Genomic DNA, 226,781 nt, shown 5'->3' on the forward strand with positions numbered 1-226,781 from the left:
CCGCAACAAATATGTGTGGCTCGGCACGCCGCGGGTGTTCGAGGCCTTCACCTTCGGCCTCGTGCCGACGCAGGCCGGCTGGATCTGGTTCCATGCCTATGGCTACAGCAAGGACATGAGCACCTTCATCGTCGAGTGCTCGCCGGAAACATGGAAGGGCCTGGGCTTCGACCGGCGGAACTCCGCCCAGAGCCTCACGCTCCTCGAGAATCTCTTCGAGGACCATCTCAACGGCCATCGTCTGCTCAGCCATTCCGACAGCCAGGAAAGCCTGCCCTGGCTCAATTTCCGCAACATGACGAACGAGAAGTGGCACGCGGACAACATCGCGCTCCTGGGCGATGCGGCGCACACCACGCACTTCTCCATCGGGTCGGGTACACGGCTGGCGATTCAGGATGCGATTGCGCTGGCCGCTAACCTGCATGGACACGAGGACGTGCAGACCGCCCTCGCCGCCTACGAACAGGAACGGCAGCTCGCCATGCTGCGCCCGCAGCGGGAGGCACGCCTCAGCGCGGCATGGTTCGAGAACATCCCGCGCTATGCCCATCTCGCGCCGCCGCAGTTGTTCGCGCTGCTGCTGGACCGCCGGTCCCGTCTGGTCTCGCACATTCCCCCGAAGCTGTATTACCGCCTCCATTGGGCGAAGCGCATCCCGCCCGTCCGAATGCTCTATCGCTGGGCGGCGTTGGGGGTCGAACAGCTCGCAGGGCTGCACCGCCGGCTGTCGCATTCGTAAGCTGCCGACAGGCGCTAGGCGGCAGGAGCATCGATGGTGCAGATCAATCCGGTGGGAGCGAAATCGACCTGCACCCTGCCGCCGAGAGCCTGTGCCAGGCTTCGCTCGATCAGCCGGGTCCCGAATCCTCGCGTCTTCGGCGGCTCCACCGCCGGACCGCCCTTCTCCTCCCAGCGCAGCGACAGGCGGGGCGGTTCCACGTCGTGAGCGACCGACCAGGTCAGGAAGATGCGGCCCGTATCGTTTGACAGCGCGCCGTATTTCACCGCATTTGTCGCCAGCTCGTGCAGCGCCATCGCCAGATCGAGGGCCACGCGAGGCGACAACCTCACATCCGGCCCCTGAATGTGGAACCGCCCCTCTCCAGGCACCTGGAAGGGTTCGATTGCATTCGCGACGATCTCGCGCAGGGACGCCCCATCCCAGCTCTGACGGGTCAGCACGTCATGGGCCCGCGACAGCGCGATCATGCGCTGCTCGATGGCGGCGCGCGCCTCGGGCGGCGTCGGTGCGGTGCGGAGCGTCTGGGACACGATCGACTGGACGGTGGCGAGCGTGTTCTTCACCCGATGGTTCAGCTCGTGCAGCAGAAGCTGCTGGTGTTCGGCCGCACGCACCCGATCCGTCACGTCGCTGCCCTCGATGAAGATGCCCGTGACGTTTCCATCGGCGCCGATGATGGGCTGGTAAACGAAATCGACGAAGACATCCTCCGCAGGCGCATCGGGACGCCTCTGGATCTTCATGGCCACTTCCCGGCCCACAAAGGGCATCCCCGTCGCGTAGACCTGATCGAGCAGCTCGAAGAAACCCTGCCCTGCCAGTTCGGGCTTCGCCTCGCGCACGGGCTTTCCGATGAGATCGCGGTTGCCGGAGAACTGGAGGAAGGCCGCATTGGCGAGTTCGAACACGTGGTCGGGCCCGCGCATGACGGCCATGAAGCCCGGCGCCTGCCGGAAGAGATCGGCAAGGCGCTCCTTCTCCTGCCGGAGAGTGGCCTTGGTGATGGTTTTGTCCATGCTGTTCATGAGGTCCAGCCGCCCGGGTCATGCGTCTCTTCGGCCACGAGACTTTAGGCATGCTCCACCGGACAGACGCTGCCGGACTCAGTGTAACTGATCCAATTGATGTCAGAAACGGACCGAAAAGGATGATGGCCGAACCGGCCTCATCCAGCCCCGATCAAGGGCTGCGCCGTCTCAGCACGGGGCCGGGGCTGTAGACGGGGTGCCGGATGCTCCTGCGCAGATCGACCACGGCATCCTGCAGAATGTCGATCGCAGCGATGGCCTGCGCCCTTGCCTTGGCGATCGTCGCAAGATTGCGCTCGGCGAAGCGGTCGGCCACCTGTGCCAGGCGCAAGCATCGCGCTTCGATGGCGGCCCTCGCCTCCTCCAGGCGGGGATTGAGGTCGTCCCAAGCGATGACGGCATCGCACACGCTCAGAACGTCCTCGGTCAGATTCTCGTCGGGATAGAGCCCCGTGTAGCGGCGAACCCGGGCGCGCGCGTCATCCAGCATGATTCGGATTTCTTCGCGCAACACCCTGTCGTCGCCCATGGTACGATCCTCCAGATAGCAAAGCGGCATCCTCGCCGGAGACGACGAGAATCGGACAGGGCCCTTCGAGCCCGGACGCTCACGCATTGCCGTGCGTTCCGAAACGGTTCCGTGACAGAACCGCGCTGTACAGCCCCTCGCCGGAACGTGCGATCCGGCACGGGAGGAGCATGACGCATACGACGGCGCAACCACTCTAGATCAGCCGGCTCTGCGTCGGCAACTCCGGATGAAGTTGCGGTTGCTCTTGTCATCGCCGCCGCCGCCCTATTCTATCTCGTCACGCCCGGCAGCCGGTGCCGGCCCTCGAGACTATGTGAGCACCGCTTGTCCCATCCAACGTCGTCGCGCCCCCAACCTACGCCCCCGTCGCTCAAGTCCCTGAGGCTGATGGCCGTTGCGGCGGTCCTGGTTCCGCTCGCGCTGTTCCTCGTCGCCGCCTGGGAGAGCCGGAGCCAGCGCTTTCAGGAGGCGGAGCAGCTGGTCCACCGCACGGTCGACGTTCTGCGCGAACACGCCGGAAGAGTCTTCGAGACCCAATCCCTGGTCCTGGACCGGGTGGACGAGCGAATCCGCGGAATGAGCTGGTCCGAAATCGCCGCCTCGGAAGAGCTCCACCGGGACCTGCGCGCCATCGACGGAAAGCTCGATCAGGTGGACAATGTCTGGTTGATCGATCCCGAAGCGCGGGGACGGGCCAGCAGCAACTTCTTTCCGGCTCCGGCCAGCTCCTATGTTCCCGACCGCGACTACTTCGTCGCCCTCAAGCAAAAGGACGAGGGCATCTATATCGGCCAGTCGTATCCCGGGCGCTCGAATCCCGGCAGCGTGTTCTTCAACATTGCGCGGCGCCGCTCGACCCCCGACGGCTCGTTCGACGGAATCATCGTCACGTCGCTTCAGCCGAGCTATTTCGCGGCTTTCTACCGTCCTCTCATCTCCGCGCCCAAGGACACGACATCCCTGATCCGCGGCGACGGGACGGTGCTGGCCAGGGGGCCCGAGTCCCTTTCGCATTCTTCCGTCCTGAGTCAGGACAGCGCATTCATGCGCGCCATCCGGAACGGCAGCCACGGCCTCTACCGCACCGTCTCCCAGGTGGACGGAGTGGAGCGGATCTACGCGTTCCGCAAGCTCGATCCGTACCCGCTTTACGTAACATTCGGACATCCCGTGAGCGCCATTCTCGCGAAGTGGCACAAGGACCTGATGCTCTACGGCGGGGTGACAGCCGCCGCGCTGTTCGCGCTCCTCGGCGTCACCGCCGTCGCCATGCGCCGCGCGCGGCACGAGCGTCAGGTCTTCGTCCGCTGGCGCGAGAGCGAGGCGCGTTACGAGGCCCTGTTTCAGCAATCGCCCACGGGCCTGCTGCTTTCCACGGTCAGGGATGACGGCTCCTTCGCCTTCGAGGAGATCAACCCGGCCCTGTGCCGCACATTGGGCGTCGCCCCCGAGGCCATCGTCGGCCGGGCACCGCGCGACGCATTCCCGGGGGAACTCGGCAGCACCATTCAGGATGCCTATGCGCGCTGCGTCTCGCGCAGGGAGCCCGTCGAATACGAGGCGAGCGGCGAAGGCTTCGATGGCCCGTTCACGCGGCGCGTGATCGTGATCCCGATCATGGATGCGCAGGGGCGGGTGCGAAAGCTGCTCGGCACCTCGATGGACATCACCCAGACCCGCCAGCTCGAGGAGCAGGTACGCCAGATGCAGAAGATCGAAGCGGTGGGCCAGCTCACGGGCGGCGTGGCGCACGACTTCAACAACCTTCTGATGGCCGTGATCGGCAATCTCGACCTGCTGCGCAAACGCATTCCGGAGGATCCTCGCGCCCAGCGATATCTGGACGGGGCCCTTCAGGGCGCGCAGCGCGGCGCCGCCCTCACACAGCGTCTGCTCGCCTTCGCCCGACGGCAGGATCTGCAGGCACGTGCGGTCGATGTGGCGACACTCGTGGAGGGCATCAAGGATCTGCTGGAGCGTTCGCTCGGTCCGCGCGTGAAGGTCCGCTATTCCCTCCCGACGGGTCTTTCCCCCGCGAAGATCGACCCGAACCAGCTCGAGCTGGCGCTGCTCAATCTCGCCGTCAATGCCCGCGATGCAATGCCCATGGGCGGCTCGCTGTCGGTGGAACTCGACGAGGTCGCGGTTGCGGATGCCCGGATCGAGGGCCTGCAGTCCGGCCGCTATCTCTGCCTGCGGGTCACCGATACCGGGACGGGCATGGACGAGGAAACGCTCAGGCGGGCCGTCGAGCCCTTCTTCTCGACCAAGGGCGTCGGCAAGGGCACCGGCCTCGGCCTCTCCATGGTCTACGGCCTTGCCGCGCAATCGGGCGGCGCCTTGCGCCTGTCGAGCGCTCTTGGGAAAGGCACGACCGCGGAGTTGTGGCTGCCGGTGACGGAGGCGGCCATGGAGGCGCCACGACGCACCGCCTCCGCCGTTCCGGCCGCCGCTCCTTCGACGATTCTCCTCGTCGACGACGACGCTCTCATCCTGATGAGCACGGCCAGCATGCTCGAGGATCTGGGGCATACCGTGATCGAGACCGAGTCGGGAACCAAGGCATTGGAGATGCTCAGGGCGGGTCCGCCTGTCGATCTTCTGCTGACCGACTATGCCATGCCGGGAATGACCGGGCTCGAACTCGCCCGTGCCGCGCGGGTGCTTCGGCCAGACCTCAAGATCCTTCTCGCGACCGGGTATGCCGACCTGCCGGAGGGTGCAACCCTCGATCTTCCCCGGCTGCCCAAGCCCTACACCCAGGACCAGCTCGCCGCACAGATCGGAGCCCTGGTCGGGCCGCAGGATTCCTCCTCGAAGGTCGTTTCCCTTCAAGAGTGGCGCAGCGCCGAATAGCGCGGATCATCCGCGCCAGAAATGCGGGAAGAACAGGATCAGCACCGTGAAGAGTTCGAGCCGGCCCAGCAGCATCGCGAAGGACAGGATCCATTTCGCGGAATCCGGAACGGTGGCGAAATTGCCCGCCGGGCCGATGATGGGGCCAAGCCCGGGCCCCACATTCGCCAGTGCGGTCACCGCCGCGCTGGCACTGGTGAGGAAATCGAGGTCGAGCGCCATCAGCATGATCGTGACGGCGCTGTAGCAGATGAAGAAGAAAGCGAAGAAGACGACGACCGAGGCCACCACGTCGTCGGGCAGCACGCGCCCGGCATAGACGCGCTGGAAGACGCCTCGCGGGTAGATGAGATGCCGCACATGCGAGCGCAGGAGCGTCGCCATCACCTCGAAACGGAAGATCTTGATGCCGCCGGCCGTCGAGCCCGTGCAGCCGCCCACGAAGGTGAGGCCGAAGAAGATCCCCACCGCCACGTTGCCCCACAGGCTGTAATCCGTCGTCGCGAACCCGGTCGTGGTGACCACCGAAACCACGTTGAAGGCCGCCTGACGGAAGGCCTCCTCGATTCCGTAGCGGCCGTTCGCGATCAGCCAGATCGCAAGACCGAAGATCACGATGCCGAGGAGAGCGAGCAGGCTGCGGACCTGGCTGTCGCGCAAGCTGTCGCGCTCGCCCTGCAGCATCCGGACATAGAGCACGAACGGAATGCCGCCGCAGAGCATGAACACCGTGCAGATCCACTGGGCCGCGGGACCGAACTTGCCCATGGAGCTGTCCGAGGTGGAATAGCCGCCGGTCGACAGCGTCGTGAGCCCGTGCACGAGCGCCTCGAACGGCGTCATTCCGGCAAGCCAGTAGAGGAAGCCGCAGGTGACGGTGAGACCGACATAGACGAGGCCGATGGCGGTCGCGATCTCGCGCACGCGGGGCATGACCTTTTCGGAACGATCCGACGATTCCGTGCGGAAAAGCTGCATGCCGCCGACCCCGAGCGCCGGGAGGATGGCGATGGCCGTCGCGACGATGCCGATGCCGCCCATCCATTGCAGCAGCGCGCGCCACAGGAGAATGCCGGGAGGGGCGGCGTCGAGCCCCACGATCACTGTGGAGCCCGTGGTGGTGAGGCCCGACATGGACTCGAAGAACGCGTTCGTGAAACTGTCCTTCAGCTGCGCATAATCCGAGAAATAGAGCGGCATGGCTCCGAACAGCGCAATGGTGGACCATGCGAGCGGCGTGAGAACGAAGGACTGGCGCAGGGTAAGCCCGCCAGAGAGGCGGCAGCGGGCGCCGTAGAGGAGACCGGCACCGCAGACGAAGGTCAGTCCGCTCGACACGAAGAAGGCCAGCCAATCCGGATTGCGCGCGATCAGGTCGGCGATCATCGGCGGCAGCATGGCGGTCGAGAGCGCGACCAGCATCCCGCCGATCAGATAGAGCACCGGACGCAGCTTCGGCGGCGACCAGGTTCGGAAGACGGGATTCACGGGAAGCGGGCGTGGCATACGGGCCTCAACCTTCGGCCCGCGTGGTGCCGAGCATCGCCTCGGCCCGGCGAAGAACCCGGTAGGTCACCATGGCGATGACCCGGTCGCCGGGAAGGACCCGCGACTCGCCGGTCGGAATGATCACTTCGTTGCTGCGCACGATGGCGCCGATCAGCATTCCTTCCGGCAACCCGATCTCGCGCAGCGTTCCCTGCACGAGTGGCGCGCCGGGCTGCGCCACGGCCTCGATCACCTCGCCGAAATCCTCGCGCAGGGTGTAGAGCGCCGCAACCGAGCGATGCCGCACATGGCGCAGGATGCTGGAGATGGTGATGGCGTTGGGGCTGACCACCGCGTCGATCCCGAGCGCCGGCAGGACAGGCTCGTAGGAAGTCTTGTTGACCAGCGTCACGGCGCGCGGGCAGCCCTCGTGCTTGGCCAGGACTGACGTGAAGATGTTGGTCTCGTCGTCGTTGGTCACGGCGACGACCGTCTCGGCGGCGCTCACATTCGCCTCGGCGAGCACCTCCTTGTCGAGCGCGTCCCCGTGCAGGACGACCGCCATGTCCCCGAGTTCCCGGGCCAGGAACTCCGCCCTCTCGCGGGAATGCTCGACCACCTTCAGGGACAGGCCCGGCGCCTTGGCCGCGAGGCGCTTGGCGAGGTTGAGGCCCACATTGCCGCCGCCGATGATCACGATGCGGCGGGCCACCTGCTCCGTATGCCCGAACAGCCGCATCACGTCCTCGACCCGGCGGGGCTCGCTCACCACGTAGACGTCGTCGCCACGCTCGATCCGGTCGTGTCCCCGCGGCACGAAGCCCTGCCCGCCGCGCACCACCGCCACCACCACGAAGCCCGGCTCCGCCCCCATGGCGGGAAGGTCGCTCAGGCGGCGCCCCGCCATGGCGCAATTGCCCGAATTGCAGTGGATGCCGAGGAGCTGCACCCGCCCGTCCGCCAGCGAGACGGTATCGAACGCCCCGGGGGTCCTGAGACGCCGCACGATGCCGTTCGCCACCTCCACCTCGGGGGAGATGATGACGTCGATGGGCATCTGGTCGCTGGCATAGAGCCCCTGCCAGATCGGCTCCAGATAGCCGTGATAGCGCACCCGGGCGATGCGGCGGCGGACCTTGAACAGGGAATAGGCGACCTGGCAGGCCACCATGTTGACCTCGTCCGAGCGGGTCACCGCGATCAGCATGTCGGCATCGCGGGCGCCTGCGCGCTCGAGCACCTCGGGATGCGAGGCGTGCCCCACCATACCGCGCACATCGTAGGACTCGTCGACGCGCCGTGCCTGTTCCGGAGAGATGTCGAGCACGGTGACGTCGATGCCTTCGGTGGCGAGATGGCGTGCAATGGTCGAGCCGACCTGGCCGGCACCGCACACGATCACCCTCATGCTGCCTCCCCTCGCTGGATTCCGGTCGGAGCGCCCATCGCGACGATCTCCCGGCACGTCCGGAATGTATCTCGATACGAAGATGCACGGGAAAGGATCATGTTCCCTTTTCCCGTCCGTGCCCGCGAAGGTCAAGCTTGGAAGCCGGAGCGTAGAGCCTCCGGCGCCTCGTCAGGCTGGCTTCGTCCCTGTGGAAAGCGTCCGTTCCACGTCCTTCGAGATGACCGCGAGCCGGGTCATGAGGCCGACGAGCTCGGCCTGCCGCTTCGTTCCGGTCTTGGCGAAGACCGCCTTGATCTGTGCGCGGATCGTGCCGACGCTCACGCCCGCCTCCTTCGCAATCTCCTGAACCGTAAGGCCGCACATGAGCCGGGTGGCCACCCGGGCCTCTTTCCTGGTCAGGCCGAAGAGCTGCTGGAGAAGGACAGGCGACGGCTCGGGGCACGTCTCGGGGTCGACAAGGACGGCGACCAGCGCGGCTCCCTCGAAGACCGGCCGCATGTCGCCAGCGATGTCGACGATCCGCAGGATCAGGGGTCTTCTGTCGATTCGGCCCAGGCCGAGGGCACTCCTTGCCTCGGAGGCGCCGTCCCGGTGCTCCCTGAGGATGTTCTGCAGCACCTTGTCGGATGCGGGATCGCTCGCCGCCAAGCCACCTGCCTTGATGTGCAACCCTGCCCCGAAATGCTGCTTCGCCAAGCGGTTGAAGTGGAGGATCTGCAGATCGGGGCCGATCACGAGAGTGCCGAAGCCCAGCGCATCGAAGATGCGACCGAAGCAATCCAAGGTCGATGCCGCGACCGGGGCAGAGCGCGTATGTGCCATGTGACGGGCCAAGCTTGGCCGACAACTGCCGGTTTGTAAACAAACAACGCCGACAACCTTCTTTTTATCCCAAACGGGGGATGAAACTTAGGCGTAACCCAGCGGAAGCTGAGACGTAGCACTTTCGAATCGGCCATGCCCATCACGAGGGTTTCAGCGTCACAACGATCCGAGGGGTATCATGCGAGCAGAAGACCAGCCGGCAAGGGCGGCTGCAGGACGAAGCGGACTCGAGATCGATTTCCAGGTCTCCCGCAGCACCGAGACGCTTTGGACGATCGAGCCCGTCTCCCAGAAGGCGAAGCTCATTGCAGCGGCGGAATTCGGGCTGGCGGAAACGTCCCCCCAGAAGCCGGGCCTCGTGGCCGGACATGTCAGGTCCAACGCGCTTCTCCACGCATTGCGGTCGCGGGGATTCTCCATTCTCTACAACGGACCGGCGGGGCCCATCACGCTGTAGCATCCGTGCCTCGTTACTTCTTCAATCTTCGATACGGACATCTCCATGTCCTCGATTCGCGGGGCGAGACCTGCTCGGACCCGGGAGAAGCGCTGGAGCACGCCGTCGTCGCCGTGCTCGACCTGATCACCAAGGAAGGACGCTTCCGCAACTGGGCGCGCTGGTCCATCGAGATCGAGGACGAGAACCGCAGGCGCGTCGCCACCCTGCCCTTCACCCTCGTCCTGAAATCGCACCGCCAGCCCGGCGAATGACGCTGCGGAACACCCGTCGAACGCAGCGGCCGGGGCCTCAGGCCACCTGCCCCGCGCACCAGCCCGACGACCAGGCCCATTGAAAATTGTAGCCGCCGAGCCAGCCGGTCACGTCCACCACCTCGCCGATGAAATAGAGCCCCGGCACGGCCTTGGCCTCCATGGTGCGGGAGTCGAGCTCGCGCGTGTCCACGCCGCCCAGCGTCACTTCCGCCGTGCGGTACCCTTCCGACCCGGCCGGTTTGAAGCGCCACTGGTTCACGGCGCCCTCGATCCGCCGCAGATGCTTGTCGGAATAATCCGCGAGATTGGCGGGGCCCGGCTCGCCCTCGGCGATAAGCTGTGCCAGGCGCTTGGGAAGGAAGGCGGAGAGCGCGGTCTGCAGGGCCTGACGCCCGTTGCGGGAGCGGGCGGCCCGCAGCTCCTCGAACAGGTCGACCTGCGGCAGCATGGAAACCGTGATTTCCCCGCCCTCGCGCCAATAGGACGAGATCTGCAGGATCGCCGGACCGCTCAGGCCCCGGTGCGTGAACAGCATCGCCTCCGCGAAGCGGGTCTTGCCGCAGGCCACCACCGCGTCCACCGCCACACCCGCCAGGGGCTTGAGCCGCTCCAGCATGGTGGGCTCCAGGGTCAGGGGGACGAGGGCCGGCCGTGTCTCCGTGACCTTCAGGCCGAACTGCGCCGCGAGATCGTATCCGAAGCCGGTCGCGCCCATCTTCGGAATGGACTTGCCCCCGGTGGCGACCACGAGGGACCGGCACCCGATCATTCCGTGCGAAAGGCCGAGACGGAATCCCTCCGCCGTCTTCTCGACCGTCTCCACGTGCGTGGAAAGGCGCAGCTCCGCCCCGTGGAGCTTCATCTCCGACAGCAGCAGATTGACGATCTGCGTCGAGGGGCCGTCGCAGAAGAGCTGGCCCAGGGCCTTCTCGTGATAGGCGATGCCGTGGCTCTCCACCAGGGCGATGAAATCGCGCTGGGTGTACCGGCGCAGGGCCGAAATGGCGAAGCTCGGGTTCTGCGACAGGAAGTTCTGCGGAGCGGCATGGAGGTTTGTGAAGTTGCACCGCCCCCCGCCGGAGATGCGGATCTTCTCGCCCGGCTTGGCGGCATGGTCGACGACCAGCACCGAACGGCCGCGCTTTCCGGCCTCGATGGCGCACATCATGCCGGCCGCGCCGGCCCCGATCACCACCACATCGAACACATCCACCAGAGAGCTTCCTTCAATGACGTCCCACAGGCCCCGGACGGGAGAGTTCCGTAATGCAGGGAAAGACGACCTTGCAAGTTTGCGCATCCGGCCTGCGCCAATGCGTCCGCCGCAGCACCGGCCGAACGAGCGTCTTCCCCCGCAGAATATAGGTTTTCCGAAACGGGCCGATCCGCCGTCTTCCTTCGGGCTGAAAGCAAAAATGCAAGAAAAAATGATTCGGAACGACTCAAATAGAGTCGCGTTTGATTCGAACCTGCGGCGGATTGAATCAGCGATGAGTCGAAACGACTCTCGTGTCCAAGTATAGTTCGGAGTATTACTATGGCGGCACGGGCAATCTGGAAAGGCTACTTGAAGCTATCGCTGGTTTCCTGCGCGGTGGCCATCTATCCGTCGACCAATTCATCGAGCCGGATCCGTTTCAACACCCTCAACCGCAAGACCGGCAATCGCGTCCAGCGGCAATATATCGATTCCGAGACCGGGGAGCCGGTCGAGCCGGAAGATCAGGTGAAGGGCTACAAGGTCGGCAAGGGCAGCTACATCCTCGTGGAGGACGAGGAGCTCGACGCGCTCAAGCTCGAGAGCACGCATACCATCGATATCGAGGCCTTCATTCCGCGCGACGAGGTGGACGAGCGCTATCTCGACACCTCCTACTACATCGCCCCCGACGACCGGGTGGCGCAGGAGGCCTTCGCGGTCATCCGCGACGCCATCCGCGACAAGGGCATGGCGGGCCTGGGCCGCCTCGTGATGGCGCGGCGCGAAAGGCTGCTTCTGCTGGAACCCCTCGACCAGGGACTGATGGGAACCACGCTGCATTCCGCGGCAGAGGTCCGGGACGAGAGCAGCATCTTCGACGAGATCCCGGAGATCAAATACCCGAAGGAGATGCGCGACCTCGCGGCCCACATCATCGAAGGCAAGACCGCCCATTTCGACCCGAAGATGTTCGAGGACCGCTACGAGAACGCGCTGATCGAGCTCGTGCGCTCCAAGCAGGACGGTCATGGGACGAAAGCCGTCTCCGCGCCCAAGCCGTCGAACGTGGTCAACCTGATGGACGCCCTGCGCAAGAGCATCGAGGCCGAGAAGCCTGCGGCGAAGAAGGCAAAGCCCTCGGAACGCAAGAAGGCGGCACCCGGCGGGCGCAGTTCCGCCAAGGCGCGTTCGGGCGCAGGTCGCTCCAAGAGCATGAAGCGCGCGAGCTGACCTCATGGCGAAAGGCAACTCCGCAAAGCGGCCGCGCGCGGTGTCTAAGCGCGCGCATGAGCCGGGCTCGCTCAAGACCTATGACGCCAAGCGCGACTTCTCCGTCACCACCGAGCCGCGAGCGAAGCGAACGAAGGTGAAGGGCAACCGCTTCGCGGTGCAGAAACACGCGGCACGACGCCTGCATTTCGATCTCCGCCTCGAACTCGACGGCGTCCTGAAGAGCTGGGCCGTCACCCGTGGCCCGAGTCTCGTTCCGGGCGAGAAGCGCCTGTCGATCCATACCGAGGACCATCCCCTCGAATACCTCACCTTCGAGGGCGTCATTCCCGCCGGTCAGTATGGCGGCGGCACCATGATTGTCTGGGACGAAGGCCGCTGGCTGCCCGAGGGCGACCCACACAAGGCCTACGCCGAGGGCCGCCTGACCTTCACCCTCGAAGGCCGGCGCCTGAAAGGTCGCTGGCATCTCGTTCGCACGCGCCCGAAACCGCGCGAGACGAAGGAGCAATGGCTGCTGCTGAAATCCGAGGACGAACACGCCCGCGCGCCGGGCGCGCCCGAGATCGTGGAGGAGGAAGCGGCCTCGATCCGTTCCGGGCGCACCATCGAGGAGCTGGCGCGCGAGGGCGAATTGCGGATCGATCACCGCAACCGCATCGAGGTGGAGGCATCCCGGCCGGACGCCAGGAGGAAGACGGCGAAGATCGCCGGCGCCAGAAAGGCGATCCTGCCGCCCTTCGTCGAACCGAGCCTCGCCAAGCTGGTGGCGAGCGCGCCCACGGGTCCGCACTGGCTGCACGAGATCAAGTTCGACGGCTACCGCATCCAGGCGCGCATCGACGGCGGCAAGGTCCGCCTGCTCACGCGGAAAGGACTGGACTGGACGAGGAAGTTCTCGTCCATCGCCGAAGCCCTGAAGGAGCTGCGCCTGCCCTCCGCGCTGATCGACGGCGAGATCGTGGTGGAGGACGAGAGCGGCGTCTCCGACTTCTCGGCCCTGCAGCAGGACCTGTCGACCGGCCGCACGGATCGCATGATCTTCTACGCTTTCGACCTGCTCTATCTCGACGGGCAGGACCTGCGTCAGGTCCCGCTGCAGGACCGCAAGGCGCTTCTGCAGCTCGCGCTTGACGATCTGCCGGAAGGGGGCACGATCCGGTTCAGCGAACACATCGCCGAGGACGGCGCTTCTCTCATCCGCCACGCCTGCCGCATGGGACTGGAGGGCATCGTCTCCAAGCGGGCGGACCAGCCCTACAAATCCGGGCGCGGCGAGCATTGGCTCAAGAGCAAGTGCACCCAGCGGCAGGAATTCGTCGTTGCAGGCTACGTCCCCTCCTCCACCAGCCGCAAGGCCGTGGGCTCCCTGGTCCTGGGCTACTACGACGGCAAGGACCTCGTGCATGTCGGCCGCACCGGAACCGGCTTCACGGCCGCGACCGCGCGTTCGCTCTGGGCGCAGATCAGCGCCCTCGAAATGCAGGCGTCGCCATTCCACGCACGACTCTCCGCGGAGGCGCGGCGCAACGTGCGGTGGATGCGGCCCGAACTCGTGGCGGAGGTCGAGTATCGCGGCTGGACCCATGACGGGCATCTGCGTCATGCGGCCTTCAAGGGCCTGCGGGAGGACAAGGACCCGCGCGAGGTGGTGCGCGAGGACGGGACCGTAAGCGCGCCTCCCGCGACCTCATCGCCAGCGCTCGCATCGGCGCGGCTCACCCATCCCGATCGCGTATTGTGGGAGGACGAGGGCCTGACCAAGCTGGGGCTGGCGGAATTCTACACCGAAATTGCGGACTGGATCCTGCCGCACATCGTCGACAGGCCGCTCTCGCTCCTGCGCTGCCCATCGGGCTCCCACAAGGAATGTTTCTTCCAAAAGCACGCCTGGGCCGGGCTGGACGAAAGCCTCGTGCAGCGGGTGAGCATCGGCGACGACGAGGTGCTTGCCATTCGCGACCTGCGCGGCTTTCTCGCCCTGGTGCAGGCCGGCGTGCTTGAAATCCACCCTTGGGGGTCGAAGCTGAAAGCCGCCGAAAAGCCCGACCGGATCGTTTTCGATCTCGATCCGGGGGAGAACGTCGCGTGGCCGGCGGTGGTGGAGGGAGCACAGGAGGTGCGCCAGCGCCTGAAGGATCTGGGCCTCGAAAGCTTCGTGAAGACGACCGGCGGCAAGGGGCTGCACGTGGTGGTCCCCGTCAAGCCGAGGGCCGGCTGGGACGCGACGAAGGCCTTCGCCGAACGCGTCGCCCTGGCCATGGCGAAGGATGCGCCGGATCGCTACACCGCGAGCCTGGCGAAGCGCGCCCGTGAGGGCCGCATCTTCATCGACTATCTCCGCAACGGTCGCGGGGCGACGGCGGTGGCGCCCTATTCCACGCGGGCGCGCTCAGGCGCACCCGTGTCGACGCCCCTGTCCTGGAGCGAGCTTCCGAGCCTGCAGAACGGATCGCACTACCGCGTCGCCAACCTGGCCGGGCGCCTGCAGCACATGGGCGAAGACCCGTGGCACGAGTTGACGGCCGTTTCGCAGTCCCTGACGGAACGCCTCATCCGGCGTCTGTAGGGCTCTCTGCGGCTTGGTTTCGGTCGGGTGAAGCGGGCTTCTCGGCAATGCGCGCATTGCGCCAGCCCAGAACCTCCGCCTCGATCGCGTCGCCGGTTCGCCCGTTGATCCATTTCCCGTCGGCGCGCTCGCATGGAAAGGGAATGAGATAGGTTCCCACATGGTCCTCGCACAGCAGCTCGACGAAGCATCCCGAGGGCGGGTCGCGATCCGTCACGAATTCGTTCAGTCGCTCGCTGCGCGTCGCCATCGCTCAGCGGACGCGCTTGATGCTGGCGATGGCGCCCGCGGGAATGAGCCCCTGATCCTGCTGCTCCTTCGCGATGAGGTTCACGCGCAGATCGTCGACCCCCTTGCTGTGCCCTTCCGACCAGAGATAGGCCGTGCGTCCGTCCGTGTAGGTGACGAGGAACATGACCGACTTCGCGGGAGCGGATTTGTGGAACGTGTACATCACACCCTCAATCGTGGGTGACATGAAGCGGGTTTCACCGGCCTCATGCCAAGCAAAAAGCCGCCCCTGACGGGGCGGCTCCAGAAGATGGCGCAGATCACCTACGCCGGTTCGTGCTCAGGCCGTCTGGATGTTGTTGACGGCGACCTTGCCGCTGCGACGATCCTCGGCGGTGTCGAAGGACACCTTCTGGCCTTCGCGAAGGCCGCGGATGCCGGCGCGCTCGAGAGCGGTGGCGTGGACGAACACGTCCTTGTCGCCGTTGTCCGGCTGGATGAAGCCGAAGCCCTTTTGGTCGTTGTAGAATTTCACGGTGCCCGTGTTCATGGGATATTCCTCAGTCATGTGTCAGTGCACGTGGGCGCAAGGGCGTGGCAACGCACGGCCTCGAACCCGGTTCGTCGATGTTTGGAAGAGTGTCTGAACGTGCGCCTGGCATGCCAAGGCGTAACAGCCCGATTGTCCGGCCAAATGTCGATAAATGTTACATAGGCGTAACGGCGGCGGAATACAAGGGAAGCCTGCGTATTCCACCGCCATTGCGCCGCATCAGGGCCAGCGCGCCTCTACGGTTTCGCCTGTCGGCGCCGCGACGCGGGACCGTCTCGCCCGATGCACGGCTCGCTCCACGGCCTCGATCACCAGATCCGGCGCCGATTGGTGGCCCATATGGCCGATGCCCGGCATTTCCACGAATTCGCTGCCCGGGACATCGTGATGCAAGCGCTCGGAATGGCGTTCTATATCCACGATCCGGTCACCCGCGCCCGCGACGATCACGAGCGGAGCCGTGATCTCGTGGTAGCGGTGCTGGAGCTTGGCGGCCGACGGGATCATCAGCGCGACGTCCTCCGAGGCCGCGCGCAGGTGCGACGGCCTGAGGACCAGCTCCCGGGGGAAGTGCCGTGCGAAATGCTCCGGAACGGGTGCGGGATCGAAGATCTTGTCGAAGATCTGCGGAAGCATGAGGCTCGAGGTCACGGGCGCGATGGTATGGCGTATCACGTCGCCGACCACGGGAACGGCAGGCGGCGAGACGAGCAGCACATCCGCCCGCGGGGTCGGGTAGAAGTAGCCGGATTCCAGAACGAGGCTCTCCACGAAAGTGGGGAAATCCACGGCAAGCGCCGCTGCGACCATGGCGCCCCAGGAATGGCCGAGCACGTGGGCCCGCTCGACCCCGAGGCGTTGAAGCGCATCATGCATCAGCTTCGCCTGCGCCTGCGGGGTCCAGAGGCGGCGCGGGCGCGAGCTGTAGCCGAAGCCCGGGCGCTCGATCACGATCACCCGGTAGCGCTTGGCGAGTTCGTCCACCATGCCGCAGATCAGGAAATCCTGCATGAGCGAGCCGTTGCCGTGAATGAGCGCAAGCGGTTCGCCCTGCCCGCGCTCGATGTAGTGCAGGCGGACGCCGTTGACGTCGATGAAGCGGCCGATGGGCGGGTGCAGCCGCTCCGCCTCCTTGGAACGTCGATGCACGTAGAGCGCCGTGGCGCTCAGGGCCGCCGCCACTCCGCCGATCAGGGCCGGCGCAAGCCATGATCCGGAGGCCGGACGCGAACGCCCTGCGCGGTCGTGCTCTCGCGAGCCCCGCATCCCATGCGCGGTTTTAGCCCTCGTCCTGTTCATGTCCTGCACGACGTCTCTCCTTGGCCATCAAGGATAGACAACGCGGAACACCGGCGGCAGTTGCTCACTTTTGCGGGAGGTGCTGGACATGGCACCCCGATGTGAGGATCTTGCCGTGTCGCTTCGCCGATGAATGACCGCCACGATCATCCTCCCCGCCCGCTCGACACGAGCACGATTTTGCCGGCAACAGAGATTCCGCCTTCATGCCCTCCTTTGCCGAATACGGCGCCCTCTTCACCGCTGCCTTTCTTTCGGCCACCCTGTTCCCGTTCCAGTCGGAAGCGGTGCTCTTCGCCATGCTTCTCTCGGAGCGCTACTCGGAATGGCTGTTGATCGCGGTGGCGAGCGTCGGCAACACGCTGGGATCGGTGGCGAACTGGTTCCTCGGGCGGTTCCTCGCCCATTTCGAGGGGCGGCGCTGGTTTCCGGTCAAGCGCGAGCAGATGAAGAAGGCGGAGGGCTGGTATCATCGCTACGGCCGCTGGACGCTGCTCCTGAGCTGGATGCCCGTCATCGGCGACCCGCTCACGCTGGTGGCGGGGGTCCTGCGGGAGCCCCTGCCCGTCTTCATCCTTCTCGTTGCGGTGGCCAAGACGGCCCGATACCTGACGGTCGGGGCGCTGAGCCTCGGCTGGATGTGAGCCGGGGGCTCAAGGCCCCTGAACGCTCGCCCAGATCTCCTCCAAATGCTCCGGTTCGAGCACGTGCCCCGAAGCCGCGCGGATCACCGCGTGCTTGCCGGCCGGAGCCTCCTCGTTCATGGCCCAATGCACCGCTTCGCGCAGGGACGGGAACTCCCGGGCATCGCCCCAGTCGCGCTGCCTGTCGCCCTTGGATGCGCCGACGGTCTCGTAATGCAGCTGGGCCGGGGCATTCAAATCCGATTCTGTGAGCATGAAAGTCTCGCCTCCGGCTGTTCACGATCCGCCATGCCAACGGAATGCATGGCGCTGTCGTTCCGAGGCGACTGCCGCTGGGGAAGGGATCAGGTCTTCACGGCCTCGATCAGGATGCTCACCAGCCGCTCCTCCATCATGTTGCGCACGAAGTTCTGGCGCCGCTCGATGAAGTCGTTGCCGAGGACGACCTGATTGGCCACCTGCTGCGCCATCGGGGGCGGCGTGGGTTCGGCCGTGCCGTTCTGCTGGGCCGGCGCGATGAACCTCTCGGTCTCGTCGATGAAATCGACGATGTGGAAACGCGCCTTGGTGAAGGTCTGCTGCAGAACCTGCGGCGGCACGAGGAAGCTGGCCGATGGGAAGCGCGCCCACGGCACCGGAAACCGGACGGGGCCGACGGGGCCGAGCGCGGCCTCGCTCCATACCAGATGCCCTCCCGGCTTCAGCACGCGGCGGATCTCGCGGCACAGATGCGCCTTGTCGACCACGTTCATGCCCACATAGAGGCAGAGGGCAGCGTCGAAGGTGTTATCCTCGAAGGGCATGGAGAGCGCGTCCGCCTCCTCGAACGAGACGCGGCGGTCCAGGCCGCAGCGTCGGGTCAGCTCGTTGGCCGTGGCCACGAATTCGGGCGTGATGTCGATCCCCGTCACCGCCACGTCGTAGGTCTGCGCCACGTAGCGCGCCGGCCCCCCGATGCCCGATCCGACATCGAGCACATGCATGCCCGGCGTCAACCGCAGACGGCCCACATGCTCCCGCGTGGCAACGATTTCGCGCCCATGAAGCTGGTCGAACGGGTAGAGCATTTCGGCAGCGAGCTGATCGGTCCTGTGGCCCGCCTCGGCCACCGCTGCGAGCACCCGGTCAATGATGTCCGGACTGCCGTAGTTATCACGGACATCATCCCCGCGCTGCACCATCCAGGCCTCCCGAGCCCTCCACTCGGGCTCACACTTTGTTGATTCAGCCTAGCATTGAGCCCCCTGCCGGAAAGGCACTCTTTCGCGGTCATCCTTCGGGGGTGCAGGAATTATTGCACCGCCAAACAGGCGCGACATTTTGGACATTATAAAGACAAATTAGGAGTTTAAATGCGATACAATATGACATAACGTGTCGTTGCTGGCGGGTTGAACGAGCCGGGCAAACGGCTCTCCGCGACAGATGCAACGGGGGCCGAAACATGCCGACAGGCGAGAAGATTTTCACATGGGAGGGCATCAGCCTGCCTTCCTACTGGGGCGGGAACTGGGGCACGACAACCGCGGATGCGGCCTTCAACCAGATCAGGGAAACCGGCGCCAGCTCCGTGGCGATCATCCCGTCGTTCTACATGCCGAGCTACACGTCCAATACGATGGGGCTGGTTCACCAGTCGACCGACTTCAACAGCGAGTCCATGGCGCAGACCCGGGCTGCCATGCTCGACGTGACGTCGCGCGGCATGAACGTGATGCTCAAGCCGCATGTGGAGACGATGGACCGCAAGTGGCGCGCGACCATCGACCCGTCCGATGTGAACCTGTGGTTCGAAAACTATACGTCGATGATGGTGCAATACGCCCAGCTCGCTCAGGAAACCGGCGCCCCGATGCTCTGCATCGGCACCGAGCTCGTGAGCATGAGCGGCGGCGGCATCATCCCCACCGATCGCGGCGGCAACGGCGTGACCACCTACCGCGACAAGTGGGTCGAACTCATCGCCGAAGTGCGCAGCGTCTATAGCGGCCTCGTCACCTATGCGGCCACCTATGAGGAAGTGAGCCATGTGAGCTTCTGGGATCAGGTCGATTACATCGGCATCGACGCCTATGTTCCGCTCACGAACACGACGACGCCGACGGTAGACCAGTTGGTGCGCGGATGGACGGAACCGTCCACCAACGGCTGGGTCAACGAGATCTACGGCGGCAAGCCGGTCATCGAGTACTACAAGGCGCTGTCCGAGCAATACGGCAAAAAGGTGATCTTCACCGAGGTCGGCTATCGCAGCCGCGACGGGAACAACATGGATCCCGGCCTTTGGCAGGATGGCGGCACCGTGGATCACCAGGAGCAGAAGGACGCCTACGAGGCTCTGTTCAAGGTGATGACCACCCATGGCGGGCAGTGGCTCGACGGCGCGTTCCTGTGGAGCTACCACCCGTTCGAGAACCCGGAAGCGCACGATGTCCAGGCGACCGACTTCACCACCCAGGGCAAGCCTGCCAACACGGTGGTGTCCTCGTATTACAGCAGTCCCGCCCATGTGGCAGGCCTCAACCGCACCGGTACGGCTGGAGCGGACAAGCTCGACGGCGGCTATCACAACGACACCCTGAGCGGCAGCGCCGGCAACGACATTCTCTGGGGCGGCGCGGGTCACGACGCGCTGAACGGCGGCGACGGAGCCGACACCCTGAACGGCGGCTCGGGCAACGACACCATGGATGGCGGCGCGGGCGAGAACATCGCAGTCTTCTCCGGCTCGAGCGCCAGCTACTCCATCGCAACCAACAGCGACGGCAGCTTCACCATCACCGACGCGCGCTCCGATGGAACCGGTTCGGACGTGCTCAGGAACGTGCAGTTCGCCAGATTCAGCGACCAGACGGTCGCCCTGGGAACCACACCTCCTCCGCCCCCGCCCGTGAACGAGGCACCGAGCGACATCACGCTCTCGAACGCCTCGGTACCCGAGAACAGCGGCGGCGGAACGCCCGTGGGGTTCTTGAGCGCCACGGACCCGAATGCGGGCGACGCCTTCACCTATTCCCTCGTGAGCGATCCTGGCGCCAAGTTCCAGATCGTCAACGACCAGCTTCAGGTCCGGCCCGGTGCGGTTCTAGACTACGAGACCCAATCCTCGCATCAGGTCACGATCCGGGTGACGGATCAGAGCGGCCTGTCCTACGACGAGGTTTTCACCATCGCGGTCGGCGACGTGCAGGAAGGATCGCCGAACCAGGCGCCCACGAACCTTGCGCTGTCGGGAACGGCCGTGAAGGAAAACAGCGCCGGTGGCCAGTATATCGGCATGCTGAGCGCCACGGACCCGAATGCGGGCGACACCTTCACTTATTCGATCGTGAGCGACCCGGACTCCAAGTTCCAGGTCGCCGGCAGTCAGCTCCAGGTGCGCCAGGGTGCGATCCTCGACTTCGAGACCAAGACCTCGCATCAGCTCACCCTGCGCGTGACGGACCAGAGCGGCCTGTCCTACGACAAGAGCTTCACGATCTCGGTCGTCGACATCAAGAACGAGAAGATCAGAGGCCGCAGCACCAGCGAGGTCCTGACGGGAAGCGCCCAGAGCGAAGAGATCGACGGCAGCGCCGGCAACGACAAGATCTCGGGCGGGCTGGGCAAGGATGTGCTCGTCGGCGGCAAGGGTCGGGACACCTTCGTGTTCGATACGCGCCTGAGCAGGGCCAATGTGGACCGGATCGACGATTACAGCGTCAAGCACGACACGATTTATCTGGCCAAGAAGGTCTTTTCCAAGATCGGCAAGAAGGGCGTGCTGAAGAAAGACGCGTTCTGGATCGGCTCCAAGGCCCACGATGCCTCCGACCGCATCATCTACAACAAGAAGACCGGCGCGGTGTTCTACGATTCCGACGGCACCGGAGCCGCGAAGGCCATCAAATTCGCGATTCTGGACAAGAACCTTAAGCTGACCCAGTTCGACTTCTTCTCGATCTAAGAGGCTCGAACCATCCGGTCTCCCGCCCCCCCCTGCAGGGCTCGGGAACGAGCAAGATGAGAACGCCCGCTCCTCCCGTATGGAGGGCGGGCGTTCTCATGACCTTCGCCGCAGCGGCAAACCTCAGAACCGAATGCTCAGGCTGCCGCGCAGGGTGTGCTCCTGGTTCTTCGCGCCGATGGCGCCGGTATAGGCGACGCCGAGCGTGACCTTCTCGCTCACCGCCCAGTTCAGCCCCGCTTCGGCCACGAGGCTATCCGTGTCGATAGGCGCGCCCGAGATGAGGAAGGGCGTGCTGCCGGACACGTAGGAGAAGGTTGCTTCCGGCACCGTGTCGCCGAAGGCATGGCGCCACCCGAGCATGCCCTTGAACGTGAGCAGGCCGGCGCTGGTCGGCAGGGTGGCGGTCAGGCGCGCTCCGAGGGTGGAGTAGGTGGTGTCGAAGGAATGGGCCTCGCCCATCACCGCGACGGCGGAGCCCTCCTCCATGATCGCGCGGCTGTCGATATGCACGTGCGCCAGGCCTGCGAAGGGCTCGATGACGAGGCGTTCGCTCAGCGGGATCGCGTAGCCGACCTCTCCGAAGGCCTGGACGGAATCCGTCGAGCTGCCGGAGAGCGTGGTGCCGGAAAAGCCCGTGAAGGCGATGGCCCGGTGCACGTCGACCTCGTGGTGGGCATAGGCCACGCCGCCCCGCAGGTTGAAGGCCCCGAGAGAGGCGGAACCGTAGGCGCCGATATGAAGGCTTTCGACCGTTCCGGAGGACGAGAGTCCCGCCACGTCGAAGCCGGTCGAGAAGTAGCCGGCCGCGAGCCCGAAGCGATAGGGCGTGCCGAGACCGCCATCGACGCCGAACACGACGCCGCCGGTAGTGCGCTCCACCGCCGCCGTGGTGGCCGTCGCATCCGTCGTGCCCCAGGAGCCGATGGCCTTGCCCCAGACGGCCCAATCCGTGTTCCGGGCAGGCGCAACGGCCACCGGCGCCGCGACGGCCTGCCTGCGCGCGGGCATGTCGGCCATGTAATCGACCTGCACGCCGTCGAGCGCCGCGAAGGTGGGCAGCCCGCCCATGGAGCACCGCAGGCGGCAGAGGATGGCGGCGCGGAAGAGATCGTCGTGGCTCAAGATCACGCCCGTGGCGCTCACCAGCGCCTCGCCCGAGGTGAGGTCGAGAACCCGGGGCAGCTCGTCCTCCGTCACCGGCAGATAGGGATCGATGATCGGCCGGTCGGCGGGCATCGTGGAGGGCCGGATCTGCGGCAGCATGAGATAGATGTTGTTGCCGTCCTTCGTCAGGATCGGCCTGAAGAAGGCGAGGTTCGTGGTCACGCTGGAGAACTGCCCCGTCACGCCGCCCTGCGCCGTGAGGATCGTCCACCGGCTGCCCGGCCTGTAATCGCCCGGCAGGGCATTGACCTGGACGCGCCCCCCTTGAACCTCCGCCGTGCCGTTGGCCACGATTCTGTCGCTCTGCAGGCCCGCATCGAGGTCGACCCGGTAGATCGTGCCGTTGGCGATCAGCACGTTACCCGTGACGTTCAGGATGCCGATTCCGCCCACGCCCGGCGTCAACGTGCTGCCGGACCGGGCGCTGATGCTGCCGACCGTTCCGGAGCCGCCGAGGGTCGCTCCCGAGAACACGGTCATGTCCGAGCCGCCCATGGACCCGACCACCATGAGCGTTCCCTCCCGGACGGCCCAGGGCATGGCGGCATCGTTGGTGCCGACCGTCGTCCAGGTCGAGGCTCCGACCTTCTCGTAATTCTCGAAGTGGCGGTACTGCGCCGCGGGGCCGATCTTGCTCACGTCGAAGGTGGCGTCTGTGTCGCCGCCGAGCGCAAAGGTATCCGTTCCGCTCTCGGCGTCGATGTAGCCGTCGATCTGCGACGAGGAGCCGATCAGGAAGTAATCGTCCCCGCTTCCCAGCTGCCCGGCGACGCCGCTGCGGGCGACGATGCGGCCGAAATTCTCGAACCGCTCGCTGCCACCCTCGAAGTGCAGGGCATCGCTCTGCCGGGTCTCGATGACGCCCGAGGCCTCGTTGACGAGACGCGTGCTCTGGCCGGAGGTCGTGCTGACCCAGATGCCGTAGGAAGATGCGGCCCCGCTGGTGTGAACCGAGCCGCTGTTGACGACGGCGTTGCCGGTGCCCTGGTCGACCTTGATCCCCTGGGCGTTGCCGCCCGACGTTCTGATCGTGCCGCTGTTGGAGATCGCGTTGCGACTTCCGGTCGCCCTCACGCCGTTGCTGAAGTCGCCGGACGTGGAGATCTGGTTCTCGTTCACGAGCGTGTTGTCGTCGCCCTTGGCTCTCATGCCTTCGGCGCCTCGCCCCGTGGTGACGATGCTGCCCCGGTTGGTGAGGGTGTTGGCGTCCCCCTCCCCGTACATGGCGCGGCCGGAGGATCCGGTCGTCCGCACGGTGCCTGCATTGGTCACGGCGTTCCGGTCCCCGACGGCGCGCAGCGCATCGGCGGACGTGCCTTCCGACGATACGGTTCCACGGTTGAGGATGACGCCCTGATGACCGACGATCTCCATCACGTCCGCCGCGTTTCCGTTCGTCGACAGGGTGCCGTCGTTGGTCAGCGAGGTGCGGTCGCCGGACCCCAGGATCGCGCTGAACGTATCGCCGTTGACCGTCGCCTGTCCCTCGACCGTGACGGCTCCGTCGCTGTTGACCACGGCGAGCGGAGCATTGGTGGAGACGGACGTGCCGGAGCAGGCGACCGAATTGCCGTTCCGCACGCAATCCGCCCAGGCGGGCCGACCCAGAACCAGGAGGGCGAGGACGCCGGCAGAGGCGCCTGCCATCAGACGGAATGTCAGATACTTCGCGGCTGTTCCGATACGCTGCCCTGGGGCATCACCACGCCTGTCGATCTTGATCATGAACTCCCTCCGAACTGCTTCGCAAGCTTCGCGGAGTTAGGTCTCGATCCGGACGGGAAACCTCTTCGTTCATATAGCTAACCTTAGGTAATCGTTGATAATTTTTGACCTCGCCTTGAGAAAATGCACAAATGACTGCGCCGCATCGTCGCCTTTCATACCCGCGAGGGTTGACGAGACGGCGCCCTCTGGAGTCCAGTCATCCGATGAGGAAATCCTGCAGGACGAATCGATGATGAGAGCCGTGCTCTCCGCCGCAATTTTCGCCTCCCTGACCGGGGCGGCCCTGGCCCAGGAGGCGTCGAAGCCCCTGCAACTGGTGGTGCGTCCCTCCGGCTACGACGCCGTTCAGAACGAGGCCAAGGAGCGGCAGGAGCGCCTGCTCAGGCGTCTGGAGCAGAGCAATCACATGATGCGTTCCATCTGCACTCATTGCGGCGACGAGTGGAAGCATCAGATCTATGCTCCGTTCCACCCCCTCGCGACCCTCGGCGGGACGCGGACGGCAGAGGAGCAGGGAAACTGAGCAAGCCGGCCCCTTCCGCCCCAGTCTCGGCCGCGCGCTCCGCCGGCGCATGGGTGCCGGCGCTCGCCGCAAGACGGAACTTAAGCAAAGTCGGCTTTGCAAGTCGCGAGCCTCGCAACAGATTGAGGCGGCAAAATCTTTCCTCTATACCTTTCGGAGTACGAGGACGACCTCGTGCTTTCCCGGCGATCGGTGGGGACGGCCCTGCCTGTGACGGAGCCCTGTCATGGCATGGACTTATCTCGTTCTCGCGGGCCTCTTCGAAATCGGCTGGGCTATCGGCTTGAAGTACACGGACGGATTCACCCGCATTCTTCCCTCCGTTCTCACGGCGGCCAGCATGATCGTCAGCGTCCTGCTGCTCGGCCTGGCGCTGAAATCCCTGCCCGTCGGCACCGGCTATGCCGTCTGGACCGGGATCGGAACGGTCGGAACCGCAATTCTGGGCATCATTCTCCTGGGGGAACCTGCGACGGCGGCGCGCCTCGCCTGCATCGGACTGATCGTGGCCGGCATTCTCGGCCTCAAGCTGGCCTCGGGCTAGCCCGGACGATCCGTCGGAGGGCACCATGGCGGCAGCACGTTCCATCAAGGCTTTGTCCTCGGCCCTGTGGCTGAAGGCATTCGTCGCCGTTGTCTGCCTGGCCATCGTGACCCTCGAAGGCTGGCGCGACTGGAACGAGCGCCAGGAGGAGTTCACGGCCATCGAGGCGTCGGTGACCAACCTCGCCAAATCCCTCACCCAGCACGTCGAGGACACCTTCGAACTGGCCGACGCCATTCTGGTCGACATCGTCGACCGCATCGAAAGGGGCGGCGCCTCCCCGGATGCGATCACGCAGATGGACGAGTTCCTGGCCGAGCGGATCCAAACCCTGCGCCGCTTCAAGACCCTGACCATCTACGGTGCGGACGGTGTGCTTCTCGGCAGCTCCCTGCCGGGCCACCGCTACAAGGTCGATGTCCGGGATCAGGCGTTTTTCCAGCATCACAGCACGACGCCCGCCGGGAGATGGTTCTTCGGCCCCCTCATCCGGGATCCGGTCGGCAGCGACTGGGTTCTGACGCTCTCGCGCCGCATCGACAAACCGGACGGCAGCTTCGGCGGCGTCGCCGTAGCAACCATTCCCCATCTCTACTTCGCGACCTTTTTCAGCCGTTTCGACGTGGGCATGCAGGGAACGATCACCCTGTTTCACACGGACGGCACCCTGCTCGTGCGCTTTCCCTCCCGGGAGAACGCCATCGGGCGCAACGTATCCTACGAGCCCTGGTTCAAGGACGGCGTCACCTGGGGATCCTTCGAGTACAAGTCCCCCATCGACGGGGTGGAGCGCATCAGCGGCTATCAGCGCAACCACATCTTTCCCATTGGCGTCCTCGCGTCGGTCGGCAGGGTCGAGGCCCTGGCGGATTGGAACCGGGAATTCGTGTACCGGGCCGTCGCCGTCCTGATCCTGGTCGGCCTCCTGGCCTATCTCGGATGGAGCCTCTCGCGGCAGCTGACCCGGCGCGAAAGGGCGGAAGCGGAGTTGTCCATCCTGGCGGCCACCGACGGCCTGACCGGTCTCGCCAACCGCCGGACCTTCGACAAGGCTCTCGAAACCGAATGGTCCCGGGCGGCACGCCAGGGCACGCCGCTGGCGCTCCTGCTCATCGATATCGACCGCTTCAAATGCTTCAACGACTATTACGGGCACCAGGCGGGCGACGAGAGCCTGCAGACGGTGGCACGGATGCTGTCGACGGCGGTGAAGCGCCCGGGCGATCTCGTGGCACGCTATGGCGGCGAGGAAATCGTCATTCTCCTGCCGGCGACCGATGCGGCCGGCGCCGCGGCGGTCGCGGAGGAGGCTCGGGCTCGGATCGAGGCGCTTGCCATTCCCCACAATGCCAATACGCCGTCCTGCGTGCTCACGATCAGCATCGGCACCGCGGCGGTAATGCCCGCTTTCGAGCAGCTCGACAGCGATCCCAAGATGCTGGTGGCTCTGGCCGATCAGGCGCTCTACCAGGCGAAGCTAGAGGGCCGCAACAGGGTGTCCATGGCGGAGGCTGCGTGATCCTCTTTGCGCAGCCTCGGGCGGCGCTTAGAAAACGCATTCCTCGAAGGCCGGCATGACGGAGCCGCCCCAGGCTCCGTGATAGCGCTCCAGCAGACGCTCGGCCTGAGTGCGGCCCGATGCCACGATCTCCTCCACGAAGTCGAGGTGGCGCGTCTCGTCCCGCCCTTGGTCGTCCAGGAAGCCCCTGCGCGCGAGGCCCGCCCGCGCGAGAGCCAGCGCGTCGCCGGCAACGTCGCGAACCGGACGGCCCGCGATGGAGGCGTTGAGGGCGAATTTCGGAACGTCGGCGCGCAGACGCTCCCGCTCCTCGGCGCTCCAGCCCTTCACCAGTTCCCAGGCCCCGTCGAGGGCGGCCTCGTCGTAGAGCAGTCCGGTCCAGAAGGCGGAGAGCGCCGCGATATGCTCGGGCCCACCGACATCCGCGCCGCGCATCTCGAGATAGCGCTTGAGCCGCACCTCCGGAAAAAGGGTGGAGACGTGGTTCGCCCAGTCGGAGCGGGTGGCGCGCTCGCCCGGCAGTTGCGGCAGCTTGCCCGCGAAGAGATCGCGGAACGAAGCGCCCGCGACGTCGTGATAGGTGGAGTCCCGCTTCACGAAATACATGGGCACGTCGAGGGCCCAGTCCACGTAGGCCTCGTAGCCGAAACCGTCCTCGAACGCGAAGGCCATCATGCCCGTGCGGTCGGCGTCCGTATCGCGCCAGATGTGCGAGCGCATGGACAGGAAGCCGTTGGGCTTGCCGTCCGTGAAGGGCGAATTGGCGAAGATGGCGGTGGCGATGGGCTGAAGCGCGAGCGAGACCCGCAGCTTCTTCACCATGTCGGCCTCGGACGCATAGTCCATGTTCACCTGCACGGTGGACGTGCGGTACATCATGTCGAGGCCGAGTTTGCCGACCTTCGGCATGTAGTTCGTCATGATGCGATAGCGCGCCTTCGGCATGACCGGCGTCTGGTCCCGCGTCCAGAGCGGGCTCATCCCGAGCGTCAGGAAGCCGATTCCGAGGCGCTCGCCCACGGCCTTCACGTCCTCCAGGTGCTGCGCCGTCTCGGCAGCCGTCTCATGGAGCGTCTTCAGAGGTGCGCCCGACAGCTCGAACTGCCCGCCCGGCTCGAGAGAAATGGCCCCGCCCCCGCCCTCGTCGAAGAGGCCGATGGGATGGTCGTCCTCCATGATGGGCTGCCAGCCCGTGCGGCTCTCCATGCCCTCCAGCAAGGCGCGTATCCCCCGCTCGCCGTCATAGGGAACGGGAGAGGCATCGGCCGTGTAGAAGGGCACCTTCTCGTGCTCCGTGCCGAGTCGCCATGAACCGCGGGGCTTCTCGCCGGACGCGATCCATTCCACGAGCTCCGACCGCGCGCCGATGGGGGTCGCATCGGATACGTCGCGCGCCATGCATCACCTCATGAAGAAAAGCGCGGTCGAGATACCGCGCTGAATCAGGTCGAGTGTAGATAGGCGCCTTAATGCCAAGCTGCAACGTGAGACAAAGATACAAAGACGCAGGATCGGGCACTTGTTCCCGGGTGTCGGAACGCGGCGGCCCGTGCGAGAGCCGCCGCTTCATCCTCCCCCTCCGGGACCGGCCTTCAGTGCCGGACCATCGGCTCGCCGACGGTCTCCGCGGAGAGCCAGTCGACGACGCCGGACAGCGCATCCCGGCTCGACAGGCCGCGCCCCAGGGCTTCGGTATAGAGGGTCAGCTGCTGGTCCGCGCTGGTGCCGCGGGCGACGATCCAGCGCGCGAGGTCCAGTTCGCGCTCGCAGCCGAGGGCCTTGGCGTCCTCGGCCACCAGGTCCAGGGTCTCCTCCAGGATCTGCCGCACGGGCTTGGCGCTCCGGGACGCCTCGTCGACGAAGCTGCCGTGGATGCCGTAGCGCTGGGCGCGCCAGCTGTTCTCGTCGTTGATCGCGCGCGACGCTCCCGTCTGGCCCGCATTGAGCTTCGGGTCGCGGTCGAGGTGCCGCACCAGGCAGCGGTAGAGGGCCGCGATGGCGAGGGTGTCGTCGACGCGGGTGCAGCTGTCGGCCACGCGCAGCTCCAGGGTGGGGTGCTTCAGAGACGGGCGGATGACCCACCAGACATAGCTCGAATTCTCGATGGCGCGCGCCTCGACGAGCGTGTCGATGTAGCGCTGGTAGTCCTTGGCGCCGTCGAACAGGTCCGGCAGGCCCGTGCGCGGCAGCTCGCGGTAGGCGGCCAGGCGATAGCCGAGCAGGCCCGTGCGCTGCGACTGCCAGAACGGCGAGGACGTGGAGAGCGCGAGCAGAAGCGGCAGGTAGGGCTGGATCCGGTTCATGATGTCCACGCGGGCCGCGAGGTCCGGCACCTCCACGTGGACGTGCATCCCGCAGAGGATCATGCGGCTGCCGATCATCTGCAGGTCGTGCATGACCTTGCCGTAGCGGGGCTGGAGATTGGCGCGGACCCGCGACCAGATGGCGACCGGGTGCGTGCCCGACGCCATGACGGACAGGTTGAAGTCGCGGGCGATGGCCCCGACGGAGGAGCGCAGGGTCGTGAGCTGCGAGCGCGCATCGGCGAAATCGAGCGCCGGCTTGGTCGCGATCTCGATCTGAGGCTCGAGCATCTCAGGCTGAATGTCTTCCGAAAGCTTTTCCCGGCAGGCTTCGAAGAATTCCTTGATCCTGCCCCGTGCGATGTCTCGCTTGGACGCATCGTTGACGAAGTATTCCTCTTCGATGCCGAACTTGTAGTCCCCGCTCATTTCCTGAGCTCCTCTGAATTATTATTTTGGCGTTCGTTCATTTAGGTGATGTTCTTGTGACCATGCGCTCCAACCTCCCCTGCAATGAGGCGAGATTGGGGCCATTGGGCGTGAAACTGCTAAGCTGCTGCAGCTAGAGGCAGATCGGCACGAGCCATCGTCGGATGGTCGGATCAGCCCCAGTCTCCAAGCACGGACTGAACGACCGCCAGGGCCGCCACGGCGGCGGTGTCGGCGCGCAAGATTCGCGGTCCCAACGATACGCGGACACTACTTTCGTGGGCGGCAACAAGCGCTCTCTCCGAATCGGTAAAGCCCCCTTCGGGACCCACAACAACGGCAAGACCGGGCTTCTTGTTCCCGAAGCTTGACAGGGCCTCGACCGGATTGGCGACGGGGGCGTCCTCGTCGCAGAAAACCAGCAGCCGCTCCTGCTCCAAGTTCTTGACGAAGCTCTCCAAATCCGTCTCCTCCCGAACCTCCGGAAGGGTGATGATCCCGCACTGCTCCGCTGCCTCGACGGCGTTACTCCGCATGCGCTCGAGGTTGACCCGCGTGCTCTGGGTGCGCCGCGTGATCACCGGCTGGAGAACCCCCGCTCCCATCTCCACGGCCTTCTGCACCATGTAGTCGAGCCGGGCGTGCTTGAGCGGCGCGAAGGCATAGACGAGATCGGGGCGCGGGGTCTGCGCGCGCGTCTGCTCGGCGCAGACGAGGTCCGCCGCCTTCCGGCCCTCCACGGAGATCTCGGCGCGCCACTCGCCGTCTTCGCCATTGAAGATCAGGACCGGGCTGCCGGCCTGAAGGCGCAGGACGTTGAGGAGGTAGTTGGCCTGCCCCCTGTCGAGGGAGATGCGGGCGCCCGCCCGGAGCGGGACGTCGACGAACAGGCGGGGAGCGTTGAAATCGTAAGCAGCCATGGAATCTCTGGAAGCGCCCGGCAGGCGACGGAGAAGGTTTCGAGGCGAAGCGGCTTCTGCTGCAAGGAGCCCTGCATTGCTGCGGAGATGCCGCTTCGGTTAAGACAGTTCTTAACAATTTAACCTACCGTGGGGGAGAGGACGGGCGGCGCGGTCACACGGAATTTAGGTGCGCCGGAACACGCCATGTCCTATGCGGGGCCATTCGCCGCTTGGCCTGGGGGGCCTTAACCTGTTAACAGAACACCGGCCCGCGAGACGTCGCGCGCTTGTTTGTAAGGACTTTGCCAATGACGCATCTCCGTTCGCACCTCACGGCTGCGTTTGCCCTTGCGGGCATTTTCATGGCTGCTCCCGCCGTCGCACAGTCGAGCTCGTGCCAGGACGCACAGAAGTTTCTGACCGAGCGCCAGAGCCTGATTCAGCAGATCAACAAGCTCGGCGGCGAAGGCAAGAAGAAACAGATCGACCCCCGCGCCGCCTGCGGCATCTTCACGAAGCTCGTCTCGAACGGTGACAAGGGCGTGAAGTGGATCACGGCCAACAAGGACTGGTGCCAGGTTCCCGACCAGTTCGCGCAGAGCTTCACGGAAGATCACAAGCGCGCCCAGAACATGAAGACGCAGGCCTGCCAGGCGGCCGCCAAGGTGGCCGAGATGGAGAAGCGGGCGAAGCAGGCGCAGCAGCAGGGCAACGGCCTGCTCGGCGGCGGCGGCCTCACCGGCTCCTACAGCATCCCGAAGGGCGCTCTCTAAGGAGGGCGCACCCGCATGGACCGCCCGGTCGCCTCGTCCCTTCCCGACGCCGTCCGGGGCCATTGGGCCGACCGCTGGGCGCCTGTCCGGCTCAGACCCTATCTCCGCCTCGCGCGCATCGAGCGGCCCATCGGCTGGTGGCTTCTGCTGCTGCCCTGCTGGTGGTCGGCCGCCCTCGCGGCCATCGCCGCCGGCCAGCCCTGGCCGAATCCCGTTCACTGCGTCCTGTTCCTGATCGGCGCCGTCGCCATGCGCGGCGCGGGCTGCACCTACAACGACATCGTCGACCGCGACCTGGACACCCGGGTGGAGCGGACCCGGGACCGCCCCCTCCCCTCGGGACAGGTCAGCCTCAAGGGGGCGCTTGCCTTTCTGGCCCTGCAGGGCCTGGTCGGTCTTGCGGTGCTTCTTCAGTTCAATGCCTTCGCCATCGCGACGGGGTTCGCCTCCTTAGGCGTCGTGGCCCTCTATCCCTTCATGAAGCGCTTCTTCTGGATGCCGCAGATCGTGCTGGGGCTGGCTTTCGCCTGGGGCGCCCTGATGGGCTGGGCCGCGGCCTTCGGCTCCCTGAGCCCGGCGGCGGTCGCGCTCTATCTCGGCAGCATCGCCTGGGTGGTGGGCTACGACACCATCTATGCGCTGCAGGATATCGAGGACGACGAGATCGCCGGCATCAAGTCCTCCGCCCGCTTCTTCGGCGAGCGGGTACGGCTGGGCGTCGCCGCCTGCTACGTGCTGACCGTCCTGTTCATGGCGGCGGCCTTCATCCTGGCGGATGCGGGGCCGGTCGCCTTCGCGGGGCTGGCCCTCTTCGCCCTTCATCTCGCCTGGCAGGTCGCCCGGATCGACCGCACCGACGGCGCGGGCGCCCTGCGCCTGTTCCGGTCGAACAGGGATGCCGGCCTGATCCTGTTCGCGGCCATGGCGCTCGAAAGCTTCGTGAGGGCTCTTTAGAAACCTCAGATCCCCTGTCTCGGGACGATCTCCGCCTCCCGGAAGATCCGCGGACGCTGCGGGAAGCAGCCCGTCTTGCGCCGGGTCAGGAAGCGCGGGCGGCGGGAGGTGAGCAGCTTGTGCCGGCTGCGCGGCCAGAGCGGCCCCACCTGCAGGCGCCCGACCTGGCGGCACAGGGCCATGACCGAGCCGTTCGAGAACCTGACCGTCAAAGGCAGCCCCGCTGCCGCGCCGAGCGCGCGCCACTCCGCCACCACGTCCTCCTCCGCGTAGGGGCCGAGGGTCAGGAGCGCCTTCGTGCCGTCGAGGAGGACGAGGTGGAAGCCGCTCCCCTCGGGATCCGCCTGGAGGGCGAGAGCCGTCGCGGCCGCTCCGAGCCTGCCGATGATCCCGACCGGAAATGGTGCCTTAACCGTCCGGCCGGAGCCACCGGCCAGGGAAAAAATGCCGGTCTTGTGTGTCGCCTGTCCCATGCGTGACGCCCTGTTCGAGTTCACCGACGGCCTCTGACGGACCGCTCATCATGGGGGCAATCTGGACCCCGCCCCGTAGGAAAGAGCTTAAAAGCTTCGGTTAAGGGAGGGTTGCCGCCCGCCTTTCGGAGGCGATGCTCAACAAAACCTTGCATCTCGCCGGAAAAGAGCGGCTGTGGTAATCGGCCCCGGTGGCATCTTCCGCCGCCCCTCCCCATCTTGCATCCGATGCTTGCTCCTTCATCCGAAATCATTTCCTCCCTCGGTCAGGCCGTGCGGGACGCCGCGCGCCAGGCCGGCGCCATAGCCCTGCCCTTCTACCGCTCCGGCGCCCAGACGGCGGCGCGCCTCTGGTACAAGGACAAGTCCTCGCCGGTCACCGAAGCGGACATCGCCCTCGACACCTTCCTGAAGGAGCACCTGTCCGGCCTGCTGCCGGAGGCGGCGTGGCTGTCGGAGGAGACGGCCGACAATCCCGAGCGTCTCGACCAGCGCTGCGTCTGGATCGTCGATCCGATCGACGGCACCCGGGCCTTCTCGACCGGCCATCCGGACTGGTCGATCTCCATTGCCCTCGTCCTGGAGGGGCGGCCCGTGCTGGGCGTGATCTATGCCCCCATCCACGACCACCTCTACGAGGCCGTTCTCGGCGGCGGGGCCTGGTGCAACGGCCGAAGGCTCAAGGTTTCCGAAGCCGAACGGCTGGACCGCGCCCGCGTGGCCGGCCCCAAACCGCTCATGGACAGATTCGCGCGCAGCGCGGGAGCGATCCAGCCCCTGCCCAAGGTGCCCTCCCTGGCCCTGCGCCTCGCCCGGGTCGCGGACGGGTCCATCGATGTCGGTTTGGTTTCGTCGAACGCCCACGACTGGGATATCGCCGCCGCGGACCTGATTCTCCACGAAGCCGGCGCCCTTCTGACCGACTTCGGCGGACAGGCTCCCATCTACAACAGGCCTCAACCGCGCCACAACGAGATGGTTGCCGTTGCGTCACGGTTGCATCCGCGTGCTATTGGAGCCATGAGGACCTGAAAAGGCCAGCCTCAGCAGCAACCCTTATGCCTTCCGTTAGGAGACCCTAATCCCCATGACCGACCTGCCTGGCAAGCAACTCCTTCACCTGGTTTTCGGCGGCGAGCTCACCAGCCTCGATTCCGTCGACTTCAGGGATCTCTCGCAGCTGGACATCGTCGGGATCTTCCCGAACTACGCCAGCGCCCACGCGGCGTGGAAAGCCAAGGCGCAGGCGAGCGTCGACAACGCCCATATGCGCTACTTCATCGTTCATCTTCACCGCCTGCTGGACCCGCAGCAGGGCTGACCTCCCAAAGCCGCGATGGGTCTCGTCAAACGCATCACGCGCGCCCGTCCTGTCCAGGAAGCCCTGGGCGGGATCGTCGCGGGCTATCTCAAGCTCGTGCAGCGCACCAACCGGTTCGTGATGGAGCCGGCGGATGCCTATGACCGGATCGGCCCCCTGATGCCCGTGATCGCAGCCATGTGGCACGGGCAGCATTTCATGATCCATTTCGCGAAGCGGCCCGGGGACCGGGCGGCGAGCCTGGTCTCCCGCTCCGGCGACGGCGAGTTCAACGCCATCGCGCTGCGCCATCTCGGGATCCGGGCGATCCGGGGCTCCGGCGCCCGCGGTCGCGACATCCGCAAGAAGGGCGGCGTCGCGGCCATGCGCGCCATGATGCGCGCTCTCGGCGATGGCGAGATGGTGGTGATGACGGCCGATATTCCGAAGACCTCGCGGGTTTGCGGCGAGGGCATCGTGACCCTGGCCCAGCTCTCGGGACGGCCCATCGTGCCCGTCGCCGTGGTCACGAGCCGGCGCATCGATTTCGCGAGCTGGGACCGGGCGAGCATCGGCCTTCCCTTCGGGCGCGGCGCCATGGTGCTCGGCGAGCCGATCCATGTCCCCCGCGACGCGGATGCGGCGACCCTCGAGGCCCTGCGGCAGGACGTGGAGCGTGAGCTCGATGCGGTTCACGAACGCGCCTATGCCCTGATCGGCTCGCAGGATCCCGGCGCCCGGAACCGGAACGCCAAGCCCCCCGCCGCTCTTGCCGAAGGCTCGCGCGCATGAGCCTGCCCTTCCTCGTCAGAACCTACCGCACCGCGACCGCCGCCCTGGAGCCGGCGGTGATCGGCCTGCTCTACTGGCGCCAGCGCAAGGGGCGCGAGGATCGCACGCGCCTCGGCGAGCGGCAGGGCTATCCCAGCCGCGCCCGGCCCAAGGGCCATCTGGTCTGGGTCCATGGGGCGAGCAACGGCGAGACCCTGTCCCTGCTTCCGGTGGTGGAGCGGCTGACGCAGCGCGGCATCTCCGTGCTGGTCACGTCGGGCACCCGCACCTCCGCCTCGCTCATCGCGCGGCGTCTGCCTCCGGGCGCGGTGCACCAGTTCGTTCCCGTCGACGTTCCGCGTTACATCCGCCGCTTCCTCGACCATTGGCAGCCGGATCTCGTCCTGGTGGCCGAATCCGAGATCTGGCCCAACACCATCGTCGCCCTCGACCAGCGCCGCATCCCCCTCGTTCTGGTGAACGGGCGCATGTCGGACAGGTCGTTCCAGCGCTGGCAGAAGCTGCCGCGCATCATCGGCGCCCTGCTGGAACGCTTCGCCCTGTGCCTGGCGCAGACTCCGGAGGATGCGGAGCGGCTGGCGCGTCTCGGGGCGCCGCGGGTGCTGGTCTCCGGCAACCTGAAGTTCGATTCCGCCCCTCCGCCGGCCGATCCGCGCATGGTCGCGCATTTGTCCGGCCTCGTGGCGGGCCGCCCCGTCTGGCTCGCCGCCAGCACCCATCCGGGCGAGGAGACCGCCATCGTCGCGGTGCATCGCGCCCTGGCCCAGCGCCATCCGCACCTTCTAACGATCATCGTGCCCCGCCACCCGCACCGGGGCGAGGAGGTCGCCGCCATCGCCGAGCGCGCCGGCCAGCGCGCCGGACGGCGCTCGCAGGGCATCCATCCGGACCGGGCGACGGACATCTATGTGGTGGATACGGTGGGCGAGATGGGCCTGTTCTACCGTCTCTCCCCCATCGTGCTCATGGGCGGCACCCTGGTGCCCATCGGCGGCCACAACCCCATCGAGCCGGCCAAGCTCGGCGCCGCGATCCTGCACGGACCCCACGTTCACAGCGCGGCCGAGATCTATGCCGCCCTCGACGAAGCGCGGGGCGCCCTGACGGTCAAGGACAGCGCCGCCCTCGCGCGGGCCGCGAGCCAGCTTCTCGCCAATCCGGCCCTGACGCGGGACATGGCCCGCGCCGCCGCGGACGCGGTGCAGGCGCTCGGCGGCGCCGTGGATCGCACCATGCAGTCCATCGAGCCCTTCATCGTCCAGGCGAAGCTCGGAGCGCGCCGCTGATGCGCGCGCCCGCCTTCTGGTGGCAGGCGGCGCCTTCTCCTCTCGCCCACCTGCTCCGGCCCGCCAGCCTGATCTACGGCGCGGTCGCGGCCCGGCGCATGGGGAGGCCGGGCACGCAGGCAGGTCTGCCGGTCGTCTGCATCGGCAATTTCACGGCCGGGGGCGCCGGCAAGACCCCGACGGCTCTGGCGGTGGCGGAGCTGCTGGAGGCCGCCGGCGAGAGCCCGGCCTTCCTGTCGCGCGGCTATGGCGGACGTCTCGCGGGCCCCGTGGAGGTCACGGACCACCACACGGCCGCCGATGTGGGCGACGAACCGCTGCTGCTCGCCCGCAGGGCGCCGACCATTGTCTCCCGCGACCGTCCGGCAGGCGCGCAATTGGCGCTGGAGATCGGTGCAACCGTCGTGATCATGGACGACGGGCTTCAGAACCCGTCCCTGCGAAAGGACTGCGCCATCGCGGTGGTGGACGGGGCCACGGGGATCGGCAACGGCCTGCCCCTGCCCTCCGGCCCCCTGCGCGCGCCCATGGCGGTGCAGTGGCCCGCCATCGACGCGATCCTCGTCATCGGCGAGGGAGAGGCCGGCGATGCGGTGGCCGGGGAGGCGGAAGAAATGGGCAAGCGTGCCTTCCGGGCGCGGCTGGTTCCCTATCCCGCCGCCGCCGAGGCGCTGCGGGACCGCCGCGTCCTGGCCTTCGCCGGCATCGGCCGGCCGGAGAAGTTCTTCGATACCCTTCGGGAATGCGGGGCAAGGGTCGAGCAGACCCGGACCTTTCCGGATCATCACCCCTACAGCCCCGCCGACCTGGACGGCCTCAGGGGCGAAGCCGCACGCGCGGGTCTTCAGGCGGTCACGACGGAAAAGGACCTCGCCCGGATCGCGGGCATGGACCTCGCAGAACCCTGGGCGGATCTGATGACGCTGCCGGTGCGGCTCGGGCTGGAGGACGAGGCGGGGTTCCGCAACTTCCTCCTCCGTCATGTGGAGGAACGGCGCCTCAGCGCCATGTCATTGTGACGGTGCCTGCCCCGTCAGGCGCATCATCACGGCCTCCGGCGAGGCATAGGCCTCCTGCAATTCGACGCTCCAGTATTTCAGCTCGTCGAGGGGAATGGGCTGACCCGTGACGCCGCAGCGCACGAAGGCCCCGGGCTTCACGACCCGGAGGTTGCTGTCGAGATATTGCACGACGGCCTCGCCGCCGCTGCGCTCAAGCTTGTTCATGGGCGTCACTGGTGTCTGGAAGGACCGGCCTCTCACATAGGAGCGACCGGCGGGTGTTTTCAATGCCGCCTCAGAACAGGGCCCCCTGCTCTTCCGCGACCGCAACCTTGGGCTTGATGGACTTGGGCCTCACCGCCATGCCCCGTCCGCCGGTGGCGTCGGTCTTGCCGTCCGCGAATTCCAGCACGAGAGCCTGACCGTCGAACACCGCTTCGGCGGAGCGCAGGGGCTGGCCATCCGCATCGCGCACCAGGGCGAAGCCGCGCTTGAGCACGGATTTGTAGTTCAGGCTGTCGAAGAGCTGGGCCACCGCATGGAGACGATCGGCCTTGCGGGCGATCTGCCCCTGGAGGGCGGGAGCCAAGCGCTCGGACGCCCGCTGCATCAGGTCGCCGGCCTGGGCGAGCCGGGTCCGCTCGGCGCGCAGCAGCGCCTCGCGCGACACCACGAGCCGCCGGCTGATCTGCTTCAGGCTCTCGCTGCGCAGGACGATGGAGCGGCACAGGGCGTTGTAGGGGCGCGGCCCCACCGCATCGAGCCGGGCGCGCATGCGGGCGACATTCGCCACCGGCGACAGGTGGGAGAGCTGGCGGGAGAGCTTGAGCAGCCGCTCCTCGTGCCCGCGGGCGTTGCGCGACAGGGCCGGGTAGAGCTTGGTCGAGGCGAGATCGAGCCGCTGGCGCTTGGGCGAGAACAGGGCTTCCGGCGTCGGCAGGGCGCGGGCGGTCGAGCGCAGGTCGGATCGGCGGCGGTCGATGACCCGCAGGACGGATTCCATGTGGCGCCGGGCGAGATCGTTCACGCCCGCCATCAGCTCGACCCGCACCGGCACCACCATCTCGGCGGCGCCCGTAGGCGTCGGCGCGCGGACATCGGCCGCATGGTCGATCAGGGTCCAGTCGGTCTCGTGCCCCACCGCCGAGACGAGCGGAATCGCGCTCTCGGCGGCGGCCCGGACCACGATCTCCTCGTTGAAGCCCCACAGATCCTCGATGGAGCCGCCGCCGCGGGCGACGATGAGCACGTCCGGACGCGGCACCCTGCCGCCGGGTTCGAGGGCATTGAAGCCGCGGATCGCCGCCGCCACCTCGGCTGCGCAGGTATCGCCCTGCACGCGCACGGGCCAGACCAGGACCTGACGCGGGAAACGGTCCTCCAGCCGGTGGAGGATGTCGCGGATCACGGCACCGGTGGGCGAGGTCACGACGCCGATGACCCGCGGCAGATAGGGCAGCCGCCGCTTGCGCTCGGCCGCGAAGAGGCCCTCGGCCGTGAGCTTGCGCCGCCGCTCCTCCAGCACCGCCATGAGTGCGCCGATGCCGGCGGGCTCCAGGGTCTCGACCACGATCTGGTACTTGGACGAGCCCGGGAAGGTGGTGATGCGCCCGGTGGCGATGACCTCCATCCCCTCCTCCGGCCGGATCTTCAGCCGGGAGAAGGACCCCTTCCAGATCACCGCATCGATGCGGGCGTTCTGGTCCTTGAGGCAGAAATAGACGTGCCCCGAGGAATGGGGCCCGCGATAGCCCGACACCTCGCCGCGCAGGCGCACATGGCCGAACGCGTCCTCGAGGGTGCGCTTGAGGGCGCCCGCGAGATCGGACACCGACCATTCGGGGGCATTGGAGGGGGCTTTGTCTGCGAACATGAGGGGAACAGTAGTGGGTCGGACGGGGGTCTGCCAAGGGTGGGCTTCGGAGGGTGTGGATGGAGGATAATCCTATCCTTCCGCAGCGGAGACGGGCGAGGAAGCGGGCGCTTCAGGTTCTGCAAGGGTATTGCAATGAAGTCTTATGTAAATTTATAACGTGTCCAGTGCTCTCCCGCAGGCCGGTTCACCCGCCTCCTATCAGAAAAGCGATTCCATGACCGAATTTCATTCGAACTCTCTGCCCTCGGCCGCCAACACCGTTCAGATCCTGAATTTCGACGGGATTGTGAGCACCGAAGCTGGACCGGTGCTGCTCGACAGCGACGCGGAAATTTCGGGTGCCAGCGATGAGACGGTTTTCTTGTCTTTGACTGTTTCGCTGACCGACTTCGTAGGCACGGCCAGCTACGACTTTCTAAGTATCGCGGCAGAGAACGGCCTAGCTCTGACCCCAGGGGATGAATCCACCGAAATTTCGTATAACGGAACTGCCATAGCCCAGTTTGATTCTTCAGAGCAGGGCGTGTTGACGATCAGCTTCGACGGCTACCCAGCCACTATGGAAGCCGTGCAGGCCGTCCTTCGCGCCCTGAGCTACGCGAATACCTCATCGGCGACGCCGAAAACCGAAGAGAGAAGCATCAAGGTCGAGCTTACGTACCGAGAAGCAAATACAACGACAGCGGCAACGGTCCAGACCAAGGTGCTGGTCAGGCCCGACAATGCCGTCGTCCTGACTGCCGACATGACGGATGTCTCGGGTACGAGCGGAGACGACATTTTCGTCCTCAGCTCGTCGACAACCCTTCAAGGGGCCACCCTTTCCGGCGGCAGCGGAAACGATGCGCTGCACTTGGTCGGCGGCGGATCCCTGGTCCTGTCGAACTTCTCGAAGATCCAGGGTGTCGAAGCCCTACGCGGTTCGGCGGAAAAGGACTCTTTCTCCCTTCAGAGCAAACACCTGCTCGGGCTTTCGGAGATCGACGGCGGCCTCGGCGATGGAACGGAAGCGACTCTCGACACCCTCTTCCTCAACGGGAATTACTTCGATTTCCGCGGGAAAACGCTGGCGGGTCTCGATAGCATCTCCCTCATGGGAGGAACCAGCCCGATCTTCGTTTTCGATCAAAACAACATTTCCGCTGTGTTCGACACGTCGAACGAAAATTGCCTGATCCAACTCGGAACCAACGGAAGCAACGCGACCTTCAGACTCGCGGAAGCCACCCTCACCCAGACGCAGAAGAACCTGCTGATTGCCGCGGGTTTCGACCACATCTACGACAGCAGCAACACTCCGACGACAGGCGGGCCGGTTGCAGCAGGTCTCGACGCGGACACGACAGGTGTCGCCCCCGGGGCCACGATCCTGTTGGACCGCGACCAGAACTTCACCCTCGACCATGACGAAACCACCACCATTCGTAAGGTGCGGGTCGCGCTGGCTCAAAGCCAGCCGGGCGATCTCCTTGGAATTCAGACCAGCGACGAGATCATTCTCGGACCCGATGGTCTTCAAAAAGGCAGCACGATCCAGATCGGCGTCACCGAAGGAATCCTGACCGCCGTCGAGAACGGCCGGATCGAGGTTACCTTCCTCGGCGGCGGAAGTGCTGCAAGCGTGCAAGACTTGGTTCGCGCCCTCACATACACACGCCCGGAAGGAGACACGTTCGCCGGCAGGCAGATTCAGGTCGATGTGGTCGACGATTTCGACCGGACGGCGACCTCCACGCTGACCGTCGTCGACAGCGTTCCGAGGGATGTAAGGATGGGCACGGGCGTCACGGAAATCACCGTGGACGAGGGGCCGGCTTTCGAAATCGCGCTGAGCGCCACGGACGAGGACACGCCTGCTGCCAACCTCACCTATGAATTCGCGGAGTTCGGCGATGCCGGCGGCAAGTTCGTCATCGAATGCAATCAGCTGAAGCTCGCCCCGAACCAATCGCTGAACCACGAGGATCAGGTCGGCGGTCAGGGCGGCTACAAGGTTTACGTGAAGGCCTTCGACGGCACCACCTACAGCGCCGTGCAGGAACTGACCATCAAGGCCGCCGACGTGAACGAGGCTCCGCTCTTCGTGACCTTCGGCCAGCCCCAGGGCACGATCCGCGCAGGCGTGACGGGAGCGGGTGTGGACGTTGTTCAGGCGTCCTGGGAAGACCCGGACATGGCCGACGGTTTCCGAAAGAACAAGTTCGCGTTCCTGGTGGGCGAGGAACTGCTCCAGACGAACGGCGGTTTCTTGATCGACGAGAATACCGGCCAGATCACGACCACCAGCGAAATCTTCGACGAGGAGGCCGGCACCAAGACGCTCGTCGTGGTCGCCTTCGATGAGAGCGACGAATCTCTCCGCGCCCAGGCGACCTACAACTTCGAGATCATCCCGCAGGATGCGCCGCCCATCGTGCAGTTCGCTGCCGCTTCCACCACGGTGACTCACGCTGAGGGCACGGGAGACGATACGACGACCTTCACCTTCAAGGTGGTTCGCGACGTCGCTAACAACAGCACGTCCAAAGTGAACTGGACGCTGGATTACGGCACCGCCACCGCAGAGGATTTCTCGAGCCCGACCTCCGGGACCGTGGAGTTCACCGGCAATCAGCTGGAAGCCTTTGTGACGGTCTCGGTCAAGAAGGACAGCCTCGACGAGCCGGATGAGGAGACCTTCACGATCCTTCTGTCGGAACTCGACGACGGCGCCGGCAACGCGGTCGTCGGCAACACGGGACACACTGCCACCGGCAAGATCCAGGACGACGACGACGCTCCTCCGGTGAACAACGCTCCGTCGGGCGTTTCGCTGAGCAGCGCCACGGCGGCGGAATATGCGGCGGCCGGTTCCCTGGTCGGCACGCTCTCGGCAGCGGATGAGGCTCCCGGCGCGCTCACCTATCAGCTCCTCGACAATGCCGGCGGGCGCTTCACCCTCCAGGGCAATCAGATCCTGGTGGGGAACGGCTTCAAGCTCGACTTCGAGCAGGCGCCTTCTCACACGATCAAGGTGCGGGTCAGCGACGGCACCCACATGGTCGACCAGGATCTCGTGATCAACGTCACCGACGTGAACCCGGAGATCACCGCCGGTACTCCCGGTAACGACGTGTTCTTCGGCGGCGCTCGCAACGACCGGCTCTCCGGCGGCGGCGGCCACGACACCATCGGCGGCGGTGCGGGCAAGGACAAGCTCTACGGCGGCAAGGGCAAGCTGAGCAAGGATGCCTTCGTATTCGACACCAAGCTCACCAGCAAGAGCGTGGCCAATCGGAACAAGGACAAGATCTACGACTTCGGCTCCAAGTACGACAGCCTGTTCTTCGACGATGCGGCCTTCACCAACAAGACCATCGCCAAGTACCTGAAGAAAAAGAACGCCTCGCTCGACAAGCCGGCCAAGCTCAAGGCGAGCTACTTCAAGAAGGGCAGCAAGGCCACGGACAAGGACGACTTCTTCATCCTCAAGGGCAAGAAGCTGTACTGGGACGTGGACGGCTCGGGCCGCAAGGCCATGGTGGAGATCGCCAGCTTCAAGTTCCAGAAGAAGGAGGGCGAGACCCTCACTCACAAGGACTTCTTCTTCATCTGAGGCCGAACACGATCCTCTCAAGGGATCCTCAGAACGGGCCGCGTCTCTTCCCGGAGGCGCGGCCCCTGCTTTTTCGGGTAGTCGAAAGCCCTACGAGCCGCTAAGAGCCCAAGCGTCACAGGGAGGGCTCAGGCATGAACATTCTTCTCATCGGTTCCGGCGGGCGGGAACATGCGTTGGCCCGGAGCCTGTCCGCCAGCGCCCTGTGCGACAAGCTCTTCATCGCGCCCGGCAATCCCGGCACGGCGCAGCACGGCACCAACGTGGTCATCGACGTGGCGGATCATGGGGCCGTGATCGCCTTCTGCCGCACCATGGGGGTGGAATTCGTCGTCGTGGGGCCGGAGGCGCCGCTCGTGGCCGGTCTGGTGGACGATCTCACCGCTGCCGGCATCAAGGCCTTCGGGCCGAGCAAGGCCGCCGCGCAGCTCGAAGGGTCGAAGGCCTTCACCAAGGATCTGTGCGCCGAGTTCGGCATTCCCACCGCCGCCTATCGCCGCTTCACCGATGCGGAGGCCGCCAAGACCTATGTGCGCAGTTACGGCGTGCCCACGGTCGTGAAGGCGGACGGGCTCGCGGCCGGCAAGGGCGTGGTGGTCGCCGCCTCCTTCGAGGAGGCGGAAGCCGCCATCGACATGATGATCGGCGGCGGCCTCGGCGCCGCCGGCGCCGAAGTGGTGATCGAGGCCTTCCTCGAAGGCGAGGAGGCGAGCTTCTTCGCCCTCTGCGACGGCAGGACGGCGATTCCGCTGGGCACCGCGCAGGACCACAAGCGCGTGTTCGACGGCGACAAGGGGCCGAATACCGGCGGCATGGGCGCCTATTCCCCCGCCGCCGTGCTGACGCCGGAGCTGCAGGCCCGCGTCATGCGCGAGATCATCGAGCCGACGCTCGCGGGGATGCGCGCCAGGGGAATGCCCTATACGGGCGTGCTCTATGCGGGCCTGATGCTCACGGACAAGGGCCCGCAGCTCATCGAGTACAATGCCCGTCTCGGCGACCCCGAGACCCAGGTGCTGCTGCCGCGCCTGAAATCGGACCTGGTGACGGCCTTCCTCGCCGCCTGCGACGGCGTTCTCGACAGCATCTCCCTGCAATGGTCCGACAAGGCGGCGCTCACCGTTGTGATGGCCGCGCAGGGCTATCCTGGCGCCGTCGAGAAAGGCTCGGAGATCCGTGGGCTCGACAGGGCCTCCGCCATGGACGACGTCATCGTCTTCCAGGCGGGCACGAAGCAGAGCGGCGACAAGATTCTCGCCAATGGCGGCCGCGTGCTCAACGTCACGGCGCTGGGCTCCACGATCACCGAGGCCAGCGCCAGGGCCTATGAGGCGGTCTCGCGGATCGACTGGCCGGAGGGCTTCTGCCGCCGCGACATCGGCTGGCGGGCGGTGGAGCGCGAGAGCAAGGGCTGACGAACGCGCCTCGTCCCCTAGATTGAGGATCGACCTCTCACACTTCCAAGGGCGGCCTCATGAGCGACGATCTCTTCCCCGGTTTCGAATCCCACTGGATCGACACGGAGGTCGGTCGCATCTTCGCGCGCTCCAAGGGGGACGGCCCTCCCCTCGTGCTGCTGCACGGCTTCCCGCAGACCCATGTCATGTGGCACCGCCTCGCGCCGGCCCTGGCCGAGACGCACCGGGTCGTGTGCATGGACCTGCGCGGCTACGGCTGGTCCACGGCGCCCCGCAGCGACGAGGCGCACCAGATCTATTCCAAGCGCGCCATGGGGCGGGACGTGGTCGCCGTCATGGAGGAGCTGGGCCATATCCGCTTCGCGGTGGCCGGGCACGATCGCGGGGCGCGGGTCGGCTACCGGCTCGCCCTCGACCATCCCGGTCGGGTCGAGCGCCTCGCCCTCCTCGATATCCTGCCCACGTTCCACGTCTGGGCGCAGATGAGGGCCGGGAAGATCCCCGAGGCCCATTGGGGCTTCCTGTCCCAGCCCTACCCTCAGCCCGAGGAGGAGATCGGCCGCGATCCCCTGGCCTATTTCGAGGGCCTTCTCGCCAAATGGTCCGCCCCGGGCGACCTGTCTCCCTTCGACCGCAAGGCGCTCAAATCCTACCGCGACAGCTGCAACGAGCCCTCCCGGATCCATGCCTTCTGCGAGGATTACCGGGCGGGCGCCACCCGGGACGTGGAGGCGGACGAGGCCGACCTCGCGGCGGGCAAGACGATCAACTGCCCGGCCTACCTGATCTGGAGCGACTTCTATCTCGTGAGCGGCCCGGTCGGCGAGGAACAGCACCCCCTCGACGTGTGGCGGCAATCCTTCGCCCCCAAAATCGGCGGCATGGGCGTGACCTCGGGGCATTTCGTGGCGGAGGAGAATCCGGGCGCGACGCTGGCGGCGCTGCAGGCGTTCCTGACAAGCTGAAGCGCGAGGTGAGAGGGCTCACCGCCGCCCCTCGAAGAACCCCCTGAGCAGGGTCGCGGCCTCGCTTTCCCGGATGCCGCCATAGACCTCGGGCGCGTGGTGGCAGGTGGACTGGTGGAAGAAGCGCACGCCGTTCTCCACCGCCCCGCCCTTCGGGTCGTAGGCGGCGAAATAGACCCGCCTGATGCGCGCGAAGGAGATGGCGGCGGCGCACATGGTGCAGGGCTCCAGCGTCACGTAGAGGTCGCAACCGGTCAGGCGCTCGTCGTCCAGAACCTCGCAGGCGCGGCGGATCGCCAGCATCTCCGCATGGGCCGAAGGGTCGCGCAGCTGGCGCGGGCGATTGCCGTCCGAGGCGACGAGGCGGCCGTCCCGGACGATCACGGCCCCGACCGGGACCTCGCCGCGCGTGGCGGCGGCGCGGGCCTCGTCGAAGGCGGCGCTCATGGGATCGAACTTGTTGCAGCCGGCGTTGTCCATGGCCCTCGCTTCTCTTTGTTTCCTCTGCTATCAGGCCGCCATGACCGACAGCAATGACAATAATCGGAAGGGCCGTCCAGGCGGACGCTCCGACCGAGGCCGCCCTTCCGGCGACCGGCCCTTCCGCAAGACCCGCGACGGCGGCGAGCGCCCCTTCCGGGCGCGCGGCGACGACGAGCGCCCGCGCAAGCCCCGCCCCGGCGGCGACAAGCCGTTCCGCCCGCGCCGCGACGAGGGCGACAAGCCGTTCCGTGGCCGCGGCACCGAAGACCGCCCGCGCCGGTTCGACCGCTCCGCCGAGGACCGCCCGCGCCGCGTCCGCGAGGACCGCGTCGAGGCGAAAGCGGAAACCCAGCCGCAGGAGCCCTCCGAGGAGCGCATCGCCAAGGTGATCGCCCGGGCCGGCATCGCCTCCCGCCGCGACGCGGAGGCGATGATCGCGGAAGGCCGCGTGACCCTGAACGGCAAGGTGCTCGACAGCCCTGCCATGAACGTCACGGCCGAGGACAAGATCACCGTGGACGGGGAGCCGCTTCCCCTGCGGGAGCGCACGCGCCTGTGGCTCTTCCACAAGCCGCGCGGCCTCGTGACCACCGCCCGCGATCCCGAGGGGCGCCCGACCGTGTTCGAGAACCTGCCCGAGGAGCTGCCCCGGGTGGTGGCCGTCGGCCGGCTCGACATCAACACCGAAGGGCTCCTGCTCCTCACCAACGACGGCGGACTCGCCCGCGTCATCGCCCATCCGGATACCGGCTGGCTGCGCCGCTACAAGGTGCGCGCCCACGGCGAGGTGACCCAGGCCGATCTGGACCCCTTGCGCAACGGCATCACCATCGACGGCATCGAGTACGGCCCCGTGGAGGCCCGCCTCGACCGGGTGCAGGGCGACAATGCGTGGATCACGCTCGGCCTGCGCGAGGGCATGAACCGCGAGGTCAAGCGGATCCTCGAGCATCTCGGCCTGCAGGTGAACCGCCTGATCCGCCTCTCCTTCGGCCCGTTCCAGCTCGGCGACATCGAGCCCGGCATGGTCGAAGAGGTCCGCACCAAGGTCCTGAAGGACCAGCTCGGCACCGCCCTCGCCGTCGAGGCGGGTGTCGATTTCGAAAGCTCCGTGCGCGAGCCCGTCGCGCCCTTCGGTTCGCCGAAGAAGGAGCGCGAAGAGCGTCAGGACCGCACTCCCCGCCAAGGGCGCGAGGAGCGGCCGAGCCGCTTCGGCCGCGACCGGGACGAAGAGCGCCCGCGCCGCCGCCGCGACGATGACGAGCGGCCCTTCCGCGCCCGCGACGAGCGCCGCGGCAGGGACGAGGAAGAGCCGAAGAAGCGCCCCTCCCGCCTCGACGTGAAGACGAGCGTCTGGCGCGCCGGCGAGACGGAGGATGCCCCGAGCAGGAAGCAGCCGCGCCGCGGCACCGACCCGAAGGAGGCGCGTGCCGCCAGCGGGGAGCGCCAGCGCCAGCGCGTGGGCGCCATCTCGTCGGGCGAAGGCCGCAAGGTGGTGGTCGAGCGGCTGGTGAGCGAGCCGAAGGAAGAGGCTCCCGCCCGCAAGCCGCGCCGGGAGGCTGACCGCTTCGCGCCGCGCGCCGACGACCGTCCGCGCCGCAGTGCTGCGGACCGGGAGGACCGTGCTCCGCGCGGCAGCCGCGAAGGCGGCTTCGGCCGCCCGCGCCGGGACGATGACCGTCCGCGCCGTCCGGCGGGGGACAAGCCGTTCCGCGCCCGCGCGTCCGAAGGCGAAGAGCGTCCGCGCCGCCCCCGTCCCGAGGGAGATCGCCCGTTCCGCAGCCGGGACGGCGACAAGCCCTTCCGTGCGGGCGGAGACGACCGTCCGCGCCGCGGCCCTCCGCGTGGCGAAGGCCCGGCCCGTGGCGGTCCGCGCAGTGGAGGCGGCTTCAAGGGCGGCCCCAGGGGCGGCTCCGGCGGCGGCTTCAAGGGAGGACCGAAGGGCGGCTCGAAAGGCGGCCCGCGCGGTCGCCGTCCGTGAGGGCTGAGCCGTGAGAATCGTGGGCGGGCGCTGGCGCGGCCGCTCGCTGGCAGGACCGAAGTCGGACAGCATCCGTCCGACATCGGATCGCCTGCGCGAGACGATCTTCAACATCCTCCAGCATTCCTACGACGACCCGGTCGAGGGCGCCCGCGTGCTCGACCTCTTCGCCGGCACCGGCGCCATGGGCCTGGAGGCCCTGTCGCGCGGGGCGGCTTTCGCCCTGTTCGTGGACGACGGCGCGCAGGCGCGCGGCCTGATCCGCGAGAATGTGGAGAGCGTCGGCGTCGGCGGCGCCACCCGGCTGTTCCGCCGCGACGCCACGCGCATGGGCGCGGCGGCGCCGAACGCCCCCTTCTCCCTCGTCTTCTGCGACCCGCCCTACGGCAAGGATCTGGCGCCCAGGGCGCTCCGTTCCTGTGCCGAAGGCGGCTGGCTGACGCCGGACGCCCTCGTGGTGGTGGAGGAGGCGCAAGGGGTCGAGGTCACCCTGCCCGACGGCTTCGAGGAGATCGAGCGCCGGGATTACGGGGAGACCAAGGTGGTGTTCGGACGGTTTACGGCGGCGAGCTAGGCCCGCCGCCCCCGCCACCCCTGACATTCGCCGTGAATGTCCGGCGGAGGGTGACTATTGCTGCCGCGGCAGTGCATAGGCGATGACGTAATCGCCCACCTTGGTGCCGAGCGAGCCATGCCCGCCGGCGACCACCAGCAGGTACTGCCGGCCATCCTCCCCGAGATAGGTCATGGGCGTCGACTGGCCGCCTGCAGGCAGGCGGCTTTCCCAGAGCTGCTCGCCGTTCGTGACGTCATAGGCGCGCACATAATAGTCGATCGTCCCCGACAGGAAGGCGACGCCGCTTGCCGTCATCATCGGCCCGCCCAGGCTCGGGACGCCCATCTTGAAGGGCAGAGGCACGGGCGCCTGGTCGCGCACGGTGCCGTTCTTGTGCATCCAGATGATCTGTCCGGTGGTCAGGTCGGCCGCGGCCACATAGCCCCAGGGCGGCTCCTGGCACGGCAGGCCCAGCGCCGACGTGAACGGATAGAGCTGCACGGCGAAGGGCGCGCCGAAATTCTCGTTCAGGGCCGGCAGGCTGCCCTCCGGCCGGTTCTCGCCCTGCACGTAGAGCGTCGTGTCGTCCTCGCGCGGCACCAGCCGCGACACGAAGGCCAAATAAGCCGGTGTCGTGAAGGCGATCTGGCGCTCGGGATCGACCGCGATGCTGCCCCAGTTGAACACGCCGAAATTGCCCGGATGGACCAGCGTCCCCTGCGTCGAGGGAGGCGTGTAGCGGCCCTCGTAGCGCAGGCGGTGGAACTGGATGCGGCAGGCGAGCTGATCGAACAGCGTCGCTCCCCACATGTCGCGCCCGGTGAGAGGCGGCGGATCGAAGCTCAGGGCGGAAACCGGCTGCGTCGGCGCCGTCCGGTCGCCCTCGGCGGCGCCCTGAGGAACCGGAACCTCCGTAATCGGGAGAATGGGCCGGCCGTTGCGCCGGTCGAGCACGTAGATCTCGCCCTGCTTGGTCGGCTGCACGAGAGCGGGCACGGTCTCGCCGTTGACCGTCAGGTCGATCAGGCTCGGCTGCGAGGGCACGTCGTAGTCCCACAGGTCGTGATGGACGGTCTGGAAGTGCCAGCGCACCTGTCCTGTGGCGAGATCGAGAGCGACGACCGAGGACGAGAAGCGGTCGACATTCTCGCTGCGGTTGCCGCCCCACTGGTCCGGCGGCTGGTTGCCGAGGGGCACGTAGACCATGCCGAGTTCCTGGTCGACGCTGGAGATCGACCAGCTGTTCGGGGAGTTCGGCACATAACTCTCGCCCGGCGCGATCGGCGCCGTCTGATCGGGATTGCCGGAATCCCAGTTCCAGACGAGTTCGCCCGTATCGACGTTGAAGGCGCGGATGACGCCCGACTGCTCGTTGGTCGAGACATTGTCCAGAACCGTGCCGCCGACGATGATGAGGTCACGCGTGACCACGACGGGAGATGTCGAGTAATAGGCGCCCGGCTTCACGTTGGGCATGTTGGCCCAGAGATTGATCTGGCCCTTGCCGCCGCCGAAATTCGAGCAGACGGCCCCGTTGTCCGGGTTGAGGGCGATCACGCGGCCATCCGCCGTGGGCATGAAGAGCTTCGTCGTACAGGTCTCGGCCGTCCGGCCCTCCGCCGCTGCCACGGGCAGGTCCGGCACGGTGGGGTCCCGGGCCGCCGGCGGCGTGATGGCGGGCGCCGGCGGGGGCGCATCGCCACGTCCCGGATGATAGGACAGGCCGCGGCAGGTCAGGTGCTGAAGCGCGAGTTCGCCCTGGACCTTCGGATCGTAGCGCCAGATCTCGACTCCGGTCGTGGCGTCGATGGCGATGACCTGCTGGTGCGGCGTGCACAGGAAGAGCCTGTTGCCGATCTTCAGCGGCGTCACCTGAAAGGTCGTCTCCTGGGGGTCGCCCGGCTGAGAGAGCGGGACGTCCCCGGTGCGGTAGGTCCAGGCGACCTCGAGATTGGCCACATTCGCCGGAGTGATCTGGTCGAGCGGCGAATACCGCTGGCCGTAATCCGTCCGTCCGTACGAGCGCCACTCGCCGGGTGGAACACCCAGCGCATCCGGTGGAACCTGCGCGCGGGGAGCAGGCGCCGCTCCCTCGATCCGGTTGGGGTCGGTGAACCATGAGACTGCCGCGACGGCGAGGGCGATGCCGAGGGCCGCAGTCAGCGGCAGGCCGGCGCCCCGGAAAGCCGACACCCGCGCGGGAGATGCCGGAGTGGCAGGATCGGCGGGCCTGCGGCGGAGGGCGCGCGTCACCCAAGGGGTCAGCAGGAGGAGGCCCAGGACGAAGATGACGCCCCCGCGCGCCGCGAGCGGCCACCAGTCGAGTCCTGCCTCCCACAGCGCCCAGACGAGGGTGCCGACGACGACGGCGGCGAAGACCCAGAGAGCCGCAGGGCTGTGCCGAAAGAGCAGGAAAGCCGTCAAAAGGAAGCCGATGCCGGCGATGAGGTAGTACCAGGAGCCCCCGAGCATGATCAGCCAGATCCCGCCGCCGCCGAGACCCAGGCCCATCAACGCCATGAGAATTCCCGTTCCGATAAGAACGGGGCTCCGCCTCACCTCACTCATGATTTTTCCCCAATGTCGCCACTGTGCACTTGGGTAACGCCGCGCGCCCGGGATTGTTCGTTGCTCCGTGCGACAACGTGGCGCGGAGCACATCCGAAGAAGCGCGCAATGATCTGCGTCAATTTCTGAAAATTTTCCTGCCGAAAAGATCAAATCTTATACTATTGATCCAAAATAGTTCATCTATGAACTTCCCTAAATGGATGCTTCTTTGAACTTACATTTACTTGGCCATTGCATTGTTTAGCCGCCTGATATCCATGACGCGTCCGGGGGCGCGCGCTTCCCGCGGCCATGCGGGCAGGTCACCGAAAGAAAATGCAATTCCTCAACAACTTGAAACTCATCACGAAGCTGGCCATTCCGGTCACGATCTTTGTCGCCGTTGCCATCGGGCTGATCGCTTTTGCTAAGGTCGGTCTCGACACAATGTCCGCGGATACGCAGGAGCTCGTCGAGGACGACGCGGCCCGCCTCACGCGCATCCTTCAGATCAACGCCGAGGTGAACGAGGCGACGATCCAGGAGAAGAACCTGATCCTGCTCTCCGCGAGCCAGCCGGATCGCATCGAGCGGACCGTCGGCGTGTACCAGCAGTACCGGAAGGCGACGATGCAGCACCTCGACGAGCTCGTTGCCCTGGCGAGGTCTCCTCAGATGCGCGCGATCAACGAGAACATCAAGGCGACCGCCACCAAGTACTTCGAGTTGATGGACAAGAGCGTCGCCTTCGCGGCGAAGGACAACGACGCGGCGGCTCTCGAGATTTCCAACGGAGAAGGTCGCGACTACCGCATGAAGGTCCGCGACATCCTGCAGGAGCGGATCGACGGCAACACCAAGGCACTGGAGCAGGCGAAGCAGGAGGCAAGGGAGCTGGCGTCCAACACGTCCACCGCCCTGATCCTGGCAGGCACGCTCGGCATTCTGGTCGCCGCAGGCCTGGTCGGAGCGATCACGGTCTTCGGCATCACGCGTCCGCTCGGAACTATGACGAGCGCTATGGCCCGTCTCGCGAATGGGGATCTCACGGTCAACGTCGCCGGCGCCGAGCGCAAGGACGAAGTCGGCCAGCTCGCCCGCGCGCTCCAGGTCTTCAAGGACAACGCCATCGAGGCCAAGCGTCTTGCCGCCGAGCAGGAGGCCGAGAACGACGCCAAGATGCGCCGTGCCCAGCTTCTCGACCAGCTGACCAAGGCCTTCGAGGCCAATGTCTCGGCCCTGACCCAAGGGCTCGCCTCCGCCGCCACCGAGATGGAGGCCACGGCCCAGTCCATGACGTCCATCGCCGACCAGACCAACAGCCAGTCGGTCAACGTCGCCACCGCCGCCGAGCAGACCTCGGCCAACGTGCAGACGGTCGCCGCCGCCACCGAGGAGCTGTCCATCTCGATCCGCGAAATCGCCGGTCAGGTGAACCAGTCATCGCAGATCGCCGAGCGGGCGGTGCACGATGCCCGGCGCACGGACAACATCGTTCAGCAGCTGGCGGGGACCGCCGAGAAGATCGGCAACGTGATCGCGCTGATCAACAATATCGCGTCCCAGACCAACCTGCTCGCCCTCAACGCCACCATCGAGGCGGCCCGGGCGGGAGAAGCCGGCAAGGGCTTCGCCGTCGTCGCCACCGAGGTCAAGGAGCTGGCGGGCCAGACCGCCAAGGCCACCGAGGAGATCTCCAACCAGATCAGCTCGGTCCAGCAGGCCACCCGCGAGGCCGTCGGAGCGATCCAGGAAATCGCCAAGACCATCGGCGAGATGTCCCAGATCTCCGTGAGCATTGCGGCGGCGATGGAGGAGCAAGGCGCCGCCACCGCCGAAATCGCCCGCAACGTGCAGGAGGCCGCCCGCGGCACCGAGCAGGTGACCGGCAATATCGGCGACGTGCGCCAGGGCGCCGGCGAGACCGGGGCGGCCGCCTCTCAGGTGCTCTCCGCCGCCCGGGAGCTGGCCCGGCACTCGGCCAGCCTCGGCCAGGAGGTCGACGGCTTCCTCTCGGGCGTGAAGGCCGCCTGACGCAACGATAACCACGACCTGCGCCCCTCAGGAGTCGCTCTCCTGGGGGCGCAGGTCCTCGAACCCGGCCGAGAGGCCCGGGCAGGCCCTTGGTCCCTGCCCACCCGATGCACTACAAATCCGGCATGGTCCGGATCGCGCTCATTCCTTCGCAGCCCATGACGCCGCCATAGCCCCTCCGCCATCGCACGGGCGCGCGGGCATTCGGCCTCGCTCCCGACCATCCCGCGTCGGATCGTATTCCCCTCTACATCCGGCGCGACTGTTTCGGGCGGAGCCGTCAGGGAGGACGATCAATGAACACGAAAAGCCAATCGGATCGGGAGCGTGCGGAGAAATACCGGACGCGGCTCGAGGCGGAACTGGCCGAGACCGAGGCGCTGGTCGCGGCCAATGCCGGCAACAGCGCACCGGTCCAGCTCGATCAGCAGAGCGTGGGTCGCCTCGCCCGCATGGATGCCATGCAGGTCCAGGCCATGGCGCAGGAGGCCGAGCGGCGCCGCAAGGACCGCGTGCTGCGCATCAGGGGCGCCCTGCAGCGAATCGAGGAAGGCGAGTTCGGCTACTGCGCCGAATGCGGCGAGGAGATCGCCGAGGGCCGTCTCGACATCGACCCGACCTTCCACCTCTGCGTGAAATGCGCCCGCTGAGAGCGCCAGGAGGCTCTAGAAGAGCCAGGTGACGGCACCGGCAACGCCTGCCGCCAGAACGAGCAGCCCGGTTCCCGCCGCAAGGGACCAGACGGACAGCGAGCGCACCTCTTCGTTGTTGATGCGCCTGGATGTCCTGCGATAGCGCCCGTAGGCGACGAAGAGAATCACGAACGCCAGGGCAATGAGAAGCGTGGCGCCGCCGCGGATGACCCATTGCGGCTGTACGTCGCCGAAGAGACGCACGAATCCCACGGCTCCGGCTAGGGCCGCCATGGCCGTGCGCCACCAGGCGGCCAGGGTCCGCTCGGCTGCCAGCATGGTGCGGTCGTGCGCAAGGTCGACGCTGTCGACTTCTGTTGCGGGGTCGCTTTGGGGCATCTTCGCATAAGCCGGGCCACGATCGGCCCCACCCTCCAGGGGGCAGGCATGAGGCGGCGCGCCGTAACTGCGCCGCCTGCAGGGTCAGTCCAGGGCCAGGTGCTCTGACCTCAGGAGGCCTTCGGCTCTGCGGCCTGAGGACGCGCTCCGGGAGCGGGAGCCGCCGAGGGGCGACGGGCGCCGGCAAAGCGGGGCTTGGGCTTGGGAGCCGCGATCAGACCCTCGCGAATCGCCTGCTTGCGGGCGGCCTTGCGATTGCGCCGGACGGCCTCGGCCTTCTCCCGGGTCTTCCGCTCGGAGGGCTTCTCGTAGGCCTTCCGCTGCTTCATTTCACGGAAGATTCCTTCACGCTGCATCTTCTTCTTGAGAACCCTGAGGGCCTGATCGACATTGTTGTCGCGTACCAAAACCTGCAAAACTTCGTCCAATCTCATGTGTAAACGCGCCGGTCGACGTGATGTGTCACGATCGCTGATACCGGCAGGAAGGGGGCTTCCACCTCCTTGGCGAGGGCGGACCATAGCACAGTTTCGCCGTCTGGCACGCTCCGGGCGCTCCCGAGACCCGAAAAGTCGCAATTTCGCCATCTGGACCCCGCCTCCTGGGCACGGGCGGACCGCAAGATGGCACGAAATCGGACCGATCTTCTTTTGGGCATGGCAATCTTCTTGCTCTTCCGCGTCGAGAGCGCTACGCCTACTGGCAGCAAACCTTTATGACAGACTTTAGAAGGCAGTACCTATGGGCCGGGGTAACGAGCACCGCAGCCGCCAGCGTCAGTTCGGCGATCAACCCGCTGATCCTTGGGGCGATTACGCTCCGTCGCCATCATTCGAGCGTCCGGCGCGGCCACAGGCTCCGCGGGCGACATCCGGCCGCGAGGCCGAGGCACGGGTGAAGTGGTTCAATCCCGAGAAGGGATTCGGTTTCGTCGAGCTGACGGACGGCTCGGGCGAGGCTTTCCTGCACGTCAGGCAGGTCGAGGCTGCGGGCCACAGCGCCCTGCCCTCCGGCACCACCCTGGTGATCCAGGTCGGCACGGGACAGAAAGGTCCCCAGGTCAACGAGATCGTCAGCGTCGACACCAGCACGGCCGAACCGGAGCCGCCGCGCCGCGGCCCGCGCCCGCCGATGGCTCCGAGAGGCGCTCCCGCCGGTCGTCCGCCCCGCCAAGGCGGCTTCCAGGCCCCGACCGCGGCTCCCGACACCCTGGGAACCGTGAAGTGGTACAATGAGGTGAAGGGATTCGGCTTCATCGCCGTCGACGGCGAGAGCAAGGATCTGTTCGTGCACGTCTCGGCGCTGGAGCGCGCCGGCCTCAGCCGGCTCGACCAGGGTCAGGCCGTTCGCGTCGCCATCGTCGAAGGACGCAAGGGCCGCGAAGTCGGAGCCATCGAGCTCGCCTGAGCCTCAGACGATCGCAGAATTTCAATCCGGCGGCGTCCGAAAGGATGCCGCCGGATTTATTTTGAAGGCACCTTTTCTAGAGCATCGTTCGGAAAACCGGGTCCACTTTTCCGCACGATGCGCTAGGCGGATCGTCCGTCAGCGGCGGCCGAACAGGCGCTCGATGTCGGAGAGCTTGAGCTCCACGTAGGTGGGACGTCCGTGGTTGCACTGGCCCGACAGGGGCGTTGCCTCCATCTCGCGCAGGAGCGCGTTCATCTCCTCCGGCTTCATGCGCCGCCCGGCCCGCACGGAGCCGTGGCAGGACATGCGGGAGAGCACCGCGTCCAGGCGCTCCTCCACAGGGCTCGATGCGCCCTGCCCCCATTCGGCAAGCGCATCCGCCACATCCTGCACCAGGGCCTTGATGCGCCCGCCCGCCAGGGCCGCCGGCACCTCGCGCACGAGCAGAGCGCCGGGCCCGAACGGCTCCAGCACCAGGCCCAGGCTTTCCAGCGTTTCGGCCTCGGCCATGACCCGGTCCGCATCGACCGGATCGAGGTCCACCACCTCCGGAATGAGCAGCAATTGCCGCGCGATGCCGGACGAGGCGCGCTCGCGCTTGAGGCGCTCGTAGACGAGCCGTTCGTGCGCCGCGTGCTGATCGACGATGACGATGCCGTCCTGGGTCTGCGCCACGATATAGGTGCCGTGGATCTGCGCCCGCGCGGCGCCGAGAGGCGAATCGTCCTGACCCGGATCGTAATCGGGCAGGCTCGCGCGGCTGTCGGCGGACGGCGCCGCGAGGTCGGGGAGAGCCGTCTGGGCTTCGGCCAGTCCGGACGAGCGATAGCCGGCATCGAGGGGGGCCTGCCAGCCGGCAAAGGCGCTGGAATGGCGGATCGAGGGCGCGCGCTGGGCCACGGAGACCGGCCGCGGCGGCGCGCCCTGCGGCCGCAGGCTTTCGAGCGTGCGGGTGCCGACGGTCGAGGCGGAACGGAAGCCGAAGCGGGTGATCGCCTCCTTCAGGGCCGCCACCACGAAGCCGCGCACGAAGGCGGGATCGCGAAAGCGCACCTCGGTTTTCGCCGGGTGGACGTTCACGTCCACATTGCGCGGGTCGAGATCGATCATCAGCGCCAGCACCGGGTGCCGGTCGGACGCCATCACGTCCGCATAGGCGCCGCGCACCGCGCCGAGCAGCAGCTTGTCGCGCACCGGCCTGCCGTTGACGGTGAAGTGGATGCCGGCTCCCGTGCCGCGATGGTAGGTCGGAAGGCTGGCGAAGCCCGACAGCCGCACGCCCTCGCGCTCGACGCCGATCGCCATGGCGTTCTCGTTGAAATCGCTGCCGAGCACGCGGGAGAGGCGCCGCAGGAAACCATGCTCGCCCGCCGGTTCCGGCGGGTAGGTGAAGGGCGTGATGTGCTCGCCCGCGAGGGTGAAGCGGATGGTCGGATGCGCGATGGCGAGACGCTTGACCACCTCCGCCACGGCTTGCGCCTCGGAGCGGTCGCTCTTCAGGAACTTCAGGCGGGCGGGCGTGGCGGCGAAGAGGTCGGTCACCTCGATCCGCGTGCCCTTGGGCGCGGACGCGGGACGCACCGGCCCCTTCACGCCGGCCTCGACCACGATGGACGAGCCGGTTTCGGCGTCGGCCGTGCGCGTGGTGATGGCAAGGCGGGCCACCGCACCGATGGAGGGCAGCGCCTCGCCGCGAAAGCCCAGCGTGTCGATGGAGGAAAGATCGCCGTCGGGCAGCTTCGAGGTCGCGTGACGCTCGACCGCGAGCTCCAGATCTCCCGGAGTCATGCCGTGCCCGTCGTCGACGATGCGGATGAGCCGCCGGCCGCCGGCCTCCACGGCAACCTCGATGGAGGTGGCGCCCGCGTCGATGGCGTTCTCGACGAGCTCCTTCACGGCCGCGGCCGGGCGCTCGACGACCTCGCCCGCGGCGATGCGGTCGACGAGGATGGGATCGAGGCGGCGAACGGGCATGGGGCGCTTTTCGTGACGGAAATCTCACCCGTTAAGATAGAGGTGAAGGGACGAGTCGGCCAGACGGCGCGACATTCTCCCCCTCCCCCGGCAAGCCATCACGGCAAAAAGACGTGGACAGCCGGCCGGGGCTGGCGCCAATGAGCGAGCGGGTCCGGCGCTACTTCGCCTGCGCCAGATACTGCTTAGCGAGGATCTTGCCCTCTTCCACCGCGGGCTGGTCGAAGGGATCGACGCCCATCGCGTAGCCGGTGAGGATCGTCTCGAGCATGAAGTGCATCAGCAACTCGCCGAGAGACCGCTCGTCGAGTTTCTCGATGTGGAGCTGGCGCGTGGGGCGTCCGTTCTTCGCGAGGGTCTCGGCGGTCGCCCGGCCTTGCGCCGCAACCAGATCGCCGATGCGCTTGCCGGCGAAACCGGGCTCGCCCGCCCGCTGCGCCAGCTTCTCGTCCATGACGGGGCCCTGCCCGGCCACCCCGGTGGTCATGACGGTGAAGAGCTTGTCGTTCGGGCCGCCGAGATAGAGCTGCAGCTGGCTGTGCTGGTCCACGGGACCGATGGCGGCGACGGGCTGGGTGCCCTTGCCGTTCTTGCCGATGCTCTCCGCCCAGAGCTGGACCCACCAGCGGGTGAAGCGCTCCAGCCGGTCCGCATAGGCCATGGTGACGGCGATGCCCTTGCCTTCGAGCGCCGTCGCGACATTGACCGCGGCGCCCAGGGCCGCCGGGGTGTACTTCGCTTCCGTACCGTTGCGGAAGGGCTCATAGGCCTCCGCCGCGCCCGCCCGGATGGCGTCGATATCGAGGCCCATCACGGCCGCGGGCAGAAGGCCCACATTGGTGAGCACGGAGTAGCGCCCGCCGATGCCGGTATGATGATCGAGGAAGCGCACGCCTTCGGGCTCGAGCAGATCGCGCAGGGCGTTCTTGCCGCCGTTCCTGCGCGGCTCCGAGAGACCGAGGACGACCTCCTTCGGGTGCGCCTTGAGGCCGGCCTTCTCCAGGCAGGAGAGGACGGCGATCGTCTGCATCAGGGTCTCGCCCGTGCCGCCGGACTTGGAGATCGACACGAAGCGGGTCGACGACAGGGGCAGCTTGTGCAGGATGTGGTCGAAGGTGATCGGATCGAGATTGTCGAGGAAATGGATGCGCGGGCTCTCGGTGAACCGCCCTGCCCCGGGCACCGCATAATCCCTGAGCTGCGCAAGGGTCTGGCCGCCGAGGCTCGACCCGCCGGTGCCGAGAAAGACCACGTCGGTCGCGTCCCGGCGCAGCCACGCCGCCGCCTCGCGCACCGCGTCGAGATCGTCCGTGGTGCGGGGCATGTGCAGCAGCGGCAGCCGCCCGGTCTCGTCGTCCTCGGCCAGCCGCTTCATGGCCTTGCCCACGACGGAGAGCGCCGCCTCCACCGCCTGCCGCGGCAGACCGCCTCCACCGATGTTGGATGCAAGGGTGAGATCGATCGTTTGCTGCAGGGCCATGGGGAATGCTCCGACTCGTTACAGGAGAGCGGAACACTAGGGCAGAGGATGGGCGGCGGCTAGGGTGTGCCTCTTCGGGGCGGCGACAGGTCTGTCCCGGTTCGAGGTGTGACAAAACGCACGCTATAACATATCGACTACTCTACGATATGCCCTAGCTACCGCATCGGCAATGTCAAAGCCGCGAGAAAGCGGAGTCGTTGCCGCCAGTCATGTCCCACCGCGAGCCAGCCATGCCCTTCACTCCTGTCCTGCAATCCTTCAGCCGCCCCGGCATCTCCGACATCATCACCCGCGTCTCGACCATGGCCGACGGCAGCCAAGGGAATGAGCGCAGCCAGAACGCCACGTTCAGCGCCGACGGCCGGTATGTGCTGTTCGACAGCTATGCGAAGCTCGTCCCGGGCGATACCACCGCTTGGCGCGACGTCTACATCAAGGACCTCCTGACCGGCACGGTCCGTCAGGTATCGACCGCCGCAAACGGCGCTCCGGCCACGGGCGGCGACAGCGACAATGCCCGCTTCAGCGCCGACGGGCGCTACGTAGTCTTCGAGAGTTCCGCCAGGGATCTCGTGCCCGGAGACACCAACGGCGAACGCGACATCTTCCGGAAAGATCTCGTGACCGGAGCCGTCGTGCGGGTTTCCACGGCCGCGGGAGGCGTCGAGAACGACGGCAGCAGCCAAGCGCAGATCAGCGAGGAGGGACGCTACATTCTGTTCCAAAGCCTCGCGGCGCTTCTCCCGGACGACACAAACGGCAAGAACGACATCTACATCAAGGACGTTCAGGACAACATCCTCAGGCGCGTTTCGCTCGCCAACGGATGGACCGAGGAATCCAACGGCTGGAGCGAGAGACCTCAACTCAGCCCCGATGGAAATTCGGCGCTGTTCGAGAGCATCGCCAACAACTTCGTGCCGAACGACACCAACGATAAAGCCGACATCTTCATCAAGAATTTCGTGACCGGGGCCGTCACCCACGTGTCGTCGGCCGCCGACGGCACGGGCGGCAACGGCACCTCGCGCGACGCTCATTTCAGCCGCGATGGACGCTACGTGGTGTTCGAGAGCGATTCCACGAACCTGGTGACCGGCGACACCAACGGCGACTACGACATCTTCCGCAAGGACCTCCTGACCGGTGCGATCACGCGCGTCTCCACCGCCGCCGACGGCGCCGAGGGCAACGGCACGAGCCAAAGGGCGGAGTTCAGTGCCGACGGCCGCTACGTGACGTTTCAAAGCACCTCAAGCAACCTTGTGGCCGGCGACACGAACGGTTCATGGGATGTGTTCCGCAAGGATCTCGTGACCGGCGAGATCATCCGGCTCTCGACGGATGCGGCCGGAGCGGAGGGGAACGACAGCAGCTATCGCCTGCGGCTGAGCGAGGACGGACGCTACGGAGTCTTCGAAAGCCTCGCCGACAATCTCGTGCCGGGCGATACCAACGGCTGGACGGACATCTTCCGCGTCGACATGGCCATGATGGTCAACCGAGCGGCTATCTCCGAAGGCCGCTTCGTGGATATTCGTCTCGGCGTCGGCGCCGCCACAAGCGTCCGGATTGCGTAGGGCGACGGCACGGTCGAGACGGTCACGCCGAAGGGAGGCACCGCTGCCCTCAGCCATGCCTATGCGACCGGCGGCACCAAGTCCGCGACGGTGACCTTGTACCAGGGCGCCCATAAGTGGGAAGGAACCTACAGTATCGATCTGGCTTCGGGCCAGATGGCGCTCGCATCCGTGCAATCCGACACGTTCCCGGGCGGAACGGGCAACGACGTCATCAAGGGCACAAGCGGCAACGACCATCTGTTCGGCGGCGCGGGCAACGACACGCTCAAGGGCGATGCCGGTCACGACACCATCGGCGGCGGTGCGGGCAAGGACAAGCTCTACGGCGGCAAGGGCAAGACCAGCAAGGATGCCTTCGTGTTCGACACCAAGCTCACCAGCAAGAGCGTGGCCAACCGGAACAAGGACAAGATCTACGACTTCGGGGCCAAGTACGACAGCCTGTTCTTCGACGATGCGGCGTTCACCAACAAGACCATTGCCAAGTACCTGAAGAAGAAGAACGCCTCGCTCGACAAGCCGGCCAAGCTCAAGGCGAGCTACTTCAAGAAGGGCAGCAAGGCCACCGACAAGGACGACTTCTTCATCCTCAAGGGCAAGAAGCTGTACTGGGACGTAGACGGCTCGGGCCGCAAAGCCATGGTGGAGATCACCAGCTTCAAGCTGCAGAAGGGCGAAGGCACCACCCTCTCCCATCACGACTTCTTCTTCATCTGACGCCCTGAACGAGAGGGTGCACGCACGAACAACAAAAAAGGGAGCCTTGCGGCTCCCTTTTCCTTTTCGGCTTCAGAACCTCAAAGTCCCGTCGGCCGCCCTGCGATCACCGTCAGCATCTGGCCGTCGCCGAAGATGCGCTCGGCGGCGATGTGGATGTCTTCCCTCGTGACGGCCGCCACAAGGGCGTTGCGGCGGGCGATGTAGTCGACGCCGAGGCCCTCGAAGGCGATCTGCACCATGGTATGGGCGATCTTCGTCGAGGTGTCGAAGCCCAGGGCATAGGAGCCGACGAGATAGTCCTTCGCCTTCTGCAGTTCCTCGTCGGTCGGACCTTGCGTCTTCAGGCGCAGGATCTCTTCCTGGATCACCTGCAGGGCCTCGCCGACGCGCTCGTTCTTGGTGGCGGTGTAGCCCCAGGTCATGGCGGCGGAGCGGTAGCTCACGAGGGACGTGCCGACGCTGTAGGCGAGGCCGCGCTTCTCGCGCACCTCCTGGAACAGGCGCGAGGTGAAGGCGCCGCCGCCCAGGATGTGGTTGAGCACATAGGCCGGGATGAAGCCCGGGTCGCGCCAGGCCACGCCCTGCGTGCCGAAGCGGATCACCGATTGCGGCACGTCGAGGTCCACCACGAAACGGGACCCGAGCTGCTTGAGCGAGGTCGCCTCGATCATGCCGAGAGGCTTGGCCTCGGGAAGAGAACCGAAGGCCTTGTCGAGCAGCACCGAGAGGCGCTCCGCATCGATGGCCCCGACGACGGCGATCTTGATGCGCCCGCGGGTGATGATCGCCTGGTGCATGTCGACCAGATCGTCCCGGGTGATCGCCGCCACGCTCTCCGGCGTGCCGGAAGTCGGACGGCCGTAGGGATGCCCCGCGAAGCCTTCCTCGAAGAAGCGACGCGTGGCCATCACGCCCGGATCGTTCTGCTGGTAGCGCAGGCCGGCGATGGTCTGCGCGCGCACGCGCTCGATGGCGTCCTGATCGAAGCGCGGCTCCGTCAGAGCCAGGCGCAGAAGCTCGAACGCTTCGTCCGCGTGCTTGACCAGGGTCTTCAGCGAACCGCCGATGGCATCGTTACCGGCGTTGAAGGACAGCTCGATCGCCCGTCCCGCGAGACGCTCCTGGAACGCATCGGAATCGTATTCGCCCGCCCCCTCGTCGAGGAGGCGCGCCAGCATCTGCGCCACGCCGGGCCGGTTCTCCGGGTCGTGGGCGGAGCCGCCCTCGAAGATGAAGGCGACGGCAATCAGCGGCACCACGCTCGATTCGACGTGCCAGGCTTCGATGCCGCCGGGAGACACCAGCGTCTTCACCGTTGTGGGGGACGCGGAAAGAGTTTCGACGGAAGCTGTCATGGTCATCTCGGTTCTCGCGGCCTCAGGCGGCCGACTTCTTCAGATAGCCCGTCACGGAGCGGCGAAGGATGAGGTAGCGCTCGGCCGCGGAAGCGAGATCGTCCTTCAGGACCGCCTCGATCTCGACCGGCCAGCGCTGAACGTCCTCGATGGTCTCGCCGATGGCGAGCGCCGAGCCGTAGATGCGGGCGAGTGCCGACTGGCTGTCGGTGGAATAGATCGTCTCGGCCACGAGCCGGGTCTTGGCGCGCTCGATGGCCTCGGAATCGAGGGCTTCGGGAATGGTCTTCAGCACCTCGTCGACGGCCCGCTCGAGATCTTCGAGCGACACGCCTTCGGCCGGCACCGCGTAGATGCAGAAGCGCGTGTCCTCCATGGCCGAGGACATGTACCAGGCACCCGCATTCACCGCGACGCCCCGCTCCAGCACGAGCTTGCGATAGAGGTAGGAGGTCGGCCCGCCGCCGATCACCTCGGCCAGAAGCTCGAGCGCATAGCAATCCCGGGTCTGCGCCGTGCGGCAGGACGGCACGAGATAGAGCCGCTGCAGGGTCGGCTGCTCGACCTTGGGATCGGCCACCGTGATGTGGCGGGCCGCCACCGGCTCCGGATCGCGCGGGCGGAACCGGACCGGACGCTCGCCGCGCGGCTCGATGCGGCCGTAGGTCTCCTCGGCGAGCTTGCGCACCTCTTCGGGCGTCACGTCGCCGGCCACCACGAGAATGGCGTTCTCGGGCGTGTAGAAACGGCGGTAGTAGTCGAGCGCGTTCTCGCGGTTGAGGGTCTCGATCTCGTGCATCCAGCCGATGATCGGAATGCCGTAGGGGTGATGCACGAAGAGGGCCGCCGCCATGGCCTCGGAGAGCTGGGCCGAGGGGTCGGTCTCGACCCGCATCCGCCGCTCCTCCAGCACCACGTCCCGCTCCGGCGCGACGACCGCCTCTTCGAGCAGGAGGTTCGTCATGCGGTCGGACTCGAACTCCATCATGGTCTTGAGGTGTTCGCGCGCGACGCGCTGGAAATAGGCCGTGTAATCGAAGGAGGTGAACGCGTTCTCCTGGCCGCCGAGAGAGGAGACGACCTTCGAGAACTCGCCCGCCGGGTGCTTCTCGGTGCCCTTGAACATCAGGTGCTCGAGGAAGTGAGCGATGCCGGACTGGCCCTGCGGATCATCCGCCGAACCGTTGCGGTACCAGATCATGTGCGTCACGACGGGCACGCGGTTGTCGGGGATCACCACCACGTCGAGGCCGTTGTCGAGGGAGAAGCTCGACACTTCCGGTCCGCCACCTTCCGTCCGCCCGAAGGAGGCGGCATCGGTACGCAGGAAAAGTGTGGAGGGGGTGTCCATGATTGTTCAACCTTAGCGGAATCAAGTCGGTTCGTAGGATCGCCTACGGGAATAGTCCAATCCGGCGAGCACGCAAGCGGAGCAGCACAACTTCAAGGTGCGACACGGTTTGCGCTCGGGGGAGGCAGGCTTGGCCTTTCGGCCTTCTTAAAACATTTCAGGCGAAACGAGGGGTCCCGTTCGCCTGAAAGAAGCGGAAGTGCGGCAGAACTCAGCGCCTGCTCTGCTCGCGGATGAAGGACTGGGGGCTGTCCGGATCGCCGATGATCTCCACCCGATCCTGTGAAGCCTTGAGCGGGGCTCCGTTAGCAGCCTTCAGGAGGCTTCCCGGAGGATCGCTGAGATAACGGCGCTCGAGCCCGTCGCCTTCGAGCTCGGCTTCCTTCTGCGTGCTGAAGGAGCGGAGCTCTTCGGGCGTCATGACGCTCTTGTCGGCCTGACCGCCGACCGGACCGGTCGGGCCCGAGACGTAGTTGTTGGGATTGCGGCCTGCGCGGATCTCCTCGATGGAGAGGCGCTTGCCTTCGCTGTTCTTGTACAGCTCGGTGCTGGTGTAGGGCGTCCGCGCCTCGGCGGCGGCCTTGCGGGCGGCGGCCACGTCGGGATCCTTCGGCCAGTTGCCGTTCCGGGCCTCGACGCCGCCCGGCACCGGGGGACGCAGTTCCATCTTGGGCGGGAGCACGAGCGGCGCGCGCTCGTTGTAGACGATCGGCGGCTTCTCCTTGGGAATGATGCCGATGCTGCCGAGGATGCTCTTCACGACCTCGCCCTCCTGCGCCGAAGCTCCGGAGGCGGCGAACAGAAGCGCCATAGCGCCCACGCAGCCAAAGACTTTCATTCCCTTCATGGCACCCACCGTCTGGTTTCCAATTCTTGCCGGAACGCCTGATTGCTCATTCAGGCAAACATAAGGCGGCTCGGCATTCTCGCGTTGCAGATTTACCGCACTCGGCGCTTTTCCAGCACAAAGGAGTCATAAAGCAATCCGACGACCCCCGCAACGATGGCCGCGTCGGCCACGTTGAAGACGTACCAGGACCATGTGCCCCAGTGGAGCAGGAGGAAGTCGAACACCGCTCCGTAAGCGAGGCGGTCGACGACGTTGCCGATGGCGCCGCCCACGATCAGACCCAGGGACGCGGCCAGGAGCCGGCCCTTGGTGTTGCGGATCCAGAAGGACAGGCCGATCGACGCCAGGATCGAGACCACGATCAGGATCCAGCGGCCGAGATCGGTGCTCTGCTGGAACATTCCGTAGGAGATGCCCCGGTTCCAGACCACGATCAGGCTGAGGAACGGCGTCAGGCTCACCGGCTCGCGCACCGGCAGATCGTAGATGAACAGGGTGTAGAGCTTCGTCGCCTGGTCGAGGAACAGGGTGATCAGGGCAACGGTGAAGCCGATGCGGGCGGCGGCGGACAGCCCGTCCTTCCGGGTCTTGCGCTTCCCCCCTCCCCGCGGAGACGGGGAACGGTTCGAAGGCCCATGACGCTTCGAGCCGTCCTCGTCGGAAGCATTGAGCCCGGGAAGCGACGTTCCCGAATTGTCTGCCTTTGTCATTCCGCGGCCGCTCTCAGCTGGTCCCATTCACGCAGGGCGGCGGCGTCGCGGGGGGTCACGTCGGGATAGTCGGGATCGGTGCCCACGTCCGGCGTCACCTTCCAGGACCGGGCACATTTGCGGCCCTCTGCCAGACGCGGAACGACCGCGACGCCCTTCACGTCCTCGAGGCGGAAGGCTTCGGCCGGGCCTTCGCCCTGCGCCACCTCGATGCCGGAGGTGATGCAGATCTCGGCGAGGTCCAGCCCCTGCACCGCGTTCCACAGGCTCTCGTCCGCGATGAAGACGGCGGGCGCCGCCTCGAGGCTCGCGCCGATGCGCTTCTGCGCGCGCTCGATCTCCAGCGCGCCGGTGACGACGCGGCGGACGCGGCGAACCTTCGACCAGCGCTCGGCCAGAGCCTCGTCGCGCCAATCCGCCGGCACGTCGGGGAAGGTTTCGAGGTGGACCGATTCCGCGTTCGGGTAGCGCGCGAGCCACGCCTCCTCGGCGGTGAAGGCGAGGATCGGCGCGATCCAGGTCGCCACGCAGCGGAAGGTCTGGTCGATCACCGTGAGCGCGCTCCTGCGGACCTTGCTCGAGATCGGGTCGCAATAGAGCGAGTCCTTGCGGATGTCGAAATAGAACGCCGACAGGTCCGTGGTCATGAACGAGTTGAGGAGCGCGATCACCCGCTTGTAGTCGAAGGTGCGATAGGCCTCGCGCATCTCGCCGTCGAGTTCGGCGAGGCGATGGAGCACGAAGCGCTCCAGCTCCGGCATCTCCGCCACGGCGACCTTGTCGGCCTCGCGGAAGTGATGCAGCGAGCCCAGCATCCAGCGGATCGTGTTGCGCAGCTTGCGATAGGTCTCGACGAAGGTCTTGAGGATCTCCGGACCGATGCGCAGGTCGTCCGAATAATCGGACGCGGCCACCCACAGGCGCAGGATGTCGGCGCCGGAATCCTGGATGACCTTCTGAGGCGCCACCACGTTGCCGAGCGACTTCGACATCTTCTGGCCCTTCTCGTCGAGAACGAAGCCGTGGGTCAGGACGATGTCGTAAGGCGCGCGGCCGCGCGTGCCGCAGCTTTCCAGCAGCGAGGAATGGAACCAGCCGCGATGCTGGTCCGAGCCTTCGAGATACATGACCTGGTCCGGCCCGCCATCGACCTTGCGCCTGACCTTGAGGTCGTCGCGCTTTTCCAGCGCGAAGGCGTGGGTGCAGCCGGAATCGAACCACACGTCGAGAATGTCGGTCACCTTCTCGAAATCGGCCACGTCATGGCCGCCGGCCTTCAGGAAACGGGCGCCGTCGTCCACGTACCACGCATCCGCGCCCTCCTTCTCGAAGGCCTCGGCGATGGCGGCGTTGACGCGTTCGTCCTTGAGGATCTCGTTCGTGCCCTTGCGGACGAAGACGGTGATCGGCACGCCCCAGGCGCGCTGGCGCGACACGACCCAGTCGGGCCGGTTCTCGATCATGCCGGTGATGCGGTTCTCGCCCGTCTCCGGCACCCACTCGACGGTCTTGATCGCATGGAGCGCGCGCTGACGGAGGGTATCGCCCCTGTCGTCGAGCGGCTTGTCCATGGCGATGAACCATTGCGGCGTGTTGCGGAAGATCAGCGGACCCTTCGAGCGCCAGGAATGGGGATACTGGTGCTTGAGGCGGCCGCGCGCGATGAGCGCACCGACCTCGACGAGCTTCTTGATCACCGCCTCGTTGGCGCCCGCATCCTTGCCCTTGTCGTCGTAGATGCGCTCGCCCGCGAAGAACGGTACGTCGGGGAAATAGGACGAGTCCGGCGACACCGTGTGCGGCACCTCCCGGGTGCCGCAGGCTTCGAACACGGCCTTGTGCTTCACGTAGGTGTTGTAGTCGTCCGCGCCGTGGCCGGGAGCCGTGTGCACGAAGCCCGTGCCCGCATCGTCGGTCACGTAGTCGGCCGGCAGCACCGGCACCGCGAAGTCCCAGTAGCCGCTGGCGCCCTCGAGGCCGCGGAACGGATGGGCGCAGCGCTCGATCATCACCGGCAGCACGTCCTTGACGCGCTCGTAGCCGGCCACGCGGGCGGCGGCGAACACCTCGGCCGCGAGCTTGTCGGCGATGACGAGCTCGTCGCCCACCTTGGCCCAGTTGTCGTCGGCGGCTTCCGTGACCCTGAACAGGCCGTAGGAGATCTCGGCCCCATAGGAGATGGCGCGGTTGGCCGGGATCGTCCAGGGCGTGGTCGTCCAGATGACGACGGAGGCGCCGTCGAGATCGCCGTCGAGGGTGTTGGTGATCTTGAACTTCACCCAGATCGTGGTCGAGGTCTTCTCGTGGTACTCCACCTCGGCCTCGGCGAGCGCGGTCTTCTCCACGGAGGACCACATGACGGGCTTCGAGCCGCGATAGAGCTGGTCCGAGACCGCGAAGCTCATGATCTCGCGGGCGATCTGCGCCTCCGCGTCGTAGGACATGGTGGCGTAGGGATGGGACCAGTCGCCCTCGACGCCGAGGCGCTTGAACTCCTCGCGCTGCACGTCGATCCACTTTTCGGCGAAGGCCCGGCACTCGCGGCGGAACTCGACGACGTCCACGTCGTCCTTGTTCTTGCCCTTGGCGCGATACTCCTCTTCGATCTTCCACTCGATCGGAAGGCCGTGGCAGTCCCAGCCGGGCACGTAATTGGAGTCGAAGCCCAGCATTCCCTGCGAGCGCACCACCAGATCCTTCAGGATCTTGTTGAGGGCGTGCCCGATATGGATGTTGCCGTTGGCATAGGGAGGGCCGTCGTGGAGCACGAAGCGCGGACGGCCCTTCTGGACCTCGCGCAGGCGCTCGTAGAGCCTGTTCTCGTTCCAGCGCTGCAGGAGCTGCGGCTCGCGCTGCGGCAGGCCGGCGCGCATGGGGAATTCGGTCTGCGGCAGGAAGAGCGTTTCTGAATAGTCGCGCGCAGGGGCTTCGGTCTTGTCGGACATGACGGTCAATCGATCTTGAGGATGGTCCGCGGGCGGCGGAGCGCATCAGGCTTCTGTGTCAAAGGCGAAACGGCACAATCCCGGACCCTCGCGGCTCACGCGAAGGCCGGGCCTGTAATTCGCAGGGCGCGGATGCGGTCCGCGCGGAAAGCCTGAGAAACCATGGGCATGGCAAGCCTTTTAGCAGCGACGGGCCGGATAATAAAGCGTGACGGCGGCAAGAATGCCGGAACTGCCCGGCTGCCTGTCCGGTTTGGCAACGGCGCCCTGGAATGGCTGTCCCCCGATCCTGGAGAACCTGCCGATGAGCACCCCGACGACCGCCCCTGCCTCGCCCCTGCCCTACGACCCGTCCGTCGAGACGCCGGGGAAGGACGAGGCGGAGATCGAGGCGAGCATCCTCGAATCCATGCGCAGGATCCGCGAGCGGACCTTCCGGGACTACGGCCACGCGGTCCGCAGCGTCCACGCCAAGAGCCATGGGCTGCTCCAGGGCGAGATGCGCGTCCTCGACGGCCTGCCCGAGGTGCTGGCGCAGGGCATCTTCGCCAGGCCGGAGGCCTATCCGGTGGCCCTGCGCCTCTCCACCACTCCCGGCGACCTGCTGGACGACAGCGTATCGACGCCGCGGGGCATGGCCATCAAGGTGGTGGGCGTGGAGGGGGACCGACTGCCCGGATCCGAGGGCGACAGAACGCAGGATTTCGTGCTCGTGAACGGCCCGGCCTTTCAGGCGGATGCGAAGACCTTTGCCCAGAACCTCAAGCTTCTGGAGAAGACCACGGACCGGCTCGACCGCACCAAGAAGGCCGTTTCGGCCGTCTCGCGGGGCCTGGAGACCCTGATCGAGGCCTTCGGCGGGGAGAGCGCCAAGCTCAAGTCCCTGGGCGGACATCCCAAGACGCACATTCTGGGGGAAACGTTCTTCTCTCAGGTCCCGCTTCGCTACGGCGACTACATCGCCAAGGTTTCGGTCGCCCCGGTCTCGCCCGAGCTCATGGCCCTGAAGGACGCGCCGCTCGACCTGAAGGGCAATCCGGACGGCTTGCGCGCGGCGGTCGTCGAGTTCTTCCGCCAGCATGGCGGCGTGTGGGAGGTCCGGGTCCAGCTCTGCACCGATCTGCAGACCATGCCGGTGGAGGACGCCACCGTTCCCTGGCCGGAGGACGAGAGCCCCTACATCCCCGTGGCCCGGATCTCGGTGCCGCCGCAGGAGGCCTGGAGCGAGGGCAAGGCCGCGGCCATCGACGAGGGCCTCTCCTTCAGTCCCTGGCACGGGGTGGAAGCCCACCGCCCGCTGGGGATCATCATGCGCCTTCGTCGCAGGGCCTACGAATTGTCGGCCCGGGACAGGGCAACGCACAACGGGCACCCTATATCGGTGCCGAAGGCGCTGGACCGCACGCTTGCGTGAGGGCTAGAAAAGCCGAGAGATGGAAGGACGAGACATGGACCATTCGACCACCATGACCGAACAGCGCTCCAAGGCCGGCTTCGATCTGACGCCCCCGACCGAAGAGCAGTTCCGCAGGCTCGTGGACGACCTCGACGACGAGGAGCGCCGGGTGCTCCTGGAGCACGGCACCGAGCGCCCCTTCTGCGGGATCTTCAACGAGGCCAAGGAACAGGGCACCTATGCCTGCCGCCTGTGCGGCCTGCCCCTGTTCAAATCCGGCGCCAAGTTCGAATCCGGCACCGGCTGGCCGAGCTTCTTCGATCCCATCGACCGGTCGCACATCGCCTTCGTGCGCGACACGAGCTACGGCATGGTCCGCACCGAGATCCGCTGCGCCCGCTGCCAGGGCCATCTGGGCCACGTGTTCAACGACGGTCCCCCGCCTACGGGCGAACGCTATTGCATGAACTCGGTCTCCATGCGCTTCGTGGCCGAGGGCGACCCTCTGCCGGACCTGCTCGACAGGGGCGCCCCGGAAGGCGAAACGGTGGCGTAGCACCGCTCCGATGGCGGGCGGATCGGGAGCGGAGCAACGGGACGGCGCCGGCTTCTATGCCGGACTGCCCGTCTTCGACCGCTTCTCCCGGCTGACCGATCCCGCTATCTACACGCCCCTGCCCGACGATTGGGTGCTCGGTCTGAGCGATATCGTGCGCTCCACCGCCGCCATCGAGGCCGGGCGCTACAAGGAAGTGAACGCCGCCGCCGCATCCGTCATCGCGGCCGTCGCCAATGCCTTGGGCAATCACGATTTCCCCTTCATCTTCAGCGGCGACGGCGCAAGCTTCGCCCTGCCGTCCTCCCAGGCCGATCTGGCGCGCGAAGCCCTCGCCGCCGTGGCCGCCTGGGTGCGGGACGTGTTCGGTCTGTCGCTGCGCGTCGCGCTGGTTCCGGTCCACGAGGTCCGGGAGCAAGGGCACGATGTCCGCATCGCCCGCTTCGCGGCTTCGCCGGACGTGACCTACGCCATGTTCTCCGGAGGCGGGCTCGCCTATGCGGAGCAGGCCATGAAGGCCGGTTCCTACGCCCTCGAACCGGCGGGGCCCGGAACGCTGCCGAACCTGACCGGCCTCTCCTGCCGCTTCGACGAGATCCGCTCGGAGCGCGGCGTGATCCTTTCCCTGATCGTCGTTCCCGGCGCCGATGCGGATGCGGCATCGTTCAACGACCTCATCGGCCGGCTCCTTTCCCTGGCCGAGAGCAAATCGGGCGCCGGCAGGCCCGTTCCCGAGACCGGTCCGAGGCTCGCCGCCCCGTTTACGGGCTTCGGCCTGGAGGCCAGGGCCCTGGGGACGCAAGGGAGCTCCCGTCTCGCCACCTATGCCAGGCTGGCGGCCCAGCGGTTGACCGCCTTCGCAATCTTCCGGCTCGGGCGGCCGGTCGGCAGCTTCGATCCGGTGCGCTACACGCGCCAGCTCGTGGACAACACGGATTTTCGCAAGTTCGACGACGGGCTGCGCATGACCCTCGATTGCACGCCCGCTCTCGCGGACCGCCTGGAAGCTCTTCTCGCCGAGGCCCAGAACCAGGGGATCGCCCGCTACGGCCTGCACCGGCAGGATGCGGCGCTGATGACCTGCTTCGTTCCCTCTCCGACCCGCAGCGACCACATCCACTTCGTCGACGGGGCCATGGGCGGCTACGCCATGGCGGCGCGGGCGCTCAAGCCTCAGGCGGAACCCTGACGCTCAGGATTTTCCCGCATCCAGGATCAGCACCTTGATGTTCTGCCTCGGGACGAAATCTGTCTTCGTCATCTCGAACTGCGTGGGCCCGACCTTCTTCACGCCCTCGCCGCAGAAGCTGACGAGGTTGTCGGGATGCTTCTTGTCCACGGTCAGCTTGAAGCTGCCGATCGGACCGGCCCAGTTGCCGCCCGTCACGAGAACATAATCGATGTAGCGCGCCAGCGGCGCGACGGGAGCCTTGCGCTGGCGCTCGGCCCAGCGCCGTGCACCGCGGACGAAGTCCCTGTCGGCGCAAGCGCCCTCGGCATAGGAGGCGATCCCCTCGCCGCTTCTGGCCAGGGAGTCCAGATCGACCACGGCTCCGCCGACGCTCGGCTTGTAGCGATGGCCGATCAGCACGTCCTGCCCGGCCGGGAAGGTCTGCTGCCAGTGATAGGTAGCCCTGAGCACCCAGCGCGGGATCAGTTCGGTGTCTGGGCCGCTTCCCCCGGCATTGTCCAGAACCTCGACGGCCCCGGCATCTTCAAGCCGCTTCAGCGCGGGCGGGGCGAGACGCCTGAGAGCCTCGTCCACCTCGGGCGCATAGGGCTCGAGCGGAACTTTCAGCTCCCGAAGGGCAGCGGTCACGTTCTCCTCGCCCACCATGGCCTTCTTCTCGAGGCTGAACGGGATGCTTTTCCCGTTCACCGTCACCGAGAAGCGCATGGGGTTCTCGGGCGGCCCGTCGGGATAATCCGCATCGGAGAAATAGTGATCCTCGATATCGGGCATCGGAAAGGCGACGGTGCCCGACACGTCCCGGTCGGTGCGATTGCGGAACCGGTAGTTCACCCGGACTTCGTCCATGGAGAGGAAGAGATCCTCCGAGACCATGCCGACGGCGTCCGTCCGGCTGAAGGTCAGCCCTCCGGCCGCGAAGTTCGCCATCGTGTCGTTGGCTGTCGCCGCTTCAAGGGGCAACGCCAGGAGCGCGAGGGACAGAAGGGCCTTGAGACGGTTCACGCCAATTCTCCCGCGCGGACGTTGTGACGGCTTTTTTCCTATTCGATCATCGAGCGGGTGTCATCCTCGGCCAGCATCCGCCTGGCCTCGGCGGAATCCCGGTCCATCTGCGCGATCAGGGCCTCGATCCCGTCGAAACGCAGCTCACCCCGGATCCAGCCGACGAACTCCACGTCGAGGGTTCGCCCGTAGAGGTCGCCCGCGAAATCGAAGAGATGCACCTCGAGAAGAGGCGCGCCGTTGTCGAAGGTCGGGCGGCGGCCGAAGCTGGCGACGCCGTCCACGGTCCTGCCGCCGACATTCGCCCGCACGGCGTAGATCCCGTGGTGCAGGCGGCAATCGTCGGAAAGGCGCATATTGGCGGTGGGATAGCCGAGATCGCGCCCGCGCTTGTCGCCGTGGCGCACCTCCGCCTGAAGAAACCAGCGATATCCCAGAAGCCGGTTGGCGAGGGCCACGTCGCCCGCTTCCAGCGCCGTGCGGATGGAGCTGGAGGAAACGGGTTCCGTGCCCTGGGTCACGGCAGGCGCGATCAGGCAGTCCATGCCCCGCGCGGCGCAGAGCTCCTGCATCCTGGCGGGATTGCCCTCGCGCCCGCGGCCGAAATGGAAGTCGTGGCCGATCACGACGCCCGACACGTGCAGGTCCCGGTGCAGGACGTCCACGAATTCCTCGGCGCTCAGGGCGGCGAGATCTTTGCCGAAGCGCCTGAGGAAGACGCCGGCAAGGCCGAGCCGGGCCATGACGGCGAGCTTGATCGGCTCCGGCGTGATGCGGAAAAGCGGCTTGTCCGGCTGGAAGAAAGCCCGCGGATGCGGCTCGAAGGTGACGACGGCTCCGGGGCGGCCGGACTTCACCGCCATCCCGATCAGGTGCTGGTGCCCGCGATGGACGCCGTCGAAATTGCCGATGGCCGCCATGGCGCCCCGCAGGCTCGCGGGCACGGCTTCGCCGTCGCGGCACACCACGAAGGAGGACGGCACCTTTCGGGAAGCGTGTTCGGAGAACATGGGATCAGGCGGGCTTGTGCGGGAACCGGACCCTGTCGAAATCCGGCCGGTGGGTCAAGGCGTTCAGGCGGCCCAGGACAGGGCGTCCGTGATCGCCTGCGGCCGCACGGGCTGGAGATCGACCCAGTCCTGCACATGCTGCGAGACGAGCGGTCCCATATGGGCGTTCAGCTCCTCCGCATGAATGCCGCGGGCGATCAGAAGGGAGTCGATCCCGTAGCCTGCGGCCCCCGCAATGTCGGTGCGGATGGCGTCGCCGATGGCGAGCACCCGATCCTTGGGAATCTCGCGGCCGTTGAGCTCGGCGGCCATGGCGATGGCCCGCTCGTAGACCGGAGCGTGCGGCTTGCCGGCATAGAAGACCTCGCCGCCCATCTCCTCGTAGAGCTGCGCGATGGCGCCGGCACAGGGCACCATCACGTGGCCCCGCTCCACCACGAGGTCCGGATTGGCGCAGACCATCCAGAGATTGCGCTCGAGCATGGCCTCGAGGCGGGGACGGTAATCCTCCGCCGTCTCCGTCTCGTCGTCCTCCAGCCCCGAGCAGACCACGTAATCGGCCTCCCCGATGGAGCCGAAGCGCACATCGAGCCCCGTATAGATCGGCCGGTCCCGGGGCGGGCCGATATGGTGGACGACCTTGTCGAGCCGCTCCTCGATGGCAAGGCGGGTGAGGTCTCCCGAAGTGACGATGGCGTCATAGGCCGAGCGGGGAACGCCGAACCCATCGAGCTGCGTGCCCACGGCGCTTCCGGGACGGGGCGCGTTGGAGACGAGAACGACGCGTCCTCCCCCCTCGCGGAACCGGGTCAGCGCTTCGCTGGCGGGCTCGAAGGCTTTGACGCCGTTGTGCAGAACGCCCCACACATCGCAGAGAACGAGATCGTAGCGGTCGGCAAGGGGTTTCAGTCCCTCGACAAGAGCGGGGCGAAGAGAGGCGGTCATGGGAGCTCGCTGGCTGTGAACCCGGGCGGGTAGGCTGTCCCGCCCCCGAAGTCAACCGGCGTGGCGCAGCACCGGTTCGCGGGCATCAGCAGAAAAGGCGGTTTTCGCGGAGGACGGCCCCAGCACATCCCCCCGGATCGCCCGAGGCGCGGCGAAGACGAAGCCCTGGGCCAGCGGCACGCCGAGCTCGGCGAGAGCCGGCACCGCCTCCTCGCGCTCGACCCGCTCGGCCACGAGCTTGATGCCCTCGCGCCGCAGGACGGAGGCGAAGTCGCGCACCCCGATGTCGTGGCCGAACCCGCGGCTCTCTTCCTTCTCGGCGGTCGCGATCATCAGCTCGGCCGGAAGCTTCAGGAAACGCACCCCGAGATCGGCCATGGCCGGCGCGTCGAAGGCCAGATCGGCGGCCCGGTCGATCGAGAAGGGCACGCCCCGGTCGCGAAGGGCGGCGAGCGCCTCCTTCTGGTCCCTATCGAGGCTGCGCCAGGCTGCCTGAGGAATTTCCAGCACGACCTTGCCGGCGATTTCGGGAGCGTCGTCCATCACCCGGGCGAGGGAGTACAGGAAACCGGGCTCCCTGATCGACCGGGGCGAGAGATTGACGGCGACGATGGCCTCGCTCCCGCGGGCCACCAGATGGCGCGCCACGGCAACAGCCCGCACCACCATCCGCCGGTCGAATTCCGGCGCACGGCCGAGGCGCTCCAGGACGGGCAGGAACTCGATGGGACCGAGGAGCGTGCCGTCCACCAGCCGCAGGCGGGCGAGAGCCTCGTAGAAGCGGATCTTGCGCTGAGGCAGGGCCACGACCGGCTGCAGGTGGAGCTCGATCCGGTCGGCCTCGAAAGCCTGCGTCGCCAGCCGCATGCGTCCGATCTCGTCCTCCGTGGGCTGGGGACGGGCGGGAAGCAGGGACGGCTCGGGCTGAATATCCGGCAGGGAGGCGAGCGCCTCCACCACGTGCCGGTCCGGGGCGGGCCTGGATGAGAGCCTCTCGCCCCCGTCCGACCTCGCGCCGCCGTTCAGGGTGTCCTTCAGGTCGGCCACGTCCCGGTTCTGCGCGGCCACGCTCCGGGCGAGCTCGCGCACGACTCCGCCCAGAAGGCCGACGGTGCCGGTCACTTCCGCCACGGTGGAGCGCAGGGCGGGATTGGCCTCGGGCGCGCGAACGTGCTTCTCGAGCTTGACCAGCCGATTGGCCAGGAAGGCGACATCCGAGGAGGCCTTCTCGGCGGCCTTCGTCGCGGCATCCGTCCGCAGCCACAGGATGGCGATGCCCGTCAGCGCGGCCACATGGAGAAGCGCCATGCCCGTGACGGCGGCCCCGATCCCCATGGAAATCGCCACGACGATCACCGCCGCAGCCGATGCCAGGCCGAGGGCGAACGGCGTCGCCTCTCTTCCTTTGAAGAAAAACAGCCTTTTGGCCGTTGTTACCATGGGTGCCCCCGCTCCCCGTGGTTTCGCGTCAAAACCAGCGAATCAATTGTGCAACGATGTTGTCCGAGAGGCACCTGAACCGCAAGTGCAGCATTATTTCAAGTGCCGCATGTCGAGGATTTGATTAACAGGTCGATCTTGCCTGGACCTGTCCCCAGGCGGCGATCGACAGGACGAGCGAAAGGATGAGACCGATGGAAGAGCCCCGGAAGGATTTGCTGATGCAGGTGGAGGGAATGACCTGCCAGGGTTGCGTGAGCGCCGTGACGAAGGCCGTCCAGCGCCTCGATCCCAGCGCCAAGGTCGATGTGGATCTGGACCACGGCCGGGTTCACATCACCACCTGCGCGCAGAGCCTGGAGGTGGCGCAGGCGCTGAACGCCGCCGGCTACGAGGCGCGCGCCATGACGCTGTGACGGGAGGCCGATGAGGCTCTTGCAACCCTTGTCCCCGCAAAAGTCCTTTTGCGCCCCTGGGAAGCACTGATAGGCTGACCTCGAGAGTTCATTTCCGGGGACCGCCATGACCGCACAGACATCCAGAGCCGCCAACGATCTGTCCGCACCGAACGATCTGGAAGCGTGGTGGCTTCCGTTCACGGCGAACCGCTCCTTCAAGGCGCGCCCCCGGATGATCGCCCGCGCCAAGGACATGCACTACTACACGCCGGAAGGACGCGCCGTGATCGACGGCGCGGCCGGTCTGTGGTGCTGCAACGCGGGGCATAACCGCGACGAGATCACCGCCGCGATCCAGAAGCAGGCGGCAGAGCTCGACTATTCCCCCGCCTTCCAGTTCGGCCACGCGGCCGGCTTCGCGACCGCGGCGCGGATCGCCCAGCTCGCCCCCGGCGACCTCGACCACGTGTTCTTCTGCAATTCCGGCTCGGAGGCGGTCGACACCGCCCTCAAGATCGCGCTGGCCTATTGGAACGTTCAGGGCCAGGGCAGCCGCACGCGCCTGATCGGCCGCGAGCGCGGCTATCACGGCGTCGGCTTCGGCGGCATTTCGGTCGGCGGCATCGTCAAGAACCGCCAGTTCTTCGGCTCGCTGCTGGCCGGCGTCGATCACCTGCCCCACACCTATAACCGGGCCGAGCAGGCCTTCTCCCGCGGCGAGCCGGAATGGGGCGCGCATCTGGCGGACGATCTGGAGCGCATCGTGGCGCTGCACGACGCCTCCACCATCGCGGCCGTGATCGTCGAGCCGATGGCGGGCTCCACCGGCGTGCTGCCGCCGCCGAAGGGATACCTGCAGCGCCTGCGCCAGATCTGCGACAAGTACGGCATCCTGCTGATCTTCGACGAGGTCATCTCCGGCTTCGGCCGCCTCGGCACCGCCTTCGCGGCCGAGCGCTACGGCGTGATCCCGGACATGATCACCTTCGCCAAGGGCGTGAATTCCGGCACCGTGCCCATGGGCGGCGTGATCGTGCGCAAGGGCATCCACGACGCCTTCATGAAGGGGCCCGACAACATGATCGAGCTCTTCCACGGCTACACCTATTCCGGCCATCCGCTGGCCTGCGCGGCGGCTCTCGCCACCCAGGACATCTACCGCGACGAGAAGCTGTTCGAACGCGCCAAGGCCCTGGAGCCGGTCTGGGCCGACGCGATCCATTCGCTCAAGGGCCTGCCGAACGTGCTCGACATCCGCACCATCGGCCTCGTGGGCGCCATCGACCTCGCCTCGCGTCCCGACGCCGTCGGCGCCCGCGCCTTCGAGGCCATGGACCGCGGCTTCCACGAGCATGACGTGATGATGCGCATCACCGGCGACACCATCGCCCTCTCCCCGCCCCTCATCGTCTCCGAGGACCAGATCGGCGAAATCGCCGACAAGGTCGGACAGGTGATCAAGGCGGTGGCGTAAGCTCCCTCGCCGTCATTCCGGGACGGCCCTTTGGGCCGGGCCCGGAATGACACGTTTGGCGCCGCCTCACAGCAACAACCCTTGCCCCTCCCGCCGTCGCGGGTTAGGACGCGCCCACGCTTTCTCTTGAAAAACTGGCTGTCCTGAAAACCATGTCCAAGGCCGACAAACTCAAGGCCCGCGCGCCGCGCGGCTTTGCCGATCGCGGTCCCGCCGATCTCGCGGCGACCGAGCGGATGCTCGCGGCCATCCGCGAAACCTACGAACTCTACGGATTCGAGGGCGTCGAGACGCCCTTCGTCGAGTATACGGACGCGCTCGGCAAGTTCCTGCCCGACCAGGACCGGCCCAACGAGGGCGTGTTCTCCTTCCAGGACGACGATGAGCAGTGGCTGTCCCTGCGCTACGACCTGACGGCGCCGCTCGCCCGCTATGTGGCCGAGAATTTCGACGCCCTGCCCAAGCCCTATCGCAGCTACCGGGCGGGCTGGGTGTTTCGCAACGAGAAGCCAGGTCCCGGCCGCTTCCGCCAGTTCATGCAGTTCGACGCCGACACGGTCGGCGCGGCTTCCGTGGCCGCCGATGCGGAAATCTGCATGATGGCGGCCGACACGCTGGAAAAGGTCGGCATCAAGCGCGGCGACTACCTGATCAAGGTGAACAACCGCAAGGTGCTCGACGGCGTGCTCGAGGCCATCGGCCTCGGCGGCGAGGATCAGGCCGGCCAGCGCCTCACGGTCCTGCGCGCCATCGACAAGCTCGACCGCCTCGGTCCCGACGGGGTGCGCCAGCTCCTGGGCGCCGGCCGCAAGGACGAAAGCGGCGACTTCACCAAGGGTGCGGGACTGGAGCCGGACGCCATCGAGCGCGTGCTGGCCTTCACCAGCGCCAGGGCCGAGACGAATGCCGCGACGGTCGAAAACCTGCGAGGCGTCGTCGGCTCCTCGACCCGAGGCGCCGAAGGCGCGAACGAGCTGGCGGAGATCGCGGCGCTCGTCGCGGGCTCGGATTACGAGGACCGGATCGTGATCGATCCGTCCGTGGTGCGCGGCCTCGAATATTACACCGGCCCCGTCTACGAGGCGGAGCTGACCTTCCAGGTGCAGGACGAGGACGGGCGCCCCGTCCGCTTCGGCTCCGTCGGCGGCGGAGGGCGGTATGACGGCCTCGTCGGCCGCTTCCGGCCGGAGCCGGTTCCGGCGACCGGCTTCTCCATCGGCGTGTCGCGCCTGTTCTCCGCCCTCAAGACCGTGAAGAGCCCCATCGTCTCCGGCCAGGAACAGCCCGGCCCCGTGGTGGTGCTGGTCATGGACCGGGACCAGATCGCCGCCTATCAGCGCATGGTCTCGACCCTGCGCCAGGCCGGCATCCGGGCCGAGCTCTATCTCGGCTCGTCGGGAATGAAGGCCCAGATGAAATATGCCGACAAGCGCCAGAGCCCCTGCGTGATCATCCAGGGCTCCAACGAGCGCGAGCGCGGCGAGGTCGAGATCAAGGACCTCATCGAGGGCGCCAAGGCGGCGGAGGCGATTGCCTCCAACGAGGAATGGAAGGCGGCCCGGCCGGCCCAGTTCTCGGTGTCCGAGGACCGGATCGTCGAGGCCGTGCGCGAGGTGCTGGGGCGGCATTTCGGTTAAGGGCTGGACCTGGGAACTCCGCCCCCGCGCTGCGGGTTGTTCTCAAGCTTGACCATCAGGAGACCGTCATGGCGAAGGCCAAAGCGAAGAAGAGTTCCGACAAGGCCGACAAGTCGAAGAAGAAGAAGAGCACGACCGCGAAGCTCTCGAAGTCCGTGAAGAAATCCGGCCTCATGGACATGTTCAACACGAGCCTGGGCCGCGAGATCCTGGCCGATGCGCTCATCGCGGCCGCAGGGGCCGCCGCAGCGGCCCTCACCCGCACCCGCACCGCCCAGAAGGCCGGGGCTGCCGCCGTGGACGCGGGATCGAAGGCGGCCGATGCCACCACCGACACCGTCAACACCGCCAGCAGCGCCGTTGCCCATGTGGTGACCGAAGCCGCGCGCCAGTTCCTACCTCCCTCGCTCCTGGGAGAGGACGAAGCCGACGAGAAGCCCAAGCGCAAGAAGGTGCAGTACGCCCATCTCTCCAGCGACCACAGCAAGCGCAAGACGTCGCGCAAGACCAAGGACGACAAGGCGGAAAAGCACTGAGCTCCTGCCCCGCAGCCCTCATGCCGAGGAGGGCCGCAGGCCCGTCCCGAAGCACGAGGGCGTCTCCGACGCGCACTGGATCATCCTTCGAGACGCAGCCTTCCGGCTGCTCCTCGGGATGAGGTCGTCGGGTTTCAGGATTTCGTCTCCCTCTCGCCGTTCACCCTGCCTGCCGAAAACGGTCGCCTTCCCTGCCAAGCATTGCTAGAGAGCGTGCGGATCAAGGGATTGCGACGCCAGTGACGGAGACGGATGCCATTCTTGCGCTGATCGCGCTTTTCGAGCGCGAGGGCTATGCGCGCATCGAGCCGCCGGTGCTTCAGCCGGCGGACGTGTTCATCGACCTGTCGGGAGAGGACATCCGGCGCCGGATGTTCGTGACCCAGGACGCGGCGGGCACCGAACTGTGCCTGCGGCCCGAATACACCATTCCCGTCTGCCTTCAGCATCTGGAGCATCGCGGCGCGAGGCCGTCGGGCTATTGCTATGGCGGTCCCGTCTTCCGCATGCGCCCCAACGAGAGCGGCGAGTTCCTCCAGGCGGGCCTCGAATCCGTCGGCCGCACCGACGTGGCGGCGGCCGACGCCGAGATCCTCGGCCTCGCTCTCGAAGGCCTTGCGGGCATCAGCGACCGGCGCCACCGGGTCAGGCTCGGCGACATGGGGCTTCTCAACGCCCTCATCGACGCCCTAGGCATCGCCCCGGCCGCCAAGCGCCGGGTGATGCGCGCCATCGTGTCGGGCCAGGGTCTCGCGAGCCTGAGCGAGCCGGAGGGCCCCGGCCAGCCGGAACATGCGGGCCTTCTCGCCGCCATCGAGGGACAGGCCCCTCAAGCCGCCAAGGCCTTCGTGGAGGACATCCTCTCCATCGCCGGCATCGCCCGCGTCGGCGGGCGCAGCGCGGGCGAGATCGCCGAGCGCTTCCTGGCCCGCGCCGCCAACCGCTCCGGCCTGCCGGACGAGGCCCGGCAGGTGCTGGAGCGCTATCTCGCCATTTCCGGCGACCCCGACCAGGTGGCCGGCGCCGTCCGGGCCCTGGCGAGGGATGCCGGGCTCGATCTGTCCGAGGCGCTCGGCGCCTTCGAGGAGCGCACGGGCTTCATGGCGGCGCGAGGGCTGGACGTGAGCGCCTTCTCGTTCGCCGCCACCTTCGCCCGCAACCTGGATTACTATACCGGCTTCATCTTCGAGGTGCAGGACGCGGACCGCAGCGACGCCAAGCCCGTGGTGGGCGGCGGACGCTACGACCGGCTGCTCCAGCATCTCGGCGCCGAGGAGCCGATCCCGGCGGTCGGCTGCTCCTTCTGGCTCGACCGCATCCTGGGAGCCGCCCAATGACCGATTCACCCCTCATCCTGGCCGTTCCCTCCAAGGGGCGCCTGCAGGAAAACGCGGCCGCCTTCTTCGCCCGCGCCGGACTGGTCTTCACCCAATCCCGCGGGGCGCGCGACTACCGCGGGACGCTTGCGGGCGTTCCCGACGTGGAAGTGGCCTTCCTGTCCGCCTCCGAGATCGTGAACCAGCTCGCGACCGGAGCCGCCCATCTCGGCATCACGGGGGAAGACCTCGTGCGCGAGCAGGTGCCGGACGCGGACGAGGCGATCGAGCTCCTGACCCCGCTCGGCTTCGGCCACGCCAACGTGGTCGTGGCCGTGCCGCAGGCCTGGATCGACGTCCGCACCATGGCCGATCTGGACGAGGTGGCGGCGGATCTGCGCGCCCGCCACGGCTACAAGATGCGGGTGGCCACGAAATACGTGAACCTCACCCGGCGCTTCTTCGCCGAGAAGGGCATCGCGGATTACCGGATCGTCGAGAGCCTGGGCGCCACCGAAGGCGCTCCCGGCGCGGGCTCGGCTGAGCTGATCGTGGACATCACCACGACGGGCGCCACCCTGACCGCCAATGCCCTCAAGGTGCTGGACGACGGGGTGATGCTGCGCTCCGAGGCCAATCTCGTCGCCTCCACCCGCGCGCCCTGGACCAACAAGGCCCGGGCGGCGGCCACGGCCGTCCTCACCCGCATCGCGGCCGAGGAGGACGCGCGCACGAGCCGCGAGGTCCGCGCGGCGCTCGATCCGTCGCGGGCATCCGACCTCGCCGCCCTGGTGCAGACCTTCGGCGCCTCGCTTCCCTACGGCGCTCCCCAGGCCCGGGAGGTCGTCCTCCATTGCCGCACGTCGGTGGTGTTCGAAATCGTGGCCGCGCTGCAGTCTCTGGGAGCCCAGGACGTCACGGTCAGAGCCTTCGACTACCTGTTCCGCCCCACCAACGGACTGACGGAGCGGCTTTTGCGCCGGCTCGGCTGATGCCGGGACCGGCTATTCCGCTTCATCTCCGCTTCAGCTTGACCGTGCTGTAACGGAAAGCGGGACAAAACACCCCGGGGCGTTGCCTCTCAGGCCAAGGCCCCTTATGGTCCCGGCGTTTTATGTTGACGAGGTTTCCGATGAATGCGCTTCGATTGGCGGCGATCCTTGCCACCTTCGCCACTGTGTCGGCAGCCCATGCCCAGTCCGCCTCGGTTCTCGGACGGCCGGTGGGTCCGACACGACAGGTTGACACCAAGGTCCCGCAGCCCCTCCAGGGCGACAAGGTCTTCCCCCTGGGATCGTCCTGGGTGGCGGTGAGCCTGAACGGCAAGCCCTTCACCGGCGACCGCCCGAGCTTCCGTCTGGACGACCAGCTCCGGGCCAGCGGCTTCGGCGGCTGCAACACCTATTCGGCCACGGCCTATCCCCTGCGCGAGCAGGGACTGGCGGTCGGCCCCTTCGCCCTGACCAAGCGCTCCTGCGACAAGTCCGCCATGGCGATCGAGCAGGCCTTCCTGGTGGCGCTCCGCACCTCCGCCAAGTGGGACATCCAGGGCCGCAACCTGATCATCCGCACGCAGAACGGCGAATTGCGGTTCGAGCGGGCGATCTAGGCATCGCCTCCGACACCGTCAGCCTTTCGGAATGGCCGGCCCTGCGCCGGCCATTTCCTTGTTGGAGAGCGACCGTAGCCTTACTCGGCCGGCTCGGGCTGGCGCCTTTCGACCGGCGCGAAGAGGCCATCGTCCTGCCTGTGCATGTCGATGCGCCTGTCGTGGAACGCGCCCAGCGTCGAGCGGTGGCCGATGGACACGACGGTCGAATTCGGCAGCTTCTCCTTGATGACCTTGTAGATCTCCTCCTCCGTCGGCTCGTCGAGCGCCGCGGTGGCCTCGTCCAGGAAGAGCCAGTCGGGCTTGGCCAGGAGGGCGCGGGCGATGGCGAGGCGCTGCTGCTCGCCGAGGGACAGGGTCTGGGCCCAGACGCGCTCCTCGTCGAGGCGGTCCGCCAGGGCGGGCAGCTTGGCGGCGCGCAGGGCCTCCGCGATGTCGGCATCGCTGTAGACCCCGAAGGTGCCGGGATAAGTCACAGCCTCGCGCAAGGAGCCCATGGGGATGTAGGGCCGCTGGGGCAGGAGCATCATCGTCTGTCCCGCCGGAACCCTGATCTGGCCCGAGCCGAAGGGCCAGATGCCGGAAATGGCCCGGAAGAGGGTCGATTTGCCGGAGCCCGAGGGACCGGCCAGCAGGGTCGTCGAGCCGTGGCGGAAGGCGACGCCGTCCGCCTTCATGAGCACCCGCCCATCGGGCAGCGCCACCTGAAGGTTCGACACGTTGAGGTTCCTGTCCGGGGAGGATGCGAGCGACACGTGCTCCCCGGCATCCGGATCGCGGACCTTCGCCACCGCGGCCTCGAAGGTGGTCAGGCGGTCGACGACGGCCTTGTAGTTGGCCAGGGTCGAGTAGGACGTGATGAAGAAGTCCAGGGCGCCCTGCACGCTCGAGAAGGCGCCGACGGTCTGCTGCATCTGGCCGAGGGTGATCCGGTCGATGAAGTAGTAGGGCGCGGTGAGGATGTAGGGCACCACCACGTTGGCCTGGAAATAGGTGGACTGGAACACCTGCAGGCGCATGACGCGGCGCACGATCTGCATGAAGTTCTGCACGATCCGCCCGAAGCGCGCCTTCAGGGCCTCCTCCTCCGCCGCCTCGCCGCCCAGGAGGGCGATCTGCTCGGTATATTCGCGCAGGCGCGCCAGGGAGAAGCGGTAATCGGCCTCGACCCGCTCCTGCTGGAAGTACAGGGCGATGAGCGGCCGGCCGATGAGGTGGGTGAGCCAGGTGCCGAGAAGCGCGTAGGCGATACAGACCCAGACCAGAAGGCCCGGAACGGGAATGTCCGTGCCCGGCAGCGTGAAGCCGGCCGATAGGGACCACAGGATCGCGATGAACGAGACCAGGGTCGCCGACTGGTTCATGAGGCCTATGGACAGGTTATAGGTCTGGTCGATGTAGCTGCGCAGATCCTCGGCGATGCGCTGGTCGGGGTTGTCCGCCTCGCGCCCGACGAGCTGCATACGGTAATGGGTGCCGCCGCTCAGCCATTCATGGACGTAGAGATCGTTGAGGAAGGCGCGCCAGCGGATGCGCATCACGTATTGCGAGACGATCTCCACCATGGCCACGCTGACGAAGACGGTCGCCAGCGGCACGAAGATCCAGAAGAGCTGGTACCAGAAGGCGCTGGCGTCCTTCTCCTGCAGGGCGTTGAACATGTCGCGCCCGAAGAAGTTGAGGCGCACGTTGAGGGCGACCTGTCCCAGATTGATGGCGATGAGGAAGACCAGGAGCGCCGTGCCGATGGCGCCTTCCGTGGCGCGAATGGTGCCGATGAAGGGAATGGTGATCTGGCTCGGCGTGCTCGACGTGAAGTAGCGGTCCGCGATGCGGGTGATGGTCCGGATCACCGGAATGCGGGAGATGCCGTAGATCACGAAGGCGAAGATTGTCGCGCCCACCGTCATGGAGGCCGGCGGCACGTAGTCGGCGAGCGTCTCCGGAACCGAGCCGAATGCGCCGGCGAGGCTCAGGGCGACGAGGATGCCCTCCACGCCCGCCAGGACCCAGATGAACACCTTGAGGAATTTCGAGATGTCCCTGGAGAGGTACAGGGCAAGGCCCAGGCCCAGAACCGCGAGCGGCAGCAGGACCGAGACGGTGGTTTCGCTCAGGTACAGCGCGAGAAGGGCAAGACCTGCAAGTCCCACCCCGATGCTGGCCTTGACCATGGGTTTCTTCCTTAAAACTCGACTTGGCTTGTTTAGTCGGATGCCGAGGGGGCGATCAACCGCACCTGTGGCGAAAGAAAGGAGAAAGTTCCGCCATAACGCGGGTGTGATCACGTGAAGCAGCCGGCCGGGGCGAGGAGCCCAACCCGAGCATTTCGTTCTTCACAACAGAAAATTCTTTTTAAAGAACGGAAAGGTTGACATGGAGAACAGGATACCCCATGTGTTCGCAACTGCGAAACGAGAGTGACCTCAGAGCAAACGTATGAACGCTCCCCTCGGATATCTCGGCGATCAGCCGCTTCACCGCCTCGTTCCGGCGGAGCCGATCGTCCGCCTGGAGAAGATCTCGAAGGTGTTCGCCGGGCGCGACGGCTCTCCCGTCACGGCCTTAAGTGAGATCGACCTCGTCGTTCCGCAAGGCTCCGTTCTCGGCATCATCGGACGATCCGGCGCAGGCAAGTCGACCCTGATCCGCCTCGTGAACGGCCTGGAAAAGCCGAGCTCGGGCCGCGTGATCGTGGACGGCGCCGACGTTTCGGCCCTGCCGGAACGCGCGTTGCGCCACGCCCGCCGCTCCATCGGCATGATCTTCCAGCACTTCAACCTGCTGTCCTCGCGCACCGCCGCCGAGAACGTGGCCCTGCCGCTCGAGGTGGCCGGCTACGACAAGGCGGCGATCAAGGCGCGCGTCGAGGAGCTGCTGGCGCTGGTGGGCCTGGCGGACAAGCGCAACCGGTATCCGTCCGAGCTGTCCGGCGGCCAGAAGCAACGCGTCGGCATCGCCCGCGCCCTTGCCACCAATCCGAAGGTTCTCCTCTCCGACGAGGCGACCTCGGCGCTCGATCCGGAAACCACCCGCTCGATCCTCGATCTGCTCGCCCGCATCAATGCGGAGCTCGGCCTCACCATCATCCTCATCACCCACGAGATGGCGGTGATCCGCTCCATCGCCCGCGACGTGGCGGTGATCGAGGGCGGGCGCATCGTCGAACAGGGCGATGTGTTCGACGTCTTCACCCGGCCGCGGCACGAGGTGACGCGCTCCTTCCTGGCGGACGAAACCGGCCGCGCCCTGCCCCCCTACGTGGCGAACCGCCTGCAACCGGACGCAACGCCCGGCAGCCAGGCGGTGATCCGCATCGGCTTCCGCGGCCCTCACGCCACGGACCCCGTCCTGGCGCGGCTGGCGCGCGACCTCGGCATCGAGGCCAACATCCTCGCGGGATCGGTGGACGAGATCGCCGGCCGCCCCTGCGGCACCCTCGTCGTCGGCGTGCCGGAGCAGTCGCTGGCGACCACCCTCGACTTCCTCAAGCAACACGGACTCGATACGGAGGTTCTCGGCCATGTCGCCTGAGATGATCCGCCTCATCGCCAGCGCTACCGGCGAAACCCTCTACATGGTCGCGGTCTCGGCCGGGATCGCCACCCTGCTCGGTATGCCGCTCGGCATCTTCCTCGCCACCAGCGGCAAGGGCGAGCTGTTCGCGGCCCCTTGGGTGAACCGCGTGCTCGGCGTCGTCGTGAACGCGACCCGCTCCACGCCCTTCATCATCCTGGTGGTGGCGATCATTCCCTTCACCCGCCTGATCGCCGGAACCTCGATCGGCACCAACGCGGCCATCGTGCCGCTGACGATCGCCGCGATCCCCTTCATCGCCCGCCTCATCGAAGGCGCGATCCGCGAGGTGGATCAGGGCCTCATCGAGGCCGCCCGCGCCTTCGGCGCAAGCCCGCTGCAGATCGTGTTCAAGGTGCTGGTTCCCGAGGCCCTGCCGGGCATCGTGCTCGGCCTGACCCTTGCCGTCGTCTCGCTCCTCGGCTTCTCGGCCATGGTGGGCGCGGTCGGCGGCGGCGGCCTGGGCGATCTCGGCATCCGCTACGGCTATCAGCGCTTCATGCCTGAGATGATGCTGGCCGTGGTCGTCGTCCTGATCGTGCTGGTCCAGGCCGTTCAGAGCGTCGGCGACCGGCTGGCCCGCCGCCTCAACAAGCGCGTGCGCCAAGCCTGATCCTCATTCCCGCTTCCTTTCGAGACCATCGCACACGGAGAAAACGATGTCGTTCGAGAAACTGGGCCTTGCCGCCCTCCTGTCCCTCGCGGCCCTTCCCGCGGCCGCGCAGACGCAGACGATCCGCGTCGGCGCGACCCCCGGCCCTCACGCCCAGATCCTCGAGGCGGTGAAGCCCATCGCGGCGCAGAAGGGTCTCGACATCAAGATCGTCGAGTTCTCGGACTATGTGGTGCCGAACGAGGCCCTCTCGTCCGGCGAACTGGAAGCCAACTCGTTCCAGCACCAGCCCTATCTGGACAACCAGAAGGAAAACCGCGGCTACAAGATCGAGAGCGTGGCCCAGACGGTGAACTTCCCGATCGGCGTCTATTCGAAGAAGCACAAGGCCTTCGACGCCCTGCCGAACGGCGCGACGATCGCGTTCCCGAACGATCCGACCAATGGCGGCCGCGCGCTCCTGCTCCTGCAGGACAAGGGCCTGATCAAGCTGAAGGACGGCGTGGGCTTCAAGCCGACGATCCTCGACATCACCGAGAACAAGAAGAACCTGAAATTCGTCGAGATCGACGCCGCCCAGGCTCCGCGCGTGCTCGACGACGTCGATGCCGCCGTCATCAACACCAACTACGCCACGCAGGCCGGCCTCGACCCGGTGAAGGATGCGCTCACCCGTGAAGACCCGAAGGGGCCTTACGTGAACGTCATCGCCGTGCGCGCCGAGGACAAGGACAAGCCGTGGGTGAAGACCTTCGTCGAAGCCTACCGCACGCCCGAGGTGAAGAAGTTCGTGGAAGAGAAGTTCAAGGGCGCGGTTCTCACGAGTTGGTAAGCCTCTCGAAGGGTTGACCTCACTCGGCCGGGCCTCGTGCCCGGCCTTTTTCATGGTCTATTTCTGCCGGGGTTCGGGCAGCCCCTCTCCCGCCTGGATCAGGCCCCCTGCCCTCTGGGCCCTGGCCGCCTCGAGCAGGGTGCGCGCCGCATTGCGCACCTCGTCCTGCACCGCATGGTCGTGGTCGAGCTCGTCATGGCTCGTGGCATAGGGCTTCCAGTAGCCGATGTAGCGGTCCAGCTCCGCCGCCGCCCCGGCGGGGTGGAGCCCCATGGAGCGCAGCCAATCCGCCAGGCTGCGGCGCACGCCTTCCGCGCCCTCCGCATCCCCATGGACGATCACGGAAAACACGCGGCCCGCCAGGTGCCTGGGATAGTCCCAGCCTTCCAGCTCCATGGCCTTTGCGCCCTCGGCGTCCTTCCCGTGGGTGGAGGTCGGATCCGGATTGCCGCCATCGGCGCAGACCAGCCTGTCCATCATCAGCTTCATGGGCGACGAGACCTGATACCAGTTCACGGGCGTGAGCAGCATCACCCCGTGCGCCTCGACCCATTTCGGGTAGATCTCGTTCATCCAGTCCTGCGTCTGCCCGAGCGAGTAGTTGGGATAGCAGGAGCATGGCCAGTGGCAGAGCGCGGCGGCGGTCGAGAAGCACGTCTTGCAGGGGTGGATGTGGCGGCCGTATTCCGAGCTCAGGCGGCTGAGGTCGAGGTGCTCGACCTCGACGCCGGGTGTGAACGCGAAAACCTCGCGCGCGACCTGCGAGAGGCGGTAGGTCTTGGACATCTCGCCCGGACAGGTGTGTTCGCTGCGCGAGGCGCCGCTGACGATGAGGATGCGCAGCGGCCCGCTCGGATCCTCATGGCGCCGCTCGGCCTCCCTGATCGCCTCCTGCGCCGCGAGCCAGTCCACCGATAGAACGTAGTCCGGATCGGCGAAGCCGGGGCCCGCCTTGCGCGTCCTCGGGCTCTTGCGGTGGTGGCTGTAGGCGTCCCAGGCCGCGGCGGCGATCCTGTCGAGTTCGTCCCTGAGATCGTCGAATGCCGGGTCCTCGAACTGGCCGAGGAAGCGCTTGCGGTACTCCTCCTCGCTCAGAGTCGGATCCGGCGTTCCTTGGCGCGGCGCGAGGGAGGGCACGGCATGTTCCTTCGGGGATGGTGGAAGCTCCGCTCGATGCAACGCGGGGAAAGCTGGACTGTTCCTCCCGCTGCAGCCCTCGCATAAACGAGGGCCTGCCCTGCATGGGGCTGGGGTTTGCACATGCAGCGGCATGCCCTAGCTCTTGGCGGGCATCCCGACACATCGACGATCCACCAGACAAGGAATGTACATGTCCCATCCATCCCTTCCGCTCAACGACGGCAGGCAGATGCCGCAGCTCGGCTTCGGCGTGTGGCAGGTCGAGAACGGGGTCGCGACGAGCATCGTCAAGCAGGCCATCGATGCCGGGTACCGCTCCATCGACACGGCCATGATCTACCGCAACGAGGAAGGAGTCGGCGAGGCCGTCCGTCAGGCGGGCGTGCCGCGCGAGGAGCTGTTCATCACGACCAAGCTCTGGAACGACGACCAGGGCTACGACACCACGCTGAAGGCCTTCGACGCGAGCATGAAGCGTCTGGGGCTCGATTACGTGGATCTCTACCTCATCCACTGGCCGACCTGGAAGCGCGACGCCTATCCGGACACCTGGCGCGCCTTCATCAAGCTCAAGGAGGAGGGCCGCACCAAGTCCATCGGCGTGTCCAACTTCAACATTCCGCATCTGCAGCGGCTTTTCGACGAGACGGGCGTGGTGCCGGCGGTGAACCAGATCGAGCTGCATCCCCGCTTCCAGCAGCGGGAGCTGCGCGCCTTCCACGCCGAGCACGGCATCGTCACCGAAGCCTGGAGCCCGCTCGGGCAAGGCACCCTGCTCGAGGACGAGCAGCTCGCGGCCATCGCCCGCAAGCACAACAAGACCTCGGCGCAGGTGATCCTTCGCTGGCACCTGGACAACGGCATCGTCGCCATTCCGAAATCGGCGACGCCGTCGCGCATCCGCGAGAACTTCGACGTGTTCGATTTCACGCTCGACGCGGAGGACATGCGGGCCATCGAGAAGCTCGACGACAAGGGCGGGCGCGTCGGTCCCGACCCCGAGCTGTTCACCTGATCGGGGCTTTTACCCGCTTCAACGCCCCATGGCGTTGAAGCTCGCGCCGAGGGGCTCCCGGAGCTCGATCCGGTGGCGCCCGTTGTCGCGGATCTGCGCTATCCGGAAATCGCCCTCGAGCTCGTCCTGGGGCTCCTCGAGGATGTCGACGCCCTCGGCCCGCAGCCGTGAGACCTCCCTGTCCACATCCTGCACCAGCACGCTGACGACGGGAGCGCGGGTGGCTCCCGTGGCGTCGAGGTTCGGTCCCGGTCCCGGCGGCATCGGATGATCGGCCTCGGCGATCTCGAGCAGGAAGCCGCTTCGTTCCATCAGGGCCACCCGCTCGCGCAGGAGACTGCGGGTCGAGAGCAGCCGGAAGCCGAGCCTGTCGCGATACCATGCGACCGTCTCGTCGAAATCGGGCGTGCGGATGGAGGCGGAGCTCGGCCTGGAGACGGGAGCGCTCGCGGCGGGACCGGGAGCCGTCATCGGGACGGCCAGGGCCAGAAGCGGAAGAAGGGCGAGCATGCGAAAGCCTCGACGCCACCTGCCCAGGATAGTCCCGTTCGCGCTCACGCCCTGACCTTTCGTTAGCCGTGCACAGATGAACGCGACTACACCCGTATCGTTCGGCAATCCAGGGGCGGCGGGATCACGTCTCGTTGCTCACGAGCTTCTGGAGCAGGCGGGCGAGCTCCGCGGCCTCCCCTTCCGCGAGACGGCAGCCGACATAGCGGCTGATCGCCGGGCCGTAGACGGCCCACATCCGGCGCTGGAGCGCCCTACCCTCATCGGTGATCTCGATGAGCTGACGGCGCCTGTCGCCGGGATAGGGAATGCGCCGGACCAGGCCCTCGGCCTCCATCCGGTCGAGGAGCCGCGAGAGATTGTACTGCTCGAACAGGACCTCGCGCTCGATTTCCCGCGGCGTGCGGCGGCCCTCCGCCGCCTTCTTGAGCGACAGCAGCACGTCGTACCAGGCGAGCGGCGGAAAGCCGGCCTGCTTCAGATCGGCCTCGATCCGGCCCGCCACCTCCCGTCCGCCCCGGATCAGGCGGACCCAGGCATCGGTCACGGCCTCGGACGGGTTCTGCGGTTCTTGCATTCCGGCAAAGCTCCCTCTCGATTCATGCAATTGCATCATGTTTGACTTATACATGCAAGTGCATACAAATATCTATGCATCTGCATGGAGGTTCCAATGACCCGCACGAATACAACTCCCGAAGCCTACGGCGTTCTTCTGCTCCGCGTCTCCCTCGGCGTCATGTTCATCGCCCACAGCGTCGTCCTGAAGTGGATGACCTTCACCCTCGCGGGCACGGCCCAGTACTTCGAATCGCTTGGCCTGCCCGCCTTCCTCGCCTATGCCACCTTCTGGGCCGAGTTCATCGGCGGCGTTCTGCTGGTGCTGGGCGTCCAGAGCCGCTGGGTGTCGCTGGCCCTCGTGCCGGTGCTCGCCGGGGCGACCTGGGTCCATCTCGGCAACGGCTGGGTCTTCTCCGCGCCGGGCGGCGGCTGGGAATACCCGCTCTACCTGATCGTCCTCTCCGTCGCTCAGGCCCTTCTCGGGGATGGCGCCCATGCGCTCAGCCCCTCGCGTTCCCTGCCATTCGGCCGTCCGGCTCCGTCCCTGGGCCGCGCCGCCGCCTGATCCACCCACCCTCGCCTTTCGGAGACCTGATATGAAGCTCTACTACACCCCCGGCGCCTGCTCGCTCGCCGTCCACATCGCCGCTCGCGAGGCGGGCCTGCCGCTGACCCTGGAGAAGGTCGACCTCGCCACCCGCAAGACCGAGACCGGCGCGGATTTCGCCGCGATCAACCCGAAGGGCTACGTGCCGGCGGTCGCCCTGCCGGAGGGCGAAGTCCTGACCGAGGCGGCCGCCCTCCTGCTCTTCGTGGCCGACCGCCAGCCGGAAGCGGGGCTCGCCCCGGCCCCAGCCACGATGGAGCGCCACCGCCTGCACGAGTGGCTCGCCTTCATCACGTCCGAGATCCACAAGGGTTTCGGCCCGCTGTGGAACCCCTCGACGCCCGACTCGGTCAAGCAGGCCACGAAGGACAAGCTGGCGCAGCGCTTCACCTATCTCGACAAGGTGCTGGCCCAGCAGCCCTTCCTGACCGGCGAGCGCTTCACGGTGGCCGATGCCTACCTGTTCACGGTGACGAACTGGGCGAACTACCACGCCGTCGACCTGACGCCTTACGCCAACCTGCGCGCCTTCCTCGACCGGGTCGCCGCGCGCCCGAAGGTGCAGGAAGCTCTGGCCGCCGAAGGCCTGCTGAAGCAGGCGGCCTGACGCGCCCGATGAACGACAAAAGCCCCGGATCGCTCCGGGGCCTTTTCTTGGCGCGGCTGATTCAGCTCCTGCCGACGCTGCGGCGAGCATCGTCAGAGAACGAGAAAGTCGTCCGCTTTCAGAGCCGTCCTCGCCTTCACCTGCGCGAACTTCACCGCCGCATGGTCCGTGCCCGAACCGTCAGCGTCGTAATACAGCGCGCCGGTCTTGGCGTTGAAGACGATCCGGTCGTCCTCGTCGAGCGCCTTCCGGCCGATGCGGAACGCATCCTTGTCGAGCACGCCCTTCTCCAGCTTGAACACCTTCTTCGACAGCTGGATCGTGTCGTCCGGGCGCGAGAAGTCGAGCACCCGGTCAACGTTCTTCTTCAGCCTGGTGCTGAACACGAACACGTCCGCTCCCTCGCCGCCGGCGAGCTTGTCGTTCCCGAGCCCGCCATTGAGCCGGTCGTTTCCATCCCCGCCTATGAGCCGGTCGGCCTTCTTGCCGCCCTTGAGGGTGAGAGGGGTTGCTGCGGTCGCGAGGGGTGTGGGGGCCACGAGGGGAGCCTTTACAGTTGTCTCGCCGCCCGAGTCGCGAACTAGAGCCGACAAATCGATAATAAGGTCATCGAACTGTGCAAACTCGACCTCCGTAAGCCGATCAGTACCTGTGCCGATTCCTGCACGGTTGTCTCTGATCGTCACCGCTCCATCATCACCAAGAGTGATGGTGTAGTCGGTTGCGCGGCTGACAAATACCGCATAGTCCGTTCCAGCACCGCCCGAAAGAACGTCGTCGCCGAAGCTGCCGGTTAGAGTATCGCTCCCGCCATTGCCTTCGAGCGTGTCATTCCCAAACCCGCCATGCAGTCCATTGGCAACATCGTTGCCAATGAAGTAGTCGGACCACTGACTGCCAACGACATTCTCGATGTTGCGGATCGTATCCCAGCTATAGGCAGAGGTCTGCTGCTCTTCAGTAATCCTTAGGTCAACGACAACGTCTGGGATATTGAAGAATACGGTATCGGCACCGCCACCGCCATCGACATAATTGCGGCCTGTTCCCATACCGAATGTTTCTCCGCTGATACCACCGAAGGCAGTATCGTCACCGTCTCCAAAGTAAATATCTCCTGTGATGGTCCCGCTTGTTCCGTAATAGGTGTCGCTTTCTCTTCCCAGCAAAACTCGGCCTTCAATCGCTCCGCTGTTGTTGATGGTGTTAGAACTGCCGTGAGATCCGCGAATGGCCCACTCGAAGCCACTGATCAGGCCCGTATTCTTAATGATATGGCCGCCGGTTTCGAAAGGGTCCTCATAGATGAAGATGCCGGCTTCGCCGCTGATCGTTCCGGAGTTGACGATCACACTTTGAGGGCTGCATACGTAAACACCTGCCACTCCCCCAAGGGCCGTGCCTTCATTGGTCAAGATATTCGTAGCGGTCCCGTCATAAGATAGCTGGATGCCGTACTTGGTACCGAGCACCACTCCCGACATGCCGATACTGACATTCCCTTGGGTTACTATCGCGGATGACAATTGGCTAAATACCCTACCTTCGATCAGCAGAGTATTATTTGAACCGCCATCTATACCGTTCGCTTCCCGACCGAATGCCTCGATTTCAGCCCCTGCAGCAACAAAGACTCTGTCTCCCCTCAACAGATCCAGAGCATGGTCGTTGTCAGCATAAGTAGGAGGCAGCGGATTTGCCGGAGTGATCGTGTAGACGGCCATGAAGGTACCTCGACACTGGCGAGCGACGATCCCCCTTATACTTTGTTACTCAGTTACGCAACCTATCCTTGGGTAAAGTACCCCGGTTCTCCTGCCAAGGTCACCTGGGCAGCAAGAGGCCCCGGAGTTTCCTCCGGGGCTTCTTTATTCTTACCGGCTTGGATCCCGGATCGGTGCCGCGTCACTGGCGTGGCGCGGCTTGTCCGGGACGACCCGTTGGGTCGCTTAGAAGTCCATGCCGCCCATGCCGCCGCCGCCCGGCATGGCCGGAGCGGATTCCTTGCGGGGCAGCTCGGCGACCATGGCTTCGGTCGTGACGAGCAGGCCGGCCACGGAAGCGGCGTCCTGGAGAGCCGTGCGGACGACCTTCGCCGGATCGACGATACCGGCCTTCAGCATGTCCACGAACTCTTCGGTCTGGGCGTTGAAGCCGAAGGTGTCCGACTTGTTGTCGTTGATCTTGCCGATCACGATCGAGCCTTCCACGCCGGCATTCGCGGCGATCTGGCGGATCGGGGCCTCAAGAGCGCGCAGGACGATGTTGATGCCGGCCTTCACGTCCGCATTGTCGGTCGTGAGGTTCGCAATCGCACCCTTGGCGCGCAGCAGAGCCGTGCCGCCGCCGGGAACGATGCCTTCCTCGACCGCCGCGCGGGTGGCGTTCAGGGCGTCGTCAACGCGGTCCTTCTTCTCCTTGACCTCGACCTCGGTGGCGCCGCCGACGCGGATGACGGCCACGCCGCCCGCCAGCTTGGCGAGACGCTCCTGGAGCTTCTCACGGTCGTAGTCCGAGGTGGTCTCCTCGATCTGCGCCTTGATCTGGCCCACGCGAGCCTCGATGTCGGCCTTCTTGCCGGCGCCGTCGATGATCGTGGTGTTTTCCTTCTCGATGCGGACGCGCTTGGCGCGGCCCAGCATGTTGAGGGTCACGTTCTCGAGCTTGATGCCGAGGTCTTCGGAGATCGTCTGACCGGCGGTCAGGACGGCGATGTCCTCGAGCATGGCCTTGCGGCGGTCGCCGAAGCCCGGAGCCTTGACGGCGGCGATCTTCAGGCCACCACGCAGCTTGTTCACCACGAGGGTGGCGAGAGCCTCGCCTTCCACGTCCTCGGCGATGATGAGGAGCGGCTTGCCGGTCTGAACGACGGCCTCGAGGATCGGCAGCATGGCCTGGAGCGAGGAGAGCTTCTTCTCGTGGATGAGGATGTAGGGATCCTCGAGCTCGGCCACCATCTTCTCGGCGTTGGTGATGAAGTACGGCGAGAGGTAGCCGCGGTCGAACTGCATGCCCTCGACCACGTCGAGCTCGGTCTCGGCGGTCTTGGCTTCCTCGACGGTGATCACGCCCTCGTTGCCGACCTTCTGCATGGCATGGGCGATCATCTCGCCGATGTCCTTGTCGCCGTTGGCGGAAATGGTGCCGACCTGGGCGACCTCATCGGAGGAAGCCACCTTCTTGGCGCGGGCCTGGATGTCCTTGATGGCCTCGGTGACGGCGAGATCGATGCCGCGCTTGAGGTCCATCGGGTTCATGCCGGCGGCCACAGCCTTGGCACCCTCGCGGACGATGGCCTGGGCCAGAACGGTCGCGGTGGTGGTACCGTCGCCGGCGATGTCGTTGGTCTTCGAGGCGACCTCGCGCACCATCTGGGCGCCCATGTTCTCGAACTTGTCGGAAAGCTCGATCTCCTTGGCGACGGTGACGCCGTCCTTGGTGATGCGCGGGGCGCCGAAGGACTTCTCGATCACCACGTTGCGGCCCTTGGGGCCGAGCGTGACCTTCACCGCGTCGGCGAGGATGTCGACGCCGCGCAGCATCTTATCGCGGGCATCGGAGGAAAACTTAACGTCTTTGGCAGCCATGGGCTATGCCTCCAGTTGACTTGGACTCGTTGGGTTCGACTAGCTCGGGAAAGCGCGTCCGCGTGTTACGCGACCACGCCCATGATGTCGGATTCCTTCATGATCAGGAGGTCCTGACCGTCGATACGAACCTCGGTGCCGGACCACTTGCCGAAGAGCACGCGATCGCCGGCCTTCACGTCGAGGGCAACAACCTTGCCGTTCTCGTCGCGGGCACCGGGGCCGACGGCGACGACTTCACCCTCTTGCGGCTTTTCCTTCGCGGTGTCCGGGATGATGATGCCGCCCTTGGTCTTCTCTTCGGCATCGATGCGGCGGACGACGACGCGGTCGTGCAGCGGACGGAACTTCATGGAACTTCCTCTTTGACTGTTAGCGCAGCCCCCAGTGGCCGCGTCCTTGTCTGCTGTTAGCACTGTCCGAGATCGAGTGCCAACGCTGGCCGCGAGATAAGCTTGTCGCGGAGGCGAGTCAAGACATCCCACCCAATCTGATTAACGATCGTTAACGTATGGGCATGGCGGCGGGCGGCCACCTCCCCCGCTAGCGCCGGGACGTCACCATCGCGGCGGCGACGATCAGGACGCCGCCGCCGAGGGTTGCCCAGGTCGGGATCTCATGGAACACCCCGTAGCCGATGGCCGCGGCCCAGATCAACGCGGTGTATTCCAGCGGAGCGAGCCGCGCCGCTTCCGCCTTGGCGTATGCGGTCGCCATCAGGACGTGGCCGATGACCCCGAGGACGCCCATGGACATGAACCAGGCGAGATGGGTCAGGTCGAGGGGCTGCCAGAACAGAAGGCCGAAAGGCATGACAAGGGTCGCCGGGCCGATGTTCTGGAAGAACACGATGTGCATGAACTTGTCGCGCTGCGCCCGCTGGCGCAGGAGCACGAGGCTCAGGGCATAGGTGACGGCGGACAGAAGCGCCGCCGCGACACCGGACCAGGAGCGGGCCGCCTCCGCCTCGCCCGACTGCCCCAGGACGACCACGAGGGTTCCGGCGAACCCGACGACGATGGCACCGATGATCCTGGCGTCGACCCGCTCCTTCAGCATGAGCAGGCCGAACAGGGCGATGAACATCGGCGACAGGAACGACAGCACAAGGGTCTCGGCCAGGGGCAACTCGCCCAGGGCGTAGAAGAAGCTGACGGCCGTCACGACGCCGGCGACGGAGCGCAGCAGGTTCGCCGTCACGGTCTCACGGCTGGGCCATCCCGGCCGCACGGCCAGCACCACGCCGGTCGCGATGAGGGAGCCGCAGGCGAAACGCAGAAAGGCGATCTGGAACGTGGGATAGTACGCGGACATCCCCTTGATGACCGCGTCCATGACGGACAGGACCGCGATGCCCGCGGCAGCCCGCAAGGCGGGACCGAAATTCATGATGATCTCGACGATCTGGAAGGTAGCCTCCGGAATGGAGGCTTCTCCGGCCTTTCGAGCGCTCTTACAGCACTTCCCCGGGTGCCGCACCATCCGTTTTCATGCCTGTCGACAGGAAAGGAATTTCATCGGCCTGCAGTAGTAATTTCTGCAACCTTGACGGAAACAATCGCCAGGCTTTCCGTTAAATCCGAAACTCACCAACGACAGGATGCTTCGATGCGTGCTTGGCTTCCCTGCTCCCTCTTCCTTCTCGCCGCCTCGATCCCGGCCACCAGCTTCGCCCAGCCGATGGGCTACCGCTACGTGACGCCGGCCTACGATTATCCCTATGCCGTGACGAGGGACGGGTACGATCCTGGCTATCCGCTGGTCACCCGGCCGTCCTCCCGCGCCCGCTCCGCCTATCAGGGCGTCCCGGTCGATCCCATGACCGGCTATCCCTACGAGACGCGCACCTACCGGCGCTCCGGCACGGCGGTCGCCGCCCTGCCGCAGGATTACGAGAGCGACTACGGCTACGACAACAGCATCGATTATGCGATCGCGCCGCAGTTCCAGCGCCAGATCGTGTCCTATCGCGGCCGGGAGAAGCCGGGCACGATCATCGTCGATACGCCCAACAGGTTCCTCTATCTCGTCCAGGAAGGCGGCCGCGCCATCCGCTACGGCATCGGCGTCGGCCGTCCGGGCTTCGAATGGGCCGGGCGCAAGAAGGTCACGATGAAGCGCGAATGGCCGAGCTGGCGTCCGCCGGCCGAGATGCTGAGGCGCCGCCCCGACCTGCCGAAATTCATGGAAGGCGGCCCCGACAATCCGCTGGGCGCCCGCGCGCTCTATCTCGGCTCGTCGCTCTATCGCATCCACGGCACCAACGAGCCGCACACGATCGGCCAGGCGGTGTCGTCCGGCTGCATCCGCATGCTCAACAGCGATGTGGTCGATCTCTACAAACGGGTCCGGGTCGGCGCTCAGGTGGTGGTGATCTAAGCCCTGCCTTCCTGTTCCAGGGAGCACGTCGCCGCCCGTCGCAGTTGCGACCGGGCGGCGTTTCCTTGTGTGGCGCCGCGCCTGCGAATGTTCCTGAAAAGTTCTGACGGAACGGGGTTTTCCGGATATTATTACAGAATTCGAGGATCAGATCTGGAACAAAAGCAAGATAATCCAGAAACAAAAACGCCGTTTTCAATAATATATCGTCAGATACTACTTGTTCATATAGGTATAATGCCGAGCACCGGGAAACGCAATATCTTATCGCAACTACCTATATGAATATATAGGATCCGCTATTACTGTCGGCGACGTATTCATCGGAGGCCGGTTCCGCCTGGAGCGGCGGGGACATGCCGCTCGACGTCGGCGCGGCCAGTGCCAGGAGCGTCCGTCAGCCCCATGAACTACGTCTATCTGTTCGCGGCCATCATCTGTGAAGTGATCGCCACCTCGGCGCTCAAGGCGGCGGAGGGCTTCACGCGCCTCGGCCCCTCGGTGATCGTCATCCTCGGCTACGGCCTGGCGTTCTACTGCCTGTCCCTGACCCTGCGGACGATCCCGGTCGGCATCGCCTACGCGCTCTGGTCCGGCATCGGGATCGTTCTGATCGCCCTGGCCGGCTGGGTTTTCTACCGTCAGCCCCTGGACGGGCCGGCTATCCTGGGCATGGCTCTCATCGTGGCGGGCGTTCTGGTGATCAACCTGTTCTCCCGGACCGCCGGGCATTGAGGGCAGCAGGAAAGGACAAGCCTTCCCACAACAGGAACGCCCGCCTTCCGGCGGGCGCTCGGGGCAGATCGAACAGGGATCAGGCCCAGTCGCCCCCATCCCCGCCGTCGCCGCCGAAATCGGCGTAGTCGTCATGCCCGCCCTGCGGATTCTCGTAGAGCGAGTCCGTGATCCCGGCGTTGCCGGCATCCGCGCCCTGACCACCTGCAAGGTCGGCCGCACCGGCATCCGCCGCAGCCGTGCTGGTTCCGGCGGCATCGTTCCCGCCGAAGGCATGGGACAGGGCATTGGCGATCATCATGCCGCCCGCCACACCGGCAGCCGTCGACAGGGCGCCTTGGAGGAAGCCGCCGCCGCTGCGCTGCTGCATCATGCCGCCGCCCCAGGGACCGGGCCTGCCGCTGCTCATCATGCCGCCCTGCGGACCACCATAGGGCTGCTGCATGTGCTGCGGCTGGGGAGCGCCCCAGGGCGAAGCCTGGCCCGGAGGATGGCGATAGGTGGGCTCCTGCGGACGCGAGCCGCCGCCGAAGAGACCGGACAGGAAACCGCCCTGCTGCGGCTGGCGCCGGGCCTGGTCGAGTTCCGCGCGCAGTTGCTCGTTCTCCGCCTGGAGATTGCCGAGGGCCTGCTCCTGAACGAAGATCGTCTGGGCCATGGCATAGGGCGCATAGGGCTGCTGACGCAGCTTGTCGGCGATCAGGCGCTCGGCCTCCGGATCGCGCGGCTGGTTCGCCACCTGCTCGAGGCGTCGGAAAATATCGGAAATGACCTCGCGTTCCTGGTCGTTCATGGCGAGCCTCCTTCAAACCTGCGGGTGATCGAGATGTAAGCACCGCCGAACGGTTTGTTAGAGGCCGGATGTCGAAATGAAGCCAAGCTTGCGCATGTTTCCCAGGGCCTGCGGCATGATCGTCCCGAGGTCCGACACGCAGCGCCACTCGGCCTGCTCGACCTCCGCGAGATCGGGGCGCATCTCGTGCCCCTCCTCCGCCCTCACGACATAGCGGATATCGTGGTGCCAGTGCTCCGGCTCGTCGCGCTCGGGGCGGGCCGGGATGCGGCGGCTGTCGATGTCGACGGGCAGGCCCGTTTCCCGATGCCAAGGATCGAGGCGCAGGTTGCGCAAACCCGTTTCCTCGACCGCCTCCCGCAGAGCCGAGTCCGCCAGGCTGTCCGGCGGCTCGTAATGCCCGCCCGGCTGCAGCCAGCGCCCGAGGGAGCGGTGCCGGATGAGCAGCGTGCGCCTGCCCCTCCCGTCGAGGACGATGGCCGAGGTGGTGACATGGCCCGGAAAGGTGCGGCGGGAATGGATTTCGTCTTCGCGGGCGATCTGGCCTCGCAATATCTCATGCCGCTCCTCCGGCACGCCGAACGCGGCGGCGTGGCCGTCCAGCACCGCCAGGACATGTCGGCGAAAGGAAGCGGGATCGAAGCTCATGGAAAAACCTGCTCAACCGGGGCCTTTACCGTTAAGGCCGTCCGGCGCCCGCCTCAAGCAGAAGCCCCGCCGAAGCGGGGCCTGAGGTTCCTTATTCCGCGTCGGGCGACTTGAGCGGCCTGACATTGGTCTCGACCATCTCCTCGTCGTCGAAGAGGGTAGGATCCTCCTCGGCCGTGTCGAGGCGGGTCTTCTTTCGCAGGGAGATGTATTTCTTCTGGATCTTGATGCGGCTCTCGCGGGCGATTTCGAGGGCGCCCTGCATGAGGGAGCGCTCGGCCTTCTCGTTCTGCAGCTCCTCGGTGAGGCGGCGGTTGGCGGCCTCCAGGGTGTTGCGCTCCTGCTCGAACCGCTTGGTGAGCTGATCGATGCGCTCGGTCAGGCTCGCCACCTTGTTGTCGGAGCTCTCGATCTGGAAGTCCTTGGCGGCGATGGCCTTGCCCAGCATCTCGACGCGCTCCTGCAGCTCGATGCGCGAGCGCTGCAGCTCGTTGACCATGGCGACCTGGCGCTCGACCTCCTGCTGGGTCGCCTCCAGGCGGCGCTCCAGGGTGTTCTTCTCGATGGTGGTCTCTTTAAGGTGGCGCTCGACGCCGCGCAGCGCCTCGTTCTTGTCGCGGAGCTGGTCGCGGGTATGGGCCAGGATCTTGTCCGTGGCGCCGAGGCGGGAATTGAGCCCCTCGATCTTCATGTCGAGGGCCGACAGGTCGGTCTGATGCGCCGAGCGCTCGGAATCGAGCTGCGTCTCCAGGCGCTGGCGCAGAACCTGTTCGGCCATGAGCTTGGTCTCGAGCTCCGACGCCCGCTGGCGGGTGGCCTCGAGCTGGGTCTCGAGCTCTCCATAACGGTTCGTCAGGCTGGAGAGGCGATAGTTCTGCTCCTCGGCCACCTTCTGAAGCCGCTTCACCTCGTGGTCGAGCAGGCCGTTCCGCTCGCGGGTCTCGATCAGCTCCCGCTCGGCACGGGCGACGGTCTGGTCCGCCTCCTGGGCTTCGAGGCGCAGGGCCTGGTTCTCTTCCGTGATGTTGCGGGCGCGCTCGGTCTCGATGGAGAGCTGGTTCTCCAGGTCGGCGACGATGGCCTCCTTGTCCTTCACGTTGAGGCGTAGGTCCTCGATGAAGGAATCCTGCTCGCGCACCTTGGCCTTGGCCTTGCGCAACTGGGACACCGTGGCGGACAGGTCGTCCGATATGCGGGCCTGGGCGGCGGAGAGATCGGCCAGCTCCCGGCGCAGGGCACCCGTGGTCTCCGTCTCCTGCCGGAGCACCGCCTCCGTTTCGAGAAGGCGCGACTGGAGCTGCGGATAGCTGCGGATCAGGTCGTAGACCGGCTCGCTGAGCAGGGTGAAGTCGTCCTTGAGGCTGCGGATTTCCTCCAGCCGGTCGATCAGGTTGGCGAAGCGGACCCGGATCAGCTCGTTCTTCTGGCCGACGGAGTCGAGCGCCCCGTCCGGGCGCACCACGATGGCCTCGCTCTTGGGCTGGGCGGGCTGCGGAGCCGGAAGCGCCTGTGTGACGATGACCTGCTCGGCCGGGGAATCCTCGATTTCCCCTTGCGACCTCTTGCCGAAGCGGTTCTTGAAAGACGACCAACCCGATGCCATGACGCCGTCCCCTTCCGGTACGAAATACATACTTCAGGGATCTTTTAGCCGAGACTGCGCAGGAGTGGAAATAGAATTTCGTTGCGCAGCAATGTCACAGGGTCATTCGGCAGCGATCGGCGCCGGGCGGGACAGCCGGTCCTTGAAGCCCGCGCTCTCCAAAGCTTCCGGTATCGGCCCGCCCGTCGCCCAGTCGAGAAGCTCGACCGTATGGACGATGGGAATGGCGGTGCCTTTGCCGATCTGGGTCATGCAGCCGATATTGCCGGTGGCGATGAGGTCGGGCTTGGTGCGCTCGATATTGGCCACCTTCCGGGCCCTGAGCTGACCCGCGATCTCCGGCTGCAGCAGGTTGTAGGTTCCGGCCGAACCGCAGCAGATATGGCCTTCCGGCACGTCCTTGACGGTGAAGCCCGCCTGCTTGAGGAGCGCCTTGGGCTCGGTCCGGATCTGCTGGCCGTGCTGCATCGAGCAGGCGGAGTGGTAGGCGACGACGAGATCCTGCCTCACCACGGGCTCCATGAGCTTCAGGCCTGCCATGTATTCCGTGACGTCCCTGGCGAGCGCGGAGACCCGGGCGGCCTTGTCGGCATAGTCCGGGTCGTCCCGGAACATGAAGCCGTAATCCTTGATGGTGGTGCCGCAGCCCGAGGCCGTGATGATGATGGCATCGAGCCCCTCGCCGTCCATCTCGGCGATCCAGACGTCGATGTTGCGCTTGGCGAAGCGGTGGCTTTCCTCGTCCCGCCCCATGTGATGGACCAGGGCGCCGCAGCAGCCCTCGCCCTTCGGCTGGACCACCTCGATGCCGTGGCGGTTGAGAAGGCGGATTGCCGCCTCGTTGAACCCGGGCTTGAGAACCGGCTGGGCGCAACCGGAGAGCATGGCGACCCGGCCGCGACGCGAACCTTCGGGCTTGAATGCTCCGGGATTGTCGAAGGGCGAGCGGGCGGGAACCCGGGCCGGCGCCAGATCGAGCATCGCCTTGAGCCGCGAGCCCACATACGGGATCGCCCCGACGAGCCCCTTGAAGGGCTTGGCCACCATGGCGGCCCCCATCGCGAAGCGGAAACGGCCGGGATAGGGCAGCACGTTCGCCAGGAGCGAGCGCAGGAGCCGGTCGTGCCACGGCCGCGTGTAGGTCGCCTCGATATAGGCGCGGGCATGGTCGATGAGGTGCATGTAGTGCACGCCCGACGGACAGGTGGTCATGCAGGAGAGGCACGACAGGCAGCGGTCGATGTGCTTCACCACCTCCGGCGTGGCGGGCTTCCCGCCCTCCAGCATGTCCTTCATGAGGTAGATGCGCCCGCGGGGCGAGTCGAGCTCGTCTCCCAGCAGCAGATAGGTGGGACAGGTGGCGGTGCAGAAGCCGCAATGAACGCAGGTCCGGAGGATCTTCTCCGAACTCGCCATTGCCGGATCCTTGAGCTGATCGGGAGTGAAGTTCGTCTGCATTGTCCTAGCTCCCCGCCTGCCACGGGTTGGCGGCCTTCACCGGGTTGATGACAGGCGTGCCGCCGGTGTCGAGAGCGATATTCGTCGCACGATACCGCCGGGTCGCGCTTCCTGCCATCCTAGAGACCCGCATACATCCGGCCCGGATTCAGAATTCCCGACGGATCGAGGGAGGCCTTGATGCCGCGCGTGAGCGCCATCACCGGCCCGGTCTGCGGCTCGAACACGTCGACCTGGGCCCTGACCTCCGCCGGGGCCCGCACCAGCGTCGCGTGTCCGCCGAAGATTCCTGTCGCCTCCCGGATGGCGGCCGCGCCCGCATCCCCGGCGGGCGGCGTCGCGATCCAGACGAGACCGCCGCCCCAATCGTAGAACCACTGGGCATCCACGGACCGGGCCACACGGGCGGCGAGGTCCGGCCCGCGCGTGGGCGCCGTCGAGACGCGCCAGACGGCCCGCTCGCCCTGCTCCGTCAGAACGGTCGCATCGCGCACCGACTGCCAGAGGGCATTCGCCCCCTTCCCTTCCAGAATGTCGGCGGCCTCGAATCCCTTAAGGAGGCGGCGCAGCTCGTTGAGGCGGTAGTCGACGGAGAGCGAGAAGCCCTCGAGCCGGATCAAGGTGCGGGCGCCCTGGCGGTCGCGGCCGGGCAGATGCGCCGCGCCGGTGACGTCGAAGGGCGATCCGAGCGCCTGCGACAGGGCCTGGATCGCGGCCCGGTCGTCGAGGCCGCGCATGAGCAGGGTCGACATCCGCTCGGGCTTGGGAAGCACCTTGAACGTCACCTCGGTGAGGAAGCCCAGCGTGCCCCAGGAGCCGGACATGAGCTTGACCAGATCGAGCCCGGTGACGTTCTTCATCACCCGGCCGCCCGATTTGATGACCTCGCCGCGTCCGTTGACGAAGCGCACGCCGATGAGGCTGTCGCGGGCCGCGCCCGCCATGATCCGGCGGGGGCCCGAAATGTTCATGGCTGCGACCGCGCCGATGGTCGGCTCGCCCCGCGAACCCAGGAGCGGCCGGTAGTCGACCGGCTCGAAGGGCAGCTCCTGCCCTTTCTCCGCCAGCGTCCGCACCACCTCCGACACAGGCGTCCCGCTGCGGGCCGAGATCACCAGCTCGGCGGGTTCGTAGAGGGTGACGCCCGACAGGGCAGAGGACGAGACCGAGGCATCCGTCTGGTTCGGGCGCCCCATCGCGGCCTTGGTGTTCTGACCCGAGAGGCTCAGCAGGGTGCCCTTGGCAGCCGCTTCGCCGATGATCGTGGATGCGTCCTGCTCGTCGCGAGGAAGAAGAAGCGTCACGCGGCGAGTCTCCCGTCGAGGGGGAAGACCTTGGCGGGGTTGAGCAGCCAGAGCGGGTCGAACACCCCGCGGACCCGCATCTGCTGGGCGAGATCGGCCGCGTTGAACTGATGGGTCATGAGATCGCGCTTCTCGATGCCGACCCCGTGCTCGCCGGTGAGGCAGCCGCCGACCTCGACGCACAGGCGCAGGATGTCCTCGCCCGCCTTCTCGGCCTTCTCCATCTCGCCCGGCTCGTTGGTGTTGAACATGACGAGCGGATGCAGGTTGCCGTCGCCCGCATGGAACACGTTGGCGACGCCGAGTCCGTAGGATTTCGCGATCTCGTCGATGCGCTTGAGCACGTAAGGCAGCTGACCGGTCGGAATGGTGCCGTCCATGCAGATATAGTCGGCGACGCGGCCCGTGGCCCCGAAGGCCGATTTGCGCCCCTTCCAGATCGCGGCGCTCTCGGCCTCCGACTGCGAGACCTTGATGGTCTTGGGCCGGAACGGCTCGGCGATGGCGACGATGCGCCGGAGCATGTCGTCGATCTCCTGGTCGGAGCCCTCGACCTCGACGATCAGCATCGCCTCCACGTCGAGCGGGTAGCCCGCATGGGCGAAGGCCTCGCAGATCTGGATGGCGGGCTTGTCCATGTATTCGAGGGCGACCGGAATGATGCCCGCCGCGATGACGGCGGCCACGCAGGCGCCCGCGTCCTCCACCCGCTCGAAACCGAAGAGCGCCGGCCGCGCCCCTTCGGCGGCGCGCAGGATGCGCACCACCGCCTCGGTGACGATGCCGAGCTGCCCCTCGGAGCCGCAGACCAGGCCGAGCAGGTCGTATCCGGCGCTGTCGAGATGATCGCCCCCGAGCTTCACCACCGTGCCGTCGAGCAGGACCAGGGTCACGCCGAGCAGGTTGTTGGTGGTCACACCGTATTTCAGGCAGTGGGCTCCGCCGGAATTCATGGCGATGTTGCCGGCGATGGTGCAGGCGAGCTGGCTCGACGGGTCGGGGGCGTAGAAGAAGCCCTCATGGGCGACGGCCTGGCTGATCGCCAGATTGGTGATGCCGGCCTCCACATGAGCGGTGCGGTTCTCGAAGTCGATGTCGAGGACCCGGTTCATCTTGGAGACGCCGAGCACGATGGCGTCCTCCTGCGGGATGGCGCCGCCGCAGAGGGACGTCCCCGCGCCGCGCGGCACCACCTTCACGCCGTTCTGCTGACAGAAGCGCATGATGGCCGAGACCTCCTCCGTGGAGGACGGAAGCAGCACGGCCAGGGGCATCTGCCGATAGGCGGTCAGCCCGTCGGTCTCGAAGGCCCGGCGCTCGTCCTCGGTCGTGATGAGTGCCTCCGGGGCGACAAGCCGCTGCAGGCCGGCGATGATCTGCGCCCTGCGGGACAGGATGGCCTCGTCCGGCTTTGGAAATGCAATCGACACGGCACCACTCCCTGACTGAACGCGCGGCAGCTTCCGACGCATGGCCGTCCTCGCAAGAAGGTAGCTGCTCTTGGGGGATTTTTCCAATAATGTAGAATCTCTCTAGGATGGCTCGGCCATGCAAGCAAAGGAGTTTTTTGGATGCGCTCACTCGCTCTCTCCGCCGCCCTCGTTCTCGCCGGGCTCGGCTCCGCCCAAGCCCAGGACGCAGCAGCCGGCGAGAAGGTGTTCGCCCAATGCCGGGCCTGCCACCAGGTCGGTCCCACCGCCAAGAACGCGGTCGGTCCGCACCTGAACGGGCTCTTCGGCCGCACCGCCGGTTCGGTCGAGGGCTACAACTACTCCCCGGCCAACAAGAATTCGGGCATCACCTGGGACGAGGCCACCTTCCGGGAGTACATCCAGAACCCCAGGGCCAAGATCCCTGGCACCAAGATGATCTATGCCGGACTGAAGGACGAGAAGCGCATCAACGATCTGGTCGCCTACCTCAAGCAGTTCGACGCCCAGGGAGCGAAGGCGACCCAATGAGCGCTCCCGCCTCCGCAAGCGGCGAGCGCCGGATGAAACCCCGTATCGGCCTTTTCGTCACCTGCCTGGTCGACCTGATGCGCCCCTCCGTGGGCTTCGCGGCCGTGAAGCTCCTGGAGGATGCCGGCTGCACGGTGGATGTCCCCGTGCAAACCTGCTGCGGCCAGCCGGCCTACAATTCGGGCGACAGGGGGACGACCCGCGATCTCGCCGAACAGGTGATCGAGGCGTTCCGGGGGTACGACTACGTCGTCGCTCCCTCGGGGTCCTGTGCGGGCATGATCAAGACCCATTATCCGGAGCTCTTCGCCGACGACCCGAACTGGCTGCCGCGGGCGAATGCCCTGGCGGCCAGGACCTGGGAGCTGACGAGCTTCCTGGTCGACGTGCTCGGGGTGACGAAGGTCGACTCCGCGTTCGAGGGCACCGTCACCTACCACGATTCCTGCTCGGGCCTGCGCGAGCTCGGCGTCAGGGCCCAGCCGCGGCGGCTTCTCGCCAGCATGGAGGGCGTGACTCTCGTGGAGCTGAACGAGAGCGACGTCTGCTGCGGCTTCGGCGGCACCTTCGCGGTCAAGTACAGCGACATCTCGGGCGCCATCGTGGACGCGAAGACCAAGCACGTCTCCGAGACCGGCGCCTCCACCCTCCTGGCGGGAGATCTCGGCTGCCTCATGAACATGGCGGGCAAGCTCAGCCGGGAAGGCAAACCCGTCGAGGTGCGCCACGTGGCGGAGGTTCTCGCCGGTATGACGGACGATCCGCCCATCGCCGCCGCGAAGGATCCCCGCCGCCCATGACCGATCACGGCCATATCGCGGCTCGCCTCTTCTGCATGGACGAGAGCACCTGGGAGCGGCATGCCAGCCCCTGGAGCGTCTGGACGCGGGTCCTCTCCCTGCCGGTCCTGCTGCTGGCGGTCTGGAGCCATGCGTGGCTGGGGGCCTGGGCTCTCGTGCCGGTCGCCGTCACGATCCTCTGGCTGTGGCTCAATCCGCGCCTGTTTCCGGCCCCCGGCCGCACGGATACGTGGAGCGCGAAGGCCACGTTCGGGGAGCGGGTCTGGCTGAACAGGAAGGCCGTGCCGATCCCGACCGATCACGCGCGCATGGCCCGGATCCTGTCGGGACTATCTGCCGCAGGCTTCGCCGTTGCCCTTGCCGGCGCGGTCCTGAATGACCTTCTCATGACCGTTTCCGGCGGCATCGCGACGTGGCTTTCGAAGATGTGGTTCTGCGACCGCATGGTCTGGCTCTATGACGACATGAAAGACAAGCATCAGCCGTATGCCGCCTGGCTCCGCCCGGCTCAGAAAGAGGCCCGATGACCGTTCACACCACCTCTCCTCAGTTCAAGAAGAACGCCGCACAGGCGCTCGGCGACGCCCAGCTCCAGAAGGCGCTCGGCAACGTGAAGCAGGGCTTCATCGACAAGCGGGTCAAGGCCGCCGAGAAGCTGCCCGAATTCGAGGCCCTGCGGGACTCCGCGAGGGACATCAAGGACCACACGCTCCGGCACCTCGACCTCTACCTCGAAACCTACGAGGACAAGGTGAAGGCGTCGGGCGGGCACGTGCATTTCGCCCGCAACGCCGAGGAGGCGCGCAGCATCATTCTCGGCATCTGCCGCGAGGCCGGCGCCCGGACGGTGACGAAGGGCAAGTCGATGATCTCCGAGGAGATCGGCATCAATCACCATCTCGAGGCACACGGCATCGTGCCGGTCGAGACGGATCTCGGCGAGTACATCATTCAGCTCCGCAACGAGCTGCCGAGCCACATCATCGCACCCGCGGTGCATCTCAACGCCACCCAGGTCGAGCAGGACTTCCGCCGCGTCCATACCCATCTCGACGCCAAGCGCGATCTCTCCGAGCCGGTGCAGCTGCTGACCGAGGCCCGCGCCGTGCTGCGCGAGCGCTTCCTCGCGGCGGATGTGGGCATCACGGGCGCGAACTTCCTCGTGGCGGAAACCGGCACCTCGGTCATCGTCACCAACGAGGGCAACGGCGACCTGACCCAGATCCTGCCGAAGACGCACATCGTGCTCGCCTCCATCGAGAAGCTCGTTCCGACGCTCGAGGACGTGAGCCAGATCCTGCGCGTCCTCGCCCGCTCGGCGACCGGCCAGGAGCTGTCGGTCTACACCACCTTCTCGACCGGTCCGCGCCGCCCCGGCGATGCGGACGGGCCGGAGAACTATCACGTGGTCATCCTCGACAACGGCCGCTCGTCGATGCTGGGCACCAGCTTCGAGGAGATGCTGCGCTGCATCCGCTGCGGCGCCTGCATGAATCACTGCCCCGTCTATCACGCGGTGGGCGGGCACGCTTACGGCTGGGTCTATCCCGGCCCCATGGGGGCGGTCCTGACCCCGACCCTGATCGGCGTCGACAAGGCCGGGCATCTGCCCAACGCCTCCACCTTCTGCGGACGCTGCGAGAGCGTCTGTCCTGTGCGCATTCCCCTGCCCAAGCTGATGCGTCACTGGCGCGAACGGGAATTCGAGCGGCACCTGAGCCCGGCGACCGTGCGCTCCGGCATCAAGACCTGGGGCTTCTTCGCCAAGCGCCCCGCCCTTTACCGGCTGGCGACCCGGGCGGCCATGGGCGCGCTCGGCCTCGCCGGACGCGGGAAGGGGCGCTTCGCCTGGCTTCCCCTGGCGAAGGGCTGGACGAAATACCGGGATTTCCCCGCACCGCAGGGCGAGACCTTCCAGGCCCGCTGGCGGCGCGAGCGCAAGGGACGAGCCGCATGAGCGCCCGCGACGACATCTTCGCCAATATCCGCCGGTCCCTCGGGGTCAAAGGCTCCGACACGATCCGGCGGCAAATGGTCACCGAGAGGCTGGAGCGCGCGCCGAAAGGCGTCATTCCCGAGCGCGGGCAGGTATCCGGCGACGAGCGGATCGCCCTGTTCAAGACCATGGTCGAAACCTCCCTCGCCACGGTGACGGAGGTCGCCTCGCCGGCGGAAGTGCCGCAATCCATCGCGCTCTTCCTGCGCAATCACAATCTGCCTGCGACCCTGCGCATGGGCGACGACCCGCGTCTCAGGGCCATGCCGTGGTCCGAGACCGCTCTCGAGATTGCCCACGGGCCGAGCGAAGGAAACGACCTCAACGCCGTCAGCCACGCTTTCGGCGGCATCGCCGAATCCGGCACCCTGGCGATGGTGTCGGGCCCCGAGAATCCCTCGACCCTCAACTTCCTGCCCGACAACCACATCATCGTGGTCTCCGCGAAGGACATCGCCCGGGACTACGAGTCGGTCTGGAACCGGGTGCGCTTCGCCTACGGCAAGGGCGGAATGCCGCGCACGGTGAACTGGATCACCGGCCCCTCCCGCTCCGGCGACATCGAGCAGACCCTGCTCCTCGGCGCCCACGGCCCGCGCCGTCTGCATGTGGTCGTGGTGAGGGACTGACATGGCCTTCGGCCCTCCCACAGCACGCACCATTCGCTGGTCGTCCTGGGAGGGGCTCGAAGATGGGCTCGAGCATGTGGACATCCGCCCCGAGGGGAGCGGGACCGTCGCCGCCGGCGTGATCGTCGGCGCGGAGGAGAGCGCCTGTTACGGTCTGACATATCGTCTCGTCATGGACGAGGCGTGGCGTATCCACGAGGCCCGTCTGGAGGCGACGACCGGCCCAAGTCTGCATCTGCAATCGGACGGCCAGGGCTCATGGCGCGCCGACGGACAGCCGCGCCCGGATCTTCACGGCTGCATCGACATCGACATCCAGGCCACGCCCCTGACCAACACGCTCCCGATCCGGCGGCTGAATCTTGACAAGGGTCAAAGCGCCATCGTGCGCGTGGCTTATATCTGGGTGCCGTCCCTGTCCGTCGAGGCGCAAGAACAGCGCTACACGGCTCTCGATCCGGGTGCTCAATACCGGTTCGAGAGCCTGGAGAGCGGCTTCCGAGCCGACCTCCCGGTGGATGGGGACGGCTTCGTGATGAACTACCCCCGCCTCTTCCGGCGTCTGAGCTGAGACACGCGGCCAACCGTGACAACTCGGCGCGGTTCACGGACTTGGCAAGCGACCCAATATCTGCGTTAAGTCATTGAAAGGAAACGTAGTTTTTAACTCTTCTAAACTAGCGCGCCATGATCGTCTGCTCCTGCAATGTGTTCTCCGACGGTGACGTGAAAGCCTGCCTCAAGCCGGGGCCGGATTGCCCGCGCACGCCCGCCCAGGTCTATCGCTGTCTGGGTTGCAGCCCCAATTGCGGTCGCTGCGTGCGGACGATCCGCTCGATCATGGACAAGGCCCTCGCCGATGCGGGAGCCGAGCCCATCGCGGCTTGCCAGCGCGGCTGCTGCCCCACGAGCCTGGAAAAAGCCGCCGCAGAGCCGACCCTTTGAAGAATGGATCTTCCTCCCTAGTTCATAAATCCTCTAAATAGCACGGCGCTCCCACAGGGGAGCCGCTTCGACGAGAGGATAGGATGAAGGGCGATCCGAAGGTTATCGACTATCTCAATCGTGGCCTGCGCAGTGAGCTGACGGCGGTCAATCAGTACTGGCTCCATTACCGGCTGCTGGACGATTGGGGCTATAAGGAGCTCGCCAAGACCTGGCGCAAGGAATCCATCGAAGAGATGCATCATGCGGATCGCTTCATCGAGCGCATCATCTTCCTGGAAGGCTTTGCCAATCTGCAGGTCCTCGATCCGCTGCGGATCGGCCAGAACATTCAGGAAATCCTGGAATGCGATCTCGCGGCCGAGCACGAAGCCCGCAACCTCTACGGTGAGGCGGCAGCCTACTGCGACAGCGTCGGCGACCGGGTGTCCAAGAACCTGTTCGAGGAGCTGATGGCGGACGAGGAAGGCCATATCGACTTCCTGGAAACCCAGCTCAACCTCGTCGAGCAGATCGGCGTCGAGCTTTATGCCCAGAAGCATATCGGCGGCCTCGACGACTAAGACCATTTTGCTATTCGCCGGGGATGCCGGAGTGTAACAGCGCTCCCGCCGCCCTGGCGTGAAGGCCTGTGTCGCGAAGCCGGCCGCCTCCGGCCCATGCCTTTGCATTCCACGCCGGCCCGGAGCGGCACGAAAGACGGATTTCCGCTCGATCCTATCCGCTCCTCTCCGATCTCTGCCGGCGTCGGGTCAGGCGGTCTGCGCCCATTTGGCCGGCTCGTCCATGGTCGCGATCGGCAGCGTCACGATACGCAGCTCCAAATCGTCCGGGTCCGTGCGGATCGAGAAGCCGAGGCTGCGGCACATGTCGAGCATGGTCGAGTTCTCGCGCAGCACCTGCCCCTCGATCTCGCGCAAGCCCTCCACCTTCGCCCATTCGATCATGAGCTTCATCAGCTCCCAGCCGAGGCCGAGTCCCTTCAGGTCGGAGCGTAGGAGAATGCCGTATTCCCCGGTCTCGTGATTGGCATCCGCATGGACGCGGACGGCGCCCATCATCTCGCCGCTGTCGCGGTCGAAGGCCACGAAGGCGATGGCGCGGGCGTAGTCGAGCTGGGTGAGGCGGGCCAGGAAGGTGTGGCTGAAGTCGCGCACGGGCGCGAAGAAGCGCAGGCGCAGGTCCTCGGGCGTGATGCGCTCGAAAAAGCGGCGGAACTCCTCCTCGTCCTCCGGCCGGACCGGGCGCACGAAAGCCTCGCGGCCGTTGCGCAGGGCGATGACGCGCTCCCACTCCTTCGGGTAAGGCCGCACGGCGAACCGGGGATGCCCCCTGCCCTTGCGGGCTTCGGCCGAGACCGGCGCCACCGCCACGCGGGCATCGACCGCGATGACCCCCGTATGGTCCGCCAGGAGAGGGTTGATGTCGAGCTCGCGCACCTCCGGCAGATCGGCGGCGAGCTGCGCCAGCTTCACCAGGACCAGGGCGATGGCCCGCTCGTCGGCGGCGGGTACGTCCCGATAGGCCTTCAGGATGCGGGAGACGCGGGTGCGGTGAATGAGATCGTCCGCCAGCTTGAGGTCGAGGGGCGGAAGGGCGAGCGCCTTGTCGTTGATGACCTCCACCGCCGTGCCGCCGCGCCCGAACAGGATGACGGGCCCGAAGGACGGATCGTCGGCGATGCCCATGATCAGCTCGCGCGCCTTGGTGCGCCGGATCATGGGCTGGATGGTCACGCCGGTGATGGCGGCGTCCGGCTTCAGCCGCGCCGCCCGCTCGAAGATGTCCGCGGCAGCCTTCCGGACCGCCTCCTCCGTCGTCAGGTCGAGCTTCACGCCCCCAATGTCGGATTTGTGCACGATGTCCGGGGACAGGATCTTGACCGCCACGGTCCCGCCCTCGGCCAGGATGGGCTGCGCCGCCCTGGCGGCCTCTTCCGGCGTCTTGGCCAGGATCACGGGCGCCGTGGGGATGTCGTAGGCCCGCAGGAGCGCATTGACCTCGAGGGGATCGAGCCAGCGCCGGTTCTGCGCCAGGACGCCCTCGACGATCCGCTGGGCGCCGGCCGCATCCGGCGCGAAGTCGTGCGGGAGACTGTCGGGCGTCTCCATCAACTCGTTCTGCGCCTCGCGATAGCGCACGAGCTGCAGGAACCCGCGAACCGCATCGGCCTCGGTGGAGAAATGCGGAATGCGAACCTCCTCGAAGACGCGGGCGGAATCCGGGTCCTCGCCGATCCAGGCGGCGAAGACGGGCTTCTGGCGAAACCCTTTCGCGCGATCCCGCCGGACCACATCCGCCACGGCCTTGGCCGCTTCCGCCGCGCCGGTGACCGCCGTCGGGACGTTCAGGATGAGGACGGCATCGTTCTCCTGATCGGCAAGAAGTGCCTCCAAGGCCCCCGAATAGCGGGCGGGATCGGCATCGCCGATGATGTCGACCGGGTTCGCATGGGACCAGGTGGGCGGCAGAATGGCATCGAGACGAGCGAGGGTCTCGTCCGAGATGGTCGCGAGGGTACCGCCGAGATCGATGAGCCGGTCGACGGCGAGAACCCCGACGCCGCCGCCATTGGTGAGGATGGCGAGGCGCTTGCCCGGAAAAGGCTTCTGCCGGCCGAGGGTCTCGGCCGCCGCGAAGAGCTGGTCGAGGTCGAGCACGCGCAGCAGGCCGGCGCGGCGGAACGCGGCATCGTAGACCGCGTCCGATCCGGCAAGCGCGCCGGTATGGGTCGCGGCGGCCTTGGCGCCCTGCGCGTGGCGCCCGGCCTTGATCACCACCACCGGCTTGGTGCGGGCCGCGGCACGGGCCGCCGACATGAACTTGCGCGCATTGTCGATGGACTCGATGTAGAGGAGGATCGCCCTCGTTCCGCCGTCCGAGGAGAAGAAGTCCAGGCAGTCGCTGAAGTCCACATCGACCTTGTCGCCGAGGGACACGATGGCCGAGAACCCCACCTGGCGATGGGCGGCCCATTCCACGAGACCGGCCGCCACCGCCCCCGACTGCGAGACGAGCGCCAGATCGCCGGGCTTCGCACCGCGAACCGCGAAACTGGCGTTCAACTTGGCTCGCGGCGCGATCACGCCGATGCAGTTGGGGCCCACGATGCGCAGGCCGTGACGCCGCGCCGCAAGACGGGCCTTGTCGGCCAGCGATCCCTCTCCGTATCCGAGCCCGGCCGTCGCGATGATCGCCGCAGCGACGCCCGCCCGCCCCGCATCCTCGATCACGTCCAGCACGTTGCGCGGCGGCACGGAGACGATGACGAGGTCCGGGACCTCCGGCAGGTCGTCCAGCGAAGCGTAGCAACGCCTGCCCTCGATCTCGCGGTGATGCGGATTGACCGGGTAGAGCGCCCCTTCGAAACCGCCCTCCACCAGGTTGTGCAGGAAAGTCAGGCCGAGGGAGCCGTGCCGGGGGCTGACTCCGACCACGGCGACGGAACGCGGCGCGAAGAGCTTGTCGAGGCGATAGGTGGACATGACGATCCTTCGTCTCGGGAGGGTGAGAGCGGTTGAAGCAACCTAACGCCAAACCGGCAGGGATCAATCGTCGACCCACCGATAGCGGGCGTCCGGCACCCGCTCCTCGTTCGCCGAGCCGTCCGTCAGTTCCGCGAGCCTGAACCCGCGTCGCTCGTAGAACCGGCGCGCCTGTCCGTTGGCCTGGAAGGTCCAGAGATCGAGCTGCCGACGGCCCTCCTTGGCCCGGACCAGAAGCGCGGAGCCGATGCCGCGGCCGTGCCGAGACGGCGACACGTAGAGGTGGTCGAGCCAGCCCTCTCTCACGGCCGCGAAGCCGGCCAGTTCCGCCTCGCTCTCCGCCAGCCACACCTCGGCGGCCGGAAAGACCCGGTTCCGGAAGAACGCCAGGTCCTCCTCGGGCGTATGCAGGTCCGGCAGATAGGGAAGGCTCGTCCTGCGCACGTGGCGGTGCAGCCTTGCGACGCTCTCCATGTCGGAGAGGCTTCCTCGGCGCAGCCGGACGTCCGGGGTCACTCCGCCAGCACCCGCGTCGGCGGGAAGATGACCTCGACGAGGGTGCCCTCGTTGGGTTGGCTCGAAATCTGCAGCGAGCCGCGGTTCGCCTCGACCAGGGCCTTGGTGAGCGGCAGGCCCAGACCCGTGCCGCCGCGCTTGCGCGCCGTGGCGAGCTGACGGAACGGCTCCAGCGCGGCCTCCACCTCGGTCTCGCTCATGCCGATCCCCGTATCGCGCACCCGGAAGGCAACCTCGCCCCGGTCGGTCACCGCCGTCGAGACGATCACCTGCCCGCCCGCATCGGTGAACTTGATGGCGTTCGAGACGAGGTTCAGCACGATCTGGCGCACGGAGCGCTCGTCGGCGACGACCGGCGGCAGCTTCGTGGCGAAGCTCGTGCGCATGACGATCCGGTCACGGGAAGCCTGGGGCTGGAGCAGGGTGAAGCAGGCGGAAACGAGATCGTTCAGGTTGACGCTCGTGAAGGACAGCTCCAGCCGCCCGGCCTCCACCTTCGCGAGATCGAGCAGGTCGTTGACCAGGCTGATGACGTGGGCGCCGGAGGCGTGGACGTCCTTCAGGTATTCCTTGTAGCGCTCGTTGCCGATGGGGCCGAAGCGCTCCTCCAGCATCACCTCGGCAAAGCCGATGATGGCGTTGAGCGGCGTGCGGATCTCGTGGCTGATCTTGGCCAGAAGGTCCGATTTCTGGGCGCTCGCCTCCTCCGCCGCGCGCTTGGCGTTGACGAGTTCGCCTTCCGCCTTCTTGAAGGCGGTGATGTCGCGCAGGACGGCGCAGAACTTGCGGTTCGGGCCTTCGCTCACGTGTCCCATCGTCATGAAGAGCGGGATCGTGCCGCCCTGGCGCACGCGCCCCAGAACCTCGCGCCCGTCGTTGAGCAGGCTCGCGACGCCGGGCGAGCGCAGCCCCTCGAGATAGTCGAGGGCGACGATGTGGCTTTCCGGCGAGAGCAGGACGGTGACGGCGTCCCCCACCACCTCGCGCTGATCGTAGCCGAAGAGCGCCTCGGCCGAGCGGTTGAGGGAGAGGATGCGGCCGGTCTCGTCGAGCACGATGACCCCGTCCGTTGCCGTGTCGAGGATCGATTCCAGCTCGTGCATGCGGCTTTCACGCTGCTGCAGGTCGAGCTCGACCAGGCGCAGGCGCTGGCCCGCATCGGCATCGGGAACCTTGCGGACGACCATGAGCTGCGCCGCCTCGCCGTTCCATTCCGCGGAGGAGAGACGCACGTCGACGGCAACGGTCTCGCCGTCCCGCTTCGACAGCGCCAGCGGAGCCTCGGGCTCCTCCTGCTCAAGAATATCGGGAGCACCGCGGAACAGACGCTCCAGACCTCCTGCCGCCACGATCTGCGCGGCATCCTCGTAGCCCGTCAGATCGAGCAGGAAGCGGTTGGCGAAAAGAATGCGCTCTTCCCCGTGCACCAGGATCCCGATCGGCAGCCGGTCGAGCAGGCGGTCGCCTGGAACGGGAGGAGCGGACGACGGAGCCGGGGCCTCGACAGCAGCCTCTGCCGGCTCGTCCTTCTGGGAAGGCGCAGGAGGCGCGTCGTCCTCGAAGCGTGCGCCCAGGGCGCGAGCGATCTCCCGGAAGGCATTCCGCTCGGCATGGGACAGACTGGACTGGGCAAGGCTCGGCTGCTGCGAAACGGCGGGAGCCGCCTCTTCACCGGCGACCTCCGCCTGGGGCTCGGCCTCCGGCTTTCCGTTGGACAGCGCCTCGGCGACCCGGTCGCGCAGATGGGCGAACCAGCCTTCCTCCTCCTCGGCAGGCGCCTCGGCGACAGGTGCCTCCTGCGCCCCCTCTGACGCCTCGGGGGCGGACCGTTCGGGCTCGCGGGCCTGCTCCTCCCCGGCCTGTCCGGTCGGCAGGCTGCGTGCCGCCTCGCGAACGGAATCCATGCGCAGGAGACCAAAACCCCTGAACCCGACGAGTTCGCGCCCCTCCCCGAAGATCGGCATTCCGGCCCAGTCCACGGGAACCTGACCGGACGAATTGTCCATGGTCCACAGGATGGTGCGGCCGCTCCAGGTCTCGCGCCGGGCGAACAGGGACGCCACGATCCCGTCCGGATCCTCGACGACCGACCGGGAGACCTCGTCCCAGCTTCGGCCCACGATGTCTGCCGCCATCGGTCCTACGGCCTCGCCCAGCTGCGGCGAAACAAGGGTAAAGCGGGTCTGCGGATCGGCCTGCCACACGAAGCGGATCGTCCCCTGCGGCGTCGGCGGAGGAGCGGAGGGTTCCGCAGGCGCTTCGCTCCGAACCTCGGCACTCTCCGGAACCGCAGCCGGAATGTGCGGGCGGGGCGGCTCGACGCCTTTGGGAACGGGCCCGAGAATGAGGGTGACGAGAACGGGCTCGCCCGGCCCGGCCTCGGCGAGACGGCAGGCGCATTGGACCGGAAGCCAGGGACGGGCCGGGTCGAACCGCAGACGCTCCAGACGCGCACCCTCGCGGGGAGCAAGGCCGCCCGCAAGCGCCTTCAGGCGCTCCTTCGCCCGCATATGGGGCAATATGTTGCCGGCCTCGTCGGCAAAGGCCCATCGCAGGCCCTCGGCGGCCCGGGATGCCCAGAGGAGCCTGTCCGCGGACGGATTCCACACGAGCACGCCGGCTCCGGGCTCGGACAATTTCGTCAGAGCCGGGTCCGCGGCGAGCCGCGCGATCATCGCTTCATATTGGTTCTGAGCATCCGTCATGAACGGTCTCGACCTAATCTTTCCTGCAGGGCACCCACTACACGGGTTCTAGACCAATATCGCCAAAGAGATTCCTCTGGCGGAACTCCTAAACGCTTTTACTTCGTGGTAACCTTAATTGGTAGGCGTTGAGTTGGTAGGCCTTGAGTTGATTTTGCAGTGCACAATGTGATATTGCACTGCACAAGACCCCAAACAGGAGTGATCAATGGCGACGAACCAGACCCCGGGCTATGAAATTCCGGCCGAGATGCGCGACTTCGCGGAAAAGAGCGTCGAGCAGGCCCGCAAGGCGATCGACGGTTTCATGGGCGCGGCCCAGAAGACGGTAGACACGTTCGAAGGCTCGGCGAACACGGTTCAGAGCAGTGCCAAGGATGTCACCCGCAAGACCTTCTCCTACGCGGAGCAGAACATCGCGGCCGCCTTCGACCTCGCCCAGAAGATGGTGCGTGCCAAGGACGTGCAGGAGGCCATGCAGTACCAGGCCGAGTACGTGCGCTCCCAGTTCGAGGCCATGCAGGCCCAGATGAAGGAGTTCGGCTCGATGGCGCAATCGACCATGAAGCAGCCCACCTCGAAGAAGTGACGTCCGATCCGAAACCTTCCTGAGGAGGCCCAGGATGGCCGAAGTTAAGAAGGCGCGTACCAAAGAGACCAGGGCGAGCAGCAAGCGCGTTCAAAAGGCTGCCCCCACCCTCGCGGCGGATGTGATGGCCGAAGAGCCGGTGACTGCGGAGCTCCCTCTGCAGCCGGTCGCCCCGGCAATCGTGGAAACCCCGAAGCTGCAGCCCCTGCCGGGGCCGCGGCCCGATGCCCTGCGCCTGGTGATGAGCGAAGCGGTGAACGCCACGGCGCGCGGCGCCCTGGAAGTGCACGACAAGATCATCGATGCCCTGCAGGCGCAGAGCAACGCCGCCTTCGAGGTGTGGAAGACCTCCCTCGAGGCTCCTCATCTGTCGGAGGCGATCCGCGTTCAGACGAACGGGGCTCGCCGGGCCTACGAGACCGCTTCCGCACAATGGAGCGACATCGCCGCGACCACGGCCAACTGGTTCCACAAGAGCCTGGAGCCCTTTCACGCGGCCCTGCATCGCCGGGACCGCTGACGCCTGCCTACCGAAAGCAGGCATTCTGCGATAAGGCTTGGCCATGACAGGCCAAGCCCCCTCCCCCGTTCCCGCCGTCATCGCCGTCGTCGTCCATGAGGGACAAACGCTCCTGGTGCGGCGCGCCAATCCGCCCGATGCCGGATTGTGGGGCTTTCCCGGCGGCCGGATCGAGTATGGCGAGACCGTCCACGCTGCGGCGTTGCGGGAACTCGAAGAGGAAACCTCCGTCAAGGGCGAGGTGCAGGGTGTCATCACCACCCTGGACATCCTGGACCGGTCGGACGACGGGTCCCTACGCCATCACTTCATTCTCATCGCCGTCCAGTGCCGGTGGCTTTCGGGCCTTCCGACCGCCGGCGACGACGCCCTGGAGGCTCGCTGGTTCCGCATTGCGGATCTTCACCCGGACAGGATCGACATGAGCGCGGATGTCGATGCGATCGCTCGCCGTGCGGAAAGCCTCGTCCAACCGGCGGCGTCCTGAAGAGCGACACGAAATCGGCACTTCTCGTCGATGAGGAGACGAAGGGGCCCGCCTCAGCGGCAGGCCCAAGTTTTCTCTGTCTCTTGCGTTGGTCTGGAGGCCAGCCGCTGACGATCATCTGCACATGCGGATGCGCTGGCCGTCAACCTCGCCGCCATGGGCGTGGTTGATGAAGCGTAAACTTCACAAAGCATCAATCATAATCCGGCGAAGCAATCGCAACGATATTGCATTATACTTCGAAGTGCCTTTTATGGTCCGTACAGGCACTTGACGCCTCAAGACATTGAGTCCTCAACCACGGAAGACTAGTGATGCGTACCTCTCGTTTCGGACTGCTTGCCGCAACCGCCGCTCTCGCCATGGCCGCGACGGCCGCTCAGGCCGCGGACCTGCCGTCCCGCTACAGCCCCGCCCCCGCCTACAATGCCATGCCGGTCTTCACCTGGACCGGCTTCTATGTCGGCGCCAATGTCGGCTACGGCTGGAACACGGGCACCAGCCGCTACTACGATCCCGCCTTCGGATATGTGGGCAGCGGAAGGAGCGGCGGCTTCGTGGGTGGCGGCCAGGCCGGCTACAATTACCAGCTCGGCATGTTCGTCCTCGGCGCCGAGACCGACATCCAGTATGCCGCGGTCGGCAACAAGGGCGCCTCTTACGGCACCGTCTATTACAGCGGCAACTCGGACGGCTTCTTCGGCACCATCCGGGCCCGCATCGGCGTCGCCTTCGACCGCGCCCTGGTCTACGGAACCGGCGGCTTCGCTTACGGCGATGTCGGCGGGAATAGGGCTCACGACCCGGTGCTGGGTTATCACCGCGGCAACAGCACCAATGGCGGCTGGACCCTCGGTGGCGGCGTCGAATACGCCGTATCCAACAACATCTCGGCCAAGGTCGAAGGCCTGTACGTGAACCTCGATACGAAGAGCAACTACGCTTTGGGCGACCAGCACCACGACCGGCGCGACACGGAATTCGGCGTTCTTCGTGCAGGACTGAACTACAAGTTCAACTGATTAAACCGTCCGCTCGCATGTGCAGGGGCCCGGCGAAATGCCGGGCTCTTGTCTTTGCAACACCATTTCAGCTTGACCTTAAGGAAGTTTCAATATTTCAGCCATTCTAAGCCGATCTATATTTCAGCAAAAGCTACAATTTCACATCGCAAGATTTGTTCCTCGTTTGTTAGTCATCTAGCCTATAAATTTATTCTGCAATTATACAGTCTTATGGGGAACCAAAGCCCTCCCTTAAGAATTTCTGCCTCACCGAGCCTGCCTGTAGCCGGCTCTCTGCAGTAAAAGTATATTTCGAGGGCTCCCATGAAGTATTCACACACTATTGCTGCTGCCATTCTTGCAGCTGCGTCCGCCCCTACTTTCGCCAACGCACAGGTTTACAGGCCGGGGCAGCAGTGCCAACCGGCAGTTGCCGATGCTCACCTCTACCACAACTGCCGAATTCGGATCGTTCGCGGCAACGAGGTTTGCCGCTGCGCTCTTCTTCCCCAGGCTCTCCGCAACTCGAACCGCGCGGCCGACCGCGCCGTAACGGGTTCGGTCAATTCGCCGGGTCAGGTTCCGGGCGCTCCGGTCTCCCCGGTGCCCGGCCGCGGGATTGCCCCCGGAACGCCCACTGCGGGCGGCGCCCTCGGCGGCGGCGCGATTGGCGGCGGCTCCGTTCGGGGTCCGACAGGCGGCACCGTTTCCAACGGCTCCACCGGCGGACAGCCCTCGCGCAGCGCCGGAGGCGGTACGGTCGGAACCGGAACGGGCGGGACAGGATCGAACACCGACACGACGGGCAGCATCGGCGGCGGGACGACCGGCGGCGGGACGACCGGCGGCGGCGGGACCGGCACGGGCAGCGACACCGGCACGGGCAGCGACACCGGCACGGGTAACGGCGGCACCGGCGGGACTGGCGGGACTGGCGGGACTGGCGGCGGAACCGGTGGCACGGGCGGCGGCACCGGCGGTGCGGGCAATCCCGGCAACGACAAGGGCGTCGGCAATGCCGGCGAGAGCCCGAACGGCGGCGACTTCGGCGGCGGCTCCCGCGGCCGCAGCGATGCGGGCGACCGTGGCGGCAACGGACGAGGCGGCGGCCAGGGCAACCAGGGCGGCGGCCAAGGCAATCCCGGCGGCAGCCAGGGCAACAACGGCTTCGGCAATGGCGGCGGCGATGGCAGCCCCAACGGCAAGGACGATACCAACCGCTGACGCTCCTTAGCCACCTGATCGACGAGCCCCCGGCTGCTCCAGCCGGGGGTTTTCACATGGAAGAGGCGGCCGCCGCGGCCTCGTCGAAGGCACCCGATGAGCTACAGTTACAAGCCGGCCTCACCTCCGAAGAAAACCGTCGCGACCTATTAGCCATTTCCCGCGGTCTTCATTGAATGGTGACGAGATTTCTTTAAAAGAACGCCTGCATTGACCAAGCGATGAACTCCATGTTCCTCTGGGGCATAGTCGTTTAAAGCAGAGATATATATTACATATTCGAATGGATTGATGATCCACACCATCGGACATCGTTCGGGCGAAATATGTATTCTGGTATTGGTGAGAGCAGCGTGCATATTTCCGGCCGGACTTGGTTGTCCAAGCAACTTCGGCGTTCCCATAAGAAAAGCTCCGTTCGAGAGAGGAACTCCCTTCGGCCAGCCAATCCCCTCCACGGTCCCCGTACATCGAACCTCGGTGCTGCGGGGCGCCCGCGGCAGGGCCTGGACCTGCTCAAGGGACAGGGCGCCGACGAGTTGCTTCGCCACCTCTGGGCCGTCATGGAAGGAACGACCGACTGCGTCTTCTTTCTCGATCGCCAGTGGCGGTTCGTCTTCCTGAACGGGCGCGCCGCAGCGGAGCTTCGCGGCGGCAACGACCTCATCGGAGTCAACCTCTGGGATGCCTTTCCCGAAACCGCCGCAACGGTGTTCGGCGAGTTCTATCGAAAGGCGATGGCGGAGCGGTCCACCCAGGTCTTCGAAGCCTATTATCCGCCGCTCGAAACGTGGTTCGAGGTCCATGCGGTTCCCATCGACGACGGACTGACCGTCTTCTTCCGCAACATCAACGAGCGCGTCGCCGCGACCGAAGCGCTGCGGGAGCGGGAGCTCCAGCTCGAAACCGTCTTCGGCCAGACGATGGTGGGCATCATTCACCGACGCCTCGACGGGCGCGTCCTGATGGTCAATCAGCGCTGGTGCGATCTCGTCGGACGCACGAGGGAAGAGCTCGACAGCCTGCCGATCTTCGCCCCGACCTATCACGAGGACGCCTTGTGGAACGTCCCGCTCTTCGATCAGCATCTTCGAACGGGAGAGCCGTTCCAGGTCGAGAAGCGCTTCGTCCACCCCGACGGTTCGCTGGTCTGGGTCGCGGTCAACGTCTCCTTCGTCAAGAACGAGGCCGGCGAAGTGGTCTCGATGATCGCCGTGGCCGAAGACATCGGCGCGCGCAAGGCCGCGGAGGAAGAGATCCGCGAGAGCCGCAACCTGTTCCAGGTCGTCATCGACAGCGTGCAGGACCTGATCTTCGTCAAGGATCGCGAGGGGCGCTTCGTTCTCACGAACCGCCAGATGAGGGAAGCCTGCGGCCCCCTGGAGGGACAGCGGGTCGGCGATTGTTTCCCCCAGGAGCTCGCTGACGATTCCGACAGGACCGATCATCAGGTCCTGACATCCGGCAGCATCTCCATCGTCGAGGAGAAGGTGCCGATCCGCGGAGAGCTTCGCGCTTTCCAGACCGTGAAGGTGCCGTGGCGCCAGGATGGCGAGGTCATCGGGGTCATCGGCGTCTCGCGCGACCTGACCGAGCGGCTCGACGCGGAGCAGGAACTGCAGGAAAGCCGACGGCAGCTGACGACGCTGATCGACAACCTGCCCGGCCTCGTCTACCGCTCCGCTCTCGCGCCTCCCTGGCCGTTCAGCTTCATGAGCGAGGGCGCGGAAGCACTCACCGGCTACACGACGGCCGAGCTCATGCAGCGGGAATTCAGCTGGGCCGACGTCGTTCATGGCGACGATTGCAAGAGGCTGCAGAAGTCCATCGAGCAGGCGATCAGGGAGCGGCGCCCGTTCAACGAGGTCTATCGCATCATCACCCGCACGGGCGGCACCCGGTGGGTGATGGAGCGTGGGCAGTGCATCTACAATGCGGACGGCTCCCCCGCCTTCCTCGAAGGCTTCATCAGCGATGTCACGCAGCAGCGGCAGACCGAGGAGCGGCTGCGCTGGGTCGCCCATCACGATTCCCTCACGGGCGTGCCGAACAGGGCCCTGTTCCAGGAGCGCCTGGACGTCACCTTGAAGGAAGCCAAGCGGACCGGCCGAAAGGTCGGCCTGCTGCTCCTCGACCTCGACCATCTCAAGGAGGTCAACGACACCCTGGGCCACGATGCGGGCGATACCCTCCTGCAGGTGGCCGCCGAGCGTCTCAGCTCCTCGATCCGCAGCATCGACACCGTGGCCCGCAACGGCGGAGACGAGTTCGCAATCATCCTGCCGGAGATCGACTCCGAGCAGGATATCTGGACTCTCGTGAGGCCTGTCCTCGAGCGCCTGCAGGAGCCGTTCTCCTATGCCGGGCGAACCCTCGATTGCCGGGCCAGCATCGGTGCCAGCCTTTGCCCCGATCACGGGGACGATGCGACCGAGCTCCTGAAGCGGGCCGATGTGGCGCTTTACACGGCCAAGGCCGCAGGGCGCGGCAGGATCATGATCTTCAGGCCCGCCATGCAGAGCAAGGCCGAACTCCGGATGCAGATGCGGATCAACGCCCGAGAGGCCGTGAGAGAACGGCGCATCGAACCGTTCTACCAGCCGAAGGTGCTGCTGCGGTCCGGCGAGATCGCGGGCTTCGAAGCCCTCCTTCGCTGGCACAACCCGCTGACGGGGATCGAGACGCCGGCCTCGATCAAGGCCGCTTTCGACGACCCGCGACTCGCGGTGGCCATGGGCCAGCACATGCATGAGCTCGTGTTCGACGACATGCGCCGCTGGCTGGATGCCGGCATGGAGATCGGCCACGTGGCGATCAATGCCTCGGCTGCCGAATTCCGCGGGAACGACTTCGCCGAGGAGATCCTCGAGCGCCTGCGCGCGACGGGCATTCCCACCCGGTACCTGGAGCTGGAGGTGACGGAGACGGTCTTTCTCGGCCGCGGCGCCGAGCATGTGGGACAGGCCCTCCGGACGCTGAGCCTGGAAGGGGTGAGGATTGCCCTGGACGATTTCGGCACCGGGTATGCCTCCCTGTCCCACCTGAAGCAGTTCCCCGTCGACATCATCAAGATCGACAGATCCTTCGTCCAGGATCTGGCCGACAACCTCGACGACACCGCCATCCTGCAGGCGGTGCTCAACCTGGGCAGGGGGCTCGGCATCACGACGGTCGCCGAGGGCGTCGAAACCGAGCTTCAGGCCACCTATCTCCGCGCCCAAGGCTGCGACATCGGCCAAGGTTATCTTTTCGGGAAGGCCGTTCCCAGATCCGAAATCCCCAAGCTTTATTCGTCCTGGGAACCGCATCGGTGCTGCCGCTGAGAGAACAGCCTCAAGCAAGCCTGAAGGCTTAACTTCCTTTTCCCGGGGCTGGCGTCGCCGTTTTCTTTGCAGGCGGCGTCCAGCCAAGATTTACATTCGGGAAGCCTGCCGGCAGGCAGAGGATAAATTTTGATGCTTCTCCTGTTTGAAGAACAACTTCTTGACACAATGCGAGGAGAATGAAGCCAACCAAGAATCGGGGCAGAAAATCAGTATATAAAAGCAACAACCGAGACACATAGACTCGGACTATACTGATATAAAGTTTCACATAACAGTATATAAACGTTTCCGCTCCCAAATTCTGCGAAGGCGACACTGGAATACCGACCCCCCAGGGGCACGGCCCTCCCGCGTCTGGACAATACGAAGAACAATTCAGGATCGGACGGATCTATGCCTGCTGTTGTGACTTATAGCCCGACTGGCAACGCCTATATCGATGGTGTCCTGGGGGACCGGAAATGGGCGGTAAACAGCTTCACCTTCAGTTTTCCGACCAACGCGTCGTTCTATGGGAGCCCCTATAGCAGCAGCGGCGAGCCTACGAGCGGATTCGAGGCGTTCAATCCCACGCAGCAGGCGGCGACGCGCGAAGCCCTGAAGCTCTATGCCTCGGTCGCCAACCTGTCCTTCACGGAGATCGCCGAGACGGCAACCCAGCACGCGGATCTTCGCTTCGCCATGTCGGACAAGCCCGGCACGGCCTGGGCCTATTTTCCGTCGACGCACGCCACGGGAGGCGATGCCTGGTTCAACAATTCGAGCGGCCAGTACGACAACCCGCGGCTCGGCAACTACGCATACCTGACGGTGGTGCACGAGATCGGGCATGCGCTGGGTCTCGAACACGCCCACGAAGAATTCGTCATGCCGCAGGAACGTGACTCGATGGAGTACACGGTCATGAGCTATCGTTCCTATGTCGGCGCCTCGACGACGTCGGGATACGTCAACGAAGGCTGGGGCTATGCGCAGTCGCTGATGATGTACGACATCGCGGCCCTGCAGCACATGTACGGCGCGAACTATTCCACCAACAGCGGCAACACCACCTATTCCTGGAGCCCGACCACGGGCGAGATGTCCGTCAACGGGACCGGCCAGGGAGCGCCGGGCGGCAACCGCATCTTCCAGACGGTGTGGGACGGCGGCGGCACGGATACCTACGACTTCTCGCAATATTCCGGCGCCCTGAAGGTCGACCTTCAGCCGGGAGGGTGGACGACCACGTCGACGACCCAGCTTGCGAAGCTTCACTACAACGGCTCGAAGATTGCCGCCGGCAACATTGCCAACGCGCTGCTCTACAAGGGTGACGGCCGATCCCTCATCGAGAACGCGATCGGAGGCAGCGGCAGCGATACGCTGATCGGCAATCAGGCGGCGAACGTGCTCAAGGGCGGCAGCGGTGCCGACAGCCTGACCGGCGGCATCGGGAACGACACGCTGGACGGCGGCGCCGGAATCGATACGGCCGTGTATGGAGGTCAACGCTCGCAGTATGCGGTCCAGAAGCTCTCCGACGGATCGCTCGAAATCGCGGATCTTCGCGGCGGCTCGCCGGACGGACGGGACATCGTCTGGAATATCGAATGGATCCAGTTCGTCGACCGCATCTACTCCGCCGCCGAGCTGACGCCCACCACGACGGTTCCGGTCACGACCACCACCGATCCCGTCGTCACGCCCACCACGACCGATACGGTGGTTACGACCGTGTCGGACACGACCGTCACGACGACGACGGCCCCCACTCCGCTGACGCCGCCGATCGTGACTCTGCAGGACATCAGCATCTCGGGCGACTCCGCGGGCAACCGGCTTTACGGAGCCGGAGGCAACGACTCGCTGTATGGCCTCGGCGGCAACGACGTGCTCCATGGTGCGGCCGGTGCGGACAGGCTGAGCGGCGGAACCGGCAAGGATACCGCCAGCTATTCGGGCGCCGGCGGCGGCCTGGTGGCGGATCTTCTGTACCCGTCGCGCAACACGGGCGATGCGCAAGGCGACATCTATGTCAGCATCGAGAACCTCACCGGCAGCGCCCATGCGGATTCCCTGCGCGGCAGCAAGGGGTCGAACGTGATCAGGGGCGGAGCCGGCAACGACACGCTCATCGGAAGAGCGGGCAACGACACCCTCGATGGCGGGTCGGGCGACGACGTGCTCCAAGGGCAGACGGGCCGGGATGTTCTCGTGGGGCGCGGCGGGCGCGACAAGTTCGTCTTCAAGTCCGTCAGCGAGTCCCGCGGCTCCTCCACGGATGTGATCAAGGACTTCACGCGTGGAAGCGACAAGATCGACCTGCGCGCGATAGACGCCAACAGCACCAAGGGCGGCAATCAGGCCTTCAGCTTCATCGGAAAATCCGCCTTCACCGGGAAAGCCGGGGAGCTGCGCTTCTATGACGGCAAGCTGTCGGCGGACATCAATGGCGACACGATCATAGACTTCCAGGTGAAGGTGTCGGGGCTCACCAAGCTGTCCAAGGGCGACTTCTATCTCTGAGCCGCGCGGACGCGGGAAGCGGAAGCAAGGCGCTGAGTTGCGCCTTGCTTCAATGGCTCAGCACCGGCTGGGCATGCCGGATGGATTGACGCTGTTCGGATTCTTGCCGCCTGTCGGAAGGCAGGGGCTCTTGCCGGTGGCGCCGGCCTCCACGGCAGCTTCAGGCGTGGGATCGATGGTCCCGGGCGGGTTGCCGGGCGGGTTCACCGCAGGGGAGCCGACGGCTCCTGTGGCATTCGGCCCCGCGCGCTCGCGGACCGGGAATTTCCCGGTGCCGGCGGCACCGGTATCGACACTCGGGCTGGCGCCCGGCGCGGCTCCGGTTTGAGCGAGAGCGCCCCCGGCTGCTCCTCCGACGGACAGAGCCGTCGCCAGAGCCAGGACGTGCAATCGGTTCAGAAACATCGCGAACTCCGCTTTCTTCGATCAGGACATGGTGTGCGCCTGTCTACTCTCCGACAGAACTTATGTTTCAGCTTGGCTTCAGGAATTCGCCGCTCGGCAGCCCGGAACTCTTCCCCATGCTGCGACGGGCCCTGCCCTTTTCCCCGACTTCGCTTGCAAACGAACCGTTCCGTAACCATCTGAGTCAGAACCCGGTCGCGGTCTTACGCTTGACCGGAACTGGCCACGAGCTGGGACGACGACGCCGGATCGACGGCATCCCATAGCGCGGCCGTTGGCGCATTTAGCCTTTGCCTCACACCGAGCTTGAACCGATGACCCATATCAGGATCGCGGAGCCGTCTCCGCATTACAGGACTGCGCTTCTCGAAGCCCGCGCTCGCCAGTGCCGCTTCATCGTTTCCGAAGAAGTTCGGGATGCGGTCTGCTGCGGCGCGCCGACTTCCGAAACGTCGAGCTGGTGCGACTGGCATCGCCAGCTCGTCTACACGCCGCGCACCGAGCGCGACAGGCGCCGGGCCGCCTGAGGAGCTCGGCCATTCAGTCCGGCCCATCGGAAAACATGCCGTCGGCTCCGGGTTTTCGGAGCCGGCGCGCTTTTGCATGGGCACGGGCCAGCTCCGCCGGAGGCTGCTGATCCGGCGCCCGCCCCGAGAACCGGGTGCGCATCCGCGAGTTTCCACTGAGCCCTTCCGGAAACCGACTGACACAGGCTGGCGATGAATACCCTAATCTATGGCGAACATGACGAGAGGACGATCCGTCAGCTCGATCGCTGCATGCAGGTCGGCAGCGCAGCGAAGGGTGTTCTCTGTGCCGACGGCCATCTCGGCTATGCCCATCCGATCGGCGGAGTCGTCGCCTACGAGGAGCACATCTCCATCAGCGGTGTCGGGTTCGATATCGCGTGCGGGAACATGGCCGTGCGGCTCGATACCCGTTACGAGGACATCGCTTCGCAGAAAGCCGCCATCCTGTCCGATATCGGGCGGACGATCAGCTTCGGCATCGGCCAGAAGAATGCCGTCGCGGTGGATCACGAGCTGTTCGAGTCGCCGCTGTGGGACGAGGCAGGCGTGCGCGACCTCAAGAAGATGGCCTCGCAGCAGCTCGGAACGGTCGGGTCCGGCAACCATTATGTCGACCTTTTCGAGGACGAGGAGGGCTTCGTCTGGATCGGGGTGCATTTCGGCTCGCGCGGACTCGGCCACAAGATCACGACCAAGCACCTGGCCCTCGTGGGCGCCAAGGACGGAATGGAGGTCGATCCCGCCATCGTCCACCAGGACAGCGAGGTGGGGCGCAGCTACATCGCCGGCGTGAAGCTCGGCGGCCTCTACGCCTATGCCGGGCGGGAATGGGTGGTCGAGCGCGTCCGACAGATCATCGGCGGGAGGATCACCGATTCGGTGCACAACCATCACAACTTCGCCTGGCGCGAGAAGCACGGGGACCGGGAATACTGGGTGGTGCGCAAGGGCGCGACGCCCGCTTTTCCGGATCAGCGCGGCTTCGTGGGCGGATCCATGGGCGACAACGCCGTGATCCTTCGCGGCGTGGACAACGCGGAAAGCGCCGACAGCCTCTACTCCACCGTTCACGGCGCCGGACGCCTTCATGGAAGGATGGAGGCCAAGGGCAAGAAGAACAAGGCGGGGGAGTGGACCCGCCCGCCCCTCTTCACCCGCCGGCAGATGGACGAGTGGCTGCGGGAGAAAGGAATTCTCCTGCGCGGCGGCGACGTGGACGAGAGCCCGATGGTCTATCGCCGTCTGCCCGAGGTGCTCGAGCATCACAGGAACACGATCCGCATCGAGCACACGCTGCGGCCGTTTGCGGTTGCCATGGCAGGCGCCGGAGAGTTTGATCCCTACAAGGACTGAGCCCTGCCGCCGCCAAAGGAGAGATTGTGGAATGAGCGACTGGATTTCTTACGACCGGTGGGAGGAATGCGTCCGTCTCGAGCGGCCGGGCTACGTGTTCGAGGTCACGAACGAAGAGGGACAGAGCCTCTTCACGCCCTGCGCCATCCCGCTCCAGCTTCCCTTCGACTGGACATCGCCTCCCACGCGCTTCCGCCTGGTCGCCGAGGCTCCGCCGCGCCGTTCCTCTCCGATTCCGGCTCCCGAGAAACCGCGCTGAACGATATCACGGCCGGGAAGCCACCTCCTCCTGGGCGCGTTGGCTCCGCGCGCTGCTGCCGGGCTCCACACCCCGCGCCGAGCACCAGGCGGCGAAATCCTCCGGCGTGATCGGCACGCGCACGACCTCCAACCCCGCCTCCTGAGCCACGCGCTCGTTGTTCTGGGCTGCCATGAACCATTGGTCGTAGGACGGCGCCAGATTGTGCGGGTCGCTCATCATGGCGCGGATACGAGGGTAGTCCTCGCGGCTGTACCACGGCAGGCCGATCCTGCGGCGAGGGGAATCAGTCATCGATCGTCGCTTCCGTCTCATGTTCCGAGGAACGGTAGCTAAGGCGCGTCGGCGCGAGGACCATGGGAGAACAGGAGGGAGCCGGCCCCGCACGACCGAAAGAACCCCGCTTTAAGGCATCTGCAAGGATCTTGGGATCACAGTCACCCGTCTTAGTAAGGAGTACCGTGAGATGGAAGACTGGCAGGGACGGACGCGCGAACCCATCACCGAGGAGCGTCTCGAGAAGGCCTTGGGGGTCCTGGCCGACATCGTGAGGGAGCACGGAGAGGCTTTCGCCCCCCTCCTGGAGACCATGGAGCAGGAACTCGCCACGTTCCGCCGCATCCATGAGGCCGTCGGCGAGAAGGCGAAGCAGCACCATCCGAAGATCGCCGACAAGGCAGCCTGAGCGGACGGCCCGCCGCGCCGGTATCAGGGCCTCGATATCCATGCAGGCTCTTCGCGCCTCGGATGCGCGGAGAGCCGAAACAACCCCGGCCGTTCGTGCCTGCCGCGCTCAATGCCCGGGCAGTACGAGCACCTTGGGACTGTTCGGCAAGCTCGCGCGCGACAGCGTGATCGCGGGCCTGTCGCTGAACTCGACCGCGAAATGCTCCCGCGCCGAAGCCAGGAAGCGGTTGAGCGTGGAAGACCCGAAGAAGTGCATCGGGATCATGAGCGGCGCGTTGATCGCCCGCAGGACTTCCATCATGTCGAACGTTTCGAGCGTGTAGCCTCCATCCACCGGCACCAGAAGAACATCGATGCGCCCGAGCTTCTGCAGGTGTTCAGGGCTCAAGGTGTGATGCAGGTGCCCCAGATGGGCGATGCACAATTGGGTGGTCTCGAACACGAAGATCGAGTTCCCGCCGTACTCAGTTTCCCGGCCATAGCTGCGGATGTTGGTCGAGACGTTCCGGATCCGCACATCCTCCACCGTCAGATCGTGCCGGGCTGGACCGCCTTGTGGGTTCCAGCCTCTCAGAACGTGCTTGATGGCAGGATCGGGACGGTGGCTGAAATGGGTGGAATGGGCCTTGTTCATCGTCGCCACGTCGGGCGCGCTCGCAGGCCTGGTGCCGTCGCTGTAATCGGTTGCGATCCGTACGCCCTTCGGCGTCTCGATGAGGAAGGTCGCATGTCCCAGGAAGGTGAGGCCGACCTCGTCCTCCCTCAGGGCCGCAAGAGAGAAGAGGCTTTCTTTCGAGGCGATGAGGCCCGGGCACCCCTCCGGCTCGGCTGCCGCGGCGGGCTGGGCCATCCCCCAGCCCATGAGGACGGCCACCGAGCAAGCGATTCGCAGCAAGTTCATCATGCGTGCCTCCACCGTCCCGCTAGGGAAAGACACAATGGAGCGAAACGCAAGCCGAGGCCGCCGCACGATATCTTGAACGACCGGCTCGCGTGGGCGGGTACAGGCTCCGGAGAGTTCTGGGACCTGGCGTATCCGGGCCCAGATGGGCCGGTTCAGGTCTCTTTCGCCTCCGTCGGGCCTCCGGGAATGCCCAGGTCGGGGTGCCTTTCGACCAGCTTCTCCCGGTCCTCGGCAAGAGCCTCCCAGGTTCTCGCCATCTCCAGGAGCTGTTCGCGCTGCGGTCCCTCGGGAACCTGCCTGGCGAGGATGCGACATTCCTCTGCGTGCTGCCGATACTCGGATGCCTTCTTCACGCCCTGCCTCCTCACACCCCTCGATAGGAAAAAGCGTTCACGCCGCCACTGGTAGTCCCCGCCCCCTGTCACCGCAAGGCTTCGAGCCGCAGCGCCTGTCGAAAAGTACGGCCCGCGAACAGGCACGACACCACAACCCGTTTCCGCTGGGTCACGCTTTGACCATCTTTTTGGTCACCTTGGCCCTCGAGGGCCAAACCTCAGCCATTATCTCTCGAAGCTGAAGGAGTTGCTTATGACTCAGACGCACGCGCGAAAGGCATCAAACCTCAACCGCGTTCTCGTCTCCACCCTAGCCTTGGCTGCAATCGGAGGCTGGGGGATGTTTGCTCATACTAGTCAGGCATCCTCGGAAACGGAGCGGCAGCTGCGCGGTCAGCTTGCATCTTTCCAGGATCAACAAGTGCAAGCGCGATCGGAGCATCAGAAGGCTCAAGCCGCGTCGACGGCGGAGCTGACCCAGCTGCGAGAGCAGCTTTCCTCGACACGCGAGGAGCTCACCCGTCTCTCCGAGAACCACAAGAAGATCCAGCAGGAGCTGACCGAAGCGCAAGCCCAGCTGAAAGCGTCGGAGGAGGCTCGGAGCCGCCCTCAGGCGGCGATGCCCGCGGCCCTGCTCGCGGTGACTCCGAGACCCGCGCCTCGTGACATCGTCGCGGCGCAGAAGGCCCTGACCGAGTTGGGATACGGTCCGCTCGAAGCGGATGGGGTCGTCGGCCCCGGCACCCGCGAGGCCATCGAAAAGTACCAGCGCGAAACCGGCCTGACCGTCACCGGCGCCCTCCATGCCGAAACCCTCCAGGCGCTCCTCGCCCCGGCCTCCCAAGTGGCCGCGCAATAAGCGGCCGAAGCGGCAGAAATGCCGCTTCACCCCTCGCCGGGCGCCATCGGCCGCGGACGTCCATCACACCGTATGAAGGCTTATCTAGTGGAGTTCGGTGGAAGGACGCGGAGCGGCACCAATCATCTCAACGACTATTGAGCGTTGATGATCTCCTTGGCAGCTTGGACGGCATTCTCAAGTGCTTTGGCGCGGAGACTTGCCAACTCTTGGGCAGGGTCCTCCAGGAACTTCGCCCGCGCTGCATTCTCGATTTCTGGACGGCAGACATCGAGCATCAGTGAGATCAGCTTCTCTTGGTCCACCAACTTGCCCTCTCGGATCGAGCTGGCAGTTCTGAGACACTCTTCAGGTGTCGCTATACCACCGAGGCGCGCAGCTCGATCCTGGGACGCGGGTGACGCAGCAGGGGCCGAGGCGCGCGAGGCTGCCCGCACCTGAACCGCGCTTGTGACGACATTTCTTTGAATGACGCCTCGCAACTCCTCCCTAAGGCCTGTGCCGTTTCCACCTTCGAGACGAACCAATGCCATTGCGGCATCGAGGGCGGCTTGGACTTCGCGATTGCAGATAGTCATGGCTGCTGTGGCCAAGATCTCGGCCGTCTCGGAAGATGCAACGAGTCCCTCAAGTTCTTTTTTGGTGCAGGCATACATCCTATCCCGAAGCAGGTCTCTCGTGCGGCTGGCCTCATCGATCTGTTGTCTGCCGAGAGCTTGAGCCTGCGCCAACTCTGCCGTGCGCCGAGCCAAGGCGTCTTTGAGACGTGTCCCTACTGCTCGCGGTAGATCATCCAAGTACGGCCCCTTAAAGAAGACGGATCCGGTGCCTACCCCATAAATCTGGTCATGGGCGCTGATCATCTTGTGTACGGCCGCCTCGCAGAGGTTTCCAGCCGCAGCAAGGGCATCATACCACTTCCCCTCCCTTGCCATATCGAGTGCTGCCGTGTTGGCTGAAATCGTCCGAGCAAAACAATCAGTAGCAGCGCGAATGTAAGGCAGATGGATTCTGCGCTTCTGAGCCTCGGTCAGCTCCTGGGCACTTGCTGCGCTAGCAATCAGCGATAGAAGCCCCACGAAAATCGCAGCAAATCTCATGACGAGGACACTTTTCTGAGGCCAGCTTTCACAGCTTTTCAGCGCATTTTAGTTGCAAGAATATATACTGGAACTGTGGTCTACCGGAAGGGGAATAGCGTTCTTACAGCGTGATAATTCCTAGAATGCCCATCGTTCGAGGCTCTCAGGAGCCAACGGTAAGATTGGCTGCTCATTGACAATGCAGCAGACTAAAAGCCCTTAACGCGTGTGAGCCGAATGGCGGGGCACATACACTGCTGGGAAGCAAGGTAACTTCCAAAATTATTAGAAGCGGTAATCGCTAGGAGGCACCAAAGCGTATTTCAGCTGCCTCGCCTCCCAACCGAACTTACCGGGAGGCCTCGAACCTGCGAGGGTTAAGTGCTTGATTTGAATGGTACAGCCGCCCCGGCTCGAACGGGGGACCCCCAGATCCACAATCTGGTGCTCTAACCAACTGAGCTACGGCTGCACTCGGGGCTGGGTGTAATCGGGTCGGCGGCTAATTTCAAGACTTCTTTGACGTCGCAGTGACGCAAAAGAGAACGGCGGGCTTTGGGCCCGCCGTTTTCGTCGACAGATGGGAAAGTTACTCCGCCTTGGCGCCGGCGGCCTGGAGGACCGGGGTCCAGCGAGCCACCTCGCTCTCGACGAGCTTCTGCAGGGATTCCGGCGTACGCTCCTCCGGCGCAGGAATGACGCCGCCGAGGTCCTGGAGGCGCTTCCTGGTGTTCTCGTCGCTCAGAGCCTTCACGAGGGCGTCGTTGAGCTTCGCGACCACGTCGGGCGGGGTGCCCTTGGGCGCGAACACCGCGTTCCAGGCGCTCACCTGATAGTCGCCGAGTCCGGCCTCCTTGGTGGTCGGCACGTCCGGCAGAGCGGGGGAGCGCTCAGGCGTGGCGATGGCGTAGGCCTTGATGTTGCCGCCCTGGATCTGCGGCGCCACGTTGACGATCTGGTCGGTCATGTAGTCGACCGTGTTGGCCATGAGGTCGTTCAGGGCCGGACCCGTGCCGCGATAGGCGACCATGGTCGGCTTCGCGCCGATGATGGAGTTGAACAGGATGCCCGTGGAGTGGGACACGGAGCCCACGCCCGCATGGGCCATGTTCACCTTGTCGCCGTTGGCCTTCATGTGATCCAGGAAGCCCTTGAGGTCCTTGGCCGGGAAGTCCTTGCGGGCGACGATGAGGATCGGCGTGCCGGCGGCGAGGCCGATCGGCGCGAAATCCTTCGTCGGGTCGTAGCGCAGGTTCGGATAGAGGGCCGGAGCCGCACCGTGGGTGCCCATGTGGCCCATCATGATGGTGTAGCCGTCGGGCTGGGACTGGGCCGCCCGGGTGATGCCCGTCGTGCCGCCGGCGCCCGCCACGTTCTCGATCACGATCTGTTGACCGAGCGTGCGCGACATATGATCCGTCACGATACGGGCGACCACGTCCGTCGGTCCGCCCGCCGCGAACGGCACGATCATGGTGATCGGGCGCGTCGGATAGTTCTGCGCCTGGGCGCCGGAGGCGGCGAGGCCCAGAACGGCGGTCAGAGCCAGTGCGATTTTCTTCATTCAATTTCCTCCCTGGAAAAAGTTCTCTCGTTACATTTGGACAAGGCGCCGCCGAAGGCAAGCTACTCGGTGAAGACTTCGTCCCTCCCCTTCCGGATGGAGGGCAGGAGCGCCAGGACCAGAAGAATCAGCGCGACCACGAGAAGGCCGGCACTGATCGGACGCTCGATGAAGGTTTCGAGCGACCCGCGCGAGATGATGAGCGCGCGCCTCAGGTTTTCTTCCATCAGCTTGCCGAGCACGAAGCCGAGCAGCATCGGCGCCGGCTCGAACCCGAACTTGATGAGCATGTAGCCGACGAGGCCGAACAGCCCGATGAACATCACGTCCGTGGGCAGCGAGTTGATGGAATAGATGCCGATGCAGCAGAACATCAGGATCGCCGGGAACAGCAGGTGGTAGGGCACCTTCAGGAGGCGCACCCACATGCCGATCATGGGCAGGTTGATGATGAGCAGCATCAGGTTGCCGACCCACATGGAGGCGATCATGCCCCAGAACAGGTCGGGGTTGCGGGTCATCACCTGCGGACCCGGCACGATGCCGTGGATCGTCATGGCGCCGACCATGAGGGCCATCACGGCATTCGGCGGAATGCCGAGGGTGAGCAGCGGGATGAAGGAGGTCTGCGCGCCGGCATTGTTCGCCGATTCCGGCCCCGCCACGCCCTCGATGGCGCCCTGGCCGAACCGGCGCGGATCCTTGGCGAGCTTCTTCTCGAGGGTATAGGCCGCGAAGGGCCCGAGCACCGCGCCGTTGCCGGGCAGGATGCCGAGCGCCGCGCCGATGAAGGTTCCGCGCAGCACGGGCTTGTAGGATTGCCTGAAGTCATCCTTGTTCGGCAGAAGGCGCCCAATGGTCTGGCGCACCACGTCCCGGGTCTCCGTATGGTCCAGATTGCGCAGGATCTCGGCGATGCCGAAGATGCCCATGGCCAGAACGGCGAAGTCGATGCCGTCCATGAGGAAGGGCAGGCCGAAGGTCAGGCGCTCCTCGCCGGTCTCGAGATCCGTTCCGACCGTGGAGAGCAGGATGCCCACCAGGATCATCGCCACCGCCTTCAGGATCGATCCGCGGGCGAGAACCACCGCGAAGACGAGGCCCATGACCATGAGCGAGAAATATTCGGTCGGGCCGAACACCAGGGCGAGACGGGTCAGCGGCGCCCCCAGGGCGGCGATGACCACGGTCGCCACGGTGCCGGCGAAGAAGGAACCGATGGCCGCGATGCCCAGCGCCACGCCCGCCCGGCCCTGGCGGGCCATCTGGTGCCCGTCGAGGGCCGTCACCACCGAGGTGGCCTCGCCGGGAATGTTGACGAGGATCGCGGTGGTCGATCCGCCGTACTGGGCGCCGTAGTAGATGCCGGCCAGCATGATGAGCGCGCCGGTGGGATCGAGCCCGAAGGTGATCGGCAGGAGCATCGCGATCGTGGCGATGGGGCCGACGCCGGGCAGGACGCCGATGAGCGTGCCCACGAGGCAGCCCAGGAAGGCCAGTCCCAGATTCTGGAACGTCAGGGCAATCCCGAAGCCGAGGCTCAGATTGGAGAACAGGTCGCCCATCAGATCCTCCCGCTATGGTCGGGCACTTCGATCTCCGTGGTCCTTCCGCGCCGGCGGCCGGCGAAATAGACGACGACGGCGGCGGCGGCCATGATCGCCGCCGTTGCCCTCAGGACGTCCTTCTGGGACCACTCGGCGGGGAAAAGGCCGGTCAGTGCCTGGGGGAAGACCGGAATCGGCAGGTTGAGCAGGTCGCCGAACAGGATCATGCAGAAAGGCGTCAGGCTGAGGGACAGGATCACGAGCTCCCTCAGACGCGAGTCCGGACTGGCGAAGCCGCCGATGATGATGGCGAGCGGCCCCGCCACGATGAGGCCGAGGCCGGGGATCGACAGCGGGCCGAACGAGAAGGGCCTGATGGTCACCGCAAAGGCCAGGATGGCGATGATGACGAGAGCCGGACCGCGCAGGCTCCAGCCCTCGAGGGCCTCGCCGTCCCTGGTGAAGGCGAAGAACACGAGGGCGAGGCCGCACAGGCCGACCCCGATGGCGAGCCAGTCCGGCAGCATGCCGGGGCCCATGGAGCTCAAGGTGCCTTGGGACAGGTCGCGCCCGAGCCAGAGCGCGAGAGCCGCAAGGGCGAGAAGAAAGATGCCCCCTGCGAGGCTTTGCGGCGCGCGAACCGGCCCTTGGCGCCCCGGCGCTTCAGGGCGTTCGTGAGAAATGGACATGGACGGCCTCCCGACCGGGCGCATTGGTTGCGACCAGAGCTTATTCGTCCCGTGTTGTGCCCAAGGCCTCGCCCTTGATCAAGCGACCCGAGAACGATTTCGTGCGTTCGGCCGGGGAAACGCGCAATCTTTAGCCGTATAAACCGTGCCCGAGGCCTTGGACGTAACTGATTTTCAGCGCAGGATGCTGCGTTTTTCGGTTGAATCCGAGTCACATATCTATACTTAAGCCCAATTCCCTTCCCGACCTGAAACCCTCCAGGGCCGCCATGGACTATATCCTTTCAACCTCCTTTCTCGTCTCCCTGCTTCAGGTCATCTGGATCGACATCCTTCTGTCGGGCGACAACGCGGTCGTCATCGCCATGGCGTGCCGCTCGCTGCCGGCGCATCAGCGCAAGCTCGGCATCACCCTCGGCGCCCTGACGGCGGTCGGTCTGCGCATCGTCTTCGCCTTTCTCATCTCCGAGCTCCTCGGCGTCCCCTTCCTGCGCATCGTCGGCGGTCTCCTCCTGTTCTGGATCGCGCTCAAGCTCATCCAGGGCGAGGACGCGGATTCGCACGGCAACATCGAGGCCAGCACCAGCCTCTGGAAGGCGGTTCGCACCATCGCCATCGCCGATGCGGTGATGAGCCTGGACAACGTGGTCGCCATCGCGGCCGCCTCCCGCGGACACCCGGAACTCTTCGTCTTCGGTCTTCTGCTGTCGATTCCGCTGATCATGGTGGGCGCCACCCTGATCACCAAGCTGATCACGCGCTTCCCGTTCATCGTCTGGGCCGGCGCCGCCCTGCTCGGATACATCGCCGCGGAAATGATCGTGACCGATCCGATCGTGCTCGGCTGGCTGTCGGACAACTACTCCCAGTTCGTCCTGCCCGATCCGGGTCACCCGCCGCTCAACGTCAAGCCTGCCGGCGTCGTCCTCTACGGGGCCGCCGCGGTCGGAGCGCTGTTCGTGGTGGTGGCCGGCTACTTCCTGGCCCGCAATGCGGGCCGGGGCGCGGCCAAGACCTAAGGGAACGGCAGACCCGCGCCGAACGCGGTTGACGGCGGGGGCGGCGAAAGGCACAGAGCGCAGGCTCATGTCCACGTCCCGCCCCTTCTTTTCCCTTGCCGGACTCCGCCACGGCGCCCGCAGCGCGGTGCCGGCCTTCCCCGGCTTCATCATGTTTGCCCTCGCCTTCGGCACCGCCGCGGCCCAGAAGGGGCTGAGCTTCGGCGAGGCGATGGGCCTGACCGGCCTCGTCTATGCCGGCGCATCCCAGATGGTGGCGCTGGAGATCTGGCAGCAGGTCTGGTCGCCTGCCACGATCCTGACGATCGTGACCGTCACGGCCATCGTGAATTCCCGCATGATCCTGCTGGGCGCAACGCTCCAGCCCTGGCTGAGATACGAGCCGAAGCCGCGCGCCGCGCTCAACCTCTTCCTTCTCACGGAGGCGGGCTGGCTCATCAGCACCCGCTACTACAACGAGGGCGGGCGCGACGTGGGCTTCCTCCTGGGCTGTGCGGCCATCCTCTACGTCGTCTGGCTGCTGGCGACGCTGGCGGGCTACTTTGCCGGCGCCCTCGTGCCGGAGCCGAGGCGCTTCGGTCTCGATCTCGTCATGCCGATCTTCTTCGGCATCATGCTCGTGCCCCTGTGGAAGGGCGCCAAGCCCGCCCTGCCCTGGCTGGTCGCCGGTCTCGTCTCCCTGGCCGTCCATGCCCTGGTGCCCGGCTATCTCTTCATCGCCGCCGGAGCCCTGGCCGGAGTCATCGCCGGGATGCTGATCGAATGACGTCGTTCGAAGCCATCGCCGCGGGCCCCTGGGGAGCCGCGCTGGCCATCGCCGCCATGGCCGCCGTGACCTTTTTCTGCCGCATCGCGGGCGTGGTCGTCATGAGCCGGGTCCGCATCACGCCCCGGATGGAGCGGGGCCTGCGCGCGCTTCCGGGCTCCATCATCATGGCAACGATCCTTCCCGTCGTGCTCGACAACGGTCTTCCCGCCATGATCGCCCTCACGGTCACGGTCCTCACCATGATCTTCACCCGGTTCGACCTGGCGGCTCTCTTCGTGGGTCTAGGGACCCTGTCCCTCATCCGCGCCCTTGGCTTCTGACCCGCGTTTGAGACGCAGGCGGATACGATAGACCAGTCCGTCGCGGACGTTGCGGTAGGCGTCCAGAACCTGCTCGCGCGACCCTTGCGTCAGGCTCGGATCGGGCGTCGGCCAGTATTCCACCTCGGCGGCGATCGTGCGCGTCAGCTCGATGGCGGCGTGATGCGCCTCGGGCGAGAGCGAGATGATGAGATCGAAATTGAGCCCCTCCCACTCTTCCAGCTCCTGAAGCGTGCGCGGCTTGTGCTTGGAGCCGTCGATGCCGATCTCGTCCAGCGCCGCGTGCATGAAGCCGTTGGTCTCGCCCCTCCGGACACCGGCGGACTGCACGTAGATCGACTTGCCGAAATAGTGCCGCGCGATCGCCTCGGCCATCGGAGAACGGATTGCGTTCATGGCGCAGACGAACAGGACCGACTGGATTTTCTTGGCGCGGGGCTCCTCCACCCGTCATCCCTTCCAGTGCAGCGCGAAGATGAGGGTGAAGAGGCGGCGCGCCGTATCGAAATCGAGCTCCACCTTGCCGTCGAGACGCTTCATCAGAAGCTCCGCAGCCTCGTTGTGGAGCCCCCGGCGTCCCATGTCGATGGCCTCGATCTGCGCCGGGGAGGCCGAGCGGATGGCCTTGTAGTAGCTGTCGCAGATCAGTTCGTAGTCCCGGATCGCCTTGCGGAACGGCGTCAGCGACAGGTGGTGCATGACGACCGGAGCGCCGTCCTGCCCCCGGATATCGAAACAGAGCTTCTTCTCCACCAGGGCGATATGGAGCAGATAAGGACCGCCATCGTAGCCCGGCACCGCGAAGTGGTTCGCCTCGACGATGTCGTAGATGGCGATGGCCCGCTCATGCTCCTGATCCGGATTGCCCCGGCCGATGGATGCCTCGTCGAGCGTGACAGCGACCAGTCGGCATCGCTCCTTCGCTTCGCTCGTCATCCCGTTGTCCGATCCCGTCACAGATTCAGGCGGATCGCCACCGACCGCGCATGAGCTTCCAGCCCCTCGGACCGGCCGAGGGCGATGGCCGCAGGACCCAGCACCCGCAAGGCGCCTGCATCGCATTTCAGGATCGAGGTTCGCTTCATGAAGTCAAGCACGCCGAGTCCGGAGGAGAAACGGGCCGAGCGGGCCGTCGGAAGGACATGGTTCGGGCCGCCGACATAGTCGCCGATGGCCTCCGGCGTGTGGCTGCCGAGGAAGATCGAGCCGGCATTGCGGACCCTGGCCGCGAGTTCCTCCGCGTTGTCGGTCTCGATTTCGAGATGCTCCGGGGCCAGCCGGTCGACCAGGGGGATGGCGTCCGCCAGACTCTCAACCAGGATGATGGCTCCGTAGTCGCGCCAGCTCGCCCCGGCGATCTCCGCCTTCGGCAGGGTCTGGAGCTGGCGCCGGACAGCCTCCTCCACCGCCTGAGCCAGCTCGGCGCTGTCGGTGATCAGGATCGACTGGGCGACAGGATCGTGCTCCGCCTGCGCCAGGAGGTCGGCGGCGATCCAGTCCGGGTTGCCGTGGCGGTCCGCGAGAACGAGCACCTCCGAGGGGCCCGCGATCATGTCGATGCCCACCTGGCCGAAGACGCGCCGCTTGGCAGCCGCCACATAGGCGTTGCCGGGCCCGACGATCTTCGCCACCGGCTGGACGGAGGCGGTGCCGTAGGCGAGCGCGGCCACCGCCTGCGCGCCGCCGATGCGGAAGATCTCGTCCACGCCCGCGAGCCGGGCCGCCGCGAGGACGAGGGGATTGGTCTCGCCGCGCGGGGTCGGCACCACCATGGAGATGCGGGGAACGCCCGCGACCTTGGCCGGCACCGCATTCATCAGAACGGAAGACGGATAGCTCGCCCGCCCGCCGGGCACGTAGAGGCCCACCGATTCCAGGGCGGTCCAGCGCCACCCCAGCGTCACGCCGACGGAGTCGGTCGTCATGGAATCCTGAGGGCGCTGCGCGCGGTGGTAGACCTCGATGCGGTCCTTCGCGAGGGCGAGAGCGTCGAGCGTCTCCTTCGGGCACTGCCTCTCGGCCGCGGCGATTTCCGCATCGGAAACCCGCAGGCTTTCGGCCGTCAGATCCAGCGCATCGAAGCGGCGCGTATAGTCGATCAGGGCCTCGTCGCCCCGGGCGACCACGTCCTCGATGATGGCGCGGACGGCCTGGTCCACGTCCTCGGACACCTCACGCTTCGCAGACAGAAGTGCGGCGAAGGCCTGCGGGAAGGAGGGATCCCGCGCATCGAGCCTTTGCGCCATCAGAGGCGCTCCGCCGGCTGTTCGTCGTGCGAGGGGCGGCTTTCGGCGGCCCAGACCGGGCCGAGATCTTTCATTTGCATTTCGATGCACTCCAGGTCGACCTGGATGGCTCCGCCGTCGGCGAAGATCAAGGTCGCCGTGCCGGATGGGGCATCGCGTCCCTCGAAGGAAATGGCAAGAAGGTTAAGAACGGCATCCTTCTTGGTCTGGTCGATGCCGCGGACGCGCACGCCGGTCACGTGCTCGAAATGCATGCAGGTCAGCCGGCGCTGGGGCGTGCTCGAGACCGCCTCCCAGTCGAACCGGCGGACCTGGAGCGCGAAGCGGCGCTCCTTGGGGAGATAAACCATGTCGTCGACGCGCAGCAGGGCATCCTGCAGGTGAGCGGAGATGACGGCGAGATCCTCTGGATCGAGGGCGACGAGTCTCAGAAGGTCCATGGGGCTGCCAACCTGTTGTTGAGCTTTGACAGCTAGGTAGAGAGCCCCCTGCCCCGGCGCAACCACCCGGCCCGGTCCAAACCCGATTCGGCGGACAAAGATGCCGTCCAGGAGGCCCCGGATCCGGGAAAGACGCGCTCAAGCCGCCGCTTTCCACGGCCGGAGCGCGCTTTGCGGCGTCGTCAGCCCCGGAGACGCTCGATCTCGGCGCCGCACCGGGCCAGCTTCGCCTCGAGGGCCTCGAAGCCGCGATCCAGGTGATAGACCCGGTTGATGGTGGTGTCGCCATCGGCCACGAGGCCCGCGATCACCAGCGACACGGACGCGCGCAGGTCCGTCGCCATGACGGGCGCCCCCTTGAGGCTCGACACGCCGTCCACATAGGCGCAGTCGCCATCGAGGCGGATCTGGGCTCCGAGACGGGCCAGCTCCTGCACGTGCATGAAGCGGTTCTCGAAGATCGTCTCGCGGATGCGCGACGTTCCCGAGGCCCGGGTCATGAGGGCCATGAACTGGGCCTGGAGGTCGGTGGGGAAGCCCGGGAAGGGATCGGTCGTGACGTCGACGGCCTGGATGCCGTTGCCGTTCCGGCGGACCCGGATGCCGCTGTGGGTCGGAGAGACCTCCGCGCCCGACTGGCCCAGTACGTCGAGAGCGAATTGCAGGAGTTCCGGCCGGGTGTTCTCGAGCACCACGTCGCCGCCGGTCATGGCGACCGCCATGGCGTAGGTTCCGGTCTCGATCCGGTCCGGCAGCACGTCGTGGTTCGCGCCGCCCAGGCGGGCGACACCCTCGACCACGATCTCGGACGTGCCGACGCCCTGGATCTTGGCGCCCATCTTGACGAGGCACTCGGCCAGATCCACCACCTCCGGCTCGCGGGCGGCGTTGCGGATGACGGTCGTGCCGTCGGCCAGGGTCGCGGCCATCAGGGCCACGTGGGTTCCGCCGACCGTGACCTTGGGGAAGTCGATCTCGGCGCCCTTCAGTCCCTTGGGAGCCGTGGCGACCACATAGCCGGCATCGATCTCGATGGCGGCGCCGAGCTTGGCCAGGGCCATGATCAGGAGGTCGACCGGACGGGTGCCGATGGCGCAGCCGCCCGGCATGGACACCTTGGCGTGGCCGAAGCGGGCCAGGAGCGGGGCGATGACCCAGAAGCTCGCCCGCATGGTCGAGACGAGCTCATAGGGCGCGCAGGTGTCGATGATGGATTTCGACGTGAGGCGGATCGTCTGGCCGGTTTCCGTGCTCTGGCCGGGACGGCGGCCGGCGATGGAGTGGTCCACGCCGAAATTGCTCATGATCCGCAGGAGGGAGGAAATATCGGCGAGCCTCGGCACGTTGCCGAGTTCGAGCGTCTCCTCGGTGAGGAGGCTCGCGATCATGAGAGGCAGAGCCGCGTTCTTGGCGCCCGAGATCGGAATCAGGCCGTTGAGAGGCGCGCCGCCCCGGATGCGAATGCGGTCCATCTGGATCCCCTTCAGTAATGATTGCCAGAGCTATGCGTCCAGCGGCCCGTCCAGACTAGTCGGACCGCTTGTCGCGCTCGCCGGTAACGCTCAAGCTGCCCTCTTCGGTTCCAGCCGAGGATTCAGCCGGCCTGACCGCCTGCCTCCCCCGGGCCTGAGCCTTGCGCCGCTTCAGGTTTTCTTTCAAAGCCGCCTTCAGGCGCTCGGCTTTCTCTTGCGCTTTCATGTCGGACATGTTTCACGCGACCCATCGTCGCCATGATCAGATAATGGCTTCGCATCCGCCCCTCAACCAGAATATCGATCCTGCGAACTTTGACCGGGATCAATGTCCTCTGGCATCATAGGGCATAAACCCACGGGGTGTTGTGTTGCCCCTCCGGTGAGATGATGAATTACCAAACCTTCTTTACGGAAGCCCTCGAGCGTCTCCAGACGGAACGCCGTTACCGCGTCTTTGCAGACATCGAGCGCCTGGCGGGCCGCTTTCCGGAGGCCCTGTGGCACAGCCCGGACGGCACCCGCAAGATCACCGTATGGTGCTCGAACGACTATCTGGGCATGGGCCAGAGCCGGGACGTGACCCGTGCCATGGTCGAAACGGCCTGGCGCCTGGGCACCGGCGCCGGCGGCACGCGCAACATCTCGGGCAACAACCACCCCATCGTCGAGCTCGAGGCCGAGCTTGCGGACCTGCACGGCAAGGAGGCGGCCCTCGTCTTCACCTCGGGCTACGTCTCGAACCAGACCGGCATCTCCACCCTGGCCAAGCTCATCCCGAACTGCCTGATCCTGTCGGACGCGCTCAACCACAACTCGATGATCGAGGGCGTGCGCCAGTCCGGCTGCGACAAGCAGATCTTCCGCCATAACGATCTCGCCCACCTGGAGGAGCTGCTCAAGGCGGCCGGGGACCGGCCGAAGCTGATCGTGTTCGAGAGCGTGTATTCCATGGACGGGGACATCGCGCCGATCCATGCCATCTGCGATCTCGCCAAGCGCTACCACGCCATGACCTATCTCGACGAGGTCCATGCGGTCGGCATGTACGGCCCCCGGGGCGGCGGCATCGCCGAACGCGACGGCGTCATGCACCGGATCGACGTGATCGAGGGCACGCTCGCCAAGGCCTTCGGCGTCATGGGCGGTTATCTCACCGGCTCAAGAGCCGTGATGGACGCGATTCGCAGCTTCGCGCCCGGCTTCATCTTCACGACCGCCCTGCCTCCGGCCGTTGCCGCGGCAGCCATGGCCTCGATTCGCCACCTCAAGGCCTCCAATGACGAGCGGCAGCGGCATCAGCGCCAGGTGGCGCGGACGAAGGCGGTGCTCACAGGCGCGGGCCTCCCCCTCATGGACACCGTCACCCATATCGTCCCGGTCATGGTCGGAGACGCCGAGGCCTGCAAGGCGGCCTCGGACCGCCTCCTGGAGAAGCACGGGATCTACATCCAGCCGATCAACTACCCCACCGTGCCCCGCGGCACGGAACGCCTGCGCATCACGCCAGGCCCGCTTCACACGGATGCCCATATCGATGCCCTGGCCGCAGCCCTGGTCGAGGTCTGGACCGCGCTCAAGCTTCCTCTCCAACCAAAAGCGCAGGCTGCCGAATAAAGCGAAGAAAGATCGTTTTCGAAGCTTGCGCATGACGCTGGGCTGTGGCAGTAAGCGGCCCTCTTCGTTGGCGCGCTGCCGTAGCTCAGTGGTAGAGCACTCCCTTGGTAAGGGAGAGGTCGAGAGTTCGATCCTCTCTGGCAGCACCAGCAACTTCAAGGACTTAGAGGTTAGAGCCCAGCTCACCTCACCCTCGCAGGTTCGATGAGGGGGTCTTTTTAGGGGTCTTTTTCGCGGACCTGTCAAAGAAACGCTGTCGTCCAGCTCCGAACGATGCCCAGATCCGCAGGGCAGGAATTCAGCGATACTCCCCAAACGGAACGTGTCCACATAATGTAGATCTCAGGGGATGCGGTCGCCAGAAATACCCCCAACACGAAGTGTATCACCCCAATCAGCTGTAAATTGACGCCACTTGCGACCGCTTCCTCGAGCCGTAGATCTCTGTCCAGATCCGCAGATTTCCGAGCCTCGACTTCCTGGGCAAGCCTCTCCGAGAGGCCGTCAAGTTTTGTTGCGGTCGTCTGAGTTAAGCTATCAAGCTCCGCTCCCAGTGATTGGTACTCGCCTTCTAGACGGTGAACTCTTTCCTCCAGAGATTGGTTTGGCGGAGGACCAGTTCTTACCTTAGCTGCCCCAACGACTGCGCCCATCCCACTCAAGCTGGTGGCCGTCAGAGTTGTGTTTACTCTTCGTCGTGGTCGGCGATCCAACCATCTCAGGAAGTTATCCCATGGCCCTGGCTTCCGGAATTGTCTCCGAATGCTGTCCAATCCTGCCGCGACAATTAGGAAGCCTACAAACTGCAGACACATGCCGCTTATCCGAAGATCCCGCTCAAAGCAGGCGAAAACCGCACCGATGACCAGGACAATCACAACTGGCGGGAGAAGTAGGACGAGCAGAATACGCAGGTCCGACAACCATCTTATTATTTGTATTAACATTACGGCACTCACGAATGTAGGAGACGGCCATCCGCTGGGGTTTTTCACCCCAGCGGGCCGGAGGTTGGAGAAGCGGTGAGCCGGTCAGCGCGGCCGCAGGCGCAAGCCGCCGACCGGGGCCTAGGCGACTAGCCTACGGCAGCGATCGCCAATGCGAGCTGACGTATTCCAGGCGGCCGAAGCGGATGCGCGTATAGGCGTTGACCCATACCATCGCGCGTACCCTTTCCTAGAGAAGGGTTGCGAATGGGCGGGCAAGATGCGACAATAGCGGTGTCTAGGCGCTATGCGTCGGGCTACCCGCCCGATTGCGTGGTCACCACAAAGGCCGGTTTCCTGTCCCCACAGGACCGGCCTTTTTCTTTAGTCTCCCCCTAGACGCCGGTGGCCGGGCGCGGGGGCTGATCAAATACAAGCACAAGAACCTCCAATTCGGCGTCTCTGCGACAATGGCATAGCTCTCATATCTCACAAGACCTGTCAACTCTATTCGCGCTAATCGCGATCAACTTAATCGCTATACGCACTCAATATGTTGACAACTCTTCGCGCCTTGGCTATATGATTGCAGCGAATAGCGGAAGGGAATATGGCAATGACCGAGGGGAAAACGGCAGTGACGTTGATGAGAAGCCCTCGCTATCCCATTATCGGGTTACGTGAGGCACTGGATAGAGCGCGGCACGTGTATGAGGCGGACCACCGAAATCGGATCCCAAAGGAACTTGTAGCCAAGCACATGGGCTACAATTCATTGAATGGTAAGTCTCTTGGCGTGATCTCAGCAGTGAGCAAATACGGTTTGCTTGAGGGGCGGGCGGATCAAATGTGGATCAGCGAGCGAGCCGTTGTCATTTTTGAGCACCCACCAGGCGATGCAGAACGTGCTGAGGCCCTACGTGCTGCTGCCTCGGAGCCAGAACTCTTCAACGAGCTCAGTTCGAACTTCCCAGGCAAGGCAAGCGATGCGGCGCTGCGTTCATTTTTAATCACTAAGCGTAAGTTTCTTCCCGAGGCTGCAGATCGGGCTGTTCGCTCTTATCGCGAAACCAAGGAGCTTGTTGAGGCAGAGGGTGGAGAGTATAATGGCGCTGCTGACGACGATCTGGAGCCGCCCACCATGCCGCCGCCCATCATACAGTCGTCCCCGGTAGAGCAAACACGTATGCACTCCTCCCACCTCACCTATGCAGGGCCAGAGGTCTATGGGGGGCACCGAAGCGAGCCTGCGCTAGAAGCAGCTATAGGAATGCGGAAAGAGATCATCACGTTGGATGAGGGCGATGTGGTGATCAGTTTTCCCGAGGGCCTATCGCTAGCGAGCGTAGAGGATTTGAAGGACCATCTCGAATTATTCGTCCGCAAGGCGCAAAGACGGGCTGCAGCGGAGCAGAAAGCCGAAGACGCCGACAGCTGACACGCGCTGTCGGCATACATGGTAAAGCCCGGCTAGATGGCCGGGCTCTTTATCTTCGATATGAAGACCGACTTCTCCTTCGGAATCCACATCGAGACGATCCATGACGCGCTCCCAAAGTTGTCGGCGGATCGACAAAGAGCGGAGTCAATTGATGGTGCAGCTGTTATTCTGCGCCCGAAGCCTCGGGCGCAGCCTCTGACTGTATCTCCAAGTCGGGCTTCTTGACGTGCACTCCAAACTTCGTCACTCGGCGAGCATTAACATCGGACTCTTCGCCGATTCTCGTGAGAGCTTCTTTCGTCCGTTTAGAGATCTCTTTCATTGCGGGCGAGGCATTCACAACTCCTTCAAACTGCAATGCTCCTGCTATGATCCTTCTCAGGTTCTGCCCGGAACTTTCTTTCAAGATGCGGTAATACTCGTCCACGGGCATCGTTGCTAACGCGGCGAGCGCATCACCGTCCCAACCATCCTTAAGGCGCAAAAGCAGTGCCGGCAGGTCACGCTCTTCCGATATGGTAGCGAGTTTCGCGTTGAAGGCGTCTACGATCTCGGGGTCAGTGATGTCACTCCCAAAGGCATATTCTTCAAGGTCGAAGAACTTACGGCTCTCATCTCGGTTCGCGACATAAAACTTTATCATCTCGGACGCCTGAGCGTCCCGTCCAAGCTCTCTGAAAAGGCTAACTGTGCCGTTCAGGTTCAGCGGTGAGATGTGATTGTAGTTCTTCATAAAGGAAGAATAGATCCCATCCAGCACTTCATCTTGATTGTTATCAAATGAATCGTGATATTTGCGCCAAGCCTCTTCGAATGAACCCTCAGCCCTCGCTGCCAAGATCTTCTCGCGGATCTCTTTAGCATGCAGCTCGACCTTCTCAGGATCGAAGTAGCCATTCCGCACGCCATCAATAAGCACAAGGTCAAACTCGTCGGTCGACATATAGCCATACGCATCAAGCAATGCATTCCAGGCTGTTTCTTTTTCTGGAGTGTCCTGGCTCTTCTTGAGCCCGAATAAACTCTTCGGTCTCTTGTGTATTAGATAATCCAGCGTTGGCGCCTCATCGGGCTGATAGTAGGACCATCCAATCAGTGCTAATGAAGATGTAGCTCGATCAAACACTTCAGCATCTTCTTGAAGAAGTGGCTTGATGGTGCGAACGAGACGCTCGATCTTTTTAATCACGCGAATGTTCCGAATACCAAGCGAGGAGCACCGGTCCCGTATAAGTTGGCTGTCGGTATCAGCGTCAGGAAGCGCAACCGATACGCACTCTTGTGCCGTTGGCGCGAACGTGAGTGACACATCTACCACTTTCTCCAGATATGCTTCGAACTTCTGCCTATCTGGACTAGCGAGAGCCTCATCATTCAATAGGAGGACAACCTTGCAGCCCCTCTCTTCCTTAAGGAACGAGGTCAATCCAAGCACATCGGCTGACTCAAGCTTGGATCCCTTACGCTCAAGATCGTCGATACAGACGATTTGATTGCGAACTGTCAGGAAGAAGGCCGGTGCTGCACCACTTAGATAGCTCTTCGCACCCGGGATGAGGTTGGCCAGCCATGCGTACTTTCTTCCGAACCCTTCAGCTGACTCGACTGTCGATTTTAAGGTATCAAGGCTGGCCTTCTGATGGACTTGGTCCTTTTTTACCGTGCCTTCAAAAATCGCGTACTTAACCTCGTCAAGAGAGTTGACGCCAAATAGGGAAACATAGGCGTACCTTTCCAACCCTATACCTGCGGTTCTTTGACTAGCTTCTTGAAGGTAGCGCCTCCAGCTGAATGTCTTGCCAACACCCCACTTCCCTTTAATGCATAGTACTTCGGGCGTCTTCGATGCTAGAAAACGCGAGATTTCATTCTTCACCAACTCCGTCGACAAATTGTTCCTCCAAATTATTGCTTGCTTGAGTAAGGCTCCGCTGCGGGTCAAACGTGCGAACGAGGTCTGACCGTTCTACCGCTGTCAGGTGATGCGCCGTCGATAAAGAAAGCAGAGCGCACCGCAATAGGTTATTAAGGCATGACCTGCTCGACGCGGCAGCTCGCAGACGAGACATCCCGCCCAGAGCGGGGTTTCACATTAATCATCCCTCGACCTGGGGTAGCTCCTGGGCCCAAATTGTTCACGGCTGCGACGCTGGAGCCAATCAGCTTCTTGTCAGCGTCATAGGCTGAACACATAAACATTACCCCGCTATAAGTTACGGGACTTTTGTTCGTCACCTCGAACAATATGCGTGCGAAGCTTTCGACCGCCGCTGGGGTAATCTGGCCCACCGTCACAGAGATGAAGTCTGCGGGACGCGACTGAGCAGTGGCTGGCGCGACCATGAGCAAAAGACCCGCTACGCCAATCGAGGCCCGCTCTATGCAAGTCTTCGTAAAATTTGTAGTGAGACCTTCCATATATTCCCCCTTTGCCTTGTCGATGCTGGCATAGCCAAGCAGCGTCCTCAATACCAGGTGGTCGCATCACACGGCTATTTCCGCTGCGATAGAACTTGGCTTTTCATTCCTCGACCCTCCTGCGCAGGTCCTCGATGTATTCGGCGGTCGTAAGCGGGTAGTTGATGGGGCGTCGGCGGGTAATGTCGCTCAGCCGGGGAATGCGGTTGTTGGCGCAGATCTCGGCTTCCGTCAGTGAGACTATCCCGCGACCGTCGCGCCCTTCGGCCAGACACTCCACCCGCCACTGTTCCGCCGCTTCCTTGAGGTGGCTCGCGGCTTCGAGATCGAACCTCCGGACACGGCACCGGATCGTCTCGACGCTCCGCTTGAGATCCGCCACAGCCGGAGCGTCCGACAGGTTCTGGTGGAAGATGCGGCAGGCTTCCGTCTCGCTGACCTGCTCGCGCTCCTTGATCGCCCGGACCGCGCCGGAGGCCCAGGCCGTGGCCATCTCCGTGTTAGCATCCGGTGCGGGGTTTCCCGCCGCTCGGCCTTTCGTAGAGCCGCGCAGGAACTTCCAGATTGGGTGATTTCGTCCATCAAGGAGGGCATCGACCAGCGAAAGCGCCTCCAGCACCCCGGCGTCAGCGGCCTGCATCTTCGCGGGCGACTGATCCGAGAGGAGCATCCTCGCGAATTGAGCTTGGATCGCCAGGAGGGCGGCGGCCACTCGCTTCACATCCGGAGGCGCGTCTCCATCGACCTCGCGACCTTCAACGGCTCGCCTGACGTGATCCCGGACCTCGCTCGCGAAGAGCGCATCAGCCTGCGAATAGTCCTCCTTGAGCTTGGCAACCTTGGTATCGAGCTTCGGCATTAGACAACCCTTCTTCATCTTCAGGTTGAATATCGCTTGCCTTACAACCTAAGTCTCACGTTATAATCTGTCACTTCGGTTGGGTGCGGGTTTCGATTGCCCACACCTTTGCGCTTTCCGGAGAATGAGAAACGAAAGGGATGCTCAACATCATGCCCCGTAAGGCTTTGACCCAGGCTGTCGCCTATCTCCGCACCTCATCAACAGCCAACGTTGGAGCCGATAAGGACAGCGACAAACGCCAGCGAGCCGCCATCCAGGACTTCGCCAGCCGGGACGGCTTCAGGATCGAAGCCGAATTCTATGATCCGGGTGTCTCCGGGGCTGACCCCATAGAGAGCCGTCCAGGCTTCGCGGCCCTGCTCGATAAGATCGAGGGCAATGGCGTCCGGGTGGTCATCGTGGAGGATCCTTCGCGCTTCGCTCGCGATCTCGTCACTCAGGAACTCGGCATCCTCGCATTGATTGAGCGCGGGGTGCGCGTCCTGACCTCAACCGGGGATGACCTCACGAATACGGATGATCCCTTTAAGGTCGCTATGCGTCAGATTGCCGGAGCCTTCGCGCAGTTGGAGAAGGCGCGGCTCGTCAGCAAGCTCCGCGTGGCGCGGGAGCGGAAACGGGCCACAGGGACGAAGGTCGAAGGCCGGAAGAGCTATAGCGAGATCAATCCGGCCATGGTCGCTCTCGCGAAGAAGCTCCATCGCTATCCGGTCAACAAGCGCCAGCGGACCTTGCAGGAGGTATCGAGCGAGTTGGCGAAGGCCGGTTTCCTGACCAGCACCGGGAAGCGCTATTCCCCGGCTGCGATCTCGAAGATGGTCAGCGCGAAGGCCTGACGTGAATAGGCCGCTTAGAGCCATGCAGAGCCCTAAGCGGCCAGATCGAGCGCAGAAGGGAAACCGGCCCCGCGCCCGTAGCTGATTAGCCTACCTTCGGCAGCGTATAGACAACGCGCTCTTGAGGCTCCGGCCAGATCGAAGGACCGTTGCGCTTGAAGGCTGGGAGTTTCACGGCCAGAGCGAGCCGCGAGCCGCTTTGGGGCGAGTTCGGCGCTCCGCAGGCCAGATCCTCAGCGCTCGCCAGCCACTCCGCACCCTCCGGCCTCACAGCGTTGGCCTCGCGGACCTTCGCGGCGTTGGCATCCAGCCGGGAGAGGATATCAGCGATCTGGCCGGCAAGCTCCGGATACTTGGCGAGATCCTTCGCCAGCGCGTCACGCTCTGCCCGAACCTCTTCATAGAAAGCGCGGTCAGCGTCAGCCTTCTCGGCTTCCACAGCCTGAGCATGAAGCGCTTGAAGCTCCGTGATCGAGGCTTCGAGCCGTTTGACCTGAAACAGCGCTTCCTCGCGATCCTTTCGAGCCTTCTCCACATCGCGGATTGATGTGCGCGGATTAAGAGCGATGTTGTCGAGCCTAGCAGCCGCTGTTTCCTGCCTATCCCGCTCGCCTTTTGCATCATCAATCAGAGATGCGATCGCGCTAGATCCCTCCGGCTTGTCGAGCATCGCGGCGATGCGATCAAAAACGTTGACCATGATTAGTGTCTCCATGCGTCGGAAAGGTTGGCCCGCATTGCGTCGTAAGCGGACTGAGGATCAGAGGCGCTATCGCCAATCTTGAGGCGGGCGAGATCGCACGTGCCCTCAAGGTAATCAGCGGCCTTGATGTTGTTCGGATCGTTGGAGCGCTTGAGTTGGCTCGCAACGCTCGCCCCATCAGCCAGAGCCTGACGGATCAGGAACGTATCGCCGGAAGCCAGATCCGACATCACCCGCGCATATCGCGCGGAATACTCGCGTGGGATGTTTCCAATTGCGTCTTGGATCGAAACGCTCTCGCCGGTGGAGGCGGGCTTACTATCCATCGCTAACATCGACCGGCTGACGCCGTAGCCGTCTTTAAGTCTTCCATCAGGTCCCAGCGCTTCCGCGTCTGAGACCGGCACACCCGATCTGTTTACATATCGACCGCTCATCGTTGGTCTTCTCCCTAGTTCGATGAGAGAAGTATCGAGCCGAGGTCCCAGGTCTTAAACTCTGTGATGTAACCTTTTGCGGATTAAGCTATTCAGATCCGGTTCCAAGGTAGCGCCAGGGCCGCACGCAGAGCAAGCTCCATTGCTTTGTAGTCATCGGTCTGGAAAAACCAAAGCGACACGCACTCGCCGCGCTCCGCAGCGAGGTAAATCAGGTTGTTCAAACGGCAATTGGTTTCCTGTCCGCCCTTATAGCAATTGCGTGGCGAAATATTGCCATAGCCGGAGTTGAACCGGCTCGAAAGGTTGGCGCATTCGCCGACATACTGAACCTCTCCGTCAATGGTCAGGATGTAAACGCCGCTAAGGCGTGTCATCGCTTGATCCAATCGAGTGTCGCGGCAAGGCAGAGAATGCCCATGAAAGATTGGGCAGTCTTTTCGTAGCGGGTTGCAACGGCTCGCCATTCCTTCAATCTGGCCCAGAGCCGCTCGACAACATTGCGGTTGTTGTAGATCCAGTCGGGGCATGCCACCGGCGCCTCATGACGCTGCGGCGGGATAGCGGGGCGTGCGCCGATGCTCCAGACATGCTCGCGAAAGCCATGGCTCGTGTAGCCGCGATCTCCGACCACCCATGTTGGCACACGCGGCAGTTGCTCCAGCAGCGGGATGGCATGGGGCAGCTCATGCGCTTGACCGGGCGCGATCCGAAACGCGATGGCGTGGCCAGAGGCGTCAGCGATCACGCAAGCCTTGGTGCCATAGCCGCCACGAGACCGGCCAAGTGCTTCACGATCGTCTCGTTGAGCTTGAGAGCCCCTTTTCGGCGTGCCCCGGCGGCCTTCTGGTGCGCCCGCACGCTCGTGCCATCGAGAAACACCATCCCGAGCTTGATCCCACATTCCTGAACAAGGGTCAGCAAGCGCTCCCAGACGCCAGCGCGTGCCCAGCGGATGAAGATCTGGGCGGCCCGCCACCAGGGTCCCAGCTCCTCAGGGACAGCCCGCCACTTGGCTCCGTTCTGATGCCGCCACAGGATGGCCGAAAGGGTGCGCCGCAGGTCCTGTGGTGGGGTCTTGCCTTTCGGCCGGCATGCTTCAATCAGGGGCTCCAGAAGAGCCCATTGTTCGTCGCTGAGCATTGCTCCTCCTTAGCACGGAGAAGCAAAACGCAAGCCGATCCAATCAGTTCAAGCGACAACACGCCCTAGTCCGATAGCTATTCGGAATTCTGAACTTGCAGAATGGGCCGGAGCCGTACCGATTGAGAAGCACTGTGGCAGCATTCTTGTATCGGCTCTGAGGCATTATCTGAAGGACGGATCCGCTCTCATCGCGCAGAGGCTCAATCTGACACACGTGAGCAAATTCGTAGTCAGCGATTTGTAATGAAGGAGAGTGCATTCGTTAGAGTGAACCAGTGAACCTCAGGGAAGCATCGGATTGCTGTTCAACCGCCAATGATCCAGCGCCCCGCCTGTTCAAGCGCCCAGTTTATGACGCGCTTCGAGACTTCGCTTCGGACTTGGCCCGCCTCTTTCTTCGCCTCCGCGATCAACACATCACCGACCGATTGATTGGAGGATGTTTCCGGGAATAGCTCTTTAGGCTTGAGCGCTAGGATGCTCATTCCCTTCAAAGTCAGGCCATAGAAAGCCATCGGGCTTTCGGCAGCTTTCTCCTCTGTCGAAGAGGCTCTTGGGTGCATAGGAACTTGCCGGATCAATCCTTCGTCTTCGAGGAAATCTAGCGTCCGATAGTAGATCTCGTGGAGGCGCTCATCCTCCCGGACAAGCGTTCCCATCATCACCATGATCGGAAGGCTTGAGGGGATTGGGTGCTCATCTAGCAGAACGCCAAGAATCTGCCCCATCGTGTCATAGAAAAGATCAACGTTCCGGACTTGCTCGCCGGAGTGATATCGCTCTCTTACCCAAACTTCGCCCTGGTCAGACATTCGCCCCTCACTCTACCCTAGACAGGCAATCTTCTCTCAGCGCGGCGTCTTTGTAAAAGCATCATCAGGAATGTATGCTCTCACATACTCGATGAGCGTCTTCATATCCTCACCTAACTTCCACTCCCAACCTACGTCCCGTCCGCTCAATGCGCCGCTCGATCCCCTATCGAGGAAGTAGTTGGCGAGCACCTCCATATTGTCAGTTAGTTCTCTGACGTTCTGGTGAGGCGGAAGCTTCTTATAGAGCCGTCCTAAGCCGGAGAGATTGCTGAACATGCAAGGCATCCTACGACGTAAGTGATTGAATAGCATGAAGCTATCCAAGCTTATCGTTCATGTTTCTTCGGAAAGCGCAACTGCCAGCGCGCAACGCTGGAAAGATGTCTTTCCGGCGTCGCGCCTAAACGAGTTGATACACTAGGCTCAAACTAGCCTCGTGATTGGCGCTCCGCTTTGTAGTCAAAGTGTCGGGACACTGCGGCGACTAATGGTGTCTTGTGGAAGGTCCATCGCTTGTTCTCATCGAAAATTTCGACAAAGATGTCTCCCACGAGACTAGGCATGAAGGCTTCAAAGTGGCTAGCCAATGCAAGATCCAGAACGCGTTGCATGAGATCGGCCATCGAATTAACGTCCTTGACCGTCTCGAAGCCGATATCCTGTCCCTTCTCAAACCTTTGTAGGTCCTTCCCAATGTTTTGCGAAGAAACATGAACATGGGTTGATAGTTTCGAATAAAGGTCGAGCGCCGCGCTCCTGAATATCTCAGCACCAGCATCATCGATCATCTTGAACTTTAGGCTCTTAACAATACCTGCAAACCGTTCCCTGCCTAAGTCGTCAAGCGCGCCAACCTTTGCCTTAACATCAGATAGCTTCGAGATCGGCTTTTCGCGCCTACTATCCGAGATCTCAGGAGATCCAGTATCCAGCCAAAGTGCTTTCACTGATGCCTCTACGAGAAACCGGAGTTCCCTTCTCGCTGGAGTATGGAACCCCTCTTTGATCAGTTGTCCGGCGGATATCACACACTCGGCGAACTGTTGCTTCATCCTTAAACTGATGAACTCCTCGTAAAATGGAGGCCAGCGCGTTGACTGAAAATCTATCGCGTTGATTGCCTCACCATACTCCCAAACGAGCTTGTCGACACGTTTAAGGGCCTGTTGGAAGGGCTCGCTCGCTCGAAGCTTTTCGTGCTCGTCGATCCGAGCCTTGCGCTTTGCAAAAATGTCTTTGAGGAGATCTTCGGGATTTTCCATTGGGTCAGTGGACATATGTCAGACACGAGAGTTAGTTACTGCTCTTGGATTGTCTCATATGACAGTAGATTGTCCTTTAAGCAACGTCGATCCAGCCGCCCTGCTTCGTGCCCACCACAACCGACGCGCAGCCGCCATCTTCGCTCTCGTCTCGGCCTTTGCGTCCCTCTTCGCCCGATCCAGCATCTTGCGCTTGGCCTTCAACTCCTTGTTGGCCCGCCTCACGGCCTCGCGCTGCTCGATCCGCGCCAGCCGCTCGCGCTCTCGCTGCTCCCGCTCCTCTGGCGTGGTCATCTTGCGCGGAAGCGGCGGCAACTCATGGTCCTTGAGTGCCGGGAACTCCCATTCTTCAGCCTTCACTTGCGCCAGCCGCTCGCGCTCGGCCTCCTCCGTTGCATTGATGCGTTCGCGCTCGATCTCGACTAGGCGCGCCACGTCAGTAGGTGAGAGATCGGGCAAGAGGAAGGATGCCGGGGAAGCATTGAGGATCCGTTGTTCATAGGTCCGGAGATCGCTCGCATTGCAAGCTAGAACGATCTGCACCCGGATCTCGCGGCCTCCGCTCTCGAATGCCTGCTGTAGCTCCGCGCAAGGATGCACACCCGCCGCCAGCAATGCCCGGTGTTGCCTCATGCGGGAGGCTAGGTTGATCGCGGAAGAGAGGAAGGAAGATCCGTCCTTGAAGGTGAAGGAGAAAACGCCAGCGCTCATAGAAAAACCACCTCCGAAATGTCACTTAATTGTGTAACGTTTCAGAGACGGTTTTATAAGTTGAAAGATCTGTCAGTGCTTCAGGGAGTATTGGCGTCTCGCCTATACTCTGGCCTCACGAAACTCACCCCAAGGTTCAACGATCCCCAGGCGTCTCTAATCTGCCGAACCTCTTCCTCAGTGAGCGCTCGACCAAGGTCCACGGTCGCCGGATCTTCGCCGCGCTCTTCCGCCTCAATCAGACGGCTCAACACCTCCTGGCGATACCACAAGCCGTCCAGGCAAAAGATCGGCTCCATCTGCCTTTGGTTCTTGCCTACTCCTGCCTTCGCCTTGAGTGCCTTGAGTTGGCTTTTCAGGGTTTGGTTGCTCATGCTTCGTCCTTCCCTTCGATGTGCTCGCGGAGAGCCTTGATTTCGTCAGCAAGCTCAGATGTCTCGATGCTCTTCCTCCGAAGCTCCAGGATCGCCGCAACCTGCGTGGCTTCCTCCGGCGTTAGCTCGCCAGCGCCCACGGCCTGCAACAGCCGCTTGAAGCCATCGGCCACGCCATCAGCGTCCATCGTCTCAGGAACGTCGAATGTCACTGCGCGGCCTTTCCGGACTGGCGCCATTCGGTCCATGATGATGCGGGCTGCGGTCATGTCTCCGTTTCGAGCCGCATTGATGACGGATCGGGTGACGGCTTCGAGATCGTCGCCCATCAGTTTCTCGGCCAAAGCCGTTCGCTTGTTGCGAGCACCCTTTGGCCTGCCGGAGTTCCCCGGCTGGAACGGCTTTCCTGGCACTCGCTTCTTCTGCGTTTTCGCTGCGTTGTTTACCTGATCGTCCATATTCAGCCCCTCTTCTCGATTTGCAGGCTCGTCGTGCTGCGCCCCGTGTCCAGCGGCTGGCTTTTCTCGATCTCTGGACCTTGGGTAGCCAGAAGCTCGCGAATGGGCGTCCGGAGCCAATTTTGTAGGCTCGCTGGTTGGCGGCTTTCGTTAACCACATGGCTAGTAGCCAGTCGGTTCCGCTCCGCACACGCCCACACCAGCCCGGAGAAGACCACGGCCAAGACGGCCACCCGGAAGATCGGGGAGCCATCGAGCCTCAGGGCCAGAGCCAGAGCGTTACGGCGCGTTCCAGTTCCAGTCGCAGTCCACAAATCCGGATCTTTTAGGATTTTACGAAGGAGGAAGCTCCCTCTCGACAAGATCTCAAAAGATACAATTTTATGGGTTTTCACTGGAACTGGAACGCCGACTGGAACGCGGTTTCCTAGGATCATTGAGCGCAGTTCCATCACATCGCCTCCTTGAAGATATCGGCCAGAGCATTGGCATCCTTGAAGATACCTTCCTTCTCCAGATCGCCGTTGAACTCTCGGCCTGAGATATCGAAGTTGGCTACAAGCTTTCGCTTCTCTCCGAAGACCCTCATGGGCTTATCGCCACGAGACATGCCGGCCATCTTAAGCTCGCGGGCAATCGTCTCCGGGCTTTCTAACCTCGGATCATTGGAGCGATTGAGGCGGCCACCTATGAAGGTCCGCACTTCATGGGTGGTAGTGAGGATGCGCTCGCCGGTCGCCTTGAACCGCTCGATCAGGCAGAAAGCGAGATCCGCCGCGAGTTGCTGGCCTTCGGTCTTCGTCGCTGCGATCACTGCCTGTTTCGAGGCGCTATCCGGAGCGCGGTCGGCAGGACTGACCGGCTCGTGGTCTTTCAGGAACTCGATGAACCAGCGATAGATAATCGAGAGGCCACCGTTGTTGAGCCATGCGTTGAACTTGACCCAATACTCCTTCGGCTTCGTCTCCTCAGTCACCCTAGGGATGAGCCAGCGCCGGTCGCCGTCTTCGATCTTCAAGGCCCGCAGCGAGTTTGAGCAAGCGAAAACGTGCGCGAAGTTGCTGAGATCGTAGGAAGACTTGTACTTCTCTTCCACGCGAGTGTTGTTGTCACTGATAACGCTCTTGAGCTTGTCGTAAGCCTTCGAGCTTCTGCCCTCATAGATCTCGTTACAGATCACGAGCCGCTTGTGTGCCTGCCAGCCGTTATAGGCGCTATTGACCATCTGGCTCGCGCTAGGCGTTGAGGTGTTGTGTGCTCCGATCAGCGGCCTCAAGATCTTCTCGGCCAGCGTCGTCTTGCCCACACCCTGCTCCTCGCTGATCATGAGAACCGCATAGGTCATGTGGATCTCCGGATGCACGACCAGCGTTGCGCACCAGCGAAGAAGCTCGATCCGGTCCCGTTCATTGGGGATCAGATGCTCCATAAATTCGATGAACGGATCCGCTTCGCCTTCCTTCAACTTCTCCCTCGGTTTGATCGCAGACGGTTTGAAAGTGTTAAACTTCCGTTCACCATCTACGCGCACAACGCCGGTCTTTTCGCCCGGCTCATAGGCAAGACCATCGACCCGCTGCGAAAGCTCGCGCATCAGCAGATCAGCCGTTTTCGCCACATCGCTGAACGGTCGCACAGCAGCGTTGAACTCATCCTCGCTGTAGATCCTCCCAGGATTGGAGCGATGGACAAAGAGTTTGCTGGGCGTCCAGTACCAATCCTTTGAGAACTCTCCCCGGATCCCAAAGGCTGGCCGGTTTGTGGATGGATTAATCACCTGATAGGTGGCCCATGTCGCATCTATCTCCAGATCCCTCATCGAAGGTCCGGTGTAGATCGTCTCTCCAGCGACCGTCTTGAACATCTCCTTCGGGAACTCATCAGCGAGATCGAAGGCTTCCGGAAAATCGTCGTTGAAGACGACTGCCCGCATCGAGCGCTTTATGAGCTTCGAGATCTTTGGAGCCGCGTCCATCCCCGGCTTGTCGTTGTCGCAAACCATGATGACAATCGCGTCGGACGGAAGAGGCGACCAATCGGTGCGGTGCGGGTTGAGAGCGCCCCCAATCCAACCCACATGGGCGAGGTTTTCGAGATCCGAAGCCCATGGATGCGCAGCGCGAGCCTCCCATGCCTCGCGGCTATTCTCGTTGAACATCCAGTTCAGGCGATCTCCGGCCTTTGCTCCTTCGTGAAGCATGATCCAGCGGGGATTTCCGCGCAGCCGGTCCAGACCGAAAAGCGGAAGCTCGCCATCGGGCTCCATGTTGCGCCATTCGCCGTCATCCCAGAACGTCCAGGGCACATAAGCCTTTCCGCTCTCGGTCTCGATGCGCTGTTGGACCATCAGGACCATCTTGCCGCTCTTATCATAGGCCGGATAGGTGTCGGCATCCTTCGGAATTTTCTTGCCGAGAAGAATGCTCTCATACTGCGCTTGCGTCGCCGGAACGGATTTCGGAAACGTGTCCGCAGTCATCGCGGTGCGGATCGCAGCAAGCTCCGGCTCCGTGGGCTTGTAGTCATCGTTAGAGCAAGTAACTTCTAACTGCCCGTTTTTCCATGCGAGCGTAATTAGAGCACGCTCTGTGTGATAACGGCCGTCATATTCCCTAACTACAAACCGCTTGAAGTTAAGTTGCTCGGCTCCGATCCGGTCGATGTAAAGGGCGAGAGCGGGAATTGAGCGATAGTTGACGGTAGTTGCAATCTGCTGGCTTGCATCGCTCACCTTCTCCAGCTTTACAACGACTGAAGCATCATTACCAGCTTGATTGATTTCTGTTTCGGTATTCGACTTGATTTTCAAACTAGAACGGGACATATTACTTATCCGTTGGATAGAAGATTTCGCTCTAGGCCGGTTGGGGTATGGCGCTCTGACCGGCCTTCTTTTTCAGGCGTTCGGTCAGGCTGCTTCCCGCGTCTTCAGACGCGCATCGATGAAGGCTTCGATATCCTTCAGACGATAACCGACCGACATTGGGCCGATCTCGACACGCGGCGGGAACTCTCCGCGCGCCTCAAGCTCTCGGATGGTCTTTGTAGTGGTGGCGAGAAGTTCCGCGACTTCGAGCGGCTTAAGTAACGTGTGGCCGGATAGCTCACGGACCACACTGCGGATTTGGGCTTGGCGAACTTTCTGGGCTTCGCGCTTCGCGAGCCATTCCTGAAGCTCAGCCCCTTCGCGTTTCTTGCGCGCAGGCATAGGATCATCCTCACTCAGTTATGAGCATTTCGGGATGACGGGCGCTGGGCTTTAGACCGGAATTTGGATATGGGGCCGGTGAACCACGTCCCTAACTCGTCGAGTTAGTTGGCTGCCTTTAAGCAACCGAGAACAAACGTAAGTGACCGATCCCATTCAGGCAATAGGGGAAATTCGATCACTCACGACACTTCAAATAGCCGAATAGATCGAAAACCGTTTTCATGCACATTTCGCGAAAACTACCACATTCTCGTCTGCGTCCGTCTCGCCCACGATCCGCATCAGCTTCCGCGCCCACCAGTCCAGCACCTCCCGCTTCCGCAGGCGATAGCGCCGCTGAATGTCGCCGTGGTCATAGTGGCCAGTCACGCCAGCCGTGATTTCGTGGTTCACCACAGCCTGGAGAACATCGAGCGGCGCGGAATAGACGATCTCACCCTCGGCATTCTCCTCGCCGTCCCGAACGCGAGTGATGAATGTGTGCCGGAGATCGTGGATGCGCCATGTGATCGCTTCCGTCTGGGCGATCTTCTCTAGCGCCTCGGCCTTCCGCTCGACCGTCTCAGAGCGAAGAGCGCCCCTGGCACTCACCGCTCGCTTCTCGGCCTTCGTCAGGCCAGCAATCTCGGCTTGAACGGCCCTATCGATCTTAGGCTTCACCTTCGACCACCCGCTGATGGGCGTATCTCCGATGTCAGAGGGAAAGACGTAACCCGACACGAAGCCGGTCGCCTCGTAAGCCGCCCTCGCCTCCTTGAGCACCGCGATAGCAGCATCGCTCAATGGCACCTCGTGGTCACCGGCACGGTTCTTCACCCGCTCCGCAGGGATAGTGAGGATCTTGCGGCTCCAGTCGATCTCCGACCACCGCGCATGGCTGATCTCGTTCCGCCGCTGACCGGTAAGCATCAGCAGCCGGAGGGCATGGCCGAATGGGTAGCCGTATTCACCCGCTGCGCCCCAAAGCGCCCTTAGATCCTCGTCCGTGAGCGCCCGCGCCCTTGTCACGGACGGTTGGCGCTTCGTCATCCCGGCTGTCGGAGGGGTGCCTGAGAAGAGCGCCCGTCCCGCCGCGAACTTGAACACAGACCGGACAACCTTGAGCGTTTCGTCCACCGGCCCACCAGCTTTCTCGATCCGGGATAGGACGCGAGCCACATCCTCCCGCGTGATCTCATGGAGGGTCTTCCTGCCGAGATCCGGCAGGACCAGCCGCGTCAGCATCGACATTCGAGACTTGGCCGTGGACTTCGTGACTGGCCGCTTCCGGCCTCCGATCAGCTTCCCCTCGTCCATGGCCGCGCCGTAGAGTTCTACTATTGCGTTCAGGGATCCGGTTTCCCGTTCGATGGCCTCTTGCTCGGCTTGCCTCCGGGGATCCTCGCCGGATCGGACGGCCTCCATGATCTCCCGGCAACGGGCGCGGGCCTGATCCACCCCCACCCCCGGCCAGGAGCCGATGTTCATCTTAACCCGAGTGGTGCGCTTCCCGGTCCCATCCGGCAGACGGAAGATCACGGTCCAGGTCTTATTGCCTGTCTCGGACACGAAGAGGAACAGCCCCTTTTCTACGTCCGAGATCTCTCGCCGCCCGGAGCCGGGACGGGTGAGGCGTTTCAGGGCTGCTTCGGTAAGGGTAACTTTTGGCACGGGGTGCTTCTCCGGGTGCTTGCCAAGGGGTCTTTTAGGGGTCTTTTTCGCATTCCTTGAGGGTTTGCGGACGTTCGCCCTTATCTCAAATGATACATTGTATCATAAGAAAAGACAAGCAATTTGAAGCACTTGGCGGCTGGAGAAGTTCGTCACCGTTCCTGTAGGTTTATCGTGCGCCTCGCCTTGGTAAGGGAGAGGTCGAGAGTTCGATCCTCTCTGGCAGCACCAGCCAAGCCCTTTGGAACATAGAGGGCCGCGGGTTCGAGGCTTGGCCCACCCGCCCTGGCATGTTCGATGAAGGGAGCTTTCTCGCAGGCCGGAATATCTCCCCTATGCGGGACTTGCCGCTTCGCCTGCGCTTGTAATCACGAACAAACTGCCTATATCAAATTCATCGACATTTTGGCCGGACAATCGAGCCGTTTCGCCTTGGCATGCCGGGCGCACGTTTAGACACTCTTCCCAAACATCGACGAGCCCGAGTTGGAGGTCGTGCCTTCGCACGCCCCCGAACTCACGTGCACTCACGCATATCGAGGATATCCCCATGAATACGGGCACCGTAAAATTCTACAACGATCAAAAAGGCTTCGGCTTCATTCAGCCTGACAACGGCCAGAGCGACGTTTTCGTCCATGCCACCGCCCTCGAGCGTGCCGGCATCCGCGGTCTGGTCGAGGGCCAGAAGGTCGCCTTCGATACCGCCGAGGATCGCCGCAGCGGCAAGATCGCCGTCAATAAGATCGAGATGGCATAAAACCATCTCGTCCGGCGCAGGCGAAACCGCGCTGACCTATTGGAGCCGCTCCGCAGTGGAGCGGCTTTTTCTTTGCTGTCGTGGCGCGTCCACGCACAGGAGAACGAGCAATGTCCCACAAGTACAAGATCCGCCAGATGGTACGCCTCGTGCGCGCCCCGCTTTCAGACAGCCGCGCCAGCGGTAGCGGCATTTACGAAGTCGTACGACTCATGCCTGCCGACGAGACCGGTGAGGTTTCGTACCGGATCCGATCAGCGGCAACAGAGCGCGCTGTGCGCGAGAGCGAGATCAAGGCATGAGCGGATTTCGCGACAAGGGCTTTGGCGACCGGCTGAGCACCGCCGAAAGCGCCAGAAAAGCGATGCAGCAGCGCTTCCAGTCGAAGGCCGCCATGGACGATCCAGCCCTTGCCGAGCGCAAAGCGGCTCGACAGGCCGTCAGTGCCGCACGTGAGGTGCGACTGGCCGAACGGGAGGCCGCCAAGCTCGCCGACAAAGCGCGTGAAGCTGCGGAGCGGGAGGCTCGCGAGACCACCGAGCGCAACCTGCGGCTCGAGGAGCAGGCGCGTGAAACTCTGGAGCGAGAAGAGCGTCAGGTTGCGCTGGAGATAGAACAAAAAGCCGCCAGAGACGCCCGTTACGCCGCCAGAAAAGCACGCCGGTGACCGACAGCGGCGGCATTTGGCATCAACATCGAGGAAGCGGCAGGTGCTTGAAGGAATAGAGCGGATCAGCAGTGCGGCGCACACTCAGGCCCATCGTGGCGCTTCGGATGGACAGACAGGCCAGGGATCGCCTGGCGTCGTGTTGAACGCGCATCCAGGATCCCTGATCTGGTTGCGGTCCAAGCTCTTCGACCTTCTCCTTGCGATCTGGACGGCCCTGTTCGGGCTTGCCGTGCCAGTGCTGTGGCTCTGCGGTTCGCCCAACTCTGCCATTCGATCTGCAACCCGGCTCTGGGTGCGCGGCGCGCTGTTCGGGCTCAAACACGTCGTGGGCCTGCGACACATCGAAAAGGGCCGTCAGCACGTTCCGGACGAACCGTGCCTGATCGTCGCGAACCACCAGTCGACATGGGAGACATTGGCGTCGTTGCTGCTGTTTCCGGATGTCGCCGTTGTGGCGAAGCAGGAGCTGCTCGCGATCCCCGTGTTCGGCTGGTATCTGCGCCGCTCGCCCATGATCGTCATCGACCGCGAGACCGGCCCCAAAGCTCTGCGGGAAATGATCCAGCAGAGCCAAGCCGCTCTGTCGGAAGGACGTTTCGTGCTCGTTTTTCCAGAAGGCACCCGGCGGCAGGTCACGGACAAGGTCGAATTCAAGCGTGGCGCAGAGCTTCTCTATGCCAGGCTTGGAGTGCCAGTGCTGCCGATGGCGCTGAACTCCGGGCATTTTTGGAGCCCCGGCAGTACCTGCAAGCGCAGCGGAACCATAACGGTCACATATGGCGAGCTCATTCCGGCTGGATTGCCGAGTGCCGAATTCTCCCGGAAAGCGGAGGAAATCCTCGAGGCCGGGAAAGACCCCTTCCTGCGCTGAGACGGTGGAAGGCCTTTCGACGATCCCATCGCGTGAGCTGCATCGGCGAAGGGGCGGAGTTTACGGAGGTGCGGCAGGCTCGGTCTTGCCGCTGTCCGGCTCTCGCGCGCTCTGGCTTGCCTGCTGCCCCTGCTTCGCCGTCGCCGACTGGTCGGTCAGCGTGTAGAGCAGCCCTAGTCCGGCCCCGAAGATGGCCAATACGGCCGCAGCATCGTAGCCCAGCCGAAAGATCGTCCTGTCCCTGCGCTCCAGAAGTCCGAGCACGAAGATCCCGGTCAGGATCAGTGCCAGCACGGCGGCAACGGCCTCGAACGTGTCGGCGATTTCGAGGGCGGGATCGCCGCTATAGGTCAGATCCGTGAGGAACAGGAGGGAGATGTTGAACAGGTTGGTGCCGAAGATGTCTCCCACGGCCATCTCGTAGCGCCTGATGCGGACCGCCGCGACGATGGAGCTCAGCTCCGGCAGCGAGGTGGCGAGACCGACCAGCACGAGCCCGACGAGGCTTGCGCCGATGCCGGTCTTCTGGGAAATCGCGTCGGCCGATTGGGAGAGCAGAAAACCCGATACCAGGATGATTGCGGCGGCAATCACGGTCCTGATGACGAGGGATCTCAGGGATGGCTTGTCCTCCTCCTTTCCGCCCGCCTGCTTGTTGCTCTCGCTGCTCCGGGTGCGCGAAGCACCGTCTTCGACCTTCCCGTCGACAGCCTCCCAGACATGACGCCGGTCGTAGCGGGACGAGAGCCAGAGCGCCCCGATGCACAGGATGATGAGCAGGCTGGACCATGCTCCGACAGGCCCGAGCGCAACTTCGCCGGCGATGATGGCGACCGTGACGACCCCCATCAGGATCATGCCGAGCACGCCCTGCAGCAGGGATCCCGGGTTGGCGGCCACCGAGGTGAGTGCGCTGCGGCCGAAGATGGCGTCCGCGATGGCGAGGAGCACGAGGTTGATCGACGAGGTGCCCAGCAGGTTGTTGATCGCAAGCGGGGCATTGCCCGTGAACGAGGCGGTCGTCGTCGTCGCTATCTCCGGCAGCGAGGTGATGCCGCCGAGAAGCAGCATGCCGGCGAAGCCCTTGCCTATTTTCGCCTGATCCGAAATGCCGTCGATGTAGCCCGCCAGGCGTGACCCGGCGGCCCACACGCAGCCGCCGCTGACGAGGAAGATCGCCACGTTGATCCAGAGGGACCATTCGCTGAAATTCAGGAAAGCCATCCCTGGAAACCTAAGGCAGGTTTTTCGGTTCCAAGAGGGAAGCACCGACTCTCCCCAGGCGTCGCGGGTGCGATATCGGCACTCCCGGGCCCTGGATCGGGCATCGTGAAGGAACCCTGGCGGATCGGCGGAGCAACCCTCAGCCGGCTAGGCGCCGCCAGGATGGCCGCGCCTTCCGTTATGGCTGACCCCGGGCAGGTTGCCGTCGGGGTCCTGATTCGCTTTCCTCATGCTCAATCGAGCACTTGGCAGACCTTCGGAACGCCCGGCGCCGGATCGCCGAAGGCCCTGTTGTTGCAGGGGATGCCGTCGCGGGACACCCGTTCGACGAAACGACGGCCGGCCCCGTACCGGACCCGCCTGGTCCCCCTGAAGTCGCAGAAGTCGTTCTCGCGGGCGCAGAACTGCCAGGCCGCCGCCCTGTCGTCGCGCCAGTCGGGACCGCGGAAATCCCGGCGGGGCCTGTCGAAGTCCGGACCCGGCCTGCTGCGATCCGGCCCCCAACCGCCATCCCGGTCGAACCTGCGCTCGATGTAGGCGCAGCGCTTGGGAATGCCGGGGGCAGGATCGCCGAACACCTCGTTGGAGCAGGGAATGCCGCGTCCGCCGACCTCGCGCGCCGTGGTGCGGCCGGGAATGCCGTACACGACCCGGGTCGGATAAGGCACCCGGCAGAACCCGCCCTCGGGCGCGCAGGGCACCAGCCCCTGGGCCACGGCGCTCGTCGGCATGACGGTGAATGCTGCACCGACGGCGAGTGCCGCCGCAACGACTGTGCGAAGCATGATCTTTCCTCCAGAAACATGCGCAGGTTACGCCGGACTGGATTAACAGCGACATAATATATCAGGCGGCCGTCGTTCAGGGAGAGCCGAGGCCGCCCTTCGAACACGCCGTCCGGCGAGATGCGCGGGAGCCCCTCCCCTGCGCCCCGGCGATTGTCGAACTATAATGCTCCCATGCTGACCTACGCCATCGGTGACATCCACGGGCGGCACGACCTGCTCCAACGGCTCCTGGGCAAGATCCGCGAGCATGCGGAGGGCCGGCCCCACAGGCTCGTCTTCCTGGGCGACTACATCGACCGCGGCCCGGACAGCGCTGCGGTCATCGCGACGGTTCGGGCGTTGCAGGGCGGGTCTCCGGACAAGGTCATCTGTCTCATGGGCAACCACGAGGACATGCTGTTGAAGGCCATCGGGGACCCGACCGGGACCTTCTGGTGGGTCCGCAACGGCGGCGACGCCGCCCTGGCGTCCTTCGGCGTCCGGAGCCCAGCCGCCATCCCGGGCGACCTGCTGGAATGGATAGGCTCCCTGCCGACCTCGTTCGAGGACGAGAAGCACTATTATGTCCACGCGGGCCTCCGGCCGGGCAGGCCCCTCGAGAGACAATCGGACGAAGACAGGCTCTGGATCCGGGGCCCCTTCCTCGAGGTCGATTACGATTTCGGAAAACACGTGGTTCACGGCCACACGCCGTTGGTGACGGACCGGCCGGATATACGCCGCTATCGAACGAACCTGGATACCGGAGCCGTGTTCAGGGGAGTGCTGACGGCCGGCGTCTTCACGGCCGAACAGGGGCCGCCGATCGGCCATATCAGCGCGTCTTCACAGCTCTGAAAGGGGAGCCGAAAATGGGAACGGCACCCGAAGGTGCCGTTTCTGTTGCTAGGCTTTCCCGAGCCCCGGATGGTTACGCCGCGAGGCGAACCGCACCCATGTCAACGTTGTCGTTGGCATTTGTGAATGTGCACTATCAAGGCCGTAGCTCAGCCTAACCGCAGCCCTGTCTTTATTGCGCCCAGTCGAACCCAAGTCGCCCCCCTCAGAAACAGACCAGGCTTCCCTCGTCTGCTCGTGGTGGAGGCGGCGGGAATTGAACCCGCGTCCTAAACGCCTATGCCACAAAGCCTCTACGGTCATAGCCGGGTCGAAACCCGACAAACCCCATATAGGAAATCGAAGCCCCGAACGCCAGTCCCACATGGCCTGCGGGGAGCGCAACCCCGCAGTGCCGCGGCCTTGACCGCCGCACCGACGGGATTGCGTCTCTTCGGCTCTCCTCAGGCCGCCTTGACGCTGGCAAGGAAGGCCTGAACCTCCTGGCTCAGATCGTTCGAGTGGCGTGCCAGTTCCTGGGCGGCATCGAGCACCTGCGACGCCGCCGCGCCGGTCTGGCCGGCTCCCTGCTGCACATCGACGATGTTGCCGCTGACGGCCTCGGTGCCGCGGGCTGCCTCCTGCACGTTGCGGGCGATCTCGCTGGTGGCCGCGCCCTGCTGCTCGATGGCCGCCGCAATCGCGGTCGAGACGCTCGACATCTCCCCGATCGTGCTGCCGACGCTCTGGATGGCGCTCACGGCCTCCTGCGTGACCTGCTGGATCTCGGCGATCTGGGCGCTGATCTCCTCCGTCGCCTTCGTGGTCTGGCCGGCCAGTTCCTTGACCTCGGAGGCGACGACCGCAAAGCCCTTGCCGGCCTCGCCGGCCCGGGCAGCCTCGATGGTGGCGTTGAGCGCGAGCAGGTTGGTCTGTGCCGCGATGGTGTTGATGAGGGCCACGACGCTGCCGATGCGCTCCGCCGTGGTGACGAGGGCCTGCACGGTCGCGTCCGTGCGCCTGGCCCCCTCGACGGCGGTGCCGGCGATCTGGGTCGAGTGCGCCACCTGGGCCGCGATCTCGCGGGTGGAGATGGACAGCTCCTCGGTCGCGGCCGCCACGGTCTGAACGTTGGCGGCCGTCTTCTCGGCCGCGCTGGCGACGGATGTCGATTGATGGTTCGTCTGCTCGGCGGTCGCCGCCATGGTCTGGGCCGTCGCCTCCATTCTCAGGGCGGCGGTGGACAGGCCCTGGGTGAGAGCCGACACGTTCGCCTCGAAACGCTTGGCGATCTCATCCAGGCGCTGAGCGCGGCGGGCCTTGGCATCGGCCTCGAGAGCGGCAGCTTCCTCGGCCTCGTCCTTGGCGATCAGGACGCCCTTGAACACCTGGACCGCATGAGCCATCTCGCCCAGCTCGTCGGCGCGGTTCTGGGCCGGCACGTCGACCTGCTTGTCGCCTTCGGCGAGGGCGCGCATCGCCTGGCTGAGGGCCAGGATCGGGCGCGTCACGCCTCGGCCGATCAGCGCCGCGACGCCTGCGATGACGAGAACGATCAGGGCGACGCCAGCCATCAGCTTCATGGCGGTGTCCCAGACCTTGGCGGCCGTGTCGTCCGTATAGACGCCCGAGCCGATGATCCACCCCCAGGGCTGGAAGCCCTTCACGTAGGAAATCTTGCCGACGGGCTGCTCCGCGCCGGGCTTGGGCCAGAGATAGGGGACGAAACCTGCTCCACTCTGCTTCACCGTGTCCACGAAGGCCACGAAGAGCCGCTTTCCGGTCGGGTCCTTGTTCTCGGTCATGTCCTGACCTTCGAGCTCGGGCTTGATCGGGTGCATCAGCATGCGCGGATGCATGTCGTTGATCCAGAAATACTCCTGCTTGTCGTAACGCAGGCCTCTCACGGCGTGCATGGCCGCCTTCTGGGCGTCCGCGCGGCTCATGCGGCCGGCGCGCTCCTCGGCCTCGTAGTACGACAGGATGCCGTAGGCGGCCTCGACCACATGATGGGTCTTCACGGCCTGGGCCGAGACGATCTCCTCGCGGAGCTGATAGAGCGAAAGGCCGATGATCGCGGCGATGCCGATCAGGGCCGTCAGGGTGATTGAATGGATCTTCGTCGTGATCCCGAGCTTCAGGCGCATAGCTTCCTCGTTTTTTCCGGCTTTGTATTGGGGAGCGATGGCCCGTGGACGATATTGCCAAGCTTCGAGGACGGCCTCCTGCGCGGATGCCCGAACGGCCAAGGCGGCCGATGGGCATTCAGGTCGTAACGGAAGCCTTTCCGAAACAGAGTATCGCCTATGAACCACAGATCCCTCTGGAGACGAGGAACTTCAGCATAACTCGGTTAAACTTTGATTATTGCTTTCATTTCCCAAGTGTTGTTCCGCGGCATGGAGCAAGAGAAACGACAAACGCCTCGTTTCATCTGTCAGACAGCAGCGTCAACTTGGCAAAAGATCCAGATTTTATCATCTCGTCTTAACGACAGTTTACGTTCCGTCATGCCTGGCGGCACTCCTGCGGGGAGAGCCGGGATGTTCCGGGAGGCAAAACCTCCGTACGGTCGGCCGCGGCACCCCGTTATTTCCACAACGCGGACGAGACTCGGGCCAGCTACGCCATTAAATTAACATAGAAGTCGGACGACCTGTCTCGACGTGGGCCGGAACCGAGGATCGCCTGTCGACCGCGAGGGCAGCATCACCGCGACGGAACGCCGTTTGACGCCGACACTCTTGCGCAGCCTTAACCTTCCGAGAAGGTTTGGCTTCGCGCCGGGGTCAAAGTCGAGGAGACTAGTCAGTCAGTAAAGCCTCACCGGTCCGTGAGGAGGGTACCCGAGATGAAAGAATTCGACGAGGAATACGCCAAGCGGGTCCGCGAGGGCTGCTTCAAGGCTATCCTGGATGCGTCGATCAAGGACGGAAAACTCGAACTGAGCGAGCGGGAGATCTATGACGGCGTCATGAGCGCCATCGCGATGATCCACTCGTCGCAGGACGAGACGCCGACCCCCGAAACGACGGCCCGCGTGTCCGAGGCGATTGCGCTGCACTTCCGCGAGAGGGTCAAGCAGCTGAAAGCCGTGAAGGAGCAGGTCGACGCCCCTCCCTTCCCGCTCGAATCCAGCAAGAAAGAGAACATGCACTGACCCCGCACGAGAAGCGGCATTCGGGGGCCTTGAAGGCCCATCCCCCGCAAGGAGAGAACCAAACCCAAGCTTAAGCGTTGTTCTGCCCGTCCCTGTTCAAGCCTGAGAGGAACTTGATGGATGAGCCGAAGCGACGCCACCCGGCCAGCGACCCGCTGGCGCGCATCATGGATTGGGTCGGCTTGTCCGTCGGCTTAGGCTTCCTCTGGGTTGCCGTATCGGCCGTCAGGCTCTGACGAGCGGGCCGGTCCGCCCGACCCCTTCAGTCAGGAGCCTCGGCGGAAGCGGTATTCCCGGGCCGCATCGGCAGCCTGATAGCCCCAATAGGTCAGTTGCACCGCCGCCCGCCCGAAAAGTCCTCCGTTCCAGGCCAGGCCGAAAGGCTCGAACAAGCGGTAGCGGTCGGTTTCGCCGGCGATGCCCTCGGCGACGACCGTTCCGCCGATGGCGGTCGTGTTCATGCCATGGCCGCCGAAGGCCGTGCAGAACCACACGCCCGGCCGCAGCCGGCCGATCTGCGGCATTAGATGCCGGGCATAGGACATGAGGCCCGACCAGGCCACCTCGACCTTCAGCTCCGCCAATTGCGGATAGGTGCCCACCATCTCGCGCCGGAGCAGGGCGGCGATATCCGCCGGATCGGTCGTCCTCGTGGTGATCCGCCCGCCCCAGAGGATGCGGCTCCCATCGTCGACGAGGCGGTAGTAGTCCCCGGCCCTGCGGTCGTCGAGCACGGCGGCAGAGGTGCGGATGGCGCTGCGGACGAGATCCGGCGCGTGCTCCGTCAGAAGCACGTAGGTGGCGACGGGCAGGAACGCCGTCCGTAATGCCGGCAGAACTCCACCGGTATAGCCGCCGGTGGTGAAGAGCACATGCTCGGCCTCGATCTCCGCGTCCTTCGTGCGCAACATCTTCCTCGGCCCATCGAGCTCCGCCGAGACCACCGCCGAGTTCTCGTGGATCCCTGCCCCCAGCCCGGCAGCGGCGCGGGCCAAGGCGCGCCCGTAGTTCAAGGGGTGGAAATGAAAGGCCCTCCCGTCGAGAAGCCCCTCCTGATACCGGGGAGAAACGAACATCGCCCTGACCTCGTCCCGCGGCAGGTAGCGCTGTTCGAGGCCGAATTCGCGCTCCATCCTGTCCCGGGCGGCCCGCAGGGCCCCGCGCGAATCGTAGCGCAACGCCTTCACGATGCCGGGAACGGGCCTTGCCTCTCCGATGGCGAGGTCCCGGATATGGTCGCTCACGATATCGACGCCTTCGATGGAGAGGCGGTAGAGCGCCTTGGCCTGCTCCGGGCCGACCCGGCGCTCGATGGCGGACAATCCCGTCGCGTATCCGGCCGACACGAAGCCGCCGTTGCGGCCTGAGGCTCCCCACAGGATGCGCTGCGCTTCGAGAACCACGACGGACCGGCCGCTCCGCGCCAGCTTCAGCGCCGCCGTCAGTCCCGCAAGACCGCCGCCGACGATGCAGACGTCGGCTCCGATACGGCCCCGAGCCTGCGGATAGGTCTCGGACGTGGCGAGCGTCCGGCTGTAGTAGCTGTCGATGTAGGAGGAGGTCATGTCTGTGACTGGCAGGAGGCGGAAGGAAGGCGAAAGCTCCGTTCGAGCGGGTGCCCGCCAGGCTTTGGGTTCTCACCCGGTCCGGGACGGCTGGAGACTAGCATGGCAGCGATGCAGATAAACCTGGAAAAGGCGGTCATCGGGCGCGGCGGCAGCCAGGGCCTCGAGCTGCGCCGCCGCCTTCGCCCAGTCGCCGGCCTCGTAGCTGGCCCGCGCCCTCTCCCAATCCTCGAGGGTCCGCAACCGGTCCGGATCGGGCGCCAGTTCGCTTTCGTCGTCTCCCGCAGCGCCGAGAAGCTCGTAGATGATCATCGGGCGGTGCGCCCCCTCCGGCACCGTTCGGTCGACGAAGCGGAACACGTATTCGCCCGCCGTCGCACGCTGGACGTCCTCGCTGACGAGGATCGTCGTGCCGTAGCGCTTGTTCAGCTTCTCGAGCCGGGAAGCCATGTTCACCGTGTGGCCGAGGGCCGTGTAGTTGATCCGGTCGACCGAGCCGACATTGCCGATGACGGCCTCGCCCGTATGCAGGCCGAACCGGGTCTGCATGGGCGCACCGCCTTCGGCGACGAAATCCTCGTTGAGCCGGTCGAGGCGGCGCGCGGCGCGCAGGGCGCCGAGGCAGGCGAGAGCGACGTGATCCTCCCGTTCCTCGGGCGCATTCCAGAACGCCATGATGCTGTCGCCGATATACTTGTCGATAGTGGCTCCCGAACGGACCAGTTCGCCGCCGATCTCGCTGAAATAGCGGGACGTCTTGGCCATCACCTCCTCGGGATCGAGGCCTTCCGCCATGGGCGTGAAGCCGGCCACGTCGGTGAACAGCACGGTGATCGCCTGGCGTTTGCCGCCGAGCTCGGACGACATCTTGCGGCCGATGATGCCGCGCACCAGGGCGTTCGGCACGTAGCGCATGAAGTTGCTCAGGGCGAGTTCGAGCGTGTCGATGGCACGCGAGAGCTCCCTGACCTCCATCACGCGGGATTGCGACCGGCGCGCATGTCCGAATTCGAACTTCATGATCCTGCGGATGTCGTCCGTCGCCAGACGCAGGGGGCGCGCCAGGTAGCGGGCCGCGAGCAGGACGATCAGCAGAGTGACGGCGACGGAAATGCCGGAGATCACGAGAAGCCCGGTGCGGATCCGCTCCGCCGGCCCCATCATGGTGTCGAAGGGAATGGCAAGGCTGATGAACAGGTTGTCGAACCCTTCGCCGACCTGTTCGGTGCGGCTGAAATAGTTCTCGTCGCCGACCGTGAAGGATGCGCTCCGCTCCTTCCGGCCGGGCGCCTCCTGAAAGGTCCGGTACATGCCGCTGAGCAGCGGAGAGCCGAGATCGTCGACCGTGAGGAGCCTGTTGTTCCGGTCGGCCTGGCGGATCATCCGGTACGAGCCTCCGCGCGGATGCGCGATCAGGGTGCCAGCCGCGTCGAAGACGAGAAGTTCCAGATCCGGCGGAAAGCGCAGGCGCTCCAGGTAAAGATCGAGACTGGCGAGGGTCATGTCGATGCCGAAGACGGCGCCGGGTGTCTGCCGCGCCTGCCGCGCCAGCGTCACTCCGGCCTCCGGGACGCTGGCAAAACGGTAGGGAGGCGTGAGGATCACATCGCCGCTGGCCAGGGCGGGCGCATACCAGGGACGCCTCCGGGGATCGAAGGCGGTCGGCCGAGACCCGATCCGCCGCAACTCCCTGCCCTGCGCGTCCACGACGATCCACCGTGCCGACGGCCCATCCGTCGCCGGCTCGACGATCATGAAGACGTAGGCCCCGTCGTGGGATTCCGGGCCGATTTCGGGCGGCCGTGCATCGCTGATCGTCTGCACGACCACATGGCTCCCGTCGCTGCGGCCCAGGAAGACCCCCGTCGCAGCCGGCAGAACCTCATCGAGCTCCTTCAACACTGCGGTCAGGGTCACGACCAGCTGCTCGGAAGGAAGCTCGGGATCGATGGTGATGGAGACGGTATCGAGGACGGAGCCCGCGATCCGGAGACTGCCCGCGAGCTCGTTCCGCACATTGCTGGCGATGCGCTGGAAGTCGTCCTCGGCGTCGCGGATCGTGAGCGCCGTCAGCTGGTGGTGGTTGAACCCGATCAGCGCGGCGGAGATGGCGAGCACGACGAGCGTGAAGACGAGGGCGAGCAAGGCCTGCAGAGACCAGAGGAACGGTTTTCGCTCTGCGCGCTGTTTCACCCTTCATCCCCGGGAGCTTCGATCGCCGCGAAGGCAGGCAGCACCAGTAACACGCCTTTCCCGATCCGAGAAAGTCCGGGCGCCCTTCTCAGAGACCGAAAGAGCCGTCTGCGATATCCGACGCTTCGAGATAGATCTGCACGAGCCTCTCGCAGCCCTCGCGGTCCTCCTCGTCGAACCGGGCCGGGTTCGGGCTGTCCAGATCGAGGACGCCGAGAACCCGGCCATCCTTGACGAGGGGCACGACCAGCTCCGAGCGGGAGGCGCTGTCGCAGGCGATATGGCCCGGGAAGGCGTGAACGTCGGGCACCACGACCGAGGCCTTCCGCTCCACGGCGGTGCCGCAGACCCCGCGTCCCACGGCGATGCGCACGCAGGCGACCTTGCCCTGGAAAGGCCCCAGGACGAGCTCCCCTCCCCGCATGAAGTAGAACCCCGCCCAGTTCAGATCGGGCATGAGATCGTAGAGCAGGGCCGACATGTTGGCCGCATTGGCGATCGCATCGGGCTCGCCGTGGAGCAGGCCGGAGAGCTGCTGGGCGAGGGAGGCGTAGAAGTCCTGCTTGCTGCCGGACACGGGAAGGGCGGTCGGTGTGAACATGGGGCTGATTTATGGGTCCGCCGCCCCCTTGTCCAGGGCCGCGGAGCGCCGGGAATTGATCGTGATCAAGGCTTGCGGGCAGGCGGCGGCTTATGCCGGGTGCCGTCCGGCGTCGCCCCGGTCATGAACAAGAGGCAAGTCATGTCCAACGATCTCGTTCGGCGCTACGGCAGCCTGCCGGTGCCGCGCTACACCTCCTATCCGACGGCCGCCGAGTTCTCGCCGGAGGTCGGGGCATCCGACCACGAGAACTGGCTGCGGCGGCTCGATCTCGGGGAGAGCGTGTCGGTCTATCTCCACGTCCCCTATTGCCGCCAGCTTTGCCATTATTGCGGGTGCCACACCAAGGTGGCGCGGCGGGACGAGGTGGTGCAGCGCTACCGCGAGAGCCTGGAGGCCGAGATCGCGCTCGCGTCCCGGCATCTGCAGGGGCGCCTCCGGGTGGCCCGGCTGCACTGGGGCGGAGGAACGCCGAGCATTCTCGGGCCCGACGGTCTTGCATCCGTCATGGACGTGCTGTCGCGGCACGCCGTGTTCGAGGACGGGTTCGAACATGCCATCGAACTCGACCCGCGCTACGTGGACGAGACGCTGGCGCAGGGGCTTGCCGCCATCGGGGTCAACCGGGCCAGCCTGGGCGTTCAGGACCTCGATGCGCAGGTCCAGGTCGCCATCGGGCGCGTGCAGCCGCTGGAGACGGTCGAGAAAGCGGCCGGGCTGCTGCGCGCTGCCGGAATCGAGCGCCTGAACTTCGACCTGATGTACGGCCTGCCCCACCAGACGGTCGCATCGGTCCGGGCGACCTGCGCCAAGGTTTTGGCCCTTCGGCCCGAGCGCATCGCCTGCTACGGCTATGCCCACATGCCCCGGCGCAAGGCGCAGCAGCGCCTCATCGACGAAGCGGCCCTGCCCGGAGCCGAGGAGCGCTTCCTGCAGTCGCAGGCCGTGGCCGAGGAGTTCACCGGCAACGGTTATGTCGCCATCGGGCTCGATCATTTCGGCCGTCCGGACGACCCTCTCGCCGCCGCCAGCCGCTCAGGGCAGCTCCATCGCAACTTCCAGGGATACACCGACGACGACCGGCCGGTTTTGATCGGCTTCGGCGCCTCGGCCATCTCCCAGCTCCCCGAAGGCTACATTCAGAACGTCGCGGATATCGGCACCTACATGCGCAGCATCGCCGAAGGCAGGCTCGCCTCCGTCCGTGGCTACCGCCTGACCTCGGACGACCGGGCCAGGGGCTCGATCATCGAGACCCTGATGTGCAATTTCCGCGTGGATCTGAGCACTCACGCAGTCCGGGGCGCCTATACGAATGAGCTGGCCCTGTTGCGCCCCCTGGCCGAGGACGGCTTGATCACGCTGGAGGACGAAACCGTCGCCGTGACCGAAGCCGGCCGGCCCTTCGTTCGCCTCGCGGCCTCCGCATTCGACAGGTTCCGCGCTGCCGACGTGGCGCGTTTCAGCCCCGCCGTGTGACGGCTGCCATCCATTCAACACAGGTGGGCCGTGAACCCACGGCCCGCCTGTCTCATTCCGCGGCCAGTCCGAACCGGTCGTCCTTTGCGAATTCCAGTCCCTGGTGGTCGCAGAGGCGGCGGTAGAGCCCCCCTTGGCGGTACAGGCTCTCGTGGGATCCCTCCTCCACGATCCGCCCCTTGTCGAAGACGAGGATCCGGTCGAGAGCCCTCACGGTCGCGAGGCGGTGGGCGATCACGATGGAGGTGCGCCCCTCCATGAGCCGCTCCATCGCCTGCTGGATCAGCACCTCCGACTCCGAATCGAGGGCGGAGGTCGCCTCGTCCAGGATGAGGATCGGCGCATCGGCCAGGAAGGCGCGGGCAATCGCCACCCTCTGGCGCTCGCCGCCCGACAGCTTCACGCCGCGCTCGCCCACGAGGGTGCCATATCCCTTCGGGAGGCGCGTGATGAAGTCGTGCGCATTGGCCAGGCGTGCCGCGCGCTCGATCTCCGCCATGGTCGCGCCCGGACGGGCATAGGCGATGTTCTCCGCGAGGGTGCGGTGGAACAGGATCGGCTCCTGCTGGACGATGGCGATCTGCGCCCTCAGGGAAGCCTGCTGCGCCTCCGCAATGTCCTGCCCGTCGATGCGGATGCTGCCGCCGTTCAGGTCGTAGAGGCGCTGGATGAGCTTGACGAGGGTCGTCTTGCCCGATCCCGACGGCCCGACGAGACCGACGCGCTCGCCTGCCCGGATGACGAGCGACAGGTCCCGATAGAGCGGGGTCGCATGGCCGGCATAGTGGAAGTCCACATGCTCGAAGGCGATCTCGCCCCGCCCGATCCGGATCGGCCGCGCATCGGGACGATCGACCACGCCGAAGGGCTCCCGGTGGATCGCCACCAGCTCCTCCATGTCGTTCACGGAGCGGCGCAGGTTGTTCACGTGCATGCCCACGTCGCGCAGATAACCGTGGATCACGAAGTAGGTCGTGAGCACGTAGGCGAGGTCGCCGGGCGTCGCATCGCCGCTCCACCACAGCCACAACGCCGTGCCGATGATGGCCGCCCGGATGGCCAGCAGGGCGATGAACTGCACGGTTCCGCTGTTCGTCCCCCGCTGCCAGAGGCGACGGGTGCGGCTCTGCCACTTGTCGAGCACCCGCGTGAGGCGCAGGTCCTCCCGCTCCTCGGCCCCGAAGGCCTTCACCACCGCATTGCAGCTCATGGCATCGGCGAGCGTGCCGCCCACCTTCGTGTCCCACGCGTTCGCAAGCCGCGCGGCCGGAGCGACGTAGCGCGTGGCAAGCAGCACGGTCATGACGATGAAGGCCGCCGTGCCCACGGCGACGACGAGGCCCATGACGGGCCAGTGCAGCCCGAGGACCACCATCGACCCGACCAGCACGACGAGGGACGGCAGGAGCGCCAGAAGAAGCGTGTCGTGCATCAGGTCGAGAGCCCACATGCCGCGCGTGATCTTGCGCACGGTCGAGCCGGCGAAGCTGTTGGCATGCCAGTCCGTCGAGAAGCGCTGCACGCGCGCGAAAGCATCCTGCGCCACGCTGCTCATGACCCGCAGCGTCAGCTCGACGATGCCGTAGAAGGCCAGATGCCTCATGACGATCGTGACGAGGCCGAGCCCGGTCATGAGGGCGAAGGCCACGAGAGCCGCGTGGAGCGCGGCGTCACGGTCGGCCTCGCCCACCGTGATGGCGTCGACGAGGCGGCCGGCAAAGACGGGCATGAACACGTCCGCGAGCGTGGACGCCATCATGGTCCCGACGATCAGGCCGACATAGCCCGGCTGGCCGCGCCAGTGCCGGAAAGTGAATCGCAGAACGTCGCGGGTCGCATCCCCGCTCTTGGTGTCTCGGGTCATGAGATGAACAGGCCGCGCAAGGCAGGCCTTTCCTCGAAAGCACGGAGCGATCTCTCACGACGGACTCAGGGCGCGTCGGAATTCGCTCGTCGAAAAATGGTGGAGGGTCGCGCGTGCAGGACCCGGCGGTCCCGCGTCGTCAAGCCTAGAGCTTGGATGCGGGAGGGTTGTTGAGCAAGCATTTAAAGGCCATGCACTCCTCCCTCTCTGAAAGCAAACCTGACAGGGAAATACAGTATTCGGACGAACTTGGCAACCTCTCGCCCCGTTCTCGACTACGTCACACGCAATCGAGCGGCCGATGTGGTCCCGGCGGAAGATCAACGCGGATCGTGTCGCCGGGTTTCACCTCTCCGTCCTGCAGGACGACCGCCATCACGCCGGACTTGCGGATGAGGTTTCCCTCCGCGTCGCGGCCGAGGACCGCCTTCATCAGCCCCTTCTGGAACCGGTCGATCTGAACGCAGGGATTGCGCAAGCCGGTCACTTCGATGATCGCGTCGTCGCCGAGATGCAGCCGCGCGCCTGTCGGCAGGGCCAGGAGATCGATGCCCCGCGTGGTGATGTTCTCGCCCATCTCGCCCGCAGCGACGGAGAATCCCGCGCCCTGCAATTCCTCGAACAGTTCGGAATGGATCAGGTGAACCTGGCGCAGATTGGGCTGGCTCGGATCCTTGGCCACGCGGGAGCGATGCTTGACGGTCCGGCCTGCATGGGCATCGCCCTCGACCCCCAGCCCGGTCAGAAGGCGGATGCCGGAGCGGTTGGACTTGCTGAACGAGTGCGAGGCACTGCAGCTCACGGCGGTGATGATGGCGCTCATTCGTCTCAAATGCTCCGTCCGAATCCGGGCCAGCGGAGCCCGTGCGGCGCGATCTGTCAACACCGTTCAGGGAACGGAGAGATCCACGATCTCGAGCCCCTTGGCTGCAAGCCGCTGCGCCAGGACGCGCCGGTGGCAATTGGCAGGATCGCGCTCGAAGCAGAGCAGACAGACCGGACGGCTTTCGGCAAGCACCGTCAGCTCCGCGAGGGCATCCTGAGCCGGCTGAGTGTCGAGAACCTCCTGGCAATAGATGCGCCGCATCAGCTCCCCATCGCCGGCCCGTGCGGCCTGGCGCCCTTCCTTCGGGGTGCCGAGTTGCCTGAAATGCTGATAGCCGATGTCCCGGCCGGCCAGAGCATCCTTCAGGGCGGACTTGGAGAACCCGCGCTTGCGCGACAACGCCACCGCGCGCACGTCCGCGAGGATCGAAACGCCCGAATCCTGCAGAACGGTGAGGAAACGGTCCATGTCCGCTCCCTCGTATCCGATCGTGAAGACCTGCTTGCTCATGCAGGAACGGGGGTCCTACATCGACGGCTGCGGACGCCCCTGCAGCTGCGGCTGCTTGTAGGGCCGCAGGGCATCGGGAATCCGCATGTCGCGCGGCGTCTGGAAATCGCTCGCTGCGCCGCGCATCTGATCCGCCGGACGCGGCAGGCCGCTGCGGTCGCTGTAGTCCCAGCGCCGCGCGCGCTCCTGCATGGATTGTCCGGTCAGGGCATTGGCGCACATGACGTCGAGTACGGTGACGCCTGCCACGGCGCCCATGGCGATCCCCACGCGATCCCGATCGGCGTCGGATTCGTTCAGCTCCTTGCCGAGCGTCGCGAGATCGAGGGCATCGCCGCCGATGCGTCCCCAGATCCACGGCGTCGGATCCTTGGACGCGAGAATGCCCACGCCCGTCACGATCTCGCGCACGCCGTAAGCCCGGATCAGCCTCTCGTGCCGCTCCATGCCGAGCCAGCGGGCGACGCTTCTGCCGCCGAACAATTCGACCGCGCCGAGGGCGATGCTGAACCATCCGAGGCCGCGGGCGAGCGCATCGGCCGATTGGCGGGAACCTGAGCGATGATGAGCCATGACAGCACCTCGTTAGGGTTTGAGAACAACCTTGATGCAGCCGTCCTTCTTATCGCGGAAGGTCCTGTACATCTCCGGACCGTCGTCCAGTCCGACAGTGTGGGTGATGACGAAGGACGGGTCGATCTGTCCTTCCTCGATCCGGCGCAGGAGGTCGTCCGTCCAGCGGTTCACATGGGTCTGCCCGGTGCGGATCGTGAGGCCCTTGTTCATGACGGCGCCGAACGGGATCTTGTCGAGAAGCCCGCCATAGACGCCCGCGACGGACAGCACGCCGGCAGGCCGGCACACATACATCATCTCGCGCAGGACGTGCGGCCGATCGGTCTCCAGCATCACCGCCTGTTTGGCGCGATCGAGGATGGTATCGGGATGGGTCATGGAGACGTGAGCCTCGAGGCCCACCGCGTCGATGCACTTCTCGGGACCCTTGCCGCCGGTGAGCTCGTTCAGCCGCTCGATCACGCTCTCCTCCTGGAAGTTGATCGTGATCGCGCCGCCCGCCTCTGCCATGCTGAGGCGTTCGGGCAGGCGGTCGATGGCGATGACCTGCTTGGCGCCGAGGAGAAGGGCGCTGCGGATCGCCATCTGACCCACGGGCCCCGCGCCCCAGATCGCGACCGTATCCGTCGGCTCGATGTCGCACTGAACGGCGGCCTGCCAGCCCGTCGGGAAGATGTCGCTCAGGAAGAGAAGCTGCTCGTCGGGAATCCCGTTCGGCACCTTGATATGCGTCTTGTCGGCATAGGGAACGCGCAGGTATTCCGCCTGTCCGCCGGGATAGCCGCCCGTGAGGTGAGTGTAGCCGAAGAGGCCGGCGGTGGGATGGCCGAAGGCGGTCGCGGCGAGTTCGCCGTTGCGGTTCGTCCGCTCGCAGACCGAAAAGTTGCCGCGCTTGCACTGATCGCACTCGCCGCAGATGATGGTGAAGGGGATGACCACCCTGTCGCCGACCTTGAGGGAGCTCTTCGCCGCCGATCCGACCTCGACCACCTCTCCCATGGACTCGTGGCCCATGATGTCGCCCTTCTTCATGCCGGGCATGAAGTGGTCGTAGAGATGGAGGTCGGAGCCGCAGATGGCGCAGCTGGTCACCTTGATGATGGCGTCGCGGGAATCCTCGATCTCGGGATCGGGAACCGACTCGCACCGAATGTCACCCTTTCCGTACCAGCGCAAAGCTTTCATGGAAGTTCTCCCCTTGGGACAAGGCGCAAAAAGCCAAGCTCGCGCCCTCGTCTGATGCCGTAAAGGAAAAGACTTCTAGAGGGACTTTGCGTTCCCTGGCCGGCCCAAAAAAACGGAGCCTTACTCCCAAGGAGGCGGACCTAGAGGTGCTCGGGAAGGCTCCGGATCAGCTGGGCGAGAGCGGGCTCCAGCACCTGGTGGGCTGCCTCCTCGACCTCGAACCACCGCGCATCGCGCTGGCCCTTCTCCCGCCACGACCTGAGCTGTTTGGACACCTCGAGCGGATAGACGTCGACCCGGCACAGGTCGAAATGTGTCGCCCGCCGCTTCCAGTAATCGTAATGCCCGAGGGGCTTCTGCTTGATCTCGCCCTTGACGCCGGCCTCCTCGACCGCCTCCTGCGCCGCCGCCTTGTGAGGCTTCTTGCCCTTCATGGGCCAGCCCTTGGGGATCAGCCACCGCCTGGTTTCCCGTGACGTTACGAGAAGCACCTCGACCCTGCCTTCCCTGACCCGGAAGGGAAGCGCTGCGACCTGACTCAGTCGTTCTTTGGAGGTTCGGGGCATTCGACCGTGAAGGATGGGGATTCCGAGAGCGTTCCTGCAAAGCCTAGTTGATTGGAGCCGGCTAATAAAGGATCAATTCGATGTGCTTTGGAGACATGGCCTTTCCTGACGGGAGCCGTTCCACGGCATTCGAGCAATCGATGATGAATGCCTGACAACGTAGCAGCAAGCATTTTGATCCTGAGAGGCGAGCGGGGGCCATGACACGAGACGGTTTGGAGACGAGGCTGGCGGCGGCCTGCGCCATTGCCAGGGAGGCAAGCATGCTGGCCCGCCGGCGCTTCCACGAGAGGCCGCGCTCGCAGCTGCCGGATTTCAAGGGGCACCAGGACTTCCTCACCGTCACGGATGCGGAAGTCGAGGAGCTCATCCGAACCCGGCTCCACGGACTCTTTCCCGACGATGCCTTCTTCGGCGAAGAAGGCGGCGGCTCCTTCGCGCGGGATGTCTGGGTCGTGGATCCCATCGACGGCACCGCCAACTTCGCCCGCGGCATCCCCCACTTCGCCATCTCGATCGCCTTCGTGCGCGACAACCGGGTGGAGATCGGGGTGATCTACGACGTGATGCAGGACGAGCTCTACACGGCTCTGCGCGGGGCCGGCGCCAGCCTCAACGGCCTGCCGATCCGCACCAGCGGCCTGGCCGAAATCCAGCACGCGACGGTGGAAGCCGGATGGTCGCCGCGCCTCACCCATGAGGTCTATGTGGACCTCGTGAAGAACCTGAAAGCGGCGGGCGCCAACGTCCGTCGCGCAGGGTCGGGCACCCTGGGCCTCGCCTATGTGGCGGACGGACGGATCGACGCCTATTGCGAACTCCACATCAATTCCTGGGATGCCCTCGCGGGCCTCCTCATCGTGGAGGAGGCCGGGGGCTGGACCAACGATTTCCTGGCCGGGGACGGGCTTCGGAACGGCAATCCGGTTCTGGCCTGCACGGCGGAACTGGCTGACCGGCTGGTCGCGGCGACGGGCATCGCCAAGGCGCCCTGATCGCTCCATCGCCCGGCGTTTCTCCGTCGGCCCGTGCGGGCGCGGCTCGATCATCCTGAAAGCCGAAGCCAAAACTTTCGGCAAACGTCTTGACCTCTCCGCCCAATGGTTGGAGCTTAGCCGACCAAGAAAAAAATTCACAAGCCGAACGGGAGGATGCCTATGACACGTCGAAACAGCCTTTTTGCCGCCACGATGCTGGCGGGTACGGCCGCCGCCTTTTCCCTCATGTCCACGGGAGCAGCCCAGGCACAGGGCGCGCTCGTCATGTACTGCGCCGTGCAGGAGGAATGGTGCCGCGCCATGACCAGCGCCTTCGAGCGCGAGACCGGCATCAAGGTCTCGATGACCCGCAAGAGCTCCGGCGAGATCTATGCGCAGGTGAAGGCGGAAGCTCAGAACCCTCGCGCCGACATCTGGTGGGGCGGCACCGGCGACCCCCACATGCAGGCGGCCGAGGAAGGCCTGACCATGGAATACAAGTCGCCGAACATGGGCGAGCTGCAGGACTGGGCCGTCCGTCAGTGGGAGCAGTCGAAGAACCGCACCGTCGGCATCTACTCGGGCGCTCTCGGCTTCGGCTACAACACCGAGCTCGTCAAGGCGAACGGGATCAAGGAGCCGAAGTGCTGGGCCGACCTCCTCAATGAGGACCTGAAGGACGAGGTGCAGGTCGCGGACCCGAATTCATCCGGCACCGCCTATACCCTCCTTGCCACCATCGTTCAGCTGATGGGCGAGGAGAAGGGCTTCGAATACCTCAAGTCCCTGCACAAGAACGTCAACCAGTACACCAAGTCAGGCGCGGCTCCGGCCAAGGCGACGGCACTGGGAGAAACCACTGTCGGCATCGTCTTCATGCACGACATGGTGACGATGGTGGTGGACAACGCACCGGTGAAGGTCGTGGCTCCCTGCGAGGGCACGGGTTACGAGATCGGCTCGATGTCGATCATCAAGGGCGCCAAGAACCTCGAGAACGCGAAGAAATTCTACGACTGGGCCCTGACCCCGGCCGCTCAGAAGCTCGGCGCGGAAGCCAAGTCCTATCAGGTTCCCTCCAACAAGAACACGCCGGTGCCGCCGCAGGCGCCGAAGCTCGACGAGATCAAGCTGATCAACTTCGACTTCGCCAAGTACGGCTCGTCGGAAGAGCGCAGGCGCCTCCTGTCCAAGTGGGACAACGAGGTGAAGAACCTGCCGAAGTAGTTCGGACCTGAAACCGCCGCCCCCGCGAAGCCACGTCGCTTCGCGGGGCATATCGGCCTATCGATCATCGAGGGGCGGGCTCCCGCAAGGACCCGCTTCGAACTCAGGCGAGAACTGACATGTCACGAGCCACCCTTGGCTGGATCGTGCTGGGCTGGATCGGCTACGCCCTTTTGCCCTGGTACGGCCTGGACGGAGCCGCTTCATCCCTCGGCGATTATTTCGTGGGAAGGTCGGGCCTCGTGCACGGGCTGACGGGCGCCTGGTGGCTCCTGCCCATTCTGCTGCCGCTCGTCATGGGCTTGCGTCCTGCCTTCGCGGGCTCAGGGGAATCCGACGGCACGTGGCTCATCGCCTCCGGCCTGCTGGGTCTCGCGCTCGTCATCCTGCAGGGCTTCGCCATCGGCATGAACGGCTGGACCTTCGAGGTCCTGAAGGTCCTCTTCGGCGAGCCCGGACCGCGCCAGGACGGCATCGGCTACGGCGCGACGCTGACGCTGACGGCTTTTCTGATCGTTCTGTGCCATGGCTTCGCCGCTCGCGGGTGGTGCCGGGGCGACGCCTTCGTGACCTCGTCCATCGGCGTGGTGATCGCCCTGATCATCGTTTTCGTGTTCTTTCCCGTCAGCACCATTCTCGCCAGCGCCTTCGCCGACAACGACGGCAACTTCGCGCCCGCCGAATTCGCCGCGAAGTTCACGGACCAGTCCATCTGGGGGCTCGACTGCCTCACGAGCAACCTGCGCTGCGGCGTGGCCTGGAACACCCTGTTCCTCGGGGTTCTGGTGGCCTTCGGGACCACGGCCCTGGGCCTCGCTTTCGCGCTGATCGCCACGCGTACCGCCTTCCGCTACAAGAAGCTGCTGCGCGTGATGAGCGTTCTGCCCATCATCACGCCTCCCTTCGTGATCGGTCTTGCGCTCATCCTGCTGTTCGGACGATCCGGCGCTCTGTCCGCCGTGCTGTGGGACTGGTTCGGAATTCCGCGCTCGCGCTGGATCTACGGGCTGCCCGGCATCTTCATCGCCCAGCTCCTGGCCTTCACGCCGATCGCATTCCTCGTTCTCATCGGGGTGGTGCAGGGCATCAGCCCGACTCTCGAGGAAGCGTCCCAGACCTTGCGCGCCAAGAGCTGGACGACCTTCATGACCATCACCCTCCCGCTCATGCGGCCGGGACTGGCCAACGCCTTCCTCCTCGGCTTCGTGGAAAGCCTCGCGGATTTCGGAAACCCGCTGGTGCTGGGCGGGAACTACGAGGTTCTGTCCACCAAGATCTTCTTTGCCGTCGTCGGCGCGCAGCAGGACCAGGGGCGCGCGGCCGTGCTCTCGATCATCCTTCTGGCCTTCACGCTCGGGGCGTTCTGGCTCCAGCATGCCTGGCTCGGAAAGAAGGTCTACACGACCGTGACCGGCAAAGGCGATGCGGGCATCCCCCTCCCCCTGCCGCGGCGCGTCGCGGCGGCCTCGTATCTCACCGCCATTCCATGGGCGCTCTTCACGCTCGTGGTGTATACGATCATCGTCGTCGGCGGCTTCGTCCGCTCCATGGGCCGCGACTACACGCCCACCCTCGACCACCTCCTGACCGCCTTCCGCATCGAGAACACGGAATGGGGCCTGCATTTCTCGGGCTCCGCCTGGGATTCGTTCTTCGCCACCGTGAAGGTCGCGGCGCTTGCGGCGCCGCTGACAGCGGCGGTCGGCCTGCTCACGGCCTATCTCCTGACCCGCCAGCGCTTCTCCGGGCAGCGCGCCTTCGAGTTCGGCACCCTGCTCAGCTTCGCCATTCCCGGCACCGTGGTGGGCGTCTCCTACATTCTCGCCTTCAACGTGCCTCCCATCGAGATCACCGGGACCGGCTTCATCCTGGTCATGTGCTTCGTGTTCCGGAACATGCCGGTGGGCGTGCGCGCGGGCATCGCGACGCTGAGCCAGATCGACAAGAGCCTCGATGAGGCGTCGCTCACTCTCGGAGCACGCTCCGCCACCACCATGCGGCGCGTGGTGCTTCCCCTGCTCCGGCCTGCCGTGGTCGCGTCCCTGGTCTATTCCTTCGTGCGGGCGATGACGGCGGTGAGCGCCGTGATCTTCCTGGTGACGGCGGAGTACAACATGGCCACGACCTATATCGTCGGACGGGTCGAGGCAGGCGAGTTCGGCCTGGCGATCGCCTATTCCACCGTTCTCATCCTCGTCATGCTGCTGGCCATCGTCATGATCCAGCTCGCCGTCGGCGAGAGGCGCCTCGGACGACGCTCCGCCGCCGCCAATGCCGCTCCCGTCGCCGTCCAAGCAGTGCCATGAACCAGATGACAGCCATCTCCACCCTGACCCGCCCCACCGCCTCCGGCAAGCAGGCCGCTTCGGTGGAGTTTCGCAACGTGACGAAGCGCTATGGCAGCGTCACGGCCGTGGACGACGTGTCCTTCACCATCGAGCCCGGCCAGCTGGTCACGCTGCTCGGGCCGTCCGGCTGCGGCAAGACCACCACGCTGCGCATGATCGCGGGTCTCGAGATGGTGAGCGCCGGACAGATCCTCATCGGCGGCCGCGACGTGACGAACCTCTCGGCCGCGGACAGGGACGTGAGCATGGTGTTCCAGTCCTACGCCCTTTTCCCGCATATGTCCGTGCTGGAGAACGTCGCCTACGGTCCGTCCGTTCAGGGCGCATCCAAGAAGGACGCGCAGGCGATGGCGATGGAGAAGCTCGCCCTCGTGGGCCTAACCGGTCTCGAAAAGCGCGCTCCGTCCGAACTGTCGGGAGGACAGCAGCAACGCGTGGCCGTGGCGCGCGCCCTCGTGCTCGAACCGCAGGTCCTGCTCTTCGACGAGCCGCTTTCGAACCTGGACGCCAAGCTGCGGCGGCGCGTGCGCGAGGATATCCGCGAGCTCCAGCAGAACCTCAACCTGACCGTGGCCTACGTCACCCATGACCAGGAGGAGGCGCTGGCCGTCTCCGACCGGATCATCGTGATGTCGAATTCCCGCATCGCCCAGACCGGCACCCCGCGCGAACTCTACGAGGAACCGGCGGATCTCTTCGTGGCCGACTTCATCGGCGATGCCAACATCCTGAACGGCACGGTCGTGGAGCTGGCCGGGCCCCGGGCCCATGTGCAGATCGACCGATTGGAGATCGACCTCCCCCACCGCGGCGTGATGCAGGGGCCCGTCAAGCTCGCCGTGCGGCCGGATGCCGTTCTGCTGAACGAGGGGGCGGCCGGGCCGGGAGAGGTCTCCGGTCAGGTCAAAAAGGCCTCCTATCTCGGCACTCAGATCGAGTACGAGGTTGCAAGCCCCATGGGCGAATTGTTCGTGGTGCAGTACGGCCGCAGGGAGCCGATCGCCCCGGGAACGGCGGTTTCCATCTCCCTCGACCGGCAGCGCGGTGTCGCCATCGTTCCGGGCGCATGAGGGTCAGACCGCTCCCTCGTCCGGAATGTTGAGGATCGTTCCGCACGCCTTGCAATGGACCGCATCCCTGTCGTGCCGCAGCAATCCGCAGACGGGGCAAGGGTGGCGCACCTTGTTGGGCCGCAACAATACCTGGACCAGCCGCAGGAACAGGGTCACGCCGAAGATCATGATGGCCACGGACAGCAGGTGCCCGAGGGTTCCGGTGAGGGTGATGTCGCCGAAGCCCGTCGTGGTCAAAGCCGCGATGGTGAAATAAAGCGCGTCGACGTAGTTGCCGATCTTCGGGTTCGACCAATGCTGCGTCTCGTAGACGAAGCCCGTCATGATGAAGATGAACACCCCCAGATTGACCGTCGCGACGATCAGGTCCTCGTTCCGGCGGAAGAAAGGACTGTCGGCGCGCAGGCGCACGAGCAACTGATAGGTGCGCAGGAGCCTGACCGTGCGGAGGATGCGCAGGAATCCGATGCCCTCCCCCGCGACGGGCGCGAGGAACGACACGATGGCAGCCACGTCGGCCAGGGTGACGGGATGCGCGAAGTCCTTCCACCGGTTGCGGCTGATGGCGATGCGGGCGGAGAAATCGGCCAGCACGATGAGGCCGATGACCACATCGACCACCTCCAGCACGATCGTGCGGGGGAGGAAGGAGGAGACGACGATGAAGAGGATCGTCGTCAGGTCGAAAACCAGCAGGCCGTAACGGAAGCGATGCGCCTCGGGCGTGTCGCCCTCGTAGAGAGCCCTCAGCTTTTCGATCACCCGCATGGGGGGAACTCGCGTGGCGGGCGGGGAATGTCCTGGGCGATAGGCAAGGGCGACGCTCGGTAACGGTTTATCGGCTGGCGATTTATCTATAAGGCAGAGGCGGGATTCCAACAGGGGCCTCGAACAAGCTCGGCCGTCCGCACGGATGGCCCCAACGCGACTGACGGGACGACGATGCTCAAAGCTCTGATTTTCGACATGGACGGCACTCTGGTGCACAGCGATCCGACGCATCTGGAGGCCTTCGCCGAGATCCTGGGGCCGGAAGGCGTCGTGATCGACGAGGAACTGTACCGCTCCTCCATCATCGGCCGGACCAACGAGGCGATTTTCGCGTCCCTGCTGCCCCACCGGACGGTGGAGGAACATGTGGCCTTCGCCGACCGCAAGGAGGCCGCCTTCCGCCGCATGGCCCTGGACCTCAAGCCCCTGGACGGCTTGGTCGATCTCCTCGACTGGGCCGAGGCGCGCGGGATCGGGATCGCCCTCGTCACCAATGCCCCGGTTCTCAACGCCACCCACATGCTCGACGTGCTGGGGCTGGCCCAGCGCTTCTCCGTCAAGATCACCATCGAGGAGGTGGAGCGCGGCAAACCCGACCCCCTGCCCTATCTCACCGCCCTCCGGAGGCTGGGGCTTGGCCCGGAGGAAGCCATCGCCTTCGAGGATTCCCCTTCAGGCATGAAGGCGGCCAAGGCCGCCGGCCTCTTCTCCTTCGGTGTCCTCACCGGCCTGACGGCCGAGGAGATGAAGGGCTTCGGGGCCGACCGGTCCATCGCGGATTTCCACGACCCGGCCCTCTGGGAGATTCTGGAGCGCCGGGTGGCAGCCTGAACGACACGCATCCATTGTCGCTCGGTGGCCGTGCCCGGCACGGCCTTTCCGGGCGCCATTGCAGCCCACCCGTCAGCAACACGCTTGCGATTTCGTTGAAACGGTTCGGACCTTCTCCGAGTTGGACCACGGTCTGGGCGCTGAAAAGTGCCCTTGAAGCCTATGGCGAAACCGAGTTCGACGAAGCATTGTTGCAAGGCGGACCTGGAATCTCCTCCTCTCGGACGCAAATTCAGGAAAACCGATGACGCTCAAGCTTCACACCATCATCTGCAGCACGCGCCCCGGCCGGGCCGGGCCCATGATCGCCGAGTGGTTTCATGCAAAGGCTGCAGAGCATGGGAAGTTCGAGCCGGTGCTGGTGGACCTCGCCGATTTCGACCTGCCGCTCCTGGACGAGCCCCATCATCCGCGGCTGCAGAAATACGAGCATGACCATACGAAGGCCTGGAGCGCCAGCGTTCACGCCGCCGATGCCTTCGTGTTCGTGACGCCGGAATACAATTACGGCTCGCCGCCGTCCCTCCTGAACGCCCTGAACTACGTCTACAAGGAGTGGAACTACAAGCCTGCGGGCTTCGTCAGCTATGGCGGCGTCTCGGGCGGACTTCGTTCGGTCCAGATGTCAAAACAGGTGGTGACGGCGCTCAAGATGATGCCGATGACGGAGGGCATTCCGATCCCGAACTATGCCCAGTTCCTCGACGAGGAGAAGAACTTCAGGCCCAACGAGCTGGTCGAGAGATCCGTGAAGCCGATGCTGGACGAACTCCACCGCTGGGCCGAGGCGCTGAAGCCGATGCGGGGCTGATCCGCTCGAAAAAAACGGCACCGCCGACGCCGACGGTGCCGTCTGTTATGCAGCCTCAGGAGCGTGTCAGACGCGTCCCGCCAGCGCGTTCTCGTAGAGCTTGCGGGCGCTCTCCCTCGTGATCGGCACCGGATTGCCGCCAGCCGTCGGATCGTCCGGAGCCATGGCGGACATCTCGTCGAAGCGGGCGCTGTCGATCTTGATGCCCTCCAGCGTGTGCGGCACGCCGAGATCCTTGCGCAGCTTCAACACCCAGTCGAGGAAGGCCTGGAACGACGGCTCCAGCCCCAGATAGGCGGCGAGCCGCTCGATCTTCGCTTCGATGGCCTCACGGTTGTAGACCAGCACGTAGGGCATGAAGACCGCGTTGGTGAGGCCGTGATGGGTGTCGTAGAGCGCGCCCGCCGGATGCGACAGGGCGTGGATGGCGCCCAGCCCCTTCTGGAAGGCGGTGGCGCCCATGGCGGCGGCCGACATCATGTTGGCGCGGGCCTCGATGTCCTTGCCGTCCTTGTAGGCGCGAGGCAGGTATTCCTTCACGAGGCGGATGCCTTCGACCGCGATGCCGTCCGCCATCGGATGGTAGCCGGGCGCGCAATAGGCTTCGATGCAGTGGGCGAGCGCATCGAGGCCGGTGCCGGCCGTGATGTGGGGCGGCATCCCCACGGTGAGCTCGGGGTCGCAGATCACGATCTTCGGCATCATCAGCGGATGGAAGATCACCTTCTTGGTATGCGTGGCCTCCTGCGTGATCACGCCGGCGCGGCCCACTTCCGAACCGGTGCCCGCCGTGGTCGGCACCGCGATGATCGGCAGGATGCCCTTGGGATCTGCGCGGGTCCACCAATCGCCGATATCCTCGAAGTCCCACATGGGACGGGTCTGGCCCGCCATGAACGCGATGACCTTGCCGGCATCGAGGGCGGAGCCGCCCCCGAAGGCGACCACGCCGTCATGGCTGCCGGCCTTGAGGGCTTCGAGCCCCTTGTAGACGTTCGTCTCGACCGGGTTCGGCTTGATGTCCGAGAAGATCGCCGCCTTGAGGCCGGCGGCGGTGAGCTGGTCGAGCGCGGCCTTCGTCATCGGCTGCGTCGCCAGGAACGGGTCGGTGACCACGAGCGGGGCCGACATGCCCACCGCGCGGCAGGCCTCGGCCAGCTCCGAGATGCGGCCGGCGCCGAAGCGCACCGGGGTCGGGTAGTTCCAATTCGAGCGAGGAGAAGCGGTCATCGTTGAACTCAAAGCGCGTGGCGCAGGTGGTAGGATTTGGGACGGGTGAGCGACTCGTAGGCCAGCCGCGACAGGCTCGCGCCGCGGCCGGTATCCTTCACGCCGGTCCAGGCGAGAGCGGGATCGAGATAGTCGCAGCGGTTCATGAACACGGTGCCGGTTTCAAGCCGGTCGCCGATGGCTTCAGCCGCATCGACGTCCGAGGTCCAGATGGCGGCGGACAGGCCGTAGGGCGAGTCGTTCATGAGACGGATCGCCTCCTGGTCGCCCGCGACCTTCATGATGCCGACGGTCGGTCCGAAGCTCTCGTCGCGCATCACGCTCATGGAATGGTCCACGCCGGTCAGCACCTGCGGCGCGAGATAGGCGGTGTCGCCCACATCCGCCGGGAAGGCCTTGGGGTCGATATGCGCCTTGGCGCCCCTGGCCACCGCTTCCGCATTCTGCCGGCGCACGAGATCGGCGAAGCGCTTGTGCGCCATCGGCCCCAGGGTCGTCGCCTCCTCCAGGGGATTGCCGAGAACGTACTTGTTCACGAGGTCGACCGCGCCCTCCACGAATCGATCGTAATGCTTCTCGTGCACGTAGATCCGCTCGATGCCGCAGCAGCACTGACCCGAGTTGAAGAACGCGCCGTCCACGAGATTCTCGATGGCGTGGTCGATATCGGCATCCTCGCGCACATAGGCCGGATCCTTGCCGCCGAGCTCGAGCCCGAGCGACGTGAAGGTGCCCGCCGCCGCGCGCTCGATGGAGCGCCCGCCGGAGACGGAGCCGGTGAAGTTGCAGTGATCCACGAGTCCTGCGCCCAGGATGCGGCTCGTCTGGTCGTGGCTCAGCACGAGGTTCTGGAACAGGCCCTTGGGCATTCCGGCGCGGTCCATCGCCATCTGGAAGCGCTCGCCCGCGAGCAGGGTCTGCGAGGCGTGCTTGAGGAGCACCGCATTTCCGGCCATGAGGGCCGGCACGATGGTGTTGATGGCCGTGAGATACGGATAGTTCCAGGGGGCGATGACGAGAACGAGCCCCACCGGCTCGCGCTTGATCATGCGGCGGAAGCCCGGCTTCTCGTCGTCGGCGGGAATGGGCCTGAGACTCTGTTCCGCGATGCGGATCATGTAGCGCGCCCGCTCCTCGACCCCGCGGAACTCGCCGCCGTAGCGCACGGGACGGCCCATCATCTGGGCGATCTCGGGCACCACCTCCTGGTTCATGGCGAGCAGCGCATCGAGGAAGGCCTCCACCTTCCTGGCGCGCTCCGGCAGGGGCGCGTTGCGCCACTCCCTTTGCGCCTCGCGGGCCGCGGTGACGGCGGCATCGATGGCGGCCTCGGACATGATCGGCCGGCGAACGAGTTCGCGCCCGTCGATCGGGGAAATGCAGACGATATCGGTGTCGGCCATGGTCCTGCTTCAGATGATCTCGAAATAGCGGGCGAGCTGCCAGTCGGTGATGGCCTTGCGGGCCTCACGCTCCTCCCATTCGCGCGTTGCCGCGTAATGGTCAACGAAAGTATCGCCGAAGAGCTGGCGCGCCGCCTGCGACCCTTTCAGCCGCTCGGCCGCCTCGCCCAGCGAGCGCGGCAGGGCCCGCTCCGCGGGGTGCTTCACCTCGTAGGCATTGCCCTGGATCGGCTCGCCGGGCTCGATCCTGTTCTCGATGCCCCACAGCCCCGAGCCGATGGCGGCCGCGAGCGCGATATAGGGGTTGATGTCGGCCGCGGCGACCCGGTACTCGACCCGCTGGGATTTCTCGGATCCCGGGATGACGCGCAGCGCCGTGGTGCGGTTCTCCACGCCCCAGGCCGCGTCCGTCGGCGCCCAGAAGCCGGGAATGAGCCGGGTGTAGCTGTTCACCGTGCAGGCCACCATGGCGAGGAGCTCGGGCATCAGCTGCTGCTGGCCGCCCACGAACCAGCGCATGGTGTCCGACATGGAATGCGGCGCATCCGCATCGTAGAAGGCGCCCTTGCCGGTCTCGATGTCGCGCAGGGATGCATGCAGGTGGCCCGACTGGCCCGGCCAGTCGCGGGACCACTTGGCCATGAACGTCGCCATCCAGCCGCGGCGTTGCGCCAGGATCTTGGTGAAGGTCTTGAACAGAACCGCCTTGTCCGCCGCCTTCAGGGCGTCGTCGACGCGGATCGCGGCCTCCAGCACGCCCGGTCCGGTCTCCGTGTGCAGGCCCTCGATCTCGAAATCCATCTTGTTCGCGAGGTCGAGGAGCTCATGGTAGAAGTCGGCGTGAACGCCGGAGCGCAGCACGGAATAGCCGAAGAAGCCCGGCGTGATGTTCTTGAGGTCCCGGTAGTTCTTCTCGCGCACGGAATGGGGCGTCTCCTCGAAGAGGAAGAACTCGAATTCCGCGGCCGCGGATACGGCGAAGCCCATATCCTCCGCCTTCCTCAGAACCCGCCGCAGCACGCCGCGCGGGCACGCATCCTCCGCATAGCCGTCGAACTCGGACAGGAAGAACGGCAGATCGTTTTCGAAAGGAATGAGCCGCATGCTCTCGGGCAGCACCCGCACCGGCGCGTCCGGATAGGCGGTGTGCCAGCCTGTCAGCTTCGTGTTGTCGTAGAGCTGATCGTTCGAGTCCCAGCCCAGCACCACGTCGCAGAAGCCGAAGCCTTTCTCGAGGGCGGATTCGAACTTGTCGCGCGCCATGTACTTGCCGCGCATGATGCCGTCGACATCGGTGATGCCGACCTTCACGAACGGCAGGTCGCGGCTGCGCACGTAAGCCGCTGCATCGGCGGCCGTCTTGATCTTGGGAGAATCCATGCGGGGAGAACCTGAAGGTGAGGGAGAAGGGAGCGCGCGACGTGCGCGCTCCCACGATCTTGTCAGTAGGACTTGTACTCGCCCCTACCCTTGGTGAGGGCGAACTCCTCCTCCGGCGAGAGGATGAGCTTGTGGCGCCCGTGGACCAGGAAGTAGGTCATCATGACGGCGTAGTAGATCGCCACGCCCATCACGCCAACCCGGAACACCGGATCCGCGAACTGGAAGTAGAGCGTGATCGCCGCGATGATCATGCAGATCGCCGCGCCGGCGACCCCGAACGGGCTCTTGTAGGGCCGGTGGATCTCGGGGAACTTCCTCTTCAGGACGATGTAGGACATGCCCTGCATGAAGTAGGCGAGCATCGCGCCGGCCACCGCCATGTTGAGCAGCGTCCCGCCGATCACGTTCGCGCCCGCTTCGGCACCGACCGAGAACCAGATGATCAGCATCACCAGGAGGCCGACCACGGCGCCCGCGATCAGCGCCACGTGCGGCGTCTTGCGCTCGCCGTGGGTGATGGAGAGGAAGCTCGGGAAGTAGCCCGCCCGCGAGAGCGAGTAGATCTGCCGCCCGAAGGCGAAGATGATGGTGTGGAACGACGCGATGAGGCCGATCACCGCGATGGCGGCGAGGATCTTCGCGATGTCAGAGCCGAAGAGGGTGCGGAACCCGTCCAGCAGCGGCTCGCCCGATTTGGCCAGGCCCGCCGCGCCCGGCGCGATGCTCGTGTTCAGGAAGACCACGAGGAAGGCCGAGACGATGAGCGTGAGGATGCCCGCGATGATGCCCTTCGGCATGTCCCGCTGCGGATCGTGGGATTCCTCCGCCGCCAGGGGCAGCTGCTCGATGGCGAGGAACAGCCATACCGCGAAGGGAAGCGCCGCGAAGATGCCGCCGATCCCCATGGGCAGGAACGGCCCGTTTCCTTCGGGCAGCTCGGCGCCGTCGGCCCCGATGTTCAGCGCCCAGCGGGAGAAGTCCAGCTGGCCCGAGAACAGCACCGAGACGTAGAAGGCCGCGAGCACCGCGAGCGCCATCAGGGTCACCGTCACCGTCACCTTGAACGAGAGTTCGACGCCGACGATGTTGAGCCCCACGAAGAGCGCATAGCACAGGACCCAGTAGACGGGCTGGAAGGCCGGCGCCGTTTCGAAGATCGCGGAGAGATACGAGCTGATGAAGAACACGATCACGGCCGGGGTCAGCACGAACTCGATGTTCTCCGCGATTCCCGTGATGTATCCGGCCCAGGGCCCCATGGAGGTCCGAGCGAAGGAATAGGCGCCGCCCGTGTGGGGGAGCGCCGGGGACATCTCGGCCAGCGAGAAGGTCAGGCCGAGATACATGATCGCGATGATGATGGTCGCGAAGAACATCGAGCCGAAGCCCTGCGTCAGGCCGAGATTCCAACCGGAATAATGCCCCGAGATCACCGCCCCGACGCCGAGCGCCCAGAGCGACCAGACGCGGGCGTGACGCTTGAGACGCCGTGCCTCGAAATAGGTTTGGTCAACGGTGGTGTAGGTGATGCCGGCGACGCTCTGCGTGCCGAGCGGCGGGGCGGGAACGCCCGTACTCTCTTGTCCGACTGACATAACTCTTCCTCCAAGAATAGTCTGCCTCTGGAGCCATGGCACACCTCGCGCCATGGTCGTCGTCACAGCGTCCGCGCCCCCTCCCTCAACAAGGGTGCAAGACGTCTAGCCCACGCCGCCTGTCCGTCTTCCGTGCGGATCAGGTCGTTGCGGATCTCGATCATCAGGGGCGCGAGTCCGCGCCTCTCCGCATGGCGTTCGAGGGTGTGGAACACCCGGTCCGCCGGTGAATAGGGTTGGTTCATGCCCAGGATCAGCGCCTCATCCTGCCGGAGACCGGCTTCCACGCTGCGCGCGAAGCGCTCGTCCCGGTCGAAGATGAGGCCGATTTCCCAGGGCCGCTCGACGTCGCGGTAGGTCGGCGTGAAGGAATGGATCGACACGACCGCCCCCACCTGCCCGGCCGCCTTGCGGGCATCGGCGAAAGCATCGACCGCCCCGTGGAAGGCGTCGTAGACCTCCCGGACGCGCCGGGCCCGCTCCGTGGGGTCGAGATCGAGATTGCCGGGGATCGTGGTGCGCTCGCTCAGGGTCCAGATGGAATCGGGCGCCGAGGGATCGCGGTTTAGATCCAGCACCAGGCGCGACACGGTCGCGTGGATCAGCGGGGCGTCGAGGAGCCGGGACAGCTCCCGGGCCACGCCGAGCGCGCCCGGATCCCAGGCGATATGGCTCTCGAGTTCCTCCGGGCCGAGCCCGAGGCTGCCGTAGCGCGGGGGAAGGCGATTGGACGCGTGTTCGCAGATCAGGAGGAGGGGAGACCGGCCCTGCGCGTTCTCGATGCGAGCCACAGGCTCCTGAGCCTCGACCTCAGGCTCTGCATCCACGGGCATCCGGCTCGCATGCGCCATGCGGTCCTCCGTTCGCTTGCGGGACGCAAGCCTGTAACCCCTTTTGAACGTTTGATACGTTCATTCTTGTTTTTCCGATTCTGAAATTTCTGATACAGCTTTCGCAGGGCGTCAAGGCGGGGCTGTGGATCGTTCGGGAATGGGCAAGTCACGAAGCAACTCTCCCGCCGATCAGCCGAGCCTCGCCGAGCGCATCCGGCACGAGATGGATGCCTTCACGCCGAGCGAGAAGCGCGCCGCCCATCTCCTCTTGAGCCACTATCCCTTCGCGGGCCTCGACACGGTGGCGGAATTCGCCGCCCGGGCCGGGATTTCCGCGCCCTCCGTCCTTCGGTTCGTCACCCGGCTCGGGTTCGGCGGCTTTCCGGACTTCCAGAAGCACCTGCGGGAGGAGCTGGAGGCGCAGCTCCTGTCCCCGCTGGCCAAGGCGAGCCCCTCCGACAAGGGCCAGGGCGCCCCGGCCCTGTCCTCGTTCGCCGACGCAGTGATCGGAAACCTGCGGGCGACGGTGGAGAACATCGCCCCCGCCGAATTCGACGCGGTCGTCACTCTGCTCAGTGATTCGCGCCGCCACATCCATTTCACGGGCGGGCGCTTCACCGGAGCGCTGGCGCGCTATGCGGAGAGCCATTTCCGGATCGTGCGCAGCCACGTGGACTACATCGAGGGGCAGTCGGCCCTCTGGCGCGACCGGATGATCGAGATCGGCCGCAGGGACGTGATCGTGGCCTTCGACATCCGGCGCTACCAGGAGGACGTGATCGCCCTGTGCGAGACGGCCGCGAAGCAGGGCGCGACGGTGGTCCTGCTGACGGATCCGTGGCTGTCGCCCATCGCCCGCGTGGCGCGGCACGTGCTGCCCGCCCATGTGGTCGCGCCGTCGAACTGGGATTCCTCGGCAGGCCTTCTCCTGCTGACCGAGGCCGTCGTCGCCGCCGTCACGAAGCGCCTGTGGGAGACGGCGAAGCCCCGCATGGAGGCCGTCGAGCGCCTGCGCAACGAGAAGGCCTGAGCCCTACCGCGCCTTCGGCGTGCCGCCCTTCTGCAGCCAGGAGATCACGAAGGGCAGGACGAGGCCGATGCCGAGGAAGCGGACGAGGTGGTGGATGCCGACGTAAAGCGGATCGAGCCCCAGGACGAGAGCCAGCACCGTCATGGCTTCGAGCCCTCCCGGCGCGAAGGCCACGAGGCTGTCGGCGAAGCTCACGCCCGCGAGCAGGGCGGCGAGCGCGGCGAAGAGCGTCGCGACGGCCATGCCGACTAGGAAGGAGCCGAGCGCCGCCGTCAGCGCCCGCCGCAGGGTCGAGCGCTGGATGGTGCGGAAGCGCTCGGCGATGAAGATGCCGATGAGCACTAGGCCTCCCGTCGCGATCACCGGGGGAATGACCCCCGTCACCGCCTCCGTGGCGTGGCTCAGGGTGCTCACGACCGTGGCGCCCAGCAGCACCGGCGCGGCAACCTTCAGGACCTTGAACACCGCCCCCAGGGCGAGGCCTCCGAACAGGACCGCAGCCATGCCGGCAGGCGACGCGACCGGCTGCCCCTCGCCGATCAGGGCGCCGATATTCTCTCCTCCTCCGGTGAAGACGACGAGGCTCGGCAGCAGCGCAATCAGCACGAAGAGACGCAGGTTCTGCGCAATGGCGATGGAGGCCACGTCGGCCTTGCGGTCGGCCGCGACCGCAAGCACCGTCGAGAGCGCACCCGGAACGGAGGCAAGCACCGCATCCGCCCGGCGCCAGCCGGAGACCCGGGTCAGCCAGAGCGTGGAGGCGGCGCAGATCGCAAAGACGGCGACGACCAGCAGGACGAGGCTGCCCGGATAGCGCCCCATGGCGGCGATCGCTGCCGGCGTGACCGCAGCCCCCATGGCGGCGCCCGAGACCAGCATGGCCGCATCGGCCAGGGCGCGGGGCATGGAGACGGCCCAGCCGGTCAGCCCCCAGAGCGTGGTCGCGACCGCGGCGCCCGACAGCCATGCGGCCGGAACCCCGAGCCAGTGGAGGGCCAGACCGCCGAGGCAGGCAACGAGGATCTGGGCGAGGTGAGCGAGGATGAGACGCATGATGGCAACTGAGCAGGGCCGAAAGCCGCGAACGGTTGGGCGGTCCGGCCCATCGCCCACAGGTCTCGAGATCGTTCCGACCGCTCCAGCATGATCGAGCCCGCTTTGCATGACGCTCCCTCTGCACGGCGGGAGCTTCACGTCGGGATCGCCGAACGGTCAATCTTGAATCAAGATATCAACCTATGGCCCCTTCCCTCGACCCGGGGTCGGGGGAAGAAGCCCGCGGCTGGCACCGCTTACGCCACCAGCTTCGGCAGAGCGGCCGAGATGCGGCGGACGGCCTCCTCCAGATCCTCGGCCTTGCGGGCGTAGCACAGCCGAAGGTATCCCTCCCCGGCCTCGCCGAAGGCGGAGCCCGGCGCGAGGCCCACATTGGCCTCGTCGATGAGCCGGAAGGCGAGCTCCTTCGAGTTCGTCGCGCCGCGGATCTTGAAGAAGGCATAGAAGGCCCCGCTCGGCGGCGGCAGCTCCACGAGCCCGGTCTCCGCCAGGCGGTCCACGATGTCCCGCCCCGCCCGCGCGTTCTCGATCTGGTAGGCCAGGAAATCCTCGCCCTGCTCGATGGCGGCGACGCCGGCGCGCTGGATGAAGACCGGGGTTCCGGAGGTCTGATACTGGACCAGGTTCTCGATGATCTGGCCGAGGGCCGGCGAGGCTTCGAGCCAGCCCAGGCGCCAGCCGGTCATGGCCCAGTTCTTCGAGAAGGTCTGCACGAAGAGGATGCGGTCCTCCTCCGTCATCACGTCCCGGAAGGAGGGCGTGCGCCCGTCCACCGTCAGGGCCGGATCGTAGACGAAGCGGCTGTAGATCTCGTCGGCGATGATCCAGAGCCCGTGCCGGCGGGCGATGTCGAGCACGGTCCGCAGGTCGTCGTGGCTCGCGGTCCAGCCCGTCGGGTTGGCCGGCGAATTGATGACGATGACCCGGGTGTTGGGCGTGATGGCCTTCTCGAGCCGCTCGAAGTCGAGGCTCCAGCCGTGCTCGTCGATGTTCATCGGAACGCCGACCGGACGGGCGCCGGCGATCGTGATCGCACCCGCGAAGTTGGGCCAGGCCGGGGTCGGAATCAGCACCTCGTCGCCGGTTCCGGTGAGCATGCGGATGGCGATCTGGATCGCCGGCATGCCGCCGGAGGTGACGAAGAAGCGCTCGGGATCGAAGGGCTTGCGGTAGACCCGCTCGTGGTACCGGGCGATGGCCTGGCGCAGATCCGGGATGCCGCGCTGATAGGTGTAGAAGGTCTCACCGGCCGCAAGCGAGCGCGTGGCCGCATCGCAGATGAAGGACGGGGTCGGCAGGTGGCCCTCCCCGACCCAGAGCGGAATGATGCCCTCGCGGTTGCGGCCGTAATTCGCCACATCGACGATCCCGCTCGTCGGGGCCTGCTCGGCCTCCGGGCGAAGGTTCAGAAGGGACGGGATCGAAACGGATGCGTTCATGGAAAATTCCTCAAGCCGGCGAACAGGCATGGCGCGCCCGCCGGGCCAAGGCAAGCGCTAACCCAGGTTCCATGAAAAGAAACGAAACGACCCATCGAATCCGGTGATGGATCACGCCGTCCGCCCCTGCTTCAGGAGATCGCGGATCTCGGACAGGAGCTTCACGTCCGCCGGAACCTCCGGGGGCTTGTCGGCGGTTCCGGTCTTGGCGTCCTCGGACCGCCGCAGCCTGTTCATGCCCTTCACGACGAGGAACAGGATCCAGGCCACGATGACGAAATTGAGCGTGACGGTGAGAAAGCTGCCCCAGGCGAGGACCGCCCCTTGCGTCTTGGCCTGCTCCAGCGTCTGGGACGTGACGCCTTCGGCCAGGGGCGTGAAGTAGTTCGAGAAGTCGAGCCCGCCGGTGATCGCCCCGATGATGGGCATGAAGATGTCGCCGACCAGGGAATCGACGATCTTGCTGAAGGCGGCGCCGATGATGACGCCGATGGCCAGATCGACCACATTGCCGCGCAGGGCGAATTGCTTGAACGCGTTCAACATGACCGGACACCTTTTGCTCTTTCGATAAGCGAAAGGTGTCCGGCCGGGATGTTCCGTCAAGCTTCGCGGGCGGCCAGCAGGTCCTGCAGGTCGAGACGGCGGGTGACCATCTGCAGGTGCCCGTCCGGCGATGTCGGCCAGAGATCCCGGGGCCGGTCCCAGTAGAGCTCGACGCCGTTCCCGTCCGGATCGCGCAGGTAGAGCGCCTCGCTCACCCCGTGGTCGCTCGCCCCGTCGAGGGGGATGCGCGCCTCGGCCAGCCGGGCGAGCGCATCGGCGAGCGCCGCCCGGGTGGGGTAGAGGATCGCCACGTGGTAGAGGCCGGTGGTGCCGGGAGGCGGCGGGGAGCCGCCCTGGCTCTCCCAGGTGTTCAGGCCGATATGGTGGTGATACCCGCCCGCCGCGACGAAGGCGGCCTGGGTGCCGTAGCGTTGCATCAGCTCGAAGCCGAGCACGCCGCAATAGAACCCGAGGGCCCGGTCGAGATCCGCGACCTTGAGATGGACGTGCCCGATCCGAACGCCGGGATCGATGGGCCTCGCCGCCGGGGTGACGGGCGGATCCAGGGGAGTGACAGGTGAGGTCATGGCTGTTCCATCAGGCTGAGCGGGCTGCAAGCCGGCCAGGCACTGTCGCCGATCCGCCGCGCAGGGCATAGGCCCCATCGCCCAGAAGGGCCTGGGCCAGAAGGGCCACGATCCAGAACGCCAGGAATTCCCAGCCGCCGTTGGGATTGGAAAAGAAGAAGCCGGCGGGGCCGTGCACCAGGACGATGGCGCCGACGAGGACCGGGACGAGGGCCAGCGCGGCCCAGCGGGCATGGAAGCCGACGATGAGCGCGACGCCGCCGACGACCTCGGCGAGGATGGTCAGGTAGGCCAGGGCCGGAGGCAGGCCGAGGCTGCCGAAGAACTGCGCCGTGCCGGCGGGCGTGAAGACGAAGAGCTTGAGCCCGGCATGGGCCAGGAAGAGGCCGCCGAGCGCGACGCGCAGGATCAGGGCGGCATAGGGAGCGGTGCGGGTGTCGATCATGGAAGATCTCCTGTGTGAGCAATGTCCCGTATTGTGGCCTCCTTCGATCAATGGGATAATCCCGCCAATTGGAATATCAATTCACACCCAGGGAGTGAGGCACCCGTGCTCGACCGCGTCACCGGCATGCAGGTTTTCGTTCGGGTCGCCGCGCTGGGGAGCTTCTCGGCTGCGGCGCGCTCCCTCGACCTGTCCCAGACCATGGTCACGAAGCATGTGGTCGCCCTGGAGAGCCGGCTCGGCGTGAAGCTGCTGCACCGCTCGACCCGCAGGCTCGTCCTCACGGAGGCGGGGCGCAGCTACCTCGCCTCCTGCGAGCGTATCCTGGCCGATATCGAGGAGGCGGAAGCCTCGGCCAGCCTCGACAGGGTCGAGCCCCGCGGGACCCTGCGCCTCAACGTGCCCCTGACCTTCGGCTTTCGCCGGATCGTCCCGGCCCTTGCCACGTTCAGCCGCCTCTACCCGGCCGTGGAGGTCGATCTCGGCCTCGCCGACCGGTACGTGGACCTGATCGAGGAGGGCTGGGACCTGGCGATCCGGATCGGCAGGCTCAAGGATTCGAGCCTCGTGGCGAGACGCCTCGCCCCCTGCCGGACCATCGTCTGCGCCGCGCCGTCCTATCTGGAAGCCCGCGGCGTCCCCCGCAGCCTGGACGATCTGGCCGGGCACAACTGCCTCGGCTACACCCTGCCGAGCGCCATCGGGGCGAACCGCTGGGCCTTCGGCGCCGAGGGGGATCGCGTCGTTCCGGTCAGAGGCAACCTGCGCGCCAATAACGGCGATGCCCTGCTGGCGGCGGCGGTCGCGGGACAGGGGCTGATCTACCAGCCGACCTTCCTGGTGGGCGATGCCCTGCGCGACGGGAGCCTGGTGCGCGTCCTGCCCGGGCTTCCCACCCTGGAACTCGGCGTTCACGCCATGCTCCCCTCGGGCCGCCAGGCGCCGGCGAAGGTTCGCGCCTTCGTGGAATTCCTGGCCGAGCGCTTCGGCCCCGAGCCGGAATGGGACCGGGGGCTCTAGCCGCCGGGGGTGGAAGAGTGGCATTCCCGGCGCCGAGCGGGTAAATCTGATCCGGCTCTCGCGCGAGGATTGCACATGGTCGCCAGCTGGGCGGTTATCCTATCGGCCCTGGTCTATCTCTGCCTTCTGTTCATGGTGGCCCATTGGGGCGACAACGGCGGACGGCGGTTCCTTCAGGGGCGCGCGCGCTCGACCATCGCGGCCCTGTCCCTCGCGGTCTACTGCACGTCCTGGACCTTCTACGGGTCGGTGGGCCTCGCCAGCCGGTCCGGGCTCGACTTCCTCAGCATCTATATCGGGCCGATCCTCGTGATCGGCCTCGGCCATGTCCTCGTCGCCCGGGTCGTCCGGGTGGCCAAGACCCAGAACATCTCCTCCATCGCCGACTTCGTCGCCGCCCGCTACGGCAAGAGCGAGCGGGTCGCCGCCATCGTCAGCCTGATCGCCCTCGTCGGCTCCATCCCCTACATCGCGCTGCAGCTGAAGGCCGTCTCGTCCTCCCTGGACGTCTTCCTCACGGCCGCCAACGGGACGGCTCCGCTGCAGGTGCCGTTCCTCGGGGATCTGTCCCTCGTCGTCGCCCTCGTGCTCGCGGGCTTCGCGGTTGCCTTCGGCACGCGCCACACGGACGCCACCGAGCACCAGGACGGCCTGATCATGGCGATCTCGGTCGAGTCCGTGGTGAAGCTGGTCGCCTTCCTGGTGGTCGGCATCTACGTGACGTTCATCATGTTCGACGGCTACGGCGCCATCGTCGAACGCCTCCAGGACCAGGGCATCAGCACGAGCATGCTGGGCCGCACCTCCGGCTTCGGCAGCTACATCACGCTCATCCTGCTCTCCACCTGCGCCGCCCTGCTCCTGCCCCGCCAGTTCCACATGACCGTGGTCGAGAACCGGTCCATGGACGACGTGAAGCAGGCGGCCTGGCTGTTCCCGCTCTATCTGGTGCTCATCAACATCTTCGTCGTTCCCATCGCCCTCGCCGGCATGGCGGTTTTTCCGGAGGGCACCGTCGACCGGGACATGCTCGTCCTGGCCCTGCCGCTCGTCGACAATGCGGGCGTGATCGCGGTCATCGCGTTCCTCGGCGGCTTCTCGGCCGCGACGGCGATGGTCATCATCGACTCGGTGGCCGTCGCGATCATGATCTCGAACCACCTCGTGATGCCCATCGTCCTGCGCCGCCGCGCCTTCGCGGGCGGCGATCTCGGCGGCTTCGTGATCGGCATCCGCCGGGTCTCCATCGTGGTGGTGATCCTTCTCGCCTATGCGTATTACCGGGTGTCCGGCGAGGCCGCCCTCGCGGCCATCGGCCTCCTGTCCTTCGCCGCCATCGCGCAGGTCGCGCCGGCCTTCCTCGGAGGGCTCATCTGGTCGCGGGGCACCGCGCTCGGCGCCAGCGTCGGCCTCGTGGTCGGCTTCCTCACCTGGGCCTATACGCTGCTCCTGCCCAGCCTCATCTGGGACGGCGTGTTCTGGTCCGACGTGGTCGTCACCGGCCCCTTCGGCATCACGGCGCTCAAGCCCACCTCCCTCTTCGGGGTCGACCTGCCTCAGCTGACCCACGGCGTGGTCTGGAGCCTGACCCTGAACATCCTCGCCTATATCGGCTTCTCCCTCTGGCGGCCGACGACCGCCATGGAGCAGCTCCAGGCCAACGTGTTCGTGGGCGAAACGCCCGTCTCGGTCGCGCCGAACTTCCGGCTGTTCCGCGCCAGCGTGACCGTGGACGAGCTGCGCGCCACGGTGGCGCGCTATCTCGGCGAGGAGCGCACCACCCGCTCCTTCGAGGGCTTCGCCCACAGCCGCGGCCAGCATCTGGAGGCGCGCGCGGAGGCCGACATCCATCTCCTGCGCTATGCGGAGCACCTGCTCGCCTCCGCCATCGGCACCGCCTCCTCGCGCCTTGCCCTGTCGCTCCTGCTGCGGCGGCGCACCGTGTCGACGAAAGCCGCCCTCAAGCTCCTCGACGATGCTTCCGCCGCGATCCAGCAGAGCCGCGACCTGCTCCAGCACGCCATCAACTACGCCAAGCAGGGCATCACCGTGCTCGACCGGGACCTGAGGCTGCTCGCCTGGAACCAGGCCTTCGTGGATCTCTACGACCTGCCGCCGAACCTCGTGCGGGTCGGCGTCGGCATGGACAACATCGTCGCGTTCAATGCCGAGCGCGGCTCCTACGGCCCCGGAGATCTGGACGAGCTGATCGCGGCACGCATCCACTCCTTCCAGCACGATCTGGAGCCGGTGCGCCTGAGGCTCTATCCGTCGGGCAAGGTGATCGAGATCCGCTCGAACCCGCTGCCCGACGGCGGCATTGTCACGACCTACACGGACGTGACGGAAACCGTCCTGGCCGAGGAGGAGAGCCGCCGTGCGAACGAGACCCTGGAGCAGCGCGTCAGGGAGCGCACCGAGGAGCTGACCCGCCTGAACGAGGCGCTCACCAGCGCCAAGGCGGAAGCCGACGAGGCGAACATCTCCAAGACGCGCTTCCTCGCCGCCGCGTCCCACGACATCCTGCAGCCCCTCAACGCGGCCCGCCTCTACGTCACCTCCCTCGTGGAGCGCGACCGGGAGGCCGGCGATGTGACGCTGGCCGAGAACATCGACGCCTCCCTCGACGCCGTCGAGGAGATCCTCACCGCGCTTCTCGACATCTCGCGCCTCGATACCGGCGCCATGAAGCCGCAATGGTCGAGCTTCCGCATCGACGAGCTGTTCCGCCAGCTCCAGCGCGAGTTCGATCCCATCGCCCGGAACAAGGACCTGAAGCTCACCTTCGTGCCCTCCTCGCTCACGGTGCGCTCGGACCGTCGCCTGCTGCGCCGCCTGCTGCAGAACCTCATTTCCAACGCCATCAAGTACACGCCCGCGGGCCGGGTGGTCGTCGGCGCCCGGCGGAAGGGCACGCATCTCGTCCTCGAGGTGTGGGACACGGGCCTCGGCATCCCCCCGTCGAAGCAGCGGATCGTGTTCCGGGAATTCCAGCGCCTGGACCAGGGCGCGAAAGCCGCGCGCGGCCTCGGCCTCGGCCTATCCATCGTGGAGCGCATCGGCCGCGTTCTCGGCCATGCGGTCACGCTGAAATCGGAATCGGGGCGCGGCTCCGTCTTCCGGGTCGACGTGCCCGTCGTGGCGGCGCTTCCGGCCAGTGCGGAGCCGCCTCAGCCACCCCAGCCGCCCGTGACGGTCCTGTCGGGCCTGCATGTGATCGTGATCGACAACGAGCCTGCGATCCTGGAGGGAATGCGCCTCCTGCTCGCAGGGTGGGGCTGCGACGTCTGGACGGCCTCCGATCTGGAGAGCGCGCAGCAGACCCTGAAGGCGCACAAGGTTCTGCCGGACGTGATCATCGCCGATTACCACCTGGACGAGGGCGACGGCCTGGACCTCATCAAGGCCCTGCGCTGGAGGACTCAGGTCAACACGCCCGCCGTTCTCGTGACCGCCGACCGCACGCCGGCCGTGCGCGAAGCGGCGGCGGCGATGAACGTCCACGTTCTCAACAAGCCGGTGAAGCCGGCGGCTCTGCGCGCGCTCCTGACCCAGTGGCGCGCCACGCGCGTGGCGGCGGAGTAAGCCCTACACGTCGGGAGTGTAGGGCGCGCGCCCGCTCGTCAGCGCATCGTCGAGCAGGTCGAGCCGGTCCTGCCCCCAGAAGACCTCGCCGTCGAGCACATAGGCCGGGGAGCCGAAGACACCTCCGGCGATGGCGTTCTCCAGGTTGAGCGCATAGATCGCCTCCGTGGTGGTGCCGGTGGCGACATCCATCAGGGAGGTGGAGTCGAGGCCCGCCTGCTCGGCGAGTTCGGTGAGGACGATCGGGTTGGCGAGGTCGCGCTCCTCCTCCCAGATCGCCGCGTAGGCCCGGCGCAGGAAGGGGTCCGGATCCTTGCCGCCGACCGTCACCGCGATGACGAGCCTGTCTGCCAGGTTGACGTCGAAGGGCCAGTGTTTCGGCTGGAGATTGAACGAGAGCCCGCGCTTCTCGCGCCAGCGCTGCAGCTCGAGCATCCGGTAGCGCTGGCGCACCGGGTGGCGCTGAGGCAGCGGCAGACCGCCCGTCTCGGCGAAGACGCGGCCGAGGAAGACGGGCTTGTAGTTGATCTCCACCCCATGTCGCCGTGCGATCTCGATGAAGGAAGCATGGCCGATATAGGCCCAGGGGCTGACGAGGGAGAAATAGTAGTCGATGACGCGGGGCATGGATCGCTTTCGCGGTTGGAACGGGCGTCAGGAAGGTATCGCGCGACCGGAAATGATCAAGCCGCCCGCTTCATGACCTCCTCGGAGGCCAGGAAAGCCTCGACCTCCGCCGTGGCCTGCGGCGCATCGGCATGGGTGCCCAGTTCCTGGAGCAGCCGGTTCATGGGCACGAACTCCCTCGCCTTGCGGTCGTAGAGCCCGGCCCGCACCAGCGCGATGGCGTTGAGGACGGGCTTGCCGTCCCGTGTCCTGGAAATCAGCCGGTGCTCCATCACCACCTGGCCCTCGAACCAGGTGACGATCCGGGTCTCCAGCGTGAAGGCCTGAAAGAGCTTCAGCTCGCGCCGGAAGCGGATCTGGCCCGCGCTCACCACGGGCACCCAGCCGTTCCTGAAGATGGGCCTCCACAGGCCCGAGCGGAGCATGATGTCGGTCCGCCCCAGATCCATCAGGGTCCAGTAGCGCCCGTTGTTCAGGTGCAGGGAGGTGTCGAGGTCGTGCGGCCACACCCGGAACGACAGGCGCGACACGTCCTTCACGGGATCGAGCTTTGCGCGGAAGAACGAGGCGACGATGAGGTGAAGAACGCGCAGCCAGAGATTCATGACAGGCCCATGCGCGTCTCGCGCTGAAACAGCACGAGATCGAAGGACGGAGCATCGCGCCCGAAGCCGGTCAGGAGGCAATGGGCTTGGCCCCGGTGATGGGTCTGGTGGTTGAAGAAGTGAGTGAGGGCGGGTGCGAGCGGCTGCTCGACATCCGCCGGATTCACGATGGTGCGGTAGCGGAACCGTCCGGCCAGAGTCTCATCCGACAGGGCATCGACATAGGCGACGATCCGCGCGTCCTCGGCCTCGCGCGCGGCGCGCAGGTCGTCGAAGCCGTCGTAGAGAATGGCGTCGAGGCGGTTCGGCGCCTCGCCCTCGCCAGTGAAACGCCGCATCCAGATCCGGTCGGCCACGAGGATGTGGTTCAGGGTGCCGTGCAGGGATTTGAAGAAGGCGCCGCGATCGGCGCGGTATTCCTCGTCTGACAGCGTTGCCGCCGCATCGTAGAGCCGCCGGTTGCACCAGGCATTGTAGGCCGCCAGCATGGCGAAGTGAGGCTTCATGATCGGCTCCTGCGAATGTCGGCAAACGGGGATGGATCCCCTCCCCGCTCTCCGAGCCGCCGGGGATGACAAGGGCGGGCGGTGCCCGCCTGTCGTCATTCCCGGCCGGAGCGAAGCGGAGGGGAAGGGAACCCATCGGTTATCAGGTCACGAGCGGCCTCAAGCCGCCTTCTTCTCCTTGGCGCGCCCATAGAACGTCTCGCCGGACGCGGCCATGTCGAGCAGGATCTTCGGCGGCGCGAAACGGTCGCCGTGGCTGTCCTGCAGCTCCTTGCACAAAGCCACGAAGGCCTTGGCGCCCATGAAGTCGATGTAGGACAGGGCGCCGCCGGTGAAGGGCGCGAAGCCGAAGCCGAAGATCGAGCCCACATCCGCCTCGCGCGGATCGGTGATGACGCCCTCCTCCACCGTGCGGGCGGCCTCCAGGGCCTGCGTCACGAGCAGCCGCTGCTTGAGCTCCTGCATGTCGAGGAACTCGGCTTCCAGGTGCTTCGGCTGCAGATCGGTCAGCCCCGGCCAGAGCCGCTTCGGGCCGTTCTCCGGATAGTCGTAGAAGCCCTTCCGGTTCTTGCGGCCGAGACGGCCTTCCTGCTCGACGAGGCGGGTCAGGAGCTGCTCTTGCTCGGGCACGATCGCCGCGTCCCCGAGCTGCGCCTTGGTGGCCCGGAGGATCTTGAGGCCGAGATCGACGCCGACCTCGTCGTTGAGGGAGAGCGGTCCCACGGGCATGCCCGCCTGCTTGCCCGCATTCTCGATCATCGCCGGCGGCACGCCCTCGGTGAGCATGAGATGGCCTTCGAGGATGTAGGCCAGCACGCAGCGATTGGCGAAGAAGCCGCGGGAATCGTTGACGACGATCGGCGTCTTCTTGATCGCCCGCACGTAGTCGAGGGCTGTGGCGAGCGCCTTGTCGCCCGTCTCCTTGCCCATGATGATCTCCACCAGCATCATCTTCTCGACCGGCGAGAAGAAGTGGATGCCGATGAACTGACCGGCATTTCTCGAATTCTTCGCCAGTCCGGAGATCGGCAGGGTCGAGGTGTTCGACGCGAAGATGCAGTCGGGGCCGATCGCGGCCTCGACCTTCTGGATCACTTCGGCCTTCACCTTGGGATCCTCGAACACGGCCTCGATGACGAGGTCGCAATCGGCCAGGGAGGCGTAGTCGTCCGATGCGGTGATGCGCCCGAGCAGGGCGTCGCGGTCCGCCGTCTTGGCGCGGCCCTTCATGATCTGGTCGGACATGAGCTTGTGGGAATGAGCCTTGCCCTTCTCGGCCGCTTCCATGTCGCGGTCGATCAGCACGACCTCGAGCCCCGCATTGGCCGTGACATAGGCCACGCTGGCGCCCATGAAGCCGGCGCCGACGACGCCGACCTTCTTCAGCGCCGTCGGCGGCACGTTCTTGGGCCGCCGCGCGCCCTTGTTCAGCTCCTGCATGGAGATGAACAGGGTGCGGATCATCGCCGCCGCCTCCTTCGAGCGCAGGATCTTGGCGAACCAGCGCGACTCGATCTTCAGCGCCAGGTCCATCGGAAGCTGCAGGCCCTGATAGACGGATTCGAGGATGGCGTAGGCCGCCGGGTAGTTGTCCTGCGTCTCGCGGCGGTAGATGGCGTTCGCGGCGGGCCAGATCTGCATTCCGGCCGCCGAATAGACCTTGTTGGAGGGAAGCTTGAAGCCCTTCTGGTCCCAGGGCGCGACGGCCGAGCCGCCCTGCTTGATCCAGTCTTTCGCGGCCTGCACGATCTGGTCGCGGGGAGCGACCGCATGGGCGAGGCCCATGTTGCGCGCCATGAGCGCGCGGATCTGCTCGCCCTTGAACAGCATCTGCAGGGCGTCGCCGGTCTGCATCAGGCGCGCCACGCGCTGGGTGCCGCCCGCGCCGGGAAAGAGGCCGACCTTGATCTCGGGCAGGCCCACGCGGGTGGCGTCCGAGTCGGAGAGCACGCGGAAGTGACAGGCCAGCGCCAGCTCGAACGCGCCGCCGAGGCACACGCCGTGCACGGCGGCCGCGAAGGGCTTTCCGCAGGTCTCCATGCGGCGGTAGAGCAGCGAGAGCCGGCGCGATTCCTCGAAGAAGAAGCTCATGGCCTCCTCCTCGCCCTTTTCCTTCGCGAGCCGGGCATATTCGGCGCTGAGGCCCTGCAGCATCGTGAGATCCGCGCCGCCGGAAAACGCTTCCTTGCCGGAGGCGATGACGCAGCCCTTGATGGCCTCGTCGCCCGTAACCCTGTCGATGATCGCGCCCAGCTCCTGCATCACCTCGGGGGTGATGACGTTCATGGAGCGCTCCGGCATGTCCCAGGTGGCGAGCGCGATGCCGTCGCCGTCGACCTCGAAGCGGAAATTGGTGAAGTTCGTCATTGTGGCTCTCCCGAAGGCCTCATCCTGAGGAGCCCGCATGGCGGGCGTCTCGAAGGATGGTCCAGTGTTCCCTTGAACCGCATCCTCGTCCTTCGAGACGGCGCTTCGCGCCTCCTCAGGGTGAGAATGCTCGCGTTGCGTTCCCCTCAGACCCGCTCGATGATCGCGGCGGTGCCCATGCCGGCCGCGACGCAGAGGGTGATCAGCGCCGTCTGCTTGTTGGTGCGCTCCAGCTCGTCGAGCACCGTGCCCAGGATCATGGCGCCGGTCGCCCCCAGCGGATGCCCCATGGCGATGGCGCCGCCATTCACGTTGACCTTGGCCGGGTCGAGATCCATGGCCTGGATGTAGCGCAGCACCACGGCCGAGAAGGCCTCGTTGATCTCGAAGAGGTCGATGTCGTCCTTCGTCATGCCGGCCTTGCGCAGCGCGAGCTCCGACACGTCGATGGGGCCGGTGAGCATGAGCGCGAGATCGGAGCCGATGGAGGCGAAGCCCTTGAGCCGCGCCCGCGGCTTCAGGCCGGCCTTGGCGCCGCCCTCCTTCGAGCCGACGAGCACGGCGGAGGCGCCGTCCACGATGCCGGAGGAATTGCCCGCATGGTGGACGTGGTTGACGTATTCCACGTCCGGATGGGCCGCGACCGCCACCGCGTCGAACCCGCCCATCTCGCCCATCTGCACGAAGGCGGCCTTGAGCTGGCCCAGCGACTGCATGTCGGTCTGCGGCCGCATGTGCTCGTCCTTGGCCAGGATCGTCAGGCCGTTGATGTCCTTCACGGGCACGACGGAGTTCTTGAAGCGCCCTTCCTCCCAGGCCTTGGCGGCGCGCTTCTGCGATTCCACCGCATAGGCGTCCACGTCGTCGCGGGAGAAGCCGTATTTCGTGGCGATCAGGTCGGCCGAGATGCCCTGCGGCAGGAAGTAGTTGGCGATGGCGATGCCGGGATCGACCGGCCATGCGCCGCCGGACGCGCCCATGCCGACCCGGCTCATGGACTCGACGCCGCCGCCGATGGTCAGATCCTTCATGCCCGCCATCACCTGCGCGGCGGCGAGGTTCACGGCGTCCAGGCCCGAGGCGCAGAACCGGTTGATCTGCACGCCCGGCACCTCCTTGCCGAAGCCCGCCTTGAGGGCCGCCGCGCGGGCGATGTCGCCGCCCGCCTCGCCGACCGGATCGACGCAGCCGAGCACCACGTCCTCGACGAGCACCGGATCGAGGTCGTTGCGCTGGCGGATGGCGTCGAGCGCCGTCACCGCGAGGTCGACCGCCGGCACCTCATGCAGCGAACCGTCCGGCTTGCCGCGTCCGCGCGGAGTGCGGACGGCGTCGTAGATATAAGCTTCAGGCATGAAGAACCTCCCGGGCGTGTCGTGATCCCGGACGCGGAGCGAACCGGGATCGTTGTCAGAATAGGGCACTCAACGCGTCGTTCGATCCCGGCCGTCGCCATGCTCGGGCCGGGATCGCGTCCGTCGATCAGAAAGCCTCGGCCGGCAGGGCCATGGTCGTGTCGGCGCCGGCCGAGATGCAGGCGAGGCGCGCGGCGGTTTCGGGCATCATGCGCTCCATGAAGAAGCGGCCGGTCGTCAGCTTCGCGTCCATCCTCTCCGCGACGCCGTTTCCTTCAGCCTTCCTGGCATGGGCGGCCTTCGCCATCTTGGCCCACATGTAGCCCATGGCCACGAGGCCGAAGAGATGCATGTAGTCCGTGGCGCCCGCGCCCGCATTGTCGGGCCTGGCCATGGCGTTTTGCATGAACCACATGGTGCCCTGCTGCAGATGGTTGAGGCCCTGCTCGAGCGGGGCGATGAAGCCTTTCAGGTTCTCGTCGCCGGCATTCTCCTGGCAGAAGGCGGCGACCTCGTTGAAGAACGCCATGACGGCGCGGCCGCCGTCCTTGCCGAGCTTGCGGCCGACGAGGTCCATGGCCTGGATGCCGTTGGCGCCCTCGTAGATCATGGTGATGCGGGCGTCGCGCACGAACTGCGACATGCCCCATTCCTCGATATAGCCGTGGCCGCCGAACATCTGCTGGGCCTTCACGGCCATCTCGAAGCCGAGATCGGTGAGCACGCCCTTCACCACCGGGGTCATGAGGCCCATGTGGTCGTCCGCCGACTGACGCTGCGCCTCGTCGGAGGAGCGGTGGGCGATGTCGCTGTTCAGCGCCGTCCAGATCACGAGCGCGCGGGCGGCCTCGTTGAAGGCCCGGATGGACATGAGCGTCCGGCGCACGTCCGGGTGGACGATGATCGGATCGGCCGGCCTGTCGGGGAACTTCGCGCCCGTGAGCGAGCGGCCCTGCAGGCGGTCCTTCGCATAGGCGACGGCGTTCTGGTAGGCGACCTCGGACTGGGCGAGACCCTGCACGCCCACGGCCAGGCGCGCCTCGTTCATCATCACGAACATGGCCGCGAGGCCGCGGTTCTCCTGGCCGATGAGCCAGCCCCTGGCGCCGTCGTAGTTCATGACGCAGGTGGCGTTGCCGTGGATGCCCATCTTGTGCTCGAGGGAGCCGCAGGAGACGCCGTTGCGCTCGCCGAGGGAGCCGTCCTCCTTCACGAGGATCTTCGGCACGACGAAGAGCGAGATGCCCTTGGTGCCGGCCGGCGCGCCCTCGATGCGGGCGAGGACCAGGTGGACGATGTTCTCGGCCATGTCGTGCTCGCCGGCCGAGATGAAGATCTTGGTGCCGCTGATGGCATAGGAGCCGTCGCCGTTGGGCACGGCCTTGGTCTTGAGCAGGCCCAGATCCGTGCCGCAATGAGGCTCGGTCAGGTTCATGGTGCCGGTCCAGACGCCCTCGACCATCTTCGGCAGGTAGGTCTTTTTGATCTCCTCGGAGCCGTGGACCAGCAGCGCCGCGATGGCTCCCTGGGTCAGGCCGGGATACATGCCCAGCGCCAGGTTCGCCGAGGAGACGAATTCCTGCATGATGGTGTTGAGGGCCGAGGGCAGCCCCTGGCCGCCGTATTCCTCCGGTGCGGCGAGGCCCATCCAGCCGCCGGCCGCATAGGCCTCGTAGGCCTCCTTGAAGCCCTTCGGCGTGGTCACGGAGCCGTCCGGGTTGCGCTTGCAGCCCTCCTGGTCGCCGGTGAGGTTCAGGGGCGCGAAGACCTCCTCGCACAGCTTGGCGCCCTCGCCCAGGATCGCCTCCACCATGTCCGGCGTCGCCTCGGCGAAGCCCGGCAGGTTGTTGTAGCGTTCGATGGGGAAGACGTCGTTCAGCAGGAACATCACGTCTTCGACGGGGGCCTTGTAAACCGGCATGGAGCTCCTCCCAGATCGGAAAGCCGGCAGCGGGGCGGTCCGGGACCGCGGCGCCGGCATCAAGATAGTTCACATATAAACTATCTGGTCGCGATGGGGAAGAGGTAGGGCGCGAAAAGTCCTACGGTACCGGTCGGAGAGCGATGGGAGCGCGGATCCTGCCCGCAGCAGCCTGCGGCGGGGCTGACGATAAAAGCCCATGCGCGGCCGCGGTTTCCAGGCCGGAAGGGGCCGTCGGGCCAGGGAGATGCCGGTCTTTTTAGGGACGGGACATCCGCCGACGAGGGCGCCCGAACGGAAAAGCGCGCGGTCACGCGCCTCGCGCTGAAATGAAAAGCCTGTCGAGAGGCGGGAGGGCGCCGCCCTCCAGATGCCCCGGGCGCAACCTCGACCGCCTGCTCGACAGGCAAACCTGCTCTGCGGCAGGATCTTGTTGGATCAGGCCGCGACCGCCATGCCGGCGCGACGGGTCCTGAGCTCGACGAGAGCCTCTTCGATCTCGGCCTTCTGCTGCTCCAGATGGGTGATCTGGTCGTCGATCTGGTCCAGGGACAGCTTGAGCTTGGCAGACGGCCCGTCGCCCATCCGCTCCTCCGCCAGCATGGCGCGGATCTCGGTGAGGGTGAAGCCGAGCTGCTTGCCCTTGAGGATGACGGAGAGCCGATCCCGGTCGCGGGCGTCGTAAATGCGGGCCGTGCCGTCGCGGCGGGGCGAGAGAAGTCCCCGATCCTCGTAGAAGCGGAGCGTTCTCAGGGTCACGCCGAACTCGCGGGCCAGGTCACCGATGGTGTAGGACTTGCCGCCTTCGCCGACCGCTCCTGCATCCGAAACAACCGAATAATGTCCTAGTGCTTCTTTATCCATGCCGTGCCCCGTTAATTTTTCCAAATTGCTTGCGGAATCGAACTCCCATGGGGGAACCACGACTCACGTGTAATGAAATAATAAAACATAGGATACAGCGATCGCAAGTGTTTTGCAACACAGGCGTGTGCCCGAGGGTCAGAAGCCTCTCCTTCGGGAGGCGACGGAAAGGAAGCGCGCCGCCCGTCTTCGGCCGGCCCCAGCTAAATCCCACGTCCTTAACGGGTTTTTTACTACGTTCCTCAAAAGCTTCGCCATCGGCACGAGGATTCGGCATGGCTTCATGATTCGCCAGAACCGGGTTCCCGGACCGTCGCGACGGGGCTCGATAAAGGGGCGGGCCGGTCGGGTGAGTTCCTAGTTCCCCCTGAGTCCGGCCATGAGACGAAACGCTCTCCCGACACTGGAAGACTTGGACATCGACGCACGCGACATCGCCGAAGCCATGGCGCGGCGGTCCGGTCTGAGCCTCGAGGAGTGGCTGGCGACAGCCCTCGCCGAACGGGCCGGAACGCAGAGGCCGCGTGTCAAGCCGGAGCGCCGGCGCGCCGGCGACGAGCTCGACGGCATCATCGCCCGCATGATGGAGACGTCCCGCAAGCGCCCCGCCGGAAGCGGCGGCGAGCCGCGGCCCGTCGAGCCGGACGCCCGCGACGAGGCCTCGCGCACCGCGATCGCCCTCGAATCCATGGCGAGCTGGATCGAACATGCGGAGGAGCGCCTGAACGAGAGCGCCCGCCTCTCCGCCGACCAGCAGGACCGGATGGCGTCCGCCCTCTCGCAGGCCCTGGCGACGCTGAAGAACCGCCTCGACGAGGTCGAGCGCCAGGTGGTGTCGGAACGCGCCGTGCCGGCACGCATCGAGTTCCCGGTCCAGGACGCCATCAAGGCCCTCACCCCCCTGTCGGACACCCTGAGCGGCCTGCGCACGGACATGTCGCGGCTGACCGAGCGCCTGGAGCAGCCGATCAACGCGGTTCTGCCGCACGCCATCGACGGCATCCGGGACGAGATCGAGCGCCTGCGGACCAGCGTGGAGGGCTTGGCGACCCGCGACGAGATCGCCGCCCTGGACCGCGCCGTGCGCGACCTGTCCAAGGACATCGAGCAGGGCCGCCCCAACAAGGACATTCTGACGCTGGCCCAATCGGTGGCCGCCGTTCACCAACAGGTTCAGACGCTCTCGGGCGACCTCGCCGACGGGGTGCACCGGCGCCTGTCCTCCGAGATCGACGAGATCAAGGGCAAGATCGACAGCGCGGCCCGCTCGGGCATCGACCGCTCCGTCATCGACTTCCTCGCCGGCCAGATCGTCGATCTGCGCCACGACCTAGCGCACAGGGCCGAGCCGCAGCAGATCGAGCGCCTTTCGGGCGAGGTCGGCACGCTCAGCCGGCAGGTCGCCGAACTGCGCTCCAACCAGGTGGGGCGCGGCGACTTCGCCGCCCTCAAGACCTCGCTCGAGAATGTCTGCCACGCCCTGAACCGCACCGTCTCCGCCCAGGAGGCGAGCACGGTGCCGGAGCAGCTCGAAAGCCTGAGCAGGCGGCTGGACGTTCTCGCCAGCCGCCCGGATCCGGAACCGGCCAATCTCGACCCCATCGCCGAGCAGCTTTCCGTCCTGACCGATCGCATGGCCTCGATCTCCGGCACCCGCCTGGAGCAGACCGACACCCTGGCGGCCCTGATGGAACGCCTGTCGGCGCAGGTCCAGTCGGTGGCCGAAAGATCGCCGGTCGCGCCGGAGCCCCTGCTGGAACGGTTCGACCGGATCGAGGAGGAGCTGCGCCAGGTGGGCCGGCAGGCCGATACCTCGGGGGTCGCGCAGATGCTGCAGACCTTGAGCGAGAAGTTCGAGCGGCCCGCCGCTCCCTCCGCCCTGGACGGGCTGGAGCAGAAGATCGCGGCCATGGCCGAGCAGCTTGCCCGCACGCCCGCCGAGCCGTTCCGGCAGGCATTCGAGGAGGCGACGAGTCACCTCAGGAAGCTTCAGGACGAGACGGCCCTCATCGCCGAGCGCGCCGCCAGGACCGCCCTGAAGGACGTCGGTTCGAGCGCTCCCGCAAGCGACGACATCGATGCGCTGAAGCAGGGCTTCGTCGAGCTGAAGGCGCTCCAGACGCGAGCCGACAAGAAAACGCAGGAGACCCTGCGCTCCGTCCGCGACGCCCTCGAAATGCTCGTGTCCCGCCATCCCGAGCGGGGCATCCTGACACCGCCATCCGTAGAGATTCGGGCTCCCGCCGCCGGAAGGGCCCCGGGCGAGATGCCCTCGGCCGACCGGCTGGAAGCGGCCGTGCGCCGGCTCCACGCCGCGGCCCTGTCCCAGATCGCCGAGGTGTCGGGCGCCCCGTCCGAGGCATCGCTCAAGGCGGAACCGCTCAAGGCTCCGGCGGAGCAGGAACCCGCGCGCAGCGTCGCCGCGTCCTTCTCTCCGCAGGAGACGGACCTCGGCAGCGTGCGTGCGAGCTTCATCGCCGCCGCCCGGCGCGCGGCGCAGACGAGCGCCCCCGACAAGGCCGTTCCCGCAGATCCCCTGCCCGCCGAGGAGGCTACCGCAGCACCGGAGGCTCCCGAAAGCCTCCCGCCGGAGACGGGGGCCCTGTCGGCCCCGTCCCTGATCGAACGGCTCCGCCGCAGCTTCGATTCCCATCGCCGTCCGCTCCTCTTCAGCCTCGCCTTCCTGGTCCTGGCCGCCGGAGCGGCGCAGATCCTGTCGGTTGGACCGGGCGAGGAGACTCCGCCTGCGGTCCGCCAGGCGGCCGTCGAGGCGCCGCGGGAGCAGACGGCGGCAAGCGTCGCCAGCGCCCCCGCGCCCCAGGTGGAGAACAGCCTGTTCCAGCCGACCAGCCTCGCCGCGACGACGCTGACGCCCGCGAAGTTCCTCGTGGATCCGAGCACCGTCGGGGAACTCCCGGCGCAGGTGCCGACAACCTTGCGCGAGGCGGCCCTGGCGGGCGACGCCGCGGCGATCTACGAGATCGCCTCCCAGGCCTCGGAGGGCCGCGGCCTGAGCCACGATCCGATCCTGGCGGCCCACCTGTTCGAGCGGTCGGCGCAGGCGGGCTACGCCCCGGCGCAGGAGCGGCTGGCGATGCTCTACGAGAAGGGCGTGGGCGTCCTGCGCGACACGAAGCTCGCCGCGACATGGTACGAGCGCGCCGCCCAGGGCGGCAACGTCCGGGCCATGCACAACCTGGCGACCCTGATCGCCTCCGGCGCCAACGGAAGGCCCGACTACCCGGCTGCCCTGCGCTGGTACCGCGAGGCGGCCGAATCCGGGGTCCGGGACAGCCAGTTCAATCTCGGCGTCCTCCTCGCCCGCGGCATCGGGACCTCGACGGATCTCGTGGGCGCCTTCAAGTGGTTTTCCCTCGCGGCCGCGCAGGGCGACACGGAGGCCGCGAAGAAGCGCGACGGCATCGCCGCGAGCCTGAACCCCAAGGAGCTGGCCGCCGGCACCGCCGCGGTGGAAGGCTGGCAGCCCCGGTTCGTCGACCCCTCCGCCAACGGCAGCGTTGCGGCCGGAGGGCAGACGGCAGCGCTGGACCCGGCCGTCGGCAGCAAGAGCTGACGACGTGGGACAGGTTGTCAGCATTCATTCAGACACGATTTCTAAAGTCGCGTCGCACGATGTCCTGAACACGAACCGGCTGCACCGGCCATAGGGGAACCGGGGTGCAAATTTATTTGCCTATCGCCGAAATGCCCGTGAGCGTTCTCCTGATTCTAGGTATGGGTGCGGCGGTCGGCTTCATCTCGGGCCTGTTCGGAATCGGGGGCGGCTTTCTCATGACGCCGCTCCTGATCTTTCTCGGGATCCCGCCGGCGGTGGCCGTGGCGACCCAGTCGGCGCAGATCGTCGCCTCCTCCACCACCAGCGCGCTCGGGGCCCTGCGCCGCAAGGCCCTCGACTTCAAGCTGGGAGGGATCCTGGTGGCCGGGGGCCTCGTCGGCTCGGCGCTGGGCGTCTGGTCCTTCGCGGCCGCCCGCCGGGCGGGCCAGCTCGACCTCGTCATCGTCATCTCCTACGTGACGCTGTTCACCGTGGTCGGAAGCCTGATGCTGAAGGAGAGCGTCAGGGAGTTCTGGACGAAGCGCAAGGGCGGTTCCGTGCGCCTGCGGCGCAAGGCGGGCGAACACGCCTCCTATCTCGGCTTGCCGCTGCGCATCCGCTTCTACCGCTCGAAGCTCTATGCCAGCGTGATCCCGATCCTGGGACTGGCCCTGTTCATCGGCTTCGCCGGAGCCCTGCTCGGCATCGGCGGCGGCTTCATCCTGGTGCCCGCGCTGCTCTACGTCTTCCGCGTGCCGACCGGCGTCGTCGTCGGCACGTCCCAGTTCCAGATCGTCTGCACGACCCTCGTTTCGCTCATCCTCCACGCGGTGGCCAACCAGGCCGTGGACATCGTCCTGGCGATCCTGCTCATCGTGGGCGGCGTCTTCGGCGCGCAGTTCGGCGCGCGGGCGGGCCGCTACCTGCGGGCCGAGCTGTTCCGCTTCCTCCTCGCCCTGCTGCTCCTCGCGGTGGGATTGCGCTTCGCCATGGAGCTGGTGGTCGAGCCCGACGAGCTCTTCTCCATCGCCGTGCAGGAGGCGCGCGAATGAGGGCGCTTCTCGGTCTCCTGCTCCTCGTCCTCGGCCTCGGTCCCGCTTCGGCCGAGACCCTGATCACGTCCCTGTCCAACCACCGGGTGCTGATCAATTCCAACTACACCGGCACCTCCATCGCCGTGTTCGGCGCGATCGAGCGCGATGCGCAGACCGTCGCCCGCGCCACGCCCTACGACGTGGTGGTGACGGTGCGCGGCCCGAGCCAGTATCTCGTCGTCCGCGAAAAGGAGCCGATCGGGCCGGTCTGGATCAACCAGGAACAGCAGAAGTTTCCCACGGCGCCGTCCTATCTGAGCGTCCTCACCTCCCGGCCGGTGGAGGAGATCACGAGCCCGCAATTGCGCCAGCGCCAGAAGGTCGGCCTGGACGCCATCATCGGCGCGCCGGACTTCACCAACACCCGGGAAGGAGCGGACCGGCCGTTCCGCGAGGCGCTCTACCGCCTCAAGGAGGAGGAAGGGCTTTATCTGGAGGACGAGCGCGGCGTGACCTTCATGACGCCGAGCATCTTCCGCGCCAGCATCCCCCTGCCCGCGACGGCCCCGCCCGGCAACTACGAGGTCGAGGTCCTTCTCCTCGCCGATACGGTGATCCTGGCCCGCACCACCACGAATTTCGAGCTGGTGAAGACCGGGTTCGAGCAGCAGGTCGGCGAGGTCGCCCGCGACTGGAGCCTGTTCTACGGTCTCGCGACCGCCCTCCTCGCGGTGTTCTTCGGATGGGGCGCGAACGTGATCTTCCGCAGGGATTGAGGCGCGGACGGCCGCTCTTCACGGCGGCCGCGAACGCCTGTAGCCTCTCGGCGGAAGCCGGTTGCCGCCCTGTCGGCACGGCCGAGCGGAAGACGGTGCGATGACGTTGACGTGCGGGACGGTGCAGTTCCATCACAGGGCGAACGACAAGGCCTACAACCTGTCCGTGGTGGAACGCTTCTGCGGCGAGGCGGCCGCGCAGCACGTGAAGATCCTGGCCTTTCCGGAAATGTGCCTGACCGGCTACTGGCATGTGCGCAATCTCTCTCGCGCGCAGCTGGAAGATCTCTCCGAGCCCGTGCCGTCAGGCCCCTCGACCCAGGCCGTCGCCAGGCTCTCGGCCCGATACGACATGGCCATCGGCGTCGGACTGATCGAGAAGGCGGAGGACGGACGGCTCTTCAACACCTATGTGGTGTGCCTGCCCAACGGCGAGGTTCACCGCCACCGCAAGCTCCACGCCTTCGAGAGCGACGACATTTCGAGCGGGGACAGCTACACGGTCTTCGACACCCCCTGGGGCGTCCGGGTCGGGGTGCTGATCTGCTGGGACAACAACCTCGTGGAGAACGCCCGCGCCACGGCCCTGCTCGGCGCCGACATCGTCATGGCGCCGCACCAGACCGGCGGCTGCCACTCCCGCAGCCCCCAGGCCATGGGGCTGATCGACCCCGCGCTCTGGGAGAACCGGCACGAGGACCCGGAGGCCATCGAGGCCGAGTTCCGCGGACCGAAGGGACGGGAATGGCTGATGCGCTGGCTTCCGGCGCGGGCGCACGACAACGGCTATTTTCTGCTGTTCAGCAACGGCGTCGGCGAGGATGACGGCGAGGTCCGCACCGGCAACGCCATGATCATCGACTGCTACGGACGGATCGTGGCCGAGACCTGGAAGGCGCAGGACATGCTCGTCGTCGCCGATCTCGACCTCGGCCTCCTGCCGCTGGCCACGGGCCGCCGCTGGATCCGCGGGCGCCGCCCCGACCTCTACGGCCTCCTCACCCAGCCGCAGGGCCACGAACTCGCCCCGAGGCAGGCGCGGTTCTCGGAAGCCCCGGTCGCGAAGCCGGCGAAGGCCTGAAGCGGCGGCTCAGTCCCGGCAGAGCATCGCTTTCGCGATGGCGAAGATCCGCTCGGTGCCGATGAGATGGGCCGTGAAGCCGTTGGGGAAGAGCGGCTTGAACGCGGCGTCGCAGGCGTTCAACCCTCCCGCATAAGCGCCGAGCGCCGGCATGACGCAGCGCGCGCCGTCCGTCAGGAAGCACCGGCGCCGGGTCGAGCGGCCGCGCATCACCACCTTGCCGACCGGATGGAGATGGCCGGCGATCTCGGCCCGGGCTCCCTCCATCGGTTCATGGCGCAGGGTGAGCGGCCCGAGCTCCATCTCCTCGACCACCTCGCCGCCGATGCTCTCGGGCAGGATCCGGTCGTGGTTGCCGGTGACCCAGACCCAGTCCCGGCCGCTCTGGACCTTTGCCAGCGTCGCCCGCTCCTCGTCGCCCAGGCGGTCGGGGCCGCCGATGTCGTGGAAACTGTCGCCCAGCGCGACGACGGTGCGGGGATCGTAGCGGAGGACGGCCTCGGACAGGGCGTTCAGCGTCTCCCGCGTGTCGTAGGGCGGCAGCATCATGCCGCGCCTCGCGAAGGAGGAGCCCTTCTCGAAATGAAGGTCGGCGACCAGCAGCGCATCGTGCTCGGGCACGTACATGGCTCCCGTGAGATCGAGAACCGCCGCGAGCCCCGAGAGCCCGATTTCGCATGTTGTCTGTTTGTTCTTGAGCAAAGCCGTCACGCCAAAGCCTCGTCGAGAAGCGCTGCTTCCGCCTCGGCCAGAATCTCGTCCGCGTTGTCGCTATAGACGCGCTCGCGGCCGATCTCCAGCATGACGGAGACGCTCAAAGGAGAAACCCGGTCGAGCGGCTTGTGGATGATTCGCCCCCGGATGCGCTGAAGCAACATGCCGAGGCGCCTCACGTCGAGGAGTCCCGTTGCCGCATCCGCCCGCGCGGCGCGTAAAAGCACATGGTCCGGCTCGTGCTTGCGCAGCACGTCGTAGACCAGATCGGTGGAGACCGTGACCTGGCGGCCGGTCTTCTCCTGGCCCGGAAAGCGCCGCTCGATGAGACCGGCGATGACGGCGCATTGCCGGAAGGTGCGCTTCATCAGGGCGGACTCGGCGAGCCAGTCCTCCAGGTCGTCGCCGAGCATGTCCTCCGAGAAGAGTTCGTCCATGAAATCGGGGCGGCGCGCGGCGCGGGCGGCGATGTCGCCGGAAGCGTAGACCGCGAGGCCGTAATCGTTCGCCACGAATCCCAGGGGCTTGAGCCCGGCCCGCTCCAGGCGGCGGGTCAGCAGCATCCCGAGCGTCTGGTGCGCGGGCCTGCCCTCGAAGGGGAAACAGGTCATGTAGAAGCGGTTCTGCCGGGGAAAGGTCTCGACCAGGAGATCGCGCGGCCCCGGCACCACCGAGCGGCGGCGCTGCTGCAGGAGCCATTCCGTCATCTGCGGCGGCAGCCGGTCCCACTCGAACGGATCGGCGAGAAGCTCGCGCACCCGCGCGGCGAGGAAGGTGGAGAGCGGAAACTTGCCGCCGTCATAGGCCGGGATCTTCGGCTCGGTCCCGGCGGAGGTGCGGGTCGCGATCACCTCGTCCTCGTGGATGCCCTCGAAGCGCAGCACCTCGCCGGCGAAGAGAAAGGTGTCGCCCGGCGTCAGCGTCTCGGCGAAGTACTCCTCGATCTCGCCCAGGATGCGCCCGCGCGGCAGCACGGTTCCCGGTCTCGCGCGCGGCTTGCTGCCGACCCGGACCTTGATCATGGTGGATTCGACGATGGTGCCCACGTTCAGGCGGTATTGCTGCGCCACCCGGGCGTCGCGCACGCGCCAGAGCCCGTCATTGCCCTTCACGATCTTGGCGAAGCGCTCATAGGCCCGCAGCGCATAGCCGCCCGTCGCCACGAAGGCGACGGCGGCCTCGAAATCCTCCCAGGCGAGGTTCGCATAAGGGGCGGCCGAGCGGATTTCCTCGTAGAGCTCCTCCAGGCGGAAGGGATCGGCGCAGGCCATGCCGAGGATGTGCTGGCACAGCACGTCGAGGGCGCCCACGCGGGCATCGGGCGTGTCCTGCGCCGCCTCGTGCACCGCATCCAGCGCCGCGCGGCATTCCAGGATCTCGAAGCGGTTCGCCGGGACCAGATAGGCCTTCGACGGCTCGTCCATGCGGTGGTTGGAGCGGCCGATGCGCTGCATGATGCGCGACGCTCCCTTCGGCGCGCCGACATTCACCACGAGGTCCACGTCGCCCCAGTCGATGCCGAGATCGAGGGTGGCGGTGCAGACCACCGCCTTGAGCTTTCCGGCGATCATCGCCTCCTCGACCCGGCGGCGCTGCGACACGTCGAGGGAGCCGTGGTGGAGCGCGATGGGCAGGCTGTCGTCGTTGAGCTTCCACAGCTCCTGGAACGTATACTCGGCCTGAAGGCGCGTGTTGACGAAGACCAGGGTGGTCCTGTGCCGCCGGATGAGATCGTAGATCGCCGGCATCGACAGGGACGCCGTGTGGCCGGCGAGCGGCAGGCGCTCGTCGAGCTCCATCATGCGGATGTCGGGCCGCGCCCCGCCCTGCACCACCACGAGATCGGCGAGGTTGTCCGCCCCTTCCCTTTGCGGCGCCAGATAGCGCCGCAGGTCGTCCGGCTCCCGAACCGTGGCGGACAGCCCCACGGCCGTGAGCTGGGGCGCCACGGCGAAGAGGCGCGCCAGCCCCAGCGAGAGCAGATCGCCGCGCTTGGACGTGACGAGGGAATGCAATTCGTCCAGCACCACCCGGCGCAAATCCTTGAACAGCTCCCGCGCCTCCCGGTGGGCGAGCAGCAGGGCCAGTTGCTCGGGCGTGGTCAGCAGGATGTCGGGCGGCCGCTCGATCTGCCGCGCCCGCTTGTGGGCCGGGGTATCGCCCGTGCGCGTCTCGACGCGGATGGGCAGCCCCATCTCCTGGACGGGCGTTTCGAGATTGCGGGCGACGTCGGTGGCGAGCGCCTTGAGGGGCGAGATGTAGAGGGTGTGGAGCGCGCGCTTCTCCCGCCCCTTCCCGCCCCGCTCCGCCAGTTCCACGAGGCTCGGCAGGAAGCCCGCCAGCGTCTTGCCCGCGCCCGTGGGGGCGACGAGCAGCACGGACGTGCCGCCCCGAGCCTTCTTCAGCAGTTCGAGCTGATGCTTGCGCGGCGCCCAGCCACGGCTTTCGAACCAGTGGCGGAAAACGGCAGGGAGGGACGCGGACGCTTTGGACATGCGTCCTAGAACATAGGCTGCTTTCGGCATTTCGCCATGTGGCTGCGATCGGCCGGGACTGCTTCCCTAGCGCTCCAGCACGGCGAGAAGCCCGGGAACGGGGCGGCCCCTGTCCTGCCGGGTCGAGACGCTCTCGATCAGCACGACCGCGAAGCCCGTTCGCGCCGCGAGGCCGCGCAGATAGGCCTCGCCGTGGGCATAGCGGGCATCCTCGCCCAGAACGTAGCCCTCGCCCTCGTAGGCCTGGACCGTGAAGGCGAAGAGGCCCCCGGGCCGCAGAACCCGGTGCGCCTCCCGGAACGCCGCATCGAGCGCCGCCATGTAGACGAACACGTCCGCCGCCAGGACGAGATCGGCTTCGGCATCCGTCCGGCCCGCCAGGAAGGCGACGAGCTCGCCCTCGTGCAGGCCGTCGTAGAGCTTCGTCCGGCGCGCCTTCTCCAGCATGAGAGGCGAGAGGTCGACGCCTTCGATTCTTTCGCAGGACCCTTCCAGGGCCTGCGCCATGAGCCCGGTGCCGCAGCCGAGATCGAGGGTCGGACCGAACCGGGAGGGCCGCGTGCGCACGGCGCAGGCCCGCCGCAGGGCATCGGCGATGAGTTCCGGCCCGCGATAGGCCAGGTTCCCCGTCAGGTGCCGGTCGAAGTTCGGGGCGTATTCGTCGAAGAGCGCCCGCACGTAGCCGTCGGAGATCGCCTCGTCGGGCGGCAGGGCTCCGAGCCTCGCGAGATCGAGGCGCACGCCGAGGGCATCGTCGGGCTCCAGCTCCAGCGCCCTGCGCAAGGCGGCGACCGCCTCCCCGTCCTGCCTCAGCGCGGCCGATGCCCGCCCCAGCAGGGCATGGGCCGCCGCGAAGTCCGGGGCGATGTCCAGCACCTGCCGCGCCAGATCGGCCGCGGCCTCGAAATCCTTCTCGTCGAAGGCGGCGCGGGCATATTCGTAACGGCGGTCGGCGCGAAGATCGCCTGAGGAGCGGTGGGTCGAGGTCAGCGGCATGGCCTTGCCATTGGGGGAGAGAGACAGGGCTGTCAATGACGTCTCCGCGCCATGGGGGGCGAGCGGAACCCACAGGTCCCCGCCCCTACCCCGCCATTCGCCGCTGGCGTCCTTGTCCGCCGCCGTATGGCCCCTGTCCCGGCTGCGCCGCCTGACGGCGGAAGGTGCCGGGGATCTCCCGGCCTTCCTGATCCTGCGCAATGGCGAGACGGCCGCCGCGATAGGTGAGCAGCGGGCCCTCCCATTCGCGTGGGAGACCGTAAAGAGGTCCGTCGCCGTGGCGCAGGGCGGCGATGTCGCGCCAGGTTCGGGCGGCGATCCAGGCGAGGCCGAGCAGCGTCACCGGCACGGCGACGAGCCAAAGCGCCTGAATGAGCATCGGCTAGGTGTGAAACTTCGAGAGCCAATCGGCCACGACGCTGTAGGGCTGGTCCATGACGAACTCCTCCGGTGAAACGACCACCAGGAGCCCTCCTGGTGGCCGGGGAGTTGAGAAGCCGCCCATAGACGACCGTACTGCCCTTTAGGCTTTCGCCCTGGACATACGGCAGCACCTCCCCGGCCGTAAGGCGAGGGAGGCATCGTTGCGGTCGATGCCGACCGCTATGGGAGGGGTTCTCACGCCCCGGAGCCGGATGCGTCCGGCTCTACGGTCAGGCTTAGCATGAGGCGTGGGACGGGCAAAGCGGGCTGGCAGATGCCCCCTCCCGCACCGCCGGGGCCGACACCCTCGCCGGGGAAGCCCGACGGCGCAGCGGGACGGAGCCCTTCGCCTCTCCCGTGGGGAGAGGCCGGACCGCAGGTCCGGGTGAGAGGGGCAAGGCTGCCGGATGAGGGAGTGCAAGGCTGCCGGGTGAGGCGGTGTTTGGCGCAACGGTCTTCCCTCCCCCTTGTGGGGAGGAGAGCAGCGCAGTGCCACCCGCGTGAGCTTCGAACCGGCTGAAACTTGTGGGGGAGGAGAGCAACGCGGCGCCACCCGCGTCATGGCCGGGCCTGTCCCGGCCATCCACGCCTTCATGCGGCGTTGGGTGTCTCCACGCCGTCATTCCGGGGCGGCTCGCTAGAGCCGAGCCCGGAACCCATAGCCGCTGACGGCGCAGGATGAAGCGAAGCGCTCACAATCTTTTCTTGAACCTGTCGAGTTTATGGGTTCCGGGCTCCGCTGCGCGGCCCCGGAATGACGGCAACGCACACCCTTTGTCATTCCCGGCCGGAGCGCAGCGGAGGGGAAGGGAATCCACCGATGCGCACCAGCCGAAGAATGGATCCCCTTCCCGCACTTCATGCGCCAGGGAGACACCGCAGCATCGACAGAAACGTTCCCGCTTTGTTCTTGACACTCGTGCCAAGCTAAGCTATATCGTTCGTGTCCGGTCCACCGAGGGGCGCGCTCGCGAGGCGTCGTGATTGTGGGACCGGACATGGTCCTGCGCCGGAGGGGAACGCACCCTCCTGCGGCAGGAGGCCCAGGCACAAGCCCTGGGGCCGGAGCGGGTCGCAGGCCCGGCCGCACCAGGCGTGCGGCGTCCGCCTGCGGCCGTTCACGGACCAGCGCCGCCTGTTCGCCTGAAAAGAACCGTGCGCGAGGGGCCATCCGGCTCTTCTCCCTCTCCACCACCACCCTTCGAGCCGGTTCGCTCCTCGCGCCCCCTCGACTGCCACAAGGCCGCGCGCATACGCCCG

At 65.6% G+C, this 226,781-nt stretch carries 205 protein-coding genes, 2 tRNA genes, 1 other RNA gene and 1 pseudogene (1 of these 209 cut by a window edge); 94 read left to right on the forward strand and 115 right to left on the reverse strand.

What is annotated here, in order from left to right:
* On the forward strand, positions 1 to 742 hold the 3' portion of the coding sequence (locus LGR44_RS09440) for an FAD-dependent monooxygenase (protein ID WP_226739708.1). Its footprint begins 470 nt before the window's first position; the window shows 742 of its 1,212 coding nt (coding positions 471-1,212); its start codon lies off the left edge, out of view; its stop codon occupies positions 740 to 742.
* Positions 743 to 756: 14 nt separating this feature from the next.
* On the opposite strand, the gene LGR44_RS09445 is transcribed toward LGR44_RS09440, so the two are convergent.
* Both LGR44_RS09445 and LGR44_RS09450 read right to left on the reverse strand, forming a co-directional pair.
* A complete protein-coding gene (locus LGR44_RS09445) occupies positions 757 to 1,761 on the reverse strand; it encodes a sensor histidine kinase (RefSeq protein WP_226739710.1) in 1,005 nt (334 codons plus the stop codon).
* Between the two features lie 163 nt (positions 1,762 to 1,924).
* Complete coding sequence (locus tag LGR44_RS09450) at positions 1,925 to 2,263, reverse strand: hypothetical protein (protein ID WP_226739712.1); 339 nt, start codon at positions 2,261 to 2,263, stop codon at positions 1,925 to 1,927.
* Between the two features lie 366 nt (positions 2,264 to 2,629).
* Between LGR44_RS09450 and LGR44_RS09455 the strand changes: the two genes are divergently transcribed.
* Entirely contained in the window at positions 2,630 to 5,161 is a 2,532-nt protein-coding gene (locus LGR44_RS09455; RefSeq protein ID WP_226739714.1) for a hybrid sensor histidine kinase/response regulator, read from the forward strand.
* 6 nt (positions 5,162 to 5,167) lie between these two features.
* Here the strand turns inward: LGR44_RS09455 and LGR44_RS09460 are convergent, their stop codons facing one another.
* The 3 genes from LGR44_RS09460 to LGR44_RS09470 form a co-directional block, all read right to left on the reverse strand.
* Positions 5,168 to 6,667 carry a TrkH family potassium uptake protein gene (locus tag LGR44_RS09460; protein WP_226739716.1) on the reverse strand — a complete coding sequence of 500 codons (1,500 nt, stop codon included), beginning with the start codon at positions 6,665 to 6,667 and terminating at the stop codon, positions 5,168 to 5,170.
* Positions 6,668 to 6,674: 7 nt separating this feature from the next.
* Positions 6,675 to 8,057: a Trk system potassium transporter TrkA gene (trkA, locus tag LGR44_RS09465; RefSeq protein WP_226739718.1), complete on the reverse strand. Its 1,383-nt coding sequence runs from the start codon at positions 8,055 to 8,057 to the stop codon at positions 6,675 to 6,677.
* A gap of 171 nt (positions 8,058 to 8,228) precedes the next feature.
* Positions 8,229 to 8,882 carry a helix-turn-helix transcriptional regulator gene (locus LGR44_RS09470; protein WP_226739719.1) on the reverse strand — a complete coding sequence of 218 codons (654 nt, stop codon included), beginning with the start codon at positions 8,880 to 8,882 and terminating at the stop codon, positions 8,229 to 8,231.
* Between the two features lie 181 nt (positions 8,883 to 9,063).
* Here LGR44_RS09470 and LGR44_RS09475 point away from each other — a divergent pair, with 181 nt between their 5' ends.
* Positions 9,064 to 9,342 (forward strand): hypothetical protein, encoded by a 279-nt coding sequence (locus LGR44_RS09475; protein ID WP_226739721.1) that lies wholly within the window; start codon positions 9,064 to 9,066, stop codon positions 9,340 to 9,342.
* 5 nt (positions 9,343 to 9,347) lie between these two features.
* The gene (locus LGR44_RS09480; protein ID WP_226739723.1) at positions 9,348 to 9,596 is read left to right on the forward strand and encodes a DUF6894 family protein; all 249 of its coding nucleotides are present in this window, start codon (positions 9,348 to 9,350) and stop codon (positions 9,594 to 9,596) included.
* A 37-nt stretch (positions 9,597 to 9,633) separates the two neighbouring features.
* Here LGR44_RS09480 and LGR44_RS09485 read toward each other — a convergent pair whose 3' ends face one another.
* Positions 9,634 to 10,812, reverse strand: coding sequence for a BaiN/RdsA family NAD(P)/FAD-dependent oxidoreductase (locus LGR44_RS09485; protein ID WP_226739725.1), 1,179 nt, complete (start codon positions 10,810 to 10,812; stop codon positions 9,634 to 9,636).
* Positions 10,813 to 11,136: 324 nt separating this feature from the next.
* Between LGR44_RS09485 and ku the strand changes: the two genes are divergently transcribed.
* Entirely contained in the window at positions 11,137 to 12,030 is an 894-nt protein-coding gene (gene ku, locus LGR44_RS09490; RefSeq protein ID WP_226739727.1) for a non-homologous end joining protein Ku, read from the forward strand.
* Positions 12,031 to 12,034: 4 nt separating this feature from the next.
* The gene (gene ligD, locus LGR44_RS09495; protein ID WP_226739729.1) at positions 12,035 to 14,599 is read left to right on the forward strand and encodes a DNA ligase D; all 2,565 of its coding nucleotides are present in this window, start codon (positions 12,035 to 12,037) and stop codon (positions 14,597 to 14,599) included.
* Here the strand turns inward: ligD and LGR44_RS09500 are convergent.
* From LGR44_RS09500 to LGR44_RS09515, 4 genes are all read right to left on the reverse strand, one after another.
* Positions 14,583 to 14,849: a hypothetical protein gene (locus LGR44_RS09500; protein ID WP_226739731.1), complete on the reverse strand. Its 267-nt coding sequence runs from the start codon at positions 14,847 to 14,849 to the stop codon at positions 14,583 to 14,585. The two genes, ligD and LGR44_RS09500, sit on opposite strands and share 17 nt — an antisense overlap.
* A gap of 3 nt (positions 14,850 to 14,852) precedes the next feature.
* Positions 14,853 to 15,077, reverse strand: coding sequence for a hypothetical protein (locus LGR44_RS09505; protein ID WP_226739733.1), 225 nt, complete (start codon positions 15,075 to 15,077; stop codon positions 14,853 to 14,855).
* 93 nt (positions 15,078 to 15,170) lie between these two features.
* The gene (locus tag LGR44_RS09510) at positions 15,171 to 15,380 is read right to left on the reverse strand and encodes a cold-shock protein (protein ID WP_226736237.1); all 210 of its coding nucleotides are present in this window, start codon (positions 15,378 to 15,380) and stop codon (positions 15,171 to 15,173) included.
* Positions 15,381 to 15,602: 222 nt separating this feature from the next.
* Entirely contained in the window at positions 15,603 to 16,682 is a 1,080-nt protein-coding gene (locus LGR44_RS09515) for an alpha/beta fold hydrolase (RefSeq protein WP_404809917.1), read from the reverse strand.
* Positions 16,683 to 16,888: 206 nt separating this feature from the next.
* Between LGR44_RS09515 and LGR44_RS09520 the strand changes: the two genes are divergently transcribed.
* The gene (locus LGR44_RS09520; RefSeq protein WP_226739735.1) at positions 16,889 to 17,326 is read left to right on the forward strand and encodes a YqaA family protein; all 438 of its coding nucleotides are present in this window, start codon (positions 16,889 to 16,891) and stop codon (positions 17,324 to 17,326) included.
* A gap of 9 nt (positions 17,327 to 17,335) precedes the next feature.
* Here the strand turns inward: LGR44_RS09520 and LGR44_RS09525 are convergent, their stop codons facing one another.
* Together LGR44_RS09525 and LGR44_RS09530 are read right to left on the reverse strand one after the other, a co-directional pair.
* Positions 17,336 to 17,581 (reverse strand): hypothetical protein, encoded by a 246-nt coding sequence (locus LGR44_RS09525; protein WP_226739737.1) that lies wholly within the window; start codon positions 17,579 to 17,581, stop codon positions 17,336 to 17,338.
* A gap of 89 nt (positions 17,582 to 17,670) precedes the next feature.
* Positions 17,671 to 18,507, reverse strand: a complete 837-nt coding sequence (locus LGR44_RS09530; protein ID WP_226739739.1) for a class I SAM-dependent methyltransferase — start codon at positions 18,505 to 18,507, stop codon at positions 17,671 to 17,673.
* 263 nt (positions 18,508 to 18,770) lie between these two features.
* Here LGR44_RS09530 and LGR44_RS21790 point away from each other — a divergent pair, with 263 nt between their 5' ends.
* Positions 18,771 to 21,272 carry a glycoside hydrolase family 113 gene (locus LGR44_RS21790; protein WP_264196430.1) on the forward strand — a complete coding sequence of 834 codons (2,502 nt, stop codon included), beginning with the start codon at positions 18,771 to 18,773 and terminating at the stop codon, positions 21,270 to 21,272.
* Positions 21,273 to 21,395: 123 nt separating this feature from the next.
* Here LGR44_RS21790 and LGR44_RS09545 read toward each other — a convergent pair whose 3' ends face one another.
* Positions 21,396 to 24,164 (reverse strand): autotransporter family protein, encoded by a 2,769-nt coding sequence (locus LGR44_RS09545; protein WP_226739741.1) that lies wholly within the window; start codon positions 24,162 to 24,164, stop codon positions 21,396 to 21,398.
* 232 nt (positions 24,165 to 24,396) lie between these two features.
* On the opposite strand from LGR44_RS09545, the gene LGR44_RS09550 reads away from it, so the two are divergent.
* The 3 genes from LGR44_RS09550 (at position 24,397) to LGR44_RS09560 (ending at position 26,753) form a co-directional block, all read left to right on the forward strand.
* Positions 24,397 to 24,690, forward strand: coding sequence for a hypothetical protein (locus LGR44_RS09550; protein ID WP_226739743.1), 294 nt, complete (start codon positions 24,397 to 24,399; stop codon positions 24,688 to 24,690).
* Positions 24,691 to 24,916: 226 nt separating this feature from the next.
* Positions 24,917 to 25,234: a quaternary ammonium compound efflux SMR transporter SugE gene (sugE, locus tag LGR44_RS09555; protein WP_226739745.1), complete on the forward strand. Its 318-nt coding sequence runs from the start codon at positions 24,917 to 24,919 to the stop codon at positions 25,232 to 25,234.
* A 25-nt stretch (positions 25,235 to 25,259) separates the two neighbouring features.
* A complete protein-coding gene (locus tag LGR44_RS09560) occupies positions 25,260 to 26,753 on the forward strand; it encodes a GGDEF domain-containing protein (RefSeq protein WP_226739748.1) in 1,494 nt (497 codons plus the stop codon).
* A gap of 27 nt (positions 26,754 to 26,780) precedes the next feature.
* On the opposite strand, the gene LGR44_RS09565 is transcribed toward LGR44_RS09560, so the two are convergent.
* The 3 genes from LGR44_RS09565 to LGR44_RS09575 form a co-directional block, all read right to left on the reverse strand.
* Positions 26,781 to 28,151 (reverse strand): glutamate--cysteine ligase, encoded by a 1,371-nt coding sequence (locus tag LGR44_RS09565; protein ID WP_226739750.1) that lies wholly within the window; start codon positions 28,149 to 28,151, stop codon positions 26,781 to 26,783.
* Positions 28,152 to 28,345: 194 nt separating this feature from the next.
* Positions 28,346 to 29,485, reverse strand: coding sequence for a carboxylate-amine ligase (locus tag LGR44_RS09570; protein WP_226739752.1), 1,140 nt, complete (start codon positions 29,483 to 29,485; stop codon positions 28,346 to 28,348).
* A gap of 173 nt (positions 29,486 to 29,658) precedes the next feature.
* A complete protein-coding gene (locus LGR44_RS09575; RefSeq protein ID WP_226739754.1) occupies positions 29,659 to 30,405 on the reverse strand; it encodes a 16S rRNA (uracil(1498)-N(3))-methyltransferase in 747 nt (248 codons plus the stop codon).
* Between the two features lie 290 nt (positions 30,406 to 30,695).
* Between LGR44_RS09575 and LGR44_RS09580 the strand changes: the two genes are divergently transcribed.
* Both LGR44_RS09580 and ubiA read left to right on the forward strand, forming a co-directional pair.
* Positions 30,696 to 31,160, forward strand: coding sequence for a hypothetical protein (locus tag LGR44_RS09580; RefSeq protein ID WP_226739756.1), 465 nt, complete (start codon positions 30,696 to 30,698; stop codon positions 31,158 to 31,160).
* Between the two features lie 15 nt (positions 31,161 to 31,175).
* Positions 31,176 to 32,114: a 4-hydroxybenzoate octaprenyltransferase gene (gene ubiA, locus LGR44_RS09585; RefSeq protein WP_226739758.1), complete on the forward strand. Its 939-nt coding sequence runs from the start codon at positions 31,176 to 31,178 to the stop codon at positions 32,112 to 32,114.
* A gap of 5 nt (positions 32,115 to 32,119) precedes the next feature.
* Here ubiA and LGR44_RS09590 read toward each other — a convergent pair whose 3' ends face one another.
* Positions 32,120 to 32,587, reverse strand: a complete 468-nt coding sequence (locus LGR44_RS09590; RefSeq protein ID WP_226739760.1) for a DUF6101 family protein — start codon at positions 32,585 to 32,587, stop codon at positions 32,120 to 32,122.
* Between the two features lie 228 nt (positions 32,588 to 32,815).
* On the opposite strand from LGR44_RS09590, the gene LGR44_RS09595 reads away from it, so the two are divergent.
* From LGR44_RS09595 to lpxK, 5 genes are read left to right on the forward strand one after another with little or no spacing between them, the layout of a single operon-like run.
* Positions 32,816 to 33,619 (forward strand): inositol monophosphatase family protein, encoded by an 804-nt coding sequence (locus LGR44_RS09595; protein ID WP_226739762.1) that lies wholly within the window; start codon positions 32,816 to 32,818, stop codon positions 33,617 to 33,619.
* A 55-nt stretch (positions 33,620 to 33,674) separates the two neighbouring features.
* Positions 33,675 to 33,908, forward strand: a complete 234-nt coding sequence (locus tag LGR44_RS09600) for a DUF4170 domain-containing protein (protein WP_226739764.1) — start codon at positions 33,675 to 33,677, stop codon at positions 33,906 to 33,908.
* Between the two features lie 15 nt (positions 33,909 to 33,923).
* Positions 33,924 to 34,679, forward strand: a complete 756-nt coding sequence (locus LGR44_RS09605) for a lysophospholipid acyltransferase family protein (protein WP_226739766.1) — start codon at positions 33,924 to 33,926, stop codon at positions 34,677 to 34,679.
* A complete protein-coding gene (locus LGR44_RS09610; protein WP_226739768.1) occupies positions 34,676 to 35,965 on the forward strand; it encodes a 3-deoxy-D-manno-octulosonic acid transferase in 1,290 nt (429 codons plus the stop codon). Before LGR44_RS09605 ends, LGR44_RS09610 begins: the two co-directional genes overlap by 4 nt.
* Positions 35,965 to 36,984, forward strand: coding sequence for a tetraacyldisaccharide 4'-kinase (lpxK, locus tag LGR44_RS09615; RefSeq protein ID WP_226739770.1), 1,020 nt, complete (start codon positions 35,965 to 35,967; stop codon positions 36,982 to 36,984). Before LGR44_RS09610 ends, lpxK begins: the two co-directional genes overlap by 1 nt.
* Here the strand turns inward: lpxK and LGR44_RS09620 are convergent.
* Entirely contained in the window at positions 36,976 to 37,191 is a 216-nt protein-coding gene (locus tag LGR44_RS09620) for a DUF2093 domain-containing protein (protein WP_226739772.1), read from the reverse strand. The genes lpxK and LGR44_RS09620 overlap by 9 nt on opposite strands.
* A gap of 70 nt (positions 37,192 to 37,261) precedes the next feature.
* Complete coding sequence (gene xseA, locus LGR44_RS09625) at positions 37,262 to 38,839, reverse strand: exodeoxyribonuclease VII large subunit (protein WP_226739774.1); 1,578 nt, start codon at positions 38,837 to 38,839, stop codon at positions 37,262 to 37,264.
* A gap of 526 nt (positions 38,840 to 39,365) precedes the next feature.
* Between xseA and LGR44_RS09630 the strand changes: the two genes are divergently transcribed.
* From LGR44_RS09630 to LGR44_RS09640, 3 genes are all read left to right on the forward strand, one after another.
* Positions 39,366 to 42,437, forward strand: coding sequence for a Calx-beta domain-containing protein (locus LGR44_RS09630; protein ID WP_226739776.1), 3,072 nt, complete (start codon positions 39,366 to 39,368; stop codon positions 42,435 to 42,437).
* 134 nt (positions 42,438 to 42,571) lie between these two features.
* The gene (gene purD / locus LGR44_RS09635) at positions 42,572 to 43,852 is read left to right on the forward strand and encodes a phosphoribosylamine--glycine ligase (protein WP_226739779.1); all 1,281 of its coding nucleotides are present in this window, start codon (positions 42,572 to 42,574) and stop codon (positions 43,850 to 43,852) included.
* Between the two features lie 59 nt (positions 43,853 to 43,911).
* Positions 43,912 to 44,820 (forward strand): alpha/beta hydrolase, encoded by a 909-nt coding sequence (locus LGR44_RS09640; RefSeq protein WP_226739781.1) that lies wholly within the window; start codon positions 43,912 to 43,914, stop codon positions 44,818 to 44,820.
* An 18-nt stretch (positions 44,821 to 44,838) separates the two neighbouring features.
* Here LGR44_RS09640 and LGR44_RS09645 read toward each other — a convergent pair whose 3' ends face one another.
* The gene (locus tag LGR44_RS09645; RefSeq protein ID WP_226739783.1) at positions 44,839 to 45,300 is read right to left on the reverse strand and encodes a nucleoside deaminase; all 462 of its coding nucleotides are present in this window, start codon (positions 45,298 to 45,300) and stop codon (positions 44,839 to 44,841) included.
* 40 nt (positions 45,301 to 45,340) lie between these two features.
* On the opposite strand from LGR44_RS09645, the gene LGR44_RS09650 reads away from it, so the two are divergent.
* Both LGR44_RS09650 and rsmD read left to right on the forward strand, forming a co-directional pair.
* On the forward strand, positions 45,341 to 47,284 hold the full coding sequence (locus LGR44_RS09650; RefSeq protein WP_226739785.1) for a pseudouridine synthase: 1,944 nt from the start codon (positions 45,341 to 45,343) through the stop codon (positions 47,282 to 47,284).
* Positions 47,285 to 47,294: 10 nt separating this feature from the next.
* A complete protein-coding gene (rsmD, locus tag LGR44_RS09655; RefSeq protein WP_226739787.1) occupies positions 47,295 to 47,858 on the forward strand; it encodes a 16S rRNA (guanine(966)-N(2))-methyltransferase RsmD in 564 nt (187 codons plus the stop codon).
* Between the two features lie 54 nt (positions 47,859 to 47,912).
* On the opposite strand, the gene LGR44_RS09660 is transcribed toward rsmD, so the two are convergent.
* Positions 47,913 to 50,408 carry a glucose/quinate/shikimate family membrane-bound PQQ-dependent dehydrogenase gene (locus tag LGR44_RS09660; RefSeq protein WP_226739789.1) on the reverse strand — a complete coding sequence of 832 codons (2,496 nt, stop codon included), beginning with the start codon at positions 50,406 to 50,408 and terminating at the stop codon, positions 47,913 to 47,915.
* Positions 50,409 to 50,726: 318 nt separating this feature from the next.
* Between LGR44_RS09660 and LGR44_RS09665 the strand changes: the two genes are divergently transcribed.
* Both LGR44_RS09665 and LGR44_RS09670 read left to right on the forward strand, forming a co-directional pair.
* On the forward strand, positions 50,727 to 52,424 hold the full coding sequence (locus tag LGR44_RS09665) for a methyl-accepting chemotaxis protein (RefSeq protein WP_226739791.1): 1,698 nt from the start codon (positions 50,727 to 50,729) through the stop codon (positions 52,422 to 52,424).
* Positions 52,425 to 52,720: 296 nt separating this feature from the next.
* A complete protein-coding gene (locus LGR44_RS09670; protein WP_226739793.1) occupies positions 52,721 to 53,074 on the forward strand; it encodes a TraR/DksA family transcriptional regulator in 354 nt (117 codons plus the stop codon).
* 15 nt (positions 53,075 to 53,089) lie between these two features.
* Here the strand turns inward: LGR44_RS09670 and LGR44_RS09675 are convergent, their stop codons facing one another.
* Together LGR44_RS09675 and rpsU are read right to left on the reverse strand one after the other, a co-directional pair.
* Positions 53,090 to 53,455, reverse strand: a complete 366-nt coding sequence (locus LGR44_RS09675; protein ID WP_226739796.1) for a YidH family protein — start codon at positions 53,453 to 53,455, stop codon at positions 53,090 to 53,092.
* A 110-nt stretch (positions 53,456 to 53,565) separates the two neighbouring features.
* The gene (gene rpsU, locus LGR44_RS09680) at positions 53,566 to 53,871 is read right to left on the reverse strand and encodes a 30S ribosomal protein S21 (protein WP_226740193.1); all 306 of its coding nucleotides are present in this window, start codon (positions 53,869 to 53,871) and stop codon (positions 53,566 to 53,568) included.
* Between the two features lie 325 nt (positions 53,872 to 54,196).
* On the opposite strand from rpsU, the gene LGR44_RS21940 reads away from it, so the two are divergent.
* A complete protein-coding gene (locus LGR44_RS21940; protein WP_319004837.1) occupies positions 54,197 to 54,862 on the forward strand; it encodes a cold-shock protein in 666 nt (221 codons plus the stop codon).
* Between the two features lie 138 nt (positions 54,863 to 55,000).
* Here LGR44_RS21940 and mutL read toward each other — a convergent pair whose 3' ends face one another.
* Complete coding sequence (gene mutL, locus LGR44_RS09695) at positions 55,001 to 56,839, reverse strand: DNA mismatch repair endonuclease MutL (protein ID WP_226739798.1); 1,839 nt, start codon at positions 56,837 to 56,839, stop codon at positions 55,001 to 55,003.
* A 160-nt stretch (positions 56,840 to 56,999) separates the two neighbouring features.
* Positions 57,000 to 58,319 (reverse strand): glucose-6-phosphate isomerase, encoded by a 1,320-nt coding sequence (locus LGR44_RS09700; protein WP_226739800.1) that lies wholly within the window; start codon positions 58,317 to 58,319, stop codon positions 57,000 to 57,002.
* A gap of 233 nt (positions 58,320 to 58,552) precedes the next feature.
* On the opposite strand from LGR44_RS09700, the gene LGR44_RS09705 reads away from it, so the two are divergent.
* Together LGR44_RS09705 and LGR44_RS09710 are read left to right on the forward strand one after the other, a co-directional pair.
* On the forward strand, positions 58,553 to 59,902 hold the full coding sequence (locus LGR44_RS09705; protein ID WP_226739802.1) for a TolB family protein: 1,350 nt from the start codon (positions 58,553 to 58,555) through the stop codon (positions 59,900 to 59,902).
* Between the two features lie 90 nt (positions 59,903 to 59,992).
* Positions 59,993 to 60,622, forward strand: coding sequence for a calcium-binding protein (locus LGR44_RS09710; RefSeq protein ID WP_226739804.1), 630 nt, complete (start codon positions 59,993 to 59,995; stop codon positions 60,620 to 60,622).
* An 80-nt stretch (positions 60,623 to 60,702) separates the two neighbouring features.
* Here the strand turns inward: LGR44_RS09710 and LGR44_RS09715 are convergent, their stop codons facing one another.
* The 5 genes from LGR44_RS09715 to ileS form a co-directional block, all read right to left on the reverse strand.
* On the reverse strand, positions 60,703 to 61,986 hold the full coding sequence (locus LGR44_RS09715) for a M16 family metallopeptidase (protein ID WP_377032098.1): 1,284 nt from the start codon (positions 61,984 to 61,986) through the stop codon (positions 60,703 to 60,705).
* Between the two features lie 16 nt (positions 61,987 to 62,002).
* A complete protein-coding gene (locus LGR44_RS09720; protein ID WP_226739808.1) occupies positions 62,003 to 63,331 on the reverse strand; it encodes a M16 family metallopeptidase in 1,329 nt (442 codons plus the stop codon).
* A gap of 211 nt (positions 63,332 to 63,542) precedes the next feature.
* Entirely contained in the window at positions 63,543 to 64,178 is a 636-nt protein-coding gene (locus tag LGR44_RS09725; protein ID WP_226739810.1) for a hypothetical protein, read from the reverse strand.
* A 92-nt stretch (positions 64,179 to 64,270) separates the two neighbouring features.
* Complete coding sequence (lspA, locus tag LGR44_RS09730; protein WP_264196451.1) at positions 64,271 to 64,753, reverse strand: signal peptidase II; 483 nt, start codon at positions 64,751 to 64,753, stop codon at positions 64,271 to 64,273.
* Positions 64,754 to 64,887: 134 nt separating this feature from the next.
* Complete coding sequence (gene ileS, locus LGR44_RS09735; RefSeq protein WP_226739812.1) at positions 64,888 to 67,836, reverse strand: isoleucine--tRNA ligase; 2,949 nt, start codon at positions 67,834 to 67,836, stop codon at positions 64,888 to 64,890.
* Between the two features lie 304 nt (positions 67,837 to 68,140).
* Here ileS and LGR44_RS09740 point away from each other — a divergent pair, with 304 nt between their 5' ends.
* The 3 genes from LGR44_RS09740 to LGR44_RS09750 are packed head-to-tail and all read left to right on the forward strand — an operon-like array spanning position 68,141 to position 70,977.
* Complete coding sequence (locus tag LGR44_RS09740; RefSeq protein ID WP_226740199.1) at positions 68,141 to 69,250, forward strand: catalase family protein; 1,110 nt, start codon at positions 68,141 to 68,143, stop codon at positions 69,248 to 69,250.
* Between the two features lie 34 nt (positions 69,251 to 69,284).
* On the forward strand, positions 69,285 to 69,788 hold the full coding sequence (gene msrB / locus LGR44_RS09745) for a peptide-methionine (R)-S-oxide reductase MsrB (protein ID WP_226739814.1): 504 nt from the start codon (positions 69,285 to 69,287) through the stop codon (positions 69,786 to 69,788).
* Between the two features lie 10 nt (positions 69,789 to 69,798).
* The gene (locus LGR44_RS09750; protein ID WP_226739816.1) at positions 69,799 to 70,977 is read left to right on the forward strand and encodes a DUF3095 domain-containing protein; all 1,179 of its coding nucleotides are present in this window, start codon (positions 69,799 to 69,801) and stop codon (positions 70,975 to 70,977) included.
* A 3-nt stretch (positions 70,978 to 70,980) separates the two neighbouring features.
* Here LGR44_RS09750 and LGR44_RS09755 read toward each other — a convergent pair whose 3' ends face one another.
* From LGR44_RS09755 to LGR44_RS09770, 4 genes are all read right to left on the reverse strand, one after another.
* Complete coding sequence (locus LGR44_RS09755) at positions 70,981 to 71,982, reverse strand: DUF4424 domain-containing protein (RefSeq protein WP_226739818.1); 1,002 nt, start codon at positions 71,980 to 71,982, stop codon at positions 70,981 to 70,983.
* Between the two features lie 38 nt (positions 71,983 to 72,020).
* Positions 72,021 to 72,992, reverse strand: a complete 972-nt coding sequence (locus LGR44_RS09760) for a bifunctional riboflavin kinase/FAD synthetase (RefSeq protein ID WP_226739820.1) — start codon at positions 72,990 to 72,992, stop codon at positions 72,021 to 72,023.
* Positions 72,993 to 73,055: 63 nt separating this feature from the next.
* Positions 73,056 to 73,937 (reverse strand): TIGR01459 family HAD-type hydrolase, encoded by an 882-nt coding sequence (locus tag LGR44_RS09765; protein WP_226739822.1) that lies wholly within the window; start codon positions 73,935 to 73,937, stop codon positions 73,056 to 73,058.
* Positions 73,938 to 73,988: 51 nt separating this feature from the next.
* Positions 73,989 to 75,377, reverse strand: coding sequence for an EAL domain-containing protein (locus LGR44_RS09770; protein ID WP_226739824.1), 1,389 nt, complete (start codon positions 75,375 to 75,377; stop codon positions 73,989 to 73,991).
* Between the two features lie 194 nt (positions 75,378 to 75,571).
* Between LGR44_RS09770 and LGR44_RS09775 the strand changes: the two genes are divergently transcribed.
* From LGR44_RS09775 to LGR44_RS09805, 7 genes are all read left to right on the forward strand, one after another.
* On the forward strand, positions 75,572 to 75,793 hold the full coding sequence (locus tag LGR44_RS09775; protein WP_226739825.1) for a heavy-metal-associated domain-containing protein: 222 nt from the start codon (positions 75,572 to 75,574) through the stop codon (positions 75,791 to 75,793).
* 106 nt (positions 75,794 to 75,899) lie between these two features.
* Positions 75,900 to 77,249, forward strand: a complete 1,350-nt coding sequence (locus LGR44_RS09780; protein WP_226739827.1) for an aspartate aminotransferase family protein — start codon at positions 75,900 to 75,902, stop codon at positions 77,247 to 77,249.
* A 152-nt stretch (positions 77,250 to 77,401) separates the two neighbouring features.
* Entirely contained in the window at positions 77,402 to 78,886 is a 1,485-nt protein-coding gene (gene hisS, locus LGR44_RS09785) for a histidine--tRNA ligase (RefSeq protein ID WP_226739829.1), read from the forward strand.
* A 68-nt stretch (positions 78,887 to 78,954) separates the two neighbouring features.
* On the forward strand, positions 78,955 to 79,422 hold the full coding sequence (locus LGR44_RS09790) for a hypothetical protein (RefSeq protein WP_226739832.1): 468 nt from the start codon (positions 78,955 to 78,957) through the stop codon (positions 79,420 to 79,422).
* Positions 79,423 to 79,661: 239 nt separating this feature from the next.
* Positions 79,662 to 80,759, forward strand: coding sequence for an ATP phosphoribosyltransferase regulatory subunit (locus LGR44_RS09795; RefSeq protein ID WP_226739834.1), 1,098 nt, complete (start codon positions 79,662 to 79,664; stop codon positions 80,757 to 80,759).
* The gene (gene hisG / locus LGR44_RS09800) at positions 80,756 to 81,730 is read left to right on the forward strand and encodes an ATP phosphoribosyltransferase (RefSeq protein WP_226739836.1); all 975 of its coding nucleotides are present in this window, start codon (positions 80,756 to 80,758) and stop codon (positions 81,728 to 81,730) included. Before LGR44_RS09795 ends, hisG begins: the two co-directional genes overlap by 4 nt.
* A gap of 140 nt (positions 81,731 to 81,870) precedes the next feature.
* On the forward strand, positions 81,871 to 82,347 hold the full coding sequence (locus tag LGR44_RS09805) for an META domain-containing protein (protein WP_226739838.1): 477 nt from the start codon (positions 81,871 to 81,873) through the stop codon (positions 82,345 to 82,347).
* A gap of 80 nt (positions 82,348 to 82,427) precedes the next feature.
* Here LGR44_RS09805 and LGR44_RS09810 read toward each other — a convergent pair whose 3' ends face one another.
* A complete protein-coding gene (locus tag LGR44_RS09810; protein ID WP_226739840.1) occupies positions 82,428 to 84,521 on the reverse strand; it encodes an ABC transporter ATP-binding protein/permease in 2,094 nt (697 codons plus the stop codon).
* Positions 84,522 to 84,786: 265 nt separating this feature from the next.
* On the opposite strand from LGR44_RS09810, the gene LGR44_RS09815 reads away from it, so the two are divergent.
* Genes LGR44_RS09815 through LGR44_RS09825 form a run of 3 tightly spaced genes read left to right on the forward strand, consistent with a single transcriptional unit; the run spans position 84,787 to position 87,368 of the window.
* Positions 84,787 to 85,881: a methionine ABC transporter ATP-binding protein gene (locus LGR44_RS09815; protein ID WP_226739842.1), complete on the forward strand. Its 1,095-nt coding sequence runs from the start codon at positions 84,787 to 84,789 to the stop codon at positions 85,879 to 85,881.
* A complete protein-coding gene (locus LGR44_RS09820; protein ID WP_226739845.1) occupies positions 85,871 to 86,536 on the forward strand; it encodes a methionine ABC transporter permease in 666 nt (221 codons plus the stop codon). The genes LGR44_RS09815 and LGR44_RS09820 overlap by 11 nt, the downstream gene beginning before the upstream one ends.
* A 46-nt stretch (positions 86,537 to 86,582) precedes the next feature.
* Positions 86,583 to 87,368 (forward strand): MetQ/NlpA family ABC transporter substrate-binding protein, encoded by a 786-nt coding sequence (locus tag LGR44_RS09825; RefSeq protein ID WP_226739847.1) that lies wholly within the window; start codon positions 86,583 to 86,585, stop codon positions 87,366 to 87,368.
* A gap of 57 nt (positions 87,369 to 87,425) precedes the next feature.
* Here the strand turns inward: LGR44_RS09825 and LGR44_RS09830 are convergent, their stop codons facing one another.
* The gene (locus tag LGR44_RS09830; protein WP_226739849.1) at positions 87,426 to 88,505 is read right to left on the reverse strand and encodes a flavodoxin family protein; all 1,080 of its coding nucleotides are present in this window, start codon (positions 88,503 to 88,505) and stop codon (positions 87,426 to 87,428) included.
* Positions 88,506 to 88,698: 193 nt separating this feature from the next.
* Between LGR44_RS09830 and LGR44_RS09835 the strand changes: the two genes are divergently transcribed.
* Complete coding sequence (locus LGR44_RS09835) at positions 88,699 to 89,523, forward strand: aldo/keto reductase (protein WP_226739851.1); 825 nt, start codon at positions 88,699 to 88,701, stop codon at positions 89,521 to 89,523.
* A gap of 18 nt (positions 89,524 to 89,541) precedes the next feature.
* On the opposite strand, the gene LGR44_RS09840 is transcribed toward LGR44_RS09835, so the two are convergent.
* Entirely contained in the window at positions 89,542 to 90,033 is a 492-nt protein-coding gene (locus LGR44_RS09840; RefSeq protein WP_226739853.1) for a VOC family protein, read from the reverse strand.
* 124 nt (positions 90,034 to 90,157) lie between these two features.
* Complete coding sequence (locus tag LGR44_RS09845) at positions 90,158 to 90,610, reverse strand: MarR family winged helix-turn-helix transcriptional regulator (RefSeq protein ID WP_226739855.1); 453 nt, start codon at positions 90,608 to 90,610, stop codon at positions 90,158 to 90,160.
* 96 nt (positions 90,611 to 90,706) lie between these two features.
* On the opposite strand from LGR44_RS09845, the gene LGR44_RS09850 reads away from it, so the two are divergent.
* Both LGR44_RS09850 and gstA read left to right on the forward strand, forming a co-directional pair.
* Positions 90,707 to 91,159, forward strand: a complete 453-nt coding sequence (locus LGR44_RS09850) for a DoxX family protein (RefSeq protein WP_226739857.1) — start codon at positions 90,707 to 90,709, stop codon at positions 91,157 to 91,159.
* Positions 91,160 to 91,190: 31 nt separating this feature from the next.
* The gene (gene gstA, locus LGR44_RS09855; RefSeq protein ID WP_226739859.1) at positions 91,191 to 91,808 is read left to right on the forward strand and encodes a glutathione transferase GstA; all 618 of its coding nucleotides are present in this window, start codon (positions 91,191 to 91,193) and stop codon (positions 91,806 to 91,808) included.
* Positions 91,809 to 91,900: 92 nt separating this feature from the next.
* Here gstA and LGR44_RS21945 read toward each other — a convergent pair whose 3' ends face one another.
* From LGR44_RS21945 to LGR44_RS09880, 4 genes are all read right to left on the reverse strand, one after another.
* Entirely contained in the window at positions 91,901 to 93,532 is a 1,632-nt protein-coding gene (locus LGR44_RS21945; RefSeq protein WP_319004838.1) for a calcium-binding protein, read from the reverse strand.
* A 225-nt stretch (positions 93,533 to 93,757) separates the two neighbouring features.
* Complete coding sequence (gene groL / locus LGR44_RS09870) at positions 93,758 to 95,395, reverse strand: chaperonin GroEL (protein ID WP_226739862.1); 1,638 nt, start codon at positions 95,393 to 95,395, stop codon at positions 93,758 to 93,760.
* 65 nt (positions 95,396 to 95,460) lie between these two features.
* The gene (gene groES, locus LGR44_RS09875; protein ID WP_226739864.1) at positions 95,461 to 95,748 is read right to left on the reverse strand and encodes a co-chaperone GroES; all 288 of its coding nucleotides are present in this window, start codon (positions 95,746 to 95,748) and stop codon (positions 95,461 to 95,463) included.
* 190 nt (positions 95,749 to 95,938) lie between these two features.
* Entirely contained in the window at positions 95,939 to 96,784 is an 846-nt protein-coding gene (locus LGR44_RS09880; protein WP_226739866.1) for a DMT family transporter, read from the reverse strand.
* Positions 96,785 to 97,003: 219 nt separating this feature from the next.
* Here LGR44_RS09880 and LGR44_RS09885 point away from each other — a divergent pair, with 219 nt between their 5' ends.
* Together LGR44_RS09885 and LGR44_RS09890 are read left to right on the forward strand one after the other, a co-directional pair.
* Entirely contained in the window at positions 97,004 to 97,774 is a 771-nt protein-coding gene (locus LGR44_RS09885) for a L,D-transpeptidase (RefSeq protein WP_226739868.1), read from the forward strand.
* 405 nt (positions 97,775 to 98,179) lie between these two features.
* Positions 98,180 to 98,509 carry a DMT family transporter gene (locus tag LGR44_RS09890; protein WP_226739870.1) on the forward strand — a complete coding sequence of 110 codons (330 nt, stop codon included), beginning with the start codon at positions 98,180 to 98,182 and terminating at the stop codon, positions 98,507 to 98,509.
* Between the two features lie 79 nt (positions 98,510 to 98,588).
* Here LGR44_RS09890 and LGR44_RS09895 read toward each other — a convergent pair whose 3' ends face one another.
* From LGR44_RS09895 to LGR44_RS09920, 6 genes are all read right to left on the reverse strand, one after another.
* Positions 98,589 to 99,302 (reverse strand): DUF2076 domain-containing protein, encoded by a 714-nt coding sequence (locus tag LGR44_RS09895; RefSeq protein ID WP_226739872.1) that lies wholly within the window; start codon positions 99,300 to 99,302, stop codon positions 98,589 to 98,591.
* A gap of 57 nt (positions 99,303 to 99,359) precedes the next feature.
* Positions 99,360 to 99,950, reverse strand: coding sequence for an NUDIX hydrolase (locus LGR44_RS09900; protein WP_226739875.1), 591 nt, complete (start codon positions 99,948 to 99,950; stop codon positions 99,360 to 99,362).
* A gap of 91 nt (positions 99,951 to 100,041) precedes the next feature.
* The gene (locus tag LGR44_RS09905; RefSeq protein WP_226739877.1) at positions 100,042 to 101,583 is read right to left on the reverse strand and encodes a chromosome partitioning protein ParA; all 1,542 of its coding nucleotides are present in this window, start codon (positions 101,581 to 101,583) and stop codon (positions 100,042 to 100,044) included.
* A 72-nt stretch (positions 101,584 to 101,655) separates the two neighbouring features.
* The gene (gene glcF / locus LGR44_RS09910; protein ID WP_226739879.1) at positions 101,656 to 103,011 is read right to left on the reverse strand and encodes a glycolate oxidase subunit GlcF; all 1,356 of its coding nucleotides are present in this window, start codon (positions 103,009 to 103,011) and stop codon (positions 101,656 to 101,658) included.
* 119 nt (positions 103,012 to 103,130) lie between these two features.
* Entirely contained in the window at positions 103,131 to 104,315 is a 1,185-nt protein-coding gene (gene glcE / locus LGR44_RS09915; protein ID WP_226739880.1) for a glycolate oxidase subunit GlcE, read from the reverse strand.
* Entirely contained in the window at positions 104,312 to 105,745 is a 1,434-nt protein-coding gene (locus LGR44_RS09920) for an FAD-linked oxidase C-terminal domain-containing protein (RefSeq protein ID WP_226739882.1), read from the reverse strand. The genes glcE and LGR44_RS09920 overlap by 4 nt, the downstream gene beginning before the upstream one ends.
* A 141-nt stretch (positions 105,746 to 105,886) precedes the next feature.
* On the opposite strand from LGR44_RS09920, the gene LGR44_RS09925 reads away from it, so the two are divergent.
* The 8 genes from LGR44_RS09925 (at position 105,887) to bfr (ending at position 111,209) form a co-directional block, all read left to right on the forward strand.
* Entirely contained in the window at positions 105,887 to 106,276 is a 390-nt protein-coding gene (locus tag LGR44_RS09925) for a c-type cytochrome (protein ID WP_226739885.1), read from the forward strand.
* Complete coding sequence (locus LGR44_RS09930; RefSeq protein WP_226739887.1) at positions 106,273 to 107,076, forward strand: (Fe-S)-binding protein; 804 nt, start codon at positions 106,273 to 106,275, stop codon at positions 107,074 to 107,076. Before LGR44_RS09925 ends, LGR44_RS09930 begins: the two co-directional genes overlap by 4 nt.
* Positions 107,073 to 107,603 (forward strand): DUF6653 family protein, encoded by a 531-nt coding sequence (locus LGR44_RS09935; protein ID WP_226739890.1) that lies wholly within the window; start codon positions 107,073 to 107,075, stop codon positions 107,601 to 107,603. Before LGR44_RS09930 ends, LGR44_RS09935 begins: the two co-directional genes overlap by 4 nt.
* Complete coding sequence (locus tag LGR44_RS09940; protein ID WP_226739892.1) at positions 107,600 to 109,033, forward strand: LutB/LldF family L-lactate oxidation iron-sulfur protein; 1,434 nt, start codon at positions 107,600 to 107,602, stop codon at positions 109,031 to 109,033. Before LGR44_RS09935 ends, LGR44_RS09940 begins: the two co-directional genes overlap by 4 nt.
* The gene (locus LGR44_RS09945) at positions 109,030 to 109,701 is read left to right on the forward strand and encodes a LutC/YkgG family protein (protein ID WP_226739894.1); all 672 of its coding nucleotides are present in this window, start codon (positions 109,030 to 109,032) and stop codon (positions 109,699 to 109,701) included. Before LGR44_RS09940 ends, LGR44_RS09945 begins: the two co-directional genes overlap by 4 nt.
* A gap of 1 nt (position 109,702) precedes the next feature.
* A complete protein-coding gene (locus LGR44_RS09950; protein ID WP_226739895.1) occupies positions 109,703 to 110,272 on the forward strand; it encodes a putative glycolipid-binding domain-containing protein in 570 nt (189 codons plus the stop codon).
* A gap of 116 nt (positions 110,273 to 110,388) precedes the next feature.
* Positions 110,389 to 110,646 (forward strand): (2Fe-2S)-binding protein, encoded by a 258-nt coding sequence (locus LGR44_RS09955; protein ID WP_226739897.1) that lies wholly within the window; start codon positions 110,389 to 110,391, stop codon positions 110,644 to 110,646.
* A gap of 83 nt (positions 110,647 to 110,729) precedes the next feature.
* Complete coding sequence (bfr, locus tag LGR44_RS09960; RefSeq protein ID WP_226739899.1) at positions 110,730 to 111,209, forward strand: bacterioferritin; 480 nt, start codon at positions 110,730 to 110,732, stop codon at positions 111,207 to 111,209.
* 189 nt (positions 111,210 to 111,398) lie between these two features.
* Here bfr and LGR44_RS09965 read toward each other — a convergent pair whose 3' ends face one another.
* The 3 genes from LGR44_RS09965 to LGR44_RS09975 form a co-directional block, all read right to left on the reverse strand.
* Positions 111,399 to 114,131 carry a bifunctional acetate--CoA ligase family protein/GNAT family N-acetyltransferase gene (locus LGR44_RS09965; protein ID WP_226739901.1) on the reverse strand — a complete coding sequence of 911 codons (2,733 nt, stop codon included), beginning with the start codon at positions 114,129 to 114,131 and terminating at the stop codon, positions 111,399 to 111,401.
* Positions 114,132 to 114,194: 63 nt separating this feature from the next.
* The gene (locus tag LGR44_RS09970; RefSeq protein ID WP_226739903.1) at positions 114,195 to 114,605 is read right to left on the reverse strand and encodes a GNAT family N-acetyltransferase; all 411 of its coding nucleotides are present in this window, start codon (positions 114,603 to 114,605) and stop codon (positions 114,195 to 114,197) included.
* Positions 114,606 to 114,643: 38 nt separating this feature from the next.
* On the reverse strand, positions 114,644 to 117,352 hold the full coding sequence (locus LGR44_RS09975) for an ATP-binding protein (protein ID WP_226739905.1): 2,709 nt from the start codon (positions 117,350 to 117,352) through the stop codon (positions 114,644 to 114,646).
* 208 nt (positions 117,353 to 117,560) lie between these two features.
* On the opposite strand from LGR44_RS09975, the pseudogene LGR44_RS09980 reads away from it, so the two are divergent.
* The 7 genes and pseudogenes from LGR44_RS09980 to LGR44_RS10010 form a co-directional block, all read left to right on the forward strand.
* Positions 117,561 to 117,923, forward strand: a pseudogene (locus tag LGR44_RS09980) (phasin); the annotation flags it as partial.
* A 52-nt stretch (positions 117,924 to 117,975) separates the two neighbouring features.
* Positions 117,976 to 118,461 carry a phasin family protein gene (locus LGR44_RS09985; protein ID WP_226739907.1) on the forward strand — a complete coding sequence of 162 codons (486 nt, stop codon included), beginning with the start codon at positions 117,976 to 117,978 and terminating at the stop codon, positions 118,459 to 118,461.
* Positions 118,462 to 118,504: 43 nt separating this feature from the next.
* On the forward strand, positions 118,505 to 118,948 hold the full coding sequence (locus LGR44_RS09990) for an NUDIX hydrolase (RefSeq protein WP_226739909.1): 444 nt from the start codon (positions 118,505 to 118,507) through the stop codon (positions 118,946 to 118,948).
* 314 nt (positions 118,949 to 119,262) lie between these two features.
* Positions 119,263 to 119,970, forward strand: coding sequence for an outer membrane protein (locus tag LGR44_RS09995; protein ID WP_226739911.1), 708 nt, complete (start codon positions 119,263 to 119,265; stop codon positions 119,968 to 119,970).
* Positions 119,971 to 120,276: 306 nt separating this feature from the next.
* Positions 120,277 to 121,176: a hypothetical protein gene (locus LGR44_RS10000; RefSeq protein WP_226739913.1), complete on the forward strand. Its 900-nt coding sequence runs from the start codon at positions 120,277 to 120,279 to the stop codon at positions 121,174 to 121,176.
* A 539-nt stretch (positions 121,177 to 121,715) separates the two neighbouring features.
* Entirely contained in the window at positions 121,716 to 124,499 is a 2,784-nt protein-coding gene (locus tag LGR44_RS10005) for an EAL domain-containing protein (protein ID WP_226739915.1), read from the forward strand.
* Between the two features lie 396 nt (positions 124,500 to 124,895).
* Positions 124,896 to 127,010: a M10 family metallopeptidase C-terminal domain-containing protein gene (locus tag LGR44_RS10010; RefSeq protein WP_226739917.1), complete on the forward strand. Its 2,115-nt coding sequence runs from the start codon at positions 124,896 to 124,898 to the stop codon at positions 127,008 to 127,010.
* Between the two features lie 57 nt (positions 127,011 to 127,067).
* On the opposite strand, the gene LGR44_RS10015 is transcribed toward LGR44_RS10010, so the two are convergent.
* On the reverse strand, positions 127,068 to 127,415 hold the full coding sequence (locus tag LGR44_RS10015) for a hypothetical protein (RefSeq protein WP_226739919.1): 348 nt from the start codon (positions 127,413 to 127,415) through the stop codon (positions 127,068 to 127,070).
* 314 nt (positions 127,416 to 127,729) lie between these two features.
* On the opposite strand from LGR44_RS10015, the gene LGR44_RS10020 reads away from it, so the two are divergent.
* From LGR44_RS10020 to LGR44_RS10030, 3 genes are all read left to right on the forward strand, one after another.
* The gene (locus LGR44_RS10020) at positions 127,730 to 127,942 is read left to right on the forward strand and encodes a GcrA family cell cycle regulator (protein ID WP_226739921.1); all 213 of its coding nucleotides are present in this window, start codon (positions 127,730 to 127,732) and stop codon (positions 127,940 to 127,942) included.
* A gap of 192 nt (positions 127,943 to 128,134) precedes the next feature.
* Entirely contained in the window at positions 128,135 to 129,298 is a 1,164-nt protein-coding gene (locus LGR44_RS10025; protein WP_226739923.1) for an RtcB family protein, read from the forward strand.
* Positions 129,299 to 129,329: 31 nt separating this feature from the next.
* Positions 129,330 to 129,557, forward strand: a complete 228-nt coding sequence (locus LGR44_RS10030; RefSeq protein WP_226739925.1) for a hypothetical protein — start codon at positions 129,330 to 129,332, stop codon at positions 129,555 to 129,557.
* A gap of 6 nt (positions 129,558 to 129,563) precedes the next feature.
* Here LGR44_RS10030 and LGR44_RS10035 read toward each other — a convergent pair whose 3' ends face one another.
* Entirely contained in the window at positions 129,564 to 129,851 is a 288-nt protein-coding gene (locus LGR44_RS10035) for a hypothetical protein (RefSeq protein ID WP_226739927.1), read from the reverse strand.
* A gap of 172 nt (positions 129,852 to 130,023) precedes the next feature.
* Between LGR44_RS10035 and LGR44_RS10040 the strand changes: the two genes are divergently transcribed.
* Complete coding sequence (locus tag LGR44_RS10040) at positions 130,024 to 130,242, forward strand: hypothetical protein (RefSeq protein WP_226739930.1); 219 nt, start codon at positions 130,024 to 130,026, stop codon at positions 130,240 to 130,242.
* 108 nt (positions 130,243 to 130,350) lie between these two features.
* Here the strand turns inward: LGR44_RS10040 and LGR44_RS10045 are convergent, their stop codons facing one another.
* Together LGR44_RS10045 and LGR44_RS10050 are read right to left on the reverse strand one after the other, a co-directional pair.
* Positions 130,351 to 131,148: an MBL fold metallo-hydrolase gene (locus LGR44_RS10045; RefSeq protein ID WP_226739932.1), complete on the reverse strand. Its 798-nt coding sequence runs from the start codon at positions 131,146 to 131,148 to the stop codon at positions 130,351 to 130,353.
* A 152-nt stretch (positions 131,149 to 131,300) separates the two neighbouring features.
* A complete protein-coding gene (locus LGR44_RS10050; RefSeq protein ID WP_226739935.1) occupies positions 131,301 to 131,501 on the reverse strand; it encodes a hypothetical protein in 201 nt (66 codons plus the stop codon).
* A gap of 403 nt (positions 131,502 to 131,904) precedes the next feature.
* On the opposite strand from LGR44_RS10050, the gene LGR44_RS21950 reads away from it, so the two are divergent.
* Positions 131,905 to 132,342 carry a peptidoglycan-binding domain-containing protein gene (locus LGR44_RS21950; protein ID WP_226739937.1) on the forward strand — a complete coding sequence of 146 codons (438 nt, stop codon included), beginning with the start codon at positions 131,905 to 131,907 and terminating at the stop codon, positions 132,340 to 132,342.
* A 134-nt stretch (positions 132,343 to 132,476) separates the two neighbouring features.
* On the opposite strand, the gene LGR44_RS10060 is transcribed toward LGR44_RS21950, so the two are convergent.
* The 5 genes from LGR44_RS10060 to LGR44_RS10080 form a co-directional block, all read right to left on the reverse strand.
* Positions 132,477 to 133,442, reverse strand: a complete 966-nt coding sequence (locus LGR44_RS10060) for a hypothetical protein (protein WP_226739939.1) — start codon at positions 133,440 to 133,442, stop codon at positions 132,477 to 132,479.
* Positions 133,443 to 133,819: 377 nt separating this feature from the next.
* Positions 133,820 to 133,896, reverse strand: a tRNA-His gene (locus LGR44_RS10065).
* Between the two features lie 117 nt (positions 133,897 to 134,013).
* Complete coding sequence (locus LGR44_RS10070; protein WP_226739941.1) at positions 134,014 to 134,988, reverse strand: tripartite tricarboxylate transporter substrate binding protein BugD; 975 nt, start codon at positions 134,986 to 134,988, stop codon at positions 134,014 to 134,016.
* 62 nt (positions 134,989 to 135,050) lie between these two features.
* On the reverse strand, positions 135,051 to 136,553 hold the full coding sequence (locus LGR44_RS10075; protein WP_226739943.1) for a tripartite tricarboxylate transporter permease: 1,503 nt from the start codon (positions 136,551 to 136,553) through the stop codon (positions 135,051 to 135,053).
* Complete coding sequence (locus LGR44_RS10080) at positions 136,553 to 137,224, reverse strand: tripartite tricarboxylate transporter TctB family protein (protein ID WP_226739945.1); 672 nt, start codon at positions 137,222 to 137,224, stop codon at positions 136,553 to 136,555. Before LGR44_RS10080 ends, LGR44_RS10075 begins: the two co-directional genes overlap by 1 nt.
* A gap of 269 nt (positions 137,225 to 137,493) precedes the next feature.
* Between LGR44_RS10080 and LGR44_RS10085 the strand changes: the two genes are divergently transcribed.
* The 3 genes from LGR44_RS10085 to LGR44_RS10095 all read left to right on the forward strand — a co-directional run bounded on the left by LGR44_RS10085 (position 137,494) and on the right by LGR44_RS10095 (position 139,332).
* The gene (locus tag LGR44_RS10085) at positions 137,494 to 138,243 is read left to right on the forward strand and encodes a TerC family protein (RefSeq protein ID WP_226739947.1); all 750 of its coding nucleotides are present in this window, start codon (positions 137,494 to 137,496) and stop codon (positions 138,241 to 138,243) included.
* A gap of 67 nt (positions 138,244 to 138,310) precedes the next feature.
* On the forward strand, positions 138,311 to 139,009 hold the full coding sequence (locus tag LGR44_RS10090) for an AzlC family ABC transporter permease (protein WP_226739950.1): 699 nt from the start codon (positions 138,311 to 138,313) through the stop codon (positions 139,007 to 139,009).
* The gene (locus LGR44_RS10095) at positions 139,006 to 139,332 is read left to right on the forward strand and encodes an AzlD family protein (protein WP_226739952.1); all 327 of its coding nucleotides are present in this window, start codon (positions 139,006 to 139,008) and stop codon (positions 139,330 to 139,332) included. The genes LGR44_RS10090 and LGR44_RS10095 overlap by 4 nt, the downstream gene beginning before the upstream one ends.
* Here LGR44_RS10095 and LGR44_RS10100 read toward each other — a convergent pair.
* The 5 genes from LGR44_RS10100 to murA form a co-directional block, all read right to left on the reverse strand.
* On the reverse strand, positions 139,294 to 139,779 hold the full coding sequence (locus tag LGR44_RS10100) for an arsenate-mycothiol transferase ArsC (RefSeq protein WP_319004839.1): 486 nt from the start codon (positions 139,777 to 139,779) through the stop codon (positions 139,294 to 139,296). The genes LGR44_RS10095 and LGR44_RS10100 overlap by 39 nt on opposite strands.
* 3 nt (positions 139,780 to 139,782) lie before the next feature.
* On the reverse strand, positions 139,783 to 140,268 hold the full coding sequence (locus LGR44_RS10105; protein WP_226739954.1) for a UPF0262 family protein: 486 nt from the start codon (positions 140,266 to 140,268) through the stop codon (positions 139,783 to 139,785).
* Between the two features lie 17 nt (positions 140,269 to 140,285).
* The gene (gene hisD, locus LGR44_RS10110) at positions 140,286 to 141,578 is read right to left on the reverse strand and encodes a histidinol dehydrogenase (protein WP_226739958.1); all 1,293 of its coding nucleotides are present in this window, start codon (positions 141,576 to 141,578) and stop codon (positions 140,286 to 140,288) included.
* The gene (locus LGR44_RS10115; protein WP_226739961.1) at positions 141,578 to 142,018 is read right to left on the reverse strand and encodes a DUF2948 family protein; all 441 of its coding nucleotides are present in this window, start codon (positions 142,016 to 142,018) and stop codon (positions 141,578 to 141,580) included. The genes hisD and LGR44_RS10115 overlap by 1 nt, the downstream gene beginning before the upstream one ends.
* A gap of 182 nt (positions 142,019 to 142,200) precedes the next feature.
* Entirely contained in the window at positions 142,201 to 143,490 is a 1,290-nt protein-coding gene (gene murA / locus LGR44_RS10120) for a UDP-N-acetylglucosamine 1-carboxyvinyltransferase (RefSeq protein ID WP_226739963.1), read from the reverse strand.
* A gap of 390 nt (positions 143,491 to 143,880) precedes the next feature.
* Here murA and hemA point away from each other — a divergent pair, with 390 nt between their 5' ends.
* The 3 genes from hemA (at position 143,881) to LGR44_RS10135 (ending at position 147,471) form a co-directional block, all read left to right on the forward strand.
* On the forward strand, positions 143,881 to 145,107 hold the full coding sequence (gene hemA / locus LGR44_RS10125) for a 5-aminolevulinate synthase (protein WP_226739965.1): 1,227 nt from the start codon (positions 143,881 to 143,883) through the stop codon (positions 145,105 to 145,107).
* 74 nt (positions 145,108 to 145,181) lie between these two features.
* Positions 145,182 to 145,256, forward strand: a tRNA-Thr gene (locus LGR44_RS10130).
* Between the two features lie 1,387 nt (positions 145,257 to 146,643).
* On the forward strand, positions 146,644 to 147,471 hold the full coding sequence (locus tag LGR44_RS10135; protein ID WP_226739967.1) for a hypothetical protein: 828 nt from the start codon (positions 146,644 to 146,646) through the stop codon (positions 147,469 to 147,471).
* Between the two features lie 166 nt (positions 147,472 to 147,637).
* Here the strand turns inward: LGR44_RS10135 and LGR44_RS10140 are convergent, their stop codons facing one another.
* Positions 147,638 to 149,365: a KAP family NTPase gene (locus tag LGR44_RS10140; RefSeq protein WP_226739969.1), complete on the reverse strand. Its 1,728-nt coding sequence runs from the start codon at positions 149,363 to 149,365 to the stop codon at positions 147,638 to 147,640.
* Between the two features lie 630 nt (positions 149,366 to 149,995).
* Positions 149,996 to 150,751 carry a hypothetical protein gene (locus tag LGR44_RS10145; protein ID WP_226739972.1) on the reverse strand — a complete coding sequence of 252 codons (756 nt, stop codon included), beginning with the start codon at positions 150,749 to 150,751 and terminating at the stop codon, positions 149,996 to 149,998.
* Between the two features lie 140 nt (positions 150,752 to 150,891).
* Here LGR44_RS10145 and LGR44_RS10150 point away from each other — a divergent pair, with 140 nt between their 5' ends.
* Positions 150,892 to 151,590 (forward strand): recombinase family protein, encoded by a 699-nt coding sequence (locus LGR44_RS10150; RefSeq protein ID WP_226739974.1) that lies wholly within the window; start codon positions 150,892 to 150,894, stop codon positions 151,588 to 151,590.
* Positions 151,591 to 151,675: 85 nt separating this feature from the next.
* Here LGR44_RS10150 and LGR44_RS10155 read toward each other — a convergent pair whose 3' ends face one another.
* The 13 genes from LGR44_RS10155 to LGR44_RS21955 form a co-directional block, all read right to left on the reverse strand.
* Positions 151,676 to 152,290, reverse strand: coding sequence for a hypothetical protein (locus tag LGR44_RS10155; RefSeq protein WP_226739976.1), 615 nt, complete (start codon positions 152,288 to 152,290; stop codon positions 151,676 to 151,678).
* 2 nt (positions 152,291 to 152,292) lie between these two features.
* Entirely contained in the window at positions 152,293 to 152,730 is a 438-nt protein-coding gene (locus tag LGR44_RS10160) for a hypothetical protein (protein ID WP_226739979.1), read from the reverse strand.
* A gap of 92 nt (positions 152,731 to 152,822) precedes the next feature.
* A complete protein-coding gene (locus LGR44_RS10165) occupies positions 152,823 to 153,107 on the reverse strand; it encodes a GIY-YIG nuclease family protein (protein ID WP_226739981.1) in 285 nt (94 codons plus the stop codon).
* A protein-coding gene (locus LGR44_RS10170) for an IS5 family transposase (protein ID WP_226739983.1) occupies positions 153,104 to 153,873 on the reverse strand; the annotation gives its coding sequence in 2 pieces (ribosomal slippage) (positions 153,104 to 153,552 and positions 153,552 to 153,873; 771 coding nt in all). The genes LGR44_RS10165 and LGR44_RS10170 overlap by 4 nt, the downstream gene beginning before the upstream one ends.
* Positions 153,874 to 154,181: 308 nt before the next feature.
* A complete protein-coding gene (locus tag LGR44_RS10175; protein WP_226739985.1) occupies positions 154,182 to 154,688 on the reverse strand; it encodes a hypothetical protein in 507 nt (168 codons plus the stop codon).
* Between the two features lie 36 nt (positions 154,689 to 154,724).
* The gene (locus tag LGR44_RS10180; protein ID WP_226739987.1) at positions 154,725 to 154,967 is read right to left on the reverse strand and encodes a hypothetical protein; all 243 of its coding nucleotides are present in this window, start codon (positions 154,965 to 154,967) and stop codon (positions 154,725 to 154,727) included.
* A gap of 152 nt (positions 154,968 to 155,119) precedes the next feature.
* The gene (locus tag LGR44_RS10185; protein WP_226739989.1) at positions 155,120 to 155,968 is read right to left on the reverse strand and encodes a hypothetical protein; all 849 of its coding nucleotides are present in this window, start codon (positions 155,966 to 155,968) and stop codon (positions 155,120 to 155,122) included.
* 39 nt (positions 155,969 to 156,007) lie between these two features.
* On the reverse strand, positions 156,008 to 156,664 hold the full coding sequence (locus tag LGR44_RS10190) for a GIY-YIG nuclease family protein (protein ID WP_226739991.1): 657 nt from the start codon (positions 156,662 to 156,664) through the stop codon (positions 156,008 to 156,010).
* Between the two features lie 80 nt (positions 156,665 to 156,744).
* A complete protein-coding gene (locus tag LGR44_RS10195; RefSeq protein WP_226739993.1) occupies positions 156,745 to 157,038 on the reverse strand; it encodes a hypothetical protein in 294 nt (97 codons plus the stop codon).
* Positions 157,035 to 157,496, reverse strand: a complete 462-nt coding sequence (locus LGR44_RS10200) for a DUF5681 domain-containing protein (protein ID WP_226739995.1) — start codon at positions 157,494 to 157,496, stop codon at positions 157,035 to 157,037. Before LGR44_RS10200 ends, LGR44_RS10195 begins: the two co-directional genes overlap by 4 nt.
* Before the next feature lie 451 nt (positions 157,497 to 157,947).
* On the reverse strand, positions 157,948 to 160,320 hold the full coding sequence (locus LGR44_RS10205; RefSeq protein WP_226739997.1) for a DUF5906 domain-containing protein: 2,373 nt from the start codon (positions 160,318 to 160,320) through the stop codon (positions 157,948 to 157,950).
* An 84-nt stretch (positions 160,321 to 160,404) separates the two neighbouring features.
* Entirely contained in the window at positions 160,405 to 160,704 is a 300-nt protein-coding gene (locus LGR44_RS10210) for a helix-turn-helix transcriptional regulator (protein ID WP_226739999.1), read from the reverse strand.
* Positions 160,705 to 160,926: 222 nt separating this feature from the next.
* Positions 160,927 to 162,357 carry a tyrosine-type recombinase/integrase gene (locus tag LGR44_RS21955; protein WP_226740001.1) on the reverse strand — a complete coding sequence of 477 codons (1,431 nt, stop codon included), beginning with the start codon at positions 162,355 to 162,357 and terminating at the stop codon, positions 160,927 to 160,929.
* A 550-nt stretch (positions 162,358 to 162,907) separates the two neighbouring features.
* Here LGR44_RS21955 and LGR44_RS10220 point away from each other — a divergent pair.
* From LGR44_RS10220 to LGR44_RS10235, 4 genes are all read left to right on the forward strand, one after another.
* Positions 162,908 to 163,117 (forward strand): cold-shock protein, encoded by a 210-nt coding sequence (locus LGR44_RS10220; RefSeq protein WP_226740003.1) that lies wholly within the window; start codon positions 162,908 to 162,910, stop codon positions 163,115 to 163,117.
* Positions 163,118 to 163,227: 110 nt separating this feature from the next.
* Positions 163,228 to 163,419: a hypothetical protein gene (locus LGR44_RS10225; protein WP_226740005.1), complete on the forward strand. Its 192-nt coding sequence runs from the start codon at positions 163,228 to 163,230 to the stop codon at positions 163,417 to 163,419.
* Positions 163,416 to 163,784 carry a DUF6481 family protein gene (locus LGR44_RS10230; protein ID WP_226740007.1) on the forward strand — a complete coding sequence of 123 codons (369 nt, stop codon included), beginning with the start codon at positions 163,416 to 163,418 and terminating at the stop codon, positions 163,782 to 163,784. The genes LGR44_RS10225 and LGR44_RS10230 overlap by 4 nt, the downstream gene beginning before the upstream one ends.
* Positions 163,785 to 163,956: 172 nt before the next feature.
* Positions 163,957 to 164,658 (forward strand): lysophospholipid acyltransferase family protein, encoded by a 702-nt coding sequence (locus tag LGR44_RS10235; protein WP_226740009.1) that lies wholly within the window; start codon positions 163,957 to 163,959, stop codon positions 164,656 to 164,658.
* 60 nt (positions 164,659 to 164,718) lie between these two features.
* Here LGR44_RS10235 and LGR44_RS10240 read toward each other — a convergent pair whose 3' ends face one another.
* Complete coding sequence (locus tag LGR44_RS10240) at positions 164,719 to 165,882, reverse strand: sodium:calcium antiporter (protein ID WP_226740011.1); 1,164 nt, start codon at positions 165,880 to 165,882, stop codon at positions 164,719 to 164,721.
* Between the two features lie 233 nt (positions 165,883 to 166,115).
* Positions 166,116 to 166,667: a hypothetical protein gene (locus LGR44_RS10245; RefSeq protein ID WP_226740013.1), complete on the reverse strand. Its 552-nt coding sequence runs from the start codon at positions 166,665 to 166,667 to the stop codon at positions 166,116 to 166,118.
* A 174-nt stretch (positions 166,668 to 166,841) separates the two neighbouring features.
* Here LGR44_RS10245 and LGR44_RS10250 point away from each other — a divergent pair, with 174 nt between their 5' ends.
* On the forward strand, positions 166,842 to 167,507 hold the full coding sequence (locus tag LGR44_RS10250) for a metallophosphoesterase family protein (RefSeq protein WP_226740014.1): 666 nt from the start codon (positions 166,842 to 166,844) through the stop codon (positions 167,505 to 167,507).
* A 31-nt stretch (positions 167,508 to 167,538) separates the two neighbouring features.
* On the opposite strand, the gene ssrA is transcribed toward LGR44_RS10250, so the two are convergent.
* Both ssrA and LGR44_RS10260 read right to left on the reverse strand, forming a co-directional pair.
* Positions 167,539 to 167,868: a transfer-messenger RNA gene (ssrA, locus tag LGR44_RS10255) on the reverse strand.
* 82 nt (positions 167,869 to 167,950) lie between these two features.
* Complete coding sequence (locus LGR44_RS10260) at positions 167,951 to 169,633, reverse strand: methyl-accepting chemotaxis protein (protein ID WP_226740016.1); 1,683 nt, start codon at positions 169,631 to 169,633, stop codon at positions 167,951 to 167,953.
* Positions 169,634 to 169,677: 44 nt separating this feature from the next.
* Here LGR44_RS10260 and LGR44_RS10265 point away from each other — a divergent pair, with 44 nt between their 5' ends.
* Together LGR44_RS10265 and LGR44_RS10270 are read left to right on the forward strand one after the other, a co-directional pair.
* Positions 169,678 to 169,977, forward strand: coding sequence for a hypothetical protein (locus tag LGR44_RS10265; protein WP_226740018.1), 300 nt, complete (start codon positions 169,678 to 169,680; stop codon positions 169,975 to 169,977).
* A gap of 360 nt (positions 169,978 to 170,337) precedes the next feature.
* Positions 170,338 to 170,646 (forward strand): hypothetical protein, encoded by a 309-nt coding sequence (locus LGR44_RS10270; protein WP_226740020.1) that lies wholly within the window; start codon positions 170,338 to 170,340, stop codon positions 170,644 to 170,646.
* A 266-nt stretch (positions 170,647 to 170,912) separates the two neighbouring features.
* On the opposite strand, the gene LGR44_RS10275 is transcribed toward LGR44_RS10270, so the two are convergent.
* The 3 genes from LGR44_RS10275 to LGR44_RS10285 all read right to left on the reverse strand — a co-directional run bounded on the left by LGR44_RS10275 (position 170,913) and on the right by LGR44_RS10285 (position 175,005).
* A complete protein-coding gene (locus tag LGR44_RS10275; protein WP_226740022.1) occupies positions 170,913 to 172,211 on the reverse strand; it encodes an NAD(P)/FAD-dependent oxidoreductase in 1,299 nt (432 codons plus the stop codon).
* A 72-nt stretch (positions 172,212 to 172,283) separates the two neighbouring features.
* Positions 172,284 to 174,404 (reverse strand): adenylate/guanylate cyclase domain-containing protein, encoded by a 2,121-nt coding sequence (locus tag LGR44_RS21960; RefSeq protein WP_226740024.1) that lies wholly within the window; start codon positions 174,402 to 174,404, stop codon positions 172,284 to 172,286.
* 88 nt (positions 174,405 to 174,492) lie between these two features.
* Positions 174,493 to 175,005: a GAF domain-containing protein gene (locus LGR44_RS10285; protein WP_226740026.1), complete on the reverse strand. Its 513-nt coding sequence runs from the start codon at positions 175,003 to 175,005 to the stop codon at positions 174,493 to 174,495.
* Between the two features lie 141 nt (positions 175,006 to 175,146).
* On the opposite strand from LGR44_RS10285, the gene hemN reads away from it, so the two are divergent.
* Entirely contained in the window at positions 175,147 to 176,484 is a 1,338-nt protein-coding gene (gene hemN, locus LGR44_RS10290) for an oxygen-independent coproporphyrinogen III oxidase (protein WP_226740029.1), read from the forward strand.
* A gap of 52 nt (positions 176,485 to 176,536) precedes the next feature.
* Here hemN and LGR44_RS10295 read toward each other — a convergent pair whose 3' ends face one another.
* The 6 genes from LGR44_RS10295 to LGR44_RS10320 form a co-directional block, all read right to left on the reverse strand.
* Positions 176,537 to 178,348 (reverse strand): ABC transporter ATP-binding protein, encoded by a 1,812-nt coding sequence (locus LGR44_RS10295; RefSeq protein WP_226740031.1) that lies wholly within the window; start codon positions 178,346 to 178,348, stop codon positions 176,537 to 176,539.
* A 280-nt stretch (positions 178,349 to 178,628) separates the two neighbouring features.
* Positions 178,629 to 179,171 carry an MOSC domain-containing protein gene (locus LGR44_RS10300; RefSeq protein ID WP_226740033.1) on the reverse strand — a complete coding sequence of 181 codons (543 nt, stop codon included), beginning with the start codon at positions 179,169 to 179,171 and terminating at the stop codon, positions 178,629 to 178,631.
* A 66-nt stretch (positions 179,172 to 179,237) separates the two neighbouring features.
* Complete coding sequence (locus LGR44_RS10305; RefSeq protein ID WP_226740035.1) at positions 179,238 to 179,684, reverse strand: DUF488 domain-containing protein; 447 nt, start codon at positions 179,682 to 179,684, stop codon at positions 179,238 to 179,240.
* Positions 179,685 to 179,699: 15 nt separating this feature from the next.
* A complete protein-coding gene (locus tag LGR44_RS10310) occupies positions 179,700 to 180,257 on the reverse strand; it encodes a cyclase dehydrase (protein WP_226740037.1) in 558 nt (185 codons plus the stop codon).
* Between the two features lie 12 nt (positions 180,258 to 180,269).
* Positions 180,270 to 181,445, reverse strand: a complete 1,176-nt coding sequence (locus LGR44_RS10315) for a zinc-dependent alcohol dehydrogenase (protein ID WP_226740040.1) — start codon at positions 181,443 to 181,445, stop codon at positions 180,270 to 180,272.
* Positions 181,446 to 181,585: 140 nt separating this feature from the next.
* Positions 181,586 to 182,011 (reverse strand): NUDIX hydrolase, encoded by a 426-nt coding sequence (locus LGR44_RS10320; RefSeq protein WP_226740042.1) that lies wholly within the window; start codon positions 182,009 to 182,011, stop codon positions 181,586 to 181,588.
* Positions 182,012 to 182,211: 200 nt separating this feature from the next.
* Between LGR44_RS10320 and LGR44_RS10325 the strand changes: the two genes are divergently transcribed.
* The 4 genes from LGR44_RS10325 (at position 182,212) to LGR44_RS10340 (ending at position 187,633) form a co-directional block, all read left to right on the forward strand.
* Positions 182,212 to 183,006, forward strand: a complete 795-nt coding sequence (locus tag LGR44_RS10325; RefSeq protein WP_226740044.1) for an inositol monophosphatase family protein — start codon at positions 182,212 to 182,214, stop codon at positions 183,004 to 183,006.
* A 162-nt stretch (positions 183,007 to 183,168) separates the two neighbouring features.
* Entirely contained in the window at positions 183,169 to 184,215 is a 1,047-nt protein-coding gene (locus LGR44_RS10330; protein ID WP_226740046.1) for an ABC transporter substrate-binding protein, read from the forward strand.
* A 119-nt stretch (positions 184,216 to 184,334) separates the two neighbouring features.
* The gene (locus tag LGR44_RS10335) at positions 184,335 to 186,521 is read left to right on the forward strand and encodes an ABC transporter permease (protein ID WP_226740048.1); all 2,187 of its coding nucleotides are present in this window, start codon (positions 184,335 to 184,337) and stop codon (positions 186,519 to 186,521) included.
* A gap of 5 nt (positions 186,522 to 186,526) precedes the next feature.
* On the forward strand, positions 186,527 to 187,633 hold the full coding sequence (locus LGR44_RS10340; RefSeq protein WP_226740203.1) for an ABC transporter ATP-binding protein: 1,107 nt from the start codon (positions 186,527 to 186,529) through the stop codon (positions 187,631 to 187,633).
* Positions 187,634 to 187,636: 3 nt separating this feature from the next.
* Here the strand turns inward: LGR44_RS10340 and LGR44_RS10345 are convergent, their stop codons facing one another.
* On the reverse strand, positions 187,637 to 188,404 hold the full coding sequence (locus LGR44_RS10345; protein WP_226740050.1) for an ion transporter: 768 nt from the start codon (positions 188,402 to 188,404) through the stop codon (positions 187,637 to 187,639).
* 174 nt (positions 188,405 to 188,578) lie between these two features.
* On the opposite strand from LGR44_RS10345, the gene LGR44_RS10350 reads away from it, so the two are divergent.
* Positions 188,579 to 189,238: an HAD family hydrolase gene (locus LGR44_RS10350; RefSeq protein ID WP_226740053.1), complete on the forward strand. Its 660-nt coding sequence runs from the start codon at positions 188,579 to 188,581 to the stop codon at positions 189,236 to 189,238.
* Positions 189,239 to 189,482: 244 nt separating this feature from the next.
* On the forward strand, positions 189,483 to 190,049 hold the full coding sequence (locus LGR44_RS10355; RefSeq protein WP_226740055.1) for an NADPH-dependent FMN reductase: 567 nt from the start codon (positions 189,483 to 189,485) through the stop codon (positions 190,047 to 190,049).
* 66 nt (positions 190,050 to 190,115) lie between these two features.
* Here LGR44_RS10355 and LGR44_RS10360 read toward each other — a convergent pair whose 3' ends face one another.
* The 5 genes from LGR44_RS10360 to LGR44_RS10380 all read right to left on the reverse strand — a co-directional run bounded on the left by LGR44_RS10360 (position 190,116) and on the right by LGR44_RS10380 (position 196,493).
* Positions 190,116 to 191,279 (reverse strand): iron-containing alcohol dehydrogenase, encoded by a 1,164-nt coding sequence (locus LGR44_RS10360; RefSeq protein ID WP_226740057.1) that lies wholly within the window; start codon positions 191,277 to 191,279, stop codon positions 190,116 to 190,118.
* 8 nt (positions 191,280 to 191,287) lie between these two features.
* Positions 191,288 to 192,682, reverse strand: a complete 1,395-nt coding sequence (locus LGR44_RS10365; RefSeq protein WP_226740058.1) for an aldehyde dehydrogenase family protein — start codon at positions 192,680 to 192,682, stop codon at positions 191,288 to 191,290.
* A 9-nt stretch (positions 192,683 to 192,691) separates the two neighbouring features.
* A complete protein-coding gene (locus LGR44_RS10370) occupies positions 192,692 to 194,062 on the reverse strand; it encodes a glutamine synthetase family protein (RefSeq protein ID WP_226740061.1) in 1,371 nt (456 codons plus the stop codon).
* Between the two features lie 62 nt (positions 194,063 to 194,124).
* Positions 194,125 to 195,660, reverse strand: a complete 1,536-nt coding sequence (locus tag LGR44_RS10375) for an amino acid permease (protein WP_226740063.1) — start codon at positions 195,658 to 195,660, stop codon at positions 194,125 to 194,127.
* Positions 195,661 to 195,722: 62 nt separating this feature from the next.
* Positions 195,723 to 196,493: an N-formylglutamate amidohydrolase gene (locus tag LGR44_RS10380; RefSeq protein ID WP_404809918.1), complete on the reverse strand. Its 771-nt coding sequence runs from the start codon at positions 196,491 to 196,493 to the stop codon at positions 195,723 to 195,725.
* A gap of 157 nt (positions 196,494 to 196,650) precedes the next feature.
* Here LGR44_RS10380 and LGR44_RS10385 point away from each other — a divergent pair, with 157 nt between their 5' ends.
* A complete protein-coding gene (locus tag LGR44_RS10385) occupies positions 196,651 to 197,523 on the forward strand; it encodes a MurR/RpiR family transcriptional regulator (RefSeq protein WP_226740067.1) in 873 nt (290 codons plus the stop codon).
* 3 nt (positions 197,524 to 197,526) lie between these two features.
* On the opposite strand, the gene LGR44_RS10390 is transcribed toward LGR44_RS10385, so the two are convergent.
* The 5 genes from LGR44_RS10390 to LGR44_RS10410 form a co-directional block, all read right to left on the reverse strand.
* Positions 197,527 to 198,576 (reverse strand): AbrB family transcriptional regulator, encoded by a 1,050-nt coding sequence (locus LGR44_RS10390; protein ID WP_226740069.1) that lies wholly within the window; start codon positions 198,574 to 198,576, stop codon positions 197,527 to 197,529.
* Between the two features lie 239 nt (positions 198,577 to 198,815).
* Positions 198,816 to 200,018, reverse strand: coding sequence for a pyridoxal phosphate-dependent aminotransferase (locus LGR44_RS10395; protein ID WP_226740071.1), 1,203 nt, complete (start codon positions 200,016 to 200,018; stop codon positions 198,816 to 198,818).
* A 111-nt stretch (positions 200,019 to 200,129) separates the two neighbouring features.
* A complete protein-coding gene (gene mscL, locus LGR44_RS10400) occupies positions 200,130 to 200,564 on the reverse strand; it encodes a large conductance mechanosensitive channel protein MscL (RefSeq protein WP_226740073.1) in 435 nt (144 codons plus the stop codon).
* A gap of 56 nt (positions 200,565 to 200,620) precedes the next feature.
* Entirely contained in the window at positions 200,621 to 201,151 is a 531-nt protein-coding gene (locus tag LGR44_RS10405) for a VOC family protein (protein WP_226740075.1), read from the reverse strand.
* Positions 201,152 to 201,161: 10 nt separating this feature from the next.
* Positions 201,162 to 201,596 (reverse strand): DoxX family protein, encoded by a 435-nt coding sequence (locus tag LGR44_RS10410; protein ID WP_226740077.1) that lies wholly within the window; start codon positions 201,594 to 201,596, stop codon positions 201,162 to 201,164.
* A 105-nt stretch (positions 201,597 to 201,701) separates the two neighbouring features.
* Here LGR44_RS10410 and LGR44_RS10415 point away from each other — a divergent pair, with 105 nt between their 5' ends.
* Positions 201,702 to 202,616 carry a LysR family transcriptional regulator gene (locus LGR44_RS10415; protein ID WP_226740079.1) on the forward strand — a complete coding sequence of 305 codons (915 nt, stop codon included), beginning with the start codon at positions 201,702 to 201,704 and terminating at the stop codon, positions 202,614 to 202,616.
* A 75-nt stretch (positions 202,617 to 202,691) separates the two neighbouring features.
* Positions 202,692 to 206,201, forward strand: coding sequence for a NahK/ErcS family hybrid sensor histidine kinase/response regulator (locus LGR44_RS10420; protein WP_226740081.1), 3,510 nt, complete (start codon positions 202,692 to 202,694; stop codon positions 206,199 to 206,201).
* A 3-nt stretch (positions 206,202 to 206,204) separates the two neighbouring features.
* Here the strand turns inward: LGR44_RS10420 and LGR44_RS10425 are convergent, their stop codons facing one another.
* From LGR44_RS10425 to LGR44_RS10455, 7 genes are all read right to left on the reverse strand, one after another.
* Positions 206,205 to 206,828, reverse strand: coding sequence for a 2-hydroxychromene-2-carboxylate isomerase (locus tag LGR44_RS10425; protein ID WP_226740083.1), 624 nt, complete (start codon positions 206,826 to 206,828; stop codon positions 206,205 to 206,207).
* Between the two features lie 56 nt (positions 206,829 to 206,884).
* Positions 206,885 to 207,433 carry an acyl-CoA thioesterase gene (locus LGR44_RS10430; RefSeq protein WP_226740085.1) on the reverse strand — a complete coding sequence of 183 codons (549 nt, stop codon included), beginning with the start codon at positions 207,431 to 207,433 and terminating at the stop codon, positions 206,885 to 206,887.
* Complete coding sequence (locus LGR44_RS10435) at positions 207,430 to 207,939, reverse strand: DinB family protein (protein WP_226740087.1); 510 nt, start codon at positions 207,937 to 207,939, stop codon at positions 207,430 to 207,432. Before LGR44_RS10435 ends, LGR44_RS10430 begins: the two co-directional genes overlap by 4 nt.
* A gap of 159 nt (positions 207,940 to 208,098) precedes the next feature.
* Entirely contained in the window at positions 208,099 to 210,306 is a 2,208-nt protein-coding gene (locus LGR44_RS10440) for an FAD-dependent oxidoreductase (protein ID WP_226740089.1), read from the reverse strand.
* A 146-nt stretch (positions 210,307 to 210,452) separates the two neighbouring features.
* A complete protein-coding gene (locus LGR44_RS10445) occupies positions 210,453 to 211,661 on the reverse strand; it encodes an acetyl-CoA C-acetyltransferase (RefSeq protein WP_226740091.1) in 1,209 nt (402 codons plus the stop codon).
* Between the two features lie 127 nt (positions 211,662 to 211,788).
* Entirely contained in the window at positions 211,789 to 213,582 is a 1,794-nt protein-coding gene (locus LGR44_RS10450) for an acyl-CoA dehydrogenase C-terminal domain-containing protein (RefSeq protein ID WP_226740093.1), read from the reverse strand.
* Between the two features lie 438 nt (positions 213,583 to 214,020).
* On the reverse strand, positions 214,021 to 214,446 hold the full coding sequence (locus LGR44_RS10455; RefSeq protein WP_226740095.1) for a MerR family transcriptional regulator: 426 nt from the start codon (positions 214,444 to 214,446) through the stop codon (positions 214,021 to 214,023).
* Positions 214,447 to 214,825: 379 nt separating this feature from the next.
* Here LGR44_RS10455 and LGR44_RS21815 point away from each other — a divergent pair, with 379 nt between their 5' ends.
* From LGR44_RS21815 to LGR44_RS10475, 4 genes are all read left to right on the forward strand, one after another.
* A complete protein-coding gene (locus LGR44_RS21815) occupies positions 214,826 to 218,020 on the forward strand; it encodes a hypothetical protein (protein WP_264196436.1) in 3,195 nt (1,064 codons plus the stop codon).
* Positions 218,021 to 218,124: 104 nt separating this feature from the next.
* Complete coding sequence (locus LGR44_RS10465; protein WP_226740097.1) at positions 218,125 to 219,054, forward strand: sulfite exporter TauE/SafE family protein; 930 nt, start codon at positions 218,125 to 218,127, stop codon at positions 219,052 to 219,054.
* The gene (locus LGR44_RS10470; protein WP_226740099.1) at positions 219,051 to 219,812 is read left to right on the forward strand and encodes a TIGR02186 family protein; all 762 of its coding nucleotides are present in this window, start codon (positions 219,051 to 219,053) and stop codon (positions 219,810 to 219,812) included. Before LGR44_RS10465 ends, LGR44_RS10470 begins: the two co-directional genes overlap by 4 nt.
* A gap of 100 nt (positions 219,813 to 219,912) precedes the next feature.
* Entirely contained in the window at positions 219,913 to 220,893 is a 981-nt protein-coding gene (locus LGR44_RS10475; protein ID WP_226740101.1) for a nitrilase family protein, read from the forward strand.
* Between the two features lie 9 nt (positions 220,894 to 220,902).
* Here LGR44_RS10475 and pdeM read toward each other — a convergent pair whose 3' ends face one another.
* The 4 genes from pdeM to LGR44_RS10495 all read right to left on the reverse strand — a co-directional run bounded on the left by pdeM (position 220,903) and on the right by LGR44_RS10495 (position 225,477).
* Positions 220,903 to 221,604 carry a ligase-associated DNA damage response endonuclease PdeM gene (gene pdeM / locus LGR44_RS10480; protein WP_226740103.1) on the reverse strand — a complete coding sequence of 234 codons (702 nt, stop codon included), beginning with the start codon at positions 221,602 to 221,604 and terminating at the stop codon, positions 220,903 to 220,905.
* Positions 221,601 to 224,102: a ligase-associated DNA damage response DEXH box helicase gene (locus tag LGR44_RS10485; RefSeq protein ID WP_226740105.1), complete on the reverse strand. Its 2,502-nt coding sequence runs from the start codon at positions 224,100 to 224,102 to the stop codon at positions 221,601 to 221,603. Before LGR44_RS10485 ends, pdeM begins: the two co-directional genes overlap by 4 nt.
* A 66-nt stretch (positions 224,103 to 224,168) precedes the next feature.
* Complete coding sequence (locus LGR44_RS10490; RefSeq protein ID WP_226740107.1) at positions 224,169 to 225,134, reverse strand: class I SAM-dependent DNA methyltransferase; 966 nt, start codon at positions 225,132 to 225,134, stop codon at positions 224,169 to 224,171.
* A gap of 49 nt (positions 225,135 to 225,183) precedes the next feature.
* Positions 225,184 to 225,477 carry a hypothetical protein gene (locus LGR44_RS10495; protein WP_226740109.1) on the reverse strand — a complete coding sequence of 98 codons (294 nt, stop codon included), beginning with the start codon at positions 225,475 to 225,477 and terminating at the stop codon, positions 225,184 to 225,186.
* Between the last annotated feature and the right edge of the window lie 1,304 nt (positions 225,478 to 226,781).

This window comes from Microvirga lenta (assembly GCF_020532555.1).
GTDB lineage: Bacteria > Pseudomonadota > Alphaproteobacteria > Rhizobiales > Beijerinckiaceae > Microvirga > Microvirga lenta.

Coding starts and splice junctions, on each gene's coding strand:
- LGR44_RS09445 (WP_226739710.1), bottom strand. CDS start 1,761: ATGGACAAAACCATCACCAAGGCCACTCTCCGGCAGGAGAAGGAGCGC.
- LGR44_RS09450 (WP_226739712.1), bottom strand. CDS start 2,263: ATGCTGGATGACGCGCGCGCCCGGGTTCGCCGCTACACGGGGCTCTAT.
- LGR44_RS09460 (WP_226739716.1), bottom strand. CDS start 6,667: ATGCCACGCCCGCTTCCCGTGAATCCCGTCTTCCGAACCTGGTCGCCG.
- trkA (WP_226739718.1), bottom strand. CDS start 8,057: ATGAGGGTGATCGTGTGCGGTGCCGGCCAGGTCGGCTCGACCATTGCA.
- LGR44_RS09470 (WP_226739719.1), bottom strand. CDS start 8,882: ATGGCACATACGCGCTCTGCCCCGGTCGCGGCATCGACCTTGGATTGC.
- LGR44_RS09475 (WP_226739721.1), top strand. CDS start 9,064: ATGCGAGCAGAAGACCAGCCGGCAAGGGCGGCTGCAGGACGAAGCGGA.
- ku (WP_226739727.1), top strand. CDS start 11,137: ATGGCGGCACGGGCAATCTGGAAAGGCTACTTGAAGCTATCGCTGGTT.
- ligD (WP_226739729.1), top strand. CDS start 12,035: ATGGCGAAAGGCAACTCCGCAAAGCGGCCGCGCGCGGTGTCTAAGCGC.
- LGR44_RS09500 (WP_226739731.1), bottom strand. CDS start 14,849: ATGGCGACGCGCAGCGAGCGACTGAACGAATTCGTGACGGATCGCGAC.
- LGR44_RS09505 (WP_226739733.1), bottom strand. CDS start 15,077: ATGTCACCCACGATTGAGGGTGTGATGTACACGTTCCACAAATCCGCT.
- LGR44_RS09510 (WP_226736237.1), bottom strand. CDS start 15,380: ATGAACACGGGCACCGTGAAATTCTACAACGACCAAAAGGGCTTCGGC.
- LGR44_RS09515 (WP_404809917.1), bottom strand. CDS start 16,682: ATGAACAGGACGAGGGCTAAAACCGCGCATGGGATGCGGGGCTCGCGA.
- LGR44_RS09520 (WP_226739735.1), top strand. CDS start 16,889: ATGCCCTCCTTTGCCGAATACGGCGCCCTCTTCACCGCTGCCTTTCTT.
- LGR44_RS09525 (WP_226739737.1), bottom strand. CDS start 17,581: ATGCTCACAGAATCGGATTTGAATGCCCCGGCCCAGCTGCATTACGAG.
- LGR44_RS09530 (WP_226739739.1), bottom strand. CDS start 18,507: ATGGTGCAGCGCGGGGATGATGTCCGTGATAACTACGGCAGTCCGGAC.
- LGR44_RS21790 (WP_264196430.1), top strand. CDS start 18,771: ATGCCGACAGGCGAGAAGATTTTCACATGGGAGGGCATCAGCCTGCCT.
- LGR44_RS09545 (WP_226739741.1), bottom strand. CDS start 24,164: ATGATCAAGATCGACAGGCGTGGTGATGCCCCAGGGCAGCGTATCGGA.
- LGR44_RS09550 (WP_226739743.1), top strand. CDS start 24,397: ATGATGAGAGCCGTGCTCTCCGCCGCAATTTTCGCCTCCCTGACCGGG.
- sugE (WP_226739745.1), top strand. CDS start 24,917: ATGGCATGGACTTATCTCGTTCTCGCGGGCCTCTTCGAAATCGGCTGG.
- LGR44_RS09560 (WP_226739748.1), top strand. CDS start 25,260: ATGGCGGCAGCACGTTCCATCAAGGCTTTGTCCTCGGCCCTGTGGCTG.
- LGR44_RS09565 (WP_226739750.1), bottom strand. CDS start 28,151: ATGGCGCGCGACGTATCCGATGCGACCCCCATCGGCGCGCGGTCGGAG.
- LGR44_RS09570 (WP_226739752.1), bottom strand. CDS start 29,485: ATGAGCGGGGACTACAAGTTCGGCATCGAAGAGGAATACTTCGTCAAC.
- LGR44_RS09575 (WP_226739754.1), bottom strand. CDS start 30,405: ATGGCTGCTTACGATTTCAACGCTCCCCGCCTGTTCGTCGACGTCCCG.
- LGR44_RS09580 (WP_226739756.1), top strand. CDS start 30,696: ATGACGCATCTCCGTTCGCACCTCACGGCTGCGTTTGCCCTTGCGGGC.
- ubiA (WP_226739758.1), top strand. CDS start 31,176: ATGGACCGCCCGGTCGCCTCGTCCCTTCCCGACGCCGTCCGGGGCCAT.
- LGR44_RS09590 (WP_226739760.1), bottom strand. CDS start 32,587: ATGGGACAGGCGACACACAAGACCGGCATTTTTTCCCTGGCCGGTGGC.
- LGR44_RS09595 (WP_226739762.1), top strand. CDS start 32,816: ATGCTTGCTCCTTCATCCGAAATCATTTCCTCCCTCGGTCAGGCCGTG.
- LGR44_RS09600 (WP_226739764.1), top strand. CDS start 33,675: ATGACCGACCTGCCTGGCAAGCAACTCCTTCACCTGGTTTTCGGCGGC.
- LGR44_RS09605 (WP_226739766.1), top strand. CDS start 33,924: ATGGGTCTCGTCAAACGCATCACGCGCGCCCGTCCTGTCCAGGAAGCC.
- LGR44_RS09610 (WP_226739768.1), top strand. CDS start 34,676: ATGAGCCTGCCCTTCCTCGTCAGAACCTACCGCACCGCGACCGCCGCC.
- lpxK (WP_226739770.1), top strand. CDS start 35,965: ATGCGCGCGCCCGCCTTCTGGTGGCAGGCGGCGCCTTCTCCTCTCGCC.
- LGR44_RS09620 (WP_226739772.1), bottom strand. CDS start 37,191: ATGAACAAGCTTGAGCGCAGCGGCGGCGAGGCCGTCGTGCAATATCTC.
- xseA (WP_226739774.1), bottom strand. CDS start 38,839: ATGTTCGCAGACAAAGCCCCCTCCAATGCCCCCGAATGGTCGGTGTCC.
- purD (WP_226739779.1), top strand. CDS start 42,572: ATGAACATTCTTCTCATCGGTTCCGGCGGGCGGGAACATGCGTTGGCC.
- LGR44_RS09640 (WP_226739781.1), top strand. CDS start 43,912: ATGAGCGACGATCTCTTCCCCGGTTTCGAATCCCACTGGATCGACACG.
- LGR44_RS09645 (WP_226739783.1), bottom strand. CDS start 45,300: ATGGACAACGCCGGCTGCAACAAGTTCGATCCCATGAGCGCCGCCTTC.
- LGR44_RS09650 (WP_226739785.1), top strand. CDS start 45,341: ATGACCGACAGCAATGACAATAATCGGAAGGGCCGTCCAGGCGGACGC.
- LGR44_RS09660 (WP_226739789.1), bottom strand. CDS start 50,408: ATGAGTGAGGTGAGGCGGAGCCCCGTTCTTATCGGAACGGGAATTCTC.
- LGR44_RS09665 (WP_226739791.1), top strand. CDS start 50,727: ATGCAATTCCTCAACAACTTGAAACTCATCACGAAGCTGGCCATTCCG.
- LGR44_RS09670 (WP_226739793.1), top strand. CDS start 52,721: ATGAACACGAAAAGCCAATCGGATCGGGAGCGTGCGGAGAAATACCGG.
- LGR44_RS09675 (WP_226739796.1), bottom strand. CDS start 53,455: ATGCCCCAAAGCGACCCCGCAACAGAAGTCGACAGCGTCGACCTTGCG.
- LGR44_RS21940 (WP_319004837.1), top strand. CDS start 54,197: ATGGGCCGGGGTAACGAGCACCGCAGCCGCCAGCGTCAGTTCGGCGAT.
- mutL (WP_226739798.1), bottom strand. CDS start 56,839: ATGCCCGTTCGCCGCCTCGATCCCATCCTCGTCGACCGCATCGCCGCG.
- LGR44_RS09700 (WP_226739800.1), bottom strand. CDS start 58,319: ATGGCCCTGCAGCAAACGATCGATCTCACCCTTGCATCCAACATCGGT.
- LGR44_RS09705 (WP_226739802.1), top strand. CDS start 58,553: ATGCCCTTCACTCCTGTCCTGCAATCCTTCAGCCGCCCCGGCATCTCC.
- LGR44_RS09715 (WP_377032098.1), bottom strand. CDS start 61,986: ATGACCATGACAGCTTCCGTCGAAACTCTTTCCGCGTCCCCCACAACG.
- LGR44_RS09720 (WP_226739808.1), bottom strand. CDS start 63,331: ATGGACACCCCCTCCACACTTTTCCTGCGTACCGATGCCGCCTCCTTC.
- LGR44_RS09725 (WP_226739810.1), bottom strand. CDS start 64,178: ATGAAGGGAATGAAAGTCTTTGGCTGCGTGGGCGCTATGGCGCTTCTG.
- ileS (WP_226739812.1), bottom strand. CDS start 67,836: ATGTCCGACAAGACCGAAGCCCCTGCGCGCGACTATTCAGAAACGCTC.
- LGR44_RS09740 (WP_226740199.1), top strand. CDS start 68,141: ATGAGCACCCCGACGACCGCCCCTGCCTCGCCCCTGCCCTACGACCCG.
- msrB (WP_226739814.1), top strand. CDS start 69,285: ATGGACCATTCGACCACCATGACCGAACAGCGCTCCAAGGCCGGCTTC.
- LGR44_RS09750 (WP_226739816.1), top strand. CDS start 69,799: ATGGCGGGCGGATCGGGAGCGGAGCAACGGGACGGCGCCGGCTTCTAT.
- LGR44_RS09760 (WP_226739820.1), bottom strand. CDS start 72,992: ATGTTCTCCGAACACGCTTCCCGAAAGGTGCCGTCCTCCTTCGTGGTG.
- LGR44_RS09765 (WP_226739822.1), bottom strand. CDS start 73,937: ATGACCGCCTCTCTTCGCCCCGCTCTTGTCGAGGGACTGAAACCCCTT.
- LGR44_RS09770 (WP_226739824.1), bottom strand. CDS start 75,377: ATGGTAACAACGGCCAAAAGGCTGTTTTTCTTCAAAGGAAGAGAGGCG.
- LGR44_RS09775 (WP_226739825.1), top strand. CDS start 75,572: ATGGAAGAGCCCCGGAAGGATTTGCTGATGCAGGTGGAGGGAATGACC.
- LGR44_RS09780 (WP_226739827.1), top strand. CDS start 75,900: ATGACCGCACAGACATCCAGAGCCGCCAACGATCTGTCCGCACCGAAC.
- hisS (WP_226739829.1), top strand. CDS start 77,402: ATGTCCAAGGCCGACAAACTCAAGGCCCGCGCGCCGCGCGGCTTTGCC.
- LGR44_RS09790 (WP_226739832.1), top strand. CDS start 78,955: ATGGCGAAGGCCAAAGCGAAGAAGAGTTCCGACAAGGCCGACAAGTCG.
- hisG (WP_226739836.1), top strand. CDS start 80,756: ATGACCGATTCACCCCTCATCCTGGCCGTTCCCTCCAAGGGGCGCCTG.
- LGR44_RS09805 (WP_226739838.1), top strand. CDS start 81,871: ATGAATGCGCTTCGATTGGCGGCGATCCTTGCCACCTTCGCCACTGTG.
- LGR44_RS09810 (WP_226739840.1), bottom strand. CDS start 84,521: ATGGTCAAGGCCAGCATCGGGGTGGGACTTGCAGGTCTTGCCCTTCTC.
- LGR44_RS09815 (WP_226739842.1), top strand. CDS start 84,787: ATGAACGCTCCCCTCGGATATCTCGGCGATCAGCCGCTTCACCGCCTC.
- LGR44_RS09820 (WP_226739845.1), top strand. CDS start 85,871: ATGTCGCCTGAGATGATCCGCCTCATCGCCAGCGCTACCGGCGAAACC.
- LGR44_RS09825 (WP_226739847.1), top strand. CDS start 86,583: ATGTCGTTCGAGAAACTGGGCCTTGCCGCCCTCCTGTCCCTCGCGGCC.
- LGR44_RS09835 (WP_226739851.1), top strand. CDS start 88,699: ATGTCCCATCCATCCCTTCCGCTCAACGACGGCAGGCAGATGCCGCAG.
- LGR44_RS09840 (WP_226739853.1), bottom strand. CDS start 90,033: ATGCTCGCCCTTCTTCCGCTTCTGGCCCTGGCCGTCCCGATGACGGCT.
- LGR44_RS09845 (WP_226739855.1), bottom strand. CDS start 90,610: ATGCAAGAACCGCAGAACCCGTCCGAGGCCGTGACCGATGCCTGGGTC.
- LGR44_RS09850 (WP_226739857.1), top strand. CDS start 90,707: ATGACCCGCACGAATACAACTCCCGAAGCCTACGGCGTTCTTCTGCTC.
- gstA (WP_226739859.1), top strand. CDS start 91,191: ATGAAGCTCTACTACACCCCCGGCGCCTGCTCGCTCGCCGTCCACATC.
- LGR44_RS21945 (WP_319004838.1), bottom strand. CDS start 93,532: ATGGCCGTCTACACGATCACTCCGGCAAATCCGCTGCCTCCTACTTAT.
- groL (WP_226739862.1), bottom strand. CDS start 95,395: ATGGCTGCCAAAGACGTTAAGTTTTCCTCCGATGCCCGCGATAAGATG.
- groES (WP_226739864.1), bottom strand. CDS start 95,748: ATGAAGTTCCGTCCGCTGCACGACCGCGTCGTCGTCCGCCGCATCGAT.
- LGR44_RS09880 (WP_226739866.1), bottom strand. CDS start 96,784: ATGAATTTCGGTCCCGCCTTGCGGGCTGCCGCGGGCATCGCGGTCCTG.
- LGR44_RS09885 (WP_226739868.1), top strand. CDS start 97,004: ATGCGTGCTTGGCTTCCCTGCTCCCTCTTCCTTCTCGCCGCCTCGATC.
- LGR44_RS09890 (WP_226739870.1), top strand. CDS start 98,180: ATGAACTACGTCTATCTGTTCGCGGCCATCATCTGTGAAGTGATCGCC.
- LGR44_RS09895 (WP_226739872.1), bottom strand. CDS start 99,302: ATGAACGACCAGGAACGCGAGGTCATTTCCGATATTTTCCGACGCCTC.
- LGR44_RS09900 (WP_226739875.1), bottom strand. CDS start 99,950: ATGAGCTTCGATCCCGCTTCCTTTCGCCGACATGTCCTGGCGGTGCTG.
- LGR44_RS09905 (WP_226739877.1), bottom strand. CDS start 101,583: ATGTATTTCGTACCGGAAGGGGACGGCGTCATGGCATCGGGTTGGTCG.
- glcF (WP_226739879.1), bottom strand. CDS start 103,011: ATGCAGACGAACTTCACTCCCGATCAGCTCAAGGATCCGGCAATGGCG.
- LGR44_RS09925 (WP_226739885.1), top strand. CDS start 105,887: ATGCGCTCACTCGCTCTCTCCGCCGCCCTCGTTCTCGCCGGGCTCGGC.
- LGR44_RS09930 (WP_226739887.1), top strand. CDS start 106,273: ATGAGCGCTCCCGCCTCCGCAAGCGGCGAGCGCCGGATGAAACCCCGT.
- LGR44_RS09935 (WP_226739890.1), top strand. CDS start 107,073: ATGACCGATCACGGCCATATCGCGGCTCGCCTCTTCTGCATGGACGAG.
- LGR44_RS09940 (WP_226739892.1), top strand. CDS start 107,600: ATGACCGTTCACACCACCTCTCCTCAGTTCAAGAAGAACGCCGCACAG.
- LGR44_RS09945 (WP_226739894.1), top strand. CDS start 109,030: ATGAGCGCCCGCGACGACATCTTCGCCAATATCCGCCGGTCCCTCGGG.
- LGR44_RS09950 (WP_226739895.1), top strand. CDS start 109,703: ATGGCCTTCGGCCCTCCCACAGCACGCACCATTCGCTGGTCGTCCTGG.
- LGR44_RS09955 (WP_226739897.1), top strand. CDS start 110,389: ATGATCGTCTGCTCCTGCAATGTGTTCTCCGACGGTGACGTGAAAGCC.
- bfr (WP_226739899.1), top strand. CDS start 110,730: ATGAAGGGCGATCCGAAGGTTATCGACTATCTCAATCGTGGCCTGCGC.
- LGR44_RS09965 (WP_226739901.1), bottom strand. CDS start 114,131: ATGTCCACCTATCGCCTCGACAAGCTCTTCGCGCCGCGTTCCGTCGCC.
- LGR44_RS09970 (WP_226739903.1), bottom strand. CDS start 114,605: ATGGAGAGCGTCGCAAGGCTGCACCGCCACGTGCGCAGGACGAGCCTT.
- LGR44_RS09975 (WP_226739905.1), bottom strand. CDS start 117,352: ATGACGGATGCTCAGAACCAATATGAAGCGATGATCGCGCGGCTCGCC.
- LGR44_RS09985 (WP_226739907.1), top strand. CDS start 117,976: ATGGCCGAAGTTAAGAAGGCGCGTACCAAAGAGACCAGGGCGAGCAGC.
- LGR44_RS09990 (WP_226739909.1), top strand. CDS start 118,505: ATGACAGGCCAAGCCCCCTCCCCCGTTCCCGCCGTCATCGCCGTCGTC.
- LGR44_RS09995 (WP_226739911.1), top strand. CDS start 119,263: ATGCGTACCTCTCGTTTCGGACTGCTTGCCGCAACCGCCGCTCTCGCC.
- LGR44_RS10000 (WP_226739913.1), top strand. CDS start 120,277: ATGAAGTATTCACACACTATTGCTGCTGCCATTCTTGCAGCTGCGTCC.
- LGR44_RS10010 (WP_226739917.1), top strand. CDS start 124,896: ATGCCTGCTGTTGTGACTTATAGCCCGACTGGCAACGCCTATATCGAT.
- LGR44_RS10015 (WP_226739919.1), bottom strand. CDS start 127,415: ATGTTTCTGAACCGATTGCACGTCCTGGCTCTGGCGACGGCTCTGTCC.
- LGR44_RS10020 (WP_226739921.1), top strand. CDS start 127,730: ATGACCCATATCAGGATCGCGGAGCCGTCTCCGCATTACAGGACTGCG.
- LGR44_RS10025 (WP_226739923.1), top strand. CDS start 128,135: ATGAATACCCTAATCTATGGCGAACATGACGAGAGGACGATCCGTCAG.
- LGR44_RS10030 (WP_226739925.1), top strand. CDS start 129,330: ATGAGCGACTGGATTTCTTACGACCGGTGGGAGGAATGCGTCCGTCTC.
- LGR44_RS10035 (WP_226739927.1), bottom strand. CDS start 129,851: ATGACTGATTCCCCTCGCCGCAGGATCGGCCTGCCGTGGTACAGCCGC.
- LGR44_RS10040 (WP_226739930.1), top strand. CDS start 130,024: ATGGAAGACTGGCAGGGACGGACGCGCGAACCCATCACCGAGGAGCGT.
- LGR44_RS10045 (WP_226739932.1), bottom strand. CDS start 131,148: ATGATGAACTTGCTGCGAATCGCTTGCTCGGTGGCCGTCCTCATGGGC.
- LGR44_RS10060 (WP_226739939.1), bottom strand. CDS start 133,442: ATGAGATTTGCTGCGATTTTCGTGGGGCTTCTATCGCTGATTGCTAGC.
- LGR44_RS10070 (WP_226739941.1), bottom strand. CDS start 134,988: ATGAAGAAAATCGCACTGGCTCTGACCGCCGTTCTGGGCCTCGCCGCC.
- LGR44_RS10075 (WP_226739943.1), bottom strand. CDS start 136,553: ATGGGCGACCTGTTCTCCAATCTGAGCCTCGGCTTCGGGATTGCCCTG.
- LGR44_RS10080 (WP_226739945.1), bottom strand. CDS start 137,224: ATGTCCATTTCTCACGAACGCCCTGAAGCGCCGGGGCGCCAAGGGCCG.
- LGR44_RS10085 (WP_226739947.1), top strand. CDS start 137,494: ATGGACTATATCCTTTCAACCTCCTTTCTCGTCTCCCTGCTTCAGGTC.
- LGR44_RS10090 (WP_226739950.1), top strand. CDS start 138,311: ATGTCCACGTCCCGCCCCTTCTTTTCCCTTGCCGGACTCCGCCACGGC.
- LGR44_RS10095 (WP_226739952.1), top strand. CDS start 139,006: ATGACGTCGTTCGAAGCCATCGCCGCGGGCCCCTGGGGAGCCGCGCTG.
- LGR44_RS10105 (WP_226739954.1), bottom strand. CDS start 140,268: ATGACGAGCGAAGCGAAGGAGCGATGCCGACTGGTCGCTGTCACGCTC.
- hisD (WP_226739958.1), bottom strand. CDS start 141,578: ATGGCGCAAAGGCTCGATGCGCGGGATCCCTCCTTCCCGCAGGCCTTC.
- LGR44_RS10115 (WP_226739961.1), bottom strand. CDS start 142,018: ATGGACCTTCTGAGACTCGTCGCCCTCGATCCAGAGGATCTCGCCGTC.
- murA (WP_226739963.1), bottom strand. CDS start 143,490: ATGGACCGCATTCGCATCCGGGGCGGCGCGCCTCTCAACGGCCTGATT.
- hemA (WP_226739965.1), top strand. CDS start 143,881: ATGAATTACCAAACCTTCTTTACGGAAGCCCTCGAGCGTCTCCAGACG.
- LGR44_RS10135 (WP_226739967.1), top strand. CDS start 146,644: ATGGCAATGACCGAGGGGAAAACGGCAGTGACGTTGATGAGAAGCCCT.
- LGR44_RS10145 (WP_226739972.1), bottom strand. CDS start 150,751: ATGCCGAAGCTCGATACCAAGGTTGCCAAGCTCAAGGAGGACTATTCG.
- LGR44_RS10150 (WP_226739974.1), top strand. CDS start 150,892: ATGCTCAACATCATGCCCCGTAAGGCTTTGACCCAGGCTGTCGCCTAT.
- LGR44_RS10155 (WP_226739976.1), bottom strand. CDS start 152,290: ATGGTCAACGTTTTTGATCGCATCGCCGCGATGCTCGACAAGCCGGAG.
- LGR44_RS10160 (WP_226739979.1), bottom strand. CDS start 152,730: ATGAGCGGTCGATATGTAAACAGATCGGGTGTGCCGGTCTCAGACGCG.
- LGR44_RS10165 (WP_226739981.1), bottom strand. CDS start 153,107: ATGACACGCCTTAGCGGCGTTTACATCCTGACCATTGACGGAGAGGTT.
- LGR44_RS10175 (WP_226739985.1), bottom strand. CDS start 154,688: ATGTCTGACCAGGGCGAAGTTTGGGTAAGAGAGCGATATCACTCCGGC.
- LGR44_RS10180 (WP_226739987.1), bottom strand. CDS start 154,967: ATGTTCAGCAATCTCTCCGGCTTAGGACGGCTCTATAAGAAGCTTCCG.
- LGR44_RS10185 (WP_226739989.1), bottom strand. CDS start 155,968: ATGTCCACTGACCCAATGGAAAATCCCGAAGATCTCCTCAAAGACATT.
- LGR44_RS10190 (WP_226739991.1), bottom strand. CDS start 156,664: ATGAGCGCTGGCGTTTTCTCCTTCACCTTCAAGGACGGATCTTCCTTC.
- LGR44_RS10195 (WP_226739993.1), bottom strand. CDS start 157,038: ATGAGCAACCAAACCCTGAAAAGCCAACTCAAGGCACTCAAGGCGAAG.
- LGR44_RS10200 (WP_226739995.1), bottom strand. CDS start 157,496: ATGGACGATCAGGTAAACAACGCAGCGAAAACGCAGAAGAAGCGAGTG.
- LGR44_RS10205 (WP_226739997.1), bottom strand. CDS start 160,320: ATGTCCCGTTCTAGTTTGAAAATCAAGTCGAATACCGAAACAGAAATC.
- LGR44_RS10210 (WP_226739999.1), bottom strand. CDS start 160,704: ATGCCTGCGCGCAAGAAACGCGAAGGGGCTGAGCTTCAGGAATGGCTC.
- LGR44_RS10220 (WP_226740003.1), top strand. CDS start 162,908: ATGAATACGGGCACCGTAAAATTCTACAACGATCAAAAAGGCTTCGGC.
- LGR44_RS10225 (WP_226740005.1), top strand. CDS start 163,228: ATGTCCCACAAGTACAAGATCCGCCAGATGGTACGCCTCGTGCGCGCC.
- LGR44_RS10230 (WP_226740007.1), top strand. CDS start 163,416: ATGAGCGGATTTCGCGACAAGGGCTTTGGCGACCGGCTGAGCACCGCC.
- LGR44_RS10240 (WP_226740011.1), bottom strand. CDS start 165,882: ATGGCTTTCCTGAATTTCAGCGAATGGTCCCTCTGGATCAACGTGGCG.
- LGR44_RS10245 (WP_226740013.1), bottom strand. CDS start 166,667: ATGCTTCGCACAGTCGTTGCGGCGGCACTCGCCGTCGGTGCAGCATTC.
- LGR44_RS10250 (WP_226740014.1), top strand. CDS start 166,842: ATGCTGACCTACGCCATCGGTGACATCCACGGGCGGCACGACCTGCTC.
- LGR44_RS10260 (WP_226740016.1), bottom strand. CDS start 169,633: ATGCGCCTGAAGCTCGGGATCACGACGAAGATCCATTCAATCACCCTG.
- LGR44_RS10270 (WP_226740020.1), top strand. CDS start 170,338: ATGAAAGAATTCGACGAGGAATACGCCAAGCGGGTCCGCGAGGGCTGC.
- LGR44_RS10275 (WP_226740022.1), bottom strand. CDS start 172,211: ATGACCTCCTCCTACATCGACAGCTACTACAGCCGGACGCTCGCCACG.
- LGR44_RS10285 (WP_226740026.1), bottom strand. CDS start 175,005: ATGTTCACACCGACCGCCCTTCCCGTGTCCGGCAGCAAGCAGGACTTC.
- hemN (WP_226740029.1), top strand. CDS start 175,147: ATGTCCAACGATCTCGTTCGGCGCTACGGCAGCCTGCCGGTGCCGCGC.
- LGR44_RS10295 (WP_226740031.1), bottom strand. CDS start 178,348: ATGACCCGAGACACCAAGAGCGGGGATGCGACCCGCGACGTTCTGCGA.
- LGR44_RS10300 (WP_226740033.1), bottom strand. CDS start 179,171: ATGAGCGCCATCATCACCGCCGTGAGCTGCAGTGCCTCGCACTCGTTC.
- LGR44_RS10305 (WP_226740035.1), bottom strand. CDS start 179,684: ATGAGCAAGCAGGTCTTCACGATCGGATACGAGGGAGCGGACATGGAC.
- LGR44_RS10310 (WP_226740037.1), bottom strand. CDS start 180,257: ATGGCTCATCATCGCTCAGGTTCCCGCCAATCGGCCGATGCGCTCGCC.
- LGR44_RS10315 (WP_226740040.1), bottom strand. CDS start 181,445: ATGAAAGCTTTGCGCTGGTACGGAAAGGGTGACATTCGGTGCGAGTCG.
- LGR44_RS10320 (WP_226740042.1), bottom strand. CDS start 182,011: ATGCCCCGAACCTCCAAAGAACGACTGAGTCAGGTCGCAGCGCTTCCC.
- LGR44_RS10325 (WP_226740044.1), top strand. CDS start 182,212: ATGACACGAGACGGTTTGGAGACGAGGCTGGCGGCGGCCTGCGCCATT.
- LGR44_RS10330 (WP_226740046.1), top strand. CDS start 183,169: ATGACACGTCGAAACAGCCTTTTTGCCGCCACGATGCTGGCGGGTACG.
- LGR44_RS10335 (WP_226740048.1), top strand. CDS start 184,335: ATGTCACGAGCCACCCTTGGCTGGATCGTGCTGGGCTGGATCGGCTAC.
- LGR44_RS10340 (WP_226740203.1), top strand. CDS start 186,527: ATGACAGCCATCTCCACCCTGACCCGCCCCACCGCCTCCGGCAAGCAG.
- LGR44_RS10345 (WP_226740050.1), bottom strand. CDS start 188,404: ATGCGGGTGATCGAAAAGCTGAGGGCTCTCTACGAGGGCGACACGCCC.
- LGR44_RS10350 (WP_226740053.1), top strand. CDS start 188,579: ATGCTCAAAGCTCTGATTTTCGACATGGACGGCACTCTGGTGCACAGC.
- LGR44_RS10355 (WP_226740055.1), top strand. CDS start 189,483: ATGACGCTCAAGCTTCACACCATCATCTGCAGCACGCGCCCCGGCCGG.
- LGR44_RS10360 (WP_226740057.1), bottom strand. CDS start 191,279: ATGACCGCTTCTCCTCGCTCGAATTGGAACTACCCGACCCCGGTGCGC.
- LGR44_RS10365 (WP_226740058.1), bottom strand. CDS start 192,682: ATGGCCGACACCGATATCGTCTGCATTTCCCCGATCGACGGGCGCGAA.
- LGR44_RS10370 (WP_226740061.1), bottom strand. CDS start 194,062: ATGGATTCTCCCAAGATCAAGACGGCCGCCGATGCAGCGGCTTACGTG.
- LGR44_RS10375 (WP_226740063.1), bottom strand. CDS start 195,660: ATGTCAGTCGGACAAGAGAGTACGGGCGTTCCCGCCCCGCCGCTCGGC.
- LGR44_RS10380 (WP_404809918.1), bottom strand. CDS start 196,493: ATGCCCGTGGATGCAGAGCCTGAGGTCGAGGCTCAGGAGCCTGTGGCT.
- LGR44_RS10385 (WP_226740067.1), top strand. CDS start 196,651: ATGGGCAAGTCACGAAGCAACTCTCCCGCCGATCAGCCGAGCCTCGCC.
- LGR44_RS10390 (WP_226740069.1), bottom strand. CDS start 198,576: ATGCGTCTCATCCTCGCTCACCTCGCCCAGATCCTCGTTGCCTGCCTC.
- LGR44_RS10395 (WP_226740071.1), bottom strand. CDS start 200,018: ATGAACGCATCCGTTTCGATCCCGTCCCTTCTGAACCTTCGCCCGGAG.
- mscL (WP_226740073.1), bottom strand. CDS start 200,564: ATGTTGAACGCGTTCAAGCAATTCGCCCTGCGCGGCAATGTGGTCGAT.
- LGR44_RS10405 (WP_226740075.1), bottom strand. CDS start 201,151: ATGACCTCACCTGTCACTCCCCTGGATCCGCCCGTCACCCCGGCGGCG.
- LGR44_RS10410 (WP_226740077.1), bottom strand. CDS start 201,596: ATGATCGACACCCGCACCGCTCCCTATGCCGCCCTGATCCTGCGCGTC.
- LGR44_RS10420 (WP_226740081.1), top strand. CDS start 202,692: ATGGTCGCCAGCTGGGCGGTTATCCTATCGGCCCTGGTCTATCTCTGC.
- LGR44_RS10425 (WP_226740083.1), bottom strand. CDS start 206,828: ATGCCCCGCGTCATCGACTACTATTTCTCCCTCGTCAGCCCCTGGGCC.
- LGR44_RS10430 (WP_226740085.1), bottom strand. CDS start 207,433: ATGAATCTCTGGCTGCGCGTTCTTCACCTCATCGTCGCCTCGTTCTTC.
- LGR44_RS10435 (WP_226740087.1), bottom strand. CDS start 207,939: ATGAAGCCTCACTTCGCCATGCTGGCGGCCTACAATGCCTGGTGCAAC.
- LGR44_RS10440 (WP_226740089.1), bottom strand. CDS start 210,306: ATGACGAACTTCACCAATTTCCGCTTCGAGGTCGACGGCGACGGCATC.
- LGR44_RS10445 (WP_226740091.1), bottom strand. CDS start 211,661: ATGCCTGAAGCTTATATCTACGACGCCGTCCGCACTCCGCGCGGACGC.
- LGR44_RS10450 (WP_226740093.1), bottom strand. CDS start 213,582: ATGCCGGTTTACAAGGCCCCCGTCGAAGACGTGATGTTCCTGCTGAAC.
- LGR44_RS10455 (WP_226740095.1), bottom strand. CDS start 214,446: ATGGATAAAGAAGCACTAGGACATTATTCGGTTGTTTCGGATGCAGGA.
- LGR44_RS21815 (WP_264196436.1), top strand. CDS start 214,826: ATGAGACGAAACGCTCTCCCGACACTGGAAGACTTGGACATCGACGCA.
- LGR44_RS10470 (WP_226740099.1), top strand. CDS start 219,051: ATGAGGGCGCTTCTCGGTCTCCTGCTCCTCGTCCTCGGCCTCGGTCCC.
- LGR44_RS10475 (WP_226740101.1), top strand. CDS start 219,913: ATGACGTTGACGTGCGGGACGGTGCAGTTCCATCACAGGGCGAACGAC.
- LGR44_RS10485 (WP_226740105.1), bottom strand. CDS start 224,102: ATGTCCAAAGCGTCCGCGTCCCTCCCTGCCGTTTTCCGCCACTGGTTC.
- LGR44_RS10495 (WP_226740109.1), bottom strand. CDS start 225,477: ATGCTCATTCAGGCGCTTTGGCTCGTCGCCGTGCCGGTGACGCTGCTC.